General features: G+C 67.0%; 205 protein-coding genes, 5 tRNA genes, 1 other RNA gene, 5 pseudogenes and 2 riboswitches (2 of these 218 cut by a window edge). Of the genes and pseudogenes, 143 read left to right on the plus strand and 73 right to left on the minus strand.

What is annotated here, in order from left to right:
• The 6 genes and pseudogenes from ACT6SE_RS01840 to ACT6SE_RS01865 all read left to right on the plus strand — a co-directional run.
• Positions 1-1087, plus strand: the 3' portion of a protein-coding gene (locus ACT6SE_RS01840) for a fimbria/pilus outer membrane usher protein (RefSeq protein WP_046428752.1). The gene continues 1478 nt to the left of window position 1, outside the view; the window shows 1087 of its 2565 coding nt (coding positions 1479-2565); its start codon lies beyond the left edge, outside the window; the stop codon is at positions 1085-1087.
• On the plus strand, positions 1078-2115 hold the full coding sequence (locus ACT6SE_RS01845; protein ID WP_046428755.1) for a fimbrial protein: 1038 nt from the start codon (positions 1078-1080) through the stop codon (positions 2113-2115). The genes ACT6SE_RS01840 and ACT6SE_RS01845 overlap by 10 nt, the downstream gene beginning before the upstream one ends.
• Before the next feature lie 266 nt (positions 2116-2381).
• Positions 2382-3565 (plus strand): annotated as a pseudogene (gene wecB, locus ACT6SE_RS01850) (non-hydrolyzing UDP-N-acetylglucosamine 2-epimerase).
• A complete protein-coding gene (locus tag ACT6SE_RS01855) occupies positions 3562-5763 on the plus strand; it encodes a membrane protein (protein WP_046428760.1) in 2202 nt (733 codons plus the stop codon). Before wecB ends, ACT6SE_RS01855 begins: the two are co-directional and overlap by 4 nt.
• A gap of 6 nt (positions 5764-5769) precedes the next feature.
• Positions 5770-7917 carry a glycosyl transferase family protein gene (locus ACT6SE_RS01860; RefSeq protein WP_046428763.1) on the plus strand — a complete coding sequence of 716 codons (2148 nt, stop codon included), beginning with the start codon at positions 5770-5772 and terminating at the stop codon, positions 7915-7917.
• On the plus strand, positions 7914-10748 hold the full coding sequence (locus ACT6SE_RS01865; RefSeq protein WP_046428766.1) for an NfrA family protein: 2835 nt from the start codon (positions 7914-7916) through the stop codon (positions 10746-10748). Before ACT6SE_RS01860 ends, ACT6SE_RS01865 begins: the two co-directional genes overlap by 4 nt.
• Here the strand turns inward: ACT6SE_RS01865 and ACT6SE_RS01870 are convergent.
• The 3 genes from ACT6SE_RS01870 to ettA all read right to left on the minus strand — a co-directional run bounded on the left by ACT6SE_RS01870 (position 10742) and on the right by ettA (position 14959).
• Entirely contained in the window at positions 10742-11746 is a 1005-nt protein-coding gene (locus ACT6SE_RS01870; protein ID WP_230548470.1) for a DUF4434 domain-containing protein, read from the minus strand. The two genes, ACT6SE_RS01865 and ACT6SE_RS01870, sit on opposite strands and share 7 nt — an antisense overlap.
• 139 nt (positions 11747-11885) lie before the next feature.
• A complete protein-coding gene (locus ACT6SE_RS01875; protein WP_032962452.1) occupies positions 11886-13202 on the minus strand; it encodes an NCS2 family permease in 1317 nt (438 codons plus the stop codon).
• Between the two features lie 92 nt (positions 13203-13294).
• The gene (gene ettA / locus ACT6SE_RS01880) at positions 13295-14959 is read right to left on the minus strand and encodes an energy-dependent translational throttle protein EttA (RefSeq protein WP_005415249.1); all 1665 of its coding nucleotides are present in this window, start codon (positions 14957-14959) and stop codon (positions 13295-13297) included.
• Between the two features lie 254 nt (positions 14960-15213).
• On the opposite strand from ettA, the pseudogene ACT6SE_RS01885 reads away from it, so the two are divergent.
• The 7 genes and pseudogenes from ACT6SE_RS01885 (at position 15214) to ribD (ending at position 20555) form a co-directional block, all read left to right on the plus strand.
• Positions 15214-15685, plus strand: a pseudogene (locus ACT6SE_RS01885) (RcnB family protein).
• A gap of 235 nt (positions 15686-15920) precedes the next feature.
• Positions 15921-17174, plus strand: coding sequence for a serine hydroxymethyltransferase (gene glyA, locus ACT6SE_RS01890; RefSeq protein ID WP_046428769.1), 1254 nt, complete (start codon positions 15921-15923; stop codon positions 17172-17174).
• Between the two features lie 124 nt (positions 17175-17298).
• Positions 17299-17772 (plus strand): hypothetical protein, encoded by a 474-nt coding sequence (locus tag ACT6SE_RS01895; RefSeq protein ID WP_046428771.1) that lies wholly within the window; start codon positions 17299-17301, stop codon positions 17770-17772.
• Positions 17773-17778: 6 nt separating this feature from the next.
• The gene (locus ACT6SE_RS01900; RefSeq protein WP_046428774.1) at positions 17779-18198 is read left to right on the plus strand and encodes a hypothetical protein; all 420 of its coding nucleotides are present in this window, start codon (positions 17779-17781) and stop codon (positions 18196-18198) included.
• Between the two features lie 27 nt (positions 18199-18225).
• Positions 18226-18675 carry a hypothetical protein gene (locus tag ACT6SE_RS01905; protein ID WP_032962449.1) on the plus strand — a complete coding sequence of 150 codons (450 nt, stop codon included), beginning with the start codon at positions 18226-18228 and terminating at the stop codon, positions 18673-18675.
• A gap of 152 nt (positions 18676-18827) precedes the next feature.
• Positions 18828-19349 (plus strand): transcriptional regulator NrdR, encoded by a 522-nt coding sequence (gene nrdR / locus ACT6SE_RS01910; RefSeq protein ID WP_010481984.1) that lies wholly within the window; start codon positions 18828-18830, stop codon positions 19347-19349.
• A gap of 120 nt (positions 19350-19469) precedes the next feature.
• Complete coding sequence (ribD, locus tag ACT6SE_RS01915) at positions 19470-20555, plus strand: bifunctional diaminohydroxyphosphoribosylaminopyrimidine deaminase/5-amino-6-(5-phosphoribosylamino)uracil reductase RibD (RefSeq protein ID WP_046428779.1); 1086 nt, start codon at positions 19470-19472, stop codon at positions 20553-20555.
• A gap of 36 nt (positions 20556-20591) precedes the next feature.
• Here ribD and ACT6SE_RS01920 read toward each other — a convergent pair whose 3' ends face one another.
• The 3 genes from ACT6SE_RS01920 to ACT6SE_RS01930 all read right to left on the minus strand — a co-directional run bounded on the left by ACT6SE_RS01920 (position 20592) and on the right by ACT6SE_RS01930 (position 22773).
• Positions 20592-20969, minus strand: a complete 378-nt coding sequence (locus ACT6SE_RS01920) for a hypothetical protein (RefSeq protein ID WP_014645918.1) — start codon at positions 20967-20969, stop codon at positions 20592-20594.
• 146 nt (positions 20970-21115) lie between these two features.
• Positions 21116-22000 (minus strand): hypothetical protein, encoded by an 885-nt coding sequence (locus ACT6SE_RS01925; protein WP_014645919.1) that lies wholly within the window; start codon positions 21998-22000, stop codon positions 21116-21118.
• A 152-nt stretch (positions 22001-22152) separates the two neighbouring features.
• Positions 22153-22773, minus strand: a complete 621-nt coding sequence (locus ACT6SE_RS01930; RefSeq protein ID WP_014645920.1) for a hypothetical protein — start codon at positions 22771-22773, stop codon at positions 22153-22155.
• A 624-nt stretch (positions 22774-23397) separates the two neighbouring features.
• A riboswitch (FMN riboswitch) is annotated at positions 23398-23543 on the plus strand.
• Positions 23544-23620: 77 nt separating this feature from the next.
• Between ACT6SE_RS01930 and ACT6SE_RS01935 the strand changes: the two genes are divergently transcribed.
• From ACT6SE_RS01935 to thiL, 5 genes are all read left to right on the plus strand, one after another.
• Positions 23621-24247 (plus strand): riboflavin synthase, encoded by a 627-nt coding sequence (locus tag ACT6SE_RS01935; protein ID WP_014645921.1) that lies wholly within the window; start codon positions 23621-23623, stop codon positions 24245-24247.
• A complete protein-coding gene (ribB, locus tag ACT6SE_RS01940) occupies positions 24244-25344 on the plus strand; it encodes a 3,4-dihydroxy-2-butanone-4-phosphate synthase (protein WP_014645922.1) in 1101 nt (366 codons plus the stop codon). Before ACT6SE_RS01935 ends, ribB begins: the two co-directional genes overlap by 4 nt.
• Positions 25345-25504: 160 nt before the next feature.
• On the plus strand, positions 25505-25972 hold the full coding sequence (ribH, locus tag ACT6SE_RS01945) for a 6,7-dimethyl-8-ribityllumazine synthase (protein ID WP_005415267.1): 468 nt from the start codon (positions 25505-25507) through the stop codon (positions 25970-25972).
• Positions 25969-26448 (plus strand): transcription antitermination factor NusB, encoded by a 480-nt coding sequence (gene nusB / locus ACT6SE_RS01950; RefSeq protein ID WP_005408062.1) that lies wholly within the window; start codon positions 25969-25971, stop codon positions 26446-26448. The genes ribH and nusB overlap by 4 nt, the downstream gene beginning before the upstream one ends.
• Before the next feature lie 125 nt (positions 26449-26573).
• Positions 26574-27536: a thiamine-phosphate kinase gene (gene thiL / locus ACT6SE_RS01955; protein ID WP_046428783.1), complete on the plus strand. Its 963-nt coding sequence runs from the start codon at positions 26574-26576 to the stop codon at positions 27534-27536.
• A 1203-nt stretch (positions 27537-28739) separates the two neighbouring features.
• Here the strand turns inward: thiL and ACT6SE_RS01960 are convergent.
• The 3 genes from ACT6SE_RS01960 to ACT6SE_RS01970 form a co-directional block, all read right to left on the minus strand.
• The gene (locus tag ACT6SE_RS01960; RefSeq protein WP_014645924.1) at positions 28740-29111 is read right to left on the minus strand and encodes a DUF805 domain-containing protein; all 372 of its coding nucleotides are present in this window, start codon (positions 29109-29111) and stop codon (positions 28740-28742) included.
• A 128-nt stretch (positions 29112-29239) separates the two neighbouring features.
• Entirely contained in the window at positions 29240-29650 is a 411-nt protein-coding gene (locus tag ACT6SE_RS01965) for a hypothetical protein (protein ID WP_046428790.1), read from the minus strand.
• Positions 29651-30106: 456 nt separating this feature from the next.
• Positions 30107-32527: an autotransporter family protein gene (locus ACT6SE_RS01970; protein ID WP_046428792.1), complete on the minus strand. Its 2421-nt coding sequence runs from the start codon at positions 32525-32527 to the stop codon at positions 30107-30109.
• A 319-nt stretch (positions 32528-32846) separates the two neighbouring features.
• On the opposite strand from ACT6SE_RS01970, the gene ACT6SE_RS01975 reads away from it, so the two are divergent.
• Together ACT6SE_RS01975 and ACT6SE_RS01980 are read left to right on the plus strand one after the other, a co-directional pair.
• Positions 32847-36098, plus strand: coding sequence for an autotransporter outer membrane beta-barrel domain-containing protein (locus tag ACT6SE_RS01975; RefSeq protein WP_251467642.1), 3252 nt, complete (start codon positions 32847-32849; stop codon positions 36096-36098).
• A gap of 194 nt (positions 36099-36292) precedes the next feature.
• The gene (locus ACT6SE_RS01980; RefSeq protein WP_046428798.1) at positions 36293-38314 is read left to right on the plus strand and encodes an acyltransferase family protein; all 2022 of its coding nucleotides are present in this window, start codon (positions 36293-36295) and stop codon (positions 38312-38314) included.
• Between the two features lie 934 nt (positions 38315-39248).
• Here the strand turns inward: ACT6SE_RS01980 and ACT6SE_RS01985 are convergent.
• The 4 genes and pseudogenes from ACT6SE_RS01985 to ACT6SE_RS02000 all read right to left on the minus strand — a co-directional run bounded on the left by ACT6SE_RS01985 (position 39249) and on the right by ACT6SE_RS02000 (position 43502).
• Complete coding sequence (locus ACT6SE_RS01985) at positions 39249-40634, minus strand: FAD-binding oxidoreductase (protein WP_014645929.1); 1386 nt, start codon at positions 40632-40634, stop codon at positions 39249-39251.
• Positions 40631-41311: a metal-dependent hydrolase gene (locus ACT6SE_RS01990; RefSeq protein WP_046428806.1), complete on the minus strand. Its 681-nt coding sequence runs from the start codon at positions 41309-41311 to the stop codon at positions 40631-40633. The genes ACT6SE_RS01985 and ACT6SE_RS01990 overlap by 4 nt, the downstream gene beginning before the upstream one ends.
• Positions 41312-41421: 110 nt before the next feature.
• Positions 41422-41791 (minus strand): annotated as a pseudogene (locus tag ACT6SE_RS01995) (YraN family protein).
• On the minus strand, positions 41781-43502 hold the full coding sequence (locus ACT6SE_RS02000) for a penicillin-binding protein activator (protein WP_046428809.1): 1722 nt from the start codon (positions 43500-43502) through the stop codon (positions 41781-41783). Before ACT6SE_RS02000 ends, ACT6SE_RS01995 begins: the two are co-directional and overlap by 11 nt.
• A gap of 81 nt (positions 43503-43583) precedes the next feature.
• Between ACT6SE_RS02000 and rsmI the strand changes: the two genes are divergently transcribed.
• On the plus strand, positions 43584-44402 hold the full coding sequence (gene rsmI, locus ACT6SE_RS02005) for a 16S rRNA (cytidine(1402)-2'-O)-methyltransferase (RefSeq protein WP_014645933.1): 819 nt from the start codon (positions 43584-43586) through the stop codon (positions 44400-44402).
• A 151-nt stretch (positions 44403-44553) separates the two neighbouring features.
• Positions 44554-44905: RNase P RNA component class A (gene rnpB, locus ACT6SE_RS02010), an RNA gene on the plus strand.
• Between the two features lie 88 nt (positions 44906-44993).
• On the opposite strand, the gene ACT6SE_RS02015 is transcribed toward rnpB, so the two are convergent.
• Positions 44994-45473, minus strand: coding sequence for a DM13 domain-containing protein (locus ACT6SE_RS02015; protein ID WP_014645934.1), 480 nt, complete (start codon positions 45471-45473; stop codon positions 44994-44996).
• A 357-nt stretch (positions 45474-45830) separates the two neighbouring features.
• A complete protein-coding gene (locus ACT6SE_RS02020; RefSeq protein WP_046428811.1) occupies positions 45831-46619 on the minus strand; it encodes an NRDE family protein in 789 nt (262 codons plus the stop codon).
• A 324-nt stretch (positions 46620-46943) separates the two neighbouring features.
• Between ACT6SE_RS02020 and mraZ the strand changes: the two genes are divergently transcribed.
• From mraZ to lpxC, 15 genes and pseudogenes are all read left to right on the plus strand, one after another.
• Entirely contained in the window at positions 46944-47390 is a 447-nt protein-coding gene (mraZ, locus tag ACT6SE_RS02025) for a division/cell wall cluster transcriptional repressor MraZ (RefSeq protein WP_004143635.1), read from the plus strand.
• Between the two features lie 14 nt (positions 47391-47404).
• On the plus strand, positions 47405-48373 hold the full coding sequence (rsmH, locus tag ACT6SE_RS02030; RefSeq protein WP_014645936.1) for a 16S rRNA (cytosine(1402)-N(4))-methyltransferase RsmH: 969 nt from the start codon (positions 47405-47407) through the stop codon (positions 48371-48373).
• On the plus strand, positions 48370-48633 hold the full coding sequence (ftsL, locus tag ACT6SE_RS02035; protein WP_005415286.1) for a cell division protein FtsL: 264 nt from the start codon (positions 48370-48372) through the stop codon (positions 48631-48633). Before rsmH ends, ftsL begins: the two co-directional genes overlap by 4 nt.
• Positions 48630-50474 (plus strand): peptidoglycan D,D-transpeptidase FtsI family protein, encoded by a 1845-nt coding sequence (locus ACT6SE_RS02040; RefSeq protein ID WP_014645937.1) that lies wholly within the window; start codon positions 48630-48632, stop codon positions 50472-50474. Before ftsL ends, ACT6SE_RS02040 begins: the two co-directional genes overlap by 4 nt.
• Positions 50471-51979 (plus strand): UDP-N-acetylmuramoyl-L-alanyl-D-glutamate--2,6-diaminopimelate ligase, encoded by a 1509-nt coding sequence (locus ACT6SE_RS02045; RefSeq protein ID WP_046428817.1) that lies wholly within the window; start codon positions 50471-50473, stop codon positions 51977-51979. The genes ACT6SE_RS02040 and ACT6SE_RS02045 overlap by 4 nt, the downstream gene beginning before the upstream one ends.
• Entirely contained in the window at positions 51976-53370 is a 1395-nt protein-coding gene (locus ACT6SE_RS02050; RefSeq protein WP_046428819.1) for a UDP-N-acetylmuramoyl-tripeptide--D-alanyl-D-alanine ligase, read from the plus strand. The genes ACT6SE_RS02045 and ACT6SE_RS02050 overlap by 4 nt, the downstream gene beginning before the upstream one ends.
• Entirely contained in the window at positions 53360-54445 is a 1086-nt protein-coding gene (gene mraY, locus ACT6SE_RS02055; RefSeq protein WP_004154219.1) for a phospho-N-acetylmuramoyl-pentapeptide-transferase, read from the plus strand. Before ACT6SE_RS02050 ends, mraY begins: the two co-directional genes overlap by 11 nt.
• A gap of 1 nt (position 54446) precedes the next feature.
• Positions 54447-55772, plus strand: coding sequence for a putative lipid II flippase FtsW (gene ftsW / locus ACT6SE_RS02060; RefSeq protein ID WP_014645940.1), 1326 nt, complete (start codon positions 54447-54449; stop codon positions 55770-55772).
• Positions 55769-56857 (plus strand): undecaprenyldiphospho-muramoylpentapeptide beta-N-acetylglucosaminyltransferase, encoded by a 1089-nt coding sequence (gene murG, locus ACT6SE_RS02065; protein WP_046428823.1) that lies wholly within the window; start codon positions 55769-55771, stop codon positions 56855-56857. The genes ftsW and murG overlap by 4 nt, the downstream gene beginning before the upstream one ends.
• Positions 56858-56897: 40 nt before the next feature.
• Positions 56898-58334, plus strand: a complete 1437-nt coding sequence (murC, locus tag ACT6SE_RS02070; protein ID WP_014645942.1) for a UDP-N-acetylmuramate--L-alanine ligase — start codon at positions 56898-56900, stop codon at positions 58332-58334.
• Positions 58331-59293, plus strand: coding sequence for a D-alanine--D-alanine ligase (locus ACT6SE_RS02075; protein ID WP_014645943.1), 963 nt, complete (start codon positions 58331-58333; stop codon positions 59291-59293). Before murC ends, ACT6SE_RS02075 begins: the two co-directional genes overlap by 4 nt.
• Positions 59290-59967, plus strand: a pseudogene (locus tag ACT6SE_RS02080) (cell division protein FtsQ/DivIB); the annotation flags it as partial. The gene ACT6SE_RS02075 and the pseudogene ACT6SE_RS02080, both read left to right, overlap by 4 nt.
• A 68-nt stretch (positions 59968-60035) precedes the next feature.
• Entirely contained in the window at positions 60036-61271 is a 1236-nt protein-coding gene (gene ftsA / locus ACT6SE_RS02085; protein WP_005408083.1) for a cell division protein FtsA, read from the plus strand.
• Between the two features lie 170 nt (positions 61272-61441).
• Positions 61442-62677 (plus strand): cell division protein FtsZ, encoded by a 1236-nt coding sequence (ftsZ, locus tag ACT6SE_RS02090; protein ID WP_005415297.1) that lies wholly within the window; start codon positions 61442-61444, stop codon positions 62675-62677.
• 205 nt (positions 62678-62882) lie between these two features.
• Entirely contained in the window at positions 62883-63794 is a 912-nt protein-coding gene (gene lpxC, locus ACT6SE_RS02095; protein ID WP_014645945.1) for a UDP-3-O-acyl-N-acetylglucosamine deacetylase, read from the plus strand.
• A gap of 281 nt (positions 63795-64075) precedes the next feature.
• On the opposite strand, the gene ACT6SE_RS02100 is transcribed toward lpxC, so the two are convergent.
• The gene (locus ACT6SE_RS02100; RefSeq protein ID WP_032956682.1) at positions 64076-64525 is read right to left on the minus strand and encodes a DUF721 domain-containing protein; all 450 of its coding nucleotides are present in this window, start codon (positions 64523-64525) and stop codon (positions 64076-64078) included.
• 12 nt (positions 64526-64537) lie between these two features.
• Between ACT6SE_RS02100 and ACT6SE_RS02105 the strand changes: the two genes are divergently transcribed.
• The 3 genes from ACT6SE_RS02105 (at position 64538) to ACT6SE_RS02115 (ending at position 69570) form a co-directional block, all read left to right on the plus strand.
• Entirely contained in the window at positions 64538-65494 is a 957-nt protein-coding gene (locus ACT6SE_RS02105) for a M23 family metallopeptidase (RefSeq protein ID WP_014645946.1), read from the plus strand.
• A 287-nt stretch (positions 65495-65781) separates the two neighbouring features.
• On the plus strand, positions 65782-68514 hold the full coding sequence (gene secA / locus ACT6SE_RS02110) for a preprotein translocase subunit SecA (RefSeq protein WP_014645947.1): 2733 nt from the start codon (positions 65782-65784) through the stop codon (positions 68512-68514).
• A 102-nt stretch (positions 68515-68616) separates the two neighbouring features.
• On the plus strand, positions 68617-69570 hold the full coding sequence (locus ACT6SE_RS02115; protein ID WP_046428827.1) for a Nudix family hydrolase: 954 nt from the start codon (positions 68617-68619) through the stop codon (positions 69568-69570).
• Positions 69571-69673: 103 nt separating this feature from the next.
• Here ACT6SE_RS02115 and ACT6SE_RS02120 read toward each other — a convergent pair whose 3' ends face one another.
• A complete protein-coding gene (locus tag ACT6SE_RS02120) occupies positions 69674-70258 on the minus strand; it encodes a DUF4124 domain-containing protein (RefSeq protein ID WP_046428829.1) in 585 nt (194 codons plus the stop codon).
• 40 nt (positions 70259-70298) lie between these two features.
• Positions 70299-71126 carry a methylenetetrahydrofolate reductase [NAD(P)H] gene (gene metF, locus ACT6SE_RS02125; RefSeq protein ID WP_014645950.1) on the minus strand — a complete coding sequence of 276 codons (828 nt, stop codon included), beginning with the start codon at positions 71124-71126 and terminating at the stop codon, positions 70299-70301.
• A gap of 203 nt (positions 71127-71329) precedes the next feature.
• Between metF and ACT6SE_RS02130 the strand changes: the two genes are divergently transcribed.
• The 5 genes from ACT6SE_RS02130 (at position 71330) to ACT6SE_RS02150 (ending at position 75440) form a co-directional block, all read left to right on the plus strand.
• Positions 71330-72256, plus strand: coding sequence for an alpha/beta fold hydrolase (locus ACT6SE_RS02130; protein WP_014645951.1), 927 nt, complete (start codon positions 71330-71332; stop codon positions 72254-72256).
• Between the two features lie 121 nt (positions 72257-72377).
• Positions 72378-73340: a sensor histidine kinase gene (locus tag ACT6SE_RS02135; RefSeq protein WP_444811087.1), complete on the plus strand. Its 963-nt coding sequence runs from the start codon at positions 72378-72380 to the stop codon at positions 73338-73340.
• Positions 73337-74068 carry a LytR/AlgR family response regulator transcription factor gene (locus ACT6SE_RS02140; protein ID WP_014645953.1) on the plus strand — a complete coding sequence of 244 codons (732 nt, stop codon included), beginning with the start codon at positions 73337-73339 and terminating at the stop codon, positions 74066-74068. Before ACT6SE_RS02135 ends, ACT6SE_RS02140 begins: the two co-directional genes overlap by 4 nt.
• Before the next feature lie 50 nt (positions 74069-74118).
• Positions 74119-74703, plus strand: a complete 585-nt coding sequence (locus ACT6SE_RS02145) for a DUF3228 family protein (RefSeq protein WP_014645954.1) — start codon at positions 74119-74121, stop codon at positions 74701-74703.
• Positions 74704-74804: 101 nt separating this feature from the next.
• Entirely contained in the window at positions 74805-75440 is a 636-nt protein-coding gene (locus ACT6SE_RS02150) for an energy transducer TonB (protein WP_444811088.1), read from the plus strand.
• 70 nt (positions 75441-75510) lie between these two features.
• Here ACT6SE_RS02150 and ACT6SE_RS02155 read toward each other — a convergent pair whose 3' ends face one another.
• The 5 genes from ACT6SE_RS02155 to ahcY all read right to left on the minus strand — a co-directional run bounded on the left by ACT6SE_RS02155 (position 75511) and on the right by ahcY (position 80466).
• Positions 75511-75996, minus strand: coding sequence for a hypothetical protein (locus tag ACT6SE_RS02155; protein ID WP_046428836.1), 486 nt, complete (start codon positions 75994-75996; stop codon positions 75511-75513).
• Positions 75996-76469: a Cys-tRNA(Pro) deacylase gene (ybaK, locus tag ACT6SE_RS02160; RefSeq protein ID WP_046428838.1), complete on the minus strand. Its 474-nt coding sequence runs from the start codon at positions 76467-76469 to the stop codon at positions 75996-75998. The genes ACT6SE_RS02155 and ybaK overlap by 1 nt, the downstream gene beginning before the upstream one ends.
• 110 nt (positions 76470-76579) lie before the next feature.
• Positions 76580-77923 carry a peptidoglycan-binding domain-containing protein gene (locus tag ACT6SE_RS02165; protein ID WP_080342711.1) on the minus strand — a complete coding sequence of 448 codons (1344 nt, stop codon included), beginning with the start codon at positions 77921-77923 and terminating at the stop codon, positions 76580-76582.
• 50 nt (positions 77924-77973) lie between these two features.
• Positions 77974-78762, minus strand: a complete 789-nt coding sequence (locus ACT6SE_RS02170) for a lysozyme inhibitor LprI family protein (protein WP_046428860.1) — start codon at positions 78760-78762, stop codon at positions 77974-77976.
• A 258-nt stretch (positions 78763-79020) separates the two neighbouring features.
• Entirely contained in the window at positions 79021-80466 is a 1446-nt protein-coding gene (ahcY, locus tag ACT6SE_RS02175) for an adenosylhomocysteinase (protein WP_014645960.1), read from the minus strand.
• Positions 80467-80502: 36 nt separating this feature from the next.
• A riboswitch (S-adenosyl-L-homocysteine riboswitch) is annotated at positions 80503-80586 on the minus strand.
• A 120-nt stretch (positions 80587-80706) separates the two neighbouring features.
• Between ahcY and ACT6SE_RS02180 the strand changes: the two are divergent.
• Positions 80707-83222, plus strand: a pseudogene (locus ACT6SE_RS02180) (S9 family peptidase).
• Positions 83223-83459: 237 nt separating this feature from the next.
• Positions 83460-86171: a phosphoenolpyruvate carboxylase gene (gene ppc, locus ACT6SE_RS02185; protein ID WP_032956706.1), complete on the plus strand. Its 2712-nt coding sequence runs from the start codon at positions 83460-83462 to the stop codon at positions 86169-86171.
• A 116-nt stretch (positions 86172-86287) separates the two neighbouring features.
• Here ppc and ACT6SE_RS02190 read toward each other — a convergent pair whose 3' ends face one another.
• Both ACT6SE_RS02190 and metK read right to left on the minus strand, forming a co-directional pair.
• Positions 86288-86794: an acyl-CoA thioesterase gene (locus tag ACT6SE_RS02190; protein WP_010481883.1), complete on the minus strand. Its 507-nt coding sequence runs from the start codon at positions 86792-86794 to the stop codon at positions 86288-86290.
• Positions 86795-86934: 140 nt separating this feature from the next.
• Positions 86935-88146 (minus strand): methionine adenosyltransferase, encoded by a 1212-nt coding sequence (metK, locus tag ACT6SE_RS02195; RefSeq protein WP_010481882.1) that lies wholly within the window; start codon positions 88144-88146, stop codon positions 86935-86937.
• A gap of 335 nt (positions 88147-88481) precedes the next feature.
• On the opposite strand from metK, the gene ACT6SE_RS02200 reads away from it, so the two are divergent.
• The 3 genes from ACT6SE_RS02200 (at position 88482) to ACT6SE_RS02210 (ending at position 92181) form a co-directional block, all read left to right on the plus strand.
• Positions 88482-90197 carry a lysophospholipid acyltransferase family protein gene (locus ACT6SE_RS02200; protein WP_046428847.1) on the plus strand — a complete coding sequence of 572 codons (1716 nt, stop codon included), beginning with the start codon at positions 88482-88484 and terminating at the stop codon, positions 90195-90197.
• The gene (locus ACT6SE_RS02205) at positions 90194-90994 is read left to right on the plus strand and encodes a UDP-2,3-diacylglucosamine diphosphatase (RefSeq protein ID WP_005412268.1); all 801 of its coding nucleotides are present in this window, start codon (positions 90194-90196) and stop codon (positions 90992-90994) included. Before ACT6SE_RS02200 ends, ACT6SE_RS02205 begins: the two co-directional genes overlap by 4 nt.
• Positions 90995-91113: 119 nt before the next feature.
• On the plus strand, positions 91114-92181 hold the full coding sequence (locus ACT6SE_RS02210) for a metal-dependent hydrolase (protein WP_046428852.1): 1068 nt from the start codon (positions 91114-91116) through the stop codon (positions 92179-92181).
• A 57-nt stretch (positions 92182-92238) separates the two neighbouring features.
• Here ACT6SE_RS02210 and ACT6SE_RS02215 read toward each other — a convergent pair whose 3' ends face one another.
• The 5 genes from ACT6SE_RS02215 to ACT6SE_RS02235 form a co-directional block, all read right to left on the minus strand.
• Positions 92239-93066: a class I SAM-dependent methyltransferase gene (locus ACT6SE_RS02215; protein WP_046428854.1), complete on the minus strand. Its 828-nt coding sequence runs from the start codon at positions 93064-93066 to the stop codon at positions 92239-92241.
• A gap of 85 nt (positions 93067-93151) precedes the next feature.
• The gene (dusB, locus tag ACT6SE_RS02220) at positions 93152-94147 is read right to left on the minus strand and encodes a tRNA dihydrouridine synthase DusB (protein WP_046428891.1); all 996 of its coding nucleotides are present in this window, start codon (positions 94145-94147) and stop codon (positions 93152-93154) included.
• 147 nt (positions 94148-94294) lie between these two features.
• Positions 94295-94726 (minus strand): hypothetical protein, encoded by a 432-nt coding sequence (locus tag ACT6SE_RS02225; protein ID WP_014645966.1) that lies wholly within the window; start codon positions 94724-94726, stop codon positions 94295-94297.
• A 149-nt stretch (positions 94727-94875) separates the two neighbouring features.
• Complete coding sequence (locus tag ACT6SE_RS02230) at positions 94876-95841, minus strand: ribokinase (protein ID WP_014645967.1); 966 nt, start codon at positions 95839-95841, stop codon at positions 94876-94878.
• Positions 95842-95866: 25 nt separating this feature from the next.
• Positions 95867-97165 (minus strand): NupC/NupG family nucleoside CNT transporter, encoded by a 1299-nt coding sequence (locus ACT6SE_RS02235; protein ID WP_014645968.1) that lies wholly within the window; start codon positions 97163-97165, stop codon positions 95867-95869.
• 193 nt (positions 97166-97358) lie between these two features.
• Here ACT6SE_RS02235 and ACT6SE_RS02240 point away from each other — a divergent pair, with 193 nt between their 5' ends.
• The 5 genes from ACT6SE_RS02240 to ACT6SE_RS02260 all read left to right on the plus strand — a co-directional run bounded on the left by ACT6SE_RS02240 (position 97359) and on the right by ACT6SE_RS02260 (position 102677).
• The gene (locus ACT6SE_RS02240; RefSeq protein WP_014645969.1) at positions 97359-98330 is read left to right on the plus strand and encodes an aldo/keto reductase; all 972 of its coding nucleotides are present in this window, start codon (positions 97359-97361) and stop codon (positions 98328-98330) included.
• Positions 98331-98523: 193 nt separating this feature from the next.
• On the plus strand, positions 98524-98718 hold the full coding sequence (hemP, locus tag ACT6SE_RS02245; RefSeq protein WP_005412278.1) for a hemin uptake protein HemP: 195 nt from the start codon (positions 98524-98526) through the stop codon (positions 98716-98718).
• A 153-nt stretch (positions 98719-98871) separates the two neighbouring features.
• A complete protein-coding gene (locus tag ACT6SE_RS02250; RefSeq protein ID WP_414616847.1) occupies positions 98872-101064 on the plus strand; it encodes a TonB-dependent hemoglobin/transferrin/lactoferrin family receptor in 2193 nt (730 codons plus the stop codon).
• A 4-nt stretch (positions 101065-101068) separates the two neighbouring features.
• Positions 101069-101668, plus strand: coding sequence for a hemin transporter (locus ACT6SE_RS02255; protein ID WP_046428876.1), 600 nt, complete (start codon positions 101069-101071; stop codon positions 101666-101668).
• Between the two features lie 73 nt (positions 101669-101741).
• Positions 101742-102677: a DUF6607 family protein gene (locus tag ACT6SE_RS02260; protein WP_032956723.1), complete on the plus strand. Its 936-nt coding sequence runs from the start codon at positions 101742-101744 to the stop codon at positions 102675-102677.
• Positions 102678-102779: 102 nt separating this feature from the next.
• Here the strand turns inward: ACT6SE_RS02260 and ACT6SE_RS02265 are convergent, their stop codons facing one another.
• Both ACT6SE_RS02265 and ACT6SE_RS02270 read right to left on the minus strand, forming a co-directional pair.
• Positions 102780-105290: an ABC transporter permease gene (locus ACT6SE_RS02265; protein WP_046428880.1), complete on the minus strand. Its 2511-nt coding sequence runs from the start codon at positions 105288-105290 to the stop codon at positions 102780-102782.
• Positions 105287-105934 (minus strand): ABC transporter ATP-binding protein, encoded by a 648-nt coding sequence (locus ACT6SE_RS02270; protein ID WP_075076551.1) that lies wholly within the window; start codon positions 105932-105934, stop codon positions 105287-105289. Before ACT6SE_RS02270 ends, ACT6SE_RS02265 begins: the two co-directional genes overlap by 4 nt.
• A 75-nt stretch (positions 105935-106009) precedes the next feature.
• On the opposite strand from ACT6SE_RS02270, the gene ACT6SE_RS02275 reads away from it, so the two are divergent.
• The 3 genes from ACT6SE_RS02275 (at position 106010) to ACT6SE_RS02285 (ending at position 108878) form a co-directional block, all read left to right on the plus strand.
• Positions 106010-106651, plus strand: a complete 642-nt coding sequence (locus ACT6SE_RS02275) for an arylesterase (protein WP_032956728.1) — start codon at positions 106010-106012, stop codon at positions 106649-106651.
• A gap of 87 nt (positions 106652-106738) precedes the next feature.
• A complete protein-coding gene (locus tag ACT6SE_RS02280) occupies positions 106739-107452 on the plus strand; it encodes a response regulator transcription factor (RefSeq protein ID WP_002811889.1) in 714 nt (237 codons plus the stop codon).
• Between the two features lie 154 nt (positions 107453-107606).
• A complete protein-coding gene (locus tag ACT6SE_RS02285) occupies positions 107607-108878 on the plus strand; it encodes a sensor histidine kinase (RefSeq protein ID WP_046428888.1) in 1272 nt (423 codons plus the stop codon).
• A 135-nt stretch (positions 108879-109013) separates the two neighbouring features.
• On the opposite strand, the gene ACT6SE_RS02290 is transcribed toward ACT6SE_RS02285, so the two are convergent.
• A complete protein-coding gene (locus ACT6SE_RS02290) occupies positions 109014-109715 on the minus strand; it encodes an SGNH/GDSL hydrolase family protein (protein ID WP_014645976.1) in 702 nt (233 codons plus the stop codon).
• 213 nt (positions 109716-109928) lie between these two features.
• On the opposite strand from ACT6SE_RS02290, the gene ACT6SE_RS02295 reads away from it, so the two are divergent.
• The 9 genes from ACT6SE_RS02295 (at position 109929) to ACT6SE_RS02335 (ending at position 117309) form a co-directional block, all read left to right on the plus strand.
• Positions 109929-110324 (plus strand): diacylglycerol kinase, encoded by a 396-nt coding sequence (locus ACT6SE_RS02295; RefSeq protein WP_014036025.1) that lies wholly within the window; start codon positions 109929-109931, stop codon positions 110322-110324.
• Between the two features lie 33 nt (positions 110325-110357).
• On the plus strand, positions 110358-111107 hold the full coding sequence (locus tag ACT6SE_RS02300) for a TerC family protein (protein WP_005408127.1): 750 nt from the start codon (positions 110358-110360) through the stop codon (positions 111105-111107).
• Positions 111108-111335: 228 nt separating this feature from the next.
• The gene (locus ACT6SE_RS02305; RefSeq protein ID WP_444811089.1) at positions 111336-112493 is read left to right on the plus strand and encodes an MFS transporter; all 1158 of its coding nucleotides are present in this window, start codon (positions 111336-111338) and stop codon (positions 112491-112493) included.
• A gap of 539 nt (positions 112494-113032) precedes the next feature.
• Positions 113033-113653 carry a LemA family protein gene (locus tag ACT6SE_RS02310; protein WP_046428903.1) on the plus strand — a complete coding sequence of 207 codons (621 nt, stop codon included), beginning with the start codon at positions 113033-113035 and terminating at the stop codon, positions 113651-113653.
• Between the two features lie 3 nt (positions 113654-113656).
• Positions 113657-114544, plus strand: a complete 888-nt coding sequence (locus ACT6SE_RS02315) for a TPM domain-containing protein (RefSeq protein WP_049420663.1) — start codon at positions 113657-113659, stop codon at positions 114542-114544.
• Positions 114544-115038, plus strand: a complete 495-nt coding sequence (locus ACT6SE_RS02320) for a TPM domain-containing protein (RefSeq protein WP_032955917.1) — start codon at positions 114544-114546, stop codon at positions 115036-115038. Before ACT6SE_RS02315 ends, ACT6SE_RS02320 begins: the two co-directional genes overlap by 1 nt.
• Before the next feature lie 95 nt (positions 115039-115133).
• Entirely contained in the window at positions 115134-116021 is an 888-nt protein-coding gene (gene lgt / locus ACT6SE_RS02325) for a prolipoprotein diacylglyceryl transferase (protein ID WP_046428907.1), read from the plus strand.
• On the plus strand, positions 116018-116812 hold the full coding sequence (locus ACT6SE_RS02330; protein WP_046428910.1) for a thymidylate synthase: 795 nt from the start codon (positions 116018-116020) through the stop codon (positions 116810-116812). Before lgt ends, ACT6SE_RS02330 begins: the two co-directional genes overlap by 4 nt.
• Positions 116813-116817: 5 nt before the next feature.
• Positions 116818-117309 carry a dihydrofolate reductase gene (locus ACT6SE_RS02335; protein ID WP_032955921.1) on the plus strand — a complete coding sequence of 164 codons (492 nt, stop codon included), beginning with the start codon at positions 116818-116820 and terminating at the stop codon, positions 117307-117309.
• A gap of 89 nt (positions 117310-117398) precedes the next feature.
• Here ACT6SE_RS02335 and ACT6SE_RS02340 read toward each other — a convergent pair whose 3' ends face one another.
• The 10 genes from ACT6SE_RS02340 to ACT6SE_RS02385 form a co-directional block, all read right to left on the minus strand.
• Positions 117399-118043 (minus strand): DUF1287 domain-containing protein, encoded by a 645-nt coding sequence (locus ACT6SE_RS02340; protein ID WP_049420660.1) that lies wholly within the window; start codon positions 118041-118043, stop codon positions 117399-117401.
• The gene (locus tag ACT6SE_RS02345) at positions 118040-119056 is read right to left on the minus strand and encodes a symmetrical bis(5'-nucleosyl)-tetraphosphatase (RefSeq protein ID WP_014645985.1); all 1017 of its coding nucleotides are present in this window, start codon (positions 119054-119056) and stop codon (positions 118040-118042) included. The genes ACT6SE_RS02340 and ACT6SE_RS02345 overlap by 4 nt, the downstream gene beginning before the upstream one ends.
• Before the next feature lie 15 nt (positions 119057-119071).
• Positions 119072-119455: a Co2+/Mg2+ efflux protein ApaG gene (gene apaG / locus ACT6SE_RS02350; protein WP_008268668.1), complete on the minus strand. Its 384-nt coding sequence runs from the start codon at positions 119453-119455 to the stop codon at positions 119072-119074.
• Positions 119456-119468: 13 nt separating this feature from the next.
• Positions 119469-120272: a 16S rRNA (adenine(1518)-N(6)/adenine(1519)-N(6))-dimethyltransferase RsmA gene (gene rsmA, locus ACT6SE_RS02355; protein WP_014645986.1), complete on the minus strand. Its 804-nt coding sequence runs from the start codon at positions 120270-120272 to the stop codon at positions 119469-119471.
• Positions 120269-121249, minus strand: a complete 981-nt coding sequence (gene pdxA, locus ACT6SE_RS02360) for a 4-hydroxythreonine-4-phosphate dehydrogenase PdxA (RefSeq protein ID WP_046428925.1) — start codon at positions 121247-121249, stop codon at positions 120269-120271. The genes rsmA and pdxA overlap by 4 nt, the downstream gene beginning before the upstream one ends.
• 3 nt (positions 121250-121252) lie before the next feature.
• Complete coding sequence (locus tag ACT6SE_RS02365) at positions 121253-122599, minus strand: peptidylprolyl isomerase (protein WP_032959016.1); 1347 nt, start codon at positions 122597-122599, stop codon at positions 121253-121255.
• Positions 122596-125103 carry an LPS-assembly protein LptD gene (gene lptD, locus ACT6SE_RS02370; protein ID WP_444811090.1) on the minus strand — a complete coding sequence of 836 codons (2508 nt, stop codon included), beginning with the start codon at positions 125101-125103 and terminating at the stop codon, positions 122596-122598. Before lptD ends, ACT6SE_RS02365 begins: the two co-directional genes overlap by 4 nt.
• 89 nt (positions 125104-125192) lie before the next feature.
• Positions 125193-126131, minus strand: coding sequence for a histone deacetylase family protein (locus ACT6SE_RS02375; protein ID WP_046428929.1), 939 nt, complete (start codon positions 126129-126131; stop codon positions 125193-125195).
• A 9-nt stretch (positions 126132-126140) separates the two neighbouring features.
• Positions 126141-126695, minus strand: a complete 555-nt coding sequence (locus ACT6SE_RS02380; protein ID WP_014645991.1) for a cob(I)yrinic acid a,c-diamide adenosyltransferase — start codon at positions 126693-126695, stop codon at positions 126141-126143.
• Between the two features lie 8 nt (positions 126696-126703).
• On the minus strand, positions 126704-127288 hold the full coding sequence (locus ACT6SE_RS02385) for a hypothetical protein (protein WP_014645992.1): 585 nt from the start codon (positions 127286-127288) through the stop codon (positions 126704-126706).
• Positions 127289-127397: 109 nt separating this feature from the next.
• Between ACT6SE_RS02385 and ubiH the strand changes: the two genes are divergently transcribed.
• Together ubiH and ACT6SE_RS02395 are read left to right on the plus strand one after the other, a co-directional pair.
• Positions 127398-128606: a 2-octaprenyl-6-methoxyphenyl hydroxylase gene (ubiH, locus tag ACT6SE_RS02390; RefSeq protein WP_046428932.1), complete on the plus strand. Its 1209-nt coding sequence runs from the start codon at positions 127398-127400 to the stop codon at positions 128604-128606.
• Positions 128603-129784 carry a UbiH/UbiF family hydroxylase gene (locus ACT6SE_RS02395; RefSeq protein WP_046428934.1) on the plus strand — a complete coding sequence of 394 codons (1182 nt, stop codon included), beginning with the start codon at positions 128603-128605 and terminating at the stop codon, positions 129782-129784. Before ubiH ends, ACT6SE_RS02395 begins: the two co-directional genes overlap by 4 nt.
• Before the next feature lie 68 nt (positions 129785-129852).
• Here the strand turns inward: ACT6SE_RS02395 and ACT6SE_RS02400 are convergent, their stop codons facing one another.
• The 6 genes from ACT6SE_RS02400 to ACT6SE_RS02425 all read right to left on the minus strand — a co-directional run bounded on the left by ACT6SE_RS02400 (position 129853) and on the right by ACT6SE_RS02425 (position 135240).
• Positions 129853-130251, minus strand: a complete 399-nt coding sequence (locus tag ACT6SE_RS02400) for a hypothetical protein (protein ID WP_014645995.1) — start codon at positions 130249-130251, stop codon at positions 129853-129855.
• 64 nt (positions 130252-130315) lie between these two features.
• Entirely contained in the window at positions 130316-131383 is a 1068-nt protein-coding gene (gene rlmM, locus ACT6SE_RS02405) for a 23S rRNA (cytidine(2498)-2'-O)-methyltransferase RlmM (protein WP_046428937.1), read from the minus strand.
• A complete protein-coding gene (locus tag ACT6SE_RS02410; RefSeq protein WP_004154307.1) occupies positions 131367-131927 on the minus strand; it encodes a nucleoside deaminase in 561 nt (186 codons plus the stop codon). Before ACT6SE_RS02410 ends, rlmM begins: the two co-directional genes overlap by 17 nt.
• Positions 131928-132023: 96 nt before the next feature.
• Positions 132024-132746: a DUF6348 family protein gene (locus ACT6SE_RS02415; RefSeq protein WP_014645997.1), complete on the minus strand. Its 723-nt coding sequence runs from the start codon at positions 132744-132746 to the stop codon at positions 132024-132026.
• A 48-nt stretch (positions 132747-132794) separates the two neighbouring features.
• Positions 132795-133448 (minus strand): membrane protein, encoded by a 654-nt coding sequence (locus ACT6SE_RS02420; protein WP_046428941.1) that lies wholly within the window; start codon positions 133446-133448, stop codon positions 132795-132797.
• Positions 133449-133491: 43 nt separating this feature from the next.
• Entirely contained in the window at positions 133492-135240 is a 1749-nt protein-coding gene (locus ACT6SE_RS02425) for a glutamine--tRNA ligase/YqeY domain fusion protein (RefSeq protein WP_046428943.1), read from the minus strand.
• Between the two features lie 190 nt (positions 135241-135430).
• Here ACT6SE_RS02425 and ACT6SE_RS02430 point away from each other — a divergent pair, with 190 nt between their 5' ends.
• The 4 genes from ACT6SE_RS02430 (at position 135431) to ACT6SE_RS02445 (ending at position 138031) form a co-directional block, all read left to right on the plus strand.
• Positions 135431-135694, plus strand: coding sequence for a putative signal transducing protein (locus ACT6SE_RS02430; protein ID WP_014646000.1), 264 nt, complete (start codon positions 135431-135433; stop codon positions 135692-135694).
• A gap of 30 nt (positions 135695-135724) precedes the next feature.
• Entirely contained in the window at positions 135725-136390 is a 666-nt protein-coding gene (msrA, locus tag ACT6SE_RS02435) for a peptide-methionine (S)-S-oxide reductase MsrA (RefSeq protein ID WP_032956996.1), read from the plus strand.
• 490 nt (positions 136391-136880) lie between these two features.
• Entirely contained in the window at positions 136881-137174 is a 294-nt protein-coding gene (locus ACT6SE_RS02440) for a transposase (RefSeq protein ID WP_006388655.1), read from the plus strand.
• Entirely contained in the window at positions 137171-138031 is an 861-nt protein-coding gene (locus ACT6SE_RS02445) for an IS3 family transposase (RefSeq protein WP_046429951.1), read from the plus strand. Before ACT6SE_RS02440 ends, ACT6SE_RS02445 begins: the two co-directional genes overlap by 4 nt.
• 183 nt (positions 138032-138214) lie before the next feature.
• Here the strand turns inward: ACT6SE_RS02445 and ACT6SE_RS02450 are convergent, their stop codons facing one another.
• The 5 genes from ACT6SE_RS02450 to ahpC form a co-directional block, all read right to left on the minus strand.
• Entirely contained in the window at positions 138215-139171 is a 957-nt protein-coding gene (locus tag ACT6SE_RS02450) for a transaldolase (RefSeq protein WP_032956985.1), read from the minus strand.
• A gap of 50 nt (positions 139172-139221) precedes the next feature.
• Positions 139222-139626, minus strand: a complete 405-nt coding sequence (gene rnk / locus ACT6SE_RS02455) for a nucleoside diphosphate kinase regulator (RefSeq protein ID WP_014036052.1) — start codon at positions 139624-139626, stop codon at positions 139222-139224.
• A 123-nt stretch (positions 139627-139749) separates the two neighbouring features.
• The gene (locus ACT6SE_RS02460; RefSeq protein ID WP_014646003.1) at positions 139750-140712 is read right to left on the minus strand and encodes a LysR substrate-binding domain-containing protein; all 963 of its coding nucleotides are present in this window, start codon (positions 140710-140712) and stop codon (positions 139750-139752) included.
• Positions 140713-140797: 85 nt separating this feature from the next.
• Positions 140798-142390, minus strand: a complete 1593-nt coding sequence (gene ahpF, locus ACT6SE_RS02465; RefSeq protein WP_014646004.1) for an alkyl hydroperoxide reductase subunit F — start codon at positions 142388-142390, stop codon at positions 140798-140800.
• 224 nt (positions 142391-142614) lie between these two features.
• Positions 142615-143178 carry an alkyl hydroperoxide reductase subunit C gene (gene ahpC, locus ACT6SE_RS02470; protein ID WP_005408159.1) on the minus strand — a complete coding sequence of 188 codons (564 nt, stop codon included), beginning with the start codon at positions 143176-143178 and terminating at the stop codon, positions 142615-142617.
• A gap of 322 nt (positions 143179-143500) precedes the next feature.
• Between ahpC and prmC the strand changes: the two genes are divergently transcribed.
• Both prmC and pip read left to right on the plus strand, forming a co-directional pair.
• On the plus strand, positions 143501-144358 hold the full coding sequence (prmC, locus tag ACT6SE_RS02475; protein ID WP_046429016.1) for a peptide chain release factor N(5)-glutamine methyltransferase: 858 nt from the start codon (positions 143501-143503) through the stop codon (positions 144356-144358).
• Positions 144359-144406: 48 nt separating this feature from the next.
• Positions 144407-145348 carry a prolyl aminopeptidase gene (pip, locus tag ACT6SE_RS02480; RefSeq protein ID WP_014646006.1) on the plus strand — a complete coding sequence of 314 codons (942 nt, stop codon included), beginning with the start codon at positions 144407-144409 and terminating at the stop codon, positions 145346-145348.
• Positions 145349-145662: 314 nt separating this feature from the next.
• On the opposite strand, the gene ACT6SE_RS02485 is transcribed toward pip, so the two are convergent.
• Positions 145663-146547, minus strand: coding sequence for a LysR family transcriptional regulator (locus tag ACT6SE_RS02485; RefSeq protein WP_046429018.1), 885 nt, complete (start codon positions 146545-146547; stop codon positions 145663-145665).
• 105 nt (positions 146548-146652) lie between these two features.
• Between ACT6SE_RS02485 and ACT6SE_RS02490 the strand changes: the two genes are divergently transcribed.
• Positions 146653-148071 carry an MFS transporter gene (locus tag ACT6SE_RS02490; protein ID WP_046429020.1) on the plus strand — a complete coding sequence of 473 codons (1419 nt, stop codon included), beginning with the start codon at positions 146653-146655 and terminating at the stop codon, positions 148069-148071.
• 136 nt (positions 148072-148207) lie between these two features.
• Here the strand turns inward: ACT6SE_RS02490 and ACT6SE_RS02495 are convergent, their stop codons facing one another.
• Genes ACT6SE_RS02495 through ACT6SE_RS02510 form a run of 4 tightly spaced genes read right to left on the minus strand, consistent with a single transcriptional unit; the run spans position 148208 to position 151062 of the window.
• Positions 148208-149005, minus strand: a complete 798-nt coding sequence (locus ACT6SE_RS02495; RefSeq protein WP_046429023.1) for an N-formylglutamate amidohydrolase — start codon at positions 149003-149005, stop codon at positions 148208-148210.
• Positions 148998-149552, minus strand: a complete 555-nt coding sequence (locus ACT6SE_RS02500) for an NUDIX hydrolase (protein WP_024957736.1) — start codon at positions 149550-149552, stop codon at positions 148998-149000. Before ACT6SE_RS02500 ends, ACT6SE_RS02495 begins: the two co-directional genes overlap by 8 nt.
• The gene (locus tag ACT6SE_RS02505; RefSeq protein WP_046429027.1) at positions 149549-150484 is read right to left on the minus strand and encodes a 5'-3' exonuclease; all 936 of its coding nucleotides are present in this window, start codon (positions 150482-150484) and stop codon (positions 149549-149551) included. The genes ACT6SE_RS02500 and ACT6SE_RS02505 overlap by 4 nt, the downstream gene beginning before the upstream one ends.
• A complete protein-coding gene (locus ACT6SE_RS02510) occupies positions 150481-151062 on the minus strand; it encodes a nitroreductase family protein (RefSeq protein WP_014646012.1) in 582 nt (193 codons plus the stop codon). The genes ACT6SE_RS02505 and ACT6SE_RS02510 overlap by 4 nt, the downstream gene beginning before the upstream one ends.
• 331 nt (positions 151063-151393) lie before the next feature.
• Here ACT6SE_RS02510 and ACT6SE_RS02515 point away from each other — a divergent pair, with 331 nt between their 5' ends.
• Both ACT6SE_RS02515 and ACT6SE_RS02520 read left to right on the plus strand, forming a co-directional pair.
• The gene (locus tag ACT6SE_RS02515; protein WP_032956973.1) at positions 151394-153715 is read left to right on the plus strand and encodes a DUF1631 domain-containing protein; all 2322 of its coding nucleotides are present in this window, start codon (positions 151394-151396) and stop codon (positions 153713-153715) included.
• A gap of 52 nt (positions 153716-153767) precedes the next feature.
• A complete protein-coding gene (locus ACT6SE_RS02520; RefSeq protein ID WP_046429030.1) occupies positions 153768-154847 on the plus strand; it encodes an NAD(P) transhydrogenase subunit alpha in 1080 nt (359 codons plus the stop codon).
• A 120-nt stretch (positions 154848-154967) separates the two neighbouring features.
• Here ACT6SE_RS02520 and ACT6SE_RS02525 read toward each other — a convergent pair whose 3' ends face one another.
• From ACT6SE_RS02525 to ACT6SE_RS02535, 3 genes are read right to left on the minus strand one after another with little or no spacing between them, the layout of a single operon-like run.
• Positions 154968-155420 (minus strand): DUF3106 domain-containing protein, encoded by a 453-nt coding sequence (locus tag ACT6SE_RS02525; RefSeq protein ID WP_014646015.1) that lies wholly within the window; start codon positions 155418-155420, stop codon positions 154968-154970.
• Positions 155421-155423: 3 nt separating this feature from the next.
• Positions 155424-155753 carry a membrane protein gene (locus tag ACT6SE_RS02530; RefSeq protein ID WP_032956964.1) on the minus strand — a complete coding sequence of 110 codons (330 nt, stop codon included), beginning with the start codon at positions 155751-155753 and terminating at the stop codon, positions 155424-155426.
• On the minus strand, positions 155750-156334 hold the full coding sequence (locus ACT6SE_RS02535) for an RNA polymerase sigma factor (RefSeq protein ID WP_080052964.1): 585 nt from the start codon (positions 156332-156334) through the stop codon (positions 155750-155752). Before ACT6SE_RS02535 ends, ACT6SE_RS02530 begins: the two co-directional genes overlap by 4 nt.
• Before the next feature lie 98 nt (positions 156335-156432).
• Between ACT6SE_RS02535 and ACT6SE_RS02540 the strand changes: the two genes are divergently transcribed.
• Entirely contained in the window at positions 156433-156753 is a 321-nt protein-coding gene (locus ACT6SE_RS02540; protein ID WP_014646018.1) for an NAD(P) transhydrogenase subunit alpha, read from the plus strand.
• On the plus strand, positions 156750-158210 hold the full coding sequence (locus ACT6SE_RS02545) for an NAD(P)(+) transhydrogenase (Re/Si-specific) subunit beta (RefSeq protein WP_046429033.1): 1461 nt from the start codon (positions 156750-156752) through the stop codon (positions 158208-158210). The genes ACT6SE_RS02540 and ACT6SE_RS02545 overlap by 4 nt, the downstream gene beginning before the upstream one ends.
• A 258-nt stretch (positions 158211-158468) precedes the next feature.
• On the opposite strand, the gene ACT6SE_RS02550 is transcribed toward ACT6SE_RS02545, so the two are convergent.
• A complete protein-coding gene (locus ACT6SE_RS02550; RefSeq protein WP_046429036.1) occupies positions 158469-158888 on the minus strand; it encodes a hypothetical protein in 420 nt (139 codons plus the stop codon).
• Positions 158889-159010: 122 nt separating this feature from the next.
• On the opposite strand from ACT6SE_RS02550, the gene sufT reads away from it, so the two are divergent.
• The 3 genes from sufT to ACT6SE_RS02565 all read left to right on the plus strand — a co-directional run bounded on the left by sufT (position 159011) and on the right by ACT6SE_RS02565 (position 162924).
• A complete protein-coding gene (sufT, locus tag ACT6SE_RS02555; RefSeq protein WP_005415385.1) occupies positions 159011-159562 on the plus strand; it encodes a putative Fe-S cluster assembly protein SufT in 552 nt (183 codons plus the stop codon).
• Between the two features lie 59 nt (positions 159563-159621).
• On the plus strand, positions 159622-160716 hold the full coding sequence (locus ACT6SE_RS02560) for a branched-chain amino acid aminotransferase (RefSeq protein ID WP_014646022.1): 1095 nt from the start codon (positions 159622-159624) through the stop codon (positions 160714-160716).
• A 468-nt stretch (positions 160717-161184) separates the two neighbouring features.
• The gene (locus ACT6SE_RS02565; RefSeq protein WP_046429039.1) at positions 161185-162924 is read left to right on the plus strand and encodes a S8 family peptidase; all 1740 of its coding nucleotides are present in this window, start codon (positions 161185-161187) and stop codon (positions 162922-162924) included.
• Positions 162925-163012: 88 nt separating this feature from the next.
• Here ACT6SE_RS02565 and ACT6SE_RS02570 read toward each other — a convergent pair whose 3' ends face one another.
• The 3 genes from ACT6SE_RS02570 to wrbA all read right to left on the minus strand — a co-directional run bounded on the left by ACT6SE_RS02570 (position 163013) and on the right by wrbA (position 164503).
• Positions 163013-163498 carry an asparaginase domain-containing protein gene (locus tag ACT6SE_RS02570; protein ID WP_010481766.1) on the minus strand — a complete coding sequence of 162 codons (486 nt, stop codon included), beginning with the start codon at positions 163496-163498 and terminating at the stop codon, positions 163013-163015.
• A 79-nt stretch (positions 163499-163577) separates the two neighbouring features.
• Complete coding sequence (locus tag ACT6SE_RS02575; RefSeq protein ID WP_014646024.1) at positions 163578-163913, minus strand: DUF2069 domain-containing protein; 336 nt, start codon at positions 163911-163913, stop codon at positions 163578-163580.
• Positions 163910-164503: an NAD(P)H:quinone oxidoreductase gene (wrbA, locus tag ACT6SE_RS02580; RefSeq protein ID WP_014646025.1), complete on the minus strand. Its 594-nt coding sequence runs from the start codon at positions 164501-164503 to the stop codon at positions 163910-163912. Before wrbA ends, ACT6SE_RS02575 begins: the two co-directional genes overlap by 4 nt.
• A 77-nt stretch (positions 164504-164580) precedes the next feature.
• Here wrbA and ACT6SE_RS02585 point away from each other — a divergent pair, with 77 nt between their 5' ends.
• Entirely contained in the window at positions 164581-165855 is a 1275-nt protein-coding gene (locus ACT6SE_RS02585) for a YihY family inner membrane protein (RefSeq protein WP_032956948.1), read from the plus strand.
• A complete protein-coding gene (locus ACT6SE_RS02590; RefSeq protein ID WP_014646027.1) occupies positions 165852-166427 on the plus strand; it encodes a TlpA family protein disulfide reductase in 576 nt (191 codons plus the stop codon). Before ACT6SE_RS02585 ends, ACT6SE_RS02590 begins: the two co-directional genes overlap by 4 nt.
• A gap of 501 nt (positions 166428-166928) precedes the next feature.
• Here the strand turns inward: ACT6SE_RS02590 and ppk2 are convergent.
• Genes ppk2 through hemA form a run of 4 tightly spaced genes read right to left on the minus strand, consistent with a single transcriptional unit; the run spans position 166929 to position 171813 of the window.
• Positions 166929-167711 carry a polyphosphate kinase 2 gene (ppk2, locus tag ACT6SE_RS02595; protein ID WP_032956942.1) on the minus strand — a complete coding sequence of 261 codons (783 nt, stop codon included), beginning with the start codon at positions 167709-167711 and terminating at the stop codon, positions 166929-166931.
• Between the two features lie 46 nt (positions 167712-167757).
• Positions 167758-169464, minus strand: coding sequence for an O-linked N-acetylglucosamine transferase, SPINDLY family protein (locus ACT6SE_RS02600; RefSeq protein ID WP_444811091.1), 1707 nt, complete (start codon positions 169462-169464; stop codon positions 167758-167760).
• Positions 169465-169469: 5 nt separating this feature from the next.
• Positions 169470-170552 (minus strand): peptide chain release factor 1, encoded by a 1083-nt coding sequence (gene prfA, locus ACT6SE_RS02605; RefSeq protein WP_014646030.1) that lies wholly within the window; start codon positions 170550-170552, stop codon positions 169470-169472.
• The gene (gene hemA / locus ACT6SE_RS02610; protein ID WP_046429046.1) at positions 170530-171813 is read right to left on the minus strand and encodes a glutamyl-tRNA reductase; all 1284 of its coding nucleotides are present in this window, start codon (positions 171811-171813) and stop codon (positions 170530-170532) included. Before hemA ends, prfA begins: the two co-directional genes overlap by 23 nt.
• A gap of 63 nt (positions 171814-171876) precedes the next feature.
• On the opposite strand from hemA, the gene ACT6SE_RS02615 reads away from it, so the two are divergent.
• From ACT6SE_RS02615 to ychF, 9 genes are all read left to right on the plus strand, one after another.
• The gene (locus ACT6SE_RS02615) at positions 171877-173562 is read left to right on the plus strand and encodes a tetratricopeptide repeat protein (protein WP_169411770.1); all 1686 of its coding nucleotides are present in this window, start codon (positions 171877-171879) and stop codon (positions 173560-173562) included.
• Positions 173559-174218 carry a lipoprotein insertase outer membrane protein LolB gene (gene lolB, locus ACT6SE_RS02620; RefSeq protein WP_014646033.1) on the plus strand — a complete coding sequence of 220 codons (660 nt, stop codon included), beginning with the start codon at positions 173559-173561 and terminating at the stop codon, positions 174216-174218. The genes ACT6SE_RS02615 and lolB overlap by 4 nt, the downstream gene beginning before the upstream one ends.
• Positions 174215-175084: a 4-(cytidine 5'-diphospho)-2-C-methyl-D-erythritol kinase gene (ispE, locus tag ACT6SE_RS02625; protein WP_046429051.1), complete on the plus strand. Its 870-nt coding sequence runs from the start codon at positions 174215-174217 to the stop codon at positions 175082-175084. The genes lolB and ispE overlap by 4 nt, the downstream gene beginning before the upstream one ends.
• An 11-nt stretch (positions 175085-175095) precedes the next feature.
• Positions 175096-175172 (plus strand) — tRNA-Gln (locus ACT6SE_RS02630).
• Between the two features lie 140 nt (positions 175173-175312).
• The gene (locus tag ACT6SE_RS02635; protein WP_005415400.1) at positions 175313-176272 is read left to right on the plus strand and encodes a ribose-phosphate diphosphokinase; all 960 of its coding nucleotides are present in this window, start codon (positions 175313-175315) and stop codon (positions 176270-176272) included.
• A 108-nt stretch (positions 176273-176380) separates the two neighbouring features.
• Entirely contained in the window at positions 176381-176998 is a 618-nt protein-coding gene (locus tag ACT6SE_RS02640; protein ID WP_010481743.1) for a 50S ribosomal protein L25/general stress protein Ctc, read from the plus strand.
• Positions 176999-177046: 48 nt separating this feature from the next.
• A complete protein-coding gene (gene pth, locus ACT6SE_RS02645) occupies positions 177047-177625 on the plus strand; it encodes an aminoacyl-tRNA hydrolase (RefSeq protein ID WP_032956928.1) in 579 nt (192 codons plus the stop codon).
• 2 nt (positions 177626-177627) lie between these two features.
• Positions 177628-178248: a DMP19 family protein gene (locus tag ACT6SE_RS02650; protein ID WP_032956927.1), complete on the plus strand. Its 621-nt coding sequence runs from the start codon at positions 177628-177630 to the stop codon at positions 178246-178248.
• A 98-nt stretch (positions 178249-178346) separates the two neighbouring features.
• Positions 178347-179438 (plus strand): redox-regulated ATPase YchF, encoded by a 1092-nt coding sequence (ychF, locus tag ACT6SE_RS02655; RefSeq protein ID WP_014646036.1) that lies wholly within the window; start codon positions 178347-178349, stop codon positions 179436-179438.
• A 614-nt stretch (positions 179439-180052) separates the two neighbouring features.
• On the opposite strand, the gene ACT6SE_RS02660 is transcribed toward ychF, so the two are convergent.
• Positions 180053-182791 carry a TonB-dependent receptor plug domain-containing protein gene (locus ACT6SE_RS02660; RefSeq protein ID WP_046429053.1) on the minus strand — a complete coding sequence of 913 codons (2739 nt, stop codon included), beginning with the start codon at positions 182789-182791 and terminating at the stop codon, positions 180053-180055.
• Between the two features lie 169 nt (positions 182792-182960).
• Between ACT6SE_RS02660 and ACT6SE_RS02665 the strand changes: the two genes are divergently transcribed.
• The 47 genes from ACT6SE_RS02665 (at position 182961) to ACT6SE_RS02895 (ending at position 219602) form a co-directional block, all read left to right on the plus strand.
• Positions 182961-183980, plus strand: coding sequence for a cyanophycinase (locus ACT6SE_RS02665; RefSeq protein WP_046429266.1), 1020 nt, complete (start codon positions 182961-182963; stop codon positions 183978-183980).
• Between the two features lie 109 nt (positions 183981-184089).
• On the plus strand, positions 184090-185106 hold the full coding sequence (locus tag ACT6SE_RS02670) for an isoaspartyl peptidase/L-asparaginase family protein (protein ID WP_046429056.1): 1017 nt from the start codon (positions 184090-184092) through the stop codon (positions 185104-185106).
• 137 nt (positions 185107-185243) lie between these two features.
• Positions 185244-185329 (plus strand) — tRNA-Tyr (locus ACT6SE_RS02675).
• 24 nt (positions 185330-185353) lie between these two features.
• Positions 185354-185427, plus strand: a tRNA-Gly gene (locus tag ACT6SE_RS02680).
• 49 nt (positions 185428-185476) lie between these two features.
• Positions 185477-185552: transfer RNA gene (locus ACT6SE_RS02685), tRNA-Thr, on the plus strand.
• 41 nt (positions 185553-185593) lie between these two features.
• Positions 185594-186784: an elongation factor Tu gene (tuf, locus tag ACT6SE_RS02690; RefSeq protein WP_444811092.1), complete on the plus strand. Its 1191-nt coding sequence runs from the start codon at positions 185594-185596 to the stop codon at positions 186782-186784.
• Between the two features lie 102 nt (positions 186785-186886).
• Positions 186887-186962 (plus strand) — tRNA-Trp (locus tag ACT6SE_RS02695).
• 49 nt (positions 186963-187011) lie between these two features.
• Complete coding sequence (gene secE, locus ACT6SE_RS02700; RefSeq protein ID WP_014646044.1) at positions 187012-187425, plus strand: preprotein translocase subunit SecE; 414 nt, start codon at positions 187012-187014, stop codon at positions 187423-187425.
• Between the two features lie 10 nt (positions 187426-187435).
• On the plus strand, positions 187436-187996 hold the full coding sequence (nusG, locus tag ACT6SE_RS02705) for a transcription termination/antitermination protein NusG (protein ID WP_004154362.1): 561 nt from the start codon (positions 187436-187438) through the stop codon (positions 187994-187996).
• A gap of 258 nt (positions 187997-188254) precedes the next feature.
• Positions 188255-188683, plus strand: coding sequence for a 50S ribosomal protein L11 (gene rplK / locus ACT6SE_RS02710; protein WP_004145248.1), 429 nt, complete (start codon positions 188255-188257; stop codon positions 188681-188683).
• A gap of 4 nt (positions 188684-188687) precedes the next feature.
• On the plus strand, positions 188688-189386 hold the full coding sequence (gene rplA / locus ACT6SE_RS02715; RefSeq protein WP_014646045.1) for a 50S ribosomal protein L1: 699 nt from the start codon (positions 188688-188690) through the stop codon (positions 189384-189386).
• A gap of 386 nt (positions 189387-189772) precedes the next feature.
• Positions 189773-190309, plus strand: a complete 537-nt coding sequence (rplJ, locus tag ACT6SE_RS02720) for a 50S ribosomal protein L10 (RefSeq protein ID WP_010480377.1) — start codon at positions 189773-189775, stop codon at positions 190307-190309.
• Between the two features lie 63 nt (positions 190310-190372).
• Entirely contained in the window at positions 190373-190741 is a 369-nt protein-coding gene (gene rplL / locus ACT6SE_RS02725; RefSeq protein WP_014646047.1) for a 50S ribosomal protein L7/L12, read from the plus strand.
• A 329-nt stretch (positions 190742-191070) separates the two neighbouring features.
• Complete coding sequence (gene rpoB, locus ACT6SE_RS02730; RefSeq protein ID WP_444811093.1) at positions 191071-195225, plus strand: DNA-directed RNA polymerase subunit beta; 4155 nt, start codon at positions 191071-191073, stop codon at positions 195223-195225.
• A gap of 89 nt (positions 195226-195314) precedes the next feature.
• Positions 195315-199538: a DNA-directed RNA polymerase subunit beta' gene (rpoC, locus tag ACT6SE_RS02735; protein WP_014646049.1), complete on the plus strand. Its 4224-nt coding sequence runs from the start codon at positions 195315-195317 to the stop codon at positions 199536-199538.
• A gap of 284 nt (positions 199539-199822) precedes the next feature.
• Positions 199823-200197, plus strand: a complete 375-nt coding sequence (gene rpsL / locus ACT6SE_RS02740; RefSeq protein WP_004145320.1) for a 30S ribosomal protein S12 — start codon at positions 199823-199825, stop codon at positions 200195-200197.
• A 12-nt stretch (positions 200198-200209) separates the two neighbouring features.
• Positions 200210-200683, plus strand: coding sequence for a 30S ribosomal protein S7 (gene rpsG / locus ACT6SE_RS02745; protein ID WP_004145321.1), 474 nt, complete (start codon positions 200210-200212; stop codon positions 200681-200683).
• A gap of 141 nt (positions 200684-200824) precedes the next feature.
• Positions 200825-202966 carry an elongation factor G gene (fusA, locus tag ACT6SE_RS02750; protein WP_014646050.1) on the plus strand — a complete coding sequence of 714 codons (2142 nt, stop codon included), beginning with the start codon at positions 200825-200827 and terminating at the stop codon, positions 202964-202966.
• 52 nt (positions 202967-203018) lie between these two features.
• Entirely contained in the window at positions 203019-204209 is a 1191-nt protein-coding gene (tuf, locus tag ACT6SE_RS02755) for an elongation factor Tu (protein ID WP_014036096.1), read from the plus strand.
• A gap of 332 nt (positions 204210-204541) precedes the next feature.
• Positions 204542-204853 carry a 30S ribosomal protein S10 gene (gene rpsJ, locus ACT6SE_RS02760; RefSeq protein WP_005408208.1) on the plus strand — a complete coding sequence of 104 codons (312 nt, stop codon included), beginning with the start codon at positions 204542-204544 and terminating at the stop codon, positions 204851-204853.
• 11 nt (positions 204854-204864) lie between these two features.
• On the plus strand, positions 204865-205515 hold the full coding sequence (gene rplC, locus ACT6SE_RS02765) for a 50S ribosomal protein L3 (protein ID WP_004145336.1): 651 nt from the start codon (positions 204865-204867) through the stop codon (positions 205513-205515).
• 12 nt (positions 205516-205527) lie between these two features.
• On the plus strand, positions 205528-206133 hold the full coding sequence (gene rplD, locus ACT6SE_RS02770; RefSeq protein WP_004145337.1) for a 50S ribosomal protein L4: 606 nt from the start codon (positions 205528-205530) through the stop codon (positions 206131-206133).
• On the plus strand, positions 206130-206429 hold the full coding sequence (gene rplW / locus ACT6SE_RS02775) for a 50S ribosomal protein L23 (protein ID WP_004145338.1): 300 nt from the start codon (positions 206130-206132) through the stop codon (positions 206427-206429). The genes rplD and rplW overlap by 4 nt, the downstream gene beginning before the upstream one ends.
• Before the next feature lie 10 nt (positions 206430-206439).
• Positions 206440-207267 carry a 50S ribosomal protein L2 gene (gene rplB / locus ACT6SE_RS02780; protein ID WP_004145339.1) on the plus strand — a complete coding sequence of 276 codons (828 nt, stop codon included), beginning with the start codon at positions 206440-206442 and terminating at the stop codon, positions 207265-207267.
• Positions 207268-207273: 6 nt separating this feature from the next.
• On the plus strand, positions 207274-207543 hold the full coding sequence (gene rpsS, locus ACT6SE_RS02785) for a 30S ribosomal protein S19 (RefSeq protein ID WP_005415413.1): 270 nt from the start codon (positions 207274-207276) through the stop codon (positions 207541-207543).
• Between the two features lie 12 nt (positions 207544-207555).
• Entirely contained in the window at positions 207556-207891 is a 336-nt protein-coding gene (rplV, locus tag ACT6SE_RS02790) for a 50S ribosomal protein L22 (RefSeq protein ID WP_080342717.1), read from the plus strand.
• Between the two features lie 18 nt (positions 207892-207909).
• Positions 207910-208644, plus strand: coding sequence for a 30S ribosomal protein S3 (gene rpsC, locus ACT6SE_RS02795; protein WP_004145350.1), 735 nt, complete (start codon positions 207910-207912; stop codon positions 208642-208644).
• Positions 208645-208649: 5 nt separating this feature from the next.
• A complete protein-coding gene (gene rplP, locus ACT6SE_RS02800) occupies positions 208650-209063 on the plus strand; it encodes a 50S ribosomal protein L16 (RefSeq protein ID WP_004154486.1) in 414 nt (137 codons plus the stop codon).
• Positions 209063-209248, plus strand: coding sequence for a 50S ribosomal protein L29 (gene rpmC, locus ACT6SE_RS02805; protein WP_004154487.1), 186 nt, complete (start codon positions 209063-209065; stop codon positions 209246-209248). The genes rplP and rpmC overlap by 1 nt, the downstream gene beginning before the upstream one ends.
• Before the next feature lie 11 nt (positions 209249-209259).
• Positions 209260-209529: a 30S ribosomal protein S17 gene (rpsQ, locus tag ACT6SE_RS02810; RefSeq protein WP_004154489.1), complete on the plus strand. Its 270-nt coding sequence runs from the start codon at positions 209260-209262 to the stop codon at positions 209527-209529.
• A 12-nt stretch (positions 209530-209541) separates the two neighbouring features.
• Positions 209542-209910, plus strand: coding sequence for a 50S ribosomal protein L14 (rplN, locus tag ACT6SE_RS02815; protein WP_010483978.1), 369 nt, complete (start codon positions 209542-209544; stop codon positions 209908-209910).
• A 16-nt stretch (positions 209911-209926) separates the two neighbouring features.
• On the plus strand, positions 209927-210244 hold the full coding sequence (rplX, locus tag ACT6SE_RS02820) for a 50S ribosomal protein L24 (protein WP_004154490.1): 318 nt from the start codon (positions 209927-209929) through the stop codon (positions 210242-210244).
• 11 nt (positions 210245-210255) lie between these two features.
• Complete coding sequence (gene rplE, locus ACT6SE_RS02825) at positions 210256-210798, plus strand: 50S ribosomal protein L5 (RefSeq protein WP_005415416.1); 543 nt, start codon at positions 210256-210258, stop codon at positions 210796-210798.
• A gap of 18 nt (positions 210799-210816) precedes the next feature.
• Entirely contained in the window at positions 210817-211122 is a 306-nt protein-coding gene (gene rpsN, locus ACT6SE_RS02830) for a 30S ribosomal protein S14 (protein WP_005408209.1), read from the plus strand.
• 258 nt (positions 211123-211380) lie between these two features.
• On the plus strand, positions 211381-211779 hold the full coding sequence (gene rpsH, locus ACT6SE_RS02835) for a 30S ribosomal protein S8 (RefSeq protein ID WP_005408210.1): 399 nt from the start codon (positions 211381-211383) through the stop codon (positions 211777-211779).
• A gap of 18 nt (positions 211780-211797) precedes the next feature.
• The gene (rplF, locus tag ACT6SE_RS02840) at positions 211798-212322 is read left to right on the plus strand and encodes a 50S ribosomal protein L6 (RefSeq protein WP_014646052.1); all 525 of its coding nucleotides are present in this window, start codon (positions 211798-211800) and stop codon (positions 212320-212322) included.
• 80 nt (positions 212323-212402) lie between these two features.
• Positions 212403-212762: a 50S ribosomal protein L18 gene (gene rplR, locus ACT6SE_RS02845; RefSeq protein WP_169411773.1), complete on the plus strand. Its 360-nt coding sequence runs from the start codon at positions 212403-212405 to the stop codon at positions 212760-212762.
• 161 nt (positions 212763-212923) lie between these two features.
• Positions 212924-213466 carry a 30S ribosomal protein S5 gene (gene rpsE, locus ACT6SE_RS02850; RefSeq protein ID WP_005408213.1) on the plus strand — a complete coding sequence of 181 codons (543 nt, stop codon included), beginning with the start codon at positions 212924-212926 and terminating at the stop codon, positions 213464-213466.
• A complete protein-coding gene (gene rpmD, locus ACT6SE_RS02855) occupies positions 213459-213650 on the plus strand; it encodes a 50S ribosomal protein L30 (RefSeq protein WP_005408214.1) in 192 nt (63 codons plus the stop codon). Before rpsE ends, rpmD begins: the two co-directional genes overlap by 8 nt.
• Positions 213651-213656: 6 nt before the next feature.
• Positions 213657-214100, plus strand: coding sequence for a 50S ribosomal protein L15 (gene rplO, locus ACT6SE_RS02860; protein ID WP_004154498.1), 444 nt, complete (start codon positions 213657-213659; stop codon positions 214098-214100).
• Positions 214101-214107: 7 nt separating this feature from the next.
• Positions 214108-215475: a preprotein translocase subunit SecY gene (gene secY / locus ACT6SE_RS02865; RefSeq protein WP_005415420.1), complete on the plus strand. Its 1368-nt coding sequence runs from the start codon at positions 214108-214110 to the stop codon at positions 215473-215475.
• 347 nt (positions 215476-215822) lie between these two features.
• Positions 215823-216179 carry a 30S ribosomal protein S13 gene (gene rpsM / locus ACT6SE_RS02870; protein ID WP_004154500.1) on the plus strand — a complete coding sequence of 119 codons (357 nt, stop codon included), beginning with the start codon at positions 215823-215825 and terminating at the stop codon, positions 216177-216179.
• An 11-nt stretch (positions 216180-216190) separates the two neighbouring features.
• On the plus strand, positions 216191-216580 hold the full coding sequence (gene rpsK, locus ACT6SE_RS02875) for a 30S ribosomal protein S11 (RefSeq protein ID WP_004145443.1): 390 nt from the start codon (positions 216191-216193) through the stop codon (positions 216578-216580).
• A gap of 15 nt (positions 216581-216595) precedes the next feature.
• Positions 216596-217225 carry a 30S ribosomal protein S4 gene (rpsD, locus tag ACT6SE_RS02880; RefSeq protein ID WP_004145446.1) on the plus strand — a complete coding sequence of 210 codons (630 nt, stop codon included), beginning with the start codon at positions 216596-216598 and terminating at the stop codon, positions 217223-217225.
• A 55-nt stretch (positions 217226-217280) separates the two neighbouring features.
• A complete protein-coding gene (locus ACT6SE_RS02885; RefSeq protein WP_005408216.1) occupies positions 217281-218279 on the plus strand; it encodes a DNA-directed RNA polymerase subunit alpha in 999 nt (332 codons plus the stop codon).
• A gap of 190 nt (positions 218280-218469) precedes the next feature.
• Complete coding sequence (gene rplQ, locus ACT6SE_RS02890; protein WP_005408217.1) at positions 218470-218853, plus strand: 50S ribosomal protein L17; 384 nt, start codon at positions 218470-218472, stop codon at positions 218851-218853.
• 242 nt (positions 218854-219095) lie between these two features.
• Entirely contained in the window at positions 219096-219602 is a 507-nt protein-coding gene (locus ACT6SE_RS02895) for a disulfide bond formation protein B (protein ID WP_005415421.1), read from the plus strand.
• 104 nt (positions 219603-219706) lie between these two features.
• Here the strand turns inward: ACT6SE_RS02895 and ACT6SE_RS02900 are convergent, their stop codons facing one another.
• Entirely contained in the window at positions 219707-221830 is a 2124-nt protein-coding gene (locus ACT6SE_RS02900; RefSeq protein WP_088375327.1) for a TonB-dependent receptor, read from the minus strand.
• 216 nt (positions 221831-222046) lie between these two features.
• Here ACT6SE_RS02900 and ACT6SE_RS02905 point away from each other — a divergent pair, with 216 nt between their 5' ends.
• Both ACT6SE_RS02905 and ACT6SE_RS02910 read left to right on the plus strand, forming a co-directional pair.
• The gene (locus ACT6SE_RS02905; RefSeq protein ID WP_046429066.1) at positions 222047-223438 is read left to right on the plus strand and encodes a class II 3-deoxy-7-phosphoheptulonate synthase; all 1392 of its coding nucleotides are present in this window, start codon (positions 222047-222049) and stop codon (positions 223436-223438) included.
• Between the two features lie 360 nt (positions 223439-223798).
• Positions 223799-224986 carry a mechanosensitive ion channel family protein gene (locus ACT6SE_RS02910; protein WP_153643614.1) on the plus strand — a complete coding sequence of 396 codons (1188 nt, stop codon included), beginning with the start codon at positions 223799-223801 and terminating at the stop codon, positions 224984-224986.
• Positions 224987-225058: 72 nt separating this feature from the next.
• On the opposite strand, the gene ACT6SE_RS02915 is transcribed toward ACT6SE_RS02910, so the two are convergent.
• On the minus strand, positions 225059-225341 hold the 3' end of the coding sequence (locus tag ACT6SE_RS02915) for an amidase (RefSeq protein ID WP_046429071.1). The gene runs 1340 nt beyond the window's last position; the window shows 283 of its 1623 coding nt (coding positions 1341-1623); the start codon falls outside the window, past its right edge; its stop codon occupies positions 225059-225061.

Below are 225341 nucleotides of genomic sequence, written 5' to 3' on the forward strand. Positions count from 1 at the left end.
TGATTCGGACAAGCGCGGCATCGACCCGACCACCCGTGGCCGTCAGCGCAGCCAGTTCCAGGTAACGCTGAACCAGCCGCTGGGCCGACGTGGCGGTGCGCTGTACGTGACCGGCTCGGTGCGTGACTTCTACGACCGTTCCGGCACCTCCAAGCAGTACCAGGTGGGCTACAACAACGCCTGGCGCTCGGTGAACTACGGCTTCTCGGCGCTGCGCACCGAAGAAGGCGTGCTCGGCCGTTCCGATACCCAGTACCTGCTGTCGATGAGCGTGCCGCTGGGCCGGGGCACCCACCCGGTGTCGTTCAGCGCCGACCTTGGCGCGCGCGACCGCGGTGGCTACGACAACAGCCGCGTCGGCATCACCGGTTCGGCCGGCGTCGACAACAACTTCAGCTACGGCGTGGCCCTGTCCGATTCCCGCGAGGGTGGCACCACTGCGGTCGGCAATGCCGAGTACCGCAGCCGCTACTCGGCGTTGAACGCCACCTACAGCCACTCGCGTGATTTCCGCCAGGCGTCGGTCGGTGCCAACGGCAGCGTGGTCGTGCATCCGGGCGGCTTCACCTTCACCCCGCAGCGCGGCGACACCATGGTGCTGGTCGAAGCGCCGGGCGCGCGCGATGCGATCGTCAGCAACGCGCCGGGCCTGCGCGTCGATGGCCGCGGCTACGCCGTGGTGCCGTACGTGTCGCCGTACCGCCTCAACACCGTCACCCTCGATCCGCAGGGCATGGCCCACGACGTCGAACTGGAAAGCACCAGCCAGTCCATCGCGCCGTTCGCCGGTGCCATCAGCTACCTGCGCTTCGACACCCGCAAGGGCAACGCGCTGCTGATCCAGGTGCGCAACGCCGATGGCCGCAGCATGCCGTTCGGTGCGCAGGTCAAGGACGAACAGGGCCAGCCGGTCGGCATGGTCAGCCAGGGCGGCCGCCTGTACGTGCGCAGCGAGAAGAACCAGGGCCAGTTGCAGGTCGAGTGGGGCGCCGGTGCCGACCAGCGCTGCACCATTGATTACCAGGTACCGGCGGGCGCCGATGCGTCCAAGACCGGCTTCATCCCGCTGGAGGCAGCATGCCGATGATTTCTTCCCGTGGCCGCCAGGCGCTGGCCGCGCTGGCCGTACTGGGCGGCGTGCTGCTGGCGCAGCAGGCCAGCGCCGCCTGCCGCATCCAGAACAGCTGGTTCATCGCCCAGGACGTGACCATGGACATGGGCCAGATCGTGATCCTGCCCAGCACCCCGGTCGGCGGTGTGATCAAGGAAATCAGTGAACCGATCACCCAGCAGAACAGCGTTGCCCGCTGCGATTCCTGGACCGGCGGTCGTTCGATCGGTGAGTACGTCAACGCAGCGCAGAAGCGCCCCGTGGCCGGCTTCTCGAACGTCTATGAAACCGATGTGGCAGGCGTCGGCATCCGCCTGTACCGCGATTCGGGTGCGATCCAGACCTACTACCCGCACTCGATCAACTTCGGTGGCGGTTCCGTGGTCAGCCTCATCGGTGGCCAGTTCCGCATCCAGCTGATCAAGACCGCTGCGCAGACCGGTTCGGGCGTGATCGCGCCGAACGGCCGCTTCACCAACTACTACTTCGACGGCGATGGCCCCGGGCGCCCGGTACTGACCTCGACGTTCAAGGGCTCGGGCACCACCGTGGTCAGCCCGACCTGTGAAGTGCAGGCCGGCAGCCGCAACATTGCCGTCGATTTCGGCAGTGTGCCCAACACCACCTTCACTGGTGTCGGCTCCAAGGCCGTTGATCGCGACTTCGAAATCCGCCTGAACTGCCAGGGCAGCAACGTTGCCGCCTACCAGAGCAAGATCGGCATCCGCCTCGATGCCGACCAGGACAGCTCGAACATGCCGGGCGTGCTGAAGCTGAGCGCGGCCAGCAACAGTGCCACCCGCATCGGCATCCAGATGGTCCAGCGCGATGGCAGCACCGAGCGTGAAGTGCGCTTCGGCCAGACCATCAGCGTTGGCACCACCGCGCCGGGTACCAGCGTCATGGCGCTGCCGCTGCGCGCGCGCTACGTGCAGACCCAGGCCGGTACGGTGGGCGCGGGTGTCGCAAACGGCCAGGCCACGTTCACCATCCAGTACGAGTAAGGCCGCCCCGGCGGCGGCCCCTGCTGCGTTCCGCCGCAACGTCGCCCGGCTCACGGGCGGCGTTGACTGCGTCTTGATCCTGCAACGATGAAGATCGATGCCACGACGCGCATACAGACGCCTTAGTGTGATGTATGTCGCGAATTTGGAGTTTCCTCATGAGGTGACCGTCTCCTGCCTGCGGGTGCTGGACGGCAACGCCGAAAGGATCCAGACGTGGCTACTGCTGCTTGCCCCCTTCCGCGCCGGCTTTCGGGAGCGCTCCGGTGAAGGTCCTGTCGGTGTTCGGCACGCGACCGGAAGCCATCAAGATGGGGCCGCTGGTGCGCGCCCTGGCACACGCTGCGGATATCGAATCGGTGGTCTGCATCACCGGGCAGCACCGGGCGATGCTCGACCAGGTGATGGCGCTGTTCGAGATCACCGCCGACCATGACCTCGATGTCATGGTGCCCAACCAGACCCTCAATGGCCTGTGTTCCAGGCTGTTCGAACGGCTTGACGCGCTCTACACGCAGGTCCGCCCCGACTACGTGCTGGTGCATGGCGATACCACCACGGCGATGACCGCGGCCCTGGCCGCGTTCCATCACCGCATCCCGATCGGCCATGTCGAGGCCGGCCTGCGCACCGGCGACATCCACCGGCCGTGGCCGGAGGAGATGAACCGGCGGGTGATCGATGTGGTCGGCCATCAGTTGTATGCACCCACTTCCGGCTCGCGCGCCAACCTGGCCCGTGAGCACCTGGGCGGGCAGATCCTGGTCACCGGCAACACCGTCATCGATGCCCTGCAGCAGACCGTGCAGCGGCTGGATGCCGATCCGGCACTGCGTGCGCAGGCCGACGAACCCTTCCATATGCTCGAACCCGGCCGCCGGCTGCTGCTGGTCACCGGCCATCGCCGCGAGAGTTTCGGCCAGGGCTTCGAGGACATCTGCCGTGCGCTGGCCGAGCTGGCACGGCGGCCGGACCTGCAGGTGCTGTACCCGGTGCACCTCAACCCGAACGTGCAGGGCCCGGTCAATGCCCACCTCGGCAACCTCGACAACGTGCACCTGGTGCCGCCGCAGGATTACCTGCGCTTCGTGCGCCTGATGCAGCGCGCCGACGTCATCCTCACCGACTCCGGTGGCGTGCAGGAAGAAGCCCCGGCGCTGGCCAAACCGGTGCTGGTGATGCGCGATGTCACCGAACGGCCGGAGGCGGTCGAGGCCGGTGTGGTCACGCTGGTCGGCACTACGCCCTCGCGCATCGTCGATGCGGTCAACGCGGTGTTGGCACGCCCCCCGCAGCCGGCCCGCTTCGACCCCGATGCCAGCCCTTACGGGGATGGCCGCGCCAGCGCCCGCATCGTCGCCGCCCTGCGCGGTGCGCCCCTTCCCGAATTCTCGCCCGGCGTCCGCAGCAGCGGCGCCGTCCACCCCATCCACGCGAAGTGACGCCATGACCCAGACCGGCCGCTCTTCCCTGTTTGCATCCGCCGCTGCGTTCGTCCTGTCGGGCGTGGTTGGCAGTGCCCATGCCGCCGACAGCGTCGCCGGCCAGTTCACCGAATGGAGCAGCGACAGCACGGTGCACCGGCAGATGACCCTGCGCGAACTCGGTTTCCGCCAGCCACTGGTGCTGAGCGGGCAGGAGAGCCAGCGCGAGGTCTACCTGCCGGTGCCGGCCGGTGTGGCCACCCGCGACGCGCAGCTGCAGCTGGATGGGCGCTATGTGCGCGGCCACGCCGGGCGCACCTCGGGCCTGTGGTCGGTCGATGGCGACCCGATCGCGGCGCGTTCGATCACCGATGCCCAGGGCGATGCCAGCCAGCTGCTGGCCATCGATGGCGAACCCCGCCAGAGCGGCTTCGTACGGGTCGGCGTCGGCTGGTGGTCGATCGTGTCCGATTACCAGTGCGCCGACCAGAGCGCGCCGGCCAATGTGCTGCGGCTGTCGCCGGACTCGCGTTTCAGCTACCGCTTCGACGGCCGCGCCGTGGATACCGTGGCCAAGGCGTGGGGGGCGCTGCCACCGCGGGTGCGCCTGCTGGTGGATGGCAAGGCGCTGCAGGCACCGGCCTACGATGCGGCTTGGCGCATCGGTACCGCGTTGCAGGCCGGGGGCAAACAGGTGCAGGTGGTGGCCCTGCCCAAGGTCGGTGACAGCGTTGACCTGGCCGGTATCAGCATCCCGGCCAGCCTGCAGGGCGTGCCGGCCTACGCCGCGCTGGCCACGGGTGAGCGCGCGCATGCGATCAGGGATCTGGCCGAAGTCGGCGCGCTGCTGTCATTGCGCGACAGCGGGCCGTTGGCCGCCGATGTGATGATCGGCAGCGATGCACTGCGCGCCGGCGTGCGTGCGGCGCTGGATGCGCTGGCCGTACAGGTCGGCGCGGCGGGGGCCGATGCGGGCACCGCGTTCGCCGCGTGGCGCGGCACCGGCATGGGCGGCCTGGAAAAGCCCGCCGCCAACGCGTCGGTCAGCGTGGTGGCCGTGGCCGGGCGTCCGACGCTGGTGGTCGACCCGGCGGCGGCGGGCAAGGTCGCCGGGCTGCTCGCCGAGCAGTGGCGCAGCTATGCACTGGGCCGCAGCCTGCAGGTCAGCGCAGCGGGCACGCCCAGACTGGACGGTGACCAGGTACTGCTGAGCCGGCTCGGCAACATCACCGGCACCATGGATGTGGTGACCCGCGCCGACCGCAGCGCCAGCTTCGACCTCGGCGCACTGTCGGCCGATGGCCGCCTGCCCGAGCAGGTGGTGATCGATGTCTCGGCGGCCCCCAACGCGGCCGGGCAGGGCGCGGTCGCCACGATCTACCTCAACGATTACCTGTTGGGTGGCAAGGTGCTGTCGGCCAACGGCCAGCCGCAACGGCTGGTGGCCAAGGTGCCGGCCTACGCGCTGTCGGCACGCAACGAGATCCGTGTCAGCTTCCTGCGCCAGCCGGCGCGTCCCTACTGCCACGATCCGGCCACGGGCTATCCGGTCTCGATCCTGCCCAGCAGCCACCTGACCTTGGCCAAGCGTTCGCTGGGCAGTGACTTCGTGGGTGCCAGCAGCCAGCTGTCGCGCGGCAACCAGGTGTTCGTGCCCGGCACCTGGCTGCAGGATGCGCCGGCCTCGCTGGGCAAGGTCATCGCGGTGACCAGCGCAGTGGGCGCATCGCCGGAGGCATCGGAACTGAAGGTGGTCGAAGCCGGTGCCGTGGTCAGCCCGGGCGCGCCGTGGCTGGCGTTCGGCGTGGCGCCAGCCGGTGTCGATGTGGCCGGCCTGAAGGATGGCCACCTGCTGATCGGCGGCAAGCCGCAACCGCTGTTGGATGTGAGCGGGCTGGATCGTGCCGCGGTGGTGCAGGTGGGGTCGTCCGGTGGCCAGCTGGGCGTTGTTTACAGCGACCTCGGTGCGCAGTCACCGCCGTTCGGCGCCCCATTCCGTTTGCTGCGGGGCGATCTCGCCGTGCTCGACGGCAGTGATGCCGTGCGCGAATTCGACCGCCAGGATCCCTACGGCACGCGTATCGCGCAGGACGGCAACCCGCAATCGAAGTGGGAACGGCACATGGTCTGGCTGCTGCTGCTGGTCGGCGTGATCGTGTTCGCGCTGCTGGCCGCCCGCGTCACCCAGGTGCGTCGCCGCAAGTCCGCCAACACAGGGCACTGATCCACCGTGGACGGTCTGTTCTGGAACATCCAGCTGGCCAACTACTACGCCGCCCTGGAAACCACGGCGGCGGCGGTGGCCGTGCTGATCCTGATCTCCAGCCTCGATGACCTGTTCATCGATGTCTGGTACTGGGTACGCGAGAGCTGGCGCGCGCTCACGATCAAGCGCCGCGATGCCTACCGGCCGCTGACCCAGGACGACCTGCTGCAGCGCCCGCAGCAGCCGCTGGCGATCATGGTGCCGGCGTGGATGGAGTACGACGTCATCGCGCAGATGGTGGAGAACATGATCAACGTGCTCGATTACCGCGAGTACGTCGTGTTCGTCGGCACCTATCCCAACGACCAGCAGACCATCGATGAGGTCGAGCGCATGCGTCGCCGCTACAAGCGCCTGCGCCGCGTGGAAGTGCCACACGACGGGCCGACCAGCAAGGCCGACTGCCTGAACTGGCTGATCCTGGCGATCTTCGACTACGAGAAGCGCCACGACATCGAGTTCGCCGGGGTGATCCTGCACGACAGCGAGGACGTGCTGCATCCGATGGAACTGCGCTTCTACAACTACCTGCTGCCGCGCAAGGACATGATCCAGCTGCCGGTCACCTCGCTGGACCGCGAGTGGTATGAGCTGGTTGCCGGTGTCTACATGGACGAATTCGCCGAATGGCACGCCAAGGATCTGGTCGTGCGTGAAAGTGTTTCCGGCATGGTGCCATCGGCGGGCGTCGGTACCTGCTTCTCGCGGCGCGCGCTGCTGGCGCTGAGCGCGCAGACCGACAACCAGCCCTTCAACACCGACAGCCTCACCGAGGACTATGACGTCGGTGCGCGGCTGGCGGCGATGGGCATGCAGTCGATCTTCGCCCGCTTCCCGGTGCAGTTCCGCGTGCGTCGCCCGTCCTGGTTCGGCTGGGGGCCGGTGCGCGAGCGCACCCAGCAGATGGCGCTGTGCGTGCGCGAGTACTTCCCCGACAACTTCCGTGCCTCGTACCGGCAGAAGGCGCGCTGGGTGCTGGGCATCGGCCTGCAGAGCTGGGAGTCGCTGGGCTGGCGTGGCTCGCTGGCCACCAAGTACCTGCTGGCGCGCGACCGCAAGGGCATCATCACCTCGTTCGTCAGCATCATTGCCTACCTCATCTTCCTGCAGCTGCTGTTGTTCTGGCTGCTGAAGATGTCCGGGGTGTGGACGATGCAGTTTCCCAGCGTGTTCCAGGCCGGTACCTGGCAGATGAACGTCGCGCTGCTGACCACCGCAGCGCTGGCCACCCGCGTCGTGCAGCGCTTCTACTTCGTCAACCGGCTGTACGGCTGGGAGCATGCCTTGATGTCGATCCCGCGGATGGTGGTCGGCAACATGATCAATTTCATGGCCACCGCGCGTGCGTGGAAGGTGTTCCTGGCTTACCTGCTGTTCGGCAAGCGCATGGTCTGGGACAAGACCATGCACGACTTCCCGGATGCGGCGCAGCTGGTGCAGACGCGCAAGCAGCTCGGCGAGCTGTTGACCACCTGGCAGGCGGTGGAGCCGGAGCGCCTGCAGCAGGCGCTGGACCAGCAGCACGCCGGCCGGCAGCAGCCACTGGGCCGCATCCTGCTCACCCAGGGGTGGCTGGATGATGAAACGCTGGCCGAGGCGATCGCCTTCCAGGGCGACCTGCCTCGTGCGGTGATCGACGTGGACTACCTGCGCGCCTTCCACTTCCCGGTCAGTGCCGATGCCTGCGTGCAATGGCGCATGTTGCCGCTGCCACCGCGCCAGCAGGGCACCCTGCGGCTGGCCGTGGCCAGCCCATTGCCCGAAGAAGCGTTGGCGCTGCTGAAGCAGGAAACCCGCAGCGAGCACATCGAACAGAGCATTGCCCGCGAAAGCGAAATCAACGCAGGCCTGCGCCTGATCGGCGGCGACCGGCACTGGCAGCTGGACAACGTGCCGCTGCTCGGGGACCTGCTGGTGGAGATGCGCCTGATCGATCACGCGCGCTTCGAGATCGCACTGGATGCCTACAAGCCGCAGCGCGATGGCCGCATCGGCGATTACCTGGTCAAGCAGGGCGTCACCACCGAGGACGCCGTCGCCCAGGCCATGCAGGAGCAGCGCCGGCGTGCGGCCGTGCTGCAGTCGCCGCCTCCCGGAGCCTTGCCGGCATGAAGACCACGCTGCTGTCCACCGTCATTGCCGTGGCACTGGCCACGGCCGCCACGCCGGTACTGGCACAGGCCGATGCGGCCCTGCCGCTGTCCGGCGCTGCATATCGCGTCGCCGAGCAGGCCTTCACCGCTTACGAGCGCGGCGACTATCAAGCGGCTTACCAGCAGTCCACCGAAGCGATCCGGCTGCGCCCGGACGTGGTGCGGCTGCGCCTGTTGCAGATCTACGCGCTGCAGAAACTGGGCCGGCCGGCGGAGGCCCAGCAGCAGGCACGTCGTGCACTGGATGCGGGGTTGAAGGATCCGGCGTTGCCGGCGCTGGCCGCTGCCACCGCTGCGCGCAGCACGCCTCCGGATGCCAGGAGCGGGCGCGCACCCTCCCCACCGCGCGTGGCTGGCAGCGGCGCAGACCGCGCCAGGCAGCAGGCCTACGCGCTGGCCACCGAGGCCTACGCCGCTTATGACGCCGGGCGGATGGGAGAGGCAGCCAGCAAGGCCGAGCAGGCCTTCCGGCAGCAGCCAACGCAGGGCGCCTGGGCGATGCTGTGGGTGGCCGCGCTGGAAGCACAGCAGCAGCCCGAACAGGCCGACGCCGCCATTGCCACCGCGCTGCAGCTGGGCGCGCCGAATGTCGAGGCATTGCGCGCACGGCGCGTGGCGCTGGATCGACAGCGCGCGCTGCTGCAGGCCCAGCAGGCGTACCGGTCGCTGTCCACGCAGGATGATGCCGCGGCCGTTGCGCAGGCACGTGCCGCTGTCGAGCTGGCACCGGAGGTGGCGACGTACCGGTTGCTGCTGATTACCGCGCAGCTGCAGCAGGGGCAGCTGGCCGACGCCGAGCGCAGTGCCGACCAGGCGTTGCAGGCCGACGGCCAGGATCTCAATGCGCGGGTGATGCGCGGCTACCTGCGCCAGCGCCAGGGCAACAGCCTGCTGGCCAATGAAGACTTCGACGCCGCACTCGCCGCGCCGGGGTCAACCATGCAGCAGCGCAACGTGCGCCTGCTGGCCGTGGATGCGGCCCTGGCCGCTGGGGACCGCACACGTGCGGGTGCACTGCTGGCGCCGCTGCGCGCGGCATTGCCAGCAGATGCCAGCGATGCACGCGCGCAGCAGCTGCTGCAGCAGGGCATCGAGCAGCGCGCCAAGGCGGTCCGTTCCAGTCGCGAGCGTCCGCGCATGAGCGCGCAGACCTATCCGGCGCCGTTCCAGCACTGCCAGTCTGGCGACAGCGGCAACCGTTGCGAGTTGATGCCGGCCGACCTGCAGGGCGACGGTGGTGCCGCACAGCGTGCCTACGCGGCCTACGCGCGCCGGGACTATGCCGAGGCCATCGGCGAGGCGCGGCAGGCCGTGCAGCTCGCACCGGAGGACGCGGGCCTGCAGGGGCTGCTGACCAGCACGCTGGCGGCAGGCAACCGCAGCCAGCAGGACGAAGCACGGCAGCGCCTGGATGCGGCGCTGGCACAGCGCCCTGACGATGCGGAGGCGCTGATGCAGCGCGGCTACCTCAACCAGAAGGCGCACGAGCCGGCGCGCGCACTGGCCGACTTCCGTGCCGCCGAGGCCACCGGCAGGGCACCAAAGGGCGTGGTGCTTGACCAGGCCTACGCCAGCGCGGCCAACGGCGATCACCCGCAGGCGGTGACCCTGCTGCGGACGGCCATTGATCGTGCCGATGCCGGCGAGCTGCCACTGGATGCGCACCAGCGCTACAACGTGCGCAATGCCATCGCCAACTATTCGCGCGAGTGGGGCGTGATCGCCTCGGCCGGCTTCCGTGGCGCGCGCCAGGCGGCGACCAATGTCGGCGGCGCGGCGATCAGTACGCCGGGTGATTCGGTGTTCAGCACGCTTGAAGCGTTCTGGCGCCCGCCGGCTTTCAATGACCAGCACGGCACGCTGGAGCTTTACGCGCGGCTGCTCAACACCCTGTACGACGAGGGTGGCACCTACGAGTCGATCCGCGCCGTGGACCCGTGCACCGGCGAATCGACGCCCGATGCACGCGCGCGCGCCGAACGGCTCAGCCGCTCGCGTTCCACCACCGGCTGGCCGTCCACCATCGCCTCGTTCGGCCTGCGCTACGCCTTCGGCCAGACCGGCCTGAGCGCCGGCATCGAGCGTCGCCAGTTCCTCGGCAGCGCCACCCGCACGGGCGATGTCTACCCCGCTTCGGCGGCCGTGCAATGCAGCCTGCAGCTGGCCCGCAACCCGCCACTGGAAGCCAGCACACTGGCCCGCTACCGCCTGGCCAGCGGTTCCGGTGGCTGGATGTCCTACCTGACCTACGGCTATTACCACGGCACCGACCTGCGCACCGACGTGAATCAGTGGTGGATGGTCAGTGGCTACGCGCAGGGCGGTTACACGTGGGATGACAACAGCGCGCATTTCACCCTCGACGCACTCGATGCCAATGGCGCGCCGGTGCGCCGGGTGGGCGATGCCAACGGGCGCCTGCATCGCGAACAGTGGTTCGCTGCCGGTGAACTGCGTGCCGGCCGCAGCTTCCGCTTTGGTGCCGGGCAGACCCACTGGGTGGTCACGCCGTATGTGGTGGTGGGGGCGGACTGGCTCGACCAGCGCTCGCGGGTGCGCGACATCCGCTACCCGCTGTTCCCGGCGCAGTCGTTCGCACTCAACGATACGCAGCGCAGCTGGTCACTCGGCGCAGGGCCGGGCGTGGGCGTGCGCTACTGGTTCCGCGAAGACCACTACAACACGCCGCGTTCCTACCTGGACCTGACCGTGCAGTACCGCTTCGCGATCGGCGGCGGTGATACGCAGCGCGCCAAGGGCCTGTTCGCGACCGCCATCCTCTCCTACTGAGGCAGGCCCCAACGTCGTCGCAGCGCCGCGGCCTGCGGCGTGTCCTGGGTCAGCCACGGCTCCAGTGCATAGACCAGCACGTGCTGCGCACCGCTGTCGTGCGCCCACGCCAGCTGCCGCTGGATGCGCGCGGCATCTGCGGTTTCGCCCTTGAACGCGCTGCCGTCGGCGGGGCTGCCGGGCAGTTCGCGGAACAGTTCGACGATCGCATCGAACCCGATGCCCTGTGCCCGGAAATGGCCGAGCAGCGGTTGCAGCTGCTGCACGTTGCCGGCGCCGGCCACCCCCACGCCGTCCTGCACCATCGGCCGCAGCGCGGCCCGTGCCAGCACCGCCTGCCACAGCGCGACCAGGTCGCCGTCGGTCTGCAGGCGGCTGAAGTAGCAGGAGATCGCACAGTCACCGCCGCGCGCGCTGGCGGCCTGCGCCAGCCCGTGCAGCCACTGCGCCAGCCATTGCTGGCGGGCCGGATCGGCCCAGTGGAACTGCTCCAGTTCGTAGGGCAGGTACCAGCCGCCGAAGGCGGGCTGCTGCGCCCACGGCGCCTGTGCCAACCAGCTGCGCGCGTGCGCCAGGCTGTCGGCCAGGAACGCCTGCAGCGTGGCGTCGTCGGCGCCGATGGCCTGCCACCAGCGTTGCTGGAAGGGCAGGCCAACGCGGATGCGGATGTCGTTCTCGCTGGCGGCGGTGAACAGCTGCTGCAGGTTGCTGTCCGGCAGCGACCAGTCGCCATCGCTGCCACCGACGATGCCGGTCCACTGCAGCACCAGCTGCCGGCAGCCCAGCGCGTGGGCAAGCTTCAACGAACGTTGCCAGTCGGCCGGGCCCCACTGCAGATGGCTGCGCCAGGGCTGCAGGAAGGTGCCATCCACCTGCACCGGCAGCGAACAGCCGGGCAGGGTGGCGAGCGTAGCGGCCAACGGCGCCAGCACTGCCGCGCGCAGCAACCGGCGGCGCAACGGCGAAGACGGATCCGTGGGAAGGTCGGGCCGAACCATGCCCGCATCATCCCAGAGCACCGTGGGTGGGAGGTGAACCCCGCGCCGGGTGGTGCCGGCCGCTGGCCGGCATCGTGCCCCGGGTGGCAGGTGAATCACCATCCGGTAGTGCCGGCCGCTGGCCGGCATCGCGCCCCGATTATTCCAACGCGTAGCGCAGCGCGAACAGCACCGCCACCAGCCACACCGCCGGATGCACTTCGCGCCAGCGGCCGGTGCCGGCCTTCAGCGCCGCATACGCGATGAAGCCAAACGCCAGGCCATTCGCGATGGAGTAGGTGAACGGCATCGCCAGGGCACACAGTGCGGCCGGCACCGATTCGGTCAGGTCGCTCCAGTCCACGTCCACCAGTTCGCGCAGCATCAGGCCGGCCACGAACAGCAGCGCCGGTGCGGTGGCATAGCCGGGCACCATCGCCGCCAGCGGCGAGAACAGCAGTGCGGCCAGGAACAGTGCCGACACCACCAGTGCAGTCAGGCCGGTGCGGCCGCCCACCTGCACGCCCGAGGCGCTTTCAGCGAACGCGGTAGTGCTGCTGGTGCCCAGCAGCGAACCGGCCACGATCGCCGTGCTGTCGGCCAGCAGCGCGCGGCCGAAACGCTTCTGCGCGCCCGGCAGTTTCAGCAGTCCGGCGCGACCGACCACGCCATACAGGGTGCCGGTGGCATCGAACACTTCCACCAGCACGAACACCAGCACCACCTGCAGCAACACAGCGATCGGCGCGCCACCGTTGTGGTGCAGCAGGCCCGGCAGGTCCAGCTGCAGGAAGGTCGGCGCCAGGCTCGGCGGCAGCGAGACCAGGCCCTGGTACTGCACGTCGCCCAATGCCCAGCCCGCGCCGGTCACCGCCAGGATGCCGATCAGGATCGCGCCACGGATACGGCGCGCTTCCAGCACCGCGATCAGCAGGAAGCCGGCCAGTGCCAGCAGCGGCGGCGCCGTGTTCAACGGGCCCAGCGCCACCAGCGTGTCTTCATTGCCGACGATCACGCCGGACTTCTGCAGCGCGATGATCGCCAGGAACAGGCCGATGCCGGCCACGATCGCCGAGCGCAGCGACGAAGGAATGCCCGACACCAGCCACGCCCGCACACCGGTCAGCGACAGCACCAGGAACACCAGGCCGGAGATGAATACCGCGCCCAGTGCCTGCTGCCACGGCAGGCCGGCGGCACCGACCACGGTGAAGGCGAAGAACGCGTTCAGGCCCATGCCCGGTGCCATGCCGACCGGGAAGTTGGCCGCCAGTGCCATCACCGCCGAACCCAGCGCCGCGGCCAGGCAGGTGGCCACGAACACCGCACCCGCGTCCATGCCGGTGGTGCCGAGGATCTCGGGGTTCACGAAGACGATGTAGGACATCGTCAGGAAGGTGGTGACACCGGCCAGCAGCTCGGTACGCACGGTGGTGCCGTGCTGCTGCAGCTGGAACAGGCGCTCGAACAGGGACATGGGGCTTCTCGCGACAATAAGGTGTCACGACCAACGGTCGTGACCTACCCGAATGCAGAACGGCCGCGCAGAGCGCGGCCGTTCTTCCTTTCTTACTTCAGCGCCTTGAAGCGCAGGCGCTTCGGCGCGGCATCGTCGCCCATGCGACGCTTCTTGTCTTCCTCGTACTCGCGGTAGTTGCCCTGGAAGAACTCCACGTGCGAGTCGCCTTCGAAAGCGATGATGTGCGTGGCGATGCGGTCCAGGAACCAGCGGTCGTGCGAGATCACGAAGGTGTTGCCCGGGAACTCCAGCAGCGCGTCTTCCAGCGCACGCAGCGTTTCGATGTCCAGGTCGTTGGACGGTTCGTCGAGCAGCAGCACGTTGCCGCCCTGCAGCAGGGTCTTGGCCATGTGCAGGCGGCCACGCTCACCACCGGACAGCGAGCCGACCATCTTCTGCTGGTCCTGGCCCTTGAAGTTGAAGCGGCCGATGTAGGCGCGCGACTGGATCTCGATGCCGTTGATGTTGAGGATGTCCAGGCCACCGGCGATTTCCTGGAAGACGTTGTGGTTGCCTTCCAGCTTGTCGCGGCTCTGGTCCACGTAGGACAGCTGCACGGTCGGGCCGATCACGATCTCGCCCGAATCCGGCTTCTCCTGGCCGGTGATCATCTTGAACAGCGTCGACTTGCCGGCGCCGTTCGGGCCGATGATGCCGACGATCGCGCCCGGCGGAATCAGCATCGACAGGTTGTCGATCAGCAGGCGGTCGCCGAACTTCTTGGAGACGTTCTTGAACTCCATCACCATGTTGCCCAGGCGCTCGCCCGGCGGGATGAAGATTTCGTTGGTCTCGTTGCGCTTCTGGTAATCCTGCGACTGCAGCTCTTCCAGGCGGGCCAGACGGGCCTTGCCCTTGGAGCGGCCGCCCTTGGCGTTCTGGCGCGACCACTCCAGTTCCTTCTGGATCGCCTTCTGGCGGGCCTTTTCCTGGTTCTCTTCCTGCTTCAGGCGCTCATCCTTCTGCACCAGCCATTCGGTGTAGTTGCCCTTCCACGGAATGCCGCGGCCGCGGTCCAGTTCCAGGATCCACTCGGCGGCGTTGTCCAGGAAGTAGCGATCGTGGGTGACGGCCACCACGGTGCCGGTATAGCGCGCCAGGAACTGTTCCAGCCATTCCACCGACTCGGCGTCGAGGTGGTTGGTCGGTTCGTCGAGCAGCAGCATGTCCGGCTTCTGCAGCAGCAGGCGGCACAGTGCGACGCGGCGCTTTTCACCGCCGGACAGGTTGGCGATCTTGGCATCCCACGGCGGCAGGCGCAGCGCATCGGCAGCCACGTCCAGCTGGTTTTCCAGGGTGTGCGCGTCGCCGGCGGCCAGGATCGCCTCGAGGCGCTCCTGTTCCTTGGCCAGCGCGTCGAAGTCGGCGCCTTCCTCGGCGTAGGCGGCGTACACCGCCTCCAGCGCGGCCTGGGCCTGCAGCACTTCGCCCACGCCTTCCTCGACCGACTCGCGCACGGTCTTGTTCGGGTCCAGTTCCGGTTCCTGCGCCAGGTAACCGACCTTGATGCCGGGCTGCGGGCGGGCTTCACCCTCGAAATCGGTGTCCACGCCGGCCATGATCTTCAGCACGGTGGACTTGCCGGCGCCGTTCAGGCCCAGCAGGCCGATCTTCGCGCCCGGGAAGAAGGACAGGGAAATGTCCTTGATGATCTGCCGCTTGGGCGGGACCACCTTGGACACGCGGTTCATGGTGTAGATGTATTGCGAGGACATGCGGTCTCCGTAGGCGCGGCCCTGCGCCCGACCCGTCACGGGAACATCCCGTTGCGGCAGCGGGCACAGACTGGAATGGAATACCGCCAATTATAGCCGGAACCGGTTCCGGCCCGCGCCCGGCCGGAGCCGCGCAGGCTGGCCGTGGCCTGAATACTCCGTCACAGTCCTGCAGCGGGAAGCGTTTCCAGCCGGAAACGGTTCAGATCGGTTGCGCAATATGGGCTCACCACCCACCCAAGCAGAGGTCTGACATGCGCATCAATCGAGTAATGGCCGGCGCCGTGGCCTCTGTGCTGGCGCTGGGCGCCGTGACCCCCGGCCTTCGCCGACAACGACCATCGCCGCGACCACGACCGCCGCGAGTGGCGCGAGGATCGCCGTGAGTGGCGCCAGGACCGCCGCGACTGGGAGCGCGACCGCCGCGAGGCCCGGCGCGACTGGGAACGCGACCGCCGCGACTGGCACCGTGACCATGATCGCTACTACCGCCCGGCACCGCCGCGCGTGGTCTATCGCCCGGCCTATGGCCCGGGCTATGGCTGGAAGGTCGGCCACCGCTACCGCGACTACTACCGCGGCCCGGTCTACGTGGTGAACGACTACCCGCGCTACAACCTGCGCCGCCCGCCGTACGGCCATCAGTGGATCCGGGATGATCGCGGCAACATGCTGCTGGTGGCCATCGCCACCGGTGTGATCGCCCAGTACGTGCTCAGTCGCTGAGGATCGCGGCCGGGGTCGGATCCCTTTCCAACGGAAAGGGCTCTGACCCTTGCGCTGATGGGGTCGGATCCCTTTCCAACGGAAAGGGCTCTGACCCCACAACATCAATCGAAACCATACGGGGCCGGATTCCTTCGGGGATGCCGGCCCCGTCCGTTTCGGCCCCAGCGGGCCAGTGCGGAGCTACAATCGAGGGCTGAGCCGTACCCCTTTTCCCTGCCTGCTGGAGTACCCGATGTTCCCGCGTGACGTCCGCATCGAATCCTACGATCCCGAACTGGCCAAGGCCATCGCCGCTGAGACCCAGCGCCAGGAAGACCACGTCGAGCTGATCGCCAGCGAGAACTACACCAGCCCGGCGGTGATGGAAGCCCAGGGCAGCCAGCTGACCAACAAGTACGCCGAAGGCTACCCGGGCAAGCGCTACTACGGTGGCTGCGAATACGTGGACATCGCCGAGCAGCTGGCGATCGACCGCCTGAAGCAGCTGTTCGATGCGGACTATGCCAACGTGCAGCCGCACAGCGGTTCGCAGGCCAACCAGGCCGTGTACTTCGCCCTGCTGCAGCCGGGTGACACCATCCTCGGCATGAGCCTGGCCCACGGTGGCCACCTCACCCACGGCGCCAAGGTCAATGCCTCGGGCAAGCTGTTCAACGCCGTGCAGTACGGCGTCAACGACCAGGGCCTGATCGATTACGACGAAGTCGAGCGCCTGGCCCTGGAGCACAAGCCGAAGATGGTCGTGGCCGGCTTCTCGGCCTACTCGCAGGTGATCGACTGGGCGCGCTTCCGCGCCATCGCCGACAAGGTCGGCGCCTACCTGTTCGTCGACATGGCCCACGTCGCCGGCCTGGTCGCCGCAGGCGTCTACCCGAGCCCGCTGGAACACGCCCACGTGGTCACCTCGACCACCCACAAGACCCTGCGCGGCCCGCGCGGCGGCATCGTCATCGCCAAGGGCGCCGACGAAGACCTGGTCAAGAAGCTGCAGTCGATCGTGTTCCCGGGCATCCAGGGCGGTCCGCTGATGCACGTCATCGCCGGCAAGGCCGTGGCCTTCAAGGAAGCGCTGGAGCCGGGCTTCAAGGCCTACCAGCAGCAGGTGGTGAAGAACGCCCAGGCGATGGCCAATACGCTGATCGCGCGTGGCTACAAGATCGTCTCCGGCGGCACCCAGAACCACCTGATGCTGGTGGACATGATCGGCAAGGACGTGTCCGGCAAGGACGCGGAAGCCGCGCTGGGCAAGGCCCACATCACCGTCAACAAGAACTCGGTGCCGAACGACCCGCGTTCGCCGTTCGTGACCTCGGGCCTGCGCCTGGGTACGCCGGCGGTGACCACCCGTGGCTACGTCGAACAGGACTGCGTGGATCTGGCCAACTGGATCGCCGACGTGCTCGACGCACCGAACGATGACGCGGTCATCGCCCGCGTGCGCGACGCCGTCAGCGCGCAGTGCCGCAAGTACCCGGTCTACGGCTGATCGGGGCCGGGGTCAGAGCCCTTTCCTGGCGGAAAGGGATCCGACCCCGCCTTCCGGATCGACGCAGGGGTCGGATCCCTTCCCGCAGGGAAGGGCTCTGACCCCGTCATCAGGAATCCCGCGCATGGATGAGCGCCGCCTCAAGTACCTGTACATCGCACTGGCGGTGCTGTTCGGCCTGCCCAGCCTGTTCTTCGGCGGTGCCGGCGCCTGCATCGCCGTGGTCATGGGCGTGATCGGGCTCGTATCGCTGGACGCGGACAAACTGTGGTTTGCCGTCGGCATGTTCGCGTGGGGATCGTGCGCGATCGCCGGCCTCGTGGCCTGGGTCGCACTCAGCATCGTCTGGCTGCGCGATGGCGCACGCGGGCTGCACATGGCATCACGCCGCTGGTGGCTGCTGCTGGGCCTGGGCGTGCTGGCGGGCCTGCCCCTGCTGGCGATGGCGCTGTACTACTTCGCCGAGCTGGGTCCGTCCGTGCTCAGCGGGCTGTTCGCCGGGCCGTCCCTGCTGGTGCCCACCGGTATGTTGATCCTCCTGCGGCTGCGTGCCGACGCCATGGGCGAGCCATCCGGCCCGGCACGGTCAAAGGAGTAGGCCCGCGTGGATGAGCGCCGCGCCCGGTATCTGTATGCCATCCTGGCGGTGGTCTTCGGCCTGCCCAGCCTGGTGGTGGGCGGTGCTGTAGCGACGATGCTGCTGCTGATGGGGCTGGGCCAGTTCGGTCATGGCACGCTGGCCTCGGTGACGGTGATGCCGCTGTGGGGCCTGGCCGGCATTGCCGGTTGCCTGGCCTGGTTGTGGCTCAGCGCGGGTTTTCTGCTGCAGGGGCGTGCCGGGCTGCACGTGCACCGCCTCTGGTGGTGGATGCTGCTGGCGGGCGGTCTCGCCGCCTTGCCCCCGCTGGGGCTGGCGCTGTGGTGGGGCATCGCCGTGCATGCCGAAGGCATCGGCTTGTTGCTGCTGGGCCCGTCGATGCTGGTGCCGGCTGCGATGCTGGTGTGGATCAAACGCCGCGCATGACGTGGCCCATGGAAGGACATCGAACGCATGGATGAGCGTCTGCACAAACGCTGGATGGCGATCGCCGGCCTGCTGGTGGGCCTGCCCACCGTGGCGGCAGGCGGCACGGGTGCCGTGCTGGGGCTGATGGTCGTATGGGACGGCAAGTACCTGACGGGCGACGAGCACACGTGGTTGCTGCTGTGGTCGTCGGCTGGAATCATCGGCCTGCTGTCGTGGTTGTGGCTGAGCGGCCTGTTCCTGTGGCGCGGTGTTGCCGGCCTGCGCCAATCACCGGTTGTCGCCTGGGTCGGCCTTGCGCTGGGGGTGCTGGCCGCGTTGGCCGTGGTCGCCGCCGCGTTGTACTTCACCTTCAAGCATGGGGAAATCTCGACCCTGGCCTTCCTTGGGTTCGGCCCGCCGCTGCTGGTGATGGCCGGGCACCTGGCGTGGCTGCGCTGGGCACGCGCGGCCCCGGTGCCGTCGGCACCTGGTTGAACGTCTGGTCCTGCTGACCTCACTGGACGCTCTGGTTGGCCGAAATGCAGGTACTTCCGCGCAGACAGCATTTGCCGCTGCGCCCTTTCTCAGGTACCTTTGCGACGCTGCCATGACCGTGGCAATAGGTACTTTCCTGAGCCAGGCGTTCCATGCACTGCCCCTTCTGCCAACATGCCGATACCCGGGTCATCGACTCGCGCGTCTCTGAAGACGGCGCGACGATCCGTCGTCGGCGTGAATGTGAAGCCTGCGGCGAGCGCTTCAGCACCCTGGAAACGGTCGAACTGAAGCTGCCGGCCATCGTCAAGAGCGATGGCACGCGCGAGGCGTTCGACCAGCGCAAGGTCCGCGCTGGCTTCGACCGCGCGCTGCAGAAGCGTGCGGTGGCCGAAGACAAGATCGAAGCAGCGGTGCGTGCGGTGGTTCACCAGCTGCGCATCAGCGGCGAGCGCGAAGTGCCCTCGATCAAGGTCGGCGAGTTCGTGATGAACGAACTGCGCAAGCTCGATCATGTCGGCTACGTGCGCTTCGCTTCGGTCTACCGCAGCTTCGAGGACGTGGCCGATTTCCGCGAGGAGATCGAGAAGCTCGAGCGCGACCTGCCGTCCAGTACCGAACAGCTGCAGCTGCTGGGCGATGTGATCGCCCTGACCAAGAAGAAGAAGGGCTGACTGCCTCTGCCTTGGGGGTGCCAACCTTGGTGGGCACCGGTGGCCGCATTCACTGGTGGGTGCCAACCGTTGGTTGGCACTGACGGCATGGATCAACACCGGCGGCGTTACCATGGCTGCATGACCACTTCGTTCTCCGTCCTCGACCACCTGCACATGGCCAACGCGCTGCGCCTGGCCGAGCGCGCTGCCTATACCACCCGCCCCAACCCGATGGTCGGCTGCGTGATCGCCCATGGCGAACGCGTGGTCGGGCAGGGCTGGCACCAGCGCGCCGGTGGCCCGCATGCGGAAGTGTTCGCCCTGCGCGAGGCCGGCACCGAAGCACGCGGTGCCACCGCCTACGTCACCCTGGAACCCTGCGCCCACTACGGGCGCACGCCACCGTGTGCGCTGGCCTTGATCGAAGCTGGCGTGTCGCGCGTGGTCGCGGCGATGCGTGATCCATTCCCGAAGGTCGATGGCGGTGGGTTCGATCTGCTGCGCAATGCCGGCATCGACGTCGCCGAAGGGCTGATGGCGGCGCAGGCGCGCGAGCTCAACAAGGGCTTCCTGTCGCGCGTGGAGCGCAATCGGCCGTGGTTGCGGGTGAAGCTGGCCGCCAGCCTGGATGGCCGTACCGCGATGGCCGATGGCAGTTCCAAGTGGATCACCGGGCCGGCCGCGCGCGAGGACGTGCAGCACTGGCGCGCGCGCGCCGGTGCGATCCTGACCGGCGGCGACACGGTGCTGGCCGACGACCCGATGCTGACCGTGCGCCTGGCCGATACCGAAGTGATGGCACCACTGCGTGTGGTGCTGGATTCGCGCCTGCGCTCGCTCGAATGCAGCCGCGTGCGCGAGGGCGGGGCACCGACGCTGTACCTGCACGCTGCGGCGGTGAGCGCGCCGGATGCGGCCGATGCCGAATTCGCCAGCGTGCCCAGCGCAGAGGGGCGGTTGGACCTGGGCGCGGTGCTGGCGCTGCTGGCCGAGCGCGGCATCAACGAAGTGCACACCGAAGCCGGCGCGACACTGGCCGGTGCGCTGCTGCGCGGTGGCTGGGTCGATGAGCTTCTGCTCTATCAGGCGCCCACGCTGCTGGGCGACAACGGCCGCCCGCTGCTGGCTGGCCTCGGCATTGATGCCATGGACCAGCAGCGTCGCCTGCGCGTGGTTGACCAGCGCCAGGTCGGCGAGGACAACAGGCTGCTGCTGCGCCCATGAAGGAATGACGCAGGGCAGGGGGCTACGCCCATGGCGTCAGGCCGCTTCGTCGTCTTCTTCGCCAACGGGGCATTGGCCTTTCCATTGCTGCTTCCACAGCACATGCAGGTCGCGGCAGTACGCGCCGAGCGCCTCGCCCGGCAGTTGCCTCGCCTTGAACCGCAACTGGCGACGCGTAAAACCGTCGTCGTACTCATCCGGCAGTACCAGCACGGCACACTGGTCGTGGTACATCAGGAAGTCGCGGCAGTGATCATCCTCACTCATCCACGCATCCAGGTGCCTGTCGCTCAGCTGCGTTGACTCGAAGGCGACCGAGGGTTGGACGACGATGATCTTCGTGGCTTTGAACCTGGACGCCTCGGCCTGCCAGCACACCATCAGCGCCAGCAACATGAGCGCGGTCGACGTCATACGGTGTTTCATGCGGTTGCCCTGGTGGAAGAGGGCAACAGCATTGACCATGCAGGCCGCGCAGGGCCATGCAAGGGTTCTGAAAATGCAGTTGCCCTTGCCGTCGGCAACGCTGGGCAGCGCGTAGGCTCGGCGTTACATCGCACTTACGCGCATTCGTCGGTCCACATCATCTCGGCGATCGGGCGCAGTGCCTTGCATTCCTGCGTCATGTCTTCGGCTGACTTCACCTTCGCCTTGGCCTTCAGTTCCTCGGTCATGGCATCCACGCCACTGATCTGGTCCGGCGCGATCTTCGCCACGCAGGCGCGGTGCTGCTGCAGCAGCAGGTCACAGCCGGGTACGCCGGTCACCTTCGGTGCGCTGGCCGCCTGCGCGTCCTGCATCCAGTCCTCGAACGGTGCCAGCGCGCCGGTCACGGTACCCACCAGATCGTCGAAGTTGCCGCTGTACCAGTAGCCGTTGTCCTTGGCCGGGTACAGGGTGAAGGTGCCGCTGACCGGCACGCGCGCACCGCTCTGCAGCGCCTGGGTGTAGGCGTCGGTGAACTGCCTGCGCGCGGCCGGGCTGGCGTCGGCCGCAAGGCTGGCGGCGAACAGCGGGCGCACCTTGCCGAGGTCGGGCACCTGGCAGCTGAAAGTGATGCGCGCCAGCTTCTGGTCTTCCACGTACTCGTTGTCTTCAATCACGCTCTTGCTGGCGCGGCACTTCGAATCACGCAGGGCCTTGGCATACAGCGCTTCGCTGGCGGCCGCGTCGGCCTTTGCGCCGGTGCTGGCAAGCACGACCTGCCACGGATCGGCCAGCGCCTTGGCCAGCGCACCCGGGTTCGGGGTCACCGCGTCCTGGCCTTCGAACGCCGGCTTCAGTGCATCGTTGAGCGCGCGGGTCGCCACGGCGTCATCTTCCAGCAGCACGCGTGCGTACAGGTCGAAAGCCTGTTCGGGCGTCAGTGTGGCCGGGGCGGCGCCGGCCAGCAGCGGGGCCGCCAGCAGGGCGCTGGCCAGCAGGGTACGCAAGGGAGTCTTCATGACGGTGTTTCCTGTTCCAGAGGCGCGCAAGCGTAGCGCATCTTTGCGCAGGCCCGTTGGTGCCTGTGGCCGCCTGCCGGCGCGCGCGGGCCCAAAAAAAACGGGCCCCTTGCGGGGCCCGTTCGATCGCACGACGAGGAGCGATCGGTAAATCAGAAGCTGGCGCGGACGCCGACCGAGTACTGGGTGACGTCGCGGTAGCCGGCGATCTCGCCCACTACACCCCAGGTCTTGGTGAAGTTGACCTGGCCGCCGACGGTGCCGACCCAGGTGCCCTTGTAGTTGTTGCCGCCATCCATGTAACCGGCCTTGGCCCAGGCTTCGGTCATGCGCGACGGCTTGCCGCGGATACCCATGGTGACGCGGCCCAGGTTGGTGTGGTCCTTGCCGTGGTAACGCACGCCGTCGTAGCGCAGGGTCGATTCGGCGTTCTGGCGCACCCAGGCGGCATCGGCGGTGAAGTCCAGGCGGTCGGTCCACGGCATGTGGTAGCCGATACCCAGCTCCGGCTGGTTCAGTTCCAGCTTCAGCGAGTCTTCGCCGTAGTGGCGGGTCTTGCTGGTGCGCGACCAGCCACCGAACACGTAGACCTGCTCGGCCAGCGCGACCGAGCCGCGCAGGTAGCCACCGTCGACCTTCGGGTCGTCCAGCACGTTGTCGTCAACCTGGACCTGGGTCCAGCCGCCTTCCACGTAGGTGTAGCTCAGGGCGTCGGCCGAAGCCGAGAACGGAGCAGCGGCCAGCAGGGCGGCCACGATCAGGATCTTGCGCATGGGAATTCCTGTGAATTTCAGTCCATTGGCGGGCCTGCCCTCGCGGCTGCCCGTGGCGACCTCATGTCGTCCGCTGCGGATTTTAATGAAAGTTTTACAAAATGCGAGAGACGGCCGTCACAAGCTGGTCTGGCTTGGCCGGGGTCAGAGCCCTTTTCTGCGGAAAGGGATCCGACCCCGGCCATCAGAGTGCGAGCCGGCCTGCATCGGGGTCGGATCCGTTTTCCGTCGGAAAACGGCTCTGACCCCTCGCGATTTCGAGGGACCCGGGGTCAGAGCCCTTTCCTGCGGAAAGGGATCCGACCCCGGTCATCAGAATGCGAGCGGGCCTGCATCGGGGTCGGATCCGTTTTCCGTCGGAAAACGGCTCTGACCCCTCCGCGATTTCGAGGGACCCGGGGTCAGAGCCCTTTCCTGCGGAAAGGGATCCGACCCCGGTCATCAGAGTGCGAGCGGGCCTGGATCGGGGTCAGATCCGTTTTCCGTCGGAAAACGGCTCTGACCCGTAGCGATTTCGAGAGGGCCGGGGCCAGAGCCCTTGCCTGCGGAAAGGGATCCGACCCCGGGCATCCCACCCCGTTCAGCACGGGCTGGTACACTAGCCGCGCCGGTTCGCCGGTACACAAACGTCTTCAGGGCGGGGTGCAATTCCCCACCGGCGGTAGGTGCGCAAGCACGAGCCCGCGAGCGCCCCGGCCCACGGCCGGGGGTCAGCAGATCCGGTCCAATGCCGGAGCCGACGGTCATAGTCCGGATGAAAGAAGACGGTGCCACAGGGCCTTCGCGGCCCTGCGCCCGCCTGTTTGCCTTGCGGCGTTTTTCGCTCACTTTTCGCGGAGAACGTTACTTGTTTACTGGAATCATCGAAGGCGTCGGCCGTCTGGCCGCACGCGAATCCATCGGCGGCGATGTCCGCTTCACCTTCCACGTCGGGAATCTGCCGTTCGACCACGTGCAGATGGGCGAGAGCATCGCCATCAACGGCGTCTGCCTCACCGTCATCGCGTTCGACGCCAGCAGCTTCCAGGCCGATGCCTCCACCGAGACCCTGGGCCTGACCACGCTGGGCCAGTTGGGCGAAGGGGCGGTCATCAACCTGGAGCGCGCCATGCGCCCGACCGACCGCCTGGGCGGCCATCTGGTCAGCGGCCACGTCGACGGCCTCGGCCAGGTGCTGTCCATCCATGACGACGCGCGGGCCCAGCGCTGGCGTTTCGCCGCGCCGGCCTCGCTGCGCCGCTATATCGCCAAGAAGGGCTCGATCTGCGTTGACGGCGTCAGCCTCACCGTCAACGAAGTGGACGACGACGGTTTTGAAGTCGCCCTGATCCCGCACACCGTGGCGAACACCGCCTTCTCCGCCACCGGCGTGGGCAGCGCGGTCAATCTGGAAATCGATCTGGTGGCCCGTTACGTCGAGCGATTGATGGGTGTGCCGAGCAACGGTCAGCACCCACAGGGAGACGCAGCATGAACTTCGCCCCGATTCCGGAAATCCTGGAAGACATCCGCCTGGGCCGCATGGTGGTCATCGTCGATGACGAAGACCGCGAGAACGAAGGCGACCTGATCATGGCCGCCGAGCTGGTCAAGCCGTCGGACATCAACTTCATGGTCACCCACGGCCGCGGCCTGGTGTGCCTGCCGCTGACCCGCAGCCGCGCCGCCGACCTCGGCCTGGCGCCGATGGTGCAGGCCAATACCGCCCAGTTCCAGACCAACTTCACGGTCAGCATCGAGGCCGCCGAGGGCGTCACCACCGGCATTTCGGCGCATGACCGCGCGCATACCATCCGCACCGCGGTAAAGCCCAATGCCAAGCCGTCGGACCTGCACCAGCCGGGCCACATCTTCCCGCTGATCGCCCAGCCGGGCGGCGTGCTGACCCGCGCCGGCCACACCGAAGCCGGCGTCGACCTGGCCATGCTCGCCGGGCTGGAACCGGCCGGCGTGCTGGTGGAAATCCTGAACCCGGATGGCAGCATGGCGCGCCGCCCGGAGCTTGAAGTGTTCGCCCGCGAGCACGGCCTGAAGATGGGCTCCATCGCCGATCTGATCGCCTACCGCCTGGCCACCGAAAAGACCGTCGAGCGCGTGGACGAGCGCGAGATCGACACCGAATTCGGTCCGTTCAAGCTGGTGACCTACCGTGACCGCATCGCCCACGACCTGCACTTCGCGCTGGTTCGTGGCACGCCGGATGCGGACACCCCGACCCTGGTGCGCGTGCAGGTGGAAAACCCGCTGGCCGACCTGCTGCACTGGCGCCGCGACGACTTCGGCGTGGCGGCCACCGATGCCCTGCGCGCGATCGATGCCGAGGGCGCTGGCGTGATGGTGGTGCTGTCGGCCCCGCGCGATGGCGAAGCCCTGCTGGCCCGCCTGCGCCAGCAGCCGGCGCCGGTGGTGCCGGGCAAGGACAAGGATGTGGGCCAGTGGCGCCGCAACGGTGCCGGTGCACAGATCCTGTCCGACCTGGGCCTGGGCAAGCTGCGGGTGCTGGGCACCCCGCGCCGCCAGGTTGGCCTGGCCGGTTACGGCCTGGAAGTGGTGGAGACGGTCACCCTGTAATGGGGGATTGCCGGCCAGCGGCCGGCACTACCGGTGGGTGCCGGCCCCATGCCACCGGTGGGTGCCGACCGTTGGTCGGCACACCCTGCGGGCCCCCGCCAGCCACGGCCGGGGCCCATCCACGCTAGAATTACCCCCTTATCGAGTCCCCAAGCCGCATATGAGCCACTACGAAGGCGATCTTCGCACTCCCGAGTCGGCGCGCTTCGCCATCCTGGCCAGCCGCTGGAACGCCCGCATCACCGACGCGCTGGTCGCAGGCGCGCGCCTGAGCCTGGCCGGCAACGGCATCACCGAAGCCAACATCGACGTGATCCGCGTGCCGGGTGCCTGGGAACTGCCGCTGGTGGCCGCGCGCCTGGCCGCCGCCCATGAACACGCCGCCATCCTCACCCTGGGCTGCGTGATCCGTGGCGACACCCGCCACTACGAACACGTGGCCGACCGCTGCGCCGAAGGCCTGATGCGCGTGCAGCTGGATTTCGGCGTGCCGGTGCTGAACGGCGTGCTGGCGGTGGAACGCGTTGAAGACGCCGAGGCCCGCGCAGGCGGCAGCCACGGCAACAAGGGCGAGGAAGTCGCACTCGCCGCACTGGAAATGGTCAATCTGCTGGAGCAACTGCCATGAACAAGAACACCCAGGGCAAGCCCTCCGGTAAACCCGTCCGCCGCGATGGCGTCGATCCGGTGCTGCGCTCGCGCGCCCGCCGTCGTGCCGTGCAGGCCATCTACGCCTGGCAGATCTCGGGCGGTAACGCACAGTCGCTGATCGCCCAGTTCGCCCACGAGCAGGCCCGTGAAATCGCTGACCTGGCGTACTTCGAGGCGCTGCTGCACGGCGTGCTCGACAACCGTCGTGACATCGACGAAGCGCTCGGCCCGTACCTGGACCGTGGCATCGAGGAAGTGGACGCGATCGAACGCGCGGTGCTGCGCCTGGCCGCCTACGAGCTGCGCTACCGCCTGGACGTGCCATACCGCGTGGTGATCAACGAAGCGATCGAATCGGCCAAGCGCTTCGGTTCCGAACACGGCCACACCTACGTCAACGGCGTGCTGGATCGTGCCGCCGTGGAATGGCGCAAGGTCGAATCGGGTCACTGACCCGATTTCTGTAGAGCCGAGCCATGCTCGGCTCACCGTGCAGCGCACGGTTGCGTTCGGCAATGCGGCGCGTGATCGAACTGCAGCCGAGCATGGCTCGGCTCTACAAAAAAGCAGAACGCCCCATGTCCCTGGCCGAATTCGCCCTCATCGACCGCATCCGCGCCCGCACCCTCGAGCGCGACGACATCCTGCTCGGCATCGGTGACGACGCCGCGCTGCTGCAGCCGCGTGCCAACGAGCAACTGGTGGTCACCGCCGATACGCTCAACAGCGGCGTGCACTTCCCGGTTGAGACGCCTGCCTTCGACATCGGCTGGAAGACCCTGGCGGTCAACCTGTCGGACCTGGCCGCGATGGGCGCGCGCCCGGCGTGGTGCACGCTGGCACTGTCACTGCCGGAAGCGTCTGAAGACTGGATCGAGGCCTTTGCCGATGGCTTCTTCGCCCTGGCCGACCAGCACGACATCGCGCTGATCGGTGGCGACACCACGCGCGGTCCGCTGTCGCTGTCGGTGACCGCGATGGGCCAGGTCGGGCGTGGCCAGGCCCTGCGGCGCGACCGCGCACAGGCAGGCGATGACATCTGGATCAGTGGCACGCTGGGCGATGCCGCCGGCGCGCTGCGCCTGTGGCAACAAGGTGCGTTGAGCATCGCCACCGCCACGCTGCTGGCCGACTACGAAAGCCTGCGCCTGCGCCTGCTGCGGCCGACGCCGCGCGTGACCCTGGGCCTGCGCCTGCGGGCCTTCGCGCACGCGGCGGTGGATGTGTCCGACGGCCTGCTGGCCGACCTCGGTCATATCGCCACGCGTAGCAACGTGGCCGCGCATGTGGATGCCGATTCGCTGCCGATCTCGCACGCGCTGCGTGAGCTGCTCGGCCGCGACACTGCGCGCGACTGCGCACTGCGCGGGGGCGACGACTACGAACTGTGCTTCACCGCCGCCGCCGACCAGCGCGACGCACTGCACTACCTCGCCGAATCGCTGGACGTGCCGCTCACCCGCATCGGTCGGATTGCCGAAGGGCAGGGCGTGAATGTGGATGGCGAAGCCGCCGACGGCGGTTACCAGCACTTCGCGTAGCCGCAGCGGTACCGCCCTGCTGGGTGCCAAGCTTCGGGGTGGGGTCAGATCGATGTTGCTCTGGTAGGTGCCAACCTTGGTTGGCACGGATGTGTCAGCCGCGCGTGCCAACAGCGTGTCGACCAAGGTCGACACCTACCCAGGCGGGAACACCTTGGTGTTGCTCTGGCAGGTGCCAACCCTGGTTGGCACGAATGTGTCAGCCGCCCGTGCCACACCGTGTCGACCAAGGTCGACACCTACCAAAGCGGAGGCGCATCGGTGCGCTCTGGCAGGTGCCAACCTTGGTTGGTACGAATGTGTCAGCCGCCCGTGCCAACAGCGTGTCGACCAAGGTCGACACCTACCCAGGCGGGAATACCTCGGTGTTGCTCTGGTAGGTGCCAACCTTGGTTGGCACGAATGCGTCAGACGCGCCGTGCCAACCAGCGTGTCGACCAAGGTCGACACCTACCCAGGCGGGAATACCTCGGTGTTGCTCTGGTAGGTGCCAACCTTGGTTGGCACGAATGCGTCAGACGCCCGTGCCAACCAGCGTGTCGACCAAGGTCGACACCTACCCAGGCGGGAATACCTCGGTGTTGCTCTGGTAGGTGCCAACCTTGGTTGGCACGGATGTGTCAGCCGCCCGTGCCAACACCGTGTCGACCAAGGTCGACACCTACCCAGGCGGGAATACCTCGGTGTTGCTCTGGTAGGTGCCAACCTTGGTTGGCACGAATGTGTCAGCCGCCCGTGCCAACAGCGTGTCGACCAAGGTCGACACCTACCCAGGCGGGAACACCTCGATGTTGCTCTGGTAGGTGCCAACCTTGGTTGGCACGGATGTGTCAGCCGCCCGTGCCAACACCGTGTCGACCAAGGTCGACACCTACCCAGGCGGGAATACCTCGGTGTTGCTCTGGTAGGTGCCAACCTTGGTTGGCACGAATGTGTCAGCCGCCCGTGCCAACAGCGTGTCGACCAAGGTCGACACCTACCCAGGCGGGAACACCTCGATGTTGCTCTGGCAGGTGCCAACCTTGGTTGGCACGAATGTGTCAGCCGCCCGTGCCAACAGCGTGTCGACCAAGGTCGACACCTACCCAGGCGGGAATACCTCGGTGTTGCTCTGGTAGGTGCCAACCTTGGTTGGCACGGATGTGTCAGCCGCGCGTGCCAACACCGTGTCGACCAAGGTCGACACCCACCAACGGGGGCGGGTTACACGTGCGGAACCGCTGTATCGAAGCGGTTGTTGCCCGGCGTGCCGGGTAGCAGCAGGAACACCAGCACCACCAAGCCCACAATCGGCACCAGCATCAGCAGGTACCACCAGCCGGAACGGTCGGTGTCATGCAGGCGGCGCACGGTCACTGCAATCATCGGCACGATGATCGCCAGCCACACCAACGCGCCCACGCCCGTCGATATCAGTGCCAGCGTGCTTGAACCGGTGTAGCCAGCAATGAAGCCCAGCACATTCGACGGTATCAACACGATCACGACGAACAACTGGAACCACCAGAACTCACCGCGGCTGGCGCGCCCATTGAACTGTGCATAGCGGACAAGCGGAATCATCATCTTGTGCATCCGGGCACTCCCTGAAAAGAAGTGCGCACTATTGGTGCTCCTGTGATGATGAGCCATCGGAATCGTTGCAATTGCGTGCAGCGTGCAACTGAACTGAGCGCTTCCCCGCACTTCTCGTCGTTGGATGCTTACACCGCCCGCAACTGCACATCCACATACTCGGCCAGCCCACGGCAGGCCAGCAGCAGCCCTTCGCGCGCGCCATCGCCCATCTGCTGGTCGATATCCCCGTCCACGCGGACACGTTCGGTGGCGTGCAGCAGTTCCAGCAGGAAACTCAGCCCCGCATTGGCGCGGTCGATGCGCGCCAAGGCCAAACGCTGTCCGGGTGTGCGGTTGCTGCCGGGCCACGGCTGGCCATCGGCGGCATCGCCCTGGCGGATGTACTGCAGGCAGGCCTGCAGGGTGATGGCGCCAGGGCTGTTACCGGTCTGCAGCGCAACGAAGGTGTCTTCCAGCGTGCGGGCCAGGTCATCGGGCAGGCGCGTGGCGGCCTCGCCCAGGGTGGCGAACAGGTGCGGGTAAGGGGAAGCGGTCATGGCGGCGTCCTTGTGCAAGCGGCAAGGGGCCACCCTGCTTAACAGCGAGGGTGGCGGACGGTGCGTGGTTCCAATACCGGTGGCTAACGTCGTCAAACGCCGGCGGGCACGAGGCCCCCACGCACCGCCCGCCATAGGTGCGCGGACAGAATGCCTGCCGACGCCACCCAACAAGGAAAGGGCGACGCCGGCAGGCAAGCGTAAACGACATTAACCGAACGGGATTGGAAGCCCGTGCCACCCGTTGTCGGTGGCGCTACATGATTTGCATGAAGCGCCAGTGCCGCCAATGAGAATTGTTGGAAAGTTCGAAAGCGTTGCAATCGTGCGGCGCACGCCACAGCGTGGCAATCGCGACATTCGTGTAGAGCCGAGCCGACGCTCGGCTCATCACAATCTCATCGAGAAGCAGCCGAGCATGGCTCGGCTCTACAGAAAGTAGAACGCGCTTCTACCTCACCACTTGTACGACATGCTCAGATTGGCCGTCGCTTCGCGGTACCCATGGTCACCCCGCATCACGCCGAAGCCACCCCACGCACTCAGCCCGGAACGGAAGTCCACGCGCGCACCGGCATTCAACTCGTAGCGGTTGCGCGGCACGCTGGCCTTCAGCGCTTCATCATCGAACGCCATGCCGTTGCTGGCGCCATCGCGGTACCAGTTGGCCACCACATACGGGCTGACCGACGCGCCGGCGGCACTGCGGCCTTCGCCCTGCAGGCGCAGGCCCACGCGGCCGGACAGACCGCTGTCGCCCAGGCTGCGCACCACCGTGCCGTTGGCTTCCTCGTGGCGATCGGTGTTGGCGTCGGTGTAGACCAGCTGCAGTTCCGGCTGCAGGCTCAGCGCGGTGCTGCCGATCTGGCCGATGCCGAAGCGGTAGCCGGCTTCCAGCGAGCTCTGCCAGATGTCCGAGTCGTAGCGTTCCTCGGCCAGGCCTTCGCCCTGCACGCGGTTGCGGAACTGGCCGCGCTGCACACTGGCATCCACATACAGTGCATCGTTGCTCCAGTTGCCGTACACGCCCAGCGCGCCGCCGTTGACCTTGCCGCGTGCGCTGTAGCCGGTCAGCTGCGAACGCGAGGTGGCATCGGACCTGGCCAGCGTGCCCATCAGGCCAACGCGGCCCTGGCCGTTGTCGAACACGCCGATGTCCGCACCCAGCTGCAGGCGCGAGCGGTCCACGCGCAGGTCCAGCTGGTCTTCCACCGCCGACAGCTTGCTCTGTGTAGCGTCCACGCGGGCCCAGCCACGCACGCCATCAATGGCGGAGGTGTTGCCGCCCTGGCGGTCGCGCCAGCCATGGCGCAGCAGCTGGTCCATCGCGAATTGGTTGGCCAGGTACGCGCCGGCTTCCGGGCGCAACACCGGCGTGGGGTCGATCGGATCGACCGGATCGACCGGATCCACCGGGTCCACCGGGTCCACCGGATCGACCGGCTTACACTCCGGCAGCGTCGGGTCGATCACACACGGATCCGGCGCCCCGGCAAGTTCCGAGCGCAGGTACCAGCCGCCGTTGGTCGCGTCCTTGAACAGGAAGTACTCGTACTGCCCACCCACCGCGCGGCCCTGCAGGTCGAACTGCGCATTGGACGCACCGCCCACACGGATCAGCTCGATGCCCTTGTCGGTCTTGGCGCCTGCGCCGCCGGCATTGAGCACGCGCACGTTGGCCTGGCCGTTGGCGTCGCCCTTGATGATCAGCTTGTCGGTGGCCGAACTGTCGTCGCCCAGCTGGGTGTTGAACAGCAGGGTGCCACCGGCCCCGTCGAAGGTATCCACGGTGAGCGTGTTGAACGTACTGCCATTGCCCAGCGCCACCGTACCGGTGCTACCCAGCGCGAGATGACCGACAGTGCTGTCGCCGGACATCAGCCAGGTGCTGTCGCCGTCGATGCTGGCCGAGGTGACGCTGAGGAAGCGGCCGTCGATCTGTGCCTTGTTACGCAGGGTTACGTTGATCGTGCCGTTGGTAACCGTTGCCGTATCGAGCCTGACATCACCGATCAGCCGCGCGTCGTCCACTGTAAAGCTGACACGACTGTCGGCGGCGACAGGGTTGCCGGTCCACGAACTCATCAGCAGCAGATTCCCGTCGCCTGCGACAAGTTTTGACCCGTTCGCGACGGTGATCTGGTACTCGGCATCCCGCGCGCGCGGTGCGACGCGGATTGCAGCGCCGCGACGGGACTGGAGCACGGAGTGGTCAACACGAAGTTCGATCGGGGGCTGGCCGGCCGCTGAGGGCGCCAGCAGTGCGGCCATGTTGTCGGCGTCGATGCGGGAGCCTTCCAGATGGATCGTGCCCCCCATCAGACGTACGCCCAAGCCGCTGTTGATGTCACTCGTACCGGGCGCATCCTGGGCACGGATGGTGCTGTTGCGCACCGTTGCGAACGCGTTCTGTGGGAAGGAAGCCCCGGCAGGAGCGAGGTCGATGCCCACGCTGGCAATGCCGGGATGCACGCCCGCTCCCGCCGCCACGGAGATCTGGCTGTCTTCGATCAAGGCGGTGCTGTTGTCGACAAGATGGATGCTACCGTTGAATTGCGTCGATCGAGCCGCCAGGGCCGAGGCGCCGGAGAGGCGCACAGCGGGGCCCGCCGTCGTCGCATCCACACTAGTGTTGGACAGCACCACGGTCGAGTCCTCAGCGGTCAGATTGCGGGTTGCGCCGTCATTCACGGTCAGCAGCGAGCCGTTCTTCAACGTCCACGCTTCGACCGGATCGCCAGCACCGACCTCCGCAGTCTGGCCGTCGAGATCGCCGGCAAGTGCGATGCCGGCGGGAAGGGACGCCAGCGCCAGCACCAGGCTGCGGAACAGCGGGCGCGGCGTCAGAGGATGGGATGCGGTGGCGGTGCGCTTCATGGGGGAATCCTTGTGTCGGAGAAGGGGGAGAGACGCGACACGACGCAACCGCATTCAGACGAAGTGCCGTATATCCTTCATCTCTGTGAGGATGGTGTGAAGAGTGGGCAATTGCGAAGTCAAGTGTCTCTACTGGCGCCAGTCTCTGTGCGCAGCCCGGCCGAACCCATGCAAAAAGTTGTAAAGCCCACTGAACACCGGTAGCGCCTTCAGCTTTCAGCCAGCACTGCGACACCCTGTCGCAGGTGGGTTGCAAGTGATTCGATGGAGGCAGTGAAAGGAGATGACGAGCATGGCGCCTCCTTTCAGGAGCAACCCCATGCATACACCCACCCCACGCCACCATGCGCTGCCAGCTGCCCTAGCCATTGCACTGCTTGCCAGCATTCCCGCCTCGGCCCAGCAGATCGTGGCGGACGGCGACGACCAGATGCCCGCCGAAGGCGATTACCACACCACTGAGCCGGTGCTGCCGGGCGACCCGTCGGGACATGCCTTCTACGCAATCAACGGCGGCCGCATTCTTCCGACAGGGCCGGTCAATCTCTCTACCGAAGGACGCGGAGCGCACGCTGCGCACGCCGAAGGTACCGGCAGCCTGATCTCGTTGCAGGGCGCATCGGTGAGCACCACTGGCATCTCTGCAGCAGGCGCGTCAGTTGCCGCAGGCGCCCGACTGGAGGCCGCCGATGTAGTGATCGAGACACGCGGCAACGGCGCTCACGGGGTACAGGTGCAGGGCGCGGATGCCGTGCTGAGAAACGTGCAGGTCCGCAGCACCGGCGGCGATGCGCTTCGGTTGATGGGAGGCACGCTGCAGGTTCAGGGCGCTCAGTTGCAGGTGAACCGCTACGGTACTTACGGTCTGTATGCGAATGCGGGCACAGCAACGCTGGATGGGGTCCACATCGACATGGCGGGTGACGCGGGCAATGGTGTCCTGGCGACCGGCACGGCCGAGGTCGTCCTGCAGGACGCGAGCATTGGACGCGTGGGCTATTCGGGTGTGGCCGCAACGGCGCATCGCGGCACGCGCCTGGTGATGAAGGGTGTGGACATTGACATGCGCGGTGACGCCGCCGTCGGTCTGGCGATGGGAGGCAGCGTAAACGTTTCCGACAGCCGCATCAGCGTGCAGGGCGCCCATGGTCGCGCCGTCGATCAGTCAGGTGGTGCGCTGGACGTGCAGAGCAGCGAGCTGTCCGGCAATACGGGACTGAGGCTGATGGACAATGGCAGCGCGAACCTGCGTGACAGCAGTGTCCGCAGCGAGCTGGTCGCATTGGATATCAATGGCCGAGGCAACGTCGTGACAGTGGAACGCAGCTCGCTTGCAACGTCTGCAGGTACTGCCATCTGGATGCCGAACGATTCCACGCTGGTGCTGAGTGAGTCTTCAGTGGTGGCCCAGGGAGACGGTGGGCTCGGCCTTGATGCACGAGGCGGCAGCGCGCAGCTTTTCAGTACCAACCTGCGCACAGGGGGGCGTTCTGCCCATGGTCTGTATGCGCAGGGCGGCGCCGGGCGGCCGCCCGGGATCGAGGCGGTCGATTCCCAGGTGCTGACCGAGGGTGATGGGTCTGCTGCGGCGATTGCACGCACCGGCGGGACCGTCACGCTGGTCGACAGCCGCTTGCAGACCCTTGGCCGATCCTCGCACGGTGTCATTGCCGGTGGTGCTGGGCATATCGCTTTGAACAACACCCATGTGCGCACCGAAGGCGAGGGCGCGTGGGCGGCGGTGATCAATGACAACGGGCGGATGCGCATCGACGGCGGCTCGCTGGTGAGCGTCCAGCATGGTGGTGTGTGGGTGCGCAGCAGCCGCGACCCCGGCCTGACCCTGTCCAACGGTGCGGTGGTATCGGGCGGCAATGGCATCGCCTTGGCACTGGATGCCGCAGTGGCCGGGCGCTTCGATGTGGTGCTGGAGGGCCGCTCGCGGATGGACGGTGACATCGCCATCACCCCGGAGGACGAGGACGCTGGGCTGCCGCCACAGTCGGACGTGCATGTACGGCTGGCCGATGGTTCGCTCTGGCAGGGTTCGTCGGATCTGGTGCAGACGATGGCGATCGAGAACGGCAGCCAGTGGACGCTGACCGGTGATGCCACGGTGGGCGAGTTGCAGGTACTCAACAGTGGCGTGGCCTTGTCCGACGGCAGCGGCCGTTTCAATACGCTCACCGTGGACGGCGACCTGCACAGCGCAGGGGCGACGTTCCTGTTCCAGGGCACGCTGGCCGGCGATGACAGCGCGATGGACCGCCTGCACGTGCGCGGCGACAGCTCCGGCGACGCGCTGATCGCGGTGAAGAACATCGGTGGCGTAGGCGCACCTACCGTGGATGGCATCGCGCTGATCGAGATCGACGGTGCATCGCTGGCGAGTTACACGCTGAGCGGCCGCGCGGTGGGCGGATCGTACGAGTACTTCCTGTTCCAGGGCGGCCTGGCCGATCCTTCCGATGGCAACTGGTATCTGCGTTCGCAGTGGTTCGATATCTGCCAGGACAACCCGGCCGCACCGGGGTGCGTGGTCGATCCGGGCCCGGATCCGGATCCAACCGATCCGACTGATCCGACTGATCCGACTGATCCGACTGATCCGACTGATCCGACTGATCCGGGCGATCCGATCCTGCCGCCACCGGTGCTGCGCCCGGAAGCGGGGGCTTACCTGGCCAACCAGTCGGCGGCGATCAACCTGTTCGCGCACCGCATGCACGAGCGCAATGGCGCACGTTCGATGGACGGCGAGCGCCAGGCCTGGGCACGCGTGGGTCGGCAGCAGGCGGATTTCAGCGCGGTCGGCGGCCAGCTGTCGATTGATGGCAACACCTCGATGTTGCAGATCGGCACTGACCTGCTGCAGCGTGGCAACGCGGTTGCCGGTGTGATGCTGGGAAGCGGCCGCGCCGACAGCAGCGTAGTGTCCGATCTGACCGGTTACAGCGCCAAGGGCCGGGTACGTGGCAGCGCCGTGGGTGGGTACGGCACCTGGATGCAGGAAGCGGACGGCACGCGGGGCGCGTATGTGGATGCAGCCCTGCAGTACGGCCGCTTCGATAACCGCGTGCAGGGCATCGGCCTGGCGCCGGAGCACTACGACTCGCGCATGGCCACTGCGTCACTGGAGTCCGGCTACACATTCAATGTGTGGCAGGACACCGCCAGCGCACTGTATGTGCAGCCACAACTGCAGCTGAGCCATGTCGATTTCCGCGCCGATCGCCACGTGGAGAGCAACGGTACGGTGGTCGACCATGCCGACGCCGGTGGCCTTAGCGGGCGCCTGGGCGTGCGTGTGTTCGGCCATGGCACGGCCGCCGGCAACACCGTGCAGCCGTACCTGGGCGTGAACTGGCTGCGTGGCAGCGGCACCAGCACGTTGCAGTTCAACGGCGGCACGCTGGGTGCGGACGTGCCGCGCAACCGCTATGAAGTGCAGGCCGGTGCCGAGCTGAGGCTGGGCCAGCGTTGGGGTGCGTGGGGTGGCATGAGCGTGCAGCGCGGCGATCATGGCTACCGCAACGTAGGCGGCCAGCTGGGCCTGCGCATGGCCTGGTAAGCGCGCCTGCGGCGGGGTCGGAGCCCATTGGCAAGGCAATGGGCTCTGACCCCCAGTTGCTGCTGTGGAGCCGAGCCTATGCTCGGCTCACTGCGATCTGGACGAAGGGCAGCCGAGCATGGCTCGGCTCTACAACCGCGCCGATCCGGGACTGGACCTGAACGTTGTCCACGTCTGTCGCGATTGTCCATTGAATGACTGCGCAAACGGTGGCGATGCTGCCGCCCTGTCTTCTGCCGGTTGCCCGCGTGTCCTCTCCCGAACGTTCCCACAACGCCGCCATCGATGGCCTGCGTGCACTGGCGGTGCTGGCCGTCGTCCTTTTCCACACCAACGCGACGTGGCTGCCCGGCGGCTTCACCGGTGTGGACCTGTTCTTCGTGGTATCCGGCTTCGTGATCAGCCAGTCGCTGGCCTCGCGCGCCCAAGCATCGCTGGGTGCGATGCTGCTCGATTTCTACCGGCGTCGCGTGCTGCGCCTGTTGCCGGCGCTGCTGGTGATGCTGATGGCGACCTTCGTGCTGTCGGCGTTGTTCATTCCCCGCGCGTGGCGCAATGAGCAGTTCGACCAGACCGGCTGGGCCGCGCTGGTCGGCTTGAGCAACATCGTGCTGGCCGGCCAGCAGGACGATTACTTCTCGCCCGGCGCTGAACTCAATCCGTTCCTGCATACCTGGACGCTGGGTGTGGAAGAGCAGTTCTACCTGGTCTTCCCGCTGTTGTTCTTCGTGTGGCTGCGCGGGCGTGAGCGCTGGCCGGGGGCGCGTTGGCTGTTGCCGGCGCTCACCATGCTGTCGCTGGCGTGGGCGGGCTGGCAGGCGCGATCGGCGCCGGCGTCGGCGTTCTATCTGCTGCCGGCGCGGTTCTGGGAGCTGGCCGCAGGTGCGCTGCTCTACCAGTGGATGCATAAACGTACGCCACGCCAGGGCAGCGACGCGGCTGCCGTGACGGGCCTGGCGCTGCTGGCCGCGGGTGTGCTGATCGCCCCGCAGTTGGCGATGCCGGTGCCGGGCGTGCTGGCGACCGTGGCCGGTACCCTGCTGCTGTTGGCGGGCGTGTCGACAGCGGGGACATCGCGCATCGCCCGTGCGCTGGGCTGCGCACCGCTGGCCTACCTGGGTCGGCTGTCCTATTCGCTGTACCTGTGGCATTGGCCGCTGCTGGTACTGCTGCGCTGGACGTATGGCCTGCATGGCGTCGCGCTGTGGCTGTATCCGGTGCTGCTGCTGGCGGTGTCGGCCGCGTCCTACCACTTCATCGAGCGCCCGCTGCGCAGTGCGGCGCCGCTGCTGCGGCTGGCACCGGCCAAGGTGCTGGCGATGGCGTTTCCGCTGGTGGCGCTGTGCGGTGCCGGCGCCTGGGCCACGGTGGAGTACCACGAGCAGGTCTCGCTCAGCGTCACCCGCAACGGCTACGCATGGCAGGCGCGTCGCTACCCGGCGTGGCGCCCGCTGGAACCGGTGAGTGCGCCGGCGCTTGAAGGGCGGCGCCTGTTCGTGGCCGGCGACTCGCATGCGGCGGCGTATCGCACCGTGACCAGCATGGTCGCGCGGCAGACCGGCATGGAGGTGCGCCAGCAGGATCGCGGCGGCTGCAGCTTCGTCAACCTGCTGCGGGCCAGCCCGGCCGACTGCCAGGACTTCATTGAAGACACGCTGTCGACCATCGAGCGCGAGGCGCGCCCGGGTGACATCGTGCTGCTGGCGGCCTTGCGCATGCCGGAACTGCGTGGGTTCGACTGGCAGCGGCAGGATGCACAGCAGATCTATCAACAGCTGCTGGCCGAGCGCACGCCCGCGCATGCACAGGCTGCACGCGACGAAGCCGAACGCGTGCTGGGGCGTTTGCAGAAGCTGGGCGTACAGGTGGTGATCGACGCACCGCTGCCGCTGTTCAAGGCCGGTGCGTACCGCTGTTCAGACTGGTTCAACCGCCGCAATCCGGCGTGTGCCGGCGGTCTGAGCATGCCGCGTGCGGATCTGGAAATGCTGCGGGCGCCGCAGATGGCACTGCTGGATGACCTGGCGGCACGTTACCCGTCAATGACCGTGTGGGATCCGCTGCCGCTGCTGTGCGGGCCGCAGGCCTGTTCGGCGGTGGAAGACGGCGAACCATTGTTCTTCGACAATGATCACCTGAGCGGGCATGGCAACCGCGTGCTGCTGCCCAGTTTCCGGCAGACCCTGATCGATATCGCAGCCGACAAGACGGTCTAGAGCCGAGCCCACGCTCGGCTTGCGCGCACAGCGCGGGCGTCATCGCGATCTGGTCGAAGAGCAGCCGAGCATGGCTCGACTCTACAGGAGCGCGAAGGTGAACGACACGTTGTTGTAGAGCCGAGCCCACGCTCGGCTTGCGCGCACAGCGCGGGCGTCATCGCGATCTGGTCGAAGAGCAGCCGAGCATGGCTCGGCTCTACAGGAGCGCGAAGGTGAACGACACGTTTGTAGAGCCGAGCCCACGCTCGGCTTGCGCGCACAGCGCGGGCGTCATCGCGATCTGGTCGAAGAGCAGCCGAGCATGGCTCGGCTCTACAGGAGCGCGAAGGTGAACGACACGTTGTTGTAGAGCCGAGCCCACGCTCGGCTTGCGCGCACAGCGCGGGCGTCATCGCGATCTGGTCGAAGAGCAGCCGAGCATGGCTCGGCTCTACAGGAGCGCGAAGGTGAACGACACGTTGTTGTAGAGCCGAGCCCACGCTCGGCTTGCGCGCACAGCGCGGGCGTCATCGCGATCTGGTCGAAGAGCAGCCGAGCATGGCTCGGCTCTACAGGAGCGCGAAGGTGAACGACACGTCGTTGTAGAGCCGAGCCCACGCTCGGCTTGCGCACACAGCGCGGGCGTCATCGCGATCTGGTCGAAGAGCAGCCGAGCATGGCTCGGCTCTACAGGAGCGCGAAGGTGAACGACACGTCGTTGTAGAGCCGAGCCCACGCTCGGCTTGCGCACACAGCGCGGGCGTCATCGCGATCTGGTCGAAGAGGAGCCGAGCATGGCTCGGCTCTACAGGAGCGCGAAGGTGAACGACACGTTGTTGTAGAGCCGAGCCCACGCTCGGCTTGCGCGCATGGCGCGGGCGTCATCGCGATCTGGTCGAAGAGCAGCCGAGCATGGCTCGGCTCTACAGGAGCGCGCAGGAGTGCGCGCAGTCTATGCCGGCGGCAGCACCTTACCGGGGTTGAGGATGCCGTCCGGGTCCAGCGCGGCCTTGATCGCGCGCATCGTTGCCAGCGTTTCCGGGGTGAAGGCCTGCGCCATGAAATCGCGCTTGGCCAGGCCGATGCCGTGTTCGCCCGACAACGTGCCGCCCAATGCCAGCGTCAGCTCGAAGATCCTTGGCAGCGCGGCATGCGCGCGCGTGTTCTCGTCGGCATCGTCCGGGTGGTAGAGGATGTTGACGTGCAGGTTGCCGTTGCCGGCATGGCCGAAGGTGACGATGGTCAGCGTGTAGTCACGTGCCAGCGCCTGCACGCCGGCCACCAGCTCCGGAATGCGCGACACCGGGACCACTACATCTTCATTGATCTTGCCCGGCGCCACACTGCGCAGCGCAGGCGACAGCGCCTTGCGCGCCGCCCACAGCTGGTCGCGTGCGCGGCCTTCCATCGCCACGTCCAGTTCGATCATGCCGTCGCCTTCGGCGGCGCTGGCCAGGGCCTGCAGCAGATAGGGCAGGGTGTCGTGGTCACCATCGGCCTCGACCAGCAGCATCGCACCGGCCTCTGGCACGTCAGCACCATTGAGCCGCAGCAGCTCCAGGCTGCGCGCGTCCATGAATTCCAGGCGGGTGGGTACCACCGGCTGCGACATCAACCGCGACACGGCGGCCGCAGCAGCATCGGCATCGCGGTACAGCACGCGCAGCCCGGCCTGGCTGACCGGCAACGGGGTCAGCTTCAGCGTGGCTTCCACGATCAGTGCCAGCGTGCCTTCGCTGCCCACAAGCAGATGGGTGAGGTCGTAGCCGGTGGCGTCCTTGGTGTAGGCACCACCGCAGCGGATCAGCTCGCCGGTGCCGGTCACCGCCACCAGGCCCAGCACGTTGTCGCGGCTGGTGCCGTACTTCACCGCGCGCGGGCCGCCGGCATTGCAAGCGAGGTTGCCGCCGATGCTGCAGATCTCGGCGCTGGAAGGATCCGGCGCCCAGAACAGGCCATGCGGGGCCAGTGCCTGCTGCAGGGTGCCATTGAGCACGCCGGGCTGCACGACCGCGCAGCGATCACCGGCGCGGATCTCGATGATGCGGTCCATGCGGGTGAACGACAGCACGATGCTGCCCGGCTGCGGGACGGCTGCACCGGTCGTGCCGGTGCCGGCGCCGCGCGCGACCAGCGCCACGCCATGCGCGCGACAGGCACGTACCAGTGCCTGAACCTGTTCGACGTCGGCGGGCAGCGCCACGGCTGCCGGACGCTGGCGGCGCCATGAATTGTCCTGCGCGTTGGCCTCCAGCGCGCTGTCATCCATGCGCCAGCCCTCCGCGCCCAGCAGGACGGACAGTTCGGCAACCAGGGCAGCAGGCAGGGCAGGACTCATGACGGATCTCGAGAGGCAGCAGGAGCGGGTTGGATCAGTTTCCAGGCGACAACGGCGCCGGCCAGCGGCAGCCACACCCAGCGCAGTTCGGAGAGCAGGGTAGCCACGCCGCGTGCGCTGAAGAACTGTGGGGCGAAGGGTGAAACGCGGATCGGTCGCCACGGCGCGAAGAAGCGGTGTTCGCTCCACGGCCAGGCCAGTGCGACGCCGAGGCCGCCGGTGGTCATCGCATCCAGCAGCGGATGGCTGGCGGCACAGACGAAGACGAATACAGCGGCTTGTACGGTCGATGCCACCGTTGGCCCTGCCTTGGTAGGTGCCAACCTTGGTTGGCACGAAACCGCCGACCAAGGTCGGCGACTACCGGGGCTGTGCTGCGCCGACCAAGGTCGGCGACTACCGGGGCTGTGTGGTGCCGACCAAGGTCGGCCGCTACCAAAGAATGCGAACGCCGCCGCCAATGCCGCCAGCACGCCGGCAAACAGCAGCGAATGGCTGGCACCGCGATGGCCGAAGGCATCCGCATAGGGAATGTGCAGCGCAAAGGCCAGTACATCGGCATCGGGCAGCATCGCGGCGATCACGCCTGCAACCAGCAGGCGCGGCGGGATGCGGCCACGATCAGCGGCGCACCACAGCGCCAGCGGCACGGCGGCATGGGTGATGATCGAAGGCATCAGTCACGCACCATGGTAGTGCCGGCCAGGCTGCGCTCTGGCGGGGGCCAACCTTGGTTGGCACAGACGCGCCGACCAAGGTCGGCTTCTACCAAGGCGGACAGTACACATCAGCAATCATCCAGCCGGAATGCGTCACGCAGCCAATGCAGCTGCGGCGGTTCGCCACTGGCTTCCACCACGTCGAAGCGGCAGGGCGCATTGGCCAGCGCGGGGTGGTCCCGCAGGTACAGCTGCGCGGCATGCGCCAGGCGCCGGCATTTGCGCGCATCGACTGAAGCGGCACCGCCACCGTACTCCGATCGCGCGCGATAGCGCACCTCCACGAACACCACGATGCCGGCATCGTCCATCACCAGGTCCAAGTTCACCGCCGCGATAACGCACGTTGCGCGCGCGCGGCTGCAGTCCGGCCTGTTGCAGATGCTGCTCGGCGGCGGCTTCCACCGCCGAGCCACGTTGGCTGCGCTCAGCGACCACCGACGATCGGCATCGGCCGGCCGCCATTGAAGGTCGACCATGCCGGCTGGCGCAGGATGTTGCCGTTGCTGTCCAGGAACAGGGTGCCGGTGGCACCGTCCAGGCCGCCTTCGTTGGACAGCTTGTCCAGATAGGCGGTGATCTTCCAGGCGTCGGCGCCGAACGCGAACAGGCGGCCGGCCGCACCGCGTGCGCTCGGCAGGGTGCTGGCCACCTGGCTGGCCGAGGGCAGGCCGGACACGCTGCGCACGTTCCAGGCTTCATTCGGGTAGACGATGCCGTCCAGGGCCACGTCTTCTTCCACCTTGCCGCTGCCGACGGTCAGCTGCGAGGTGCCGACGCGGGTGGCGCCACCGGCACCGGCCAGCGCCAGCTGCGGCGCCAGCAGGCGGGCCTGCGGTGCACGCACGGCGAGGAACACCGCATCGACCTGGCCGGCATTGCGCACCTGCGCGCCGACATCGCCAACGGCATCGCTGACGTTGAAGGTGGCCACCACCTGCCCACCGCGCTGTGCGAAGCGCTGCGCGAAGGCGGCGGCGGAACGGCGGCCGGTGTCGTCATTGCTGCTGATCACCAGTGCGCGGTTGCGTTCGCGGCCACGCAGGTATTCGGCGGCGACGATGCCGTCGTCTTCCGGTGCCAGCGAGAAACCGGCGCTGCCGGCCGGCGGTGCGTCCTTGCCACGGTTCAGGGCCAGCACCGGCACCTGCAGCTGCTGGCGGCCGTAAACGGCGTCCACTTCGTCGCGGCCCAGCGGTCCGACTACGAAGTCGGCACCGGAGGCGACCGCCTTGTCATAGGCGGCGAGGGCACCGGCCGGGGTGCCGGCGGTGTCGAAGAAGTTGATGTCCGGACGGCGGCGGCTTTCACCGTAGTAGGCGCTCAACAGGCCATCGCGCACCGGCTGCGCGGCGGTGGCCAGGCGGCCGCTGAGCGGCAGCAGCACGGCCAGCTTGGCCGGCGGGCGGTAACCGTCGCTCATCGCCGGCGGGCGCTTACTGGTGTCGAACTGGGCCGCGCCATCGCGGTCGAACGGGCGCGGCAGCGGCAGGCCGCGCGCGATCAGCGCACGGCCGGCGAAGTTGTACAGCGGGTCGTTGGCCGGCAGCGCGGCGGCACGGCTGCGCAGGGTGGCGTCGTCGAGGGTGCCGAGCAGGCCGGCGATGGCGGCCTGGTTCTCGCTGCGCGTGCTGCCGGTCAGGCCGGCATGGGCACGGGCGCGCTCGTTGGCGGCACCGAAGGCATCGCCGGTGCCCTGCAGGGCCTGGGCGCGGGCCAGCAGCCAGCGGGTGCGCAGGCCGACCGCAACGCTGTCGGCATGATCCTTCAGCAGGGCCAGCGCCTGCGCCGGCTGCTTGTCGGCCAGCGCCAGCTCGGCACCGGTCAGCTGGTAGCGCTGCAGGCTGGCGCCGGACAGCTGGCGGGCGGTGAGCTGGCCCAGCAGGCTGCGCGCGCGGGCACTGTCACCGGCCAGGTGCCAGGCCCAGGCCGCATCGGCCAGTGCGTTGCTGCGGGCACCGCCACGCAGCGTGGCGGCCAGGCCTTCCAGCTGCAGTGCGGCGTCGCGCGGCTTGCCCTGTTCGATCAGCGCCAGCGCCTGGCCCTGGGCCGGCGAATCGGGGGTGCTGGTCAGGCTGGTGGTGGCACAACCGGCCAGCAGCATCAGCGACAACGACAGGGCGGAGAACCGTGCGGCGGGCTTGTTCATGATCGGGTCCATGCGATGAGGGCAGCGGCCTTGGCCGGGTACACGCTACGATTCTACCCTTGCCCCGTGAGTACCGCTGAAATGAGTGTCCCAACCCTGTACGTCGTCGCCACCCCGATCGGCAACCTGGCCGATCTGAGCCCGCGCGCGCAGGAGGTGCTGCGTTCGGTGGCGGCCATCTGTGCCGAGGACACCCGCCGCAGTGGCCAGCTGCTGTCCCATTTTGGCATCCAGCAACCACTGGTGGCCCTGCACGAACACAATGAAGAGGCCCTGGCGCAGCGCTTGGTCTCGCGCCTGCAGGCCGGCGAGTCGCTGGCGCTGGTCAGCGATGCCGGTACCCCGCTGGTCAGTGACCCCGGGTTCCGCCTGGTGCGTGCCGCGCGCGCGGCGGGCATCAAGGTCAGCCCGGTGCCCGGTGCCTGTGCCGCCATCGCCGCGCTGAGCGTGGCCGGCCTGCCCAGCGACCGTTTCAGTTTCGAGGGCTTCCTGCCGGCCAAGGCCAGCGGCCGCCGCGACCGCCTGCAGGCGCTGGCCGGCGAAGTGCGCACGATGGTGTTCTACGAATCGTCGCACCGCATCGCCGAATCGCTGGCCGACATGGCGGCGATCTTCGGTGGCGAACGCCCGGCGGTGCTGGCCCGCGAGCTGACCAAGCTGTTCGAGACCGTGCTCGATGGTGACCTGGCGGGCCTGCTGGCGAAGGTCGAGGCCGACGACAACCAGCGCAAGGGCGAGTTCGTGGTGATGGTGCAGGGCGCGGGTGATGACGAACAAGCGCAGCTGGCACATGGCCGCCGCGTCTACGCGAAGCTGAGCGAGCACCTGCCACCGTCGACCGCCGCCAAACTGGCCGCGGAACTGACGGGCGCGCCGCGCAAGGCGTTGTACGGTAGTTGATTGATCGTGCGGACCAAGGTCCGCACCCACCAAAGCAGAATCCGCACCCACCAGAGCGGCGGAAAAGATCCACGCCATGCGTGGATGGATGAACCGGACGCCGCGATCAGCACGGCAGGAAGGACCTGCGTACGCTAGAATATGCGCTGGCGGAGCCGGCCAGACAGTCGCGTCATCCCTTCGGGGGTGCCGAGGAAAGTCCGGGCTCCATAGGGCAAGGTGCCAGGTAACGCCTGGGCGGCGCAAGCCGACGGAAAGTGCAACAGAAAGATACCGCCTACGTCTTCTTCGGAAGGCCGGTAAGGGTGAAATGGTGCGGTAAGAGCGCACCGCGAGTCTGGCAACAGACCGGCACGGCAAACCCCACCTGGAGCAAGACCAAATAGGGATCCTTTGGCGCGGCCCGCGTTGGATCCGGGTAGGTTGCTTGAGCGTTGCGGTGACGTAACGCCTAGAGGAATGACTGTCCACGACAGAACCCGGCTTATCGGCCGGCTCCGCCTCCTTCTTCTTCCACGCATGGCGTGGAGCTACCGTGATTGCGGCGTCGGGTCCCTTTCCGGAGGAAAGGGACCCGACGCCACGCCCTGCTCAGCCCGGCGTGCGGTACTGCCCGGCGGAAATGAACTGCGAGAAGCGCTCGCACCACACCACCACCGTGGTGTAGTCGTCCACGTCCACGTTCGCGGGCACATCCACCAGGAAGCGGTTGAAGGTCTTCACCTCGCCGATGCGCTGGGCCTGCGCCTTGATCTTCAGGAAGTCGGCCTTGTTGTCGACGAAGTCGCGGACCAGGTAGACCTTGTAGTCCGGGCCCGGTCCCATCTTGCCGTCGAAGGCAACCTGGGTGGCGCTGACGCTGACCTTGCCTTCGGCCCAGTGCACCGCGTCGCTGCCTTTGAGGTCGCGACGGAAGGTGGTGCGATAGGTGGCGTCGTTCATCGCGGCCTGCACCTGCGTGACCGGCGGGTCATCGGGGGCGATCAGGATCGGCAGCAGATAGATGCCCAGGCCGAAGCCCAGGCCGAGAGCAAGCAGGTGGGTGGCGAACTGGATGAGAATGCGACGCATGGGGCCTCCTTGAGGGTTGTGGTCGATGGCGCGGCGCGATGCCGGGCGCGACCACCCTGGGAGGTCAGGGGCGACATTTATAGACACAGTGCCGATTGCGAAAAGGGCACAGTCGGCTGGCTGTGATGCTGAAACCGCTGTGGCGCGGACGGATCGCGGTCGCGGCTGGAAGCTGAATGACGTTTCAGGCCCGCTGCGATGACGACTGCCGTCGCGTGGATCGCGACAGCACGCTGCGGGTAGTGCCGGCCGCTGGCCGGCAACTTCATGCTGCATCCGAAGATCCAGAGGTTGCCGGCCAGCGGCCGGCACTACCCCCCCGCCAAGAGCATCCGGCCAAGGGCCGTCATGACCGGGTCAGAAAATGACGTGGCTCTGGCCGCTGGGAGCGCCCTGCGGGCCGAAGCGGCGTTCGTGGATCTCGCCATGGCCGTCGGCGTCGATCAGCAGCACGGTGCTGGCGCGGGTGCCGTAGTCATCGCCACGGATGAAGGCCGGGCTCAGCCAGCGCTCGCGTTCCAGGCCGATGCCGGTGTCGGGCAGGTCGCTGTCGGCAGGGCGGTGTTCGTCGGCCAGAGCATTCCAGAGTGGGGTCAGGTCCGGGGTCAGATCCCTTTCGCTGTGCGAAAGGGATCTGACCCCGTCTTTCTGAAGCCAGGCTTCAAGGGCCGCCATCAGCCGCCGGGTCTTCGGCCAGGGCGCGTCCAGCGCGCCGTTGGACATGCCGTGCACGCCCGGGCCGAGGGTCTGCCGTTCGGCGGGATGGTTGCCGAGGTACTCCAGGCTGTCGCTATCGGCCAGCAACAGATTGAACGGGGCATAGGCGCCAGCCACGGTCGCCAATCGGTCGATATGCACAGCGGCCGGGTCGCGGCCGCGCAGGAAGTCGGCCACCAGCGCGCCCCGCGACGGGCCGGTCTGGGCCGCCAGCGGGTCGCGGACGTTGGTGACCACCGCCATCCGGCCCGAGGCGCCAACCCCGGCCCAGCCACCGCCGGAGCGCAGATCGCGCCCGCCGATGACGGACGTCTCATCCTGCCAGGGGGCCAGCGCCGCCGTCGGGCGGGCGTGGAACTCATCACGGTTGCCGGCCATCACCAGCCGCCAGCGCGGGTGGTGCATCCAGCCAAGAGCGAGCAGGCACATGGCCTCATTGTGCACGGTTTGCGCAGTTCGGCGCCGTTTCCGGCCCGTTCCGGATGAATGCGCGGCCGATGTTTCACGCCCTCTCCACGCCCCTGAACTTCCGTTCAATCTCAAAAATTGAGACGGATCAGCAACTTGTGGATAAGCCTTGAACAATTCTCTAAAGGTTGTTGCAAGCCATTGATGCGGCTGGCGATTTCCCCGCTGAAAAGTTGTTGACAACCCTCGGCCCGCTGCTAAGGTGGGCATCAGAGGGAAATCCGGGTGTTTTGTGGGTTTTCGTGGTTCAATGTTTCACCGGGCGAAGGACAAGGTGCAGGCGTCGTGTTCCAGGGCGAGACGGCCATCACAGTTGACGACAAAGGGCGCATGGCGGTTCCCACCGCTTACCGCGACCTCGTCGCGCGCGCCAGCAACAACCGTCTCGTGCTGACCTACAACCCGTTCGAAGCCGGCTGCCTGTGGCTGTATGCAGAGTCGGAATGGGAGCGGGTCCGCGACGATGTGATGTCCAAGCCCAACACCCAGCGCGTCGTGCGCCTGTTGCAGCAGAAGCTGGTCGGCTCGGCCGCCCATCTGGAACTGGACGGCAACGGTCGCATCAGCATCCCCGCCAGCCACCGCGGTGCGGTGGGCATTGAGAAGAAGGCGGTATTGCTCGGTATGGGCGACAAGTTCGAATTGTGGAGCGAGCAGGCGCATCGGGCCCTGATCCAGCAGACGTTGTCTGACGAGGATCTGGGTGATGGGTTGCTCGACCTGAAGTTGTGAGCCGGGGTGCCCGGATGCGCCCAGAAGCGCAGGCCGGTCACCTTCCGGTGTCGCAGTCGCCGGCGGTGCACCTGCCGGTCCTGTACACCCAGGTCCTTGAAGGCCTGAGGGTGATCGAAAACGGACGTTATCTGGATGGCACGTTCGGTCGTGGCGGTCATGCACGTGGCGTGCTCACCCAGCTCGGTCCCGAGGGGCGCCTGCTGGTCATGGACAAGGATCCGGAAGCCATCGCCGTTGCCGAGCGCGATTTCGCGCCGGACCCGCGCGTGTCCATTTTCCGGGGCAGCTTCGCCCAGCTGCTGCAGTGGGACGCGACGGCCGAAGGCCTGGACGGCGTGCTGTTCGACCTCGGCGTGTCGTCGCCGCAGCTGGACGTGGCCGAACGTGGCTTCAGCTTCGGCAAGGACGGCCCGCTGGACATGCGCATGGATCCGGACAGCGGTGAAAGCGCCGCGCAGTGGATCAACCGCGTCGAAGAGCGCGAGATCGCTGATGTGCTGTGGACCTACGGCGAAGAGCGCCAGAGCCGGCGCATCGCCCGCGCCATCGTGGCCCGCCGCGAGAAGCAGCCGTTCTCCCGCACCGCCGAACTGGCCGAGCTGATCGCCTCGGTGATGCCGCGTGGGAAGGACAAGATTCACCCGGCCACGCGCAGCTTCCAGGCCATCCGCATCCACATCAACCGCGAGCTGGCCGATCTGGAAGCCGGGCTCGATGCGGCGGTGGAACGGCTCAAGCCCGGTGGCCGCCTGGCGGTGATCAGCTTCCACTCGCTGGAAGACCGCATCGTCAAGCAGTACATGAACCGCCTGGCCAAGGCGCCGCCGGCCAACCGCCGGCTGCCCGAGGCGGTTGCGTTCGTGCCGACGCTGGACCTGATCGGCGGCGCCATCAAGGCCACCGACGAAGAGCTGGCCGCCAACCCGCGTGCCCGCAGCGCCGTGCTGCGCGTGGCACAGAAGCGGGGGGGCGATGCATGAGCCGGCTGCTGCTGATCATCCTGCTGGCCTGCACCGTCGCCTCGGCGATCGGCGTGGTGTTCGTGCGCCACCGCCACCGGCAGACCTTCATCGAGCTGTCGCGTGCCGAGCGCAAGCGCGATGACATCAACCTTGAGTTCGGCCGCCTGCAGCTGGAACAGGCCACCCTGGCCGAAGCCAACCGCGTGGACCGCATTGCCCGCGAGAAGCTGGGCATGAAGTTCCCCGAGGCCGCTGACATCGTGGTGGTGCGCCCATGAGCAAGACCGGCCGCAACCGCCCGCGCAACGCCTTCAACCTGCGCCAGCGCCTGCGCTGGGTCGCGCTGGCGCTTGGCCTGTGCTCGGTGTCGCTGGTGGGTCGCGCGGCCTACGTGCAGATCATCAACAGCGATTTCTACCAGCGCCAGGGCGAGGCCCGCTACCTGCGCGAGCTGCCGATCAAGACCTCGCGCGGCATGATCACCGACCGCAACGGCGAGCCGCTGGCGGTGTCCACCCCGGTCGCCTCGATCTGGGTCAACCCGCAGGACCTGCTGCGTTCGCCCGAGCGCATCCCGGAGCTGGCCCAGGCGGTCGGCATGTCGGTGGATGAGCTGAGCAGCCGCCTGTCGCAGAAGTCGGACAAGGAATTCATGTACCTGCGCCGCCGGATCAATCCGGACGAGGCAGAGAAGGTGGTCGCGCTGAAGATTCCGGGCGTGGCCGCGCAGCGCGAGTTCCGCCGCTTCTACCCGCAGGGCGAAGCGATGGCGCACGTGCTGGGCTTCACCAACATCGACGACCGCGGCCAGGAAGGCCTGGAACTGGCGTTCGACGAATGGCTGCGCGGCAAGGCCGGTGCCAAGCGGGTGATCCGCAACCGCAAGGGCGAGACCGTCGAAAGCGATCTGCTGCGCGCCGCCGAGCCGGGCAAGGACCTGACCCTCAGCATCGACCGCCGCATCCAGTACCTGGCCTTCAAGGAACTGCGCAACGCGCTGGTGGCCAACAAGGCGGCCGGTGGTTCGATGGTGATCATGGACGTGACCACCGGCGAGATCCTGGCCATGGTCAACCTGCCGACCTACAACCCGAACTCGCTGACCGGTGCGATCCCCGATACGCGCCGCAACCGCGCGGTGACCGACCTGGTCGAGCCGGGTTCGACGATGAAGCCGCTGACCATCGCCACCGCGCTGCAGGCCGGTGCGGTGACCAAGGACACCATCATCGACACCAACCCGGGCTACATGACCCTGGGCCGCTTCACCATCCGCGACGTGCCGCGCAACAACGGTGTGCTCAACGTGACCGGCGTGATCACCCGCAGTTCGAACGTGGGTGCGGCCAAGGTTGCGGCGAAGATGCCGGACCAGACCTTCTACGACGGCGTGCGCCGCTTCGGCTATGGCTCGGCGCCGCACAGCGGTTTCCCGGGCGAATCGGCCGGCGTGGTGATGCGTCCGGCACGCTGGTCGGGTACCACCAAGACCACCATGTCCTATGGCTACGGCCTGTCGGTCACGCCGCTGCAGATTGCCACCGCGTACTCGGCGCTGGCCAACGGCGGGCGCCTGATCGCGCCGACCTTCGTCAAGGGCCAGCGCAATGAAGGCCAGCAGATCATCGACGAGAACGTCGCCCGGCAGGTGGTGGCGATGATGGAAACGGTAGTCACCCAGGGCGGCGCCAAGCAGGCGGCGGTGCTGGGTTACCGCGTGGCCGGCAAGACCGGCACCGCGCGCAAGGCCGGCCCGGGCGGTTATGAGCGCGGCCATTACAACGCGCTGTTCGCCGGCGTGGTGCCGGCCACCAACCCGCGTTTCGCCACCGTCATCGTCATCAACGACCCGCAGGCCGGCAAGTTCTACGGCGGCCTGGTGTCGGCGCCGGTCTACCACAACGTGATGGAAGGCACCCTGCGCCTGATGGACGTGCCGCTGGACGACCTGCAGTCGTGGCTGGCCGCACAGCAGTCGGGCAAGGTCGGCCATTCGGCCTCGATCCTGCCTGCGCCGCCGGCCGAGACCGCGCTGCCGGTCGATGCCGCCGCTGAATTCGACGCTGCGCTGCCGAGCGCGCAAGCCCAGACGCCGCCCGCTACGGGAGGCACGCAATGAGTCCTTCGATGTTGCTTTCGCAGTTGCTTCCGGACGTGGCCCTGGCGGGTCATGATCCCGTTCTGACCGGCCTGGTGCTGGACAGCCGTGCCGTGCGCCCCGGTAACGCCTTCGTCGCCATCGCCGGTTTCGGCGCGCATGGCCTGGGCTTTGTCGAGCAGGCGCGCGCTGCCGGTGCCAGTGCCATCCTGTTCGAACCGCCGGCACCGGCCGATCTGCCGGCCCCGGCTGATGCGATCGCCGTGCCGGGCCTGCGCGCGCGCATGGGCGCGATGGCCGACCAGTTCCATGGCGCGCCATCGCGGGCGATGGCGATGGTCGGCGTGACCGGCACCAACGGCAAGACCTCCACCGTGCAGCTGCTGGCCCAGGCCTGGCATCTGCTCGGAACGCCCAGTGGCAGTATCGGCACGCTGGGTGCCGGACTTTATGGTGCGGTCGAGCCGACCGGCTTCACCACGCCGCTGGTGCTGCAGATGCATGCGCTTCTGGCGCAGCTGCGCGACGCCGGTGCGCGCGCGGTGGCGATGGAAGTCAGCTCGCATGCGCTGGACCAGGGCCGCGTGGACGCCGTGCACTACGACGTGGCGGTGTTCACCAACCTCACCCGCGACCATCTGGACTACCACGGTGACATGGCCAGCTACGGCGCGGCCAAGGCGCGGCTGTTCCATCGCCCGGGCCTGAAGGCCGCGGTGATCAATCTGGACGATGCCTTCGGCCGGCAGCTGTTCGCGGGCCTGCCGGCCGGCGTGCAGGCGATCGGGCTGAGCTCGCGTGGTGCCACTGACGCCAGCGTGCGCGCCGAGGCGCTGCAGCTGGACGGTCGTGGCATCGCCTTTGAACTGGTCATCGACGGCCAGCGCGCGGCGGTGCAGTCGCCGCTGCTGGGCCGCTTCAACGTGGACAACCTGCTGGCCGTGGCCGGTACCCTGCACGCGCAGGGCCAGCCGCTGCCGCGTATCGCCGAAGTGCTGTCGGCGCTGCAGCCGATCCGCGGCCGCATGAACCGCCTGGGCGGTGAAGACGGCCTGCCGACGGTGGTGGTCGACTACGCGCACACCCCGGATGCGCTGGAACAGGCGCTGGACAGCCTCCACGGGCACCTGCAGGGCACGCTGTTCTGCGTGTTCGGCTGCGGCGGCGAGCGCGACACCGGCAAGCGCCCGCAGATGGCGGCGATTGCCGAGCGCCTGGCCAACCAGGTCATCGTCACCGACGACAACCCGCGCGGCGAAGATGGCGATGTGATCGTGGCTGACATCCTGGCCGGCTTCCAGAACGCCGATGCCGTGACCGTGCAGCGCAGCCGCGCGCGTGCGATCGGCCTGGCGGTGAAGCGTGCCGGTGCAGGCGACATCATCCTGATCGCCGGCAAGGGCCACGAGCCGTACCAGGAAGTGAATGGCGTGCGCCATGACTTCGACGACACCGAAGTGGCCGCCGCCGCACTGGCGGCCAAGACCGGTGTGCTCAGCGCGCAGGCCGGGGAGGGTGCCGCATGAAGCGCACCCTGCTTTCGCTGATCGCACACTGGGCCGGTGGCGAGATCCACGGCGACGACGTGGCCATCGATGCGGTCAGCAATGACACCCGCAATCTCGGTCCGGGCAGTCTGTATGTGGCGCTGCGCGGCGAGCGGTTCGACGGCCATGACTTCGCGGCCGACGCGCAGGCGCGCGGTGCCAGTGCGCTGCTGGTCGAGCGCCTGCTGCCGGTCGAACTGCCGCAGGTGCTGGTGGCCGACAGCGAACTGGCGCTGGCGAAGATCGCCACAGGCATGCAGCGTGACCGTGGCACCGAGGTGTTCGCGATCACCGGCAGCAATGGCAAGACCAGCGTGAAGAGCCTGCTGCTGTCGATCCTGCAGCAGGTGGCCCAGCACGCGCACAAGGTGGTCTACGCCAACCCGGGCAACCGCAACAACGAGATCGGCCTGCCGCTGGCGGTGATCGATGCGCCGGAAGATGCCGACTACGCCGTCTACGAGATGGGCGCCGGCAAGCCGGGCGACATCGCCTACCTGACCGACATCGCCCGCCCGCGTTATGCGCTGGTCAACAACATCGCCCCGGCGCACCTGGAACGTATGGGCAGCCTGCTCGGCGTGGCGGTGACCAAGGGCGCGATCTACGCCGCGCTGCCGGCCGATGGCGTGGCGGTGATCAACGCCGACGATGCCTATGGCCGCTGGTTCGAACAGCATTTCATCAGCACCCCGGCGCGTTGCCGCGTGCTGCGCTATGGCCTGGAACACTCGGCGGACGTGACCGCGCGCGATATCCGCGCCGGTGCGCAGGGCAGCCAATTCACTCTGGTCGCACCGGCCGGCGAAGCCCGCGTGGTGCTGGGCCTGCCGGGTCGCCACAACGTCAGCAATGCGCTGGCCGCCGCCAGCCTGGCGCTGGCCGCCGGTGTCGATCTGGCGCTGATTGCCGCCGGCCTGGCCGAAGCGCAGCCGGTGCCGGGTCGCCAGATCGCCCATCAGCTGCGCAATGGCGCGGTGCTGGTGGATGACAGCTACAACGCCAACCCCGGGTCGCTGGCCGCGGCCATCGATGCCCTGGCCGCGGCGCCGGAAGAGGGCTGGCTGGTGCTGGGCGACATGCGCGAGCTGGGCCCGGACGCGGAAGCGCTGCATGCGCAGGCCGGCCTCCGCGCACGTGCTGCCGGCCTGAAGCGCCTGTATGCACTGGGCCCGCTCAGCGCCGCGGCCGCCTCCGCCTTCGGCGAAGGCGGCCGCCATTTCGCCACCCACGACGCGCTGTCGCAGGCGCTGAAGGACGAGCTGCACGCCGGCGTGCGCTGCCTGGTCAAGGGTTCCCGTGGCAGCGCCATGGACACGATTGTCAAAGCGCTGCTGGCGCAAGGAGAGGAATCCCCGCATGTTGTATGAACTGGCTCGATGGTTGCAGCAGTTGGAGAGCCTGTTCGGGCTGTTCAACTACCAGACGTTCCGCGCCATCCTTGCCGCGCTGACGGCCCTGTTCCTGTCGCTGTGGCTGGGCCCGGCGATGATCCGCAAGCTTGCCCAGTTCAAGGGCGGCCAGCCGATCCGCAAGGACGGTCCGCAGACCCATTTCTCCAAGGCCGGCACGCCGACCATGGGCGGTTCGCTGATCCTGCTCACCATCACCCTGTCGGTGCTGATGTGGGCCGACCTGCGCAACCGCTACGTGTGGCTGGTGCTGGCGGTGATGCTGTGCTTCGGCGCCATCGGCTGGTATGACGACTGGATCAAGATCGTCCGCCGTGACCCGAACGGCCTGAAGTCGCGCTGGAAGTACCTGCTGCAGTCGATCTTCGGCCTGGCTGCGGGCCTGTTCCTGTTCTACACGGCCGACGTGCCGGCAGCGCTGACCTTCTACATCCCGATGTTCAAGTCGGTCGCGCTGCCGCTGGCCGGCATCGGCTTCGTGGCCATCGCCTACTTCTGGATCGTCGGCTTCTCCAACGCGGTGAACCTGACCGACGGCCTTGACGGCCTGGCGATCATGCCCACCGTGCTGGTGGCCTGCGCGCTGGGCGTGTTCGCCTACGCCTCGGGCAACGTGGTGTTCGCCAACTACCTGCAGATCCCGCAGATCCCGGGCGCCGGCGAGCTGGTCATCATCTGTGCGGCCATCGCCGGCGCGGGCCTGGGCTTCCTCTGGTTCAACACCTACCCGGCCATGGTCTTCATGGGCGACATCGGCGCACTGGCACTGGGTGCGGTGCTGGGCACGATCGCGGTGATCACCCGCCAGGAGCTGGTGCTGGTGATCATGGGCGGCGTGTTCGTCATCGAAACGCTGTCGGTGATGATCCAGGTCGCCTCGTTCAAGCTGACCGGCAAGCGCGTGTTCCGCATGGCGCCGATCCACCACCATTTCGAACTGAAGGGCTGGCCGGAGCCGCGCGTGATCGTGCGTTTCTGGATCATCTCCGTCGTGCTCGTGCTGATCGGCCTGGCCACGTTGAAGGTGCGCTGAGATGAACGACCTGTCCCGCCAGGCAACACGCCTTGAAGCCATCGAAGGCAGCTACGACAAGTGGCTGCTGGGCGCGATCATCGCGCTCACCGGTGTCGGCGTGGTGATGGTGGCCTCCAGCTCGATCGCGCTGATGAGCAGCCCGTTCTATTACCTCAACCGCCACCTGATCTTCCTGGCGGTGGGTATCGTGCTGGCGGTCATTGCCGCCCGCACCGAGCTGAAGTCGATCGAGCAGTACAACCAGATGCTGCTGCTGGGCTGCTTCGTACTGCTGCTGGCGGTGTTCGCACCGGGACTGGGCAGCACGGTCAACGGTGCGCGCCGCTGGATCAACCTGGGCATTTCCAAGTTCCAGACGGTCGAAGCGGTGAAAGTGCTCTACATCGTCTGGCTGTCGAGCTACCTGGTGCGTTTCCGCGACGAGGTCAATGCGACCTGGCCGGCAATGCTCAAGCCGCTGGGCGTGGCCGGTGCGCTGGTGGTGCTGCTGTTGCTGCAGCCGGACTTCGGTTCCTCGACCCTGCTGCTGGCGATCACCGCCGGCATGCTGGTGCTGGGCGGGGTGAACATGCCGCGCATGTCGATGCCGGTGATCATCGGCCTGGTCGGCATGAGCGCGCTGGCGATCATCGAGCCGTACCGCATGCGCCGCATCACCTCCTTCCTGGACCCGTGGGCCGACCAGCAGGGCGACGGCTACCAGCTGTCCAACGCGCTGATGGCGGTGGGCCGTGGTGAATGGACCGGCGTCGGCCTGGGCAACTCCGTGCAGAAGCTGTACTACCTGCCTGAAGCGCACACCGACTTCATCTTCTCGGTCACCGCCGAGGAATTCGGTTTCCTGGGTACCTGCGTGATCGTGGCGCTGTATGCGCTGCTGGTCGGCCGCACCTTCTGGCTGGGCATGCGCTGCGTGGAAATGAAGCGCCACTTCTCCGGCTACATCGCCTTCGGCATCGGCCTGTGGATCAGCATGCAGACCTTCGTCTCGATCGGCGTGAACCTGGGCATCCTGCCGACCAAGGGCCTGACCCTGCCGCTGATCTCCTCCGGCGGTTCGTCGGTGCTGATGACCTGCGTGGCGATGGGCCTGCTGCTGCGCGTGTCGTATGAACTCAAGCGCGCCGAGCGCCGCCAGGCCGTGCGCATCGGTGGCGCCGAAGACGCCGCGGCCGAACCGATGGACAAGCCCGCCGCAGCGGTGGACGCCAGCGTGCCGATGCGTGCCGAGCCGGTCGCACCCGCGTCCGCTGCAGCGAGCGCCGCACGTGGCACCAGCCGCCTGCAGTCGCGCATCGAACCGACCTTCGGGAGGCTGTCATGAGTGCAGCCACCGAGAGTGGGCGCCCGGTGATGATCCTGGCCGGAGGCACCGGCGGTCACATCTTCCCCGGCCTGGCCGTGGCCCGCGTGCTGCGCCAGCGCGGCGTGCCGGTGACCTGGATGGGCGCCGACGGTGCGATGGAAACCCGCCTGGTGCCGCAGCACGACATCGCCATCGATACGCTGGCCATCACTGGCCTGCGCGGCAAGGGCAAGCTGGCCCTGCTGGCGGCGCCGTGGCGGCTGATGCGCGCGCTGCGCGCGGCCGGGCTCATCATCCGCCAGCGCCAGCCGCGCGCGGTGGTCGCCTTCGGTGGCTTTGCCTCCGGCCCCGGTGGCATGGCCACGCGCCTGCATGGCCTACCGCTGATCGTGCATGAGCAGAACCGTGCGCCGGGCCTGACCAACCGCATCCTGTCGCGTTATGCGCGTCGCCTGCTGACCGGTTTCCCGGGCACCTTCGCGAAGGGCGAGGAGTTCGTCGGTAACCCGGTGCGCGCGGAAATCGCTGCCATCGCGCCGCCGGAACAGCGCTTCGCCGACCGGCAGGGCCCGCTGCGGGTGCTGGTGGTGGGCGGCAGCCAGGGCGCGCGTGCCCTCAATACCGGCGTGCCGCAGGCGATTGCCGCGCTGGGCGCCGGCCTGCCGGTGCAGGTGCGCCACCAGAGCGGCGAGAAGATGCATGCCGAAGCGGTGGAGGCTTACGCCAAGGCCGGTGTGCAGGCGGAAATCACGCCGTTCATCGCCAACATGGCCGAAGCCTTTGCCTGGGCTGACCTGGTTGTCTGCCGCGCCGGCGCGTCCACGCTTGCCGAGCTGTGCGCGGTCGGTGTCGGCAGCGTGCTGGTGCCATTTCCCGCTGCCGTCGACGATCACCAGACCCGCAACGCGGAGTACCTGGTCGAGCGCGGCGCGGCGGTGTTGCTGAAGCAGGACGGAACGCTGGCCGACGGCATTGCCGCAACGCTGCGCGATCTGTCCGAAAATCCCGCCCGCCGCATGCAGATGGCGCAAGCCGCGCGTGCCCTGGCCAAGGTCGATGCCGCCGAGCGCATCGCCGATATCATTCTCGAGGAAGCTGTATGAAGAAGGCATGCCACCGCGCCTGCCCTGCGCGAGGCCGCGCATGATCCGCCGCCTGCACGACACCAACGACCTGGTGCGCGCGTTCCCGCGCGTGCATTTCGTCGGCATCGGCGGCACCGGCATGAGCGGTATCGCCGAAGTGATGCTGACGCTGGGCTATGAAGTGTCCGGCTCGGACAACGCCGATAACGTTGCGACCCGCCGCCTGGCCAGCCTGGGGGCGCGCATCATGCGCGGCCACTCCGCGGCCAACGTGCTGGGCACCGACTGCGTGGTGGTCTCCAGTGCCATCCGCGAAGACAACCCGGAGCTGATGGAAGCGCGCAGCCAGCGCATTCCGATCATGCCGCGTGCGGCGATGCTGGCCGAGCTGATGCGCTTCCGCCGCGGCATCGCCGTGGCCGGCACCCATGGCAAGACCACCACCACCAGCCTGACCGCTGCGGTGCTGAGCGAAGGTGGCCTGGACCCGACGTTCGTGATCGGTGGCCAGCTGCTGGCCGCTGGTGCCAACGCCAAGCTGGGTGGCGGGCAGTGGCTGGTGGCCGAGGCCGATGAAAGCGATGGCAGCTTCCTGCGCCTGAACCCGCTGATGTCGATCATCACGAACATCGATGCCGACCACCTGGAAAACTACGGCAACGATTTCGCCCGCGTGCAGGCGGCGTTTGCCGAGTTCCTGCAGCGCCTGCCGTTCTACGGCCTGGCGGTACTGTGCATCGATGATCCGGAAGTCGCCGCGCTGGCCGCCAGGACCCCGCGCCACGTGATGAGCTACGGCATGAGCCCGCAGGCCGACGTGCGCGCCGAGAACGTGGTGCAGGAAGGGTCGCGCATGCGCTTCACCCTGCGCCTGCCGCAGGGCACCAGCCAGGAAGTGGTGCTGGCGCTGCCGGGCAGGCACAACGTGCTCAACGCGCTGGCCGCCGCTGCGGTGGGCTGGCAGCTGGGCGTGGCCCCGGACGCGATCGCACGCGCGCTGGAGGGCTTCGCCGGTGTCGGCCGTCGCTTCAACGATCTGGGCGAGGTGACCACCGCCAGTGGCGCCAAGGTCCGCATCATCGACGACTATGGCCATCACCCGAGCGAGCTGGAGGCAGTGTTCGCCGCCGCTCGTGGTGGCTGGGCCGACAAGCGCCTGGTGGTGGCCTTCCAGCCGCACCGCTACAGCCGTACCCGCGACCAGTTCGACAAGTTCGCCGCCGTGCTGTCGAGCGTTGATGCGCTGGTGCTGAGCGAGGTCTACCCGGCCGGTGAAGAACCGATTGCCGGCGCCGACTCGCACGCGCTGGCCCGTGCCATCCGCGCGCGTGGCCGCAGTGAGCCGGTGGTGGTGGGCAAGGCCGCCGAGCTGGCCAGCGTGCTGCCGGACGTGCTGCAGGACGGTGACCTGTTGCTGATGATGGGCGCCGGCGACATCGGTGCCGTGGCCACCCATATCGCGGTGGAAGGTTTCAAGGGGGAGGGCCAGGCGTGAGCACGCTGACCTTCCCGCCGCTGCGCGTGACCGACCCGGCCGAGTTCGGCCGCGTCGCCGTGCTGCTGGGCGGCAGTTCCAGCGAACGCGAGGTGTCGCTGGATTCGGGCCGCAACGTGCTCGAAGCCCTGCAGTCGCGTGGCGTCGATGCGTTCGCGGTGGACGGCATTCCGGCGCTCGCCAGCGCGCTCGCCGCCGGTGGCATCGATCGCGTCTTCAACATCCTGCACGGCCACAACGGTGGCGGTGAGGACGGCATCGTGCAGGGCCTGATGGACGCCTTCGGCGTGCCGTACACCGGCTCGAACGTGCTGGGTTCGGCGCTGAGCATGGACAAGATCCGCACCAAGCAGGTGTGGCTGTCGCTGGGCCTGCCGACCCCGCAGTACCGCAAGGTCACTGCCGAGGACGTGCACGCCAATGCCGCCGAACTCGGCCTGCCGGTGGTGGTGAAGCCGGCCAACGAAGGCTCCAGCGTGGGCATCAGCCGGGTCACCGATGACGCCGGGCTGGATGAAGCGGTGGCCCTGGCCGCGCGCTACGACGGCCAGCTGCTGATGGAGCAGATGGTGGTCGGCGACGAATTGACCGTGGCCATCCTTGGCGACGTCGCACTGCCGTCGATCCGCATCGTGCCCAAGGGCCAGTGGTACGACTACAACGCCAAGTACATCGCCGAGGACACCCAGTACCTGTGCCCGGGCCTGGACGGTGGCGACGAAGAGGACATCCGGCGCATCGCGCTGGCCGCGTTCCGTGCCGCCGGGTGCCGTGGCTGGGGCCGCGTGGACGTGATGCGCGATCGCGACAGCGGCCGTTTCTTCCTGCTGGAAGTGAACACCGCGCCGGGCATGACCAGCCATTCGCTGGTGCCCAAGGCGGCCCGCCAGGCCGGCATCGGTTTCGAGGAGCTGGTGTGGCGCGTGCTGGAACAGACCCTGGAGGCCTCGCACGCATGAACGCGGTGCTGCGCATCTTCGTCTGGCTGTTGGCGCTGTCGGTGGTTGCACTGCCGGTGGTGGCCGTGGTCAATGGCTGGGTCGGCGCCGAGCGCTGGCCGCTGGCGAAGCTGCGCGTGCATGGTGAGTTCAAGCGGGTGCCGGCCGAACAGCTGCAGCAGGTGCTGCTGCCGTATGCGCGCGCCGGCTTCTTCGCGGTCAAGCTGCAGGACGCGCAGGACGCCCTGGAAAAGCTGCCGTGGGTGGAAAGCGCGCAGGTCCGCAAGCAGTGGCCGGACGTGCTGGAAGTGACTCTGGTCGAGCACAAGCCGTTCGCCCGCTGGGGTACCGACCGCCTGGTGTCCGAGCAGGGCAAGCTGTTCCCCACGCCGAAGAAGCTGTCCGACCTGGCGCTGCCGGAGCTGGATGGCCCGGACAGCCAGACCGCGGAAGTGATGAAGCTGTACAGCGACTCGCGTGCATTGTTCGCACCGGCCGGCGTCGATGTGCGCCGGGTGACGATGGACGCACGCGGCAGCTGGTCGCTGGTGCTGAGCAACGGCACCGAAGTGGTGGTCGGCCGCGACGACGCGCGCTCGCGCATGCAGCGCTTCGTCAAGGTACTGCCGCAGCTCAACCGTCAGGACGCGCCGATCGAGCGCGCCGACCTCCGTTACACCAATGGTTTCACGCTGAGCTGGGGTACCCCGGCCACGCCGGCGAAAACGCCGGCGACCCCGGCCAGAAGCACGCAGGAAAGGACATGAATCGCAAGGGTGACAAATCGCTGATCGTTGGCCTGGACATCGGCACCTCCAAGGTGGTGGCGCTGGTGGGCGAGTATTCGCCGGGCAACCCGATCGAAGTGATCGGCATCGGCTCGCACGAATCGCGCGGGCTGAAGCGCGGCGTGGTGGTGGACATCGAATCGACCGTGCAGTCGATCCAGCGCGCGGTGGAAGAAGCCGAGCTGATGGCCGGCTGCGAGATCCGTTCGGTGTACGCCTCGATCTCCGGCAACCACGTGCAGTGCAAGAACTCGCCGGGCATCGTGCCGATCCGCGACGGTGAAGTGACCTGGGGCGACCTGGATCGCGTGCTCGACGCGGCCAAGGCGGTGGCGATCCCGGCCGACCAGAAGATCCTCCACGCGATCCCGCGCGAGTACGTGCTGGACGATTCGCAGGAAGGCATCCGCAACCCGGTCGGCATGACCGGCGTGCGCCTGGAAGTGCATGCGCACCTGGTGGTGTGCGCGCAGTCGGCCGCGGCCAACATCAGCAAGTGCGTGCAGCGCTGCGGCCTGCAGGTGGACGACCTGGTGCTGTCCTCGCTGGCCTCCAGCGTGGCAGTGCTGACCGCCGACGAGCGCGAGCTGGGCGTGGTGCTGGTCGACATGGGCGCCGGCACCACCGACATCGCGGTGTTCGTGCAGGGTGCGATCTGCCACACCGCCTCGCTGCCGATCGCCGGCGACCACGTGACCAACGACATCGCGCACATGCTGCGCACGCCGACCCCGGAAGCCGAGCAGATCAAGGTGCGCTATGCCTGCGCCCTGGCCCAGCTGGCCACGGCCGAGGAGAGCATCCAGGTGCCGTCGGTGGGCGACCGCCCGCCGCGCCGCATGCCGCGCCATTCGCTGGCGCAGGCCGTGCAGGGCCGCTACGAGGAAATCTTCGAGATGGTGCAGGCCGAACTGCGCCGCTCCGGCTTCGAGGAGCTGGTGCGCGCCGGCATGGTGCTGACCGGTGGCGCGTCGAAGATGGAAGGCGTGGTCGAACTGGCCGAGGAAATGCTGCAGATGCCGGTGCGCGTGGGTATCCCGCAGCACGTCACCGGCCTGGGCGAAGTGGTCGGCAACCCGGTACACGCCACCGGCGTGGGCCTGCTGCTGATGGGCAGCCAGATCGAGCACCCGCGGCGGCCGTCGCTGCCCACCGGGCGCGCCGGAAGCATGTTCAAGAAACTCAAGACCTGGTTCCGCGGCGAGTTCTGACGCGGAACCCGTAAACCCGGGCCTCGCCCGGGCGCAACACCCGCAGTACCCGCATCACAACGCAATACCGGCTACACACAACCCACACAGCCGCAACGTCGGCATGCAGCAGGACGGCAGGACGCCCGAATGCCCATGCCAGCCAAAGCGGATACAACGAGGACACGGACATGGCGCATTTTGAACTGATCGAAAAGATGGCACCCAATGCGGTGATCAAGGTGGTTGGCGTGGGCGGCGGCGGCGGCAATGCCGTGGCGCACATGGTCAACTCGGCGGTGGATGGCGTGGAATTCATCACTGCCAACACCGACTCGCAGGCCATCAAGAATTGTGGTGCCAAGCTGCAGCTGCAGCTGGGTACCAACGTGACCAAGGGCCTGGGCGCAGGCGCGAACCCGGAAGTCGGCCGCCAGGCCGCGCTGGAAGACCGTGAGCGCATCATGGACGCGCTGCAGGGTGCCGACATGGTGTTCATCACCGCCGGCATGGGCGGCGGCACCGGTACCGGCGCTGCGCCGGTGGTGGCACAGCTGGCCAAGGAAATGGGCATCCTGACCGTGGCCGTGGTCACCAAGCCGTTCCCGTTCGAAGGCCGTCGCCGCATGCAGGTGGCGCTGAAGGGCATCGAGGAACTGAGCCAGCACTGCGACTCGCTGATCACCATCCCGAACGAGAAGCTGATCACCGTGCTGGGTCGCAACGCGACCATGATCCAGGCCTTCCGCGCTGCCAACGACGTGCTGCAGGGCGCCGTGCAGGGCATCGCCGACCTGATCGTGCGTCCGGGCCTGATCAACGTCGACTTCGCCGACGTGCGCACCGTCATGTCCGAAATGGGCCTGGCGATGATGGGTACCGGCACCGCCCGTGGCGATGACCGCGCCCAGGCCGCTGCCGAATCGGCGATCCAGAACCCGCTGCTGGACGATGTGAACCTGGCTGGTGCCAACGGCATCCTGGTCAACATCACCGCCGGCGCCGATTTCACCATGGCCGAGTTCGACGAGATCGGCCGCACCATCGATGGCTTCGCTTCCGAAGATGCCACCGTGGTGGTCGGCACCGTGCTCGATCCGGACATGCAGGACGAAGTGCGCGTGACCGTGGTGGCCACCGGCCTGAACCGCGTCTCGGCCAGCAAGACCCAGCGTCCGGGCGAGCGTGCGCCGATCAAGCTGGTCCGCAACGCCACCACCGGCCAGCCGGAGTTCGGCGAGTTCGACAACGGCGGCGATGCCGTCTCCAAGGCGGTGGGTGGCATGGGCCTGGGCCTGCGTCGCGCCAGCAGCGATACCGCAGCGGCCTCCGCCCCTTCGGCCCCGGCCGCTTCGGCCCCGGCGGCGGCGGAACTGCCGAACGATTACCTGGACATCCCGGCGTTCCTGCGCCGCCAGGCGGACTAAGCGGGGCGGCCCGGGGTTGTCCTCCCCGGGTTGCGCCACCATGTCCTGAAAACGCGGGCGCCGGGCCAGGATGGGCCCGGCCGCCCTGCTTCACGCGCTTTCCAGCGGCGTGCCGGTGGATCCTGCCGGTGGCTGCAACTGGCGTTTCAGCCGGGGTAGGGGAGTGCGCGTGTTAATCTAATGTGTCACTTCCGGTCCATCCCCCATGATCCAGCAACGCACCCTCAAGAACACGATCCGCGCCACCGGCGTTGGCCTGCACAGTGGTGACAAGGTCTACATGACCCTGCGCCCGGCACCGGTCAACCATGGCATCGTGTTCCGCCGCGTGGACCTGGACCCGGTGGTGGAGGTGCCGGCCAAGGCCGAACTGGTCACCGAAGTGACCCTGTGCACCGGCCTGACCTGCAACGACGCAAAGATCCAGACCGTCGAACACCTGATGTCGGCGCTGGCCGGCCTGGGTGTGGACAACATCATCGTCGAACTGTCCTCGGCCGAGCTGCCGATCATGGACGGTTCGGCCGGCCCGTTCGTGTTCCTGCTGCAGTCGGCGGGCATCATCGAACAGGATGCGCCCAAGCGCTTCATCCGCGTGCTCAAGACCGTGGAGGTGACCGAGGGCGACAAGGTGGCCCGTTTCACCCCGTACGAGGGCTACAAGCTGGGCTTCACCATCCAGTTCGACCACCCGATGATCCCGGCCAAGCAGTCGCGGCAGGAAATCGAGTTCTCGACGCTGGCCTACACCAAGGAAATCTCCCGCGCGCGCACCTTCGGTTTCATGCGCGACCTGGAATACATGCGCGAGCGCAACCTGGGCCTGGGCGGTTCGATGGACAACGCCATCGTGCTGGACGAGTTCCGCGTGCTCAACGAAGACGGCCTGCGCTACGCCGACGAGTTCGTGCGCCACAAGATCCTTGACGCCATTGGCGACCTCTACCTGGCCGGTGGCCAGGTGCTGGGCGCCTACGAGGGCTTCAAGTCCGGCCACGCGCTCAACAACAAGCTGGTGCGTGCCCTGATGGCCGACGCCAGCGCCTGGGAATGGGTCAGCTTCGACTCGCCGACCAGCCCGGATCCGGTGGAATATGCCACCCCGGCCTACGCCTGATTCCATAGATCGTTGAATTTCAAGATAAAAACGCCGCCTTCCAGGGCGGCGTCGTTGTTTCCGGGGCTTGCGACGCATTCAGCGTGCTTGAAAGGCGTCAAGGCCGGTTCAAGGTCACGGTTTTGTGAACCTGTTGGATCGGAAGCCTGAATTTAACGAAGTTTTAACTTCAATCTAACGACAGGCCCCCGGATGGCCGCTAGGATGCGACCCGGCCCCCGAAATGTTTCACGCCGTGGTGACACGCGCAACGGGGAGCGGAGCCGGATGCTCCGTTGCCATCAGGACCGTTTCTTCGGCTTCGAGGGAACGTCCTGCAGGCAAGCCAAGGCGTCGCGTAGCCCTTTGTGCGTGGCGGCTGAAACTGCGTGGGGGCCATTCCGGTTGTCGATCGCTGGGGAGCGTGAGGGAGTGGTGGACGCAGTCTTGATGGTCACCCTGGTGGCCTTCAGCCCGATGGAACGGGCCGCGTCGAGCAACTGGGCTTCGGCAAGCCGCAACTTGGCATGCCAGACCGGGGACTCGACGAGAAAAACGAGGTGTTCCCCGTCCACATTGGCCAGCCGGCAGCGGCTGCGCAGAGGTGGCGGCAACTGGGGGCGCAACTGCCGGTCCAGCGCGTCGAGCCACAAGGCCCGACGCAGCGGGTTCCCGCTTTTGTCCGCCATTACCGCATCCAGCGCCGGTTTCGGCACTGACGCGGGGCGAACGCTGGATTTCGGCTCAGACATGAAAACTCACTGATGGCATTCAAAAAGATCGTAATCAAAACGCGTGAAGGACAGGCCAAGGCGTCGCCGATCACGCGTTTGCGGTTCTATTTCGAGGACCGCCCCCGCGCCCTGCTGGGCAGCGTGCTCGGGGTAGGCTGCATTATCGGCCTTGCCGGCGGCATTGGCGCCAGTGCGCTGAATGATTCGCGCCTGCAGGCCAAGGTCGAGCGCCAGGATGCGGAGCTGGCCAAGGTCAAGCGCGATGCGCAGACCCAGGTCAACGCGCTGGCCGCCCGCCTCGGCGAGCTGCAGGCGCAGGCCACCCGCCTGAACGCCCTCGGCGAACGGCTGACCCAGATGGGCAAGCTGGAAGATGGCGAATTCGACTTCAACGAGACCCCCGGCCTCGGTGATGGCGACGCCGGCGGCCCGACCAGCGACATCCCGGTCAAGGACGTCAACGCCGACTTACAGGTGCTGGAGCAGCGCTTCGCTGCTTCAGGCCGCCAGTTGTCGGTGATGGAATCGCTGATGTTCGACCACCAGCTGCAGCAGAACGCCGTGCCGTCGCGCATGCCGATCCGCAACAGCTACGTGACCTCCGGCTTCGGCACCCGTGCCGACCCGTTCGGCCGCGGCGCCGCCACCCACAAGGGCATGGACTTCCACGCCAAGGTCGGTGACCCGGTGATGGCCGTGGCCGAAGGCGTGGTCAGCTTCGCCGGTGTGAAGGGCGGCTATGGCAACGTCGTCGATGTCGACCACGGTAACGGCTATGTCACCCGCTACGCGCACAATTCGCGCCTGGTGGTGAAGGCCGGTGACCTGGTCCGCGCCGGCCAGGAAGTGGCCAAGGCCGGTTCCACCGGCCGTTCGACCGGTGCCCACGTGCACTTCGAGGTGTGGGAGAACGGCAACGTGGTCAACCCGCGCAAGTTCCTCGGCGACGGCGGCAACACGCCGGTCGGCCGCGTCAGCCGCGGCTGATGCCCGGGTCGGATTCCTTCCGCGCCGCGGAAGGGCTCTGACCCGATTCGGTTGAGGGCTGGGGTCAGAGCCCTTTCGCCATGGCGAAAGGGGTCCGACCCCGCATCCGTGTTTCTTTGCCGAATCCGGGGCGATTGCGACCGGATTGGCGCTTGAAACCTCAGCCGCCCGTCCCAAGCTACAATGGGTGTTGCCATCGACAGGGCGCCAGGCGCCCTGTTTCGTTTGCGGCGGACGGATCCCAAGGGGGAGGCCGGGCGTCGTGTCCATCCAACCCGGTTCCTTCAATGATCAACAGCCTGCTTACCCGCGTATTTGGCAGTCGTAACGAACGACAGCTGCGCCAGCTCAACCGCATCGTCGCCAAGATCAATGCGCTGGAGCCGGAGATCGAGAAGCTTTCCGACGAGCAGCTTCAGGCCAAGACGCCGGAGTTCAAGCAGCGCATCGCCGGCGGTGAAGCCCTGGACAAAGTGCTGCCGGAAGCGTTCGCGGTCTGCCGCGAAGCCGGCCGCCGCGTGCTGGGCATGCGCCATTACGACGTGCAGCTGATCGGCGGCATGGTGCTTCACCTGGGCAAGATCGCAGAAATGCGCACCGGTGAAGGCAAGACCCTGGTGGCGACCCTGCCGGTGTACCTCAACGCGCTGGAAGGCAAGGGCGTGCACGTGGTCACCGTGAACGACTACCTGGCCCGCCGCGACGCCGCGCAGATGGGCAAGCTGTACAACTGGCTGGGCCTGAGCGTGGGCGTGGTGTACCCGGGCATGCCGCACAGCGACAAGCGCGAAGCCTACGCGGCCGACATCACCTACGGCACCAACAACGAATTCGGCTTCGACTACCTGCGCGACAACATGGCGCTGTCCAAGGCCGACCGTTACCAGCGCGGCCTGCACTACGCCATCGTCGACGAAGTCGACTCCATCCTGATCGACGAAGCGCGTACCCCGCTGATCATCTCCGGTCCGGCCGATGATTCCCCGGAGCTGTACATCCGCGTCAACCGCGTCGTGCCGCACCTGGTCAAGCAGGAAGCGGAAGACGGCGAGGGCGATTTCTGGGTCGACGAGAAGGGCAAGCAGGTGCACCTGTCCGAAGCGGGCATGGAGCACGCCGAGCAGCTGCTGGTTGAAGCCGGCATCCTCGACGGCGAGACCGAAGGCCTGTACGCGGCGCAGAACCTGACCGTGGTCCACCACCTCAACGCCGCCCTGCGCGCGCACGCGATCTACCAGCGTGACGTGGACTACATCGTGCGCGACGGCGAAGTGGTCATCGTCGATGAGTTCACCGGCCGTACCCTGGCCGGCCGCCGCTGGTCCGACGGCCTGCACCAGGCGGTGGAAGCGAAGGAAGGCGTGCCGGTCCAGCGCGAGAACCAGACGCTGGCGAGCATCACCTTCCAGAACCTGTTCCGCATGTACAAGAAGCTGTCCGGCATGACCGGTACGGCCGACACTGAAGCGTTCGAATTCCAGAGCATCTACGGCCTGGAAGTGGTGGTGATCCCGACCAACCGCCCGACCATCCGCAAGGACAGCCCGGACCAGGTGTTCCTCAACCGCAAGGGCAAGTTCAATGCGGTGCTGGCCGACATCGAAGAGTGCGCCAAGCGCGGCCAGCCGGTGCTGGTGGGTACCACCTCGATCGAAACCTCGGAAATGCTGTCCGAGCACCTGAGCAAGGCCGGCGTGAAGCACGAAGTGCTCAACGCCAAGCAGCATGACCGCGAAGCGACCATCGTCGCCAACGCTGGCCGCCCGGGCGCAGTGACCATCGCCACCAACATGGCCGGCCGCGGTACCGACATCGTGCTGGGCGGTTCGCTGGAAGCCGAGATCCACGCCCTGGGCGAGGACGCGACCGACGAGCAGAAGGCAGCGGTCAAGGCCGAATGGCAGAAGCGCCACGAGGCAGTGAAGGCGGCGGGCGGCCTGCACATCGTCGGCACCGAGCGCCACGAATCGCGTCGTATCGACAACCAGCTGCGCGGCCGTTCGGGCCGCCAGGGTGACCCGGGTTCGTCCCGCTTCTACCTGTCGCTGGAAGACAACCTGATGCGCATCTTCGCCTCCGACTGGGTGCAGAAGGCCATGCGCATGATGGGCATGAAGGAAGACGACGTCATCGAGGACCGCCTGGTCAGCCGCCAGATCGAAAAGGCGCAGCGCAAGGTCGAGGCCCACAACTTCGACATCCGCAAGAACCTGCTGGACTTCGACGACGTCAACAACGACCAGCGCAAGGTGATCTACGCCCAGCGCGACGAGCTGCTGGATGCCGAGTCGGTGAAGGCGAATGTCGATGGCATCCGCGACGACGTGATCTTCGACATCGTGGCGCGCTTCGTGCCGCCGAACTCGATCGACGAGCAGTGGGACCTGCGCGGCCTGGAAGCGACCCTGGAGTCGGACTTCGGCCTGCAGATGTCGCTGACCGACCTGGTCAAGGAACACGAAGAGCTGGACGCCGAGGCCATCGCCACCAAGGTCCAGGAGCGCGTCAACCAGCACTTCGCCGAGAAGGAAGCCGGCCTGGGCGAAGAAACCATGCGCGCGCTGGAGAAGCACGTGATGCTGACCGTGCTGGACCAGAGCTGGAAGGAGCACCTGGCGCGCATGGATTACCTGCGCCAGGGCATCTACCTGCGTGGTTACGCGCAGAAGCAGCCGAAGCAGGAATACAAGAAGGAAGCCTTCGAGCTGTTCTCGGACATGCTGGAGAACGTCAAGCGCGAAGTGGTGACCCTGCTGGCCCGCGTGCGCATCCGCAGCGACGAGGAAGTGCAGGCGCTGGAAGCGGCCGAGCGCCAGCAGGCGCAGGCGCGCCTGAGCCAGTCGCAGTTCCAGCACCAGGATGCCGGCGGTTACAGCGCCGACGAGGAAGCCGCGCAGGTCGAAGCCGCCCAGCAGGGCGTGGCCACGCTGCAGCGCGACGAGCCGAAGATCGGCCGCAATGATCCGTGCCCGTGCGGCAGTGGCAAGAAGTACAAGCACTGCCACGGCCAGCTGAGCTGACCCCGGAAGGCCCCGCGCAAGCGGGGCCTTCTGCTTTGGCGCGGGCGATCCGGCGCGGATTCGTGATTGCGCTGGCCGCCCTGTTCTGGGCATGCTGGCCCCATGGTTTCTCCCACCCGATCGATCCATGTCGTGGCCGCCGTCATCACCGACGCCCGTGGCCGCGTGCTGCTCAACCGCCGTACCGAGAACCGCGACATGGCTGGCCTGTGGGAGTTCCCCGGCGGCAAGCGCGAATCCGGCGAGACCTCCGAACAGGCGCTGGTGCGTGAACTGCGCGAAGAGCTGGGCATCGAGGCCGATGTCGGGCCCTGGCTGATGGATGTGCCGCAGCGCTATCCGGACAAGCACCTGACCCTGGAAGTGCGCCACGTGCGCAGCTGGAAGGGCACACCGCGCGGGCGCGAGGGCCAGGCGATCACCTGGGTGGCGCAGGACAAGCTGGGCCGCTATTCCATGCCACCGGCCGACTTGCCGGTGGTGGCCGCACTGCGCCAACCGGATCGCTACCTCATCACGCCGGCGCCGGCCGAAGATGCCGGCGGCGTGCAGCACTGGCATGAACGGCTGCAGCAGGCAGTGGCGGCGGGCCAGCAGCGCATCCAGCTGCGCCTGCCGCCGGAGCATCCGCAACGGCAGGCGATGATCGAACAGGCCGTGCGCGCGCATCGTCGCGGCGTGCAGTGGCTGCTCAACCGCGATGTCGCGTTGGCCCGCACACTGGGCGTGGGCGTGCACCTGGGCAGCGAGCAGTTGCTGGCCCTGCAGGAGCGGCCCTTGCCGGAAGGACAGCTGGTCGCCGCGTCCTGCCACGACCTGGAGCAGCTGCAGGCGGCGCAGCAGCTGGGCTGCGACTTCGCGGTGCTCGGCCCGGTGCAGGCCACGGCCAGCCATCCCGGGGCGGTGCCGCTGGGCTGGGAGGCCTTCGCTGCGCTGCGCGCGCAGGTATCGCTGCCGATCTACGCGTTGGGCGGCATGGTCGCCGGCCATATCGCCGAAGCGCGTCGGCATGGCGGGCAGGGCATCGCTGCGATTCGTGGGCTGTGGCCGGCGTGAGCCGGCATGCAGGGTCAGATCCCTGCGCAGCAGGGCTCTGACCCCATCGCGGCAATCCGGGGTCGGAGCCCTTTCCGCTGGGAAGGGATCCGACCCCTCCCGATCACAACGTGATCCAGAAGCATCCGTATTGCCGCCGCAATCCCAGCACCGTGGACGCTCGCGACGCGCTGCCGGGCAGCGTCTGCTCCAGGCGCAGGCCGACCGGATGCCGTGGCGCTGGCGGCTCAGGGTCGGATTCCTGCGCCGCAGGGCTCTGACCCTCTTCCTGCGAGGACGCCAGCCCCTGTGGCGGATACACCGGCACCACGTCCACCAGTGGCCGCCGTGCCAAGGATTCCAACTGGCCGAGGATGCGCTGCGCGCCGGCATCGGAGACCGCACCCCACAGGTACAGCGAGGACAGCCGGTTCACATCGTTGCTGACGATGCCGGTGCGCAGTGCCTCCACCAGCTCGCTCAGGCGTCGTGGGCAGCGCGCACCCAGGGTGTCGCGTGGCAGGGTGCTGCCGGTGGGCGCGGGCGGTGGCAATCGCGACCGGGCGCCAACGCTGTCGCAGGGGCGGTCGGTATACACGCTCTGCCCCTGCGCATCGGTGCAGCGGTTCAAGCGCGGGGACTGCGCATGGACAATGCTCGATACCGAACACAACGACAGCAGCAACAGCAGGAAGGAAAACCGGTTCATCGGCGCAGGGTAGCGCCGATCGCGGTGGCATGGCGTGCTTTCAGCCGTGCAGCAGCTTCAACACCGACGTGGTCGGCTTGGCCAGGTTCAAGGTGTAGAAGTGCAGGCCCGGCGCGCCGCCCTCGATCAGGCGCTGGCACAGTTTGGCCACCACTTCGGTACCGAACGCCCGCACCGATTCGGCGTCATCGCCATAGGCCTGCATCTTGCGGCTGATCCAGCGCGGGATCTCCGCACCGCATTGCTCGGAGAAGCGGCGCAGCTGGCTGAAGTTGGCGATCGGCATGATGCCGGGCGTGATCGGCACCTGCACGCCGAGCCGGCGCACGGCATCGACGAAGTGGAAGTACGCATCCGGGTTGTAGAAATACTGGGTGATCGCCGCGTCGGCGCCGGCATCGATCTTGGCCTTGAAGTGCTTCAGGTCGGCCAGTGCATCGGAGGCCTGTGGATGGGTCTCCGGATAGGCACCGACTTCGATGCGGAAGGCGGTGCCGTGTTCGGCGCGGATGAAGTCGATCAGCTCGGCGGCGTAGCGCATGTCACCGGGGAAGCCCATGCCGGAGGGCAGGTCGCCACGCAGCGCGACCAGGCGATGGCAGCCGATGGCGCGGTACAGCTTGAGCAGTTCGCGGATTTCCTGGCGGGTGCCGCCGACACAGGACAGGTGCGGTGCAGCCTCGAAGCCGTGGTGCTGGTTGAGGTGGCGCACGGTCTCGGAGGTATAGCTCAGGGTCGAGCCACCGGCGCCGAAGGTACAGGACACGTACTCGGGGTCGTAGTCCTTCAGCCTGGCCGCGGCGCGGTCCAGCTGGCTGCGCTGTTCGTCGGTCTTGGGCGGATAGAACTCGAAGCTGATGGCGGTCATGGCACGGGCGGCAGCGGCGGGTGCGGGTCAGTATATCGCTTCATCAAGATGGATGTTAGTTGGCTGCATGGACTGGCACCGTCCGCCGCCGGCGACCGTTTGCCCGGGTCTGCGGCCGTTGCTCCGGAATCGCAACCTGGCTGCCGTAGCCGGGCGCACGCTGCTCCCATCCCGGCACCCCCCACCTGATGAAGGAGCACACGATGAAGATCTTCCTGGCACTCTGGTACGCGATGAAGGCCCTGGCCCGGCTGGCGATGATCGGCATGGCGATGGCCGTGCTCGGCTCCGGTTCCGCGCATGCCGCCACCGGCTCGACCGCTGGCAAGGTACAGGTCGAGGTGGTCGGCATGGGGCGACCGCTGCTGATGATCCCCGGCCTCAACAGCAGCGCCGAGGCCTGGCGCGAGACCTGCCTGGCCCTGAAGGACGTGCAGTGCCACCTGGTGCAGTTGCCGGGCTTTGCTGGCGCGGCAGCGGCCGACCCGCGCCCGGCCGGCTTCCTGCCGGCGATGCGCGGGCAGCTGCTGGCCTACCTGCATGACCAGCACCTGGGGCCGGTGGTGGTGGTCGGCCACAGCCTCGGTGGCGTGCTGGGCCTGCAGATGGCGCAGGCCGAGCCGAAGGCGATCAGCGCACTGGTGGTGGTCGATGCCCTGCCGTTCCTGCCGGCGGCGCGCGACCCGAGTGCCACCGCTGACAGCGTGCGGCCGATGGCCGACCAGCTGCGCAAGGGCATGCTGGCCGCCGATGCCGCGCAATGGCAGGCGCAGTTGAAGGCGGGCCTGCCGGGCATGACCCGCGATCCGCGGCGCCAGGCCGAACTGGGCCGCTGGGGCGAAGCCAGCGACCGCCAGACCACGGCCGATGCGATGCATGCGGTGATGACCACCGACCTGCGCGACAGCATCGCTTCGATCACCGCGCCGACGCTGGTGCTCGGCAGCTGGGCCGGCTACCAGCCGATGGGCGGCACCGAGGACGGCACGCGTGCGGTGTTCCAGGCCCAGTACGCGAACCTGCAGGGCGTGCAGATCGCGATGAGCGCGCAGGGTTTCCACTTCCTGATGTGGGATGATCCGCGCTGGTTGCAGGAACAGGTGCAGCGATTCCTCGCCGCGCATCCCTGACCCTTGTCCGCCCTCCTGCCACCGCCGAGAGCCCGCATGGACCACCACGCCTTCCCGCCGTTTCTGGACGCTCAATGCACTGGCATGGGCCGGCTATGCGCTGTACGGGCTGTGGGTCGGCATGCGGATCGGTGGCGGCATCGTGTTCAGTGGCATCGTGCTGATCACCGTCAGCGTCGCGGTCTCACTCTGGCTGTGCAGCGGCGCATTGCGTTCGGTTGCACTGCGCCAGCGCTGGTGGGAGGGCAGCCTGGGCAGCCTGGTGCTGAAACTGGCTGCCGGCGTGGTGCTCGGGGCCAGCGTCGCACAGGCGGTAACGGCGGCGCTGCTGCTGCCGGCGCTGGCGCTGGGTTGGGTGCAGCTGCCTGGCGGCCATGCGGATTACCAGTGGTCTTCGGTGCTGCTGTACTGGATGAACACCGCGTTGTTCCTGCTGGTGTGGACCGGTTTGTGGGGGGGCCTGCACGGCCTGCGGCGGGCACGCCACAGCGAGCTGGCACGCCTGCGCGCCGAAGCCGAACGCAGTGTGCTGGAACGTGACGCACTGCGTGCGCGGCTCAATCCGCATTTCATGTTCAATGCGCTGAACAACCTGCGTGCGCTGATCCTGGAAGACCCGGAACGGGCCCGTGACATGGTCACCCGCCTGTCGCGCACGCTGCGCCAGGCGCTCGCCCACAACCGCAGCGAGCAGGACACGCTGGCCGAGGAACTGGCGGTGGTCGATGATTACCTGGCCATCGAGGCGGTCCATTTCGAACAGCGCCTGCAGGTGCGGCAGCAGATCGATGCCGATGCCACGCAGGCGCAGCTGCCGGCGATGGCGTTGCAGTTGCTGGTGGAGAACGCGATCAAGCACGGTATCGCCAGCCGACCCGGCGGCGGCGAGGTGCAGATCCGCGCCACGCTGGACAATGACGTGCTGCGGTTGCAGGTGGACAATCCACTTCCAACCGGCAGCGAACCCACCCATGGCCATGGCGTCGGCCTGGCCTACCTGCGTGCGCAGCTGGGCATGCGTGGCCGATTCGTGCTGCAACCGGCCGGTGACCGCATGCAGGCCCTGCTGGAGATTCCGCAATGACTGGCATGCTGCGCGTGTTGATCGTCGATGACGCACGGCTGGCCCGGCAGGAGCTGCGCACGCTGCTGTCGGCGCTGCCGTGGGTGCAGTGCGTGGGCGAGGCCGACGACGTGCCCGCCGCACGCGAGGCGATCACCACGCTGGCACCGGACCTGGTGCTGCTGGATGTGCAGATGCCCTCCGGCAGTGGTTTCGACGTGCTGGACGGCCTGGACACGGTGCCGGCCGTGGTCTTCGTCACCGCCTACGACACCTATGCGGTGCGTGCGTTCCAGGCCAACGCGCTGGACTACCTGGTGAAGCCGGTGGAGGCGCCGCGGCTGCTGGAAGCGCTCGAGCGGGCGCGGCAGTGCGAGGCGGTTGCGGCCGACGTGCCGGAATCGCGCGGCACGCTGGGCGCGCACGACCAGGTGTTCGTGCGCGAGGGTGAACGCTGCTGGTTCGTGGCAGTCTCCGAGATCCGTCGGCTGGTGGTGGATGGCAACTACACGCGGCTGTGGTTCCGCGACCAGAACGCACTGCTGACCCGCAGCCTGAGCGCGCTGGAAGCACGCCTGCCGCCGGATCTTTTCTTCCGCGCCAACCGCAACACACTGGTCAACCTGCGCCGTATCCGTGGGGTGTCGCCCAGCATCGGCGACGGCTATGACCTGACGCTGGATGATGGCAGCGAGGTGGAGGTATCGCGGCGGCAGGCACGCGAGCTGCGCGAGCGGATGGCGTTGTAGGTGCTGCCAGCGGTTACCCTGTGCAGCGGATTCCCAGATCACGCCGCGCCATGTCCATCGTCCTCACCGATTTCGCCCGTCCCCGCCTGTTCCCGCGCGTGCCACGCGGCAATACCATCCAGGACTGCACTGCCGAGCAGTTCGAGGCACACCTCAATGCGCACGCGCCGCTGAAGGTGCTCGACGGCTACGCCCCGTTCTGCAAGTTGTTCGTCTACGAGAACTGGACCAGCACGCGCTGCCTGACGGTGCCGGTCACCGAGGCCAACCGCCACCAGCTGCGCAGCGGCTACGAAGCGCGCAACCGCGAGGAACTGCCGGTACTGGTGCGCTGGTTCGAGGGCGTGGAGTCGCCGCGCGCGAACTACCTGGTGGTGATCCTGTACAACGCCGAGCAGCTGGCCAGGGAAGGCTCACCGATCGAAGCCGACTGGGGCATCGTCGGCTGCATCTATACCGCCGAACCGGAAGAGGTGCCGATGGCGCCGATCACCATGATGCGCAATGCGCTGGGCGTGGAGGAGGGCGGTTCCGGCGTGCCATTGGACAAGGAGGCCTACCGGCGCTCGGTGGAGTTCTGGGAGAACAACGCCAACTGGCGGCCGGGGTCGGATCCCCGCATCGCAGGGCTCTGACCCGATCATTCGAGCTCCCGGTCGAAGCCTTTTCCTGAGGAGGGGATCCGACCCCAGGCGCGCGCTATGATCGGGCCAGGCAAACCCAAGGAGGGCAGGGCATGGCGGTCTGGGCAAGGATGATCCTGATGTTGCTGGCGGGCACGCTGCCCGCCACCCAGGTACTGGCCGCGAAGCCCTCTGCCGGGATGGCCTGCGAACCCATGGCACGCCTTCCCGGGCTGCGCGATGCAGGCGTGACCGCGCTGTCGATGCAGCCGCAGGACGGCCGCTGCGTGATTGAAGTGGCGGCGGCCAATGGCAACGCGCTGCGTCGGCAGCAACGAATGCTGGAGGCGCTGGTGCAGCATGCCTGCGCCGCGCCGGCGCACGTGACCGTGAATGAGGTGCAGGTATCCCTGCAGCTGCGCCTGCCGACGTCCTGCGCGGCACGCAGCAACCGGGATCTGTTCGCGGGTGAAGGTATTCCCTGGCTGCCTCCACGCGGCGTGTCGCCGCGCTATCCGGTGGAGGCCATGCGGCAGGGGCTGTCCGGCCGCAGCATGCTGAAGGCGTTGGTCGATGCGCGGGGGCGCGTTGCGGCCGTGATCGTGGAGACCTCCAGCGGTCATGCGTTGCTGGATGACGCTGCAGCGGAGGAGCTGCAGGGCTGGCGTTTCAGCCTTGCCGATGCGAAGGGTACGGTGCCGGCGTTGACCCTCGTGCGCATGCCGATGCGGCATGAATTCGTGGAGTGAGCGTCATCCACGCATGGCATGGATCTGGACGTACCGCAGCGGAGCCACGCCGTGCGTGGCTGCATCACTGTCAGAGGCGCTTCCACTCCCACCACGGGTAGTGGTATTCACGCTCGGTGGCGCTCCACGGCTGCGTGCAGGACGTGCACGTCACCCGGTAGCACTCACCCCAGCCATCCTGGGCCTCGCCTCGTCCGAGCAGCAGCACGTGGCCCTGTTCCAGCAGCGGTGCAGGGTTAAAGAACACATAAGAAGGGTAGAGTGCGCACAGGCACCCCTCACGCGCCTGCCAGTAGCGCAGCCGTTGCAGGGCCGCCTTCAGGTGCGCCTGGTTGCTGATCAGCATGCCGCCAAGGGCGATGCCCTCGCAGCTGCGTTCGATCGTATCCACATGTGCGACCAACGCGTCCAGCGACGCGGTGCTGAACAGCCGTGCCACCGTGCGTGCGGCATCGGTGATGCGCGTGGCATCGCGCGACAGCAGGTCCTGCAGCAGCACGTCGGCCTGTGCATCGTCGAGCCGGGGTACCGGCGCTGCAGACCACGGCCAGCGCATCAGCGTGACTTGCCGATGGCAGCGTAGTGGCCGGCGGTGAGGCGCAGAAGGTCGGCCGGTGCCAGTTCTACCTCGAGGCCGCGGCGCCCGGCGCTGACATGCAGCGCGGGCAGCGCTTCGGCACTGGCGTCCAGGAACGTGCGCAGGCGCTTCTTCTGCCCCAGCGGGCTGATGCCACCGACCAGGTAGCCGCTCGCGCGCTGTGCGGCATCGGCGGCGGCCATCTCGCACTTCTTGCAGCCGGCGGCTTCGGCCAGCGCCTTCAGGTCAAGCTGACCGGCGACCGGCACGATCGCCACCAGCAGTTCGTGTGCTTCCGTGCTGGCCAGCAGGGTCTTGAACACCTGGGCCGGGTCGAGGCCGAGCTTGTCGACGGCTTCGCCGCCATACGATTCGGCGTGGGCGTCGTGCACGTAGCTGCGCACGGTGTGGGCGATCTTCTCGCGCTTGAGCAGGTTGATGGCCGGGGTCATGGGCGCATCCTAGCGCGAGGTAGGGATATTGCCTTGACCGAAACTCGCGCATCAACGCAGGACGGGCCCCCGAAGGCGCCCGTCCCGGCTGTGATCGTCGGCATCCCGCGTCAGCGCGACATCGACTGCTGCGTCTGAATCTGTTCCTGGGTCTGTCGCTGCGACAGTTCGTTGTCCAGCGCCTGGCTATGCCGCGTGCTGTCCTGCAGCGTGTGGTTCGCCGCCTGCGACAGATCGACGTAAGTGCGGTGCATGGCGGGATCGCCAAGCTGGCCCTGCACGGCGAACACGCCCTGGTTGTCCGGCCGCGCCAGCACGGTATCGACCTGGCTCATGCCGGCCAGCTTGGACTCGTAAGCCACCAGGCCTGCGGCGTTCTCGAGCTGGCTGCGGTCATTGAACAGTGGCGCCAGGCCACCCTGGCGGCGTTGTTCTTCCAGCGTTTCCAGCTTTTCCACGACCTGCTGGTAACGCGGGTTGTCGGCGTGGCCGGGGGTGGCCATGGTCGGTTCGGCGGCCCGCTGTTGCTGTTGCGCGGTGGCCTTGTCGAGCGCACCCAGGGTGGTGGCACCGACCTTGCCATCGACGGTGAGCTGGTGCTCACGCTGGAACTGCTTGACCGCTTCCAGGGTGCCGGGCCCGAAATCGCCATCGGCTACCAGTGGCTTGCCGTCCTTGCCCAGATAGCCCAGGTCGGCCAGCTTCTGCTGCATCGCCTTTACCTCATCGCCCCTGGCGCCGCTGACCAGTACGCCGTTGCCGCCGGGCGCGCCGGGCGACCCGTGCGAGGGGGCATGGGTGGGGGTGATGCCCAGCTGGGTCATGGCCCGGTCGAAGCGCTCATCGCGGCTGGTCACCGCGGCCGGCGACTGGATGCCGTACTTGGTGGCATCGACGAAGTTCTGCACGTCGCCGCGGGTCGGTGGATTGCCGGCCTGGACCGTACCGCCCTGCAGCTTTTCCGCGTTGCCGGCCAGATAGCTGATGAACTGCGGGCCCATGCCGCCGAACTGGTTGTCATAGTCGGCCATGGCCAGCTGCAGTTCGGGGTTGGCCGCGATGGCATCGGCGGCGGCCGGGTTGGTGGCACGCACCTTGGCGATGGCTTCATCGACGCGCTCGATGGCGCTGTCCAGCTTGTCGTTGGTGAGCTGGTCCATCTTCGCCTGCGGAATGGCCTGCAACTTGGCGTCAAGCGCCGCCAGCTGCCGGGTGCTCAATCCGCCCTGCTGGGACAGCAGTTCGATGTCAGCGGCGGTGAAGCCGTTGTCGCGCAGGAAACGCCTGGCCTGTGGATTGCCGCCGACATCGAACTGCACCAGTCCGAACGAGTAGGTGCTTGCGCCTTTCTGCGCGTATGAGAAGTGGTCCAGGTGGCGGGTGTTGCCGCCCAGCTCCGTGTTGAGGAACAGCGTGGACAGCTGTTCGCGGGTAAGGGTGGAATCCTTTGCCATGGTCATCGTCCTTCAATGTGGGAAAAAGCGCCGGGCGCACCCAGCGGATGTCAGCCGGCGCAGTGCTGCTGCGTGAAGCCGAGCAGCTGGCGGACGGCCTGGGTGCCGTAGGCGGCCGATGCCGGTACGAGGGCGAACTGGCCGACCATCTGGTTGCTGCACAACTGCACGTTGCGCTTGCCGGCGGTGGTTTCCTGGATGCAGTTGGCCGCCAGCACGGCGTTGGGGCCACCGCCCACGTTGGTGGCGGCCGTACAGCCCAGCAGGCGGCCTTCCTGGCCGTTTTCTCCCAGCAGCGTGTTGAAGTTCGCCAACTGGCTGTTGGGGTCGCGCAGCACCAGCAGGTCCACGCACTGCTGCTGGCCGTCGGGCACTTCGCAGGCGTCCTCGTCGATCAAGCCCTCGCGCGTGGCCGAGAGCACCTTGAGGCGATCGGCAAATACCTGTTGCAGGCAGTGCGCGTCACCGCACAGGTCGCGCGTATGCTGGATCCAGCGCTGCTGCTCGGCCTGCAGCTTGTCCTTGCCGGCGGCATCGAGGGTGTCGCGTGCGGAGGCTTCGGCCTTGGCCAGCTCGGCTTCCTGCTGCAACAGGGCGGGGTCGTTGCAGATCAGGGTCTGCACCAGTGATGCCCCCTCGGCGCAGGCAGCGCTGCTGCCCGTGGCCGCTGCCGGGGTGCTGGTTGCCTTGCCGTCGGTGCTTGCCTGGCCGGTGTTCGCTGCCGGCGCGCTGGCACCGGCATCGCTGCCAGGCGGGCTGCAGGCGGCCAGCAGGGCCACCCAGCACAGGATCATCAGGGGCTTCATCGCCCGGGTCACTCGGTCATTGTTGCGCGGCATGTCCTGTCCTTTGCTGTCTGCGTCCCGGCGCATGGCCTGCAGTTGGCAGTCCATGGGGGCATAGAGACTAGCAAGCGGCTTCTTAGGGCACTGTGACAGGGCGCGCGGATCTGCTGCGGGGCGACGCAACGCAGAACGGGCGCCCGAAGGCGCCCGTTCTGTCTGCATCTGTTGCCGGGGTCAGCGCCCTTTCCTGCGGAAAGGGATCCGACCCCGCCTGCGCCGGTAGTGCCGGCCGCTGGCCGGCACCGCGCACGATCAGTAGCGGTAGTGGTCCGGCTTGAACGGACCTTCCACCGGCACGCCGATGTAGTCGGCCTGTTCCTGGCTCAGGGTGGTCAGCTTCACGCCGATCTTTTCCAGGTGCAGGCGAGCCACTTCTTCGTCCAGCTTCTTCGGCAGCAGGTACACCTTCTTCTCGTAGCTGTCCTTGTTCGCCCACAGGTCGATCTGTGCCAGGGTCTGGTTGGCGAAGCTGTTGGACATCACGAAGCTCGGGTGGCCGGTGGCGCAGCCCAGGTTCACCAGGCGGCCTTCGGCCAGCAGGAAGATCGCATTGCCGTTCGGGAAGATGTACTTGTCGACCTGCGGCTTGATGTTGACGTGCTTGATGCCGGCGAAGGACACCAGTGCGTCGACCTGGATCTCATTGTCGAAGTGGCCGATGTTGCAGACAATGGCCTGGTCCTTCATCGCGCTCAGGTGCTCGATGCGGATGATGTCCCTGTTGCCGGTGGTGGTGACGTACAGGTCGGCACGGCCCAGGGTCGATTCGATGGTGTTGACTTCATAGCCTTCCATCGCCGCCTGCAGGGCGCAGATCGGGTCGATCTCGGTGACGATCACGCGCGCGCCGTAGGCACGCAGCGACGCGGCGCAGCCCTTGCCGACATCGCCGTAGCCACAGACCACGGCTACCTTGCCGGCCAGCATCACGTCCATCGCGCGCTTCAGGCCGTCGGCCAGCGACTCGCGGCAGCCATACAGGTTGTCGAACTTGCTCTTGGTGACCGAGTCGTTGACGTTGATCGCCGGGATCAGCAGGGTGCCGGCCTGGGCCAGCTGGTACAGGCGGTGCACGCCGGTGGTGGTCTCTTCGGAGACGCCCTTCCAGTCCTTGACCACGCGGCCCCAGTAACCCGGGCGCTCCTTGGCGACCCGCTTGAGCAGGTTCTTGATGACCTGTTCTTCGTGCGAGGCGGACGCGGTGTTGACCCAGTCGCTGCCGTTCTCCAGTTCGTAGCCCTTGTGGATCAGCAGGGTCACGTCACCGCCGTCGTCCACCACCAGTTCCGGGCCGGTCAGGGTGCCGTCGGCCAGGGTGAAGGTCAGCGCGTCCAGGGTGCAGTCCCAGTACTCTTCCAGGGTCTCGCCCTTCCAGGCGAACACCGGGGTGCCGGTGGCGGCGATGGCGGCAGCCGCGTGGTCCTGGGTCGAGAAGATGTTGCACGAGGCCCAGCGCACGTCGGCGCCGATGTCCTTCAGGGTCTCGATCAGCACCGCTGTCTGGATGGTCATGTGCAGCGAGCCGGTCACGCGCACGCCCTTCAGCGGCAGCTCGGCCTGGTACTTGCGGCGGATCGACATCAGGCCCGGCATTTCGTGCTCGGCGATGTCCAGTTCCTTGCGGCCCCAGTCGGCCAGCGTGATGTCGCGGATCTTGTAATCACCTTCGGTGGAGAAGGTCTTGGCAACAGCGTTCATTCGTGTGCTCCGGTTGTGGGCGAGCGGGTGCTCGCATCTAGCCGGGCGCCGTTGTTACAAAGCCACCTTACCGAGCCTGGCCGGGCCTCATCGGATCCGGTCGCAGCGCCCCTCGGCAGGGGAGAACCCCCATTATATCGCGGCCCCGGCATGACATCCGGATGACCCAACCATCGGCAGATGGGGGCGCGTGCACGGCCTGTTAAGGTCGGTGCTTTCACGCATCACGCAGGTAGAACGATGAGCATGCACGCGCGCCGTACGCGGCGCTGGACCGGCCTGGTCCTGTCGATGGGACTGCTGGCCGTGGCCCCGCTGGCCTGGGCGGTGGCCCCACAGCCCGCTGCAGCACAGGCCCAGGGTGCCAATGGCTACGAACTGCCCTCGGCGGCGCTGCAGGCGGTGGTCGACGCACCGCGCGCGCCGTCGCTGCACCTGTCGCCTCGCCGCGACATGGCCGCGTTGATGCAGATGCCGTCGCTGCCGTCGATCCGGGTGGTGGCGCAGCCGGAATTGAAGCTGGCCGGCCTGCGCATCAACCCGCGCACGTTCTCCGACAGCCGTTTCAGCTTCGGCGAGAAGCTGTGGCTGATGAACGTGGCCGATGGCAAGGAACGGCAGATCAGCGGCCTGCCGGCCACGCTGTCGATCGCCAGCCTGATGTGGTCTCCGGATCAGAAGTGGCTCGCTTTCAACCAGGTCGACGCCACCAGCGGCGCCAACGAACTGTGGCTGGTGGACGTGGCCGCCGGCAGCGCCCGCCGCCTGGTTGCCGGCCTGAACACGGTGATCGGCAGCGGTTACCAGTGGCTGCCGGACAGCCGCGGGCTGGTGGTGTTCACCCGCCCGGCCAACCTCGGTGCGGCCCCGGCCACCGACGGCATCCCGACCGGCCCGGCCGTGCAGCAGACCCGCCGGGGCGATGGCGTGGTGTCGATCCGTACCTACCAGGACCTGCTGAAGAACGAGGCTGACGCGCGCCAGTTCGACTACTACGCCACCACACAGCCGGTGGAAGTCACCTGGATGGCAGCACCCGCGCGATCGGCGCGGCCGGCATCTTCATGGGCTTCTCCGTGTCGCCGGATGGCCGCTTCGTGCTGCGGCAGCCGGTGCAGCGCCCGTATTCCTACGTGGTGCCGGTGAGCAGTTTCCCGCGCCGCATTGAAGTGATCGACCGTGCCAGCGGCAAGCTGGTGCATACCGTGGCCGTGCGTCCACTGGTGGAAGGCCTGCCGACCGGCAACGACGCCGAAGTGACCGGCGTGCGTGACATCGGCTGGCGTGGTGATGCCGACGCGACCCTGGTCTGGGCCGAAGCGCAGGATGGTGGCGACCCGAACAGGGATGCCAAGGTGCGCGATGCGGTGCTGATGCAGGCCGCGCCGTTCGACACACCGCCGGTGACGCTGGCCCAGCTGGGCAGCCGCCTGGCCGGTATCAGTTGGGGCCGTGGCGACCTGGCCCTGCTGACCGAATCGTGGTGGAAGACCCGCAGGACCAAGACCTGGCTGATCGCCCCGGACAATGCCAGCGCCGAACCGCGCCTGCTGTGGGATCGCGATGCGCAGGACCGCTACGCCGATCCGGGCCGGCCGCTGCGGGCCAGCGACGAGCGCGGCCGTTCGCTGCTGCAGACCAGCGCCGATGGCGGCAGCCTGTACCTGGCCGGCGCCGGTGCTTCGCCGGAAGGCGACCGTCCGTTCGTGGACCGCTTCGACATCGCCACGGGCAAGGCAACGCGCCTGTTCCACTCGCAGGCACCGAGCTATGCGCTGCCGGTGGCATTGCTGGACAAGCAGGGCAGTTCGCTGCTGCTGAGCCGCGAGAGCCCGGACGAGCCGGCCAACTTCTACGTGCAGTCGCTGGCCGATGCTGGGAGCGCACCGCGCGCGCTGACCCATTTCGCGCATCCGCTGCCGCAGCTGAAGGGTGTGCAGAAGGAGCAGATCCGCTACAAGCGCAAGGACGGCGTCGACCTGACCGCGACCCTGCTGCTGCCGCCGGGATACGACCCGAAGCGCGACGGCCCGCGCCCGCTGCTGATGTGGGCCTACCCGGGCGAGTTCAAGAGCGCGGCCGCGGCCAGCCAGGTGACCGATTCGCCGTATCGCTTCAATGCGGTCAGCTACTGGGGTCCGCAGGCGTTCCTGGCCAAGGGTTACGTGGTGCTGGCCAGCCCGTCGATGCCGATCATCGGCGAGGGCGACAAGGAGCCGAACGACACCTACATCGAACAGCTGGTGGCCAATGCGCAGGCGGCCGTGGATGAAGTGGTGCGGCGTGGCGTGACCGACCGCGATCACATCGCCATTGGTGGCCATTCGTACGGTGCGTTCATGACGGCCAACCTGCTGGCACACACCCGCCTGTTCAAGGCGGGCATTGCGCGCAGCGGCGCCTACAACCGCACGCTCACGCCGTTCGGCTTCCAGGCCGAGGAGCGCAACTACTGGCAGGCGCAGGACGTCTACCAGAAGATGGCGCCGTTCAATTACGCCGACAGGATCAAGGATCCGATCCTGTTCATCCACGGCGTGGACGACAACAACTCCGGCACGTTCCCGATCCAGAGCGAGCGCATGTTCGCGGCGGTGAAGGGCCTGGGTGGCACCGCGCGGCTGGTGATGCTGCCCAACGAATCGCATGCCTACCGCGCACGCGAATCGATCATGACCATGCTGGCCGAGAGCGAGCGCTGGCTGGAGCAGACCATCGGCCCGGCCGAGCAGGGCACGGCGAAGAAGAAGCGCTGATACGTGCATGAGGGTGGCCGCTGCAACAGCGGCCGCCTGTGCGGCTGCGCCGCCGCCCGAGCGTGGGCTCGGGCGCTACACGGTGTCACGCGCCATGACGCTTGTAGAGCCGAGCCCATGCTCGGCTGCGTCCGCCATGGATACGTGCAGATGAAACCATTCTTGCATCGCAGCACGACGCCCGATCTGGGATAGGCTTGGGGTCTGGATCCGTTGACCGAGGCCTGTGCGTCGCCGATGAACGAGTACCGCAGCAGCATCGAGTTTGCTTCCCCCGATCTTCCGCTTCGCGATGACGTGCGCCGGCTCGGCGCACTGGTCGGTGACCTGCTGGTCGAACAGGTTTCGGCCGCTTTTCTCGACGATGTCGAGGACGTGCGCACCCGCGCCATTGCCCGCCGCGAGAACCAGGCGCCGCTGTCGGAGCTGGCCGAAGGGCTGGCCGGGCGCACGCCGCAGCAGGCCGAGACCATGGTGCGGGCCTTCAGCACCTACTTCCAGGTGGTCAACATTGCCGAGCGCGTGCATCGCATCCGCCGCCGCCGTGATTACCAGCGTGCCGGTACCGCCGGGGCGCAGCCCGACGGCCTGCAGGATGCGCTGCAGCATCTGAAGGCGCAGGGCGTGGGCCTGGATGAGCTGGCGCAGTGGCTGCCGCGCATCGACATCGAACCGGTGTTCACCGCGCACCCGACCGAAGCGGTGCGCCGCGCGCTGCTGGAGAAAGAGCAGCTGATGGTGGCCAGCCTGGTCGACAACCTCGACGGCCAGCGCACGCCGGGGGAAGCGGCCGCCGATGCTGCGCGCTTCCGCATGGCGCTGACCGCTTCGTGGCAAACCACCGATTCCTCGCCGGTGCGGCCTACCGTCGATGACGAGCGCGAGCACGTCGGCTTCTATCTGGTGCAGGTGCTGTACCGGGTGATCCCGGTGCTGTACGAATCGCTGCAGCAGGCGCTGCGCGATACCTACGGCGAAGAACTGCCGCTGCCGCGCCTGCTGCGCTTCGGTACGTGGGTGGGCGGCGACATGGACGGCAACCCGAACGTGGATGCCCACACCATCCGCACTACGCTGGACGCGCAACGGCAGGCCGTGCTGGGTCGCTACCAGAAGGAACTGCTGCAGCTGGCCAGCCTGCTCAGCCAGTCCACCGAGCGGGTGGGCGTGAGCGAGGCGCTGCAGGCGCGCGTGGCGCACTACCAGCAGCTGCTGCCGCAGGTGCAGTCGCGCCCGCGCCATGCCGACATGCCGTACCGCCTGCTCAACGACCGCATGCGCGCACGCCTGCAGGCAACGCTGGACGATGGCGAGGGCGCCTACGCCGGCCCGGACGAACTGATCGACGACCTGCAGCTGATCCTCGACAGCCTGCGCGCCAACCGCGGCGAACATGCCGGTGGCTTCGCCGTGCAGCGCCTGCTGTGGCGGGTGAAGACCTTCGGCTTCCACCTGGCGCGGTTGGACGTGCGCCAGGAATCGAGCGTGCACGCGCGCGCGCTGGCCACGGTGCTGGGCGGCGACGCAGCGTGGGACGGTCTGGATGCAGTGGGCCGCGCACGCCTGCTGGCGCCGCATGCCAGTGGTGACGCGCCGTTGCCGAAGGGCGACGACGAAGGCAACCGGCGACTGGACGCCGTGTTCGCCGCGCTGGCCGATGCCCGTGCGCGGCATGGTGGCGATGCACTGGGCAGCTACATCATCTCGATGGCACATGACCGCAGCGACGTGCTGGCGGTGCTGGCGCTGGCGCGCCGTGGCGGCCTGGTGGAAGAGAACGGATCAGTACCGCTGGATATCGCGCCGCTGTTCGAGACGGTGGAGGACCTCAAGCGCGGCACCGCGACCCTGCGTGATCTGCTGGCCGACCCGATCTATCGCGCGCACCTGCAAGCGCGCGATGACGTGCAGATGGTGATGCTGGGCTATTCGGACAGCAGCAAGGACGGTGGCATCGCCGCATCGCGCTGGGGCCTGCAGCGTGCACAGGTGGAGCTGCTGGAGGTGGCGGCCGAGGCCGGCATCCGCCTGACCTTCTTCCATGGCCGTGGCGGCTCGATCAGCCGCGGTGGCGGCAAGACCACGCACGCGGTGGACGCATCGCCGCGCGGCAGCATCGATGGCCGCCTGCGGGTGACCGAGCAGGGCGAGGTGATCCATCGCAAGTACGGCATCCGTGCGCTGGCCCTGCGCTCGCTGGAGCAGGCCACCGGTGCGGTGCTGCGTGCCAGCCTGCGCCCGCGTGCCGCCGAGCCGCGCGAGGATGAGTGGCGACCGGTGATGGACGCGGTGGCATCGGCCAGCAGCGAGGTGTATCGCGCGTTCGTTGGCCAGGCCGGTTTCATGGACTACTTCCGCACCGCCACGCCGATCGACGTGATCGAACGCATGACGCTGGGCTCGCGGCCATCGCGCCGGCTCGGCCAGGACGCCGCGCTGGGCAACCTGCGTGCGATTCCCTGGGTGTTCGCCTGGAGCCAGGCGCGCGCGGTGATTCCCGGTTGGTACGGCGTGGGCAGTGGCCTGCAGGCGGCGGTTGATGCCGGCCACGAACAGACCCTGCGCGAGATGGCGCGGGACTGGCCGTTCTTCCGCACCTTCCTGGACGACATCGCGATGGTGCTGTCTAAGGGCGATATCACCATCGCCGAGCAGTTTTCGCTGTTGTCGGGTGAACTGCACGGGCACTTCTTCCCGCAGGTGCAGCGCGAACTGGAACTCACCCGGCACTGGCTGCTGGCGCTGATGGACCAGCGGACGCTGCTCGACCACGATGCGCGGCTGGCGCTGTCGATCCGCCTGCGCAATCCCTACGTCGATCCGATCAGCGTGCTGCAGGTGGACCTGTTGCAGCGCTGGCGGGCCAGCGGGCGCGAGGATGACGGGTTGCTGCGCGCGCTGGTGGCCTGCGTGAACGGTGTTGCGCAGGGCGTGCAGAATACCGGTTGATCCGCATCCGCCGGGCATGGCCCGGCGAATTCGCAATGGTAGTGCCGGCCGCTGGCCGGCAACCTCATGATGTCCGGCAGCACGCGCGAGGTTGCCGGCCAGCGGCCGGCACTACCTCACTCCTCCGGTGACGGCGGATTCGATGCCAGCAGTTCCAGATGGCGCTGTTCCATTTCCTGGCGCAGCTGGCGGCGGATCTGCGCGGCGGCCTGGCGGCGCTTCTCGTCGGACGTCGCCGGCTGCAGGGGCGGGACGGGCGTCGGCCGGCCTTCCTCATCCACGGCCACCATGGTGAAGAAGCAGCTGTTGGCGTGGCGCACGCTGCGCTTGAGGATGTCCTCGGCCACCACCTTGATGCCGATCTCCATCGACGAGGTGCCGGTATGGTTCACCGAGGCCAGGAAGGTGACCAGCTCGCCCACCGCGATCGGCTGGCGGAACATCACCTGGTCCACCGACAGGGTGACCACGTAGCTGCCGGCGTAACGGCTGGCGCAGGCGTAGGCAACCTGGTCGAGCAGGCGCAGGATGGCGCCGCCGTGGACCTTGCCGGAGAAATTGGCCATCTCCGGCGACATCAGCACGGTCATGGACAGCTGGTGGGTTTTCAGTTCGGTCGACATGCGGCGATTGTATCGGCGTGGCGTAGCTCTTGTAGAGCCGAGCCCATGCTCGGCTGCTCTTGTCGCAGGAAAAAGAAAGCCGAGCATGGGCTCGGCTCTACAGAAAGCAGAAGGGCCGCGTGAGCGGCCCTTCGTGTTTCTTACTTCAGCTTCGCATCGGCGCGCAGGGCGGCGGCGCGGTCGGTCTTCTCCCAGGAGAAGGCCGTGGCGTTGACGGTCTCGCCTTCGCCGTTGAGGTAGCTGAACTCCTTCGGCTTGCGGCCGAAGTGGCCGTAGGCCGCGGTCTGCTGGTACATCGGGTGCACCAGGTCCAGCATCTTGATGATGCCGTACGGGCGCAGGTCGAAGTGCTTGCGGATCAGCTTCTCGATCTTGTCGTCGCTGATCTTGCCGGTGCCGAAGGTGGTGACCGAGATCGAGGTCGGCTCAGCCACGCCGATGGCGTAGGAGACCTGCACTTCGCAACGGTCGGCCAGGCCGGCGGCCACCACGTTCTTGGCGACGTAGCGGGCCGCGTAGGCTGCCGAACGGTCGACCTTGGACGGGTCCTTGCCGGAGAAGGCACCACCACCGTGACGGGCCCAGCCGCCGTAGGTGTCGACGATGATCTTGCGGCCGGTCAGGCCGCAGTCGCCCACCGGGCCACCGATCTCGAACTTGCCGGTCGGGTTGATGTGGAACTTGGTGCCCTTGTGCAGCCACTTGGCCGGCAGCACCGGCTTGATGATCTCTTCGCGGACGGCCTCGATGAGGTCCTTCTGCTTGATGCCGGGGGCGTGCTGGGTCGACAGGACCACGGCGTCGATGGCCGAGACCACGCCGTTTTCATAGCGCAGGGTGACCTGGCTCTTGGCGTCCGGACGCAGCCACGACAGCGGCGAGTTCTTCTTCTTGCGGATCTTGGCCTGCTGCTCGACCAGGCGGTGCGACAGGTGGATCGCGGCCGGCATGTAGCTGTCGGTCTCGTTGGTGGCATAGCCGAACATCAGGCCCTGGTCGCCAGCGCCCATTTCTTCCGGCTTCTTGCGATCCACGCCCTGGGCGATGTGCGGCGACTGCTTGCCGATCAGGTTCAGCACGCCGCAGGTGGCGCCGTCGAAACCGACGTCGGAGCTGTCGTAGCCGATGTCCGTGATGACCTTGCGGGTCAGCGCTTCCAGGTCGATCCAGGCGCTGGTGGTGATTTCACCGGCCACGATGGCAACGCCGGTCTTGACCATGGTCTCGCAGGCCACGCGGGCGCGCTGGTCCTGGGTCAGGATCGCGTCCAGCACCGCATCGGAGATCTGGTCGGCAACCTTGTCCGGATGGCCTTCGGAGACCGACTCGGAGGTGAAGAGATAGCTGGACATCAGGCGTAATATCCCTTGATTCGGATGGAAAGATGGGCGCGCATGATACACGGGGTGCGCCGCCTGTGCATTGTGAACCTGTGCCGGTTGCCGGTGGTTAAGCCCGCGTAGGCCTGGAGGGGCCGTCCCTTGGGGATTGGGGTCCAGCCTTGAGGCCCAGTGTTCCACCAGCGTGACAACAGACGGGACGGCTGCCGGCCCCGACCGCGCAGGCAGCGACCTCGCCGCGAAGGCGGGCCGGCCGTCATCGTTCTGCCCCGAAACCGCCATCTGGCTGCCGCCTGCCGGGCGCAGGCTGTCGGCCAATCCGGCCGCCGGGCATCACTGGATCCGCCATGCAGGAACTCGAACAGCGTCTCCAGCAACGTTTCCCCGATTGGTTCCATGGCCGTCGCGGCCAACTGGCGCGGCCGCTGCTGCGCAGCGTCGGGCGCTGGTCGCGCCTGGACCAGATCGAAGCCTTCCTGCAGCGCAGCTCAGGACTGCGCGGCTTCGGTTTCGTCGCCGCCGGCCTGGAATTCATCGGCGGCCAGTACCAGGTGGATCCGGCCGCGCTGGCCAGGATCCCGGCCACCGGCCGCCTGCTGATCGTCGCCAACCACCCCTCCGGGGCACTGGATGCCCTCGCACTGCTGGACGCGGTTGGCCGTATCCGCCGCGACGTGCGGATCGTGGCCAACGATCTGCTGGGGGCGATCGCGCCGCTGCAGGACCTGCTGCTGCCGGTGCGCATCCTCGGTGGCAAGGCCCGGCGCGGCAGCCTGCATGCGGTGGAGGAAGCATTGGCCGCCGAGCAGTGCGTGATCGTGTTCCCGGCCGGCGAGGTCTCGCGCCTGTCGCTGCGCGGCATCCGCGATGGCCGTTGGCAGCGGGGATTCGTCCGCTTTGCCCGCGCGGCCGCTGCGCCGGTGCTGCCGGTGCGGGTGGAAGCGCGCAACTCGGCGCTGTTCTACGGCGCCTCGACCCTGTTCAAGCCGGCCGGCACCGCGCTGCTGGCGCGCGAAATGTTCGCCCGTCGTGGCCGCCCGCTGCGGCTGAGCATCGGCGAGCCGATGCAGCTGGGCAAGGGCGGTGACCCGGGCGCACAGCTGCTGGCGGTGCGCCGCGCGCTGTACGCGCTGGGCCGCAACGGCGCGGCCGGCAATGCCGCTGCGTGCGCAGGCCCCGAGCCATTGGCGTCTCCGGTGCCGCCTTCGCAGGTCGCCGCCGGCATTGCCGCGGCCACCCAGCTGGGCCAGACCGCCGATGGCAAGCAGATCCTGTTGGCGACCTGTACCGCCGATTCACCGCTGCTGCTGGAACTGGGCCGCCTGCGCGAGCTGACCTTCCGCCAGGTGGGCGAGGGCACCGGGCGCAGCCGCGACCTGGACGACTACGATCCACAGTACGAGCACATCGTGATCTGGGACCCGGCGGCGCAGCGCATTGCCGGTGCCTACCGCATCATGCGCGGCGCCCAGGCCCTGGCCCGGCACGGCCTGTCCGGGCTCTACAGCGCGTCGCTGTTCCGCTATTCCGACGATGCCATCACCCACATTGCCGAGGGCCTGGAGCTGGGCCGCAGCTTCGTGGTGCCCGATTACTGGGGCAGCCGCAGCCTGGACTACCTGTGGCAGGGCATCGGCGCCTACCTGCAGTGCCGGCCGGGCATCCGCTACCTGTTCGGCGCGGTCTCGATCAGCGCAGCGCTGCCGCGCGATGCGCGCGAGCAGCTGGTGGCCTACTACCAGCGCTACTACGGCGGAACCGCCGGGCTGGCCGAATCGAACCGCCCCTTCCAGTACTTCGCCGCACCGCCAAGTTTCGGCGAGCTGGATGCGGGTGCCGCGTTCGATGTGCTCAAGGCCAACCTGGCCGCACTGGGTACCGGCGTGCCGACGCTGTACCGCCAGTACACCGATCTGTGCGAACCCGGCGGCGCGCGCTTCCTCGCCTTCGGTATGGACCCGGACTTCAGCGATTCGATCGACGGCCTGATCGAAGTGGACCTGTGCGCGATCCGGCCGAACAAGCGCAAACGCTATCTGCGCGACGCGGGTGCGCCGGCATGAGCACGCTGGCGAACCTGTCGCCGCACCGGCGCGCAGTGTTCGTCTCCGACGTGCACCTGGGCTCACGTCATTGCCACGCCACCGAACTGGCGCGGTTCCTCTCGCAGCTGCGCTGCGAGCGGTTGTACCTGGTCGGCGACATCATCGACCTGTGGTGGATGGCGCATCGCCGCGCCAACTGGCGGCAGTCGCACAGCGAAGTCATCCAGGCCCTGCACGCGCTGCGCCGTGCAGGGACCGAGATCATCTACATTCCCGGCAACCACGATGCCTCGCTGCGCCAGGTGTGCGGGCTGATGTTGCCGGCCATGCAGGTGCGCCGCCGTGCCATCCACGTGACCGCCGATGGCCGCCGGCTGCTGGTCGCGCATGGCGACGACTACGACGGCGTGACCCATTTCGGTGGCCTGCAGGAAAAGTTCGGCGACTGGCTGTACTACCGCATCCTGACCGGCAACCAGGCGCTGAACGCGGTACGGCGCCGGCTTGGCATGCGCTACTGGTCGCTGTCGGAGTTCCTGAAGAAGCGCAGCGGGGCCGCCGAACGCTACATCGAGCGCTTCGTGCAGGCCGGGCTGGACGACGTGCGCCGGCGCGGCCTGGATGGCATCGTCTGCGGCCACATCCACCGCGCGGCGCTGGTCGAACGCGATGGCCTGGTCTACGCCAACGACGGCGACTGGGTGGAGAGCCTGACCGCACTGGCCGAGGACCATGATGGTGCGCTGCGCCTGCTCGACCACAACGGCCAGACCCTGGTGGAACTGCCAGGCGCGCGGTTGTCGCAGGCGGCGTAACCCGCGTCTGTCCTACTGCAGAGCCGAGCCCATGCTCGGCTGACGTGGCGCAGAACGAAGCGCAGCCGAGCATGGGCTCGGCTCTACATGCACCGCCCGCAAGCCGCTAGCATCGGCCCATGGACTCCCTGACCCAGATCGTGCTCGGTGGCGCCGTCGCCGCTGCCATCGCCCCGCCCGGACATCGCCGCGCGGCCCTGCTCGCTGGTGCCGCGCTTGGCACCCTGCCGGACCTCGACGCGCTGTGGCTCGGTTTCACCGCAGCCGATCCGGTGGCGAACATGATCGAGCACCGCAGTTTCAGTCATTCGCTGCTGGTACTGCCATGGGTGGCGGCATTGATCTGGTGGCTGTTCAAGCGCTTCGGCAATGGCCGCGTCGCGCAGTCACCGCTGCGCTGGTTCTGGGCGATCCAGCTGGCGCTGGTCACCCATCCGGTGCTGGATGCGTTCACCGTGTATGGCACCCAGTTGTGGTGGCCGCTGCGCCCGCATCCGACCATGGGATCCAGTGTCTTCATCATCGACCCGGGGTATACGGTGTGGCTTCTGCTGGGCTGCGTGCTGGCCTGGTTCGGCCGCGCCCGGCCCTGGGCGGGCAAGGTGCTGGGCGTGGCCCTGCTGCTCAGCAGTGGCTACCTGGGCTGGGGCCTGATCGCCAAGTCACAGGTCGACCGTGCCGCACAGCAGAGCCTGGCCGCGATGGGCCTGGGCGATGCGCCGCGCTTCTCGGTACCGATGCCGTTCAACACCCTGCTGTGGCGGGTGGTGGCGATGACGCCCAATGGCTACGTGGTGGGTGACCGCTCGCTGGTGGCCGACCACCGGCCGATGCGGTTCGAAGGCCATGCGTCCAACGTACAGGCCTTGCGCGAAGCGCAGGCCATCCCGGCGGTGCAGCAGCTGACGTGGTTCAACCGCGGTTTCATGCGTGCGCAGGTGGTTGACGGCCGGTTGGTGCTGAGTGACCTGCGCATGGGGCTGGAGCCGGACTACACCTTCAACTTCGTCGTGGCCGGGCAGGCCGACGGGCAGTGGCGGGCGATCGTTCCCGAGCAGGTGCGGGTGGACTACAGCAGTCCCGCCGCGCGTGCCGACGCCGGTCGCCGCCTGGCGGCGATGTGGCAGCGGATCTGGCAGGAGCCGGCGGCGGCGCCGGGCGCGGCCGACCACACCGCTGTGCATTGATCAGTGGATCCACGCATGGCGTGGCTCTACGGCCCCGATCGGCAGCAGAACACCGGATCAATACACCGTGGCGCGGCCCTGGACGAACGAGTAGAAGAACACGGCGTTCGGGTCGTTCTGCACCAGGCGGAACTCGCGGCGCATGCCTTCCACGGTTTCCTCGTCCACCGAGCCGGCCTGCAGCAGCTGGTCGGCGGCCGACAGCAGGAGCTGTTCCCAGAACGCGATCATCGTCTTTCGACGCGCCGGTTCGCGGTTGTCCAGGTGGATGGTCTTGATCTCGGTGTGCACGTCGCGGAAGCCGCCGGCCAGCAGCAGGTTGCCCAGCTTTGCACCGACGAACGGGTCACCGCCATGGTCGTACTGGAAGTCGTTGAAGGCCATCCAGTAGCGCCAGATGTGCGGCGAGTACGGGTCGAGCAGGAACGAGGCATTCATCACTTCGGTGATGTAGACCGGCGAACCCGGAGCCAGCACGCGGCGCACTTCGCTCAGCACCCGCGCCGGTGAAGGCACGTGTTCCAGCACCCAGCACAGGAACGCCGAGTCGAAGCTGCGTGCCTCGAACGGCAGCTCGCCGGCGTCGGCCTGCTGCAGGGTGTATCGGTCGCTGCACCACGGCGTGCGCGCCAGGTTCTCGCGCGCGGTGGCCAGCTGCGTTTCACTCAGGTCCACGCCGGTCACGTGCAGCTCGGGGAAGCGGCGTAGCAGGATCTCGGTCTGCGCACCGACGCCACTGCCGACTTCCAGCAGGCGCCGCGCGCCGCCGTAGTCGATCTGGCCGAAGATGCTCGATTCCAGCAGCCGGGCCTGGGTCATCAGGCGCTGCTGTTCGGTGCCGGAAAATCCGTGCAGATAGGTCGGGGAGGAAATCGGCGGGGTCATGGGGCGGGCTCTTGTAGCGTCGAGCGTGCTCGACGGCTCTGGAAATTCAGTCGAGCAAGCTCGACTCGACGGCATGGCAGTACGCTCAGGCAGCAGATGACAACGCGGGTTCCCCGGCGATCAGGCGGTCGAAGTATTCCGTGGTCAGCGCGATCTGGCCCTGCGGGTCTTCGGCACGGTTGACCACGGCGCGGAAGGCGGCGTTCTCCGGCCGGTCCTTGGCATACCAGCCCAGGTGCTTGCGCGCGATGCGCACGCCCTGCGGCTCGCCATAGAACGCATGCAGCGCATGCAGGTGGCCGAGCAGGATGTCGCGCACTTCCGCCAGCGACGGCGGCGGCAGTTCCTCGCCGGTGGCGAGGTAGTGCGCCACTTCGCGGAAGATCCACGGCCGGCCCTGCGCGGAGCGGCCGATCATCACTGCATCCACCCCGGTCTGCTGCAGCACGTGGGCGGCCTTCTGCGGTGAATCGATGTCACCGTTGGCGATCACCGGGATGCGCAGCGCAGCCTTGATCTCGCCGATGGTGGCGTACTCGGCCTGGCCGGTGTAATGCTGGTCGCGGGTGCGGCCATGCACGGCCAGCGCGGCGATGCCGCTGGCCTCGGCGATGCGGGCGATCACCGGGCCATTGCGATGGTCGCAGTCCCAACCGGTGCGGATCTTCAGCGTGACCGGCACGTCCACTGCGTTGACCACGGCTTCGAGGATGCGCGCCACCAGCTGCTCGTCGCGCATCAGCGCCGAGCCCGCCCAGGCGTTGCACACCTTCTTGGCCGGGCAGCCCATGTTGATGTCGATGATCTGCGCGCCGTGGTCGACGTTGTAGCGCGCGGCCTCGGCCAGCTGCTGCGGCTCGGTGCCGGCGATCTGCACGCTGATCGGGGCCGGCTCGCCGTCATGGTCCATGCGGTGGATCGACTTTCGCGTGTTCCAGAAGCGCGGGTCGCTGATGGTCATTTCCGAGGCGGCCAGTCCCGCACCCAGCCGTTTGCACAGCAGGCGGAAGGGCTTGTCGGTGACGCCGGCCATGGGTGCCAGCACGACGTTGGGGGCAATGGTGTACGGGCCGATCTGCATGCGCCCATTGTAGGGCGCGGGCGGCGGTACGGCCGTGCCGCGCGGGGTCCGGTTCAGGCCGATCGGCACCGACCTCATGCCGTACCGGCATCAGCAGATGCTTGACGGTTGCTTCCGCCGCCCCCTCGGGCGGGCGATGGTGGGCGGCTACCCCAGGCTCTGCCAGGCCTGGCGGGTACCCAGCGCGAAGGCCAGCCCCAGGCCCAGGCAGACCAGCGAGCTGACCGCCCAGAAGCGCGTGCCGTTGTACCCCGGCCGGAACAGCGCCAGGCCGAAGCCCATCGCGGCACGCAGCAACAGCAGCGCGGCGATGCCGGGCAGGACCAGGCGGCTGGCCGGCAGCGGCGAATGCCAGCCCGCGGCGGCCAGTGCGTACAGGGTCCAGGCCACCAGCACGGCAGTGATGACCGCGGTCATCAGCGGTGGCCACCAGTGCCCCGCATGCGCCAGCCGGACCACGCGCTGGCCGGCACCGAAGTACCTGTACCACGCGGCGCCGAAGGCGATGCAGCCGATATGCAGCAGCGCCGCCACGGCACTGCCGGCGGCCGCGACCAGCAGCCAGGGGAATCCGTCCATGTCCTGCCCGTGCGAGGAAGCTGCGCGGATGGTGGGCGAGGGGCAGGATGTGGGCAATGCGACAGGCGGTCGCAGGGGCTGGGCAATGGGCAAAAGAATGGCCCGGGTGTCTGCACACCCGGGCCTTGTCATCCACGCGTGGCGTGGAATTACCTGGCTTCAGCGTCGGCCGGGGTGAAGCGCGGCATCGCCGCAGCGGCGCCTTCCTTCTCGGTCGAACGGCCGGCGAACTGGTTGGCGAAGCGCACGTGGCGGGCGAACGGGGCGTCGGCCACCTGCGCCAGCGACGCGGCCAGCGCACCGTTGAAGGCGTCACCGGCACCGGTGGTGTCGATCGCCTGCACCTGTTCGGCACCCACGCGGTAGTACGGCTGGGTATCGCCGCGCAGGTTCTCGTCGGCATGCGACACGAACACGCCCACCGAACCCAGGGTCACCACCACGGTGCCGTTGCCGACCAGCTTGCGGCACAGCGCGTGCAGGCTGGCGCCATCCAGCGCGGCGACGTCGTTGGCATCCACGCGCTCACCGACATGGCGGCCGAGCAGGGCAGCGAACTCGGTTTCGTTCGGGGTGATCACATCGGCCAGCTTGAGCAGGCCGATGGTCGAGGGCGCATCGGCCGGTGCGGTATTGAGCACGGTGGTGACACCGGCCTCGCGGGCCGTGGCCAGCGCCGCTTCGATGGTCTGCACCGGCGATTCCAGCTGCACCAGCACCACCTTGGCGCGGGTCAGCAGGGCCTGCTGCTGTTGCAGGAAATCGGTGCCCAGCGCGGCGTTGGCACCCGGGCCGATCACGATGGTGTTGCGGCCACGCGCGTCCACGTAGATGCCCGCGGTGCCGGTCGGTTCGCTGCTGGCCTCGGCGATCAGCGCGAAGCCATCCTGCGCAGCCAGTTCACGCGCGGTGGCGCCACCGGCGTCATCGCCCAACGCGCACACGAAGTGCGTGTCGGCACCGGCGCGGCAGGCCGCCACCGCCTGGTTGAAGCCCTTGCCCCCGGGGCCGGTGCTGTAGCGGCCGGCAATGGTCGCACCCGGTGCCGGCAGCGACTCACACCGCCACACGTGATCGACATTGAAGGAACCGACGACAACGACACTGCTGCTCATAGGGAATCTTTTCTCAACCAAGGGTTCAACTGAAGTGCGTCAGCACGCCGGCGATGGTCGCCGTCATGAAGGTGGCAATGGTACCGCCCAACACCGCGCGCAGGCCGAACTTGGCCAGGTCGTGGCGACGTTCCGGGGCCAGGCCGCCGATGCCGCCGATCTGGATCGCGATCGAGCTGAAGTTGGCAAAGCCGCACAGCGCGTAGGTGGCGATCAGGCGACCTTCCTCGGACAGGCTCACGCCGGCCACCTGGCCGTTCACGATCTGCGACAGTTCGGTGTAGGCGACGAATTCGTTGATCACGACCTTCTGGCCGATCAGCGAACCGACGGTGGTGGCATCAGCCCACGGGGTACCGATCACCCAGGCGATCGGGGCCAGCACGTAACCGAAGATGGTCGACAGGTTGGTCGGCTTGCCGATGGCAGCGGCCAGGCCGGTCACCTCGCCGATCCAGGTCAACGGGGCGTTCAGCAGCGCGATCAGGGCGATGAAGGCCAGCAGCATCGCGCCGATGTTCAGCGCCAGCTTCAGGCCGTCACCGGCACCGGCAGCGGCCGCGTCGATGATGTTGCTGGAGGTCTTTTCGACTTCCATCTTCACCGTGCCGCGGGTCAGCGGGGTGCCGGTTTCCGGAATCAGCAGCTTGGCCACGACCAGGGTGGCCGGTGCGGCCATGATGCTCGCTGCCAGCAGGTGCTTGGCGTAGAAGGCCTGCTGCGCCGGGTCGCCACCGCCGAGCATGCCCACATAGGCCGCCAGCACGCCGCCGGCGATGTGGGCCATGCCGCCGATCATCATGGTCAGCAGCTCGGACTGGGTCATCCTGGCGATGTACGGGCGCACGGTCAGCGGCGCCTCGGTCTGGCCGATGAAGACGCTGGCGCAGACGCTGGTGGTTTCCGCGCCGGACACGCGCATCACCTTGGTGATCGACCACGCCATCACGCGCACGATCGCCTGCATGACGTTGAGGTGGTACATCACCCCCATCAGCGCCGAGAAGAAGATGATGGTCGGCAGCACCTGGAAGGCGAAGATGAAGCCGTAGTTCTTGGTGTCCATCAACGAGCCGAAGATGAAGCCCGAGCCTTCGTTGACGAAGCTGAGAACCTTGACGAAGCCCTTGCCCAGCGCATCGAACACGTCGCGGCCGCCCGGCACCAGGATCACCAGCGCCGCGAACGCGATCTGCAGGGTGATACCGGTGGCAACCAGCTTCCAGTCAACCGCACGCTTGTTGTTGGAAAACAACCAGGTGATGCCGATCAGCACCGCCAACCCGAACAGGCCGAAGCCGATCCTGCCCAAACCTTCGACCATGTGAGTGACTCCCCTGGGGCGTCGCGAAAAACGGGAAGCCTAGTGCAGGGCAGGGGCCGGGGCAAGAAAAAGCAGCGTGCGCGCATCTATCGGTACCGATCAGGCCAGCAACGGCAAGGGCTTGCGGCCGGCGGCGGCAGGTAGAATGGGGCTCGATCCCGGCCCGGATGCGGGCCCGCAGCAGGAGATTCGCATGCAATACCGTCGCCTGGGCTCCACCGGCCTGCCGATTTCCGCCCTGTCCTTCGGCGCCTGGGTGACCTTCGGTGACCAGATCCCGCGCGACGAGGCCCGCAACCTGGTGGCCGCCGCCTGGGACCACGGCGTCAACTTCTTCGACAACGCCGAGGGCTATGCCAACGGCCGCGCCGAACAGGTGATGGGCGATGTGATCGCCGACCTGCGCCTGCCGCGCGACGGCATCTGCGTCTCCAGCAAGGTGTTCTTCGGCAGCGCCAAGGACCCACGGCCGACCCAGCGCGGCCTGTCGCGCAAGCATGTGACCGACGCCTGCCATGCGGCGCTCAAGCGCCTGCGGGTGGACTACCTGGACCTTTATTACTGCCATCGCCCGGATCCGGACGCGCCGGTCGCCGAGACCGTGCATGCCATGGATACCCTGGTGCGGCAAGGCAAGATCCTCTACTGGGGGACCTCGGAGTGGTCGGCAGTGCAGATCCAGCAGGCGCTGGACATCGCCGAGGCGCGCAACCTGCAGGGCCCGTCGATGGAGCAGCCGCAGTACAACCTGCTGCACCGCGAACGGGTCGAGGTCGAGTACGCGCCGCTGTATGCCGGTGCCGGCCTGGGCACCACCATCTTCTCGCCGCTGGCCTCGGGCCTGCTGAGTGGCAAGTACGACCAGGGCATTCCGGCCGATGCGCGGCTGGGCCGCGAGGGCATGGAATGGCTGCAGGCGCTGGTGCTGGGTGACGACGCCGAGGCCCGCCTGGCCCAGGTGCGCCGCTTCAGCGAGGTGGCGCGTGCGCTGGGGCAGGCGCCGGCCACGCTGGCCATCGCCTGGTGCCTGCGCAACCCGAACGTCTCCAGCGTGATCCTCGGTGCCAGCCGGGTCAGCCAATTGCTGCAGAACCTGCAGGCGCTGGAGGTGCTGGAGCAGGTCGACGCCGCCGGCTGGGCCGACGTCGAAGCCGCCTTCGCCTGAACCCGGGGGCCGACCGGGCCTCGGGGGCCTCGGTAGAGTCGACTCTACACGGCTGCGTCGCCATTTGATAGACATGATCTATCGAATTTCAGAATTCGATCATTAATCTCATCAATCAAATTGAGAATGGTTGTTGATTGTCAACTGAGAATCATTATCATTTGACTCGTCCCTCGCACGAGTCCAGATGCTCATGAATGCTCAACCTGTACTGCTGCGCCCCGAAACGCTGACCCTCCGCGATCGTCCGGTCCGTGTCGTTCCGCCGGAAGAGGTCATCGACAGCGAAGCCCTGCTCAAGGGCCGTCGTGAAATCCTGATCCAGCACGGCGACCGCTTCTATCGCCTGCGGCACACCAGCAACGACAAGCTGATCCTGACCAAGTAATCGCGGCCTGGTCGCCCGCCCCCCTCCCTCCTGCCGGCCGCGCCGGCAGGGTGGGCGATCGGTCCGCTCCCGCTCTCTCCCCCTCGGTCTACCGCGTGCACCCTCCGGGTGTGCCGGTAACCGGGGGTTCCCCTGCCTGACCGAACGAACCCGATGACCCGCCCTACCGCCCTTTGCCTTGCCGTCTGGATGGCCCTGCCGCTGTCTGCCCATGCTGCTGCCGCGGCCACCGCCGCGCCCGATGCGCGCGAATTCGACCGTGTGCAGGTCACCGCCACCCGCACCGAGCGGGCGGTGAGCGATGTGGCGGCCACCGTGGACGTCATCGACCGCGAGCAGATGGACCGGCACCTGGTGCAGGACATCAAGGATCTGCTGCGCTACGAGCCGGGCCTGTCGGTCAGCCGCAGCGCCGCGCGCTTCGGCCTTGGCAGCATCCGCATCCGTGGCCTGGACGGCAACCGCGTGCGCGTGCAGACCGACGGCATCGCCATGCCCACCAGCTTCAACATCGGCTCGTTCTCCAACGCCAACCGCAACTTCACCGATCTGGATACGCTCAAGCGCGTGGAGATCGTGCGCGGCCCGGCCAGCTCGCTGTATGGGTCCGACGCGCTCGGGGGTGTGGTCGCCTTCGTCACCAAGGATCCTGCCGACTACCTCAAGGATGGCAAGGACAGCTACGTCGGCCTGAAGTTCGGCTACGACGGTGAGTGGAAGGGCCTGCTCGGCGGCGTGACCAGCGCGTTCGGCGGCGAACACTGGAGCGGCATGGTCAACATCAACCATCGCCAGGGCCAGGAAACCGGCAACAAGGGTGATGTACGCAGCCTCGACAATACCCGCACCGCGCCCAACCCGCAGGACCGCGATGGTCGCAGTGGCCTGGCCAAGCTGGTCTATGCGCCGAGCGAGGCCCAGCGCTTCCGCCTGACCGTGGAAGGCAACGAAGACAACACCGATACCAACGTGCTGTCCTCGATCGACCGCACCACCACCACCGGCATGAAGGCGCGCGATACGCAGAACCGCACCCGCGTGTCGTTCGCCCATGAAATGGATGCGCTGGACAAGGGCTTCGCCGACAGCCTGCATTGGCAGCTGTATACCCAGCACAGCGAAACCACCCAGATCACGGATGAGGACCGCGCCAACCGCAGCCGCCGCCACCGCGAGTTCAACTTCGACCAGCGCGTCTACGGCCTGCAGGCGCAGTTCAACAAGGCGTTCAGCACCGGCAGCGTCGAACACGCGCTGACCTACGGTTTCGAGGGCGCGCATACCGAGATCCGCCAGAAGCGCGACGGTTACCAGGTGCTGGCCAATGGCCAGACCAGCACCACCATCCTGCCCGACGCCTTCCCGGTGCGCGATTTCCCGATCAGCAAGACCACCGAGCTGGGCCTGTACGCACAGGACGAAATGCGCATGGCCAACGGCAAGCTGTCGCTGGTGCCGGGCGTGCGCGTGGACCGCTACGAGCTGAAGCCGGAGGTGGACAGCATCTTCGCCGACGACAATCCCGGCGTTGCGGTGGCCAGGCTGACCAAGACCAGCGTCTCGCCGAAGCTGGGCATGGTCTATCGCTTCACCGACGAATGGTCGCTGTTTGCCGGCTATTCGCATGGCTTCCGCTCGCCGCCGTACAACGACGTCAACCTGGGCTTCACCAACTTCGCCTTCGGTTACACCGCCATTCCCAATCCGGACCTGAAGCCGGAAACCAGTGACGGCCTGGAGCTGGGCCTGCGCTTCCTGTCGCCAGCGGCCTACGTCAGCCTCAGCGGCTACTACAACGAGTACAAGGACTTCATCGAGTCGCAATCGCTGGTCGGCACCAACGCCCAGGGCCTGATGGTGTTCCAGTCGCGCAACATCGCGGATGCGCGCATCTATGGTGCCGAAATGAAGGCCGGCGTCGACTTCGGCCAGATCAGCCCGGCGCTGCAGGGCTGGGCCCTGCGCAGCTCGGTGGCCTGGTCGCGCGGCGACAACAGGACCGAAGACACCCCGCTGGATTCGGTCGACCCGCTGCGTGGCACCGTCGGCCTGATGTACGACACCGACACCTGGGGCGTCGAACTGGCCGGTACCTTCGTCAAGCGCAAGGACCGCGTCACCGCCGCCACGGTGTACCGCCCGGCCGGCTACGGCGTGGCCGACCTGATGGCGCACTGGAACTTCGCCCCGGGCGCCACCTTCAACGTCGGCGTGTTCAACCTGGGCGACAAGCGTTACATCGACTGGTCCAACGTGGGTTCGACGCTGTCGCCGGGCAGCCGCGTGCTGGACCGCTATACCAGCCCGGGCCGCACCCTCTCCGCCAGCCTTGCCGTTTCCTGGTGACCTCATGAGCCGAGCCTTGTCCGCACGCAGGAACGACGCCATCGCCGCGCAGGGCAGCGCGGCCTGGCCGACGCCGGCACAGCTGGCCACGCTCGGCACCGTGTTGTGCCTGTACCGCGCCGACGGCAACGAGCTCGGTGGCTGGCGCCAGGCAGTACGCGTGCATGCCTGCCAGGGCGTGGACAGCGAGGGCGTGCGCGAAAGCCTGTGTTTCCTCGATGCCCGCGGCCGCTGCGTGTGGCGGCTGTACCTGCTGCCCGACAGCGATTTCCTGGCCTGGGACCGGCTGGTCGCGGCGCTGCCGCCGGGCCCGGAGCATGACAGCGAGGGCAGTGTCGGCGAACGCCTGTGGCGGCGCCTGGCCGGCCATCTCGGTGGCCAGCGCTGGCGACTGTGCGCGCTGCGCCTGCATGCCGCCGACGACGGTCGCACCCTGGCTGCAAGCCTGTCGACGTTGTCCTCGCTGGGCGCAGCCACCGCGCGTCGCATCGCGCGGCTGGAAGGTGCCGAAGGCGAGCTGGCGATCGACGATTGCTGCTGCGCCGATGCTGCACGTCGCTCGGCGCCGCGGGTTCCCGGCAACCTGCCGCTGATCCGGCTGTAACCCTTTCCCGATGGAACGCCTGTCGGCCACGGACGGCCTCTCATTGCATCTGCAACCCCGAAGGAAGACCCCGATGAAGCTCCAGACAGCCAGCGTCCTGCTGCTGCTCGCCACCAGCGGCGTGGCCAGCGCGCAGCCCTCCGGCATCGCCCGCGACCACGACAGCATCCTTGCCATGCAGGGCGAGTACACCGTCGATTTCGCATTCGACGAGACCGTGCTGCTGAAGCCCGGCTACGAGCGCGCCCCGGCGATGCGCAGCGGCGGCAACGAACTGGTGATCGTGGTCGAGGACACGCCGAAGCGTATCGTGCTGCAGCACCTGCTGCTGGACGAGAAGAGCGGCCACATCACCAAGCACTGGCGCCAGGACTGGGTCTACGAAGCACCGAACCGATTCGAGTTCAGCGCCGACCAGACCTGGCAGGTACGCCGCATTCCCGCAGCGGTGAACCAGGGCGCCTGGACCCAGTGCGTGTACGAAGTGAGCGACGCACCGCGCTACTGCGGCACCGGCAAATGGACCTACACCAACAACGTGCCGAGCTGGACCAGCGACCTCAGCTGGCGCCCGTTGCCGCGCCGTGAGTACACCAAGCGCAGCGACTACAACGCGCTGGCCGTCGTCAACCGCCACACGCTCACGCCCAATGGCTGGACCCACGAGCAGTTCAACACCAAGGTGCAGCGCAACGCCGACGGCAGCCAGGTGGAGATCGCACGCGAGTTCGGCTTCAACGACTACGTGAAGACCACCGAGGTCGACTTCACCCCGGCGCGTGACTACTGGAAGGCCACTGCCGGCTACTGGGCCAAGGTGCGCCAGCGTTGGGACGGCTTCCTCGGCCAGGCCCCGGGCGTGCACCTGAAGACCAAGATCGATGGCATGGCGATGATCATTCCGCTGTTCACCCAGGCCGAAGCGATCCAGTCCGGCAAAAAGGTGAAGGACAAGCAGATCGACGAGGTGTTCGCCAAGTACGTGGAAAAGGCGCCGAAGGAAGGCTGATCGCCGCGATGGAGAGGGGTGCCGGGGGTACCCGGCACCGCATTCACCGGCTGCCGGTGGGGGCCGGGCTTGCTCGGCACGCCATCCGGAGGCGCAACCGATTCAGGCCTCGCGCAGCGCCAATGCCGGCGGCGTATGCAGGATCGCCCGCGTACCCCACCAGCCCGCCAGCAGGCTCAAGCCGATGCCGACCACGCCGCCGATCAGCAGGCCCGGCCACGGCGGCAGCAAGGGCAGCTCGAACACCTTCTGCGACACCGCCACGCCGATCGCTGCGGCCGCGCCCACCGCCAGCAACGCCGCCAGCGTGCCCAGCGCGCCGAACTCCACCAGCACCGCGCCGCGCAGCTGGCGCCGGGTCGCGCCCAGCGTGCGCAGCACCGCGCTGTCGTAGCGGCGCTCGCCGGCGGTGGCCTGCAGCGCCGCCAGCAGCACCAGCACCCCGGCCAGCAGGCTGAACACCATCACCAGCTGCACTGCCTGCGCCACGCGCTCCATCACATCGCGCACCTGCGAGATCACCGCGTCCACGTCCAGCAGCGACAGGTTCGGCTGCGCGCGCACCAGCTCGCCCAGCCCGGCCGCGTTGCCGGACGGCAGATGGAAGGCCGACAGCAGGTTGTGCGGGGTATCGCCCACCGCATTGGGGTTCAACAGCACGAAGAAATTCGGGCGGAATGTGTTCCAGTCCGCCTTGCGGATGCTGGTGACGGTGAACTCGCGCTGCTGCTCGCCTACGGAAATCGTAATGCGATCACCCAGGTGCGCGCCGTAGCGCCGCGCCCAGCCGGTTTCCACCGAGGCTTCCGCCGCGGTGCTGCCGGCCTGCCAGAAGCGGCCCTCCAGCAGCGCATTGGCGGGTGGGAAGCTGCTGCGCCAGCTGAAGTTCAGCGGCCGGTTCTCGTCGTCGTCCTCGCGCGGGCCGTTGTTCGCGCCGTTCCCCTCGGCGGCGGCCTGGTCCACGCGCAGCGGCGGCTTGCCGTTGATCGCGATCAGGCGGCCGGTCGCCATCGGCTCGATACTGGCGTCGCCGGCGCCCAGTCCACGCAATGCGGCCAGCACACCGTCGCGTTGTTCGGGCTGGATGTTGATCAGGAAGTAGTTCGGCGTATCCGCAGGCAGGCGCTCGCGCCACTGCTGCAGCAGGCCGGGTCCGGTCACCGCCAGCAGCAACAACGCGCACAGCGACAGCGACAGCCCCACCAGCTGCATCACCGCCAGCAGCCGGCGCCGGGTCAGCGCGGCCAGGCCCAACCGCCAGTTGCCATGCAGGCGGTGCTGCAGGCCGCGCAGCAGCTGCAGCAGCACGAAGCCGACCGCACCGGCCGCCAGCGCCAGCGCGGCCAGGCCGCCCAGCACCCACAGCGCCAGTTTCAGATCGCCGGTGACCTGCACCGCGAGCAGCAGGCTGGCCGCCAGCGCCGCCACATAGGCCAGCAGCGACGCCGGCGGCAGGGCGGCGAAGGAACGGTTGAGCACCCGCATCGGCGGCACCCCGCGCAGGCGCAGCAGCGGTGGCAGGCCGAAGCCGAACAGCAGCAGCAGGCCGATGCCGGCACCGGTCAGCGCCGGCATCGCTTCCGGCAGCGGCAGGCGCTGCGGCACCAGGCTGCCCAGCACCTGCACCAGGCCTTCCTGCGCGGCCATGCCCAGGCCGATGCCGAGCGCACAGGCTGGCACCGCCAGCATCAGCAGCTGCAGCGCCAGGCCCAGCAGGATGTCGCGCTGGCGTGCGCCCAGGCAGCGCAGGATCGCCACCTGGTCGATGCGACGCAGGGCGAAGCGGTTGGCCGCCAGCGCGGTGGCCACACCGGCCAGCAGTACCGCCAGCAGCGCGCTCAGGCCGAGGAAGCGCCCGGCCAGATCGAATGCCTGGCGCACGCCACGCTGGGTGTCGTCCACGCTCAGCAGGCGCAGGCCTTTCACCTGCGGCAGCAGCCACTGGCGCAGCGCCGCGATCGGCTCCGCTGCGCCGGCGAACATCAGCCGGTAGTTGATACGGCTGCCCGGGCCGAGCAGGCCCGTGCCCTCCACATCAGCGCGGTTGACCAGCAGGGTGGGCGAGAGTGTCAGCAGGTCGCCACCGCTGTCCGGCTCGGCCTCGATGATGCCGGCGATGCGCAGCGTGTCGGCGCCGAACTCGAGGTCATCGCCGGCCTTCAGCCCCAACCCCTGCAGCAGGCGTGGGTCGGCATAGGCCTGGCCCTTGGGCGGCATGCCGGCATTGGCGATCAACGCACCGCCGGGCGTGGCCCGGACCCGCAGCGTGCCGCGCAGCGGATAACCCGCCTGTACCGCCTTGATGCTGGCCATCTGGCTGGCATCGCCGTTGAACAGCACGCTGCCGAAGCTGGCGATGCGGGTATGCGCCAGGCCGCGCTGTTGCGCCTCGTCGGCGAATGCCTGCGGCGGATCATCGCGCCCGGCGATGCCGAGGTCGCCGCCGAGCATTTCCGCCGCGCTGCCGGTCAGCGCCAGGTTGACCCGGTTCACCAGCGTGCCCACCGCAGTCATCACCGCCACGCCCAGCACCAGCGCGGCGAACACGGTCAGCAGGTCGCCGGCCAGCGCCTCACGGCGCAGCGCGCGCCACGCGTGGCGCAGCACGTTCATGCCTGTGCCCCACGCTCGACCGGCAGCAGGCGGCCGTCATCGATGCGGTGGATGTACTGGCAACGCTGGGCCAGGCGCAGGTCGTGGGTGACCAGGACCAGGGTGGTGCCGCTGCCGGCGTTGAGTTCGAACAGCAGGTCGCTGATGTGCTGGCCGGTGGCGTGGTCCAGCGAGCCGGTCGGTTCGTCGGCGAACAGGATGCGCGGGCGGGTGACGAAGGCACGTGCCAGCGCCACGCGCTGCTGCTCGCCGCCGGACAGCTGGCGCGGGTAGTGGCGGGCGCGATGGGCCAGGCCGACCTGCGCCAGCACCTCGTCCACCCGCGCGCGGTCCTCGCGTCCGGCCAGTTCCAACGGCAGCGCGACATTCTCGGCGGCAGTCAGCGCCGGCAGCAGGTGGAAGCTCTGGAACACGAAGCCGACCGCACGCGCGCGCAGCTGGGCCCGTGCTTCTTCATCCAGGTCGCCCAGGTTCTGGCCCGCCAGCGCGACGTGGCCGCGGCTGGGCAGGTCCAGTCCGGCCAGCAGGCCGAGCAGGGTGGTCTTGCCGGACCCCGAAGCGCCGACGATGGCCACACTGGTGCCTTCATGGACGGTCAGGGTGATGTTGTCCAGTATGTGGACTTCACCCTCCGGGCCCTGCACGGACTTGCCGACCTGGTCGACGGCGATGGCGACGGGCGTGCTGCGGGGGGACAGGCTGTCGATGAGGAGACTCCAATGCGCAAGACGGGATGGAGCCGGCGAGCCGGCGCGATGATGGTGCTGCTGCTGGGATTGCTGCTGCCCGGGCTGGCCGGAGCCAAAGACCCGGCAGGTACGGTGCTGGTGCTCGGCGACAGCCTCAGTGCTGCCCACAATATCCCTGCCGACGCCGGCTGGGTCAGCCTGTTGCAGCAGCGGGTCAGGCAACAGTCGAAAACACCGGCGCGCATCGTCAATGCCAGCATGAGCGGGGAAACCACGGCCGGCGCGCTGACCCGCCTGCCGGGCCTGTTGGCGAAGGAAAAGCCGACGGTGGTGGTGATCGCGCTGGGCGGCAACGACGCGCTGCGCGGGCTGACCCCGGCACAGGTGCAGGGCAACCTGGAAAAGATGGTACAGGCCAGCCAGAAGGCCGGCGCCAGGGTGCTGCTGCTGGGCATCGACGTGCCGCCCAACTATGGGCCCGCTTACCGCCAGCGCCTGGCGGCGGCCTACAAGGCGCTGGCCACGCAGTACAAGGTGCCGCTGCTGCCGTTCCTGCTGGAGGGCGTGGCCCTGCAGCCGGGCATGATGCAGGCCGATGGCCTGCACCCCACGGCGCAGGCGCAATCGAGGGTGCTGGACAACGTCTGGCCACTCCTGCGGCCCCTGCTCTGAACGATTTACAACCCTCTTGACGGAACTTCACATCGCGTCCACCGTCGATCCGGCATGTTTCACAAAGCTGAAGTTAGAGGGAATCACATGCGTCAGACGAAGGAGACCTCCGGCTTGGTGCTGGTGGTCGAAGACAACCGCAACATCTCCGAGATGATCGGGGAATACCTGGAAGGTCGCGGCTTCGAAGTCGACTATGCACAGGACGGCCTGGATGGCTACCGCCTTGCGGCGGAGAACAGCTATGACGTCGTGGTGCTCGACCTCATGTTGCCGCGCCTGGATGGCATCGAAGTATGCCGTCGCCTGCGCAACGATGCGCGCAAGTCCACCCCGGTGCTGATGCTCACGGCACGCGACACGCTGGACGACAAGCTCACCGGCCTCGGTTTCGGCGCCGATGACTACCTGACCAAGCCGTTCGCGATCCAGGAGCTGGAAGCCCGCCTGCGCGCGCTGATCCGCCGCGAACGCCGCCAGGTGGGTTCGGAAGTGCTGAAGGTCGCCGACCTGGTGCTCGATCCGGTCAGCATGCGGGCCACCCGTGCCGGTACCGAACTGCAGCTGTCGCCGATCGGCCTGCGCCTGCTGACCATCCTGATGCGCGAATCGCCGCGCGTGGTCACCCGCCAGGAGATCGAACGCGAGATCTGGGGCAATGGCCTGCCGGATTCGGACACCCTGCGCAGCCATCTGTACAACCTGCGCAAGATCATCGACAAGCCGTTCGACCGTCCGCTGCTGCACACCGTGCAGAGCGCCGGTTACCGCATTGCCGATATCGCCCAGCCGATGGCCTGATCGGGGCCAGGCCGGTGCAGCATCAGGCCCGGCCGGGCAACGACCCCCGCACCGGGCACGGATGACCGGCCAGCACTGCCGCCGGTCATCCTCCGTGCACGACTACGGCGCAGCGCGCTGCCTATAATCGCAGCGCTCTGACCGGGACCCCGCAATGCCGCACGGCCTGCCGCGCAAGATCCGTATCGCCTTCATCCTGCAGGCAGTCCTGGCCAGCCTGGGCATCCTGCTCGGTGCCTGGCTGGTTTCGCTGGTGATCAAGCACAGCCTGGTCGGCGCCGCCCTGCGCGAGGAAGCGGCCTATTACTGGACGCTGCACGAGGCCTCGCCGGTGCAGCCACCGCCCAACACCCAGAACATCCGCGGCTACCTGCTGGAAAGCGGGCAGTCGGCGCTGTCGTTGCCGGCCAACCTGCGCAACCTGGAACCCGGTTTCCACGAGCTGCCCAAGGATGACCAGCTGGTACTGGTCGATGTGCGTCCGGCCGGCCGCCTGTACCTGGTGTTCCTGCGTTCGCGTGCGGAGATGCTGGCGTTCTGGTTCGGCATCGTGCCGGTGCTGCTGACCCTGTTGGCGGTGTATGGCGCCAGCTGGGTCACCTACCGGGCCTCCAAGCGCCTGGTGTCGCCGGTGAACTGGCTGGCACGGCGCGTCTCGCGCTGGGACCCGGGCCACCCGGAGGCGGCCGACCTGGAACCGAACAAGCTGCCCGCGGACATGCAGGGCGAGACCCGGCAGCTGGCGGCCGCGCTGCATTCGCTGGCCAACCGGGTCAGCGCGCACGTGGCCCGCGAGCGCAACTTCACCCGCGATGCGAGCCACGAGCTGCGCACGCCGTTGACCGTCATCCGCGTGGCCAGCGACATGGCCCTGGGCGATGAAACCCTGCAGCCGCGCCTGCGCCGCAGCCTGCAGCGCATCCAGCGCGCCGGCCGTGACATGGAAGCGGTGATCGACGCGTTCCTGATCCTGGCCCGCGAGGCCGACGTCGAACCCCAGATCGAGCTGTTCGACGTCAACGACATCGTCCGCTACGAGGTGGACAACGCCAACGAACTGCTGGGTACGCGTCTGGTGTCAGTGCACCTGCACAGCGAAGGCCCGGTGCAGCTGCACGCGCCGCCGCGGGTGCTGCAGGTGGTGGTCAGCAACCTGGTGCGCAACGCCTGCAGCTACACCGACGAAGGGCGTATCGACGTGCACGTGCTCAATGACCGGGTGGTGGTGCGCGACACCGGCATCGGCATGTCCGCCGAGGCGCTGTCGCGCGCGTTTGAACCCTTCTACCGCGCCGAGCCGAGCCGCCCGCAGGGCACCGGCCTGGGCCTGTCGATCGTGCGCCGGCTGTGCGACCGCTTCGGCTGGAAGGTCAGCCTGACCAGCCAGCCGGGCAAGGGCACCGAAGCCACGGTGGTCTTCCGGTAACGCGGCGACCTGCCGGGGTCGGATCCCGTTGCGGCGCAACCGGCTCTGACCCCATCCCGCTGAAATGTCGGTAGATCCAGGCCATGCGTGGATGGGGTGCGGTAGCGCCGGGCCATGCCCGACGTCCACAGTGCCTCAGTTGCAGTTGACCTTCGGCGCCAGCGCCTTGGTCCAGATCGCATAGCCGGCCGGGGTCATGTGCAGCATGTCCTCGCGGAACAGCGTCGCGTCCGGCTGTCCATCGGCGCCGAGCATCGGCGTGTAGATGTCGGTGAAGCCGGTGTTGGGCAGCCTGGCCAGCGCAGCCTTGATCAGCGCGTTGGCTTCGTTGATCGCCGGCAGCAGGTGCGCACGCGACGGGCTCGGCTTGATCGACAGGTACTCGACCCTGGTCTTCGGCAGGTCGCGGTGCACGCGCTGCACGAAGGCGACCACGTCATCTCGCACCTGCATGGCGCTGCGGCCGCTGTTGAGGTCGTTGTCACCGGCGTAGAAGAACACCTTGCACGGCGCATACGGCACCACGATCTGGCCGGCATACCAGGTGCTGTCGCGCACTTCCGAACCGCCGAAGCCGCGGTTGAACACCGGCTGGCCGGGGAAGTCGGTGGCCAGGCTCTCCCAGAAGCGGATCGAGGAGCTGCCGATGAACTCGATGCCACCACGCGGCGGCGGGTTGGCCTGGTCGGCGCTGGCGAAGCGGGCCATGTCGCCGGCCCAGGCCACATTGGAGACCTGTTCGGGCACCTGCGGCGGCCTGGCCGGGCTCAGGGCCTGGGCAAGCGGTGCGGCAGTCAGCAGGCCCAGCATCAGCAGGCAGGTACGGCGACGGGACATCAGGCGCTCCAGCAGGCAAGGGGAGCTCCATCATAGAAGCACGGCCCAGCCCGGTGCTTGCCCCTGGCAGGCCGTTCAGCGGGCCGGTGCGGGGTGCGGTTGGCGGCCTTGTGGCAAAATGGCGGCCATCTGCCTATTCCTGTGCACCCATGATTTCCTGCCGTGCGTCTGAGCGGTCGCTGCGCCGCGCCCCTGTTGCTGGATGTTCCACCCGTGGCTGATCAGTTCGGCCACATGCCCCGCGGCCCGCGCCGCATCTTCCAGGCCGCCCGCTGGTCCTGGCAGGGCCTGCGCGCCGCCTGGCTGCACGAGTCCTCGTTCCGGCTGGAGGTATACCTGCTGGTGATGCTGACTCCGGTCGCGATCTGGCTGGGCCAGACCCCGGTCGAACGCGCGCTGCTGATCGGCTCGATGCTGCTGGTGCTGGCGATGGAGCTTGCCAACTCGGCCATCGAAGCGGTGATCGAACGCTACGGCAGCGAGATCCACGAGCTGGCTGGCCGCGCCAAGGACATGGGCTCGGCAGCGGTGTTCGTGCTGATGATGAACGTGCTGCTGTGCTGGGCGCTGGTCGTGGTTCCGCACGCGCTGGCCGGCAGCTACGGCTGAAACCCCATTCCCCCACTGCCTTGAAGAGTTTCCATGTCCTTTGAGTTCCTCGCCGACCCCAATGCCTGGGTGACCCTGTTCACGCTCAGCGCGCTGGAAATCGTGCTCGGCATCGACAACCTGGTGTTCATTTCCATCGCGGTCAGCAAGCTGCCGGAAGAGCGTCGTCCGTTCGCACGCAAGCTGGGCATCGCGGTGGCCTGCATCACCCGCATCGGCCTGCTGGTCTCGCTGGCCTACCTGGCGCACATGGCGGCCAACCTGTTCACCGTGGCCGGCATGGGCATTTCCATCCGCGACCTGGTACTGATCGTTGGTGGCCTGTTCCTGATCATCAAGGGCTGCATGGAGATCAAGGAACTGATCAGCGGTGGCGAGGACGAAGACCCCAGCACCACCAAGGCCTCGGCCGTGTTCGGCTACGTGATCGCCCAGATCGCGGTGATCGACATCGTGTTCTCGCTTGACTCGGTGATCACCGCCGTCGGCATCGCCGACCACATCCCGGTGATGGTGGCGGCCATCCTGCTGTCGGTGCTGGTGATGCTGCTGGCCGCCAACCCGCTGGGCCGCTTCATCGACGCCAACCCGACCGTGAAGATGCTGGCCCTGGCCTTCATCCTGATGATCGGTGCGGTGCTGATCCTGGACGGCCTGGACGTGCACGTGCCCAAGCCCTACATCTACGCCGCGATGGGCTTCTCGGTGCTGGTGGAGTGGCTGAACCTGCTGATGCGCCGCCGCGCCCGCGAACACAACGTGCCGGGCGCCGGCAACTGGTAAGCGCGCCATTGGCACGTGTGTCACCCAGAACCCCCGGCCTGGCCGGGGGTTCTGCGTTGTGGGGCGCGGCTCTACAACGAACGGCGCTGCGGTTTTTGCACTTGCGGCGGCGTTCCGGCCTCCACTTGTGAATCAGGATCAACAGTGTTTTCCCGGGCCGAGGCTTAATCCGGCGCAGCAAAGCGCGCAGGCTACGCACTCCCGATTCCCGCCCCCCAGGAAACCCCCATGAATTCCAGAGCCGCCTTGCTGGCGCTTGCCGTTGGCGCCTTCGCCATTGGAACCACCGAATTTGCCCCGATGGGCCTGTTGCCGGTCATCGCCGACGGCGTGGGCGTTGGCATCCCCACCGCCGGCATGCTGATCACCGCCTACGCCGTGGGCGTGATGCTGGGCGCGCCGGTGATGACCCTGCTGATGGGCCGTTTCGGCAAGCGCACCGCGCTGATGCTGCTGATGTCCATCTTCGTGGTCGGCAACCTGCTGTCCGCGCTGGCGCCGAACTACGGGCTGCTGCTGTCGCGCCTGGTCACCAGCCTCAACCACGGCGCCTTCTTCGGCATCGGTGCGGTGGTCGCCGCCAGCCTGGTGCCGAAGGAAAAGCAGGCTGCCGCCGTGGCCACCATGTTCATGGGCCTGACCATCGCCAACATCGGCGGCGTGCCGCTGGCGACCTGGGTCGGCCAGCAGCTGGGCTGGCGCCTGTCCTTCGCCGGTACTGCGGCGCTGGGCCTGATCGCAATCACCGCGCTGGGCTTCGCGCTGCCGGCATCTGCACCGGGGCCGCGCCCGGACGTGCGCCGCGAACTGAAGGCGATCCTGCAGCCGCCGGTGCTGCTGGCGATGGCCACCACCGTGCTCGGCGCCGGTGCCATGTTCACCCTCTATACCTACGTCGCACCGGTGCTGACCGAATTGACCGGCGCCTCCAATACCTTCATCGCGATCTCGCTGGCGCTGATCGGCATCGGCTTCACCCTCGGCAACGGCATCGGTGGGCGCATGGCCGACTGGTCGCTGGATGGCGCCACACGGATCCTGCTGGCCGTCCTGGCGGTGCTGATGTTCGTGCTGCCGCTGGCCTTCATGAGCCACGCCACCGCCGCCCTCGGTGTGCTGCTGTTCGGCGCGGCGACCTTCGCCCTCGTACCGCCGCTGCAGATCCGGGTGATGCAGGCGGCCAGCGAGGCGCCGGGCCTGGCGTCGTCGATCAACGTCGGTGCGTTCAACCTGGGCAATGCGGTGGGTGCGGCGCTGGGCGGTGCGGTGATCAGCTCGGGCCTGGGCTATGCCGCGATTCCGGTGGCCGGTGGCCTGCTGGCGGCATCGGGCCTGCTGCTGGCGTGGCTGGGGCGTCCCCGCACCGCGGTGGCTGAGGCCTGCTGAGGGGAGAGGGTTTACGGCAGGGCTTGCAGCCCTGCACCCGCTGAATCAACGTCAACGGCAAAAGCCTGCATTCCGTGGGTTGGCGGGGTGGGTCCGGTTGAGGGGGACGCTGCAAGTACGTCCATGTAAGCTCGGTCGCCGCATCCATGCGGCTCACGCCCCCTCAACCGGACCCACCCCGCCTTCGACAGATTCCCGCGATCTGTCGTAACGGCGTTCCGCTCTGGTAGGTGTCGACCTTGGTCGACACGAATGCCTGAAGAACCGGCTTTTGCTTTTGATTTTTTCTTTTGATCCTCCCGCGGTGTGCAGGAAATTGTCCGTGGCCGGGAGGGTGGGTTGGCTGGGGGCGTGAGCCGCATGGATGCGGCGACCGAGCTTACATGGACGTACTTGCAGCGCCCCCCAGCCAACCCACCCTCCCGGCCGACCCCGATAACGCTTCCTTGCCACCCACCGCGGAGGGGGCGGTGCCCGATGGCCGGTCTTTCACCCGAACCGTGGCATGCTCGGCGCCAAGCCCACCCGGAACCTCCGCCATGCGCCTGTTCACCCGTGTCCTGCCCCTGATGCTGCTGGCCTCCCTGCTGTCCGGCTGCGGCTACAACGCCATCCAGCAGAAGGATGAGGCGGTCAAGGCCAGCTGGTCCGAAGTGCTCAACCAGTACAAGCGCCGCGCCGATCTGGTGCCCAACCTGGTGCAGACGGTGAAGGGTTTTGCCAGCCAGGAAGAGCGCGTGCTGACCGAAGTCACCAACGCCCGTTCGCGCGTCGGCCAGATCAACGTCAACGCCGACGACGAAGCCTCGCTCAAGCAGTTCCAGCAGGCCCAGGGTGAACTCGGCAGCGCACTGTCGCGGCTGCTGGTGGTCACCGAGAACTACCCGGTGCTGAAGTCCGACCAGAGCTTCCGCGACCTGCAGGCCCAGCTGGAAGGCACCGAAAACCGCATCACGGTTGCGCGCGGCCGCTACATCCAGCAGGTGCAGGACTACAACACCTACATCCGTTCGTTCCCGCAGGTGATCACCGCCAAGATCTTCGGCTACAAGACCAAGCCGAACTTCACGGTGGACAACGAAGCGCAGATTTCCAACGCGCCAGCGGTCGATTTCGGCAACGCGCCGCAGCAGCAGCCGGCGCCGCAGCCGGGCCATTGACCGATGCGCCTGGCCACTGCGCTGCTGGCCCTGCTGCTGTGGCTGCCGTTGGCAGCGCAGGCACAGCCGCTGGCGCCGATTCCTGCGCTGGACTCGCCGGTGGTCGATACCACCGGCACGCTGGACGCCACGCAGAAGCAGGCGCTGGTGCAGCAGGCGATCGAGCTGCAGCAGCGCAAAGGCAGCCAGCTGCAGGTGCTGGTGGTGCCCACCACCCAGCCGGAGGACATCGCGCAATACACCACGCGGGTCTTCGACCAATGGCAGATCGGCCGCAAGGGCGTGGATGACGGCGTGCTGCTGGTGGTGGCCAAGGATGACCGGCGCGTGCGCATCGAGCCGGGCTACGGCCTTGAAGGCGCCATTCCCGATGCCATCGCCAACCGGGTGATCCAGGAATACCTGGTCCCGCGCTTCCGCAGCGGCGACTATGCCGGCGGCATCACCGATGCCACGGCGGTGCTGGTCAAGCTGATCGACGGCGAACCGCTGCCGGCACCGGTCAGCGGTCATCGCGGGCGCGAGCCCGGTGGTGGTGGCGATACCTGGTTCCTGGCGCTGTTTATCGGCGTGTTCGCCGGCAGCATCCTGCGCGGCGTGTTCTCGCGCGTGCCGCGTCCGCTGCGCGGCCTGCTCGGCGGCGCGGGTGCGGCGCTGGCAGCATTTTTGTTCACCTCCACGCTGCTGGCCAGTGGCCTGGCCGGCGTGGTCGGCCTGATCGTGGCGATGCTGTCCGGCCACCCGGGTCGCTTTGCCGGCGGTGGCGGTTGGGGCGGTGGCAGCTGGGGTGGCGGAGGCGGTTTCGGCGGGGGCGGTGGATTCGGTGGTGGTGGTGGCTGGGGCGGTGGCGGCGGCCGTTCCGGTGGCGGTGGCGCTTCGGGAGGCTGGTGATGATCCAACGTCTGTTCCGCCATGTATTCTCGCCCTCGGTGCGGCGTGCCTTCCCGCCGGCCACATTGCAGGCGATCACCGAGGCCATCGCGGCCGGTGAGCAGCGCCACGGCGGGCAGGTGATGTTCGCGGTGGAAGCGGACCTGCCGCTGGGGGCGCTGTGGCACAGGGTGACCCCGCGCCAGGCCGCCGAGCATGCCTTTGCGCGCCTGCGAACCTGGGATACCGCCCACAACAACGGCGTACTGATCTACCTGCTGCTGGCCGATCACGCGATCGAGATCGTTGCCGACCGTGGCCTGCACGGCCGGGTCAGCCCGGCGCAGTGGCAGCGGGTCTGCACCCACCTGCGCGAGGGCCTGCGCGGGGCCCATCCGGTCGAGGCATTGCAGGATGCCATCGACGAGGTCTCCAGCCTGATCGAAGGGCACTTTCCGGCCGCCACGCGGTCCGAGCATGACGCGTTGCCTGACGCGCCGCAGATCCTGGACTGAACCCTGATCTGCGGCGTGGTCCTCCGCCCGTGCCGGCCCCGGCCCCGGGCGGGGCAGGGACGCTAAAATACCCGTACTCCCGCCAGGCGTTTTCCATGATCTATTTCCACGACATCGACCCCATCGCCCTTTCGCTGGGGCCGATCAAGGTGCACTGGTACGGCATCATGTACCTGCTCGGCTTCACCGCAGCGTGGCTGCTGGGCCGCACGCGCATTGCCGCGGGGCGCCTGCCGGGCGTCGATGCCAACGGCTTCTCCGACCTGCTGTTCTACGCCATGCTCGGCGTGGTGCTGGGCGGGCGCATCGGCTACATGCTGTTCTACGCGCTGGGCGATTTCCTGCACAACCCGCTGCTGCTGTTCAAGGTGTGGGACGGCGGCATGAGCTTCCACGGTGGCCTGCTGGGCGTGCTGGGCGCCTGCTGGTGGTGGTCGCGCAAGCACAAGCTGCATTTCTTCGACACCATGGATTTCATGGCGCCGCTGGTGCCACTGGGCCTGGGCTTCGGCCGCATCGGCAACTTCATCGGCGCCGAGCTGTGGGGCAAGTACACCGACGGGACCTGGGGCGTGGTGTTCCCGTCCGGCCTGCCGGCCCCGCTGAACCAGCTCGACCACGCGACGCTGCAGGCGCAGTTCGCCACCGGCGCATTGAACCCGTACGCCCGCCATCCGTCGCAGCTGTATGAAGCGTTCCTGGAAGGCCTGGTGATGTTCGTGGTGCTGTGGGCGGTGTCGGCCAAGCCGCGCCACCGCTACCTGGTGGGTGGCCTGTTCGCGTTGATGTACGGCCTGTTCCGCTTCGCGGTGGAGTTCGTGCGCATGCCGGACAACGGCGTCTACGTGGCCTTCGACTGGCTGACCCGTGGCCAGATCCTCAGCCTGCCGCTGATCGCCTTCGGCCTGGTGCTGCTGGTGATGTCGCGCCGCGCGCCGGTGCTGCAGCCGCAGTTGCCGGTGGCTGCCGAGGGCAAGCCATGAAGCCCTACCTGGACCTGCTGGCGCACGTGCTCGAGCATGGCGCCGAGAAGAGTGATCGCACCGGTACCGGCACCCGCAGCGTGTTCGGCTGGCAGATGCGCTTCGACCTCACCGAAGGCTTTCCGCTGGTCACCACCAAGAAACTGCACCTGCGCTCGATCATCCACGAGCTGCTGTGGTTCCTGAAGGGCGACACCAACATCGGCTACCTGAAGGACAACCAGGTGCGCATCTGGGACGAGTGGGCCGACGAGAACGGCGACCTCGGCCCGGTCTACGGCAAGCAGTGGCGCAGCTGGGCCACCGCCGACGGCCGCCAGATCGACCAGATGCAGTGGCTTGTGGACGAGATCAAGCGCAACCCCGATTCACGCCGGCTGGTGGTCAGTGCCTGGAACGTGGGCGAGCTTTCGCAGATGGCGTTGATGCCATGCCATAACCTGTTCCAGTTCTACGTGGTGGACGGCAAGCTCAGCTGCCAGCTGTACCAGCGCAGCGGTGACATCTTCCTTGGCGTGCCGTTCAACATCGCCAGCTACGCGCTGCTGACCCACATGGTGGCGCAGGCCACCGGCCTGGGCGTGGGCGACTTCGTGCATACGCTGGGTGACGCGCACCTGTATTCGAACCACTTCGAGCAGGCCCGCGAGCAGCTGTCGCGCGCGCCGCGCGCGCTGCCGAAGCTGTGGTTGAACCCGGAGGTGACCGACCTGTTCGGCTTCCAGTTCGACGACATCCGCATCGACGGCTACGACCCGCACCCGGCGATCAAGGCGCCGGTGGCGGTATGAGCGCCCTGAAGCTGTCGATGATCGTGGCGCTGGACCGCAACCGTGGCATCGGCCAGGGCAATGCCATGCCCTGGCATCTGCCGGATGACTTCAAGCACTTCAAGGCGCTCACCCTGGGCAAGCCGATCCTGATGGGGCGCAAGACGGCCGAGTCGATCGGCCGCGTGCTGCCGGGGCGGACCAACCTGGTGCTGACCCGCAGCGGCCAGGTGCCGTTCGAGGGCATGCGTGCGGTGGCGTCGCTGGACGAGGCGAAGGCGATTGCCGAAGGCGAGGGCGCCCGCGAGCTGTGCATCATCGGCGGCGGCGAGATCTTCCACCAGTTGCTGGACCAGGCCAGTGACCTGTACCTGACCTGGGTCGATGCCGAAGTCCCCGCCGATACCCATTTCCCCGAAGTGGACGTGCAGGACTGGCAGGAAGTGAGCAGCGAGCCGCACCCGGCCGACGAACGGCACGCCTACGCGTTCCGCTTCGTGCACTACGTGCGCCGCTGATCGAAACGCACCTGTAGAGCCGAGCCATGCTCGGCTGCTTTCCGCGGACACATCCCGGAGCCGAGCATGGCTCGGCTCTACAGGATTGCCTACGGCATCCGGTAATGCCCGATGATCGCGTGCTGGAACAGCAGGTTCTCTTCGCGCGTGCCGCGCGCGATGTTGTGCAGCACCAGCGGTGTGCCATTGGCCAGGCGCCGGTCAGAAACGATGCCCACGTGCAGCAGGCCGTTGCCATTGAGCTTCCAGGCAACGATGTCGCCGGCCGCGTAGTCGGCGGCGAGGGCCGTGACCGGTTGCTGCCAGCCCTGGCGCTCGAACCAGCGCATCAGGTTCGGTACACGACGATGATCGATGTTGCGGTCCGGCCGTGACAGGCCCCAGATCGCCGGATAGGCACTGAAACTGCCGCGCATGTCCTCATGCACGCGTGCCTGCAGGTCCAGGCCCAGATCGCGCAGGGCGCGCACCACCACGTCCGTGCACACGCCGCGATCCAGTGGCACGTCGCCGCCGGGATAGGCCAGTACTTGGTAAGCAGGATCGTAACGGATGGTGACGCCGACCTGCGCGCGGGCTGCGGCCACCAATGGCGGCGAAGGGGCCTGCGGCTGCGTCGGCGCATGTGCAGCACCATCCGCAGCCGTGGGAGCAGGCGGCGAGCCGGGCTGGCAGCCGCTGGCCAGGGCCAGCGTCAGCAGCACCGTCCCTGGTGCCCAGCCGCGCCGCGTCACGCCTGCGGCGGGGGACTGTTGTGGGTGCCGCCACCCGCGCCGCCCCCTCCGCCACCACGACGGCGACGGCGGCGTGGGCCACGGTTGCCCGGGGTGGCAGCGGCGTTGCCGCCCTGTTCCTTGCCCTGCGTCGCAGCGCCGGGGCGCTCGTGCGCCGGTCGCGCCGGCGGGCGGGCGTTGGGCACGGGTGCCGGTACGTCGCGGCCCGGAACCTGCACTACGCGCAGCTCGTCGGTATCAAGCTGGAGCGCGGTCAGCTTGCCGCCCCAGACCGCGCCAGTGTCGATGGCGTGCACGCCCTGGGTGATGGTCAGGCCCAGCGCCGACCAGTGGCCGCAGACGACCTTGAGGTCGCGCTCGACCCGGCCGGGCACTTCGAACCAGGGATACAGCCCCTGTTCCTGCGTGCCCGGCGTGCCCTTGTCCTCGATGCCGATGCGCCCCCGCGGGGTGCAGTAGCGCATGCGGGTGAGCACGTTGATGATCGCGCGCGAGCGGTCGTAACCGGACAGGTTCGGGGCCCAGCTCGGCTTGTCGCCGTACATGTTGCGGAACAGCTTGCGGTAGCCGGCGCCATGCAGTTGCACCTCGACCTCGGCGGCATGCTTCTCGGCCATCTGCGTGGTCCACTTCGGCGCCAGGCCGGCGTGCACCATCATCCAGCCCAGCTCGCGGTCCACGTGCACCAGCTTCTGCAGGCGCAGCCAGTCCAGCAGTTCGTCGCGGTCCTCGGCCTGCACGATGCGCAGCAGGTCCGGGTTGACCTTGCGCTGTTCCTCTTCGGTACGCGAACCGACGGCCAGCAGCGAAAGATCATGGTTGCCCAGCACCACCACGCTGTGCTCGCGCAGCGAGTGCACCAGCCGCAGCGTTTCCAGCGACTGCCCGCCGCGGTTGACCAGGTCGCCGCAGAACCACAGGGTGTCCTGCGCCGGGTCGAAGCGGATCTTCTCCAGCAATCGCTGGGTGACGTCATAGCAGCCCTGCAGGTCGCCGATCGCCCACACACTCATCGTTCGGCCTCCGTGTCAGTGCAGGGTACGCGGCACGGCCAGCACGAAGGGTGCGACCGGCGCGGCAAATTCGGTGCCATCGTCGGCGACCATGTCGTAGTGCCCCTGCATGGTCCCGTGATCGGTCCCCAGCATGACACCGGACGTGTAACGGAAGTCTTCACCGGGGCGCAGCCGCGGCTGCTCGCCGATCACCCCGTCGCCATCGACATGCTCGACACGGCCATTGGCATCGGTGATGCGCCAGTGGCGCGCGACCAGGCGTGCCGCGACCCGCCCCTGGTTGTGGATGCGGATCGTGTAGGCGAACGCAAAGCGACCGTCTTCCGGCGCGGATTGATCGTCGAGGAAGCGCGGCGCGACTTCGACGGAGATGGCATAAACGTCAGCGTCTTCCATACCGGCAGTGTAATCAGGAGGCATTGGCCAAAGCGATGAATTCGGCCACGTCCAGCTGTTCGGCGCGGGCATCGGGACGCACGCCGGCGGCGATGAACTGCTCGGCGGACACCACGTTGTTCAGGGCATTGCGCAGGGTCTTGCGGCGCTGCCCGAAGGCGGCCTTGACCACCTCGGCGAAGCGCTTGTGGTCGTTGATGTTGATCGCGGCCGGGTCACGCGGCACCAGACGCACCACGGCCGAATCGACCTTCGGCGGCGGCCGGAACGCGCCCGGCGGCACCACGAACAGCGAGGTCACCTGGCAGTAGGCCTGCAGCATCACGCTGAGGCGGCCATACACCTTGCTGCCGGGGCCGGCCGCCATGCGGTCGACCACTTCCTTCTGCAGCATGAAGTGCATGTCGCGGATGACCGCGGCATGCTCCAGCGCATGGAACAGGATCGGCGAGGAGATGTTGTAGGGCAGGTTGCCGACCAGGCGAATCGGCTGGCCGGCAGCCAGTTCGGTGAAGTCCACGCGCAGCACGTCGCGATGAACGATGGTCAGCTCGCCCAGTGGCTCGGCGGCGGCGGTCAGCGGCGCGATCAGGTCGCGGTCGAACTCGATCACCGTCAGCGTGGGGTGCACGCGCAGCAGCGGCAGGGTGATCGCGCCCTGGCCAGGGCCGATCTCGACCAGGCGGTCGCCGTCTTTCGGGTTGACCGCCATCACGATCTTGTCGATGTAGTGGCGGTCGGCCAGGAAATGCTGGCCAAGCTGCTTCTTGGCCGGTGCGGTGAACACCGGGCCGGAGGGGGAATGCGGGGAATTCATGCGCCCAGTGTACGTTGCCGCGCAAGCTGCGCACACAGCGTCGTTGCCGCCTGCAGGCTGGAGGGATCGGCGATGCCGCGGCCGGCCAGCTCCAGCGCGGTGCCATGGTCCACCGCCACGCGCGGATAGGGCAGGCCCAGGGTCAGGTTCACCGCCTGTTCGAAGCCGGAATATTTCAGTACCGGCAGGCCCTGGTCGTGGTACATCGCCAGCACGGTGTCGAAGCCGGCCAGCTTGGCGGGCAGGAAGGCGGTATCGGCCGGCAGCGGCCCGACCAGGTCCATGCCCTCCGCGCGCAGGCGCTGCAGCAGCGGGATGACCAGATCCAGTTCTTCGCGGCCCAGGTGGCCATCTTCGCCGGCGTGCGGGTTCAGGCCGAGCACGGCGATGCGCGGCGCAGGCAGGCCGAACTCACGGCGCAGTGCGGCGTGCACCGTGCGCAGCGTGTGCTCCAGGCCGGGCGCGGTGATCGCATCGGCCACCTCGCGCAGCGGCAGGTGGGTGGTGGCCAGGGCCACGCGCACGATGTGGTTGGCCAGCATCATCACCACCTTTACCCCGGCCTGGTCGGCCAGCAGTTCAGTGGTGCCGCTGTAGGCGATGCCGCCTTCATTGATGACGGCCTTGTGCACCGGGCCGGTCACAACACCGTGCAGTTCGCCGGACAGGCAGGCCTGGCCGGCGCCGAGCAGCGCGCCGATGACCGCGCCGGCATTGGCCGGATCGGCCTGGCCGAAGCGGCTGGGCGCAGCGTTGCGGACAGCGCGCAGGCGCAGATCGCCGGGGGCGCGTGCTTCGGCGTCCTCGGGCAGCAGCTGCAGGGGCAGGTTCAGCGCGGCCGCGGCCGCGTGCAGGGTGTCCGGATCGGCGAAGGCCAGCAGCCGGCAATCTTCACGCGGCTGCTGGACGAGGCGGACACATAGCTCCGGGCCGATCCCGGCGGGCTCGCCCGGTACCAGAGCGAGCTCGGGGCGCATCGGTCAGGACTGCGGCGGGGTGGCGGTGTTTTCCGCGCGGTCGCCGCTGCGGAAGCTGACGTAGGCTTCGCCACGCAGTTCCTGCAGGAAGCGGTTGTACTCGTCTTCCAGCTTGCGACGGCCGATGGTCTCGCGGACCTGGGCACGCTGGTTGTCGGTGGTCACGTCGGTCTGGCGGGTCGCCACGCGCTGCACGATGTGCCAACCGGCATCGGTACGGAACGGCTGGCTGACGCCACCGTCCTGGAGGCCTTCCACCTGCTGGCCGAAGGCCGGACCGAACGCGTCGGCCGGGAACCAGCCCAGGTCACCGCCCTGGCCCTTGCTGTTGTTGTCCTCGGAGGACTCCTTGGCAACGGTCTGGAACTCGGCACCACCGGCGATGCGGGCACGCAGGGTGTCGATCTTGGCCTTGGCGGCGGCGTCGGTCTGGTGGTCGTCCACGCGCACCAGGATATGGCGGCCGTGGAATTCGGTGACCGTATGCTCACCGGCGGCGGCGGAGCTGGCGTCACGCACTTCCACCAGCTTCAGCAGCTGGAAGCCGCTCGGGCCACGGATCGGGCCGACCACTTCGCCGGGCTTCATCTTTTCCATCATCTGGGCAAAGGCCTGCGGGATTTCATCCAGGCTGCGCCAGCCCAGGTCGCCGCCTTCCAGTGCATTCGGGCTGTCCGAATAGCGCACGGCCGCTGCGTTGAAGTCCAGCTCGCCCTTGTCCAGCAGGGTCTTCACACCATCGGCCTTCTTCTGGCCGGTGGCGATCTGGTCGGCGTTGGCACCGTCGGGCAGGGCGATCAGGATGTGCGCCAGGTGGTACTGGTTGCCCACCGTGGCCTGCTGCTTCAGCGCGGCGTCGACTTCACCCTCGCTGACGCTGATGCGGCTCTGCGCGAAGCTCTGGCGCAGGCGCTGCACGGTGATCTCGTCACGCACCGAGGCGCGGAAATCGTTGAAGTCGATGCCGTCATGGGCCAGGCGCTGGCGCAGGGCGTCCAGGTTCGAACCGTTCTGCTGGGCGATGGAGTTCATCGCCTGGTTCAGCTCCTGGTCGCTGACCCGGATGCCGCTGCCCTGGGCGCGGGCCACCTGCAGCTTGACCAGCACCAGGCGCTCGAGCACCTGGCGGCTGAGCACGTCTTCCGGCGGCAGCTGGTTTTCGCGGCCGGCGTACTGCGCCTTGATGTTGGCGATCGCACGCTGGAGCTCGCTCTGCAGGATCACGTCCTCATCGACGACGGCGGCGATGCGGTCAAGCGGCTGCGCCTCCTGGGCAAGCACCTGCAGGGGGGCGGACACGCTGGACACCGCCAGCAGCGAGGCGAGAAGAACGGGGAAGCGCTTGGTCATGGGATCAGGTTCGGATCGTAGTCATCCCGGGTCGCCCCGGTGTTGCTCGGCGGCACGAGATAGAAGTCGTCGCGGTTGTAGCCGAGGATAGCACGGCGCAGGGTACGGTCCGTGTCCTGGCCCAGGGAGCTCAGGCCCTTGAGCACGAACTCCAGCTGGATGGCGTTGTTCATCTCGCCTTCGCGGTTGCGGACGTAGCGGCGCGCGACCGCACGCACGGCCAGGCAGCAGCTGTCCCACTGGACGCCGGCGATGATCTCCAGCGGTTCCTTGTCCTGCAGCGAGTAGTAGTAGCGGCCGACCAGGCTCCAGCGCGCATTCAGCGGGTACAGGAACGACAGGTCGGCCTGTTCCAGCAGCGTGCGGTCATGCTTGTTGGCGGTGGCCGGGGCGCCGGAGTTGATGCGGTAACGGTAGCTGAGGTTGATCACGCCATCGTTGGGCATCAGGTAGCGGGCGCGGACGCTGGCCAGATCCTCGCGCTTGTACTTGGGGTCCCACTGGTAGGTGGCACCCAGGGTCCAGCGGTCGTTGATCATGTAGTTGCCGTCAGCGATCCACGCCGACTTGCCCTTCTCCACCGGCGCGCCACCCGGGGTGACGGTCACCCGCGATTCGTCGAAGTACTGGATCTGGCCGATGGAGGCCGAGAAGCGTTCCTTGCCGGTGGTCTGGTCGATGAAGCGGGTGCTCAGCGCCATGGTCAGCTGGTTGGCGTCGTTCTGGCGATCGGCGCCGGTATAGCGAGAATCGCGGAACAGCTGGCCCCAGCTGAAGGTGAAGTCGCGGGTGTCGAAGATCGGCAGCTCGTCCTGATCGCGGTAGGGCGTGCGCAGGTAGAACAGGCGCGGTTCCAGGGTCTGCAGGAAGGACTTGCCACCGATGCGGGTCTCGCGATCGAAGAACAGGCCGGCGTCGATGCTGCCGATCGGCAGGCTGCGGCTGGGCGAGGTGTTGCCGCGCAGCTGTTCCGGTGTGGCGGTGTTCGGGTCGATGCCCTGCGAACGCAGGATCTGGCCGCGGATGCCGTTCACGCCATCAACCAGGCCACGGTCCAGCTGGTAACCGGTATAGCGGTAGGCCAGGGTCGGCGTGACATACCAGGCCGCGCCGCTGATCGGGAACGACACGTAGGGTTTGACATCCAGCCGCGAGCCGCCGCTGACACCGATGCCGTCGGTCTGACGGCTGCCGTTGCGGGTGTACTGCAGGTCCGGTCCCGCATCAGCGCCGTACTTGAAGTTGATGTCGTCGTGGGTGAAACGCACGGCTTCGGCGTAGATGCCGGTTTCCAGCCACGGCAGGACCGGCTTGTCCCAGTTGAAATACAGGCGCGGCTGGCGGTTGTAGGCCAGCGCACCCTCGTTGAGGGTGTAGTCGGTCAGCTGCCAGCGGTCGGCCATGATGCCGGCCGTCCAGTTCCTGCCAGTGCCGTACAGGCCGATGGTGCTCTGCAGGTTCGACGCGGTGACCCCCACCAGGCGGTTGGCGAAGTCTTCCACATAGCGTTCGTCGCTGACCCAGGCCAGGTTGGCGCGGGCCTGCCAGTGGTCGTCGAGGTTGTGGTAGCCGCCGAACATCACCCGGCCGCGGTCGCGGTCGCGCAGTTTGTCGTTGGGCATGAACGCGGTCAGCAGTTCGCCGCGGCCGCCGTTGTAGAGGTAGCGGAATTCGTTGTCGAGCATCAGGCCGCGCCGGCTCATGTAGCGCGGGGTCAACGTGTCGTCGTAGTTCGGCGCCAGGTTGAAGTAGATCGGCTGTGCGTAATCGAAACCGTTGCGGCCGGACATGCCCAGCTGCGGGAACAGCAGGCCGGTCTTGCGGCGGTCGTCGATCGGGAACTTGAAGTACGGCGCCCACAGCACCGGCACCTTGCCGATGCGAAGCACGGCGTTGCGGGCGGTACCGAAGCCTTCGTCGTTGTCCACTTCGATCTGCGGCGCCGACAGCTTCCACACCGGCTGCGACGGGTCGCAGGTGGTGTAGGTGGAGCGGTGCATCTGGCCGACCGCGCCCTGCAGGTCGACCGATTCGGCATCGCCGTTGCCGCGGCGCGACACCAGCTGGTACTTGATGTCGGTGATCTTGTGGGTGTCGCTTTCCTGGTTGCCCTCGGCGCGCTTGGCGACCATGCGGATCGAGGAGTCCTGGTAGCGGACATTGCCGTCGGCGATGTAGTTGCCGGTCTCGGTATCGAAGCTGAGCTTGTCGGTGCCGACGAACTGGTCGCCACGGCGCAGGGCCACGTTGCCTTCGTACTGCGGCACGGTGGTGGTGCCCAGCAGCTGGTCACCCTCGATGTCGGTCGGCTGCTGCTCGCGCGCGGCGCTGGCGGCGGCCTTGTCCTGCCCCGGGACCGGGACCGGGACAGGGGCATCGGTGAACGCGGGAATCACGTCGGTAGCCGGGCACAGGCCCCAGTTGAGCGGCTTTTCATCGGCCATTGCCGGCAGGCAGATGGCGATGCTCAGAGGCAGGGGAAGCAGGCGGAGGGCTCGGCGCACGCGGTTCGGATTCGGGCGAAAACGGACGGTAGCTTGCCCCATCCCTTGCATAGGGGCAATGAAGGGCGTCGGATCCTGCCGGTTCGGGTTCATCCGGAGACGCTGCCCGGTGGGGGGGGTAGCAGGGCCCGGACATGGGCCACGCTGCACTCGGCAAGGGCCAGCAGGTCATAGCCGCCTTCCAGCATCGAGACCACCCGGCCGGCCGCATGGCGGCGCGCCAGCGCATGCAGTTCGCGGGTGATCCAGGCGAAATCGTCGGTTTCCAGCATCAGGTCGGCCTGCGGATCGCGCAGGTGGGCATCGAAGCCGGCCGAAATCAGCAGCAGCTGCGGCCGGAAGTCGTCGATGGCCGGCAGCATCTCGTCGGCCCACACATTGCGGAAGCGGAAACCGCCGCTGCCGGGGGGCAGCAGGATGTTCATCAGGTTGCCGGCACCGCGGTCGCGGCGCAGGCCGGAGTTGGGGAACAGCCCGGCCTGGTGGGTGCTGTAGTACGAGACCCGGGCGTCGTGCTGGAAGATGTCCTGGGTGCCGTTGCCATGGTGGACATCGAAATCGACCACCGCGATCCGCTCCAGGCCATGACGGTCACGGGCGTAGGCGGCGGCGATGGCGATGTTGTTGAGCAGGCAGAAGCCCATCGCAGTGCTGCTGGTGGCGTGGTGGCCCGGTGGCCGCACCGCGCAGAACGCCAGCGGGTCCTCGCCCAGCATCACCGCATCTACCGCCGCCACGCCGGCGCCGGCGGCATGCACGGCGGCACTGGCCGAGCCGGGCGAGGTCCAGGTGTCCATGTCCAGCTGTCGCAGCGGCGCGGTCTGCGGCTGCAGCACGAAGTCGAGCAGGGCGCTGTCGTGGACCCGGGTCAGTTCGCCGAACTTGGCCGGCGGCGCCTCGCGCCAGTCCAGCTGGCCGGGGAAGGCGGCGTGCAGGGCATCGAGCACATGCTGCAGGCGTTGCGGGCACTCCGGATGGCCAGGGCCGGGGTCATGCAGCAGGCAGGACGGATGGGTGAAGACCAGCATCGTGCCGACTCAGCGCTGGCGCTGCTGTGGCTGCCACAGCGCTTCGCCATGGCCATCGGCACGGGCCAGCACCCGGGCCAGCACGAACAACAGGTCCGACAGCCGGTTGAGGTACTGCAGCGCCTCGCTGCGCACGGCGTCGTGGCGGGCCAGGGTGACCGTCTCGCGCTCGGCCCGGCGGACGATGGTGCGCGCCAGGTGGCAGCGTGCGGCGGCCTCGCCACCGGCTGGCAGGATGAATTCCTTCAACATCGGCAGGCTGGCGTTGTAGTGATCCAGCTGCTGTTCCAGTGCCGACACATCGGCGGCGTGGATCGCGGCGTGGCCGGGGATGCACAGTTCGGCGCCCAGGTCGAACAGCTGGTGCTGCAGATGCACCACCAGCGCGCGCACGTCGTCGGGCAGCGCCGTGGCCAGCAGCAGGCCGAGTGCGGCATTGGCTTCGTCGACAGTGCCGTAGGACGCCACGCGGGCATCATCCTTGGCCACGCGCTGGCCGTCGCCAAGGCCGGTACTGCCGTCGTCGCCGGTGCGGGTATAGATGCGCGAGAGGCGATGACCCATGGCGCGGCTCAGTGCCGGATGTCGCGGCGGGCCTGCTGGAGCTTCAGCACCTGCTCCACGGCCAGCTGCAGGGCGGCGGCCAGCGCCACGTAGATGGCGGTGGTGCGCAGGTACGGCCCGAACCACTGTGCGTAGTTCTGTGCCCAGCCGGCCAGCGTCGGTTCGGCCACGTTGCGGCTGGTCCAGTAGAAGCCGCCCTGCGCGAGCAGGTGACAGACCGCCACCGAGGCCACCAGCAGCAGCGCGCCCTTGGCCAGTACCGGCCAGCGTGCCCCCTGGTAGTTGCGGCCCAGCAGCATGCCGCCGGCCCACAGCGAGAAATACGCCGGCAGCAGCAGCCAGTAGCCCGGCGACACGCAGTAGTGCTGCCAGAAATCCAGGCCGCTGCTGCGGATCACGATCCAGTCCACCAGCACCGCGAACACCATCAGCAGCGGGAACGCCCAGCGGGTCCAGCCAGCCAGGTAGAAGCCGCCGATGAAGAACACCGCCCAGGAGGCATCCGGGATCGCCGCGAAGTGGTTGACCCGGGTCGCCGCCAGCAACAGCACGAGTACGGACAGGACGAAGGCACGGTTGGCGGTGGCGGACATGGCAGCGGGCCCGGAGCGGATTCAGGTTTCATTCTAGCCCGCCGCGCCGGTTGGCGCAGGTCGGGGGCTGTTGGGTGTCCGGGCGGGGCGAGCGCGTATCATGAACACCATGAGTGAACGACATGACGTGCTGATCGTCGGTGGCGGCCTGGTCGGTGCCAGCCTGGCCATTGCCCTGGACCGGTTGGGCCGCGACGTGGGCCTGCTCGAAGCCAGCCCGGCCGGCGAGCTGCCGGCGGTGTTCGACCAGCGCAACCTCAGTTTCGCCGCGGCGACCGTCAACGCGCTGACCGCGTTGGGGGTCATGCAGAAGCTGGCGATGGCGCCGGGCCCGATCCGCCGCATCCATGTCAGCCGCGTCGGCGATTTCGGCCGCGTGCAGCTGGAGGCTTCCGACTACGACCGGCCGTGGTTCGGCCAGGTGGTTGTCGCGCGTGACTTCGGCCAGGCGCTGGAAGCGCGCCTGCAGGAGCTGCCGCAGCTGCGGCGCTACCGGCCGATGCGGTTCCTGGGCCTGGGCGAGGTGGTCGACGGCTACCGCCAGGTGCGGGTGGCCGACGAGACCGGCGAGCGCGTACTGCTGGCACGGCTGGTGGTCGGTGCCGATGGCACGACCAGCGGTGTGCGTGGCGCGCTGGGCATCGAGGTCGACCGGCATGATTTCCAGCAGACCCTGTTCGTGGCCCGCGTGCGCAGCCAGCGCGCGCCGGATGGCACGGCCTGGGAGCGCTTCACCGATACCGGCCCGACCGCCCTGCTGCCGCGCGGCGACCGCCACTTCGGCACCGTGCATGGCGTGGCGCGGGACCAGGCCGATGCGGTGATGGCGCTGGACGATGCGGCCTGGCTGCAGCGCCTGCAGGATGCGATCGGCTGGCGTGCCGGTCGGCTGCTTGAATCCGGCCCGCGCAGCGCTTACCCGCTCATCCAGGTGCTGGCGCGCGCATTGGCCGGTGAACGCACGGTGCTGCTGGGCAATGCCGCGCAGACCATCCATCCGCTGGGTGCGCAGGGCTTCAACCTGGGCCTGCGCGATGCGCTGACCCTGGCCGAACTGCTGGAGGATGCGCACGAGGATGCCGGCAGCGATGTGCTGCTGCAGGCCTATGTTGCGCGCCGCCAGGAAGACCGACGGCAGACGGTGGCGTTCTCGGGTGGCCTGGCACGGCTGACCAGCAATCCGGCACCGCTGATGCGGCCGCTGCGCAGCCTCGGCCTGGTGGCCGCGCAACGCGCCTCGGTGCAGTCGATGCTGGTCGGTGGCGCGATGGGCTTCCGCGGCGAAGTGCCGCGCCTGTGCCGCGGAGAAGCCGCATGAGCCGGCGCATGCGCCTTGATGTGGCCATCGTCGGTGGTGGCGTGGTCGGTGCCGCGTGCGCGCTGGCGTTGGCCGATGCCGGCCTGTCGGTTGCGCTGGTGGAAGGTCGTGAGCCCGCGCCGTGGCAGGCCGCACAGCCTGACCTGCGCGTGTTCGCCTTCGCTGCTGACAACGTTCAGCTGCTGAACCGCCTCGGTGTGTGGCCGGCGATCGCGCAGGCCCGTGCCTGGCCCTACCGGCGCATGCAGGTGTGGGACGCGGCCGGTGGCGAAGATCTGCTGTTCGATGCCGATCGCTTCGGCCGTCGTGAACTGGGCTACATCGTCGAGAACGGCCTGCTGCAGGATCGCCTGTGGGCGGCGTTGCCGGCGGCGGGCGTGCAGCTGCACTGCCCGGCGCGGGTGGAAGCGCTGGAGCAGGACGACGACGGCGTGCGCCTGCGCCTGGATGACGGTCGTCGCCTGGAAGCGGCGTTGGCGGTGGCCGCCGACGGCGCCGAATCGACCCTGCGCCAACTGGCCGGGATCGAGGTTGAAAAGCATGACTACCACCAGCGTGGCGTGGTGGCCTACGTGGACAGCGATCTTCCCAACCAGGCCACCGCCTGGCAGCGTTTCCTGCCGGGCGGGCCGCTGGCGCTGCTGCCGGTGGCCGAGCGCCGCAGCTCGATCGTCTGGACCCTGCCCGAGGACGAGGCGGCACGTGTGCTGGCCTTGGACGAGGACGCCTTCAACCGGGAACTGACCCGCGCCTTCGCGGCACGGCTGGGTGAGCTGCGACTGGCGTCACCGCGTGCGGCCTTCCCGCTGCGTCGCCAACTGGCCCGTCACTACGTGGCCGGCCGCGTGCTGGCATTGGGTGATGCCGCGCATGTGGTGCATCCGCTGGCCGGGCAGGGCGTGAACCTGGGCCTGCGCGATGTCGCCGCCCTGCAGCAGTGGCTGGCGCCGTCGGCCGAGCGCCGTGGCCAGCCGCGGCTGTCGCCGCAGCGCCTGCAGCGCTGGGCACGCGAACGGCGCAGCGACAACCAGATCGCCGCCTACAGCTTCGATGCGATCAACCGCCTGTTCTCCAACGACGAGATGCACCTGACCCTGGCCCGTGGCCGCGCGCTGGGCTGTGTCGGCAAATGGCCGCCGCTGGTACAGGCGTTCTGGAAGCGCGCCGCCGGCGTCTGAAGCAAAAAGGGGACGGAGGGGATTAAGTCGTTTGTGCACATACGACTTAATCCCCTCCGTCCCCTTTTTCAATCCACCAGCCAGCCGGCCAGGTCGGTGCGGTCCAGCTTGCCGCGGTGCCTGCGGTCCAGCGAATTGAATTCGTCGGCCAGCGCCGGATTGGCCTGTGCTTCCTCGCGGCTGATGAAACCGTCGCCGTTCACATCTAGCGCGGCGAAATGGACGCGGTACTGGCCGACCACGCTGCTCGGTTCCAGCGAACGCACGGTCACCTGCGCCTCGCCGGCCGGCTGCGGAATCTCCACGCTGCCGCTGACCCGGCCGGCATCCAGCGGCTGCTGGCGGATCGCGCCGCCGGTGGGGCCCAGCGGCTGGCTCTGCGCCGGCGTGGACGGGCCGTGCTGGGCGATGGCCGGTACCGACGCCAGCAGGATGGTCAACAGCAGGGCAGCACGCGGAAGGTTCATGACAGGCTCCTTGCCAGAGGGTACCGGGAGCGTACTCCCGGCAACCTGTGCCGCCGATGACGGATCAGCGCAGCGGCGAAGCCAGCACGGTGATCTCTTCACGGTCGTGATAGAGCTGCTTGGCGCGGACCACCAGCGGCTTGCCGGCCTGGTCCTGGAACAGGTCCAGGCACAGCCGGGTTTCGTCCCAGCGCTTCTTCATCGGCAGTTTCAGATTGAAGATCGCATGCCGGCACCAGCCCTCGCGGAACCAGGTGGCCATGCGTTCGGCCACGCGGCGCGGCTGCTCGACCATGTCGCAGACCATCCAGTCCAGCGGCTGTTCCGGGTGCCAGTGGAAGCCATCGGCGCGCAGGTGCTCGACCAGTCCGGTGTCCAGCACGTGCTGGCGCAGCGGGCCGTTGTCGATGCTCAGCACGTGCATGTGCTGGCGGGTCAGCACCCAGGTCCAGCCGCCGGGTGCGGCGCCGAGGTCGGCCGCACGCATGCCGGGCTTGGCCAGCGCCTCGCGTTCTTCCGGCGTCAGCAGGGTCAGCAGCGCCTCGTCCAGCTTCAGCGCCGAACGCGAAGGCGCCTCGGGCAGCAGCTTCAGGCGCGGGATGCCCAGCGCCCACGGTGCGCTGTCGGCCGGGTCGGCCACGCAGACGAAGGCATGGGTGCCATCGACGAACACCACATGCAGGCGCGGCAGGCGGTTGTTCGGCTTATCAGTGAGCTTGCCGGCCTTGCGCAGCGCCGGGCGCAGTGCATTGCCGAAGGCACGGGCCAGACCGGACAGTGGCTTGCCGGCGTCCGAATCGGGGTGTTCCACCCACAGGTCGCCGAAGCGCGGCGCATCGGCCAGCACTTCCAGCATCGGGGTGATCCGGTCCGCCGGGTCCAGCTGCGGCAGTTCGGCCAGCACCACCAGCTTCTGCCGCGCGAAGATCAGCTCGCGCCAGCGCAGGCGCGGCGCCAGCGCGGCGGCTTCGTCGCACATGAAAAGCACGTAGCCGTCATTGCGCTGGGTGCGCGCATAGCCGGCGAAACCGGCTTCACCGGCGCGGAACTGCAGCTCGCCGGCCAGCTCGGGCTCGAAGCCCTGCCGGCACAGGCACAGCAGGCCGATGCCGGTTTCAGTAACGGGCGCCATCGCTTTCCCCATAGGCACGCAGCACGCTGCGCGCGGCGTCGCGGTTCAGCCCTTGCACCACTTCGATGCCGCGCTTGTTGAGTTCACCCACCCAGTCGGCCGGCAGCGGGCCTTCATCGAACGGGGTCAGTTCCTCGACGTCGGCCGAGTTGGCACCGATCAGCAGGCGATCGATGCCGGCCCACACGGTGGCGCCGTAGCACTGGCAGCACGGCTGCGAGCTGGTGGCCAGGGTGACCGGCGACAGCACCGCGTTCAGGCGCGGGGTCTGCAGGCGCTGCTGGGCCAGCATGTAGGCCATGTTCTCGGCGTGCGCCAGCGAGGTCGCGTGCGGCATCACCCGGTTCACGCCGGCGGCGATGACCTTGTCATCCGGGCCGAACACCACCGCACCGAACGGGCCGCCACTGGCGTGCTCGACGTTCAGCCGCGACAGCTCGATCGCCAGCGCGACCTTGGCCTCATCGCCCGGATATCGACGATCCAGGTCGATCTGGTCGTGGATCCAGGCGGGAAGGGTCAGGTGGACTTGCGCGTACAGCATCGCGGGGGTGCCTCGTGTGGGATGGGAAAAGTGCGGTTGCTTGGGAAACCGGCGCGCAGTGTAGCCGCACCGGCCTGTACCGGGTGTGGGCGTGGCTCAGCCCGGCGAGCCGGTGCGGATCACCACGTACTGCTTGCGGAATTCCAGCCCGGCCTGCGGCCAACTGGCAGCATAGGCGCGCAGCAGGGGCAGGGCGGCGGCGAAGTCGTGGCCGTTGACCCGGCAATCGGCCTCGCACAGGCCGTCGGCATCGCGCGAGGCGAACAGGCGGATGGCGAGGAAATGGCGGGCTTTCAGCAGCTCGTCGAAGGCCTCCATGCTGCGGGTGAACAGGCAGCAGGGGCAGGAGCCATGATCGTCTTCGCTGCAGGTGGAGGCATCCACGTCCTGTGCACGGTAGTGCGCCAACGGCCCCAGCACCACGGTGCGCTGATGTTCCTCACCCTCGTCGCCGACCGGATAGGTCAGGCCCATCATCGGCAGGCCCTGTGCGTCTTGGGCGCCGATCGCGGTCTGCAGGGTCACCAGGTCCACCCGGGCCCAGGCCTGGAAGCCGGACAACAGCGATGCCTGCTCATCGGCACCATTTGCGTGCTGGTACTCGAACAGGCCATCGGCGAACAACTGCGGATGCTGGCTTTCAATGACGGTGGAGGTCTGCCAGCCGCCGTTGTCGCGCGCTTGCGCGGCCATTGCATGCGGGGTCAGGCGCAGGCCGCTGTCGAGCAGCAGCGCGTTGCCGTCGATGCGGCTGGCGGTGCCGGTGTCCTGCAGGGCCTGCTGCAGCAGCGGGAGGAGGGCGGTGGCGCTCGTGGTCATGTCAGGCCTGTGGATGGATGGGGCGGAACATCCAGGCAGGGCCTGGGGCTAGCGGTCGAGTGCGTCGAGCTCGGCGCGATATCGCTGCGCGTCAGGCTGCTGCTGCGGGTCGTTGCCGTGGTCGCGCAGCCAGCTTTCCAGTTCGCGGCGATAGTCGGCGCGGAAACCGGCATTGCCCGGGCTGAAGTGCAGCTTGCGCGCCGCCACTTCCACCCGCTCGCGCGCGCTGGCCCGGGCCTGGGCGATGCCGTGCGGTGACTCGTTGGTGAGGATGACGATGTTGCGCGGGAAGCCCGGCGTGTACTTCACCACGAACGGCTGGTCGCGCGCCGGGATGCGGATGGCGTTTTCCAGCGGCCACAGCGAAGCCGTGTTGGTGTGGAACACCACGTCCACGTCGCGCCCCTCGGCCGTGCGCAGCACCGCTTCGTAGCGCCAGATGTACTGTTCGTTGAGCGTGGAGCTGGTTCGCTCGGCCTTGACGATCACCGCTTCACCACGCTCGCCCACCACGTTGAGAAAGGTGGCGTTGAGGAAGTGGCCGAGGAACATGTTGAGCATCGCCAGCGGGAACACCACGATGGCGTAGCCCGGAAAGCGCCGCCACCACGAGACCAGCCCGGCCAGCACCATTGCTGCAAAGAACGTCAGCAGCGGATGCTGCGAGATGAACCAGAGCAGGACGGAAAGGGCGGTGATCATCGTCGCGGTCGTGCGGGCGCCATCCAGGCGCCCGCGCAGGCCCTCAGGCCGACCAGGTATCGCGCAGGGTCACGCTGCGGTTGAATACCGGCGTGGCTGCGGTATGGTCGCGGCGGTCGGCCACGAAGTAGCCGGTACGCTCGAACTGGAACGACTGCTCCGGCGTGGCGCTGGCCGCGGCCGGCTCGACATAGCCGGTGACAGTGCGGCGCGATTCCGGGTTGAGGTAATCGCGGTAGGTCTTGCCTTCCGATTCGTCGTCCGGGTTCGGCACCGAGAACAGGCGGTCGTACAGGCGGATCTCGGCCGGTACGCCGTGCACGGCGCTGACCCAGTGGATGGTGCCCTTGACCTTGCGGTTGGCGCCTTCCATGCCCGGACGCGATTCCGGATCCAGCCAGCCACGCAGCTCGGTGATGGTGCCGTCGGCATCCTTGATCACTTCGTCGCAGCGGATGATGCCGGCGCCGCGCAGGCGCACTTCGCCCCCCGGGACCAGGCGCTTCCAGCCCTTCGGCGGCACTTCGGCGAAGTCCTCGCGGTCGATCCACACTTCGCGTGCGAACGGTACTTCGCGGCTGCCGAAGCTTTCGTCCTTCGGGTGGTTGCTGAAGGTCAGCTGCTCTTCGTGGCCTTCCGGCAAGTTGGTCAGCACCAGCTTGACCGGATCGACCACTGCCATGCGGCGCGGTGCGGCACTGTCCAGGTCCTCGCGCAGCGCGCCTTCCAGCACGCTGAAGTCGATCAGCGAATTCTGCTTGCTGATGCCCACGCGCTCGGCGAACAGGCGCATCGCGGCCGGGGTGTAACCACGGCGACGCAGGCCCTGCAGGGTCGGCATGCGCGGGTCTTCCCAGCCGTCCACCAGCTGTTCGGTGACCAGCGCCATCAGCTTGCGCTTGCTCATCACCGTGTAGTTGATGTTCAGGCGCGAGAACTCGATCTGGCGCGGCTTGGCCGCTTCGCGCGGCAGGCCGGCATCGACCAGCGGCTGGGTCAGCGCGTCGTCATGGGCGAAGTCGACGTTGTCCACGCACCAGTCGTACAGCGGGCGGTGGTCTTCGAATTCCAGCGTGCACAACGAGTGGGTGATGCCTTCGATCGAATCACCCAGCGCGTGGGCGAAGTCGTACATCGGGTAGATCGGCCACGCATTGCCGGTGTTCTGGTGCTCGACGTGCTTGATGCGGTACAGCGCCGGATCGCGCAGGTTGATGTTGCCGCTGGCCATGTCGATCTTCGCGCGCAGGGTGCGCGCACCATCCGGGAATTCACCGGCGCGCATGCGGCGGAACAGGTCGAGGTTTTCCTCGACGCTGCGGTCGCGCCATGGCGACGGGCGGCCCGGCTCGGTCAGGGTGCCGCGGTAGGCGCGCACTTCCTCGGCCGACAGGTCGCAGACGTAGGCCTTGCCCTGTTCGATCAGCTTCTCGGCGGCCAGGTAATAGGCCTGGAAATAGTCCGAGGCGTGGCGCAGCTCGTTCCACTCGAAGCCCAGCCAGCGCACGTCGTCCTGGATCGCGGCCACGTATTCCGGATCTTCCTTGGCGGGGTTGGTGTCATCGAAGCGCAGGTTGCAGACGCCGCTGAATTCACCGGCGATGCCGAAGTTCAGGCAGATCGACTTGGCGTGACCGATGTGCAGGTAGCCGTTCGGCTCCGGCGGGAAGCGGGTCTTGATCGCCTGGTGCTTTCCGCTGGCCAGGTCCTCGCGCACGATCTGGCGGATGAAATCGCGCTTTTCGTGGCTGTCGGCGGGGGTGTCGGGGCTGGCGGGGGTGTGCTCGGACATGAGTCAGCGAAAAGAAAGGCAGAAAGACCAACAGTCTAGCGCGTACGGGGCAGGGCTGCCCGGTGGGGTGTGGGGATGCCGGCCCCGCCCTCTGGTAGTGCCGGCCGCTGGCCGGCAACTCTCGGATCCCGCTCCCGGCACCATTCAGCCCCCGGGCGTATGCTGGAGCCCTGCCCCGAGGAGCCGCCGCATGCACATCGTGTACAAGGCCGACAACCTGTTCGACGCCCATCTGGTCAAGCACGCGCTGGAAAACGCCGGCATCCCCGCCTTCGTGTTCGGCGAGCAACTGCTGGGTGGCATGGGCGAGCTGCCGTTGTTCGGTGTGTTGCGGGTCGGCATCCCCGACGCGGCGCGGCCGCAGGCGGAGGCCATCATCGCGGCGCTGGACTTGGGCCAGGCCGCCGCCGACCCCATTTCCGATGCAGACGATATGGCCGGACTGCCGGCGTAGGAGCGCATCATGTTGGGAATTGGCCAAGGCATCCTCGGCATCGGGGCCTTCAAGCAGCGCCTGCCGCGCCCGGAAGAGGCATTGCCGGGGCGCGAGCAGCCATTGCCGCTGCACAGCAACCAGCACTTCGTGAACAGCCATCCGCTGAAGGACCGCTTCGCCGGCCTGCAGCAGATCCGCTTCGCGCTGGGCTGTTTCTGGGGCGCCGAGCGGAAGTTCTGGACCGAGCCGGGCGTGTACAGCACCTCGGTCGGCTATGCCGGTGGCATCACCCCGAACCCGACCTATGAAGAAGTGTGCTCGGGCCTGACCGGGCACACCGAAGTGGTGCAGGTGGTGTTCGACCCGGCGGTGGTGAGCCTGGAACGGCTGCTGCAGCTGTTCTGGGAAAGCCACGACCCGACCCAGGGCATGCGCCAGGGCAACGACACCGGCACCCAGTACCGTTCGGCGATCCACGCCACCGACGAGGCACAGTACGCTGCCGCGCTGGCCAGCCGCGAGGCCTACCAGGCCCAGCTGGATGCGGCCGGCTACGGCCCGATCACCACCGAGATCGTGTACCCGGCACCGGCGTACTACTACGCCGAGGACTATCACCAGCAGTACCTGGCGAAGAATCCGAACGGCTACTGCGGCATCGGCGGCACCGGCGTGAGCTGCCCGATCGGGTTGGATGTGGAGGCGCCGCGCTGACGCGCGGTGGTCCGCCTGCGGCGGGCAGAAGCCAAAGCCAAAGCCAAAGCCAAAGCGGCTCTGGGTTGCTGACGGTTTGGCGGGACGGGGGCGGCTGGCAGGACACGCCGTAAACCCATCCCTGGGGGCTCGATGGCGCCATCCATGGCGCCAACGGTCCTGCCAGCCGCCCCCGTCCCACCTTCGACAGTTTCCGGGTGACGGTGGGCAAGAGCATTGGTTGGTGACGAACTGATGGAAAAGAAAAAGGACGCGGCGTTCGCCGCGTCCTTTTTATTTGGTTCTGCATTGCCCTTGTAGAGCCGAGCCATGCTCGGCTCCGAGCAAGCGAAGCGCGCGACCCGCTGTTGCTCTTCTTTCTTTCTTCCGTGGCGGGTGGCCACCGGAAACTGTCAGAGGGCGGGCGGGTTGGGTTCGCGGGAGTGTCTGATCTGGCCCCCCGTCAGCGGACGCCAAGAAGCGATACTTTGATCGCACTTGGAGGTCCCTTATGTCCCGTATCACCCGTCGTAGCTATACCGATGAGTTCAAGCACCAAGCCGTGGAGCTGGCCGAGTCGCTCGGGCCGGCCGCAGCGGCCCGTCAGTTGGAGATGTCGGTCAAGACGCTGGCAAATTGGCTTGACGCGGTCCGTGCTGGCCGGTCGTTGACCTCTGAGGCTCGCAGGCCAGCCACCGACCTGGAAAGCGAGATCAGCCGCCTTCGGGCCGAGAACGCCAATCTGAAGATGGAGCGGGAAATCCTAAAAAAAGCGGCGGCGTTCTTTGCCAGAGAGTCCAAGTGAGGTACGCCTTCGTCGCCAGTCAAAGGACTCAGTACCCGACCAGGTTGTTGTGTCGGGTTCTTGGGGTTTCTGTCTCTGGATTCCATGACTACCTGCACCGGCAGTGTGCCCAAACGTGCGATGTCGATTTGGCCCTCCGTACCGAGCTTCGGGCCATTCATGTGACCAGCAGGCGCAGTTATGGGCGACGTCGGCTGGTCAGGGCCTTACGAGCCAGGAATCATCCAGTCGGCCACAAGCGCGTGGCACGGTTAATGGCCGAGGAGCGAATCCAGGGCAAGGCCAAAGGCCGATTCCGACCCAAGTCCTCTGGCGGCTCATCTCAGCTCGCCCCCAACCTGCTGGATCGGCAATTTGCCCCCGGAACCGGACCGACGGCGTGGGTCGGGGATATCACGTATGTCCCTACCCGCCAGGGATGGCTGCATCTGGCCGTGGTCATCAGCGTCCAGACCCGGCAGGTGCTGGGCTACAGCGTTTCCACGCGTCTGACTGAAGAGCTGGTGGTGAAAGCATTTGCCAATGCTTGGGCTCTGCATCCACAACGACCCGGCCTGATCTTCCATTCAGATCGTGGTGGGCAGTACTGGGGAAACGAGTTTCGCCAGCTGCTGCAGTCCCATGGCGTGGTCCAAAGCATGAGCCGGCCTGGCAATTGCTGGGACAACGCGGTGGCCGAGAGCTTCTTTGCGACGCTCAAGACAGAAGAGGCTGCCGAGCCTTACGCCAGTAGAGAACAAGCCAGCCAGTCCATCGCTGCTTACATCCACGGCTTCTACAATCCAGCCCGGCTACACTCGGCGCTGGGCTACCACTCGCCTAACAACTACGCCCGGCAGCTCCGGACTGCCGCCTGAAACGGCTTCATGGCGTCCGTTTTCAGGGGGCCAGATCAGTCCGCCGCATGGATGCGGCGGCCAAGCCTCCAGGGATGGATTCACGGCGTCTCCCGCGAACCCAACCCGCCCGACCCAGCGCGGCTTTTTGCTCTTTGCGACCAACCGACCTGCCACGAGGGGCTCAGCCGTTGGCCGGAATCCTCACAGTGCCGCGCGGATCCGCTCGCGCAGTGCTTCCAGATCCTTGGCAAACGCATCGATACCGGTCGCCAGCTTCTCGGTCGCCATCGGATCGGCCGCCAAATCCGCCGCGAACTTCGCCGCATCGATCGGGGGCACCGCCGCGCCATCAGCGGCACCGGCCACCAGCTTGCGCGGCAGCGCGCCGTGGTCGGCGTCCAGCTTCTCCAGCAGGTCCGGCGAAATGGTCAGGCGGTCGCAGCCGGCCAGCGCTTCGATCTGTGCGGTCGAACGGAACGAGGCGCCCATCACCACCGTCTTCGAACCGCGGCGCTTGAATTCGGCATAGACGCCGCGCACGAACTTCACGCCCGGGTCTTCGTCGATGCTGGCCGGGGTCTGGCCGTTGGCCACGTACCAGTCCAGGATGCGGCCGACGAACGGGGAGATCAGGAACGCGCCGGCCTCGCTGCAGGCCAGCGCCTGGGTCGGGTTGAAGATCAGGGTCAGGTTGCAGTCGATGCCTTCGGCCTGCAGGATGCGCGCGGCTTCCACGCCTTCCCAGGTCGCGGCGATCTTGATCAGGATCTTCTCGCGCGGCACGCCGGCATCGGCGTACATCTGGATGAACTGGCGGGCCTTGGCCACGGTGGCGGCGGTGTCGTGGGCCTGGTCGGCGTCCACTTCGGTGGACACGCGGCCCGGCACCAGCGTGCTCAGCAGCGCGCCGACGCCGATGGTCAGGCGGTCGGCCACGGCGTGCACCACGGCTTCGCGGTCGCCGGCCTGCTGGCGGCCCCAGGCCAGTTCGCGTTCGATCAGTTCGGCGTAGACCGGCAGGTCCAGCGCCTTCTTCACCAGGGTCGGGTTGGTGGTGCAGTCCACCGGCTGCAGGCGCTTGATCGCCTCGTAGTCACCGGTATCGGCAACGACCACGGACAGTTCGCGCAGCTGGGACAGTTTGGACGGGGTACTCATTACGGCTCCTGGTGCAAGGGGATCGAATCGCGCGCGGTGCGCAGCGGTAATCAGGGGCGGTCGTTGTGGACCGCGGTCACGCGCAGGCGCAGCTTGCGGCCGCCGGGCGCGTTCCAGTCGATGCTCTGGCCGATGGCCAGGCCGAGCAGGGCACTGCCGACCGGGGCCAGCACGGAGACCTTGCCTTCATCGACATTGGCTTCGCGGGGGAAGACCAGGGTCAGGACGTGCTTTTCGCCCGACACTTCATCTTCGCACTCCACGCGCGAATGCATCATGACGATGCCTTCGGGAATCTGGTCCGGTGCCAGCACGGTGGCCCGGTTGAGTTCTTCAGCAAGCGCGAGCGCGGCAGGCGTCTGGCTCAGCGCAGGGGATTCGAGCATGGCGTCCAGGCGGTCCATGTCGAAGGTAGAAACGGTGATCGACGGCGGCAGGCCGCTGGCGGTGTTCATGGTGAAGCTCCTTGGTTGAAAGCCATGCAAAAGGCGGCACCTGCTGGCGCCGCCTGTCTGTATTGTGGGGACAAATGCGGCCGGAATCGACTCCTGCCGATTCCGGGCCGGTGCTGCGGGGGCTCAGCCGTTCAGCGCGGGGCCGGGCAGGGCCGGTGCATCGCTGCCGGCATCGAGCGCCTCCAGCGTGAACAGTGCCTGCGGCAGGCGCTTGAACTGGTCGGCCAGCTCCATCAGGAAGTCGTTCATGGCCGAGCTGCGGCGCCAGATCATGGCGATGCGGCGGCTGGGACGGCCTTCGCCGGTGAAATCGAGCAGGCGGATGTTGTTCGAGCGCGGCACCGGCGGCTGCACCGACAGGCTCGGCAGCAGGGTGATGCCGACGTCGGCGGCGACCATCTGCCGCAGGGTTTCCAGGCTGGTGGCGCGGAATTCGGACTTCTCGTTGGCGCCGAACAGTCGGCAGACTTCCAGCGCCTGGTCGCGCAGGCAATGCCCGTCTTCCAGCAGCAGCAGCTTCTGCGTGGCCAGTTCCTGCACGTCCAGGTGTTCGCGACGGGCCAGCGGGTGGCGCCCGGACACGGCCAGCAGGAACGGTTCCTCGAACAGGAATTCGGCATGCAGCTGGTCGTCGATCACCGGCAGGGCCAGCAGTGCGGCGTCGAGCTTGCCTTCGCGCAGGCGGTCCAGCAGCACGTCGCTCTTTTCCTCGACCAGCAGCAGTTCCAGCTCCGGGAAGCGCTCGCGGATGCGCGGGATCACATGCGGCAGCAGGTACGGGCCGAGGGTCGGGAAGATGCCCAGGCGCACCGTGCCGGCTTCCGGATCGCGGCTGCGTCGCGCCGCCTCCTTCAGCTGTTCCACTTCGGACACGATCACCCGCGCCCGTGCCGCCGCTTCCTGGCCGGCCGGGGTCAGCATCACCTTGCGCGGTGCGCGTTCCACCAGCGGCAGGCCCAGCTCTTCTTCCAGCTTGCGGATCTGCGTCGACAGCGTGGGCTGGCTGACGAAGCAGGAGGCGGCAGCCCGGCCGAAATGCTTGTGGTCGGCCAGGGCTACCAGGTACTTCAGATCACGTAGGTTCATCCTTACACCCCAGGGGTAACGGACCGGCTGACGGCGTGGTTACCCGACAGGCAGACAATGTTCCCGGTGATCTGGGAACGGTGGATCAGGCTGCTTCAGCAACGGCACCGCTGCTGTTGCTCACCGACGAGCGGATCAGGTGGTCGAACGCACTCAGTGCGGCGGTCGAGCCGGCGCCCATGGCAATGATGATCTGCTTGTAGGGCACCGTCGTGCAATCGCCAGCGGCGAACACGCCCGGCAGGTTGGTCTGGCCGCGGTCGTCGATGACGATCTCGCCGCGCGGCGACAGCGCCACCACATCCTTCAGCCACTCGGTGTTGGGCAGCAGGCCGATCTGCACGAAGATGCCTTCCAGCTCGACGCGGTGGGCATCGCCGCCGACGCGGTCCTTGTAGACCAGGCCGGTGACGCGGCTGCCGTCGCCCAGCACTTCAGTGGTCTGCGCGCTGGTCAGCACGGTCACGTTGCCCAGGCTGCGCAGCTTCTTCTGCAGCACTTCATCGGCGCGCAGGCTGGAATCGAACTCCAGCAGGGTTACATGCGACACGATGCCGGCCAGGTCGATGGCTGCTTCCACGCCGGAGTTGCCGCCGCCGATCACCGCCACGCGCTTGCCCTTGAACAGCGGGCCATCGCAGTGCGGGCAGTACGCCACGCCCTTGTTGCGGTACTGGTCTTCGCCCGGCACGTTCATCTGCCGCCAGCGCGCGCCGGTGGACAGGATCACCGAACGCGACTTCAATACCGCGCCGTTTTCCAGCTGCACCTGCACCAGGCCGTCTTCGCCGGCCGGCACCAGCGCACTGGCGCGCTGCAGGTTCATGATGTCCACCTCGTACTCGCGCACGTGCTGCTCCAGCGCCGTGGCCAGCTTGGGGCCCTCGGTCTCCTTCACCGAAATGAAGTTCTCGATCGCCATGGTGTCCAGCACCTGGCCACCGAAACGCTCGGCGGCGATACCGGTACGGATGCCCTTGCGTGCGGCGTAGATCGCCGCTGCAGCGCCGGCCGGGCCACCGCCCACCACCAGCACGTCGAAGGCGTCCTTGGCGGCGATCTTCTCGGCATCGCGCTTGCCGGCGTTGGTGTCCAGCTTGGCCACGATCTGCTCGAGGGTCATGCGGCCCTGGTCGAAGATTTCACCGTTGAGGTACACGGTCGGCACCGACATGATCTCGCGCTTCTCGACTTCGTCCTGGAACAGGGCGCCATCGATGGCCACGTGCTGGATGCGCGGGTTGAGCACCGCGGCCAGGTTCAGCGCCTGCACCACGTCCGGGCAGTTCTGGCAGGACAGCGAGAAGTAGGTCTCGAACCGGTAGTCGCCTTCCAGGTTCTGCACCTGCTCGATCAGCTCGGCAGTGGCCTTGGACGGGTGCCCGCCGACCTGCAGCAGCGCCAGCACCAGCGAGGTGAACTCGTGGCCCATCGGCAGGCCGGCGAAGGTCAGGTGGATGTCCTGGCCCGGGGTGCCCAGGTCGAAGGACGGCACGCGGCCCTGGCCATCGCGCAGCACCTGCAGCGAGATCTTGTCCGACAGGCTGTCCAGGGTCTGCAGCAGTTCCAGCATTTCCTGCGACTTGGCGCCGTCGTCGGCGTGCGCGGTGATCTGGATCGGGCGGGTCACGCGCTCCAGATAGGTCTTCAGCTGCGACTGCAGGTTGGCGTCCAACATCGGTCTTCTCCTGGCTTCAGGCAAACAGAGGGCGTGGCACCGCTGTACAAGGTAGCGGACCAGCTGGGGGTAGGGGTGAACCCAAGACAGCGACCGTGGAAGGGGCTGGCTGGCCAAGGCGGGCGAGCGTTGGCTGTCTTGGGTTCACCCCCACGCCGGCGGGGGGACCGGCACGGGGATGAAGGGCGCGCCGCGGCGTGGGGCCACGGCAGGCCGGTACTGCCTTAGATCTTGCCGACCAGGTCCAGCGACGGGGTCAGGGTCTTCTCGCCTTCCTTCCACTTGGCCGGGCAGACCTGGTTCGGGTTGGCGGCGGTGAACTGGGCAGCCTTCAGCTTGCGCAGGGTCTCGGACACGTCACGGGCGATCTCGTTGGAGTGGATCTCCAGGGTCTTGATCACGCCTTCCGGGTTGATGATGAAGGTGCCGCGCAGGGCCAGGCCTTCTTCCGGAATGTGCACGCCGAAAGCGTTGGTCAGCTGGTGGGTCGGGTCACCGACCAGCGGGAACTGGGCCTTGCCGACGGCCGGCGAGGTCTCGTGCCACACTTTGTGCGAGAAGTGGGTATCGGTGGTGACGATGTAGACCTCGGCGCCGGCCTTCTTGAACTCGGCGTAGTGGTCAGCTGCGTCCTCGATCTCGGTCGGGCAGTTGAAGGTGAAGGCGGCCGGCATGAAGATCAGGACGGACCACTGGCCCTTCAGGCTGGCGTCGGAAACCTTGATGAACTCGCCGTTGTGGTAAGCGTTGGCTTCGAACGGCTGGATCTGGGTGTTGATGAGGGACATCATTTTTCCTCTTGGTGAAGGGGAGTGGGTGAATCGACAGGAGCTAGGTTACCCATTCGCTGGCGATAAGAACAATGCATTGATTGCATCTATTTGATAGATGGAGTCTATCAAAATGCACTGAGCAGGCACTGAACCCGGCCGCTTTCATCCTGCAACTGACTGTGTGACAAGGAAAATCTCGCCGGACCGCTGCCTGGGGCCGATAGCCCCTCCTTATCCCGTCCGGCGGAACCTGAACGGATTCCGATTTTGTAGAGCCGAGCCCGCGCTCGGCTGCTCCAGAAGCAGCCGAGCGCGGGCTCGGCTCTACAATTGCGGAATGTCTTTCCAAACCGAACCCACCCTGCGCCAGATCGTGGCCGAGGCCAGTGTCCGCCTCGGCAGCGTCGAAGCCCGCCATGAGGCGGAGCTGCTGCTGCTGCATGTGCTGGAACGCCCACGCAGTTGGCTGTTCGCGCATGCCACCGATCCGCTGGCCGCCGCCGACCAGGCCGCCTTCGAGACGCTGTTGGCCCGCCGCGTGGCCGGCGAGCCGGTCGCCTACCTGACCGGCCGCCGCGGATTCTGGACGCTGGATCTGGAGGTCGATCCGGCCACGCTGATCCCGCGCCCGGAGACCGAACTGCTGGTCGAGCTGGCGCTGGAACGCCTGCCGCAGGACCGTGCGCTGCGCCTGGCTGACCTGGGCACCGGCAGCGGCGCGATCGCCTTGGCGCTGGCCAGCGAGCGGCCACAGGCACAGGTGCTGGCCACCGATGCCAGCCCGGGTGCGCTGGCCGTGGCCGCGCGCAATGCTGCGCGCCATGAACTGCGCAACGTCCGCTTCGCCGAGGGCGGGCACGATTGGTACGCGCCGTTGCAGGGCATGCGCTTCGACCTGATTGCGAGCAATCCGCCGTACATCGCCAGCGACGACCCGCACCTGCGACAGGGCGACCTGCGCTTCGAACCGGCCTCCGCGCTGGCGTCCGGTGTGGACGGCCTGGATGACATCCGCCGCATCATCGACGGCGGCCAGGCGCATCTGCTGCCCGGTGGCTGGTTGCTGATCGAGCACGGATGGGACCAGGGCGCGGCGATCCGCGCGCTGTTCGACGCCGCCGGTTTTGCCGAGGTGCAGACCGTGCAGGACCTGGAGCAGCGCGACCGCATCACCCTGGGCCGGCGACCGGCCTAGAATGGGGGTTCTCCTGCCCCGGCAGGGCATCACCCTGGAGCTGCAAGCATGCGTACGCTGTACCCCGCCATCACCCCCTACGACGTCGGCACCCTGAAGGTCGACGACCGCCACACGCTGTATTTCGAACAGTGCGGCAACCCGGACGGCAAGCCGGTGGTGATGCTGCACGGTGGCCCGGGCGGTGGTTGCAGCGACAAGATGCGCCAGTTCCATGACCCGTCCAAGTACCGCATCATCCTGTTCGACCAGCGTGGTGCGGGTCGATCCACCCCGCACGCGGACCTGGTGGACAACACCACCTGGGACCTGGTCGCCGATATCGAGAAGCTGCGCGAGCACCTGAAGGTCGATCGCTGGCAGGTGTTCGGTGGCAGCTGGGGCTCGACCCTGGCCCTGGCCTATGCCGAGACCCATCCGCAGCGCGTGACCGAACTGGTCCTGCGCGGCATCTTCATGCTGCGCCGCTGGGAGCTGGAATGGTTCTACCAGGAAGGCGCCAACCGCCTGTTCCCGGATGCGTGGGAGCATTACCTGAAGCCGATCCCGTCGGTGGAGCGGCATGACCTGATCTCGGCCTTCCACCGCCGCCTGACCAGCGACGACGAAACCACCCGCCTGGAAGCCGCCAAGGCGTGGGCGGTGTGGGAAGGCGCGACCAGTTTCCTGCACGTCGATGACGACTTCATCAACAGCCACGAAGACCCGCACTTCGCCCTGGCCTTCGCCCGCATCGAGAACCACTACTTCGTCAACGGTGGCTTCTTCGAGGTGGAAGACCAGCTGCTGCGCGACGCGCACCGCATCGCCGACATCCCGGGCGTGATCGTGCATGGCCGCTACGACGTGGTCTGCCCGCTGGCCAACGCCTGGGACCTGACCAAGGTGTGGCCGAAGGCGAAGCTGGAAATCACCCCGGCCTCGGGCCATTCGGCGTTCGAAGCCGAGAACGTGGACGCGCTGGTGCGCGCCACCGATAGCTTCGCCTGATCGGTAGTGCCGGCCGCTGGCCGGCAATGCCTTGCCGGTCCGTTTCGCCGCCGCCCGATGTGGCTCGCCGGCCAGCGGCCGGCGCTACCGGATAGCCAAGGCCTCGGGACATTCGGCGTTCGAAGCCGAGAACGTGGACGCGCTGGTGCGCGCCACCGATAGCTTCGCCTGATCGGTAGTGCCGGCCGCTGGCCGGCAACGCCTTGCCGGGTCGTTTCGCCGCCGCCCGATGTGGCTCGCCGGCCAGCGGCCGGCGCTACCGGATACCCAAGGGTTCTGACGCGCCGAAACCTTCATCCACGCATGGCGTGGATTTACCAATCCCCGGCCAGCAACGCGTCGGCCAGCACCTGCAGCTTCGGCGAGTGCTGGCGCGACGGTGGGTAGATCAGCGACAGCGCGCGGCTGCGGCCTTCAAGCGGCTGCAGCACGCGTTGCAGGCGGCCGTCAGCCAGCGCGTCGGCCACCGCGAAATCCATCACCTGCACGATGCCGATGCCGGCGATGGCCGCTTCCACCAGCGGATCGCCACTGTCGAACACCATCCGCGTCGGTGGGGTGAACTCGCGCAGTTGGCCCTCCTGCAGAAACTGCCAGTCCACCATCCGGCCACTGCGCAGGTTGCGCACCGCCAGGCACGCGTGGTCCCGCAGCGCGGCCACATCGTCCGGTGCGCCACAGCGGGCCAGATACGCGGGGCTGGCCACCGTCACCCAGCGCAGCGGACGCAGCGGGCGCGCGACGATGCGCTGGTCGGCGATGACGCCGGTGCGCAGGGCGGCATCGAAACCTTCCTCGACCAGATCGACCAGACGGTCACTGAGCACGGCCTCCACCTGCAGTTGCGGGTGCTGTTGCAGCAACGGCGCCAGCAGCGGTACCAGCACCTTGCGCCCGAACATCGAGGGCGCGCTGATCTTCAGGGTGCCCGCGGGCGTGCAGGGACGGTCGGCCAACTGGCGTTCGGCATCCTCCAGGCCACACAGCAGCGGTGCCACCTGATCGACGAACTGGCGGCCATCCGGGGTCAGCGCCACGTTGCGGGTGTTCCGCTGCAGCAGCTTCACCCCCAGCGTGGCCTCCAGCCGGCCGATCGCGCGCGACAGGCCGGACTGGCTCAGGCCCAGCTGCCCGGCGGCGACGGTGAAACTGCGGGCTTCGGCCACCTGCACCAGCATGCGCACTGCATTGAGGTCCATCGAGGTTCCATTCATGATGAAAATCATGACAGATATGGCTGGCAGGGGGTTTATTGATTCGGTCGCATCAATGAGACTGCGCTCCCCCACCGAACCAGACCGCCGATGCCTCCCCTCAAGTACCCGCGCTGGGCGCTGACCCTGCTGGCCACTGCCCAGCTGATCATCGCCCTGGATGCCACCATCATCTTCGTCGCCCTGCACGACATGGGCCGCGCGCTGCAGATCAACGCGCAGCAGCTGCAGTGGGTGGTCAGTGCCTACACCGTGGCGTTCGGCGGCAGCCTGCTGCTGGGCGGGCGCGCCGCCGACCTGATCGGCCGCCGCCGCTTCTACCGGCTGGGCATGCTGCTGTTCGCGCTGGCGTCGCTGTTCGGCGCGCTGGCGCCGAATGCCACCCTGTTGATCATCGCGCGCGCGGCGCAGGGCATCGGTGCCGCGTTGCTGTTCCCGGCCACGCTGGCGCTGATCAACACGTTGTATGCGGAAGGCCCGGTGCGCAACCGCGCACTGGCGATCTGGAGCATGGCCAGTGCGGTCGGCCTGGCGCTGGGCACGCTGCTCGGTGGCGTGCTGACCCAGGCGTTCGGCTGGCCGGCGGTGCTGGCGGTGATCGTTCCGCTGGCCACCGCCTGTGCAGTCGCGGCCGGCGCGTGGTTGCCGGCCGATGGCCCGCGTGTGCAGGGCCGTTCCTTCGATCTGGCCGGTTGCCTCACCGTCACCGCCGGCGGCAGCCTGCTGGTCACCACCCTGGTGCAAGGGCCGGAGTGGGGCTGGACGGCCCGGGCCACGCTCATCTGCCTGCTGCTTTCGGCCGTACTGTTGACGGTGTTCGTACAGATCGAAAAACGCAGCCGTGACCCGCTGATGCAGTTTGCGCTGCTGCGCCTGCCCGGCCTGCGCGCGGCACTCGGCCTGACCTTCGCCTTCATGAGCAGCTATGGCGTGCAGTACTACTTCCTGGCGCTCTACTTCCAGGATGGTTACGGCTGGAGCCCGCTGCAGGCCGGCATGGCCTTCCTGCTGCCGACCGTGGTGTGCACCTTCGGCATCCGCATTGCCGAACGCATGCTGCGGCGCCGTTCGCCACGGCAGGTGCTGGCCTGGGGCTTCGCGGCCGGTGCCATCGGCATCACTGCGGTGGCGCTGGCGATGCCGCATGGCGCCGGTTACTGGCCGCTGCTGCCGGGCATCGTGGTGCTCAGCGTGGGCCAGGGCATGAGCTGGACGGCGATGTGGATCGTGGCCGGGCAGGGCGTGCCGGGGCCGCAGCAGGGTGTGGCGTCCGGCATGGCCGCCACCGCACAGCAGATCGGCGGCGCGTTGGGACTGGCGGTACTGGTGATGGTGGCCAACGCCGCGCGCGGCACGCAGGAGGCAACCAGCCCTGATGCGCTGCAGGGCATGGTCAATGCGCAGTACGGCGCCGCGCTGTTCGCCGCGCTCGGCGTGGTGATCGCGCTGGGCCTGCGCCCGGCGCCGGTCGAATCGGCTACTGCCGTCTGCCCGGTCAACGAGGCATGATTGAAGGCGCTGCCGTAGGTGGATGTGCCACGCCTGCGGTGGTGCCGGCCGCTGGCCGGCAACCTCGGGGTGGTTGGATCATTGAGGTTGCCGGCCAGCGGCCGGCACTACCGATACGGGATGGAACCACGCGCGTTCAACCCAGCGCCAGCAGCTCCGGTTGCAGCGCGCTGAAGATCCGCGCCAGCCGCTCCGCCCACGCCTGCTGCCCGGCGGCATCGGCGATCAGGTCCTGGCGGATCTCCAGTTCCACGTGCACCAGGCCTCGCCCTTCTCCATGCACGGGTACCGCGTAGTCGCTGGTACTGCTGACCGAATACGGTTCGTTGTCACCCACCACCAGGTCGCCTTCATCGCGCAGTGCCTGCAGCAGTGCATGCGCAAAGCGCGTGTCCTGGTGGTACAGCACGCCGGCGTGCCACGGCCGCTGCGTGCCGTTCATGACTGGCGTGAAGCTGTGCATCATCACCAGCAGGGTGGGGCGGCCGCCATCGCGGCGTGCATCCAGTTCCGCGTCGACGCGCGCATGGTAGGGCGCGTGGATCGCATCGATGCGTTGCTGGCGCTGTGCCGCTGACAGCCCGGCATTGCCCGGGACCACGGTGTGGTCGCTCACTTCCGGAATCAGCGTCGGCGAGGCCAGCGGGCGGTTGCAGTCGATCAGCAGCCGCGAATAGGTCTGTTCGATCGCCCATGCATCCAGCCGTTCGGCCAGTGCGCGGGTGGTGCCGGCGATGCCGATGTCCCAGCCGATATGGCGGTCCAGCTCGGCCTGGGCCAGGCCGAGCCCGGTCAGCGCGCGTGGCACCTGCTGGCCGGCGTGATCGGCCAGCAGCAGGTACGGCGAGGCGCCCTGCGGCCGGTGGAGGGTATAGATCGCCGGGTCGTCGGCGCCCAGCAGCGCCGGCAGTACGTGCAGATCGGCGTCAGCCACGCGGGCGCCCGTCCAGGTGGTGCTCGATCATCCACAGGCCCGCCCACAGTTTGGCATCCAGCTCATAGCCTTCGCCCATCTTCTGCACCAGCCAGGCCGCCGCCTGCGCGCGCGGAATCTCGTGCACGGTGATGTCTTCGCTGTCATCGCCGCCACCTTCGCCGATCCGGCGCAGGCCGGTGGCGCGTACGAAGGCGATCTTCTCGCTGCTGGCGCCGGAGGACGTCGGGCCGATCATCAGCACTTCGGCGTGATCGGCGGTCCAGCCGGTTTCTTCTTCCAGCTCGCGCACGGCCGAGACTTCGATCGATTCGCCGGCGTGGATGTCGCCGACCAGGCCGGCCGGCATCTCGATGGTGGGGGCCTGCAGCGGCACGCGGAACTGTTCGACGAACAGCACCTTGTCCTCCGGGGTCACCGCGATGATGATCGCGGCCAGGCCACCGGCATGGGTACGTTCGCTGTATTCCCAGGTGCCGCGTACCAGCATGCGCTGGTACTTGCCTTCATAGACGACACGCGGGGCTTCGGTGTTGCGCTGGCTCATGCGGGCTCGCTGTGGGTGGGAAGAATATCGGGTACGCCGGCGGCATCGAACAGCCGGCGGCGGGTCATCGGGCCGAAGCGCAGGGTCTGGCACAGGCCGCCGAGCAGCTCTGGGTCGGCGGTCTGGCGCAGCAGGCCGGGTTGGCTGCCTTCCAGCGGCGCGTCCAGCGCGATGGTGGTCAGCTGGCGCCAGAGCAGGGCGTGCTCGCGCTGCTCACGCAGGCGCACCGCCATCTGGGCGGCACCGCGCAGGCGCAGGAACGGCACTTCGTCCAGGCGTTCGTACAGCGCATCCAAGCTACCGAAATGGGCCAGCAGCACGGCGGCGGACTTGCCGCCGACACCACTGACACCGGGAATGTTGTCCACCGCATCGCCGCACAGCGCCAGGTAATCGGCAATCTGGTGCGCGTGCACGCCGTGCCGTGCCTTCACGCCGGCCACGTCCCAGCGCTGGTTGCGGGCGTAGTCCCACTGTTCGTCGTGATCCAGCAGCAGCTGCGACAGGTCCTTGTCGGCGGAGATGATCACCCCGCGATGGCTGCCGCGGTGCACGTGCAGTGCGCTGCCGATCAGGTCGTCGGCTTCGTAGTCGTGGTGGGCGAGGACGGCAAGGCCCAACGCCGCGCACAGCGCCTTGCAGTGCACGAACTGGCGCTTGAGCGCTTCCGGTGCCGGATCACGGTTGGCCTTGTAGGCCGGATACAGGCGGTGGCGGAAGCCGCTGTCGAGCGCTTCGTCGAAGGCAATGGCGATGTGCCGCGGGCGCTCGCGCTCCAGCAGGTCCAGCAGGAAGCGGGCGAAGCCGTGCACAGCATTGGTCGGCCAGCCCTGCGCGTCCTGGAACTGGTCCGGCAGCGAGTGCCAGGCGCGGAACACGTAGATGCTGGCATCGACCAGGTACAGCGACGGCGGCGGTGCCGGCAGGGTCATGCCGGCGGCGTCCAGTCCTGCAGCAGGGTCGCTGGGTCGGGGCGCTCGCGCTCGGGCACGTCGGCCTTGGCGGTGCCGATGTGGATGAAGCCGGCGATGCGTTCACCCTCGACCAGGCCCAGATGGGCCTGCACGACCGGATCGAAGGCCATCCAGGCCGTCAGCCACTGTGCGCCGAAGCCAAGCGCCTGCGCGGCCTGCAGCAGGGCGAAGCAGACGCAGCCGGCGGTCATCAGCTGTTCCTGTTCTGGCACCTTCGGGTCCGGGCGTGGGCTGGCGACCACCACGATCACCAGCGGGGCGTGGCTGAAACGCTGGCGGTCCTTCTCGAACACGGCCTCGCCGGCATGCGGGTCGCGCTGGCGGCTGCGCTTGGCCAGGAAGTCGCCCAGAGTGTGACGTGCATCGCCGGCGATCTTCAGGAAGCGGAACGGCACGCGCTTGCCGTGGTCGGGCACGCGCACGGCCGACGCCAGCATCCGCTGCAGGGTGGCCGGGTCCGGGCCGGGCTCGCCCAGTTGCCGCGAAGGCACTGAGCGGCGGGCATCCAGGGCGAGCAGGGCAGCGGGGTCGGGCATGGAGTCTGAACCGGTCATCACGGGTGTTTGATTATAGTCGGGGTGGTCAATGACGCCGTCTGTGTCGCGTCCGGCCCCTGAATACCAAACTGTGATGAACATCATGCCACTGGCGGGAAACGGACAGCCGCTTCCCCTCGCCTCGTGGGCCTTGCACGGCTTACGATACCCCTCTTGCCGGGCCGCCGGTCATGAGGTTTGAAGTGAGGACTGTTTCACTGTCCGTGACGGGCTGGCCGGCCTACCATCGACGTTCCGGTACATGGGGTGTGCCGGTCGTCGCGATGTCCATGCTGTCTGTCGTACCAGAGAAGGTGGGGAGCCTTCCCGAATGATGAGCGTGCCCACACCGATGGGATCGCCGGGCCGTGACCCGGCCCAGCTCCAGCTTGCCCGGGACATGGTCCTGCCCGCGCTGTGCCAGGCCTTCGGGGCCGCACTGGCGCGATTCGACGATGCCCTGTTCGACCGCGCCGGCAATGCCGGCTCGTCGCAGTTGCTGTTCCTGGACGCGATGCGCGAACTGCGCCGCCGCCGTGAGGAGATCGCTGCCGCCTTCGCCGGCCACCTGCAGCAGGCGTGGGCCGCATTGGCGGCCGGGGAGCCGCTGTCGGCCGAGGCGACCCTGTCCGGGCCGGCCGAGGATGGCCTGAGCCTGCTGGCCGAACACGTACTGGAATCGCGGTTGGCGGTGCGCAATTTCGCCACCGTGCTGCTGCGCGACTTCAAGCCGGTGCTGGCGCGGCTGGACCGCCGCCTGGGCCGGTTGATCGGCGGCGTGGAACTGGACGCCGACCACAATCCCATCAGCCCCGAACATCTGGGCGTGGCCATCCACGAGGCCTTTGCCGGCTGCGAACTGGCCCCGGAAGTGCATCTGGTGCTGATCAAGCTGTGCGAGCGCGACCTGCGTGCACCGGTCGGCCGCATCTACGAGAAGCTGGACGAGCAGCTGGCCGCAGCCGGCGTGATGTCGCAGATGGGGGCTCCGCAGCGCCCACAACCACCGGCACCGGATCCGCGCATGACCGGGATGCTGGATGACCTGGTCGAGCATCGCCACGGCGCGGGCGTCGATCCGGGGTTCAGCGATGACGAGCAGGCCGCACCGGCCTGGGCGCAGCGCTTTGCCGCCCGCTGGTCCGAGCGCCGCGGGCATATGCAGCAGCACCTGGGCGGCGATGATGGCGCCGCCGGCGAGGCCTACGCCGGCCAGCAAGGCATGCTGCTGGAAGCGTTGCACGAACTGCTGCAGCAGACCCGCCATGTGCGTGAGGACGCCACGTCTGCGGCACAGGTGGCGGTCGGCCAGCAGCGCCCGCTCAGCCAGCGCGAAATGATGTCGGTGCTGTCGCTGCTGCAGGCCACGCCGAGCGCGACGCTGCGTGCAGCCATCGGCGAGGACGGCGAATCGCTGGCGCAGCGGCTGAAGAGCGAAGTGCTGTCCAGCGCCACCCAGCTCGGCGTCGATCCGGGCCAGACCCGGCTGGACCCGCAGGATGAGGATGCCATCGACCTGGTCGGCATGCTGTTCGACGTGATGCTGGACGAACGTGAACTGGAAGGCCGCTCGCGCGAACTGATCGGCCGCCTGGTCGTGCCTTTCGTCAAGGTCGCCATGCTCGACCGCCGCATGTTCGTGCAGAAGACCCATCCGGCGCGCAAGCTGCTCAATTCGCTGGCCGAGGCCTGCGAGGGCAACACCGGCGAGAGCCAGGCCGAGCGCATGCTGATGGCCAAGGTCGAGGAGATCATCGAGCGCCTGGTGGCCGAGTTCAACGAGAACCTGGCGATCTTCCTGACCCTGGAAGAAGAATTCCGCGAGTTCCTGGTGCAGCATCGCCGCCGCGTGGAAATCGCCGAGCGCCGTGCCGCGGAGACGCAGCGTGGGCAGGAAAAGCTGGAGATGGCCCGCAGCCGGGCCAGCGCGGAACTGGATCGTCGCATCGGTGATGCCACCCTTCCGCCGGCCATTGCCGAGTTCCTGCGCCAGCCCTGGCAGCACCACCTGACCCTGGCGCTGCTGCGCGAGGGCGAAGAAGGCGCGTCGGTGGCCGAGGCACTGAGCCTCGGCGACGGCCTGCTGGAGGAAGTGGCCGAGGCACGCCGGCAGATTGTCGGCAAGCCATGGCTGCAGGCCTGGCAGCCGGTGCTGGCCAAGGTGTTTGCCAGCGTCGGTGTGCACGGCGATGCGGCTACCGGTGCGATCGACGCCCTGCACGACACGTTGCAGGGCATCGCCGAGTCGCGGCCGGAACTGCAGCGCGCGCTGCCCGAGCTGCCGCAGGTCGCGCTGCCGGCACCGCCGGTGGCCGAATCGCCAGCGGTGGAACTCAGCGGGCAGATCGATGCCGACGATTTCGACAACGCCGATGCCGACCGCTTCCGACGCATGGAAATCGGCAACTGGTTGGACTTCGTCGACAAGGACGGCAAGGTCCAGGCGGGCAAGCTGTCCTGGGTCAGCCCGATTTCCTCGCGCCTGCTGTTCGTCAACCGTCGCGGCGTGCGCTTCTGCGTGGCCTCGCCAGAAGAGCTGGCGGTGATGGTGCGGCTCGGCCGCCTGCGTGCCCACGTTGACGATGGCGCCTTCGACAGCGCCATGCAGGGCGTGATCGACCGCCTCGACCCGGGCAGCACCACCCTGCACTGAGTGCTGGCTGCCTGCTAGGATCGGGAAAACTCACCGATCAGCGGGGACCTGCATGGCCGTGGCGTTGCTGGGGATCAAGGAGACCGCGCCGGGTGAACGGCGCGTGGCGTTGACACCGGAAACCGCGCGCAAGCTCGGTGCCCTCGGCATTACGGTCTGGTACGAGGCCGGTGCCGGGCTGGCCGCCGGCTTCACCGATGCCGCCTATGACGACGCCGGCGCACGTGTCTTCGACGCGGGCCGCTGGGCCGAGATCGATATCCTGCTGTGCGTGCAGGCACCTCCTGCGACGGTGCTGGAGCAGCTCAGGCCCGGTGCCAGCGTGGTTGGCCTGCTGGCACCGGCCAACGATCCGGCGCTGGCCGCGCTGGCGGCCGATGATCGCCTGCAGCTGTTCCCGCTGCAGCAGCTGCCGCGCACCACCCGCGCGCAGGCGATGGATGTACTCAGTTCGCAGGCCGGCATGGCCGGCTACAAGGCAGCGCTGATTGCCGCCGAACGCGCGCCGCGCTTCTTCCCGATGCTGACCACCGCCGCTGGCACCGTGCGGCCGGCCAAGGTGCTGGTGATCGGTGCCGGCGTGGCGGGCCTGCAGGCCATCGCCACCGCGCGGCGCCTCGGTGCACAGGTGGAAGGTTTCGATGTGCGCCCGGAAACCCGCGAGCAGATCCAGTCACTGGGTGCGCGCTTCCTCGATCTTGGCGTGAGCGCGACCGGTGAAGGCGGCTACGCGCGTGCGTTGACCGACGAGGAGCGCGCCGAGCAGCAGCGTCGGCTGGCCGACCACCTGCGCAGCGTGGACGTGGTGATCTGCACGGCTGCCGTACCCGGTCGGCCGGCGCCGACCATCGTGACCGCCGCGATGGTGGAGGGCATGGCCACCGGCAGCGTCATTGTCGATCTGGCGGCCGAGAGCGGCGGCAACTGTGCACTGACCCAGCCGGGGCACTGCATCGAACACCAGGGCGTGACCATCGATGGTCCGCTGGGCCTGGCCAGTCGCGGCGCGACCCAGGCCAGTGAGATGTATGCGCGCAACCTGCTCAACTTCGTTGCGCTGTTCGTGCACGAGGGGCGGCTCGGTTTCGACTGGGACGACGAGCTGCTGGCAAAGACGCGCTGGCAGGCATGAATGACGTGGGGTCAGATCCCTTTGCCTTTGGCAAAGGGATCTGACCCCGATCTCCCGCAATCTGCCAGGGGTCGGATCCCTTTGCGTCAGCAAAGGGCTCTGACCCCGTTCCCCGGGGCCTTACCGCGGCTTCGCCGGCGGCGGGTTGTCGCGCACCCAGTCCCGGCGCTGCTCCGGCGTCATCTGCGACCAGCGCTCGCGCAGCGCGTCGCGCTGTGCCGGCGGCATGTTGCGCATCTGCCCGAACAGGGCGCGTGCCTGTTCACGCTGTTCCGGGCTCATGTGCTCGAAGCGGCGCAGGCCGCGGCGGGCCTTGTCGCGCTCCTCCGGGCTCATCGATTGCCAGCGCTGGCCGTGCGAGAGCATGCGCTGGCGCTGGCCGGCATCAGCGCTGTTCCAACGGTCGCGCAGCGGCGCCAGCAGGGACTCTCGCTGGGATTCGCTCAATTGCTCCCACGCAGGCAATGGCGCGACCGGTGCGGCAGGGGCGGGCGTGGCGTTCTGCGCCAGCGCCGGAACGGCCGGCAGCAGCGCCAGGGTCAACAGCAGTGGCAGGGCAAGCAGTCGGGACATGATTTACTCCATCGCCAGGTCGGTATCGCCCAGCCACAGGTACAGATCGGGATTCTCGTCGTAGAGCGCGCCGTTGTCTTCCACTGACGCAAGCACGGGGTCCGGCGGCGGACCCGCAAGCGTGCCATGGCCGGTGAACTGCAGGCCGATGCCCAGTGCAACCACCAGTGAGCAGGCGCTGGCCAGCCACCAGCGCCAGCGCCCACGATGGGTGGTGGCCGTGGCGCCGTGGCGAGCTTGGCGCAGCCGGGCCAGCGTTGCCGGCGACAGCGCCTGCAGCGACTGCGCGTGCAGGCGGCGCAGGGTGTCATCGGAAGGCAGGGAGCGGTTCACGGGTGGGTCTCCAGGTAGTCCTGCAGCGCCTGCCGGGCGCGTGCCAGATGGGTTTTTACCGCGCCTTCGCTGCAGCCCATGGCGCGGGCGGTGGTGGCCCCGTCCAGGTCCTGCAGCACGCGCAGGGTGAAGGCCTCGCGCTGGCGGGCGGGCAGGGTGCGCAACGCGTCCACCAGCTGCTGGTACTGCTGGCGCTGCTCATGTGCCTGTGCCGGGTCCGGGCCGGGATCGGCCCAGTCGATCTCGCCGCCTTCCGCGTCCTGGTTGTCGCGCCAGAACGGCAGGCGGAAGCGGCGCCGCCGCTGCAGGTCGATCACCCGGCGGCGCAGGATGCTCCAGAACAGCGGCGCCCATTCGGCGGCCGGCTTGTCGGTGTAATCCAGCATGCGCAGCAGCGCGTCCTGCACCGCATCCATGGCGTCTTCGCGCTGGCGCAGGCCGGCCTCGGCGAAGCGGAACGCACGCGGGCCGACGCTGGCCAGGAATGCCTCCAGCGATGCCGGCAGGGCATCGGTCTCGGCGCTCGGGGGGGCGGGGCTGCTCACCAGCACAGGGTACGGTTCCTCGCTCGGGGTCACCATCGACAACGCGTGAGCGGCGCTCCGGTTGACGCCGGGTGCGCGCCGGGTTCAGCCCATGGTTATGATGGGCCGACGAAGACAGAGCAGGAGCGTTGCCGGTGAGTGACGGGTTCGTAGCGCTGTACATCTTCATGCTGGCAGCCATCGCCGGCCACGTGATCATTTCGCGGGTGCCGGTGATCCTGCATACCCCGCTGATGTCGGGCTCCAACTTCATCCACGGCATCGTGCTGATCGGCGCGATGGTGGTACTGGGGCATGCGCAGACGCCGCTGGAGAAGGCACTGGGCTTCCTGGCCGTGGTGCTCGGCGCCGGCAATGCCGCCGGTGGTTACGTGGTCACCGCGCGCATGCTGGAAATGTTCAAGCCGAGCGCGCCCAGGGGCGGCAAGGACGAACCGAAGGAGCCGCAGGCTTGAACATCAGCACCGTCGAACTGCTCGACTGGCTGGTCAAGGCCAGCTACCTGGTCGCCGCCACGCTGTTCCTGCTCGGCCTGCAGCGCATGGCCTCGCCGCTGACCGCGCGCAGCGGCATCCACTGGGCCGGGCTGGGCATGCTGCTGGCCACCGCGGCCACCTTCTTCCTGCCCGAACTGCACAACGTGCCGTTGATCCTGGTGGCACTGCTGCTGGGTGCGGGCCTGGCCTGGTGGTCGGCCGGCAAGGTTGCCATCACCGACATGCCGCAGATGGTGGCGCTGTACAACGGCATGGGTGGTGGCTCGGCGGCGGCGATCGGTGCGGTGGAACTGCTGCGCTATGCCTTCCTGGCCCACCGCGATACCAGCCACTGGAGCGCGCAGGCGCTGGCCGACCTGGCCGCGCGCCAGCCGTCCGGCACGATGCTGCTGCTGGCGGTGGTCGGCGCGGCGATCGGCGCGGTGTCGCTGTCCGGCTCGGTGATCGCCTGGGCCAAGCTGGATGGACGGCTGGACAAGCGCGTGACCTGGCCCGGCCAGCAGGTGATGAACCTGCTGGTGGCGCTGGCGGTGGTGGTGCTGGCGATCATCGCGGCCAGTACGCTCAGTGCCTGGGCGATCGTTGCCTTCTTCGTGCTGGCACTGGCGCTGGGCGTGCTGATGACGCTGCCGATCGGCGGTGCCGACATGCCGGTGGTGATCTCGCTGTACAACGCGTTCACCGGCCTGGCAGTGTCGTTCGAAGGCTATGTGCTGGGCAACGAGGCGCTGATCATCGCCGGCATGATGGTCGGCGCGGCCGGCATCCTGCTGACCCGGCTGATGGCCAAGGCGATGAACCGGCCGATCCGCAACGTGCTGTTCTCCAACTTCGGCGGCGGTGCTGGTGGCGAAGCGCAGGCGATCAGCGGCGCGCAGAAGCCGATCGAAGCCCCGGATGTCGCGGCGATGATGGCCTACGCCGAACGCGTGGTGATCGTGCCTGGATACGGCATGGCCGTGGCCCAGGCGCAGCACAAGATCTGGGAACTGGCGCAGCGGCTGGGCCAGCGCGGGGTGAAGGTGAAGTTCGCCATCCACCCGGTCGCCGGGCGCATGCCCGGGCACATGAACGTACTGCTGGCCGAAGCGGGCGTGCCCTACGACCTGATCGCCGACATGGATGACATCAATCCGGAGTTCACCAACACCGACGTGGTACTGGTGATCGGTGCCAACGACGTGGTCAATCCGGTCGCGCGTACTGATCCGGCCAGCCCGATCTACGGCATGCCGGTGCTGGACGTGGTCAACGCGCGCAACGTGGTGGTGATCAAGCGCGGCAAGGGCACCGGCTTCGCCGGTATCGAGAATGCGCTGTTCTACGCTGACAATACCCGCATGCTCTATGGCGACGGCGCCGAAGCGGCCGCCTCGCTGGTGAGCGAGCTGAAGGCGCTCGACGGCGGGCATTGAAGACCGGGGTCGGATCCCTTTCCGCAGGACAGGGCTCTGACCCCTTTGCCGGCCAGCGGCCGGCACTACCGGATCCGCGCGTGGTGGTTGCATCTGGTAGGTGCGGGCCTTGGTCCGCACGCTTTTGCCGGCCAGCGGCCGGCACTACCGGATCCGCGCGTGGTGGTTGCATCTGGTAGTGCGGACCTGGGGCCGCGCGCTTTTGCCGGCCAGCGGCCGGCACTACCCCCCATCCGCGCGTGGCGTGGATCTACGCGCTCAGCGCGCCAGCCAGGCGCCGACGACCACGGCCACGGCCAGCCACAGCCATTCCATCGCGCCATTGGCCAGGTTGATCAGGGTCCAGGCCAGGTGCGGGCCCATCCGCGTGGTGGCGTCCCACAGGTCCAGACCGATCGAGCCGCCCATCCAGGCGCTGGCGATGGCCCAGTTGGCCACGGCGGCCACCAGCAGGGTGCCGAGCACGACCAGGGCGATGCGCAACCGGCCCGGGCCCAGTGTGCCCAGGCGCAGCATGAACACCAGTTCCAGGGCGGACACTACCGCCATCCAGCCGACCTGCCGGCCGGTCATCAGCGCCAGGACCATCCAGGCAAGGGGAGCAACAAGCAGACCCAGCAACAGCATGAGGGACCAGAGCCAGGTGACGGTCCTGGCACGCGTGGCAATGGAGGACATCGAAGCTCCCTGAAGATCACCCACAGGATACTGTGGTTTGCCGCAGTGCACCGGCGGTGCCGGGGCGGCTGGGCTAGAATGCCGTCTTGCGTGGCCCCGGCCACGGCCCCATATCGGTCCCCATGTATTCCCGTAGCAGCGAACCTGTCCACTTCGAACGCGATTGCGAGGCCGTGATGGTCCCGCAGGGCGATACCGTGACCCTGCCTGCCGGCAGCTATGGGTACATCACCCAGGCGCTGGGCGGCAGCTATTCGGTGTTCGTCGAGGGCAACCTGTTCCGCATCGCCGGCAAGGACGGCGACGCCATCGGCAAGGAGGCGCCGGCACCGCTCGAGCTGCCGGCCGACGCCACCGATGAGCAGGTGGAACAACTGGTGTGGCAGCAGCTGCGCACCTGCTTCGACCCGGAGATTCCGGTCAACATCGTTGAACTGGGCCTGGTCTATGAAGTCGAGATCAAGCATCTGGACGAAGGCAAGCGCGAGATCGACGTGAAGATGACCCTGACCGCACCGGGCTGTGGCATGGGCGAGATCCTGGTCGACGACGTGCGCAGCAAGCTTGAAATGATCCCGACGGTGGCCGAGGCCGACGTCGACCTGGTGTTCGACCCGCCGTGGAACCAGCACATGATGTCCGAGGCGGCGCGGCTCGAGACCGGCATGCTTTGACCCAGGGCCCGCAGTGACGCGGGCCCGGCACTACCCGCAACCAGAACAGGAATCCTCCGGTGTCCCAGTCCATTCCCAGCTTCGCCGTCACCCGTTCGGACCACCCGCGCAGCGCTGAAGAGCGCGCCAAGATCCTGGAGAAGCCGGGCTTCGGCCTGCACTTCACCGATCACATGGTGGAAGTGCGCTGGGACAAGGATGCCGGCTGGCACAACGCCAGTGTGCGTGCCTACGGCCCGCTGCAGCTGGACCCGGCCGCGGCCGTGCTGCACTACGGCCAGGAGATCTTCGAAGGCATCAAGGCCTACCGCCATGCTGACGGCTCGATCTGGACCTTCCGCCCGGATGCCAACGGCCGTCGCCTGCAGCGTTCGGCGCAGCGCCTGGCGCTGCCGGAACTGCCGGTGGAGATCTTCGTCGAATCGCTGAAGCAGCTGATCGCCGTCGACAGCGAGTGGGTGCCGTCGGCCGACGAGTCGAGCCTGTACTTCCGCCCGTTCATGATCGGCGACGAAGCCTTCCTCGGCGTGCGCGGCGCGCACAAGGCCGGCTACTACGTCATCGCCAGCCCGGCCGGCCCGTACTTTGCCAAGGGCGTGGCCCCGGTGTCGATCTGGCTGTCCACCGAATACGCGCGCGCGGCCAAGGGCGGCACCGGCGCCGCCAAGTGCGGTGGCAACTACGCCGCCTCGCTGCTGCCGCAGCAGAAGGCGCAGGCGCAGGGCTGCTCGCAGGTGCTGTTCCTGGACCCGGTCGAAGGCAAGTACCTGGAAGAACTGGGCGGCATGAACGTGTTCCTGGTCTACAAGGACGGTACGCTGGTCACCCCGGAACTGTCCGGCAGCATCCTCGAGGGCATCACCCGCGAGAGCATCCTGCAGCTGGCGCGCGACCGTGGCATGAAGGTCGAAGAGCGCAAGGTCAGCATCGACGAGTGGAAGGACGGCGTGGCCTCCGGTGCGATCAGCGAAGTGTTTGCCTGTGGCACTGCGGCGGTGGTCACCCCGATCGGCCAGCTGAAGGGCGAGGGTTTCTCGGTGGGCGACATCAACGCGCCGGCCGGCGAAGTGACCATGTCGCTGCGCAAGGAACTGACCGACATCCAGTACGGCCGCCTGCCGGACCGGCACAACTGGCTGGTCAAGCTGGGCTGATCGCTCACGCTGAACTGTAGAGCCGAGCCCACGCCCGGCTGCGTTTCTGGAAAGCCCGTCCCTGTGACGGGCTTTCTGCGTTGTGGACAGGTGGGTGGGGTCAGATCCTTTTCCGTGGGAAAAGGGATCTGACCCCGGCTCCGACCCCGAATCGGCGGATGCCGATGTCGGCAAAGTCATCGCAGGACAGGTGATGACCCAGTCAGGTGTGTGCAGGAGATGAGAAAGTTCCTTCACCTTCACAAACCCTCGACCCGGGAAGTCTCAGAACGAACATTTCATCTTGCTGAAAAGACGCTGAAAATCTTGTGGTGTCCGGTTTTGGTCATTAGCGTCATCTACACGGCGGATCGATAGGGGGATCCGCTGACTCGCCGGACTTCGAACCTCGCCAACGCAAGCCAGCCCATGGTTCGGGCCGGTGCTTCTGCCGATTCCGGCATTCACACCACTAGAAAGGGAAATACGATGTCCCAGGTAACGCAACCGCGTGTGCGTCGAGTGTGGGTGGTCCTTGGTGCGTCCGTTCTGTCATCGCTGCTGCTGGCCACGCCTGCGCTGGCCGGTGACGTCCAGCTCAGCGGCCTGCAGTCCGCGCCGACGCACCAGCGCTTCATCGTGAAGTACCGCGACGGCAGTGCGCCGGTGGCCAACACCACCGCACTGGCCTCTTCGCTGAAGAGTGCCGCCGCCGGCCTGGCCAGCAGCCAGGGCCGTGCGCTGGGCCTGCAGCAGGTCCGCAAGCTGGCCGTCGGCCCGACCCTGGTCAGGACCGACCGCCCGCTTGACCAGGCTGAATCCGAGCTGCTGATGCGCAAGCTGGCCGCCGACCCGAACGTGGAATACGTCGAAGTCGACCAGATCATGCGTGCGACGCTGACCCCGAATGACACCCGCTTCAGCGAACAGTGGGGCTTTGGTACCTCCAACGCGTCGATCAACGTGCGGCCGGCCTGGGACAAGGCCACCGGCACCGGCGTGGTGGTGGCCGTGATCGATACCGGCATCACCAACCATCCCGATCTCAACGCCAACATCCTGCCCGGCTATGACTTCATCAGCGATGCCGCGATGGCGCGCGATGGCGGTGGCCGCGACAGCAACCCGAACGACGAGGGCGACTGGTATGGCGCCAACGAGTGCGGCTCGGGCATCCCGGCGTCCAACTCCAGCTGGCACGGCACCCACGTCGCCGGCACCGTGGCGGCGGTGACCAACAACAGCACCGGCGTGGCCGGCACGGCGTTCAACGCCAAGGTCGTCCCGGTGCGCGTGCTCGGCAAGTGCGGCGGCTATACCTCCGACATCGCCGATGCGATCGTGTGGGCCTCCGGCGGCACCGTCAGTGGCGTGCCGGCCAATGCCAATCCGGCGGAAGTCATCAACATGTCGCTGGGCGGCGGCGGCACCTGCTCGGCCACCTACCAGAACGCGATCAACGGCGCGGTCAGCCGCGGCACCACCGTGGTGGTCGCCGCCGGCAACAGCAACACCAACGTGTCCTCGTCGGTGCCGGCCAACTGCGCGAACGTGATCGCGGTGGCGGCCACGACCTCGGCCGGTGCTCGTGCCAGCTTCTCCAACTATGGTGCCGGCATCGACATTTCCGGCCCGGGCCAGAGCATCCTGTCCACCCTCAACACGGGCACCACCACGCCGGGCAGCGCCACCTATGCGTCCTACAACGGCACCTCGATGGCGGCGCCGCATGTGGCCGGTGTGGTGGCCCTGATGCAGTCGGTGGCGCCGAGCCCGCTGAGCCCGGCACAGGTCGAGAGCATCATCAAGAGCACCGCACGCCCGCTGCCGGGCGCCTGCTCGGGGGGCTGCGGCGCCGGCATTGTCGACGCCAACGCGGCCGTGGATGCGGCGATCAATGGCGGTGGCCCGAACCCGGGCGGCAACGTGCTGCAGAACAACGTGCCGGTGACCGGCCTGGGCGCCGCGACCGGTGCCGAGCTGAACTACACCGTCGCCGTTCCGGCCGGCAGCACCCAGTTGCGCGTGGCAATCAGTGGCGGCAGCGGTGATGCCGACCTGTACGTGCGCCAGGGCAGTGCCCCGACCGATACCACCTACACCTGCCGTCCGTACCTGAGCGGCAACAGCGAGACCTGCACCATCAACAGCCCTGCCGCCGGCACCTGGTATGTGCGGGTGAAGGCGTACAGCACCTTCTCGGGCCTGACCCTCAACGCCCAGTACTGAGCCCAAGTCCCTCTCCATGGGCACGCCCTGGCTTCGGCCGGGGCGTTTTTGTCCGGGTGGGTGCCGACCTCGGCCGGCACGCTGTTCCTCAGACCGACTCGAAACGGTTCGCCGCCACGTTCTTGCGCACGTGCTGCGGGTCGAAGATCCGCCCGTTCATCGCGATGTACACGCCGCTCGGCAGCGACTGCACCGCACCGATCGCACAACCGATGTTGAACTCCGCATCCGAGCCGCGGAAGCGTGCCGGGCTCAGCGCACCGGTCATCACGATGGTCTTGTCCGGGATCGTCGCCAGCACCTTGCCGGTCTGCACCATCGAATCGGTGCCGTGGGTCACCAGCACGTGCCGGGTGGGCTGCGCGGCGATGGTGGCGCGGATCAGCTCGCGGTCTTCGTCGTTGATGTGCAGCGAATCCTTGCGCAGGATCGGAATCACGTTGAAGCGGAACGTCACGCCCAGCTCGCGCAGGATCATGCCGATCTGCGGATCGCCGATCTGGTAGTCCGACTTGTCGTCGAAGTAGATCTTGTCGATCGTGCCACCGGTGGTGACGACCAGGAGCTCTTCCATCATGTGCATGCGCGAAACCAGGACAGGGACTGCGGCGCGGGGCCAGGAATGCAGATGATAAGGCCCTGGGCGCGCAGCGTCAGCGCCGCTTGCCGAAGCGGGCGCGCAGGCCGGGCAGGCTGGCGCTGAAGATCACCAGCAGCGCCAGCGCGATCTCGATCAGCGCCAGCCAGCGCGTCTCCGGGTGGCTCCAGGCGCTCATCACGCCGTGGCTGAACCAGCCCAGCGCCAGCACCGAGGCCCAGAAGCCGGCCTTGCGCCAGCCCAGGCGCACGGCGATGGCCAGTGCCAGCGGTGGCGCGGTGAACACCAGCTGGGTGGCCAGCCAGTGCCTGTCATTGATGAACCAGCCTGCGAACAGCGCGGCCAGCCCCATCAGGGCCAGCAGCAGGACCGTGCGCGGCGCGCGGTTCATCGGGCCAACCGCTGCGCGATGTCGGCCACCCGGCGCCCCAGCGCGCGCGCCAGCACCGCTTCGTCGTCGGTCGGCTGCGGATCGTCGGCGGCACCGGCCACGTGGCTGGCGCCATAGGGCGTGCCGCCACTGGTGGTGTGGCTCAGCGCCGGTTCGGTGAACGGGATGCCGACGATCACGCAGCCGTGGTGCAGCAGTGGCACCTGCATCGACAGCAGGGTCGATTCCTGGCCGCCGTGCATCGAGGCGGTGGACGTGAACACGCCGGCCGGCTTGCCGGACAGGGTGCCATTGACCCATTCGGCGCCCAGCCCATCCAGGAAGTGCTTGACCGGCGCGGCCATGTTGCCGAAGCGGGTGGGGCTGCCGAGCAGCAGGCCCTGGCAGTCGACCAGGTCCTGCACGCTCACGTAGGGGGCGCCATCGTCGGGTACCGGTGGCTGCGCGGTCTGGGTCACGGCGGCCACCGGCGGCACCGTGCGCAGGCGCGCGGTCATGCCCGGCACTTCGCCGATGCCCCGCGCGATCTGGCGCGCCAGCCGTGCCACCGAACCGCCCCGGCTGTAGTACAGCACCAGAATCTCGCCCATCGTGCCCGCTTCTCCTCGTCGTGTGGCTACCAGTATGGCTATCCTGCCAGCATTCCGCATCGGGTACCCTTCCACCGATGGAACCTTTGGATACGCTCAACCTGTGGATGGAGCGCGCGCGGGATCGCGCACGGGCCATCAGTTTCGGCCGCTTCCTGTGGCATCGCTTCCTCGACGACCGCCTGTTCCAGGCAGCGGCGGCGCTGGCCTACACCACGGTGTTCGCGCTGGTACCGCTGGCGATCGTGGTATTCGGTGTGCTGTCGGCCTTCCCCGTCTTCGACCGCTGGAGCGATCAGCTCAGCGACTACGTATTCTCCAACTTCGTGCCCTCCGCGGCGCGTGCGGCCGAGGGCTACCTGCGGCAGTTCTCGGCCAGTGCCGGCCAGCTGACGGCGGCCGGCTTCATCGCACTGGTGGCCTCACTGCTGATCACGCTCAACAGTGTGGAAGAGACCTTCAACCAGATCTGGCGGGTCGGCTCGACCCGGCCCAAGCTGACCCGCTTCCTGGTCTACTGGACCGTGCTGACCTTGGGCGCGATGCTCGCCGCCGCATCGCTTGCGGTATCGGCGCGGGTGTTCGCGATGCCGTTGTTCGGTACCCAGGAGGGCCGTTGGTTGGCCGAGCTGGCGCTGCGGCTGGCGCCGATCCTGATCGAGTTCGTCTGCATCACGCTGATGTTCCGGGTGGTGCCGCACCACACGGTGAAATGGCGGCATGCCGTGCCCGGCGCGATCCTGGCGGCGGTCATCCTGGAACTGGTGAAGTGGGGCATCGGTGCCTATCTGGGCAGCTTCCAGTCCTACCAGAAACTGTATGGCACGGTGGCGTTCGTGCCGATCCTGCTGCTGTGGATCTACCTGTGCTGGGTGGCGGTGCTGCTGGGGGCGTCGCTGGCTTCTTCGATGGCCGCCTTCCGCTACCAGCCGGTGGAACTGCGCCTGCCGCAGGGGTATGAGTTCTATGGACTGCTGCGCCTGCTTGGCCGCTTCCAGCATGCACGGGCCAAGGGCAAGGGCCTGGCCGATGACGAGATCCTGCGGCTGGAGCCGATGCTGACCGATTCACTGCTGCAGGACCTGATCTGCAACCTGCAGGAGATCGACCTGCTGCGCCGCGACGAGCGGGGCGAGTGGCTGCTGTCGCGTGACCTGGACCAGGTCAGCCTGGCCGATCTGTACGAATGTACCCAGCTGCGCATCCCGGTGGCCGAGCAGCACCTGCCGTACCGTGATGACAGCCTGGGCCGTGCCGCACTGGCGGCGCTGGACGATCTGCGGCTGCCCCTGCGCGAACGCCTGAAGCGCAAGGTCAGTGATATCTATACCGACTCTGGAGACATGCCATGACCCGCAAGACGCCGTTGCCGCTGCTGCTCCCGTTGACCCTGCTGCTGGCCCTGGCGGCCTGCAAGCCGGCCCAGGAGCCGACACCGGCCAGCAGCCAGCCGCCGGCACAGGCGCCGACGCCGACCACTCCGGCACCGGTCGATGAAACCCCGGCCGAGCGCACCACTGCCGAATTCCCGACCTTGAAGATGAAGGCGGTGGATGGCAGCGACTACGATCTGGCCGCGCATCGTGGCAAGTGGGTGGTGGTGAACTTCTGGGCGACCTGGTGCGCCCCGTGCCGCAAGGAGATGCCCGAGCTGTCGGCGCTGCATGCGATGCGCAGCAACATCGAGGTGGTCGGCCTGGCCTACGAGGACATCGAAGTGCCGGAAATGCAGTCGTTCCTGACCAAGCATCCGGTGACCTATCCGATCGTGATCGTGGACCCGTTCGATCCGCCGGCCGACTTCGCCACGCCGCGAGGCCTGCCGTTGACGCATCTGCTGGATCCGCAGGGCAAGCTGGCCCACACTTTCCTTGGCCCGGTGACCGCCGCCGACATCGAAAAGCAGATCGCGGCCGCCAAGTAGTGGGTGGGTCGGCAGGGCCTGCGGCCCTGCACCTCGGTACGCGCCATCGCATGCGCGCTGCCGCTCCCACGCTTCGCTGCGCGAACCGCGGGCCCCACTTACCAACACCCAAACCCCCGCCGCTTCGCGGCCGCCCCCTGGCTCAGGGGGGGCTCTGCCCCAGACACGATCCGACGCCCGCCAGGCCAATGGGATTGCCGATGGGGTCAGATCCGCTTTCCGCAGGAAAACGGATCTGACCCCGGTTCCATTTCGATATCTGACAGATGTGTCGACCAAGGTCGACACCTACCAACAGCCGCAGGGATCTGTCAGAGGCGGGGCGGTTGGGTGGGTAGGACACGCCGTAGACCCGTCCATGGGGGCTCGATGTCGCCATCCATGGCGCCAACGGTCGTGCCCACCCACCGCGCCGCCATCCCGCGGATGCCAGCTGTTGCTGTTGCTGTTGCCGTTGCCGTTGCGTTGAGCAGGTGCAGGGTGCAACCCTGCCGAACAACCCTAATCCTCGACCGGGAAATCCTCGATGGGCTTCAGCACATCGTAGTGCTCGCGATGCAGCTTGCCCTTCAGCTTCGGCAGCTCCGGCAACGGTGCATCCACCCGTGTGTCCGGCAACCGGTCCAGCAGGTTGCGCACCAGGGTCAGTCGCCCCAGCCGCTGGTCGTTGAAATCCACCAGCGTCCACGGCGCAGCCTCGCGATGCGTCGCGCGCAGCATCGCCTCGCGGGCTTCGGTATAGGCGCTGTACTTGCTGCGCGATTTCAGGTCGACCGGGGACAGCTTCCAGCCCTTCAGCGGATCGAGGTGGCGTTCGGCGAAGCGCTTCTCCTGCTGCTCCTGGTCCACGCACAGCCAGTACTTGAACAGCAGGATGCCGTCATCCACCAGCAGCTGCTCGAACACCGGTGCCTGGCGCAGGAACTGCTGGTACTCGGTTTCGCTGCAATAGCCCATCACCCGCTCGACGCCTGCGCGGTTGTACCAGCTGCGGTCCATCAGCACGATCTCGCCGGCGGCGGGAAGATGCGAGGCATAGCGCTGGAAATACCACTGCGTGGCTTCGCGGTCGGTAGGCTTGGGCAGTGCTACCACCCGGCATTGGCGTGGATTGAGATGCTGGCTGATGGCCTGGATCGCGCCGCCCTTGCCTGCCGTATCCCGTCCCTCGAACAGCACCAGCAGGCGTTGCCCGCTGAGCTGCACCCAGCGCGCCATCGCGGTCAGTTCCAGCTGCAGCGGCAGCAGCAGTTCGTCGTAGTCCTTGCGCTTGAGCTTGGCCATCGTCACACCACGCGGGGAGGAAGCCCGAGCGTAACGCAGGGGTCGCTCAGGTGCTGTCGACGCCCTGCCAGCCGTGTTCACCGGCAAGCCGCTGCAGCAGGGCCGACAGGTCGCGGGCAAACCCGGCCATGTCGAACAGGCCACTGCGGTCGCGCGCCTGCGCCAGCTCGGCGCGAAGCGAGGCCAGTGCTGCGGGGTCATTGCCCAGTGCGCTGGCGGTGGCGATGAACGCCGCATCATCGGCGACATTCATCCGGGCCAGCCCCAGATGGTGGTTGAGGCTGCCGGCCACGCGCGCGGCGAAGGTGTCGCCCGGGCAGGTCAGCACCGGGCAGCCGGCCCACAGTGCATCGGAGGCGGTGGTGTGCGCGTTGTACGGATGCGTGTCGAGGAACAGGTCGGCCAGTGGGTAGCGGGCCAGGTACTGCGGATGCGGCAGCTTGGCCATGAACGCCAGCCGCGCCGGGTCCAGGCCGGCAGCCTGCGCGGCGGTGCGCAGGCGGGCGTCGGCCTGGCCGGGGCCGGACAGCAGCCACAGCACGCTGCCGGGCACCGCCTGCAGAACCGCGAAGGCGCGGCCCATGCTGCGCGGGTTGAGCTTGTAGCTGTTGTTGAAGCAGCAGAACACCACGCCGTGCTCGGGCAGCCCGCACTCGGCGCGGGACGGCGACGGCTCCAGCGTGCGGGTGTTGTCCGAGGGCTGGAAGGCCCGCGGAAGGCGCAGGACGCGTTCGCTGAAGTGCGGTTCCAGCGCTGCCGGCAGTACGAATTCGTCGGCGACCACGGCGTCCAGCCATCGCGCGCCCGAGGTGCCGGGGTAGGCCAGCCAGTTCAGCTGCAGCGGGGCCGGGCGTATCGCCAGCACTTCGGGCGTGCCGCCGCCGCCCCAGCCGCGCAGGTCGAACAGCAGGTCGATGCCCTGTGCGCGGATGCGGGCCGCGATGTCGGCATGCCGCAGTGCGGCCACCTCATGCAGCCGGGTCGCGGACTGCAGGCGTCCGCGGATGCCGCTGCCATCGGCGCGGTTCAGCGCGAACAGGTGCAGCTGCAACGCCGGGTCATGACGCAGGTGTTCGAGCAGGGCCACGGTCAGCAGCCCGGTGGGATGGGCGCCGAAGCCATTGGAAAGGAAGCCGACGCGCAACGGGCCGCGCGCGCGTACCGTCACTGCCGGCAAGGGCCGGACCGAGGCGGCGATCAGTGCGGCGCGCGCACGTGCACAGGCCAACTGCTCGCCCGCGCTGGCGTCTTCGCTGAGGAAGGCGAAGGGTTCCACCGCACCGTGGCCGGCGGCGAGCGCGGCGCGTACCTGCGCAGCCAGCGTGTCCACGTCCTGCCAGTCGCACAGGCGGCGCTGCCACGCCAGGCGCTGCGCGGCGATGTAGGGTTCATCCGGCATCAGCGCATGCGCGCGGCGATAGGCCGCTGCTGCGCCTTCGGCATCGTCGGCGTCTTCCAGCGCATGGCCCAGCCACAGCGCGATGCCCGGGTGCTGCGGGGCCAATGCCGAGGCCTGGCCGAGCAGCTTCGCCGCGTCGGCGTGCGCGCCGGCCATCCAGGCCACGCGGCCCAGGCGCGCCAGTGCCTCGGGGTGGTTCGGGCGCAGCTGCAGCGCGCGTCGTGCCGCCTGCTCGCCGGCGGCGATGTCGCCGGCTTCCAGCTCCAGGTCGGCCAGCATCACCCAGGCGACGAAATCGCCGGGCTGGCGTGCGATCGCCTGCTGCAGGTGCTGTCGCTGCTGCCAGGCCGACATCGTGCTCAGCCCGCCGACAGCTGGGCCAGGGCATCGACCTGGTGTTCGTGGCTGAGCCGCTGCAGCAGCGGGTCGAGGTCGCCGGCGAGGATGTTGGGCAGGTCGTACAGGGTCAGGCCTTCCACGCGGTGGTCGGTGATCCGGCCCTGCGGGAAGTTGTAGGTGCGGATGCGCTGGCTGCGGTCGCCGCTGCCGACCTGCAGGCGCCGCGATTCGGCCTGCGCGGCGTCCTGGCGCTGGCGCTCGGCATCGAGCAGCTGCGCCTTCAGGCGCTTCATCGCCTTGTCGCGGTTGGCGTGCTGGCTGCGCTCGGTCTGGCACTCCACCACCACGCCGGTCGGCACGTGGGTGATGCGGATGGCCGATTCGGTCTTGTTGACGTGCTGGCCGCCGGCACCGGACGAGCGGAACGTATCCACCTTCAGGTCGGCCGGGTTGATGACGATGTCATCGACCTCGTCGGCCTCGGGAATGATCGCCACGGTGGCCGCCGAGGTGTGGATGCGGCCCTGCGATTCGGTGGCCGGCACGCGCTGCACGCGATGCGTGCCCGATTCGAACTTCAGGCGCGAGAACGCACCACGGCCGACCACGCGCGCCACCACTTCCTTGTAGCCGCCATGCTCACCGGGGTTGTCTGATTCGATCTCGACCTTCCAGCCCTGGCGCTCGGCATAGCGGGCGTACATGCGGAACAGATCGCCGGCGAAGATCGCGGCTTCATCGCCGCCAGTGCCGGCGCGTACTTCCAGGAACAGGTTGCCTTCGTCGCGCGGATCGCGCGGTACCAGCAGCAGGGCCAGTTCTTGTTCCAGTTCCTGCAGGCGCGCCTGCGCCGCGGCGATTTCCTCGTCGGCCAGTTCACGCAGGTCGGGGTCGGCGCGCATGCCTTCGGCGGCGGCCAGGTCGGCCTTGGCACGGGCTTCCTCGGCGAGCGCGGCAGCGACCGGTTCAAGTTGGGCGAATTCGCGCGAAAGGTCGCGGAAACGGGTGTTGTCGGCGACCACATCGGGTTCGGCGAGCAGGCGTTCCAGTTCTTCGCGGCGCTCGGCCAGCGCTTCCAGCTTACGGCGCAGGGTCGGCGTCATCGGGTCTCACGGGTGGGTGGCGGTAACCCGGCGTGGCCGGGAACAGGCGCTCGGCGGCGCGGGTCAGGTCGGCATCGCCACTGAGCGCGGCCGCGCGCAGTGCGGCGGTCGGCGGATGCAGCAAGCGGTTGGTCAGGCCATGGGCCAGCAGTTCCAGCACTTCGTCGGCGGGCTTGCCGTTGGCCAGCTGCTGCCGTGCGCGCTCCAGCAGTTCGGCGCGGGTCGCTTCGCCGAACGCACGCAGCTGCCGCAGCGGTGCCTGGTGGGCGCTGGCCTGCTGGGTCTCGATGAAACGCGACACCTGCAGGTCGATGATCGCCTCGGCCTCGGCGGCGGCCTCGCGGCGGCCACGGCGGTTGTCTTCCACCGCGCGTTCCAGGTCATCGACGGTGTAGAGGAAGGCGTCGTTGAGCGTGCCGACCTCGGCTTCGATGTCGCGCGGCACGGCCAGGTCGAACAGCAGCATCGGCTTGTGCCGGCGCGCGCGCAGTGCGTTGGCCACCATCTCGCGATGGATCACAGGTTCGCGCGCGGCGGTGGCCGAGAACACGATGTCGGCCTCGCCGAGATGGCGGTCCAGTTCGGTCAGCGGCAGGGCCACGCCGCCATGGCGGCTGGCCAGTTCCTGCGCGTGGGCAAGGGTGCGGTTGGCGATCAGCAGCCGCCGCACCTTGCCCTCACTCAGGTGGCGTGCAGCCAGCTCGATGGTCTCGCCGGCACCGACCAGCAGCACGGTGGAGTCATCCAGGCGCGCGAAGGCGTTCTGCGCCAGGCGCACCGCCGCCGAGGCCACCGACACCGGGTTGGCGCCGACCTGGGTATCGGTGCGCGCACGCTTGGCTACCGAGAAGGTCTGCTGGAACAGGCGGTCCAGGCGCTGGCCGAGCAGGCCGTGGTCACGCGCGGTCGACCAGGCATCCTTTACCTGGCCGAGGATCTGCGGTTCGCCCAGCACCATCGAGTCCAGCCCGGTGGCGACCCGGAACAGGTGGCGCACGGCCTCGGCATCGGCATGCTGGTACAGGTAGCCCTGCAGGTCGCCTGCCTGGCTGTGCAGCCACTGGTCCAGCGCCTGTGCCGACTCGGCCACGGCATACAGTTCGGTGCGGTTGCAGGTGGACAGCAGCACTGCCTCGGCGATCTGCGGGGTATCGCGCAGCGAGCCCAGCGCACGCGGCAACGCCTCACCGGCGAAGGCCGCGCGCTCGCGCAGCTCCACCGGTGCGGTCTGGTGATTCAGTCCGAGCACCCACAGGGTCATTGTTCAGTTGCTTGCGATAAGCTGCTGGCCATTGGACGACATTTTAAGGCCCCGATGCCGACGATGCCCGCATTGATTCGCATCCCCAGTGTTCTGCTGCTGTCCCTGGCCTGCGCCCAGGCCCTGGCGGCGGTGCCGGCCAAGGCCCCCGTGCGGGCCGCGGCCACTGAGGAACTGGCGCTGGAACCGGTGATGGCCGGTGAGTTCGCCCTGCAGGCCGGCAAGCTGGCCGAGGCCGCGCGCTGGTACCTGCAGGCCGCGCAGCAGACCGACGGCGACGCCGGCCTGGCCGAGCGCGCGACCCGTATCTCCATGCTGGCCAACGATGATGCCAGCGCCGCCAAGGGCCTGGCCCTGTGGCAGCAGCGCGCCCCGCGCTCGTTGACCATGCGCAGCGCCGCCGGTGCGCTGGCCATGCGCCAGGGCGATGTGAAGGCTGCCCGCACCGAGCTGCAGGCGCTGCTGGCCGACCCCGACGAGCGCGGCTGGAAGTTCGCCCTGGCCGCGCTGATCGGCGGTGGCCGCGACCCGGCGGTGCCGGCGCAGGTGCTCGGCGAGCTGGTTGATGCCAATGCGATTCCGCCGAAGATCGAGGCCTGGCAGGAGTTCGGTCGCCTGGCCCTGCGCATGGACAAGCCCGAGCTGGCGCGGCGCATGATCGATGAAGTGGTCAAGCGCTTCCCGGAAGAACCGCGCGTAGCGTTGCTGCGTGCCAGCCAGCTGCAGCAGGCGGGCGAGACCGACAAGGCATTGTCGCTGCTGCACGACGTCGAGCCGAAGACCCGCCAGGACCCCGAGCTGCGCAATGCGGTGGCCATCGCCTACGACAGCCTGGGCCAGCCGGCTGCGGCCGAGCGCGTGTTGGCGTTCGGCCCGCAGGACGTACAGACCTGGGGCATGCGCGCCTCGCTGCTGGCCAAGCAGGGCGACAAGGCGGCGCTGTCCAACCTCTACAACGAGCTGTCGCGGCAGGCGGCCAAGCCGGATCCGGCGCAGCGCCTGTTGCTGGGCAAGATCGCCGAATACCTGAAGCGTTACCCCGAGGCGGTGCAGTGGTACCACAGCGTGCCCGGTGGCGATGAGCTGAGCGAAGCGCGCCTGCGCGCGGCCAATGCCCAGGCCCTGGCCGGGCGCCTGTCGCTGGCGCTGGAGGAAGTGCACGCGATCCAGTCCGACGCGGTGGTCGACGACGATGTGCGCCGTGACGCCTACCTGCTGGAAGCCGAACTGCGCCAGCGTGGTGACGACAGCGCCGGTGAACTGGATGCGCTGGCCCGCGGCCTGGCCGCCTACCCGGACGACAACGGCCTGCTGTACGCACGTGCGCTCACCTGGGAGCGCCGCGACGACATCCCGCGCGCCGAGGCCGACCTGCGCAAGATCCTGGTGACCGACCCGGAAAACGTGCCGGCGCTGAACGCGCTGGGCTACACCCTGGCCGATCGCACCGGCCGCCTGCAGGAAGCGCTGGAGCTGATCGACCGCGCCCGCGTGGCCGAGCCGGACAACGCCGCCATCGTCGACAGCTATGGCTGGGTGCTGTATCGCCTGGGCCGCAAGGAAGAGGCACTGGTACAGCTGCGCCGGGCCTGGACCCTGGCCAAGGACCCGGAGATCGCTTCCCACGTCGGCGAAGTGCTGTGGGTGCTGGGCAAGCATGACGAGGCCCGCCACTTCTTCGACGAAGCGGCCAAGCTCGACCCTGAAAACCGCGCGCTGCTGCGCGCCCGTGAGAAATTCAATCCATGAGTGGTTCCCTGATCCGGCCGCTGCTGTTGGCGACCGTGACCCTGGCGGTGAGCGCCTGTACCAGTGTCGGCACGCAGAAGACCCCGGCGCCAGCGGTGGTCGAGATTGTTTCGGCTGAAGCGGCGCAGGCCGAGGCAGCGCGCGTGGCCGCGCTGCAGGCACAGCCGGACTGGGCCTTCCAGGGGCGGGTGGCGGTCAGCAAGGGCAAGGACGGCGGCAGCGGTCGCATCGACTGGAAGCAGGACGGCCGCCGCTACGTGGTCGAACTGAGCGCGCCGGTGACCCGGCAGAGCTGGAAGCTGACCGGCGACACCCATTCCGAAGCCGGTCGCCTGGAAGGGCTGTCCGGCGGTCCGCGCGATGGCGAGGACGCCCAGCAGCTGCTGCTGGAAGCGACTGGCTGGGACATCCCGGTCAATCAGCTGCCGGAGTGGATCCGCGGCCTGGTGGCCGGGGATGCTGCCGGTCCGGAAAAGGTCGAGCGCGACGGTGAAGGCCGGCCGCGCCGCATGCAGCAGATGGGCTGGCAGGTGCAGTACCTGGACTGGTACCCGGCCGACGCCGGACGACCGGCGCTGCCGCGACGGATCGAGGCCAGCAATGGCGACGCCAAGGTGCGCCTGCTGGTGGACCAGTGGGGGCAGGGCACGCCATGAGCGCCGGGCGCGACGACGCGGGCTGGTCCTGGTGGCCGGCCCCGGCCAAGCTGAACCTGTTCCTGCACATCACTGGCCGCCGAGCCGACGGCTACCACGAGCTGCAGACCGTATTCCGCCTGCTGGACTGGGGGGACCGCATCGGCCTGCGCCTGCGTGAAGACGGTCAGGTGCGTCGGCAGGGCGAGGGCCTGGCCGGCGTGGCCGAGGCCGATGACCTGGCGGTGCGGGCCGCGCGCCTGCTCCAGGATGAGGCGAAGGGCGCGCAAGGTGCTGACATCATCGTCGAAAAGCACATTCCTGCCGGTGGTGGCTTCGGCGGCGGTTCGTCCGATGCGGCCACCGTACTGGTGGTGCTGAATCGGCTCTGGCGCGCCGGCCTGGACGAGGATGCCCTGGCCGCGCTGGCCCTGCGCCTGGGCGCCGACGTGCCGGTGTTCGTGCGTGGCCACAATGCCTGGGCCGAAGGGGTGGGCGAGCGCCTGCAGCCGATCACGCTGGCGCCGGCCTGGTATGTGGTGGTTGAACCGGGTGTTCATGTTCCTACGCCGGTCCTGTTTGCAGACCCGGATTTGACGCGCGACAGCCCAGTGGCGAAAATAGAGGACTTCGCTTCCGGGACCCTGGTCGGGAACGCGTTCGAACCGGTGCTGCGCCGCCGTGAGCCTGCCGTCGAGGCAGCGCTTGCCGCGTTGAGCGACATCGGCGCGGCGCGGCTGACCGGTTCGGGAAGTGGTTGTTTCGTCGAGTTCGCATCGCAGGCTGCTGCAGAGCAGGGGCGGTCGAAGTTGCCGAAGGAGTTGCGGGCAAGGGTGGCAGCGGGCGTTGCGCGTTCGCCACTGCTGGATGCACTCGAGCAACACTGATTTATCAATGCAGGGGCGTCGCCAAGAGGCCCAAGGCACCAGGTTTTGATCCTGGCATTCGTAGGTTCGAATCCTACCGCCCCTGCCAATAGCGGCTGTGTCCGCGCCTTCCAGCGCATCGCCCGCGCGGGACGTGGAAACAACCGCGGTGTTGTCAGCAGCAAGGGTCCATCGGGGTCCTTGCCGACTCCGGATCCCCGCCACTCGTCCCCGCCCGAGACAATCATGATGCAAGAGTCCCCGAACCTGCTGGTCTTTTCCGGCAACGCCAACAAACGTCTGGCGCAGAACATCTGCAAGGAACTGGGGGTCCGCCCGGGCAAGGCGCTGGTGTCGCACTTCTCCGATGGTGAAGTGCAGGTGGAAATCGAAGAGAACGTCCGCAAGCAGGACGTGTTCGTGATCCAGCCGACCTGCGCGCCGAGCGCGGAAAACCTGATGGAACTGCTGGTGCTGATCGACGCGCTCAAGCGCGCATCGGTGGCCAGCGTGACCGCCGTGGTGCCGTACTTCGGCTACTCGCGCCAGGACCGCCGCATGCGTTCCTCGCGCGTGCCGATCACCGCCAAGCTGGCGGCCAAGATGTTCAGCACCGCTGGCGCTGATCGCGTGCTGACCGTCGACCTGCACGCCGACCAGATCCAGGGCTTCTTCGATATTCCGGTGGACAACGTGTATGCGTCCCCGCTGCTGCTGGCCGACATCTGGCGCGCCTACGGCACCGAGAACCTGATTGTTGTCTCGCCGGACGTGGGCGGCGTGGTCCGCGCCCGTGCGGTGGCCAAGCGCCTGGATGACGCCGACCTGGCGATCATCGACAAGCGCCGCCCGCGCGCCAACGTCTCCACCGTGATGAACATCATCGGTGACGTCGAAGGCAAGACCTGCGTGATGGTCGATGACATCGTCGATACCGCCGGCACCCTGTGCGCCGCTGCCGCTGCCCTGAAGGCGCGCGGTGCGCTCAAGGTCGCCGCCTACTGCACCCACGCGGTGCTGTCGGGCCCGGCGGTGGACAACATCACCAATTCCCAGCTCGACGAGCTGGTGGTGACCGACACCATCCCGCTGAAGGACGCAGCGCGGGTGTGCAGCAAGATCCGCCAGCTGAGCGTGGCGGAAATGCTGGCCGAAACGATGCGCCGCATCGCCTTCGGCGAGTCGGTCAGCTCGCTGTACGTCGACTGAGTTTTCGTCCCTGCCGGCAACGGCGGGGACATACCCGGATGCTTCTGGTCGCGGAAGCATCTTCAACCGCCACGCCGCAGGGCGCGGCAACAACCTGAGTAGTCGAAAATGTCGAAGACCCATGAAATCAAGGTCACCAAGCGTGAACTGCAGCGTAAGGGTGCGAGCCGCCGCCTGCGTCACGCTGGTGTGATCCCGGCTATCGTGTACGGCGGCAACGCCGAGCCGGTCGCCATCAGCCTGGACCACAACGAAATCTGGCTGGCCCAGCAGAACGAGTGGTTCTATGCCTCGATCCTGGACCTGAACCTGGATGGCCAGGTGCAGAAGGTCCTGCTGCGTGACATGCAGCGCCACCCGTACAAGCAGCTGATCATGCACCTGGACTTCCAGCGCGTGAACGAGAACGAAGCCCTGACCGCTTCGGTCCCGCTGCACTTCGTCAACGAAGACACCTCGCCGGCCGGCAAGGCTGCCGACGTCGTGGTCACCCACGAACTGAAGGAAGTGACCATCACCTGCCTGCCGAAGGACCTGCCGGAGTCGATCGAAGTCGACCTGGGCGAGCTGAAGGCCGGTGACGTCGTGTACCTGTCCAACATCAAGCTGCCGAAGGGCGTGGAAATCCCGGCGCTGGCGCTGGGCAAGGACCACGACGACGCCATCGTCACCGCCAAGGCCGGCAAGGCCGACGAGGCTGACGAAGAAGCGGCTGCCGCCGAGTAATACCGTTACGGTGCCTGCCTCCGGGCAGGCACCGTACTGGAAGGAACCATGGCAGGACTGCGACTGATCGTCGGTCTGGGCAATCCCGGATCGGAACACGCCCGGACCCGGCACAATGCCGGGTTTCATTTCGTTGAGGCCCTGGCGGAAAAAGCCGGTGCGCGATGGAATGTGGACAGCAAGTTGTTCGGCGAGACCGCCAAGGTCGAGATCGCCGGGCAGACGGTGTGGCTGCTCAAGCCCGCCACCTTCATGAACCTCAGCGGCAAGTCGGTCACCGCCGCGCAGCGGTTCTGGAAGATCGAGCCGGAGGAAACCCTGCTGGCCCACGACGAGCTGGACCTGCCGCCCGGTGCGGCGCGGCTTAAGTTCGACGGTGGCCACGGCGGCCAGAACGGCCTGCGCGATACCATCCGCCTGCTGGGTCATGGCAAATTCCACCGCCTGCGCGTGGGCATCGGCCATCCCGGCCACAAGGACCGCGTGGTGGGTTGGGTGCTGGGGCGCCCGTCCAAGGAGGATGACGTGCTGATCGCACGCGCCATCGACGATGCGATCGACGTGCTGCCGCTGGCGGTGCAGGGCGATTTCAACGAAGCGATGAAGCGGCTGCACACCCCGCGCTGACCATGACCGACCCGCGTACTCCCTGCACCGTGTGTGGCGCCATGATCCTGCTGGCGACGGCGGCCCGGAACGATGGGCTCTGCATGCCGTGCCGGAATGGCACGCGGCAAAGCATGGAAATGGCGAAGACGCGAGATCGGGAGGTTCGCGAGGAGCGCAAGCGCTTCGAGGAATCAGCAGAGGGGCGGCATTGGCATTGGTTGATCGAACAAGTCCACGGGAACGGTTGTGGATTTTCCGGATTGTCAGTGCAGGATCAGCGCTACTTTGCGATCAACGCGCTCATCAATGATGTCTATCGTGGAGGGCTTGATGCCTATTTCCAAAATTCTGCTGGCGGCTACATCGCGGAAGCGCTTGCAGGGCTTGGGGAGATGCAGCAGCTTGACGTGCGAGACATCGTGCTCGCGGCCCAGCAGCTACTGTTTGGCAATGAGGCCATGGAAGATCATCATGCGCAGAGACGCCTGCAGATCTATCGTGCCGACGGGTATCTCGACGATGAAGTCGAAACAGCACTTGATGCGCTGGATGGGCGATTCTATGCACTGGTCGACGACGGCCAGCTTGAAGAACTGCTGAAAGCGTACGCAGAACGTCACAGGTTGTACGCCGCGTTCTAGCGCGGGCTACTGGAAGGACGATTGGGGATTGAGGGCATGCCCGCAGGCGAGCCTTGAATCCCGAATCATCCACTTACACTCAAACCCGGATTCAACCCATGGGTATCAAATGCGGCATCGTCGGCCTGCCCAACGTCGGCAAGTCGACCCTGTTCAATGCGCTGACCAAGGCGGGCATCGCCGCGGCGAACTTCCCGTTCTGCACCATCGAGCCGAACGTCGGCATCGTGCCGGTGCCGGATCCGCGCCTGAACGAGCTGGCGGGCATCATCAACCCGCAGAAGGTCATCCCGACCGCGGTCGAGTTCGTCGACATCGCCGGCCTGGTCGCCGGTGCCGCCAGCGGTGAAGGCCTGGGCAACAAGTTCCTGGCGCACATCCGCGAAGTCGATGCCATCACCCACGTGGTGCGCTGCTTCGAGCACGGTGACATCGTGCACGTGGCCGGCAAGGTCGACCCGATCTCGGACATCGAAACCATCGACACCGAACTGGCGCTGGCCGACCTGGACAGTGTCGAGAAGGCGCTGAACCGTGCTGAGCGTGCGGCCAAGGGCGGCGACAAGGATGCGGCGGCGCGCAAGCCGGTGCTGGCCAAGTTGCAGGCTGCACTGTCGGAGGGCAAGGCTGGGCGCTCGGCCGGGCTGGACGAGGAAGAGAAGGCGCTGGTGCGCGACCTGTTCCTGCTGACCCTGAAGCCGGTGATGTACATCGCCAACGTGCTGGAAGACGGTTTCGACAACAACCCGCACCTGGAAGCCGTGCGTGCGCATGCTGCCGCCGAAGGCGCGCAGGTGGTGCCGGTGTCGGCCGCGATCGAAGAAGAGCTGTCCCAGCTCGACGACGAAGACCGCGATACCTTCCTGGCGGACCTGGGCCTGAGCGAGCCGGGCCTGAACCGCGTGATCAACGCGGCCTACAGCCTGCTCGGCCTGCAGACCTACTTCACCGCCGGCGTGAAGGAAGTCCGTGCGTGGACCGTGCGCAAGGGCGCCACCGCCCCGCAGGCCGCGGCGGTCATCCACACCGACTTCGAGAAGGGCTTCATCCGCGCTGAAACCATCGCGTATGACGACTTCATCAAGTACAAGGGCGAAGCCGGCGCGAAGGAAGCCGGCCGCCTGCGCCTGGAAGGCAAGGAGTACCGCGTGCAGGAAGGCGACATCCTGCACTTCCGCTTCAACGTCTGATCCTGCGGCATCGGATCGACCCCGGACGCCCCGCCCTGTGCGGGGCGTTCGCGTTTCCGGTGATGGACAAAAAAACACCAGGCTGCGAAACGCTTGCGGTGTGACGTTCGCCGGTACTTGTCCACAGCAAACTCCCATCGCTTTCCACGCGTGGTGTGGAAAACCGACGAACCTGATGTAGAGCCGAGCCCATGCTCGGCTGATGCCAGCCGGAGCCGAGCGTGGGCTCGGCTCTACAAGGGGCTCGCCCGCGCGACCTGGACAAATTTTCACCGCGCTTCGAAACGCCTGCGCTGCAATGCTCGCACCCACTTGTCCACACCAAGTTCCCATTGCTCTCCACGTACCGTGTGGAAAACAATCGGGGCCGTGGACAAAGAATCACCACGTCCGGAAACGCCTGCACCGCAACGCTCGAACCCACTTGTCCACACCAAGTTCCCATTGCTTTCCACGTGCGGTGTGGAAAACCCCAGATGGCCCGCTCTGGCAGTCGCCCACCTTGGTGGGCGGGGCGAAACAGTGCCCACCAGGGTGGGCATCTACCAGAACCGCAAACAACAAGGCCCGCCAATGGCGGGCCTTGTCGTCCACGTTCTGCAATGCGGCGTGCCTTACAGCGCGCTGCCACCGAACTTGTGGGTGTACTGCAGGTTGATCGTGCGCCCCACGCTGTCGAACCAGGACACGTCGTAGTACGGGTATGCAGTGTAGGTACGGTCCGTCGGCGGCATCTTGTTGAACACATTGACCACCGACAGCGACAGGCGCGAGTGGTCGTCGAAGCGGTACTGCAGCGAGGCGTTGTAGCGATAGGTCGCCTTCACGTACGGGCTGTCGCCGCTGTCCCAGTCGAACACCTGGTCGTAGCTGTCCGAGGTCGGCAGCTTGCCCAGGCGCGAACCGTACACCGTTGCCGACCACGCATCCTTTTCCCAGGTCACGCTCAGGCTGGTCTTGGTGCGTGGGATGTCGAAGCCGCTGTTCACTGCGAACTGGTCTTCGGTGCGGTCGCCCGGGTAGCGCTGGAAGTCATGCTTCTTCACCCAGGTGTGGGTGCCGTTGAAGATGAAGTCGCCGATGCCCGTCTGCAGGCGGTAGCGCAGGCCGACGTCGATGCCGGAGGTGGATTCGCGGGCGACGTTGATCGGCGCCACGCGCACGCCATACAGGCGCCCGTCGTTGCTGCGGGTGATGCGGGCGAGTGCATCCACGCAGGTCGGCGAGGTGATGTCGGCGCTGCCCAGGCGGCAGTTCGCTTCGTTGGCCAGGATCGTGCGCACGTCCATGTCCTGCACCTGGTCGCGCATGTCGATGTCGAACCAGTCCACCGACAGGTCCAGGCCGACGGCCGGCGACCAGACGAAGCCGGCACTCCACGAGGTGCTGGTTTCCGGGTCGAGCTGGCGGTTGCCGGTGCGGCTGCGGATCAGGTTGCGCTCGTAGTCGGCGCAGTCGGTGGCGCCGTCGGCGCGGCAGCTGTACAGGTCTTCGGCGGTGGTCTCATCGTTGCCCGGGCCGGCGAATACATAGTGCAGGTCCGGCGCACGGAACGCGGTGCCATACGAACCGCGCACCAGCAGCGTGTCGATCGGGCGCCATTCCAGGCCACCGCTCCAGGTCGCCTTGCCGATGGTGTGGCCGGAATAGCGGTACTGGTCGTAGCGGCCGGCCACGCTCAGGTTGACCGTTTCGTGCAGCGGCATGCGCAGCTCGGCCGCCGTAGCCCAGCGGTTGCGCGAACCTTGGCCGTCCGAATCCTTCCAGCTGTAATAGTAGTACTGGGTCGCCAGCGGATCAGGATTGAGCGAGTACGCCTGCTGGCCCACTTCCACGGTCGCGGCGAAACCGGCGTCACCGCCGGGCAGGCCGAACAGCGCGGAATTGGTCAGAGTGAATGCCGCCGTCTCCGTGCGCGACTTCGGCGTGTAGGTGGTACGCGCGGCGATCGAATCGTACTCGGCGCGGGTCAGCGGCCGGTACAGGCGTGACGGGTCGGCGTTGTAGATCGGGAAACCGTCGTCATCCACGCCCAGCTGCGGGCCGAGGAACAGGTCATTGGCCTTGGCGGCGATGATCTGCGCCCAGCTGATCCGCGACTGGTACTGCGAATGGCTCAATGCCGCTTCGTAGTCCCAGTTGCCGGCCAGGTTGCCCTTGAAGCCGGTGGTCACGCTGAAGGTCTTCTGCGTGCTGCGCACCATGGCATTGCGCAGGCCACCCATTTCCTCGGGCGAGAACTGGCGCTGCCAGAACTCGATCTCGCCGGTGGCTTCGTTGTTGAAGTAGCCCGACTCATCGCCGTTGGCGTCCATGCGGCCCCACTTGGTGACGTCGCGCATCAGCGACATCGTGTGATAGCCCAGCTGCACATCGGCGAACCACTGCTGGCCATTGTCGAAGTCGTAGCTCAGCGAGGCGTAGCCATTGGCACCACGGCGCTTGCTGAGGATGGTGCCGTAGCCGATCGAGCTGTCGCTTCCGCAGTAATAGCCATAGCGCGGGCGGTAGGCGCGGTAGGTGCTGCCCTGGTTCTGGCCGGACAGCGCTTCGCAGGTGGCCGCGCCCGGGTCCAGGTAGTCATCGTTGTAGTCGGTGCGCAGGTAGGCGCGGCGGGCGATGCGCGAACCCTCGGTGGGGCCGTCCTGGGTCGAGTCCTGGATGTCGCGCTCATAGGCCCACAGCGGCGTCTGCGACTGCAGTTCCACGCTGTACACCGCGTTGAAGTTGCCACGGCTGAAACCGCTGGCGATGCTCATGTCGAACGACTCGCCACCGCCTTCAGTGGTGGTGCCCATGCGCATGTCGATCGTGGTGCCGTCGGCCTTCTTCTTCAGGATGAAGTTGACCACGCCGGCGATCGCGTCCGATCCATAGATGGCCGAGGCGCTGCCGGTCAGTACTTCAATGCGCTCGATCATCCCCAGCGGAATGTTGGAGACATCGGTGAAGTTGCTGCGGCCCTTGAACGGCATCGGGAAGTCGGCGATACGGCGGCCATTGACCAGCACCAGCGTGTGGTTCGGGCCCAGGCCGCGCAGGTCCACCTGCTGGGCACCCGGCGAGAAGTCGGCGCCGCTGGAAGACTGCTGGCTCTGCGTCTCACCGCCGTTCTGGGTCATCGCACGCAGCACGTCCGGCACGCTGGTGAAGCCACTGGAGCGGATCTGTTCGGCGTTGATCACCGTGATCGGGGCGGGGCCTTCCACCTGGGCGCGCGGAATGCGCGAACCGGTGACCTGCACCGCGTCCAGTTGTTGTACCGGAGAGGACGCCGGAGCCTGGGCGGCCGCGGAAGCAGCCACACCCATCAACGCTAGCTGGATCGACCACGCCATCGCCTTTCTACGCATGAGGAATTCTCGGAAATGAAGCCGGCCCGCAGAGGAGGGGCCTGTCCCCCATTCAGATTTCCGGAATGGGCGCGCGCATTTAACGCCTTTTTTATGTCCTTGACTACTGGGTCCCTATCTGGCAAAGAGTGAAAACGCTTGCAAGTCGATTTTGTTCAGGGAGATCAAGATGCGACGCGTTCACCGGACCCTGCGTACCCCTGTTGCCTGGCTGGCGCTGCTCATGCTGGCCTGGCCGTCGGCCGCGCCCGCGCAGGATCTGCAGGGCCCGGGCTTTTCCTATTACGAGGTCGGCGACCTTGAGGCCCCACGTCCCGGGCCGCGTGCATCCGCGATGATGCTGATGGGCGGTGGCGAGTGGGTGCCGGATGCCTTCCAGTGGTGGTTGAAGCAGGCCGGCAATGGCCGTGTACTGATCCTGCGTGCCTCCGGTGGCGATGAACTGCAGGACCGCCTGTACCGCGAGATCGGCGGCACCACCGCGGTACAGACGCTGGTCTTCGACAGCCGCCGCGGTGCCGATGATCCAGCCGTGCTGCGCGTGGTCGCTGCGGCCGATGCCATCTTCATTGCCGGCGGCGACCAGTCGCGCTACATCCGCTTCTGGAAGGGCACCGCACTCAACCGCGCGCTCAACGCCCATGTACGCGCCGGCAAGCCGATTGCCGGTACCAGCGCTGGCCTGGCCATCCTCGGCGGCTATGCCTATGGCGCCATGGATGGCGGCAGCATCAGCTCGGCCGGTGCGCTGGCCGATCCGATGGGCAGCGCAGTCGCCATGGACAGTGGCTTCCTGCAGATGCCCTACCTGCAGCGCGTGGTCACCGACACCCATTTCGACAAGCGTGACCGCCTTGGCCGCCTCATCGTGTTCGTGGCACGCGCCGCGCAGGACAGCGGCGACCCTGACATCGTCGGCATCGGCGTTGATGAGGACACCGCCCTGTGCGTGGAGCCCGATGGCCAGGCCCAGGTCTACAGCGCTGATGGCGAGGGCAAGGTCTGGGTGGTCAGCCCCGGTCGTGATGCCGATCGCCTGGTCGAGGGCGAACCATTGCGCTTCCATGCCGTTCCAGTGACCGTGGTCGCCAGTGGCAGCCGCATGCGCCTGGACGATTTCCAGGCCGAGGCCGACTACCAGGCCGTGGCCGACATCAGCGACGGCCAGATCGAGTTCACGCTTCGGTAGCGCCGGCCGCTGGCCGGCAACTCACTTTCCCTGAGCTGATGCGCCCCTTGCGGCCAGCGGCCGGCGCTACCCTGCAATCCATTCCCTTGTCCTGCTGGAGACGTACCTGATGAAACTGCGCCTGGCGCTGTCCGCGCTGCTGTCCTTTCCATTGATCGCCCAGGCCGCCCCGGCTGCGTCGCCATTGCTGGTCATCCATGGCGGCGCCGGCGTCGAACGCAAGGACCTGTCGCCGGCCGAAGAGAAGGCTGCGCGCGATGCGTTGCGCGCCGCACTGCTGAAAGGCCATGCCGAACTGGCGGCCGGTCGTCCGGCGCTTGCAGCGGTCACTGCGGCAATCACCGTGCTGGAGGACGATCCGACCTTCAACGCTGGCAAGGGCGCAGTGTTCACCCATGACGGCCACAACGAGCTGGATGCGGCGGTGATGGACGGTGCCACCCAGGCAGCAGGTGCGGTGGCCGGCGTGCAGCGGGTGCGTAACCCGATCCTGCTGGCGCAGACCGTGATGCAGAAGTCCAGGCACGTGATGATGGTAGGGCAGGGTGCCGAAGCCTTCGCGGTGGAGCAGGGCATTGCTCTGGTTGATCCCTCCTACTTCCGCACGGAGAAGCGTTGGCAGCAGCTGCAGCGCGCGCTTAAGGAAGAGGTCAATGGCCAAGCCCATGCCGACCTGGAGACCGCAAAGCACTTCGGTACCGTCGGTGCGGTCGCGCTGGATGCGCAGGGGCAGCTGGCCGCGGGCACCTCCACGGGCGGCATGACCAACAAGCGCTATGGCCGGGTGGGGGACTCGCCGATCATCGGCGCCGGCACCTGGGCCGATGCGCGCTGTGCGGTGTCGGGCACCGGCTGGGGCGAGTACTACATCCGCACCGCGGCCGCGCACGAGATCTGTGCGCGCATGCGCTACCAGGGGCAGAGCCCGGAGCAGGCCGGCAAGGGCGTGATCAACGAGACGATTCCGCAGATGGGCGGCGACGGTGGTGCGATTGTGCTTGCCGCGGACGGCAGAATGGCCACGCCGTTCAACACCCAGGGCATGTATCGGGGCTGGATCGGCGCCGACGGAGTCCCCCATGTCGCAATTTTCGCCAGCGAGACCCCGCCGGTCCCCGGTCAATAACCTTGCGTATCAATGGGTTTGCGACAACGTGTGAAAAAGATGGAAAAAAGCGTTGACAGCCCCCCGTCCCATCAGCAGAATAAGCGGCTCACCACCACACACCGCAACGCTTCGGCGGCAACGGAATGGGGTGGTAAGGAGGGATACCCAAGCGGCCAACGGGGGCAGACTGTAAATCTGCTGGCTTACGCCTTCGGTGGTTCGAATCCACCTCCCTCCACCAGTTTCACGTTGTGACATTCCCGGCGCGGGAGTAGTTCAATGGTAGAACCTCAGCCTTCCAAGCTGATGGTGCGGGTTCGATTCCCGTCTCCCGCTCCATTGAATGAACTTTGAATCTTATCGAGTTCATGTCATAATGCAAAACTCGGCTCACGTAGCTCAGTCGGTAGAGCACTTCCTTGGTAAGGAAGAGGTCGAAGGTTCGATTCCTTTCGTGAGCACCATCTTAAGCATCACCTCTCAGACGAATTCGAGATAAGCAGCCATGGCCAAGGGTAAGTTCGAGCGCACCAAGCCGCACGTCAATGTCGGCACCATCGGTCACGTCGACCACGGCAAGACCACGCTGACCGCCGCACTGACCAAGATCGGTGCCGAGCGCTTCGGTGGCGAGTTCAAGGACTACTCCTCGATCGACGCCGCGCCGGAAGAAAAGGCTCGTGGTATCACGATCTCGACCGCGCACGTCGAATACGAATCCCCGATCCGTCACTACGCCCACGTTGACTGCCCGGGCCACGCTGACTACGTCAAGAACATGATCACCGGTGCCGCCCAGATGGACGGTGCGATCCTGGTGTGCTCGGCCGCTGACGGCCCGATGCCGCAGACCCGTGAGCACATCCTGCTGTCGCGCCAGGTCGGCGTGCCGTACATCGTCGTGTTCCTGAACAAGGCCGACATGGTCGACGACGCCGAGCTGCTCGAGCTGGTCGAGATGGAAGTGCGCGAACTGCTGAGCAAGTACGAGTTCCCGGGCGACGACACCCCGATCATCGCCGGTTCGGCCCGCCTGGCGCTGGAAGGCGACCAGAGCGACATCGGCGTGCCGGCCATCCTGAAGCTGGTCGACGCGCTGGACAGCTGGATTCCGGAGCCGGAGCGTGCGATCGACAAGTCGTTCCTGATGCCGGTGGAAGACGTGTTCTCGATCTCGGGCCGCGGCACCGTGGTGACCGGTCGTATCGAGCGCGGCGTGATCAAGGTTGGCGACGAAATCGAAATCGTCGGCATCCGTCCGGTGCAGAAGACCACCGTGACCGGCGTTGAAATGTTCCGCAAGCTGCTGGACCAGGGTCAGGCAGGCGACAACGCTGGCCTGCTGCTGCGCGGCACCAAGCGTGACGACGTCGAGCGTGGCCAGGTGCTGGCCAAGCCGGGCACGATCAAGCCGCACACCAAGTTCGAAGGCGAAGTGTACGTCCTGTCGAAGGACGAGGGCGGCCGCCACACCCCGTTCTTCAACGGCTACCGTCCGCAGTTCTACTTCCGCACCACCGACATCACCGGCGCAGCTGCTCTGCCGGAAGGCGTCGAAATGGTGATGCCGGGTGACAACGTCAAGATGGTCGTCACCCTGATCAACCCGGTGGCAATGGACGAAGGCCTGCGCTTCGCCATCCGCGAAGGCGGCCGTACCGTCGGCGCCGGCGTGGTCTCGAAGATCATCGAGTAAGCCTGCAGTACCGGTGGTTGCATAGCGCCGCCGGTTACGCGAATGGCGGGCCGGGAACCTCGGTCCGCCTTCGCCGTCTAAGGGAAGGCAAGTTTTCAACGTACGCCAGTAGCTCAATTGGCAGAGCAGCGGTCTCCAAAACCGCAGGTTGGGGGTTCGAGTCCCTCCTGGCGTGCCATCTGCCCACCTTACCCAGCGGCCTGCGCCGCTAAAGCAGACACAGCCGGATGAATAGCAAGATCGAACACTCCAAGGACAACTCCGCCAATGGTGGAGATATCGTCAAGTATGTCGCCGCATCGTTGCTGGTGCTGGCCGGTCTGTTCGTCTGGTTCTGGTTCTCCGCCGACTCCGGTCGCGCCGCCCAGCTGGGTGCGTGGGCGGGTCAGGTGCGTGCGTTGGCGGTCGTGGTCGGTCTGGTTGGCGGTATCGGCGTGTTCATGCTGACCGGCAAGGGGCGCGACACCCGCGAATTCCTCTCCGAGTCGCGCTTCGAACTGCGCAAGGTGGTCTGGCCGACGCGCCAGGAAGCCATCCGCATGACCTGGGTCGTGATCGTCGTGGTGCTCATCCTCAGCCTGCTGCTGGGTGGCTTCGACTTCCTGATCCAGAAACTGACTCAGTGGTTCCTGAGCCGCTAAGGAGAATTGCATGAAGCGTTGGTACGTCGTTCACGCCTATTCGGGCTTCGAGAAGTCGGTGGCGCAGGCCCTGCGCGATCGCATCGTCCGTGATGGCATGGAAGAGCGCTTCGGCGACGTCCTGGTTCCGACCGAAGAAGTGGTCGAGATGCGCGCTGGCCAGAAGCGCCGCTCCGAGCGCAAGTTCTTCCCGGGTTACGTGCTGGTCCAGATCGAGACCCACGAAGAAGCCGGTATTCCGCGCATCGACAACGAAAGCTGGCACCTGGTCAAGGAAACCCCGCGTGTGATGGGCTTCATCGGCGGTACTGCCGATCGTCCATTGCCGATCGCCGATTCCGAGGCCGAGGCCATCCTGAACCGCGTTCAGGAAGGTGTCGAGAAGCCGCGTCCGAAGGTGCTGTTCGAGCCGGGCCAGATGGTCCGCGTCACCGACGGTCCGTTCAATGATTTCAATGGCGTCGTCGAAGAGGTCAACTACGAGAAGAGCCGTCTGCGCGTCTCGGTGCTGATCTTCGGTCGTGCGACCCCGGTCGAGCTCGAGTTCGGCCAGGTCGAAAAGGCCGTCTGACCTGTCTGTAGCGTCGAGCATGGCTCGGCGTCGGACCAGAAACCGGGCCTGGCCCGGTTTCGTTCGTTTACCTGCCGCTTCAGGCATGTGAAGAAAAAACCTGTTATAGTGCGCGGCTCCCTGCTGGGAAAGCCAGCAGGATGAGGCCGCCGCAAGGTGGCCTTCAGCATGATTTCAAAACGCGATGCCGGGACGCGTGATTCCCGGTCCGATGGGGAGCCTGTTGTCGAAAGGCGCTAGCACCCGGAGAGCACTCACATGGCAAAGAAAGTTGTCGGTTACATCAAGCTGCAGGTGAAGGCCGGTCAGGCCAACCCCTCGCCGCCGGTCGGTCCTGCGCTGGGTCAGCGTGGTCTGAACATCATGGAATTCTGCAAGGCGTTCAACGCTGCCACGCAGAAGCTCGAGCCGGGTCTGCCGGTTCCGGTGATCATCACGGCCTACTCGGACCGTACGTTCACCTTCATCACCAAGAGCACCCCGGCCACCACCCTGCTGAAGAAGGCCGCTGGCATCTCGTCGGGCTCCAAGCGCCCGAACACCGAGAAGGTCGGCAAGGTCACCCGTAAGCAGCTGGAAGAGATCGCCAAGGCGAAGGAACCGGATCTGACTGCCGCCGACCTGGACGCCGCCGTGCGTACCATCGCTGGCTCTGCCCGTTCCATGGGCCTCGTGGTGGAGGGTTAATAAGATGGCACAGACCAAGCGTGAGAAGGCCATCAAGGCCGCCGTCGTTCCGGGCAAGGCGTACGCCTTCGAGGACGCGATCAACATCCTGAAGACCGCCACCAAGGCGAAGTTCGTCGAGTCGATCGACGTTGCCGTGCGCCTGGGCGTCGATGCGAAGAAGTCCGACCAGCAGGTCCGTGGCTCCACCGTGCTGCCGGCCGGTACCGGCAAGTCGGTCCGCGTCGCCGTGTTCGCTCCGGCCGGTGCCAAGGCTGATGAAGCCCTGGCCGCTGGCGCCGAAGCCGTCGGTATGGACGATCTGGCCGAGAAGATGCAGGCCGGTGATCTGAACTATGACGTCGTCATCGCGACCCCGGACGCCATGCGTGTCGTCGGTAAGCTGGGCACCGTGCTGGGCCCGCGCGGCCTGATGCCGAACCCGAAGGTCGGCACTGTTTCCCCGAACCCGGGTGAAGCCGTGAAGAACGCCAAGTCGGGTCAGGTCCGTTACCGCACCGACAAGGCCGGCATCATCCACTGCACCATCGGCAAGGCCGACTTCGCCGAAGACGCGCTGAAGTCGAACCTGACCGCGCTGCTGCTGGACCTGATCAAGGCCAAGCCGGCCACCTCGAAGGGCACCTACCTGCAGAAGGTTTCGGTCAGCTCGACGATGGGCCCGGGCGTCACCGTCGACCAGTCGTCGCTGACCCTGAAGTAATTGTTTTAAGCGGTCACGGTACCTTCGGTGCCGTGACCGTGACATTTGAAGGCATCGCTGGCAGTGCATCGCCTGCGGTAGCCGTCAAAGACCGCAGGCGCGGTCGTGGCAATACCGGCGACGGGCACGGAAGCTCGATCTGGCAAGGAGTCGCCGCCGGAGCAGTCATGAGCGCTTAATCGATTCCCCGGAATCACCCTGCGTAGATGGTGCCCTTCTGGAGTTTTTCTGGTTCACGCACGTCTGGGTTTCCCAGGTTGGCCCACTCCAGGTCTAGAACGGCCCACCCCCGGAACATCATCCCGATGTTCCCGGCGTCCAGGACGGATGCCGCACAGGACCGCACACGGCAGGAGCCGTAAGCGGAGTTCAATAGGAGGAGTGCAATGGCTCTCAATCTGTCCCAGAAGCAAGAAGTAGTCGCCGAGCTGGCAGACGTCGCCGCCAAGGCCCACTCCTTGATCGCAGCCGAATACGCTGGCACCACGGTCGCCCAGATGACCGCGATGCGCAAGCAGGCTCGTGAAACCGGTGTTTTCTTGAAGGTTGTCAAGAACACCCTGGCTTCGCGCGCCGTTGAAGGCACCGAGTTCGCAGTCGCACAGGACCAGATGGTTGGTCCGCTGCTGTACGCGTTCTCGCTCGAGGAGCCCGGCGCTGCCGGTCGCCTGATCAAGGAAGCCGCCAAGGGCAACGACAAGCTGAAGGCTAAGGTCGTCGCCATCGGTGGCGAAGTGTTCCCGGCAAGCCACGTCGAAGTGCTGGCCTCGCTGCCGACCCGCGACCAGGCCCTGGCCATGCTGGCCCGCGTCCTGACCGAGCCGGTCACGATGTTTGCCCGCGCCATCAAGGCCGTTGGCGAGAAGCAGGGGGGTGGCGATGTCGCCGCCGACGCTGCCGAGCCGGCCGCCGAGACCGCCTGAGTTTCGACTTACCGTGGTTCCTGACGGAACCTCAACCCAGAAAATCATCCAAAGGTATTAATCATGTCCCTTACCAACGAACAGATCGTCGACGCCATCGCCGAGAAGTCCCTGATGGAAGTGATGGAGCTGGTCAAGGCCATCGAAGAGAAGTTCGGCGTCTCCGCCGCTGCTCCGGTTGCCGTGGCTGCTGCCGCTGGCCCGGCCGCTGCTGTTGAAGAGCAGACCGAGTTCACCGTCACCCTGAAGACCGCCGGCGAGAAGAAGGTCGAGGTCATCAAGGCCGTCCGCGCCATCACCGGCCTGGGCCTGAAGGAAGCGAAGGACCTGGCCGAAGCCGGTGGCGTCCTGAAGGAAGGCGCTTCGAAGGAAGACGCCGAGAAGATGAAGAAGGACCTGGAAGCTGCTGGCGCGACTGTCGAAGTCAAGTAAGCAGTTACCTTGCATCGTCACCGATTCACGGCGATGCAGCCAAGGCTGGGGGCGTAAGCCTCCGGCCTTTGGTCGTTGTTGCGGTACCGGTAGGGTCGACTGTTAGTCGACTGTTTCAAAAGCAGGAAAAAGCCCAACACGGGCTGCAGTCAAACCCCGGCAGGCCAGCGCACGGCGCGGCAGCGGGGGAGTGGTAGCAGACGAGTTGGCAGTTGGAAGTAGCGGGAGAAGGCGTGCTGGTGCCGGCAATACCAGCGACTTCCAACTGACAATTTCAAGTTCCCTTCGGATCGTGGGCGCACGATCCGCACAACAAGGTGGAAGACCTCATGACGTCCTATTCGTTCACCGAAAAAAAGCGTATCCGCAAGGATTTCGGCAAGCAGCGCTCGATTCTCGAAGTGCCGTTCCTGCTCGCCATCCAGGTGGATTCCTATCGTGAATTCCTGCAGGAAAACGTCGATCCGGCCAAGCGCACGGACCACGGCCTGCACGCTGCGCTGAAGTCGGTCTTCCCGATCGCCAGCTACAGCGGCAATGCTGCCCTGGAATACGTCGGCTACAAGCTGGGCGAACCGGTCTTCGACGAGCGTGAGTGCCGCCAGCGCGGCATGAGCTACGGCGCCCCGCTGCGCGTGACCGTGCGCCTGGTGATCTACGACCGTGAGTCGTCGACCAAGGCCATCAAGTACGTGAAGGAGCAGGAGGTCTATCTGGGCGAAATCCCGCTGATGACCGAGAACGGCACCTTCATCGTCAACGGCGCCGAGCGCGTCATCGTCTCGCAGCTGCACCGCTCGCCGGGCGTGTTCTTCGACCACGACCGTGGCAAGACCCACAGCTCGGGCAAGCTGCTGTACAGCGCCCGCATCATTCCTTACCGCGGTTCCTGGCTGGACTTCGAGTTCGACCCGAAGGACGCGCTGTTCACCCGTATCGACCGCCGCCGCAAGCTGCCGGTGTCGATCCTGCTGCGCGCGCTCGGCTACAGCAACGAGGAGATGCTGGCCGAGTTCTTCGAGATCAACACCTTCCACATCAATCCGGATGAAGGCGTCCAGCTGGAGCTGGTGCCGGAGCGCCTGCGTGGCGAAACCCTGGGCTTCGACCTCGCCGACGGCGACAAGGTCATCGTGGAAGCCGGCAAGCGCATCACCGCGCGCCACATCAAGCAGCTGGAAGCCTCGGGCATCGCCGCCCTGGCCGTGCCGGACGACTACATCGTCGGCCGCATCCTGTCGCACGACGTGGTCGATGCCTCCACCGGCGAGCTGCTGGCCCAGGCCAACGACGAGATCACCGACGAGCAGCTGCAGGCCTTCCGCAAGGCCGGCGTTGACGCGGTCGGCACCCTGTGGGTGAACGACCTGGATCGTGGTCCGTACCTGTCCAACACCCTGCGCATCGACCCGACCAAGACCCAGCTGGAAGCCCTGGTCGAGATCTACCGCATGATGCGTCCGGGCGAGCCGCCGACCAAGGATGCCGCGCAGAACCTGTTCCACAACCTGTTCTTCACCTTCGAGCGCTACGACCTGTCCGCGGTCGGCCGCATGAAGTTCAACCGTCGCGTGGGCCGCAAGGAAACCACCGGCGAAGCCGTGCTGTACGACAGCAAGTACTTCGGTGAGCGCAACGACGAAGAGTCCAAGCGCCTGGTCGCTGCCCACGGCGACAGCTCCGACATCCTGGACGTGATCAAGGTCCTGACCGAGATCCGCAACGGTCGCGGCGTGGTCGATGACATCGATCACCTGGGCAACCGTCGCGTGCGTTCGGTCGGTGAAATGGCCGAGAACGTGTTCCGCGTCGGCCTGGTCCGCGTCGAGCGCGCGGTCAAGGAGCGCCTGTCGATGGCCGAGTCGGAAGGCCTGACCCCGCAGGAACTGATCAACGCCAAGCCGGTCGCCGCTGCCATCAAGGAGTTCTTCGGCTCCTCGCAGCTGTCGCAGTTCATGGACCAGAACAACCCGCTGTCGGAAGTGACTCACAAGCGTCGCGTCTCGGCCCTGGGCCCGGGCGGTCTGACCCGTGAGCGCGCCGGCTTCGAAGTGCGCGACGTGCACCCGACCCATTACGGCCGCGTCTGCACCATCGAAACCCCGGAAGGTCCGAACATCGGCCTGATCAACTCGCTGGCCGTGTATGCCCGCACCAACCAGTACGGTTTCCTCGAGACCCCGTACCGCAAGGTCGTGGACGGCAAGGTCTATGACGAAGTCGAGTTCCTGTCGGCGATCGAAGAAAACGAGTACGTCATTGCGCAGGCCAACGCGCTGACCGACGCCAAGGGCACCCTGACCGAGCAGTTCGTCCCGTGCCGCTTCCAGGGCGAATCGCTGCTGAAGCCGCCGGCGGAAGTCCACTTCATGGACGTCTCGCCGATGCAGACCGTGTCGATCGCGGCCGCGCTGGTTCCGTTCCTGGAGCACGATGACGCCAACCGCGCACTGATGGGCGCCAACATGCAGCGTCAGGCCGTGCCGACCCTGCGTGCGCAGAAGCCGCTGGTCGGTACCGGCATCGAGCGCGCCGTGGCGCGTGACTCCGGTGTGACCGTGAATGCCCGTCGTGGTGGCGAGATCGTGCAGATCGACGCGGCCCGCATCGTGGTCAAGGTCAACGAGGAAGAGATCGTTGGCGCCACCGACGCAGGCGTGGACATCTACAACCTGGTCAAGTACACCCGTTCGAACCAGAACACCTGCATCAACCAGCGCCCGCTGGTCCAGGTCGGTGACGTCATCGCCCGCGGCGACGTGCTGGCCGACGGTCCGTCCACCGACATCGGCGAACTGGCCCTGGGCCAGAACATGCTGATCGCGTTCATGCCGTGGAACGGCTACAACTTCGAAGACTCCATCCTGCTCTCCGAGCGCGTGGTGGAAGAGGATCGTTACACCACGATCCACATCGAAGAGCTGACCTGCGTCGCGCGTGACACCAAGCTGGGGCCGGAGGAAATCTCCGCCGACATCCCGAACGTCTCCGAGCAGGCGCTGAACCGCCTGGACGAGAGCGGCGTGGTGTACATCGGCGCGGAAGTCCGTGCCGGCGACATCCTGGTCGGCAAGGTCACCCCGAAGGGCGAAAGCCAGCTGACCCCGGAAGAGAAGCTGCTGCGCGCGATCTTCGGCGAGAAGGCTTCGGACGTGAAGGACAGCTCGCTGCGCGTTCCGCCGGGCATGGACGGCACCGTCATCGACGTGCAGGTCTTCACCCGCGACGGCATCGAGAAGGACAAGCGCGCCCGCCAGATCGAAGAATCTGAAATCAAGCGCGTCAAGAAGGACTTCGACGACCAGTTCCGCATCCTGGAAGCCGCCATCTACATGCGTCTGCGTTCGCAGATCGTGGGCAAGGTGGTCAACGGTGGCGCTGGCCTGAAGAAGGGTGACGTGATCACCGACGCCTTCCTGGACGGCCTGAAGAAGGCTGACTGGTTCGCCCTGCGCATGAAGGACGAGGACGCTTCGGAAGCCATCGAGCGCGCGCAGAAGCAGATCCAGGCGCACGAGAAGGAGTTCGAGCGTCGCTTCGCCGACAAGCGCGGCAAGATCACCGCCGGTGACGACCTCGCTCCGGGCGTTCTGAAGATGGTCAAGGTGTTCCTGGCCGTGAAGCGCCGCATCCAGCCGGGCGACAAGATGGCTGGCCGCCACGGCAACAAGGGTGTGGTCTCCAACGTGGTGCCGGTCGAGGACATGCCGTACATGGCCTCGGGCGAAACCGTGGACATCGTGCTGAATCCGCTGGGCGTGCCGTCGCGCATGAACATCGGCCAGATCCTGGAAGTGCACCTGGGCTGGGCCGCCAAGGGTCTGGGTCGCAAGATCCAGGCGATGATGGAAGCCCAGGCGGCGGTCGCCGACCTGCGCAAGTTCCTGGACGACATCTACAACCACGACGACACCAACGTGGCCAACCGTGTCGACCTGTCGCAGTTCAGCGACGAGGAACTGCTGCGCCTGGCCCGCAACCTGACCGACGGCGTGCCGATGGCTACCCCGGTGTTCGACGGCGCCACCGAAGCGGAAATCAAGCGCATGCTGGAACTGGCCGACCTGCCGAGCAGCGGCCAGACCCAGCTGTACGACGGCCGCACCGGTGAAGCCTTCGATCGCCACACCACCGTTGGCTACATGCACTACCTGAAGCTGAACCACCTGGTCGACGACAAGATGCACGCCCGTTCGACCGGTCCGTACTCGCTCGTCACCCAGCAGCCGCTGGGCGGCAAGGCGCAGTTCGGCGGCCAGCGCTTCGGTGAAATGGAAGTCTGGGCGCTGGAAGCCTACGGCGCGGCCTACACCCTGCAGGAAATGCTGACGGTGAAGTCCGATGACGTGCAGGGCCGCAACCAGATGTACAAGAACATTGTCGACGGTGAGCACGAGATGGTCGCGGGCATGCCGGAATCCTTCAACGTGCTCGTGAAGGAAATCCGCTCGCTGGCCATCAACATGGAACTGGAAGACAACTGATCCATGCCGGCGCGGCGGCCTCCGCCGCCGCGCCGCTGGCAGTCAACTGAAAGCCCATCGACACAGCATTCCTCCTTCTGGAGAACACCATGAAAGACCTGCTCAACCTCTTCAACCAGCAGCGCCAGACGCTGGACTTCGACGCGATCAAGATCGCGCTGGCCTCGCCGGACCTGATCCGTTCGTGGTCCTTCGGCGAAGTGAAGAAGCCGGAAACCATCAACTACCGTACCTTCAAGCCGGAACGCGACGGCCTGTTCTGCGCCGCCATCTTCGGCCCGGTGAAGGACTACGAGTGCCTGTGCGGCAAGTACAAGCGCATGAAGCACCGCGGCGTGGTCTGCGAAAAGTGCGGCACCGAAGTGACCCTGGCCAAGGTGCGCCGTGAGCGCATGGGCCACATCGACCTGGCGTCGCCGGTCGCGCACATCTGGTTCCTGAAGTCGCTGCCGTCGCGCATCGGCCTGATGCTGGACATGACCCTGCGCGATATCGAGCGCGTGCTGTACTTCGAAGCGTACGTGGTGACCGAGCCGGGCCTGACCGCCCTGGAGCGCCGCCAGCTGCTGACCGAAGAACAGTACCTGCAGGCCCGCCAGGAGCACGGTGACGACTTCGACGCCGCCATGGGCGCCGAGGCCGTGTACGAACTGCTGCGCACGATCGACCTGCAGTCGGAAATGACCCGCCTGCGCGAGGAAATCGCCGCTACCGGTTCGGAAACCAAGCTCAAGCGCCTCACCAAGCGCATCAAGCTGATCGAGGCCTTCCTGGAATCGGGCAACCGTCCGGAATGGATGGTCATGACCGTGCTGCCGGTGCTGCCGCCGGACCTGCGCCCGCTGGTCCCGCTGGATGGCGGCCGCTTCGCGACCTCCGACCTGAACGACCTGTACCGCCGCGTCATCAACCGCAACAACCGCCTGCGCCGCCTGCTCGAGCTGAGCGCGCCGGACATCATCGTGCGCAATGAAAAGCGCATGCTGCAGGAATCGGTCGATGCGCTGCTGGACAACGGCCGTCGCGGCCGTGCCATCACCGGCACCAACAAGCGCCCGCTGAAGTCGCTGGCCGACATGATCAAGGGCAAGCAGGGTCGCTTCCGCCAGAACCTGCTCGGCAAGCGCGTCGACTACTCGGGCCGTTCGGTCATCGTGGTCGGTCCGTACCTGCGCCTGCACCAGTGCGGCCTGCCGAAGAAGATGGCGCTGGAGCTGTTCAAGCCGTTCGTCTTCGCCAAGCTGCAGCGTCGTGGCCTGGCCACCACCATCAAGGCCGCCAAGAAGCTGGTCGAGCGCGAAGAAGCCGAAGTCTGGGACATCCTGGAAGAGGTCATCCGCGAGCATCCGGTGATGCTGAACCGTGCGCCGACCCTGCACCGTCTGGGCATCCAGGCGTTCGAGCCGGTGCTGATCGAAGGCAAGGCCATCCAGCTGCACCCGCTGGTCTGCACCGCGTTCAACGCCGACTTCGACGGTGACCAGATGGCCGTCCACGTGCCGCTCTCGCTGGAAGCCCAGCTGGAAGCGCGTGCGCTGATGATGTCGACCAACAACATCCTGTCGCCGGCCAACGGCGAGCCGATCATCGTGCCGTCGCAGGACGTCGTGCTGGGTCTGTACTACATGACCCGCTCGCTGGAAAACAAGAAGGGCGAGGGCATGGCCTTCGCCAACATCGCCGAAGTGAAGCGTGCCTACGACAACCGCGTGGTGGAACTGCACGCCAAGGTCAAGGTCCGCATCACCGAGGTGGTGACCGACGAAGACGGCAACAAGCAGAACAAGACCTCGATCGTGGACACCACGATCGGTCGCGCCCTGCTGGCTGAAATCCTGCCGGAAGGCCTGCCGTTCGCGCTGGCCAACACCGAGCTGACCAAGAAGAACATCAGCCGCCTGATCAACTCCAGCTACCGCCAGCTGGGCCTGAAGGACACGGTCGTGTTCGCCGACAAGCTGATGTACACCGGCTTCGCCTACGCGACCCGCGCCGGCGTCTCGATCGGCATCGACGACATGCTGATCCCGGACGAGAAGAAGGGCATCCTCACCGAGGCCGAAGCCGAAGTGCTGGAAATCCAGGAGCAGTACCAGTCGGGCCTGGTCACCGCCGGCGAGCGCTACAACAAGGTGGTCGACATCTGGTCGCGCACCAACGAGCGCATCGCCAAGGCGATGATGGACACCATCGGTACCGAGAAGGTGGTCAATGCCAAGGGCGAGACCATCGACCAGAAGTCGATGAACTCGCTGTACATCATGGCCGACTCCGGTGCGCGTGGTTCGCAGGCGCAGATCCGTCAGCTGGCCGGCATGCGCGGCCTGATGGCCCGCCCGGACGGCTCGATCATCGAGACGCCCATCAAGGCGAACTTCCGCGAAGGCCTGAACGTGCAGGAGTACTTCAACTCCACCCACGGTGCCCGTAAGGGTCTGGCCGATACCGCACTGAAGACCGCGAACTCGGGTTACCTGACCCGTCGTCTGGTCGACGTCGCGCAGGACGTGGTGATCACCGAGGTGGATTGCGGTACCACCGAAGGCCTGATCATGACCCCGATCGTGGAAGGCGGCGACGTGGTCGAGCCGCTGAAGGACCGCGTGCTGGGCCGCGTGGTCGCCGAGGACGTGTTCCTGCCGGGCAACGACGAGGATCCGATCGTCACCCGCAACACCCTGCTCGACGAAGCCTGGGTCGCCAAGCTGGAAGATGCCGGCGTGCAGACCATCAAGGTCCGCTCGACCATCTCCTGCGAATCGGCGTTCGGTGTCTGCTCGCGCTGCTACGGCCGCGACCTGGCCCGTGGCCACCTGGTCAACATCGGTGAAGCAGTCGGCGTCATCGCCGCGCAGTCCATCGGTGAGCCGGGTACCCAGCTGACCATGCGTACGTTCCACATCGGTGGTGCGGCGTCGCGAGCTGCAGCGGTCGACAACATCACCGTCAAGACCACCGGCTCGGTCAAGTTCAGCAACCTCAAGTCGGTCGAGCATGCCAACGGCTCGCTGGTCGCAGTGTCGCGCTCGGGCGAAATCTCGGTGCTCGATGCCCACGGCCGTGAGCGTGAGCGTTACAAGCTGCCGTACGGTGCGACCATCACGTCCAAGGACGGTGATGCGATCAAGGCTGGCCAGACCGTGGCCAACTGGGATCCGCATAACCACCCGATCGTGTCGGAAGTGGCCGGCTTCATCCGCTTCATCGACTTCGTTGATGGCATCACCGTCATCGAGAAGACCGACGAGCTGACCGGCCTGGCTTCGCGCGAAATCACCGATCCGAAGCGTCGTGGTACCCAGGCCAAGGACCTGCGCCCGATCGTGCGCATCGTCGACGCCAAGGGCAACGACCTGTCGATTCCGGGCACCGACCTGCCGGCGCAGTACCTGCTGCCGCCGCGTTCGATCGTCAACCTGCAGGACGGCGCCCCGGTGGGCGTGGGCGACGTCGTCGCCAAGATCCCGCAGGAAGCGTCGAAGACCCGCGACATCACCGGTGGTCTGCCGCGCGTGGCCGACCTGTTCGAAGCGCGCAAGCCGAAGGATCCGGCGGTGCTGGCCGAGCGTTCGGGCATCATCAGCTTCGGCAAGGACACCAAGGGCAAGCAGCGCCTGATCATCAAGGACACCGATGGTTCGGAGCACGAAGAGCTGATCCCGAAGTACCGCCAGGTCATCGTGTTCGAAGGCGAGCATGTCACCAAGGGTGAAACCATCGTGGACGGCGAGCCGAGCCCGCAGGACATCCTGCGCCTGCTGGGCGTCGAGCCGCTGGCGGCCTACCTGGTGAAGGAAATCCAGGACGTGTACCGCCTGCAGGGCGTGAAGATCAACGACAAGCACATCGAGGTGATCACCCGCCAGATGCTGCGCAAGGTCGAGATCACCGATCAGGGCAGCAGCAAGTTCCTGAACGGCGAACAGGTGGAGCGTCAGCGCGTTATCGAGGAAAATGCGCGCCTGTCGGCCCGCAACGAGCTGCCGGCGCACTTCGATCCGGTCCTGCTGGGTATCACCAAGGCGTCGCTGGCGACCGAATCGTTCATCTCGGCTGCTTCGTTCCAGGAAACCACCCGCGTGCTGACCGAAGCGGCCGTCCGCGGCACCTCGGACAACCTGCGTGGCCTGAAGGAAAACGTCATCGTGGGTCGCCTGATTCCGGCCGGTACCGGCCTGGCGTACCACAGCAACCGCCGTCGCGGCGCTTCCGGTCTCACCGAGTCGGAAATGCAGACCCTGGCCGGTACCCCGGCCGCGGTCGAGGCGCCGGTGGTTGAAGCCGAAGCTGAACAGGCGTCGGGCGAAGAATGAGGTAGCCGGTCCGGCCGCAAGGCCGGACCACCCCATCGGTCCATCGATGGGATTGGGAAAGGGCAGGGGAGATCGTCCGCGATCAACCCTGTCAACCTGAACGGGGTACATGGAGGCCCCCCAGTAACGTCCCGGGATCAGGGACGGGCTTGACAGGAGGCGTTTGACTGCTTTCCTGGCAGGTTGCTACAATCGTCTGTCTCAGCAGGCCAGAATTTCGGCCTGCTTTAACATTTCCGCATCTCTGGTCGGATTTTCCGGCCACCAATCAGAAGAACCTACTGATGGCGACGATCAACCAGCTGGTCCGCAAGCCGCGGCAAGCGACCACCTACAAGAGTGCCTCGCCGGCGCTCGACAAGTGCCCGCAGCGCCGTGGCGTCTGCACCCGTGTCTACACCACCACTCCGAAGAAGCCGAACTCGGCTCTGCGCAAGGTTGCCAAGGTCCGCCTGACCAACCAGGAAGAAGTGATTTCCTACATCGGTGGTGAAGGCCACAACCTGCAGGAGCACTCCGTGGTCCTGATCCGCGGCGGTCGCGTCAAGGACCTGCCGGGTGTGCGTTACCACACCGTTCGTGGCTCGCTCGACGCCGCCGGCGTTGCCAAGCGTCGCCAGGCCCGTTCCAAGTACGGCGCCAAGCGTCCGAAGGCATAAGGAGAGAGCACTATGTCGCGTAAGGGTAATACTCCGCAGCGTTCCGTCCTGCCCGATCCGAAGCACGGAAGCGAAACCATCGCCCGCTTCATCAACATGGTCATGCAGAGCGGCAAGAAGTCCGTCGCCGAAAAGATCGTGTACGGCGCCATGGACGTGATCACCGAGAAGAACAGCAGCGCCAACGCCATTGAACTGGTGCAGAAGGCTCTGGACAACGTCGCTCCGGCGGTCGAAGTCAAGTCGCGTCGCGTCGGTGGTGCCACCTACCAGGTGCCGGTCGAAGTGCGTTCGTCGCGCAAGATGGCCCTGGCCATGCGCTGGCTGATCGACTCCGCGCGCAAGCGTGGTGAGAACACCATGCCGAAGAAGCTGGCTGCTGAACTGATCGACGCCTCGGAAAACCGTGGCGGCGCCATCAAGAAGCGCGAAGAAACCCACCGCATGGCCGAAGCCAACAAGGCATTCGCCCACTACCGCTGGTGAGTTTGACGGCCTTGTAAAACAGGCAGGGCAGCACCACTTCGGTGCGTGCTGCCTCGCGGTCCCAGAAGGGCTGCGCCAATCCGAAGGCCGCCGAAAGGCGGCGTTCGGCCATCCGAAATCCAAGAAATCTGAGAGGCTCCCGTGGCCCGTTCCACTCCCATCGAGCGTTACCGTAACTTCGGCATCATGGCTCACATCGATGCCGGCAAGACCACCACGTCCGAGCGCATCCTGTTCTACACCGGCAAGAGCCACAAGATCGGTGAAGTGCACGACGGCGCCGCCACCATGGACTGGATGGAGCAGGAGCAGGAGCGTGGCATCACGATCCAGTCCGCTGCCACCACCGCGTTCTGGAAGGGCATGGACAAGTCCCTGCCGGAGCACCGCTTCAACATCATCGACACCCCCGGGCACGTCGACTTCACCATCGAAGTGGAGCGCTCGCTGCGCGTGCTCGACGGTGCCGTCTTCGTCCTGTGTGCCGTCGGTGGCGTGCAGCCGCAGTCGGAAACCGTGTGGCGCCAGGCCAACAAGTACCACGTGCCGCGCATCGCGTTCGTCAACAAGATGGACCGCACCGGTGCCAACTTCCAGAAGGTCGTCGGCCAGCTGAAGGCCAAGCTGGGCGCGGTCGCCGTGCCGATGCAGCTGCCGATCGGCGCTGAAGACAACTTCAAGGGCGTTGTCGACCTGCTGAAGATGAAGGCCATCCATTGGGATGAGGCTTCGCAGGGCATGAAGTTCGAATACAGCGACATCCCGGCCGATCTGCAGGCGGCTGCCGAAGAGGCTCGCCAGTTCATGGTCGAGACCGCTGCCGAAGCCAGCGAAGAGCTGATGGAAAAGTACCTGGGCGGCGAAGAGCTGGCCGAGGCTGAAATCATCAACGCGCTGCGTACCCGTACCCTGGCCACCGAGATCGTGCCGATGTACTGCGGCTCGGCCTTCAAGAACAAGGGCGTGCAGGCCATGCTGGACGGCGTGATCCAGCTGCTGCCGTCGCCGGTCGACGTGCCGGACGTGAAGGGCGTGGACGTTGACGACGACACCGTCGAGATGACCCGCAAGTCGGACGACAAGGCTCCGTTCTCGTCGCTGGCCTTCAAGATCATCACCGACCCGTTCGTCGGCGCGCTGACCTTCTTCCGCGTCTACTCGGGCACCCTGAACGGTGGCGACACCGTGCTGAACTCGGTGAAGGGCAAGAAGGAGCGCATCGGTCGCATCCTGCAGATGCACTCGAACAACCGCGAGGAAATCAAGGAAGTTCTGGCTGGTGACATCGCTGCTGCCGTGGGCCTGAAGGACACCACCACCGGTGACACCCTGTGCGCCGTGGACGCGCCGATCATCCTGGAGCGCATGACGTTCCCGGAGCCGGTGATCTCGATGGCCGTCGAGCCGAAGACCAAGTCGGACCAGGAAAAGATGGGTCTGGCCCTGGGCCGTCTGGCGCAGGAAGATCCGTCGTTCCGCGTCAAGACCGACGAAGAATCCGGCCAGACCATCATCTCGGGCATGGGCGAGCTGCACCTGGACATCATCGTCGATCGCCTGAAGCGCGAGTTCAACGTTGAAGCCAACGTCGGCGCGCCGCAGGTGGCCTACCGCGAAACCATCACCTTGGCTGACGTCAAGTCGGACTACAAGCACGCCAAGCAGTCCGGTGGTAAGGGTCAGTACGGTCACGTCGTGATCGAGCTGTCGCCGATCACCGCTGAAGACCGTGCCGATCCGAAGCTGGCTCCGGCCATCAAGGACGACTTCCTGTTCATCAACGACATCACCGGCGGCGTGATCCCGAAGGAATTCATTCCGTCGGTTGAAAAGGGCCTGCGCGAAACCATCACCAGCGGTCCGCTGGCTGGCTTCCCGGTCGTGGACGTCAAGGTGAAGCTGGTGTTCGGTTCGTACCACGACGTCGACTCCTCGGAAATGGCGTTCAAGCTGGCTTCGTCGATGGCCTTCAAGCAGGGCTTCGCCAAGGCCAAGCCGGTGCTGCTGGAGCCGATCATGAAGGTCGAGATCGTGACCCCGGAGGATTACCAGGGTGACGTGATGGGCGACGTCAGCCGTCGTCGCGGCGTGCTGCAGGGTTCCGACACCACCGGTGACGGTTCGGCCAGCATCATCAACGCGATGATCCCGCTGGGTGAAATGTTCGGCTACGCCACTGCGCTGCGTTCGCAGACCCAGGGCCGCGCCACCTTCACCATGGAATTCGATCACTACGAGCCGGCTCCGACCAACATCGCCGAAGCCGTCATGAAGAAGGGCTGAGCCTCGCTCAGCCTCTCTTGAAACCACTTACGAACAATCAAGGTATAGAACAATGGCAAAGGGTAAGTTCGAGCGCACCAAGCCGCACGTCAACGTCGGCACCATCGGTCACGTCGATCACGGCAAGACCACGCTGACCGCCGCACTGACCAAGATCGGTGCCGAGCGCTTCGGTGGCGAGTTCAAGGATTACTCCTCGATCGACGCCGCGCCGGAAGAAAAGGCTCGTGGTATCACGATCTCGACCGCGCACGTCGAATACGAATCCCCGATCCGTCACTACGCCCACGTTGACTGCCCGGGCCACGCTGACTACGTCAAGAACATGATCACCGGTGCCGCCCAGATGGACGGCGCGATCCTGGTGTGCTCGGCCGCTGACGGCCCGATGCCGCAGACCCGTGAGCACATCCTGCTGTCGCGCCAGGTCGGCGTGCCGTACATCGTCGTGTTCCTGAACAAGGCCGACATGGTCGACGACGCCGAGCTGCTCGAGCTGGTCGAGATGGAAGTGCGCGAACTGCTGAGCAAGTACGAGTTCCCGGGCGACGACACCCCGATCATCGCCGGTTCGGCCCGTCTGGCGCTGGAAGGCGACCAGAGCGACATCGGCGTGCCGGCCATCCTGAAGCTGGTCGACGCGCTGGACAGCTGGATTCCGGAGCCGGAGCGTGCGATCGACAAGCCGTTCCTGATGCCGGTGGAAGACGTGTTCTCGATCTCGGGCCGCGGCACCGTGGTGACCGGTCGTATCGAGCGCGGCGTGATCAAGGTTGGCGACGAAATCGAAATCGTCGGCATCCGTCCGGTGCAGAAGACCACCGTGACCGGCGTTGAAATGTTCCGCAAGCTGCTGGACCAGGGTCAGGCAGGCGACAACGCTGGCCTGCTGCTGCGCGGCACCAAGCGTGACGACGTCGAGCGTGGCCAGGTGCTGGCCAAGCCGGGCACGATCAAGCCGCACACCAAGTTCGAAGGCGAAGTGTACGTCCTGTCGAAGGACGAAGGCGGCCGCCACACCCCGTTCTTCAACGGCTACCGTCCGCAGTTCTACTTCCGCACCACCGACATCACCGGCGCAGCTGCGCTGCCGGAAGGCGTCGAAATGGTGATGCCGGGTGACAACGTCAAGATGGTCGTCACCCTGATCAACCCGGTGGCAATGGACGAAGGCCTGCGCTTCGCCATCCGCGAAGGCGGCCGTACCGTCGGCGCCGGCGTGGTCTCGAAGATCATCGAGTAATCTGGTAGTATCTGCGCCCCGATGTTGCCTGGGTAGGGCATCGGGGCGTATCAAATGGGAAAGCAGGCACAGGATGTGCCTTGTGTTCCCCGGACCAGGAAGGGTCAATGCCATTCAGGCGGCGTCAACAGGCGACTGTTGACAGCTGCCTTGCGTGCCATTATGCTTCTACGTCTGGGCACGCCGGGAAACTGGTCTGCCTACGTTTTTGAGGTCCATGGAGTGACCTTGTCGGCCTGCAGGGCTGCGGGCCGTCCGTATTCAGGAATTTCATGGGGCAAAGCAACCCAGAGGCTTTGTCTGTCGCTCTTTTAACGAAGGAACCTACCGCCATGGCGGACCAAAAGATCCGGATCCGGCTGAAAGCGTTCGATCATCGTCTGATCGACCGTTCGGCCAGCGAGATCGTTGAAACGGCAAAGCGGACCGGCGCGCAAGTGCGTGGCCCGATCCCGCTGCCGACCAAGATCGAGCGTTACACCGTTCTCGTCTCCCCGCACGTCGACAAGGACGCGCGTGACCAGTACGAGACCCGCACGCACAAGCGCGTGCTCGATATCGTTGACCCGAATGACAAGACCGTGGACGCGCTGATGAAGCTCGAACTGGCTGCCGGCGTCGACGTTCAGATCAAGCTGACCTGAGGACTACGACCATGACGAAGAAGTATTCGTTGGGCTTCGTGGGCCGCAAGGCCGGCATGAGCCGCGTGTTCACCGAAGATGGCCGTTCCATCCCGGTGACCCTGATCGAAGCAACCCCGAACCGCATCGCGCAGATCAAGACCGTCGAAACCGACGGCTACAGCGCCGTGCAGGTGACCGTCGGCGCGCGTCGCGCTGCCCTGGTCAACAAGCCGGAAGCCGGCCACTTCGCCAAGGCGAAGGTGGAAGCGGGTCGTGGCCTGTGGGAATTCCGCGTTGAAGACGCGCAGCTCGGCGATTTCGCCGTTGGCGGCGAAGTCAAGGCGGACATCTTCGAAGTCGGCCAGATCGTCGACGTCCAGGGTGTCACCAAGGGTAAGGGCTTCCAGGGCACCATCAAGCGCCACAACTTCCGTATGGGCGATGCAACCCACGGTAACTCGCTGTCGCATCGCGCGCCGGGTTCGCTGGGTCAGCGCCAGACCCCGGGTCGCGTTTTCCCGGGCAAGAAGATGTCGGGCCACATGGGCGCGGTGCAGCAGAGCACCCAGAACCTGGAAGTGGTCAAGGTCGACGTCGAGCGCGGTCTGATCGCCGTTCGCGGCGCCGTTCCGGGCGCGGCGGGTGGCGATGTGATCGTCCGTCCGGCGAGCAAGGCATAAGGAGAGATGACGATGGAACTCGTTATCACGGGTAGCAACAACAAGGTCTCGGTCTCCGACGCCGTGTTCGGTCGCGATTTCAGCGAAGATCTGGTCCACCAGGTCGTCGTTGCCTACCGCAACGCCGGTCGCGCCGGCACCAAGGCACAGAAGACTCGCTCCGAAGTGGCTGGTACCACCAAGAAGTCGAAGAAGCAGAAGGGCGGCGGCGCGCGTCATGGCGCACTGACGGCTCCGATCTTCGTCGGCGGCGGTGTCACCTTCGCGGCCAAGCCGCGCAGCTTCGAGCAGAAGGTCAATCGTAAGCAGTACCGTGCCGCCATGTGCGCGATCCTGTCCGAGCTGAACCGTCAGGGCCGTCTGACCATCGTGGAGTCCTTCGATGTCGAAGTGACCAACACGAAGGGTCTGATCGCCAAGCTGGCCGGCCTGGAAGTGGGCAAGCGCCCGCTGATCGTCACCGAAGAAGCGTCCGAGCACCTGTACCTGTCCGCCCGCAATCTGCCGTACGTGCAGGTGCGTGACGTCCAGGGTCTGGATCCGGTCTCGCTGGTGGGTGCCGACACGGTCGTCATCACCGCTGACGCGGTCAAGAAGGTCGAGGAGTGGCTGGCATGAACAGCAACGAAAAAATCTTCAGCGTGCTGCGTGCCCCGCGTGTCTCCGAAAAGACCGCGCGCCTGCAGGAACTCTCCAACCAGTATGTCTTCGAAGTTTCGAACGAAGCCACCAAGGCCGATGTAAAGGCCGCGGTTGAGCAGCTGTTCGACGTCAAGGTCGAAGCCGTCAACGTGGTCAACGTCAAGGGCAAGAACAAGTCCTTCCGTAACCGTGCTGGCCGCCGCGGCGATTGGCGCAAGGCGTACGTTCGCCTGGCCGACGGCCAGTCGATCGATGTAACGGCCAAGGCCTGAGGTACATCCCATGCCATTGATGAAATTCAAGCCCACTTCCCCCGGCCGCCGTTCGGCCGTGCGCGTGGTTACGCCCGACCTGCACAAGGGTGCTCCGCACGCCGCACTGGTCGAGTCGCAGAGCCGCTCGGGTGGCCGCAACCACCACGGCCGCATCACCGTGCGTCACGTCGGTGGTGGTGCCAAGCAGCACTACCGCATCATCGACTTCAAGCGCAACAAGCTGGGCATCCCGGCGCGCGTGGAACGCATCGAATACGATCCGAACCGCACCGCCCACATCGCCCTGCTGTGCTACGTCGATGGTGAGCGTCGCTACATCATCGCCCCGAAGGGCCTGAAGGCCGGTGATCAGGTGATCGCTGGTTCGGACGCCCCGATCAAGGCCGGCAACACCCTGCCGCTGCGCAACATCCCGGTCGGCACCACCATCCACTGCATCGAGCTGAAGCCGGGCAAGGGCGCTCAGATCGCTCGCGCCGCTGGTGCGGCCGTGCAGCTGGTGGCTCGCGAAGGCATCTACGCCACCCTGCGCCTGCGCTCGGGTGAAATGCGCAAGGTTCCGGTCGAGTGCTGCGCCACCATCGGCGAAGTCGGCAACGACGAGCACAGCCTGGAAAAGCTGGGCAAGGCCGGTGCCAAGCGTTGGCGCGGCGTCCGCCCGACCGTTCGTGGTGCTGCCATGAACCCGGTTGACCACCCGCACGGTGGTGGTGAGGCCAAGGCCGGCCAGGGTAACCCGCATCCGGTCACCCCGTGGGGTGTTCCGACCAAGGGTTACAAGACGCGCCATAACAAGCGCACTCAGCAGTTCATCGTCCGCGATCGTAGGGGCTAATCGACCATGGCACGTTCACTCAAGAAGGGCCCGTTCGTCGATCACCACCTCGTCAAGAAGGTGGAGGCCGCTGCGGGCAGCAAGAAGCCGATCAAGACCTGGTCGCGCCGTTCGATGATCCTGCCTGACATGGTAGGCATCACCATTGCCGTGCATAACGGCAAGAACCACATCCCGGTTCTCGTCAACGAGAACATGGTCGGCCACAAGCTCGGCGAATTTGCCATCACCCGGACCTTCAAGGGTCACGGTGGTGACAAGAAGTCGGGCAAGTAAGGAGAGATGACAATGGAAGCGAAAGCCATCCTGCGCACTGCGCGCATCTCCCCGCAGAAGGCTCGTCTGGTCGCTGACCAGGTGCGCGGTCTGCCGGCCGAACGTGCGGTCAACCTGCTGAAGTTCTCGGACAAGAAGGCTGCCCACCTGATCAAGAAGGTGGTGGAGTCGGCAATTGCCAACGCCGAGAACAACCAGGGCGCCGACGTCGACGAGCTGAAGGTTCAGGCCATCATGGTTGATGAAGGTCCGACCCTGAAGCGTTTCATGGCGCGGGCGAAAGGCCGCGGTACCCGCATCCTCAAGCGCACCAGCCACATCACTGTGGTTGTGGGCGCCGCCAAGTAAGCGGATAAGGAAAAGACCATGGGTCATAAAGTTCATCCGATTGGTATCCGCCTCGGCATTTCCAAGGACTGGAACTCCAAGTGGTACGCCAACAAGGCCGAGTTCGCCGGTTACCTGGCAGCCGACCTGAAAGTGCGCGAAATGCTGCGCAAGAAGCTGGCCCAGGCCGGCATCAGCAAGATCCTGATCGAGCGTCCGGCCAAGACCGCTCGCGTGACGATCCACACCGCCCGTCCGGGCGTGGTGATCGGCAAGCGCGGTGAGGACATCGAGAAGCTGCGCAAGGAAGTGAGCGAGATGATGGGCGTCCCGGCGCACATCAACGTCACCGAAGTGCGCAAGCCGGAACTGGACGCGCAGCTCGTTGCCGAGTCGATCGCCCAGCAGCTGGAGCGTCGCATCATGTTCCGCCGTGCAATGAAGCGCTCGGTCGGCAACGCGATGCGCCTGGGTGCCCTGGGCATCAAGGTCAACGTTGGTGGCCGCCTCAACGGTGCTGAAATCGCCCGTTCGGAGTGGTACCGCGAAGGCCGCGTGCCGCTGCACACCCTGCGTGCCGACATCGACTATGGCTTCGCTGAAGCCAAGACGACCTACGGCATCATCGGCATCAAGGTCTGGATCTACAAGGGCGAGGTCTTCGATTTCTCCCAGGTTGGCCAGGAAAAGCAGGACGACACCCCGTCGCGCAACGATCGTCACGATCGCGGCGACCGTGGTGACCGTCAGCGCCCGGCCCGTGAAGCGAGGTAACGACAATGTTGCAACCCAAGCGAACCAAGTACCGCAAGGTACACAAGGGCCGTAACGATGGCCTGAGCTGGAGCGCCAACGCTGTCAGCTTCGGCGAATACGGCCTGAAGGCAACCGCACACGGTCAGCTGACCGCGCGTCAGATCGAAGCGGCCCGCCGCTCGATCAGCCGCTACGTCAAGCGCGGCGGCAAGATGTGGATCCGCGTGTTCCCCGACAAGCCCATCACCAAGAAGCCCATCGAAGTTCGAATGGGTTCGGGTAAGGGTAACGTGGAATACTGGGTGGCCCAGATCCAGCCCGGCCGCATGATCTATGAAATCGAGGGTGTTTCCGAGGAAGTGGCTCGCGAGGCGTTCCGCCTGGCCGCCGCCAAGCTCTCGGTCACCACCACTTTCGTGACCCGTACGGTGCGCTGATGGATATCAAAACTCTCCGTGAAAAGTCGGCTGACGAACTCAAGGCCCACCTGATCGACCTGCGTAAGGAACAGTTCTCTGTCCGTATGCAGCAGGTCACCGGCCAGCTGCCGAAGACCCACGACATTCGCCGGGTCCGTCGCGAGATTGCTCGCGTCAAGACCCTGCTCGGCAGCACGAAGTAAGGATGGCCGCTATGAGCGACAATACTGAAAAGAAGACGCTGCGCACGGTCGAAGGCCGTGTCGTCAGCAACAAGATGGACAAGACGGTTACCGTCCTGGTTGAGCGTCAGGTCAAGCACGCGCTGTACGGCAAGTACATCAAGCGCTCGACCAAGCTGCACGCCCACGATGCCGACAACGCCTGCAAGGAAGGCGATGTCGTCCGCGTGACCGAGATTGCTCCGATGTCCAAGACCAAGAACTGGCGCGTGGTGGAAGTCATCACGCGTGCGGCTGAATAAGGAGTCTGAATCATGATCCAGATGCAGAGCTACCTTGACGTCGCGGACAATTCGGGTGCCAAGCAGGTGATGTGCTTCAAGGTGCTGGGTGGTTCCAAGCGCCGTTACGCCGGCATCGGCGACATCATCAAGGTCACCGTGAAGGATGCGATTCCGCGCGGCAAGGTCAAGAAGGGTGAAGTGTATGACGCCGTCGTGGTGCGTACCCGCAAGGGTGTGCGTCGCGCCGACGGTTCGCTGATCCGCTTCGACGGCAACGCTGCCGTCCTGCTGAACAACAAGCAGGAGCCGATCGGTACCCGTATCTTCGGGCCGGTGACCCGTGAACTTCGTTCGGAGAAGTTCATGAAGATCGTCTCGCTCGCTCCCGAAGTGCTGTGAGCGACAGGAGATAATCATGGCTAACCGTATCAAGAAGGGCGACCAGGTTGTCGTCAACGCTGGCAAGGACAAGGGCAAGCAGGGCGAAGTCGTCCGCGTCGACGGCGACCGTGTGGTCGTCGCCAACGTGAACATCGTCAAGCGCCACACCAAGCCGAACCCGCAGGCAGGTGTTGCCGGCGGCGTGGTCGAGCGCGAAGCTTCGATCCATATCTCCAACGTGAACGTGCTGAACCCGGCTTCGGGCAAGGGCGAACGCGTTGGCTTCAAGGTGCTGGAGGATGGACGCAAACTGCGTGTGTTCCGCTCCAGCGGTGAGGCGCTCGACGCCTGAGGAATGTGAAGATGACTTCCCGTCTCGAAAAGATCTACAAGGAAGAAGTGGTGCCGGCGCTGATGAAGCAGTTCGGCTACACCAATCCGATGGAAGTACCGAAGCTCGTCAAGGTCACCCTGAACATGGGTGTCGGCGAGGCTGCCACCAACAAGAAGATCCTGGAAAACGCCGTCGCGGACATGACCAAGATTTCCGGCCAGAAGCCGGTTGTCACCAAGTCGCGTATCTCGGTTGCGTCGTTCAAGATCCGTGATGGTTGGCCGATCGGCTGCAAGACCACGCTGCGTCGCCACAAGATGTACGAGTTCCTGGACCGCCTGATCAACATCTCGCTGCCGCGCGTGCGCGACTTCCGTGGTGTTTCCGGTCGTTCCTTCGACGGCCGCGGCAACTTCAACATGGGTGTGAAGGAACAGATCATCTTCCCGGAAATCGACTTCGACGCCGTCGACGCGATCCGCGGTATGGATATCGCCATCACCACCACTGCGAAGACCGACGCGGAAGCGAAGGCGCTGCTGGCAGCGTTCAAGTTCCCGTTCCGTAACTGATCTGTCGAGGAAACCGAAATGGCAAAGACCTCCATGGTCAACCGCGACATCAAGCGGGAAAAGCTGGCCAAGAAGTACGCTGAGAAGCGTGCGGCTCTGAAGAAGATCGTGTCCTCCGTGGACGCGACCTACGAAGAGAAGATCGACGCCGCAACCAAGCTGGCCAAGCTGCCGCGCGATTCGTCGCCGAGCCGTCAGCGCAACCGTTGCGAGCTGTCGGGTCGTCCGCGTGGCGTGTACAGCAAGTTCGGCCTCGGCCGCAACAAGCTGCGCGAAGCCACCATGCGTGGCGACGTCCCGGGCCTGCGCAAGGCCAGCTGGTAATCCCAGCCGGCCCTGCGCTCAGCACCCCCTTGCGGGGGTGCTGAACCGGGGGAGGGGGCTGTTCAGCTTCCTTTCTGCGAAAAAACCCGAAGAGCCCGACGCAAGTCGGGCTCTTTTGGCGTATACTCCCGCGTCTTGCCCTGTGCAGACGGGGTTGTAGGAGTGGGCCCCGGCCCGCTGCATCAAGGGACCTGGCCCGTTTCCAGGAGACAACAGATTTTCGCGAAAGCGGATATCGGTGCACTCAAAGGTACTCATATGAGCATGACTGATCCCATCGCCGACCTGCTGGTCCGCATCAAGAATGCGGCCGCAGTTGGCAAGCAGACGGTGAAAGCCCCGTCGTCCAAGATCAAGGTTGCGATCGCCCAGGTCCTGAAGGACGAGGGTTACATCACCGACCTGCGCGTGACCCAGCTGGAAAACAACAAGTCCGAGCTGGAAATCGTGCTGAAGTATTTCGAAGGCAAGCCGGTCATCGCGACCCTGAAGCGCTTCTCGCGTTCGGGCCTGCGCCAGTACCGCGGCAAGAGCGAGCTGCCGAAGGTCATGAACGGCCTGGGTATCTCCATCATTTCCACCTCCAAGGGCATCATGACTGATGCGCAGGCGCGCCAGCTGGGCGTCGGCGGCGAAGTCCTGTGCTTCGTGGCCTAAGGCGAAAGGAGTAGAACTATGTCCCGCGTAGCCAAGAAGCCGATCACCCTGGGTAAGGTTGAACTGAACGTCCAGTCGGACAGCGTCACCGCCAAGGGCCCGAAGGGCACCCTGTCGCTGGCCAAGCCGGCCGGCATTGCCATCAACGTCGACAATGGCGTTGCCACCCTGAGCACCGAGAACGCCGAGCTGGTCGCACTGACCGGCACCGTGCGTGCGATCCTGTCCAACATGGTCAAGGGCGTGTCCGAAGGCTTCGAGCGCAAGCTGGAGCTGGTTGGCGTGGGTTACCGCGCTGCCATGCAGGGCAAGGACCTGAGCCTGTCGCTGGGCTTCTCGCACCCGGTCGTGTTCGTGGCGCCGGAAGGCATCACCATCACCACCCCGACCCAGACCGAGATCCTGGTCCAGGGCGCTGACAAGCAGGTCGTCGGTGAAGTCGCCGCCAAGATCCGTGCGTTCCGCAAGCCGGAGCCGTACAAGGGCAAGGGCGTGAAGTACTCCGACGAAGTCATCATCCGTAAGGAAGCCAAGAAGGCGTAAGTGCGATTCCCTCGCAAGAGCCCGCACATCCATGTGCGGACTCCTCAGGGAGAAGCCCATCCTTCAGCTTTCAAGGAATAATCAAAATGAACAAGAACATCGCCCGCCTGCGTCGCGCCAAGTCGACCCGCGCCCACATCCGTGAGCTCGGCGTCGCCCGCCTGTCGGTGCTGCGCACCGGCCAGCACCTGTACGCCCAGGTCTTCACCGCTGACGGTTCGAAGGTGCTGGCTGCCGCCAACACCACCCAGACCGACGTCAAGGAAGGCCTGAAGAACGGCAAGAACGCCGATGCCGCTGCCAAGGTTGGCCGCATCGTCGCCGAGCGCGCCAAGGCCGCCGGCGTCGAGAAGGTTGCCTTCGATCGTTCGGGCTACCGCTACCACGGCCGCATCAAGGCCCTGGCAGAAGCGGCCCGCGAAGCCGGCCTGCAGTTCTAAGGGACAAGGGCAGGGGGCCGATGGCCTCCTGCCTGCCTGCTCGCCAGCCTGAGCGAGGCTGGACGGCGCCGCTCTTCTGCAGTGGCCCACCGGAACAACGCGTCACTCCACAACCATAAGCGGCCTCGAGCCGTACATACCCAAACAACCAAGGAATCAACATGGCAGAAGAGCGTCAGCAGCGGGGTCGCGATCGCGACCGTAACCGCGAAGAGAAGATCGACGACGGCATGATCGAAAAGCTGGTCGCGGTCAACCGCGTCAGCAAGACCGTCAAGGGTGGCCGCCAGTTCACCTTCACCGCCCTGACCGTTGTCGGCGACGGCGAAGGCAAGGTCGGTTTCGGCTATGGCAAGGCCCGCGAAGTGCCGGTCGCCATCCAGAAGTCGATGGAGCAGGCCCGCAAGAACCTGGTCAGCGTTGACCTGAACAACGGCACCCTGTGGCACACCATCAAGGATGGTCACGGCGCAGCCCGCGTGTTCATGCAGCCGGCTTCGGAAGGTACCGGCGTGATCGCCGGCGGTGCCATGCGCGCCGTGCTGGAAGCCGTTGGCGTGAAGAACGTGCTGGCCAAGGCCACCGGTTCGCGTAACCCGATCAACCTGGTGCGTGCCACCGTGAAGGGCCTGTCTGCTGCGCAGTCGCCGGCTCGCATCGCGGCCAAGCGCGGCAAGAAGGTGGAGGAACTCAACCATGGCTAATGAGTCCAACAAGACTGTGAAGGTCCGCCTGGTGCGTGGCCTGCGTGGTACCCAGTCGCGTCACCGCCTGTCGGTGCGTGCCCTGGGCCTGAACAAGCTCAACGATGTGCGTGAACTGAAGGACAGCCCGCAGGTACGCGGCCTGATCAACAAGGTTCAGTACCTCGTCCAGGTTGAGGAGTAATCGACCATGACTCTGCGTCTCAATGAACTGAGCCCGGCACCGGGCGCCCGCACCGAGCGCACCCGCGTCGGCCGCGGTATCGGCTCGGGCCTGGGCAAGACTGCCGGCCGCGGCCACAAGGGTTCGTTCGCCCGTAAGGGTGGCGGCAAGATCAAGGCTGGCTTCGAAGGCGGCCAGACCCCCATGCAGCGTCGTCTGCCGAAGATCGGCTTCCGTTCGCCGATCGCCAAGGACACCGCTGAAGTGCTGCTGTACGCGCTGGACAAGCTGCCGGCCGGTGAGATCGATTTCGCCGCCCTGCGTGCTGCCAAGCTGGTCCCGAGCACCGCAAAGAAGGCCAAGGTCGTCGTCAAGGGCGAAGTGACCAAGGCGTTCACCCTGAAGGGTATTGCTGCCACGGCGGGTGCCAAGGCTGCAATCGAAGCTGCCGGCGGCAGCGTAACGGAGTAAGAAAATCATGGCGCAAGCTGGCATCGGTAACCTCGCGGGCGGAATGGGCAAGTTCACTGAACTTCGCCAACGTTTGCTGTTCGTCGTCGGGGCTTTGATCGTCTATCGCATCGGCTGCTACGTGCCGGTGCCGGGCGTCAATCCCGATGCCATGCTTGCCATGATGCAACAGCAGGGCGGCGGCATCGTGGACATGTTCAACATGTTCTCGGGCGGCGCCCTGCACCGTTTCAGCATCTTCGCGCTGAACGTGATGCCGTACATCTCGGCATCGATCGTGATGCAGCTGGCCGTGCACATCTTCCCCGCCCTGAAGGCGATGCAGAAGGAAGGTGAGTCCGGCCGCCGCAAGATCACCCAGTATTCGCGCATCGGCGCCGTGCTGCTGGCAGTGGTGCAGGGCGGCTCGATCGCGCTGGCCCTGCAGGGCCAGGTCTCGCCGTCGGGCGCTCCGGTCGTGTATGCGCCGGGCATGGGCTTCGTGCTCACTGCCGTGGTCGCACTGACCGCCGGCACCATGTTCCTGATGTGGGTCGGTGAGCAGGTCACCGAGCGCGGCATCGGCAACGGCGTGTCGCTGATCATCTTCGCCGGTATCGTGGCGGGCCTGCCGGGTGCGGTCATCCACACCTTCGATGCCTACCGCGACGGCAACATCCAGTTCATCCAGCTGCTGCTGATCGCCATTGTCGTGCTCGCCTTCACCTTCTTCGTGGTGTTCGTCGAGCGTGGCCAGCGCCGGATCACGGTCAATTACGCGCGCCGCCAGGGTGGTCGCAACGCGTACATGAACCAGACCTCGTTCCTGCCGCTGAAGCTCAACATGGCCGGCGTCATCCCGGCGATCTTTGCCTCGAGCCTGCTGGCCTTCCCGGCCACCCTGGCCATGTGGTCCGGCCAGGCCGCCAACCAGAGCAGCTTCGGCCAGGTCCTGCAGAAGGTCGCCAACGCCCTGGGCCCGGGCGAGCCGCTGCACATGATCGTGTTCGCTGCGCTGATCACCGGTTTCGCGTTCTTCTATACCGCGCTGGTGTTCAACTCGCAGGAAACCGCCGACAACCTGAAGAAGTCCGGTGCGCTGATTCCGGGCATCCGTCCGGGCAAGGCGACCGCCGACTACATCGACGGCGTGCTGACCCGCCTGACCGCGGCCGGCTCGGCGTACCTGGTGATCGTCTGCCTGCTGCCGGAACTGATGCGCACGCAGCTGAACGCCTCGTTCTACTTCGGTGGTACTTCGCTGCTGATCGTGGTGGTGGTGGTGATGGACTTCATCGCCCAGGTGCAGGCGCACCTGATGTCCCACCAGTACGAGAGCCTGCTGAAGAAGGCCAACCTGAAGGGTGGCAACCGCGGCGGTTTTGCCCGCGGCTGATAGGCCTGTTATACTTTCGTCTTCCTGACGTGATGGTCCCTCCGCTTCGCGGACTCCGGCCACACAAACGAAGGGCGGCCCCCGCAGCGGTTCCGGGTGGGGGTGTGATGAGGTGGTCCCGCGCTGGAGTAGCGCGGGCGGCCCCGGGGGAAACCCCAGGTCCAACCCCATCCGGCGCCGGAGCCTGGGCACACTCCCCAGGCCGGGTTCATGAAACCAATGGTTTCACGGCCTTCCATGTAAACCGGAACCTTGTTAGTATCGCTAGTTCACTTTTTTGATCCATCCTGCCGGATTGGCGTGCCCGAGGCGCGCTGTCGGCCATCACTCAGCTGGAGAACCGCGTCATGGCGCGTATTGCAGGCGTCAACCTGCCAGCCCAGAAGCATGTCTGGGTCGGGTTGCAAAGCATTTACGGCATCGGCCGTACCCGTTCGAAGAAGGTCTGCGAAGTCGCAGGCGTTGCTTCGACCACCAAGATCCGCGATCTGTCGGAGCCGGAAATCGAGCGCCTGCGCGCCGAAGTCGGCAAGTACATCGTGGAAGGCGATCTGCGCCGTGAAATCGGTATCGCGATCAAGCGCCTGATGGACCTGGGCTGCTACCGCGGCCTGCGTCACCGTCGTGGCCTCCCGCTGCGTGGCCAGCGCACCCGTACCAACGCCCGCACCCGCAAGGGTCCGCGCAAGGCGATCAAGAAGTAAGGGACTGAGAAATGGCTAAGCCCGCTGCTAAGACCAAGAAGAAGATCAAGCGCGTCGTCACCGACGGCGTTGCCCACGTCCACGCTTCGTTCAACAACACCATCGTCACCATCACCGACCGCCAGGGCAATGCTCTGTCGTGGGCGACCTCCGGTGGCGCTGGCTTCCGCGGTTCGCGCAAGTCGACCCCGTTCGCTGCCCAGGTGGCTGCTGAAAAGGCCGGTCGTGCTGCGCTGGACTACGGCGTGAAGTCGCTGGAAGTCCGCATCAAGGGCCCGGGTCCGGGCCGTGAGTCGGCCGTGCGTTCGTTGAACAACGTCGGCTACAAGATCACCAACATCATCGACGTGACGCCTATCCCGCACAACGGGTGCCGTCCGCCGAAGAAGCGTCGCGTCTAAAGGGAGCGATAAGAAATGGCTCGTTATATCGGTCCTACCTGTAAGCTCGCCCGCCGCGAAGGCGCCGACCTGTCCCTGAAGAGCCCGGCGCGTGCGCTGGACTCGAAGTGCAAGCTGGAGCAGAAGCCCGGCCAGCACGGCGCCACTGCCCGCAAGGGCAAGCTGTCCGACTACGCCACCCAGCTGCGTGAAAAGCAGAAGGTCAAGCGTATCTACGGCCTGCTGGAGCGTCAGTTCCGCAACTACTACAAGAAGGCCTCGACCAAGAAGGGCAACACCGGCGAGAACCTGCTGCAGCTGTTGGAAACCCGCCTGGACAACGTCGTCTACCGCATGGGCTTCGCCGTGACCCGTCCGGCTGCCCGTCAGCTGGTGTCGCACCGCGGCGTCACCGTGAATGGCAAGTCGGTCAACCTGGCTTCGTACCAGGTCAAGGCTGGCGACGCCATCGCCCTGTCTGAAAAGGCTGCCAAGCAGCTGCGCGTCCAGGAAGCCCTGACCGTCGCCGCCCAGCATGACCTGAGCCCGTCGTGGGTTGAAGTGGATTCCGGCAAGTTCACCGGCATCTTCAAGGCTGTTCCGGATCGTTCGGATCTGCCTGCGGACATCAACGAAGCGCTGATCGTCGAGCTGTATTCGAAGTAATTCACATTGGAGAGCCCCCGGCGACGGCCGGGGGTTCACTAGGAGAACCCGCAACATGACGGTTACCGCCAACCAGGTTCTGCGTCCTCGCGGTCCGCAGATCGAACGCCTTACCGACACCCGTGCAAAGGTCGTTATCGAACCTTTGGAGCGGGGTTACGGGCATACGCTGGGTAATGCCCTGCGTCGCGTGCTGCTGTCGTCCATCCCGGGCTTCGCCATCACGGAAGTCGAAATCGACGGCGTGTTGCATGAGTACACCACGGTCGAAGGTCTGCAGGAGGACGTGCTCGAAGTCCTGCTGAACCTGAAGGACGTGGCCATCCGTATGCACTCCGGCGACAGCGCCACCCTGTCCCTGTCCAAGCAGGGCCCGGGCGTTGTCACCGCTGCCGACATCAAGGTCGACCACAATGTGGAGATCCTGAACGGCGACCATGTGATCTGCCACCTGACCAAGGATACGGCGATCAACATGCGTCTGAAGATCGAACGTGGTTTCGGCTACCAGCCGGCTGCCGCGCGTCGTCGTCCGGACGAAGAAACCCGTGCCATCGGCCGCCTGGTCCTGGATGCCTCGTTCTCGCCGGTCCGCCGTGTCGCCTACGCCGTGGAAGCGGCGCGTGTCGAACAGCGTACCGACCTGGACAAGCTGGTCATCGATATCGAGACCAACGGCACCATCGATGCCGAGGAAGCCGTGCGCACCGCCGCCGACATCCTCAGCGACCAGCTGTCGGTGTTCGGTGACTTCACCCACCGCGACCGCGGTGCGGCCAAGCCGGCCAACAACGGCGTGGATCCGGTGCTGCTGCGCCCGATCGACGATCTGGAGCTGACCGTGCGTTCGGCCAACTGCCTGAAGGCTGAAAGCATCTACTACATCGGCGATCTGATCCAGAAGACCGAAGTGGAGCTGCTGAAGACCCCGAACCTGGGCAAGAAGTCGCTCACCGAGATCAAGGAAGTGCTGGCTCAGCGCGGCCTGTCCCTCGGCATGAAGCTGGAGAACTGGCCGCCGGCCGGCGTCGCCAGCCACGGCATGCTGGGCTGATATCGGTAATGCCTGGAGGCTCCACCGCTCGCGGTGGAGCCTTCAACGCAACACACCATGCCACGACGAACCGCAGGTTCGCGGGCAGGTCGTCCAGGACGGGCGGCCAGGACCAACCGCAGTCCGCGCAGTAACGCCAGGATGGCGACAACGATCCACACAGCCGCATCATTAACCAAGGAATATCACCATGCGTCACCAGAAGTCTGGCCGTAAGTTCAGCCGCACCAGCGCGCACCGCGAAGCGATGTTCAAGAACATGGCCGCCTCGCTGTTCAAGCACGAGCTGATCAAGACCACCCTGCCGAAGGCCAAGGAACTGCGCCGCGTTGCCGAGCCGCTGATCACTCTGGCCAAGGTCGACTCGGTCGCCAACCGCCGTCTGGCCTTCGCCCGCCTGCGCGACAACGAAGCCGTGGGCAACCTGTTCACCATCCTGGGCCCGCGCTACGCGAACCGTCCGGGCGGCTACCTGCGCCTGCTGAAGTGCGGTTTCCGCGCCGGCGACAACGCACCGATGGCCTACGTCGAGCTGGTTGACCGTCCGGTCGTGGCCGAGGAAGTGGCCGAGTAATCGGACCGCTCCAACGCGACACAGCGAAAGCCCGGCGCCTGCCGGGCTTTTGCGTTTCCCGGGGTCGGATCCCTTTCCGCAGGAAAGGGCTCTGACCCCGAGCAGGCAGCACCGCAGGTCAGATCCCTTTGCATTCGCAAAGGGATCCGACCCGCACCGTTCCGACAGGCGTCACCTGTGGCGGTTCGAACGGGGCGCGCTCTCGGTTACGCTTGGCGCCTTGATCCATTCGAGCGTTGACGATGAATCCACTGCGCTGGCCCTTCCGCGCCCAGTTCTTCCTGGGCTTCCTGATCTGCGCGGGCCTGCTCGGCTACGCGATCTTCCTGCAGCTGAAGATGGGCCTGGAGCCGTGCCCGCTGTGCATCTTCCAGCGCCTGGCATTTGCCGCGCTGGGCCTGTTGTTCCTGATCGGTGCGCTGCACGGGCCGTCCAACCGTCCCGGGCGCGCCACCTACGGCGTGCTCGCCTTCATCGCGGCGGCCGTCGGCGTGGGCATCGCTGCGCGCCACGTCTACGTGCAGATGCTGCCGCCGGAGATGGGCGCGACCTGTGGCCCGCCGCTGAGCTTCCTGCGCGAGACCATGGGGCCGCTGGAAGTGTTCCGCACGGTGCTGACCGGTACCGGCAACTGCGGCAACATCGACTGGACGTTCCTGGGCCTGACCATGCCGATGTGGTCGGGCGTGTGGTTCGTGCTGCTGGCGCTGTGGGCACTGGTGGTGTCGCTGCGCAAGGTCAAGCGCTGAAGCAGGATGGGGTCGGATCCCTTTGCATCGCAAAGGGCTCTGACCCCATTCCCGGTGCGGGGTCAGAGCCCTTTCCTGCGGAAAGGGATCCGACCCCTGTCTCCTCAGAAGTCCTGCTGCAGGCTCAGGTAGGCGCCGCGGCGCGGTCCCCATTGCGGGGCGAACACGCCGACACCGCCGCCATCGCGCAGCTGGTAGCTGCGATCCAATGCGTTGATCACGGCCAGCTGCACGTGCAGCGGATGGCCGCTGTCGGCATTGAAATCATGCCCGGCGCTGAGGTTCACCTGCAGGTAGGACGGCAGCTCGCCGCCGTTGGGCACGCCCTCGATATCCGAACGCAGGCCGCTGCCGAACACGTAGTTGGCACCGACCCGGTTGTGCCCGGCGAAGGCGTAGCTGAAGCCCCCCGACGACGTCAGCTTCTGGTCGTGGTCCAGGTGGATCCAGTGGTCGGCCACATAGGCCAGCGCGTCCGGATCGAGGTTGTACTGGCTGGTGATGACCTGGGTGCCGATGGCCTTGTTGTACGCCGCGTTGAAGTAGGCGCTGAACGGACCGCTGCTGTAGTCGGCACTGAACTCCAGCCCACGGATATGGCCGCGGCGGTAGTTGAACGTCGAGTAGATGTAGGCGGCGCCGAACTGGCCTTCGTCCTGCAGGCGCGCGACGCGGCGGTCGTACGCGTCCAGGCCCAGGGTCAGGTGTTCACCCAGCTGCTGCGAGACGCCGATGTCGTAGTAGTCGCTGCGTTCGGCCAGCGGAATGTTGTTGCCGCCGCCCGGCTGCTGGTTGGTGGTGCCGTCGTACAGGGCGATATCGCTGCTGGCGATCAACTCACTGGCCGGTGGCGTGAAGTAACGCGAATAGCCGGCATGCACGGTGGTGCTGTCGCTGGCATTCCAGACCGCGCCCAGGCGGGGGCTGAGCTGGCCCTCGGTGCGGCCGAAGGCCTTGTAGCGATCACCACGCAGGCCGTAGTTCACTGTCCAGTCGTCGCCGATCTTCCACTCATCCTGCACGTACACCGCCAGCGTACTGGCGTGGAAGGCGCTGCGGTCTGGAATCAGCAGTGGCGTGGTGCTGGATTGCTGGCCGGCGCCATCGACCGGGAACACCCAGCTGTTGTTGCTGGCGCGCGCATTCTCGTAGTTGCCGTACAGGCCGTAGCGCAGCGTGTGGTCGTTGCCCAGCGGGGTGGAGAAGTCGGCCTGCAGCGTGTTGGCGCGGTTGCTGCGCTGGACCTGCGAGGCGACGCCACTGAATACCAGATCGCCGATGACATCCGGGTTGAACGCCACGTCGCTGTAGCGCTGCCCGGCGGACAGCTGGTAGGCGGTGCCGCCCAGCGTGCCCTGCAGCACCAGCATGCCGAAGCGGGTGGTCTCGCGCTGGGTTTCATCCAGCTGGCTGGAGTCGAAGGTGGTCGTGTCCAGGTAACCGAACTGCGGGGTCTGCCCGGGATTGACCGGGATCTGGAAGCGATTGTTGGCAAAGCCGGCGAACACGCTCAGGCGGGTGTTCTCGTTGACCAGGTAGGTCAGGTCGGCGAAGGCTTTGCCCTGGTGCGTGTCGTCGTGCAGCGGCTTGCGCGAGCGGGTCGGGTTCTCCAGGCCGACCTCGTTCTGGTCGTAGTTGCCGGTCAGGAACCAGCTCCAGCGCCCTTGATTGCCCCACCACGAGGCATTCGGATTGATCTTGCCGAACGAGCCTGCGGTCAGACCGGCGCTGCCGCCATTGCCGAGCTCGGCGCCGCTGCGGGTGGTGATGTCGACCACCGCAGCGGTGCGCTCGCCGAACTGCGCCGGCAGCGCCCCGTCCATCAGGCGGATGCTCTTGATGGTGCGGGCATCCAGGGTCTGGCCGAAGCCGGAGATCGATTCGGGCAGCAGTACGCCGTTGATGCGGTACTGCAGGTTCGCGTGGTCGCCGCGCACGTGCACGCCACCGTAGGAATCCTGGACCACGCCCGGAGCCTGCAGCAGCACCTGGCTGAGCGGCGCGGAGGCACCCAGCGGCTGCTTCTGGATGTCCTCGGCGGTGATCTGGTACTGGCTGCTGCCGATGTCCGGCGACAGCGCATTGCGGGCCTGGTCGAGCTGGGCGCTGACAGTGACCGTGTCGAGGTCCTTCACGGGAGCGGCGGCATCGGCGGCCATAGCGAGGGTGGGCAGACTGGCCAGGGTCAGGGCGAAGGTAATGCCGGTAGCGAGCAGGGAGGGCTTCATGGCAGATAGGCTGTGGAAGGGGCCGACGGGGATGCAGTGTTACTTCGTAACAGTGCGTGGCGAATCATGCGCCTGTCCGGGCGGCCGTGGCCATGCGGTTTCTGGCCGATCGCGATGCCCTTTCCCCGGCGTTCAGTCATGTGCAGGGCGTGCCCAGCCCTTTGCGCCAGCGGCTGGCTCTGCGACCATGACCGCCCCCCTCCCCGGAAGTCTGCAATGAGCCTGTCCGCCGTTCCGCCCGTCCTCGATCCTGCCGCGACCGCCGCTGGCGCTGCCTGGTCGCCGGAGAGCTGGCGCGGCAAGACCGCGCTGCAGATGCCGACCTACCCGGACCCGGTGGCGCTGGACGCTGCACTGCATGAGCTGAAGCGCCTGCCGCCGCTGGTCACCTCGTGGGAAATCCTGGCGCTGAAGCAGCAGTTGGCCGAGGCCCAGGAAGGCAAGCGCTTCCTGCTGCAGGGCGGCGATTGCGCCGAGAACTTCAGCGACTGCGAATCGGGCACGATTTCCAACCGGTTGAAAGTGCTGCTGCAGATGAGCCTGGTGCTGGTGCATGGCCTTCGCCAGCCGGTGATCCGCGTCGGGCGCTTTGCCGGCCAGTACGCCAAGCCGCGTTCGGCCGATACCGAGACCCGCGACGGCGTGACCCTGCCCAGCTACCGCGGCGATGTGATCAATGCGCCGGCGTTCACCGAGGCGGCGCGCCTGCCGGATCCGAAGCGGATGCTGCAGGCGCATGCGCATTCGGCGATGACCATGAACTTCGTGCGTGCGCTGATCGATGGCGGCTTCGCCGACCTGCATCATCCGGAGTACTGGAACCTGGAGTGGGTGCGGCATTCGCCGCTGGCCGCCGAGTACCAGAAGATGGTGGCGTCGATCGGTGATGCGGTGCACTTCATGGAAACCCTGGCCGGGGCCCGCGTGCACAACCTCAACCGCATCGACTTCTACACCTCGCATGAAGCGCTGCTGCTGCCCTACGAGCAGGCGCTGACCCGGCAGGTGCCGCGCCAGCAGGGCTGGTTGAACCTGAGCACGCATTACCCGTGGATCGGCATGCGCACCGCCGCGCTTGACGGCGCGCACGTGGAATACCTGCGTGGCGTGCGCAATCCGATTGCGATCAAGGTCGGCCCGTCGGTGACGCCGGACCAGCTGCTGCGCCTGATCGATGTGCTCAACCCGCATGACGAGCCAGGGCGACTGAGCTTCATCCACCGCATGGGGGCAGCGCAGATTGCCGAGAAGCTGCCGCCGCTGCTGGATGCGGTCAAGCGCGATGGCCGTCGCGTGCTGTGGGTGTGTGACGCGATGCATGGCAATACCGAGAGCACCGCCAATGGCTTCAAGACGCGCCGCTTCGACAACGTGCGTGGCGAAGTGGAGATGTCGTTCGATCTGCATGCGGCCGCAGGCACGCGACTGGGCGGTGTGCACCTGGAACTGACGGGCGAAGACGTGACCGAATGCACCGGTGGCGCGCGCGAACTGACCGAGCGCGACCTGGAACGCGCGTATCGTTCGACGGTGGACCCGCGGTTGAACTACGAGCAGTCGCTGGAGATCGCGATGGCGATCGTGCGCAAGCAGGAGCAGGTGCGGTAAGGGCGTTGCGGCAGGGCTTGCAGCCCTGCACCTGCTGACGCAACGGCAACGGCAACGGCCTAAGCAACGGCAACAGCATGCATTCCGTGGGATGGCGGGGCGATGTGGGCAGGCAGGACACGCCGTGAACCCCCCTCCGGGGTCCGGCACAGCCGCCAGCGGCTGGGCCGGACCGCGGAGCGGGATTCACGGCGTCTCCCGCAACCGGCCCCACTCCGCCATCCCACAGGAAGCCCGCTTCTGCTTCGGCTGTTGCTGTTGAGGTTGCCGGCCAGCGGCCGGCACTACCGCAGGTACAGGGCTGCAAGCCCTGCCGACCAACACGCTGCTTACGAACGACTGACGTGGCGCTCATGCGCCATGCGCGAGTCTGTCCACTTGGCTGTTCGAGTGGAGGTGGCAACGGTGCACTGGCAAAGCGCACAGGCATACGCATGGCCGTTGGGATTGGCCGTAGTGGTGGGCGGCATCGGCGCGTGGCTGATCCTGTGGATCTACCATCGGCTGAAGGGGCGCGATCGTCGGCGCGCGCGTATCGGGCGTGTGCTCGGGCTGCCGATGGCCACCGCATGGCCGCTGCTGCTGTTGATCCCTGCATTGCAGGCCACGCCGCTGCAGGATCCCGTTCTGGGCAACCTGCAACGGGTGCTGCATATCGCGCTGACCGCGTGCTTCATCTGGCTGCTGGTGCGGGCGGTGGCGGCGGGCGAACGTGCCATCCTGCGCAGCCATCCCATCGATGTCTCCGACAACCTGGAAGCGCGCCGCATCCAGACCCAGACGCGGGTGCTCAGCCGTGTGCTGATGGGCGGCATCATCGTGCTGGGCGCATCGCTGGTGCTGCTGACCTTCCCGATGGTGCAGAAGATCGGCACCGCGCTTCTGGCCTCGGCGGGCCTGATCGGCCTGGTGGCCGGTATCGCCGCAAAGCCCGTGTTCGGCAATCTGATCGCCGGCCTGCAGATCGCAGTGACGCAGCCGATCCGGCTGGATGATGTGGTGATCGTCGAAGGCGAGTGGGGGCGCATCGAGGAGATCGGCAGCAGCTATGTGGTGGTGCGCATCTGGGATGAGCGGCGAATGGTGGTGCCGCTGACCTGGTTCATCGAGAACCCCTTCCAGAACTGGACGCGGCGCAGCGCCGACCTGCTCGGCACCGCGTTCCTGTGGCTGGACTATCGTGCCCCGGTGGCAGCGATCCGTACCGAGCTGGAACGCATCTGCCGCGGTGAAGCGCTGTGGGATGGCCGGGTCTGCGTGACCCAGGTGACCGAGACCAGCGAGCGCGCAATCCAGGTGCGCCTGCTGGTCAGTGCGCGCAGCTCCGGTGATGCCTTCGATCTGCGCTGCCTGGTGCGCGAACGCATGCTCGATTTCCTCGCGCGCGAGCATCCGCAGTCGCTGCCGCAGGTGCGTGCGCGGCTGCAGCATGCAGACGAACTGGACATGCCGCGCGGTCCACGTGCGCGCACTGCGGATGTGCGTTCGCCGGGGGCTGAAGACGGTGAGGCGGCGATCGTGCCGGTAGAGCCCGACCAGCCGCTGTAGAGCCGAGCCATGCTCGGCTGCTTTCGATTTTCCGTTGAAGCCGAGCGTGGGCTCGGCTCTACAGAAACACGATCACGGCTCGCCGGCGTCGATCAGGGTGTCGGTGTCGAAGTGCGGCGGGCGTCGCGCGCGGGTGCGCTGTTCGTAGGCGTAGGCCATTTCGATCAGCTTCGGTTCGCTCCAGGCGGTGCCCATGAACAGCAGGCCGACCGGCAGGCCATTGATCTGGCCCATCGGCACGCTGAGGCTGGGATAGCCGGCGACGGCGGCGGCGCTGTAGCTCTCGCCGGGGAAGTCGTCGCCTTCGCTGCGGATCGGCCACGCCACACCGGTGGTCGGCGCCACCAGGGCATCG

Source organism: Stenotrophomonas sp. LC732, assembly GCF_052446685.1.
In the GTDB taxonomy this organism is placed as follows: Bacteria; Pseudomonadota; Gammaproteobacteria; order Xanthomonadales; family Xanthomonadaceae; genus Stenotrophomonas; species Stenotrophomonas muris.

Coding starts and splice junctions, on each gene's coding strand:
- ACT6SE_RS01920 (WP_014645918.1), bottom strand. CDS start 20,969: ATGACGTCGACCGCGCTCATGTTGCTGGCGCTGATGGTGTGCTGGCAG.
- ACT6SE_RS02210 (WP_046428852.1), top strand. CDS start 91,114: ATGGACTCCCTGACCCAGATCGTGCTCGGTGGCGCCGTCGCCGCTGCC.
- rplE (WP_005415416.1), top strand. CDS start 210,256: ATGACTTCCCGTCTCGAAAAGATCTACAAGGAAGAAGTGGTGCCGGCG.
- ftsA (WP_005408083.1), top strand. CDS start 60,036: ATGAATCGCAAGGGTGACAAATCGCTGATCGTTGGCCTGGACATCGGC.
- ACT6SE_RS02590 (WP_014646027.1), top strand. CDS start 165,852: ATGACCCGCAAGACGCCGTTGCCGCTGCTGCTCCCGTTGACCCTGCTG.
- ACT6SE_RS02385 (WP_014645992.1), bottom strand. CDS start 127,288: ATGTCCGCCACCGCCAACCGTGCCTTCGTCCTGTCCGTACTCGTGCTG.
- rpoC (WP_014646049.1), top strand. CDS start 195,315: ATGAAAGACCTGCTCAACCTCTTCAACCAGCAGCGCCAGACGCTGGAC.
- prmC (WP_046429016.1), top strand. CDS start 143,501: ATGTCTTTCCAAACCGAACCCACCCTGCGCCAGATCGTGGCCGAGGCC.
- rpsL (WP_004145320.1), top strand. CDS start 199,823: ATGGCGACGATCAACCAGCTGGTCCGCAAGCCGCGGCAAGCGACCACC.
- rpsN (WP_005408209.1), top strand. CDS start 210,817: ATGGCAAAGACCTCCATGGTCAACCGCGACATCAAGCGGGAAAAGCTG.
- dusB (WP_046428891.1), bottom strand. CDS start 94,147: ATGCAGATCGGCCCGTACACCATTGCCCCCAACGTCGTGCTGGCACCC.
- ACT6SE_RS02910 (WP_153643614.1), top strand. CDS start 223,799: ATGCGCGAGTCTGTCCACTTGGCTGTTCGAGTGGAGGTGGCAACGGTG.
- ACT6SE_RS02600 (WP_444811091.1), bottom strand. CDS start 169,464: ATGTCGGCCTGGCAGCAGCGACAGCACCTGCAGCAGGCGATCGCACGC.
- ACT6SE_RS02420 (WP_046428941.1), bottom strand. CDS start 133,448: ATGATCACCGCCCTTTCCGTCCTGCTCTGGTTCATCTCGCAGCATCCG.
- ACT6SE_RS02640 (WP_010481743.1), top strand. CDS start 176,381: ATGTCGAAGACCCATGAAATCAAGGTCACCAAGCGTGAACTGCAGCGT.
- ACT6SE_RS02100 (WP_032956682.1), bottom strand. CDS start 64,525: ATGTCTGAGCCGAAATCCAGCGTTCGCCCCGCGTCAGTGCCGAAACCG.
- lolB (WP_014646033.1), top strand. CDS start 173,559: ATGAGTGGTTCCCTGATCCGGCCGCTGCTGTTGGCGACCGTGACCCTG.
- ACT6SE_RS01905 (WP_032962449.1), top strand. CDS start 18,226: ATGGATGAGCGTCTGCACAAACGCTGGATGGCGATCGCCGGCCTGCTG.
- ACT6SE_RS02145 (WP_014645954.1), top strand. CDS start 74,119: ATGTCCATCGTCCTCACCGATTTCGCCCGTCCCCGCCTGTTCCCGCGC.
- ACT6SE_RS02255 (WP_046428876.1), top strand. CDS start 101,069: ATGAGCCGAGCCTTGTCCGCACGCAGGAACGACGCCATCGCCGCGCAG.
- ACT6SE_RS02510 (WP_014646012.1), bottom strand. CDS start 151,062: ATGCCCGACCCCGCTGCCCTGCTCGCCCTGGATGCCCGCCGCTCAGTG.
- ACT6SE_RS02415 (WP_014645997.1), bottom strand. CDS start 132,746: ATGACCACGAGCGCCACCGCCCTCCTCCCGCTGCTGCAGCAGGCCCTG.
- ACT6SE_RS02260 (WP_032956723.1), top strand. CDS start 101,742: ATGAAGCTCCAGACAGCCAGCGTCCTGCTGCTGCTCGCCACCAGCGGC.
- ACT6SE_RS02575 (WP_014646024.1), bottom strand. CDS start 163,913: ATGAACCGCGCGCCGCGCACGGTCCTGCTGCTGGCCCTGATGGGGCTG.
- secA (WP_014645947.1), top strand. CDS start 65,782: ATGATCAACAGCCTGCTTACCCGCGTATTTGGCAGTCGTAACGAACGA.
- ACT6SE_RS02895 (WP_005415421.1), top strand. CDS start 219,096: ATGAATCCACTGCGCTGGCCCTTCCGCGCCCAGTTCTTCCTGGGCTTC.
- ahcY (WP_014645960.1), bottom strand. CDS start 80,466: ATGAACGCTGTTGCCAAGACCTTCTCCACCGAAGGTGATTACAAGATC.
- rplB (WP_004145339.1), top strand. CDS start 206,440: ATGCCATTGATGAAATTCAAGCCCACTTCCCCCGGCCGCCGTTCGGCC.
- ACT6SE_RS02650 (WP_032956927.1), top strand. CDS start 177,628: ATGACCGACCCGCGTACTCCCTGCACCGTGTGTGGCGCCATGATCCTG.
- rpsJ (WP_005408208.1), top strand. CDS start 204,542: ATGGCGGACCAAAAGATCCGGATCCGGCTGAAAGCGTTCGATCATCGT.
- ACT6SE_RS02365 (WP_032959016.1), bottom strand. CDS start 122,599: ATGACCAAGCGCTTCCCCGTTCTTCTCGCCTCGCTGCTGGCGGTGTCC.
- ACT6SE_RS02105 (WP_014645946.1), top strand. CDS start 64,538: ATGGCATTCAAAAAGATCGTAATCAAAACGCGTGAAGGACAGGCCAAG.
- ACT6SE_RS01865 (WP_046428766.1), top strand. CDS start 7,914: ATGAAGACCACGCTGCTGTCCACCGTCATTGCCGTGGCACTGGCCACG.
- rplN (WP_010483978.1), top strand. CDS start 209,542: ATGATCCAGATGCAGAGCTACCTTGACGTCGCGGACAATTCGGGTGCC.
- ACT6SE_RS02905 (WP_046429066.1), top strand. CDS start 222,047: ATGAGCCTGTCCGCCGTTCCGCCCGTCCTCGATCCTGCCGCGACCGCC.
- ACT6SE_RS02120 (WP_046428829.1), bottom strand. CDS start 70,258: ATGAACCGGTTTTCCTTCCTGCTGTTGCTGCTGTCGTTGTGTTCGGTA.
- rpsE (WP_005408213.1), top strand. CDS start 212,924: ATGGCAGAAGAGCGTCAGCAGCGGGGTCGCGATCGCGACCGTAACCGC.
- secY (WP_005415420.1), top strand. CDS start 214,108: ATGGCGCAAGCTGGCATCGGTAACCTCGCGGGCGGAATGGGCAAGTTC.
- ACT6SE_RS02135 (WP_444811087.1), top strand. CDS start 72,378: ATGCGGATCGGTGGCGGCATCGTGTTCAGTGGCATCGTGCTGATCACC.
- rplP (WP_004154486.1), top strand. CDS start 208,650: ATGTTGCAACCCAAGCGAACCAAGTACCGCAAGGTACACAAGGGCCGT.
- ACT6SE_RS02235 (WP_014645968.1), bottom strand. CDS start 97,165: ATGGTCGAAGGTTTGGGCAGGATCGGCTTCGGCCTGTTCGGGTTGGCG.
- ribB (WP_014645922.1), top strand. CDS start 24,244: ATGAACTTCGCCCCGATTCCGGAAATCCTGGAAGACATCCGCCTGGGC.
- ACT6SE_RS02015 (WP_014645934.1), bottom strand. CDS start 45,473: ATGCGTCGCATTCTCATCCAGTTCGCCACCCACCTGCTTGCTCTCGGC.
- ACT6SE_RS02275 (WP_032956728.1), top strand. CDS start 106,010: ATGCGCAAGACGGGATGGAGCCGGCGAGCCGGCGCGATGATGGTGCTG.
- wrbA (WP_014646025.1), bottom strand. CDS start 164,503: ATGGGCGAGATTCTGGTGCTGTACTACAGCCGGGGCGGTTCGGTGGCA.
- ACT6SE_RS02310 (WP_046428903.1), top strand. CDS start 113,033: ATGCGCCTGTTCACCCGTGTCCTGCCCCTGATGCTGCTGGCCTCCCTG.
- ftsL (WP_005415286.1), top strand. CDS start 48,370: ATGAGCCGGCTGCTGCTGATCATCCTGCTGGCCTGCACCGTCGCCTCG.
- ACT6SE_RS02670 (WP_046429056.1), top strand. CDS start 184,090: ATGAAACTGCGCCTGGCGCTGTCCGCGCTGCTGTCCTTTCCATTGATC.
- ACT6SE_RS02215 (WP_046428854.1), bottom strand. CDS start 93,066: ATGACCCCGCCGATTTCCTCCCCGACCTATCTGCACGGATTTTCCGGC.
- ACT6SE_RS02505 (WP_046429027.1), bottom strand. CDS start 150,484: ATGACCCTGCCGGCACCGCCGCCGTCGCTGTACCTGGTCGATGCCAGC.
- ahpC (WP_005408159.1), bottom strand. CDS start 143,178: ATGTCCCTCATCAACACCCAGATCCAGCCGTTCGAAGCCAACGCTTAC.
- rplX (WP_004154490.1), top strand. CDS start 209,927: ATGGCTAACCGTATCAAGAAGGGCGACCAGGTTGTCGTCAACGCTGGC.
- rpsS (WP_005415413.1), top strand. CDS start 207,274: ATGGCACGTTCACTCAAGAAGGGCCCGTTCGTCGATCACCACCTCGTC.
- rpsK (WP_004145443.1), top strand. CDS start 216,191: ATGGCTAAGCCCGCTGCTAAGACCAAGAAGAAGATCAAGCGCGTCGTC.
- ACT6SE_RS02660 (WP_046429053.1), bottom strand. CDS start 182,791: ATGCGTAGAAAGGCGATGGCGTGGTCGATCCAGCTAGCGTTGATGGGT.
- ACT6SE_RS02440 (WP_006388655.1), top strand. CDS start 136,881: ATGTCCCGTATCACCCGTCGTAGCTATACCGATGAGTTCAAGCACCAA.
- rpsH (WP_005408210.1), top strand. CDS start 211,381: ATGAGCATGACTGATCCCATCGCCGACCTGCTGGTCCGCATCAAGAAT.
- pip (WP_014646006.1), top strand. CDS start 144,407: ATGCGTACGCTGTACCCCGCCATCACCCCCTACGACGTCGGCACCCTG.
- ACT6SE_RS01965 (WP_046428790.1), bottom strand. CDS start 29,650: ATGACCGCTTCCCCTTACCCGCACCTGTTCGCCACCCTGGGCGAGGCC.
- ACT6SE_RS02050 (WP_046428819.1), top strand. CDS start 51,976: ATGAAGCGCACCCTGCTTTCGCTGATCGCACACTGGGCCGGTGGCGAG.
- ACT6SE_RS02345 (WP_014645985.1), bottom strand. CDS start 119,056: ATGAGTGTGTGGGCGATCGGCGACCTGCAGGGCTGCTATGACGTCACC.
- ACT6SE_RS02285 (WP_046428888.1), top strand. CDS start 107,607: ATGCCGCACGGCCTGCCGCGCAAGATCCGTATCGCCTTCATCCTGCAG.
- sufT (WP_005415385.1), top strand. CDS start 159,011: ATGTATTCCCGTAGCAGCGAACCTGTCCACTTCGAACGCGATTGCGAG.
- ACT6SE_RS02565 (WP_046429039.1), top strand. CDS start 161,185: ATGTCCCAGGTAACGCAACCGCGTGTGCGTCGAGTGTGGGTGGTCCTT.
- rpsM (WP_004154500.1), top strand. CDS start 215,823: ATGGCGCGTATTGCAGGCGTCAACCTGCCAGCCCAGAAGCATGTCTGG.
- rnk (WP_014036052.1), bottom strand. CDS start 139,626: ATGAACACCGCCAGCGGCCTGCCGCCGTCGATCACCGTTTCTACCTTC.
- rpsQ (WP_004154489.1), top strand. CDS start 209,260: ATGAGCGACAATACTGAAAAGAAGACGCTGCGCACGGTCGAAGGCCGT.
- rplQ (WP_005408217.1), top strand. CDS start 218,470: ATGCGTCACCAGAAGTCTGGCCGTAAGTTCAGCCGCACCAGCGCGCAC.
- glyA (WP_046428769.1), top strand. CDS start 15,921: ATGTTCCCGCGTGACGTCCGCATCGAATCCTACGATCCCGAACTGGCC.
- ACT6SE_RS02570 (WP_010481766.1), bottom strand. CDS start 163,498: ATGGAAGAGCTCCTGGTCGTCACCACCGGTGGCACGATCGACAAGATC.
- prfA (WP_014646030.1), bottom strand. CDS start 170,552: ATGACGCCGACCCTGCGCCGTAAGCTGGAAGCGCTGGCCGAGCGCCGC.
- ACT6SE_RS01975 (WP_251467642.1), top strand. CDS start 32,847: ATGCATACACCCACCCCACGCCACCATGCGCTGCCAGCTGCCCTAGCC.
- ACT6SE_RS01970 (WP_046428792.1), bottom strand. CDS start 32,527: ATGAAGCGCACCGCCACCGCATCCCATCCTCTGACGCCGCGCCCGCTG.
- ACT6SE_RS01985 (WP_014645929.1), bottom strand. CDS start 40,634: ATGAGTCCTGCCCTGCCTGCTGCCCTGGTTGCCGAACTGTCCGTCCTG.
- ACT6SE_RS02375 (WP_046428929.1), bottom strand. CDS start 126,131: ATGCTGGTCTTCACCCATCCGTCCTGCCTGCTGCATGACCCCGGCCCT.
- ACT6SE_RS01990 (WP_046428806.1), bottom strand. CDS start 41,311: ATGCCTTCGATCATCACCCATGCCGCCGTGCCGCTGGCGCTGTGGTGC.
- metF (WP_014645950.1), bottom strand. CDS start 71,126: ATGACCGCCATCAGCTTCGAGTTCTATCCGCCCAAGACCGACGAACAG.
- ACT6SE_RS02535 (WP_080052964.1), bottom strand. CDS start 156,334: ATGGTGACCCCGAGCGAGGAACCGTACCCTGTGCTGGTGAGCAGCCCC.
- ACT6SE_RS02400 (WP_014645995.1), bottom strand. CDS start 130,251: ATGAACCTTCCGCGTGCTGCCCTGCTGTTGACCATCCTGCTGGCGTCG.
- rpmD (WP_005408214.1), top strand. CDS start 213,459: ATGGCTAATGAGTCCAACAAGACTGTGAAGGTCCGCCTGGTGCGTGGC.
- ACT6SE_RS02150 (WP_444811088.1), top strand. CDS start 74,805: ATGGCGGTCTGGGCAAGGATGATCCTGATGTTGCTGGCGGGCACGCTG.
- ribH (WP_005415267.1), top strand. CDS start 25,505: ATGAGCCACTACGAAGGCGATCTTCGCACTCCCGAGTCGGCGCGCTTC.
- murC (WP_014645942.1), top strand. CDS start 56,898: ATGATCCGCCGCCTGCACGACACCAACGACCTGGTGCGCGCGTTCCCG.
- ACT6SE_RS02155 (WP_046428836.1), bottom strand. CDS start 75,996: ATGCGCTGGCCGTGGTCTGCAGCGCCGGTACCCCGGCTCGACGATGCA.
- ACT6SE_RS02225 (WP_014645966.1), bottom strand. CDS start 94,726: ATGGACGGATTCCCCTGGCTGCTGGTCGCGGCCGCCGGCAGTGCCGTG.
- ppc (WP_032956706.1), top strand. CDS start 83,460: ATGAACGAGTACCGCAGCAGCATCGAGTTTGCTTCCCCCGATCTTCCG.
- ppk2 (WP_032956942.1), bottom strand. CDS start 167,711: ATGGCCAAGCTCAAGCGCAAGGACTACGACGAACTGCTGCTGCCGCTG.
- ACT6SE_RS02430 (WP_014646000.1), top strand. CDS start 135,431: ATGCACATCGTGTACAAGGCCGACAACCTGTTCGACGCCCATCTGGTC.
- ubiH (WP_046428932.1), top strand. CDS start 127,398: ATGAGTGAACGACATGACGTGCTGATCGTCGGTGGCGGCCTGGTCGGT.
- ACT6SE_RS01960 (WP_014645924.1), bottom strand. CDS start 29,111: ATGCACAAGATGATGATTCCGCTTGTCCGCTATGCACAGTTCAATGGG.
- ACT6SE_RS02115 (WP_046428827.1), top strand. CDS start 68,617: ATGGTTTCTCCCACCCGATCGATCCATGTCGTGGCCGCCGTCATCACC.
- rsmH (WP_014645936.1), top strand. CDS start 47,405: ATGCGCCCAGAAGCGCAGGCCGGTCACCTTCCGGTGTCGCAGTCGCCG.
- ACT6SE_RS02170 (WP_046428860.1), bottom strand. CDS start 78,762: ATGCCGCGCAACAATGACCGAGTGACCCGGGCGATGAAGCCCCTGATG.
- ACT6SE_RS02230 (WP_014645967.1), bottom strand. CDS start 95,841: ATGAGCAGCAGTGTCGTTGTCGTCGGTTCCTTCAATGTCGATCACGTG.
- nrdR (WP_010481984.1), top strand. CDS start 18,828: ATGCACTGCCCCTTCTGCCAACATGCCGATACCCGGGTCATCGACTCG.
- rsmI (WP_014645933.1), top strand. CDS start 43,584: ATGAGTGTCCCAACCCTGTACGTCGTCGCCACCCCGATCGGCAACCTG.
- rpsG (WP_004145321.1), top strand. CDS start 200,210: ATGTCGCGTAAGGGTAATACTCCGCAGCGTTCCGTCCTGCCCGATCCG.
- ACT6SE_RS02380 (WP_014645991.1), bottom strand. CDS start 126,695: ATGGGTCATCGCCTCTCGCGCATCTATACCCGCACCGGCGACGACGGC.
- ACT6SE_RS02425 (WP_046428943.1), bottom strand. CDS start 135,240: ATGTCCGAGCACACCCCCGCCAGCCCCGACACCCCCGCCGACAGCCAC.
- nusG (WP_004154362.1), top strand. CDS start 187,436: ATGAAGCGTTGGTACGTCGTTCACGCCTATTCGGGCTTCGAGAAGTCG.
- ACT6SE_RS02635 (WP_005415400.1), top strand. CDS start 175,313: ATGCAAGAGTCCCCGAACCTGCTGGTCTTTTCCGGCAACGCCAACAAA.
- ychF (WP_014646036.1), top strand. CDS start 178,347: ATGGGTATCAAATGCGGCATCGTCGGCCTGCCCAACGTCGGCAAGTCG.
- rplK (WP_004145248.1), top strand. CDS start 188,255: ATGGCAAAGAAAGTTGTCGGTTACATCAAGCTGCAGGTGAAGGCCGGT.
- ACT6SE_RS02900 (WP_088375327.1), bottom strand. CDS start 221,830: ATGAAGCCCTCCCTGCTCGCTACCGGCATTACCTTCGCCCTGACCCTG.
- ybaK (WP_046428838.1), bottom strand. CDS start 76,469: ATGACCCCGGCCATCAACCTGCTCAAGCGCGAGAAGATCGCCCACACC.
- rplJ (WP_010480377.1), top strand. CDS start 189,773: ATGGCTCTCAATCTGTCCCAGAAGCAAGAAGTAGTCGCCGAGCTGGCA.
- ACT6SE_RS02130 (WP_014645951.1), top strand. CDS start 71,330: ATGAAGATCTTCCTGGCACTCTGGTACGCGATGAAGGCCCTGGCCCGG.
- ACT6SE_RS02190 (WP_010481883.1), bottom strand. CDS start 86,794: ATGTCGACCGAACTGAAAACCCACCAGCTGTCCATGACCGTGCTGATG.
- ACT6SE_RS02250 (WP_414616847.1), top strand. CDS start 98,872: ATGACCCGCCCTACCGCCCTTTGCCTTGCCGTCTGGATGGCCCTGCCG.
- ACT6SE_RS01875 (WP_032962452.1), bottom strand. CDS start 13,202: ATGTCCCTGTTCGAGCGCCTGTTCCAGCTGCAGCAGCACGGCACCACC.
- ACT6SE_RS01895 (WP_046428771.1), top strand. CDS start 17,299: ATGGATGAGCGCCGCCTCAAGTACCTGTACATCGCACTGGCGGTGCTG.
- ACT6SE_RS01845 (WP_046428755.1), top strand. CDS start 1,078: ATGCCGATGATTTCTTCCCGTGGCCGCCAGGCGCTGGCCGCGCTGGCC.
- rpmC (WP_004154487.1), top strand. CDS start 209,063: ATGGATATCAAAACTCTCCGTGAAAAGTCGGCTGACGAACTCAAGGCC.
- rpoB (WP_444811093.1), top strand. CDS start 191,071: ATGACGTCCTATTCGTTCACCGAAAAAAAGCGTATCCGCAAGGATTTC.
- ACT6SE_RS01870 (WP_230548470.1), bottom strand. CDS start 11,746: ATGGTTCGGCCCGACCTTCCCACGGATCCGTCTTCGCCGTTGCGCCGC.
- rplW (WP_004145338.1), top strand. CDS start 206,130: ATGAACAGCAACGAAAAAATCTTCAGCGTGCTGCGTGCCCCGCGTGTC.
- ACT6SE_RS02395 (WP_046428934.1), top strand. CDS start 128,603: ATGAGCCGGCGCATGCGCCTTGATGTGGCCATCGTCGGTGGTGGCGTG.
- secE (WP_014646044.1), top strand. CDS start 187,012: ATGAATAGCAAGATCGAACACTCCAAGGACAACTCCGCCAATGGTGGA.
- rplO (WP_004154498.1), top strand. CDS start 213,657: ATGACTCTGCGTCTCAATGAACTGAGCCCGGCACCGGGCGCCCGCACC.
- tuf (WP_444811092.1), top strand. CDS start 185,594: ATGGCCAAGGGTAAGTTCGAGCGCACCAAGCCGCACGTCAATGTCGGC.
- ACT6SE_RS02515 (WP_032956973.1), top strand. CDS start 151,394: ATGATGAGCGTGCCCACACCGATGGGATCGCCGGGCCGTGACCCGGCC.
- rpsD (WP_004145446.1), top strand. CDS start 216,596: ATGGCTCGTTATATCGGTCCTACCTGTAAGCTCGCCCGCCGCGAAGGC.
- rlmM (WP_046428937.1), bottom strand. CDS start 131,383: ATGGCGCCCGTTACTGAAACCGGCATCGGCCTGCTGTGCCTGTGCCGG.
- rplL (WP_014646047.1), top strand. CDS start 190,373: ATGTCCCTTACCAACGAACAGATCGTCGACGCCATCGCCGAGAAGTCC.
- ACT6SE_RS02450 (WP_032956985.1), bottom strand. CDS start 139,171: ATGAGTACCCCGTCCAAACTGTCCCAGCTGCGCGAACTGTCCGTGGTC.
- rplC (WP_004145336.1), top strand. CDS start 204,865: ATGACGAAGAAGTATTCGTTGGGCTTCGTGGGCCGCAAGGCCGGCATG.
- ACT6SE_RS02485 (WP_046429018.1), bottom strand. CDS start 146,547: ATGGACCTCAATGCAGTGCGCATGCTGGTGCAGGTGGCCGAAGCCCGC.
- ftsW (WP_014645940.1), top strand. CDS start 54,447: ATGAACGACCTGTCCCGCCAGGCAACACGCCTTGAAGCCATCGAAGGC.
- thiL (WP_046428783.1), top strand. CDS start 26,574: ATGTCCCTGGCCGAATTCGCCCTCATCGACCGCATCCGCGCCCGCACC.
- ACT6SE_RS02320 (WP_032955917.1), top strand. CDS start 114,544: ATGATCCAACGTCTGTTCCGCCATGTATTCTCGCCCTCGGTGCGGCGT.
- rplF (WP_014646052.1), top strand. CDS start 211,798: ATGTCCCGCGTAGCCAAGAAGCCGATCACCCTGGGTAAGGTTGAACTG.
- pdxA (WP_046428925.1), bottom strand. CDS start 121,249: ATGCGCCCCGAGCTCGCTCTGGTACCGGGCGAGCCCGCCGGGATCGGC.
- mraY (WP_004154219.1), top strand. CDS start 53,360: ATGTTGTATGAACTGGCTCGATGGTTGCAGCAGTTGGAGAGCCTGTTC.
- ACT6SE_RS01930 (WP_014645920.1), bottom strand. CDS start 22,773: ATGCGCAAGATCCTGATCGTGGCCGCCCTGCTGGCCGCTGCTCCGTTC.
- murG (WP_046428823.1), top strand. CDS start 55,769: ATGAGTGCAGCCACCGAGAGTGGGCGCCCGGTGATGATCCTGGCCGGA.
- hemP (WP_005412278.1), top strand. CDS start 98,524: ATGAATGCTCAACCTGTACTGCTGCGCCCCGAAACGCTGACCCTCCGC.
- ACT6SE_RS02525 (WP_014646015.1), bottom strand. CDS start 155,420: ATGTCCCGACTGCTTGCCCTGCCACTGCTGTTGACCCTGGCGCTGCTG.
- ACT6SE_RS02550 (WP_046429036.1), bottom strand. CDS start 158,888: ATGTCCTCCATTGCCACGCGTGCCAGGACCGTCACCTGGCTCTGGTCC.
- ACT6SE_RS02020 (WP_046428811.1), bottom strand. CDS start 46,619: ATGTGCCTGCTCGCTCTTGGCTGGATGCACCACCCGCGCTGGCGGCTG.
- ACT6SE_RS01980 (WP_046428798.1), top strand. CDS start 36,293: ATGACTGCGCAAACGGTGGCGATGCTGCCGCCCTGTCTTCTGCCGGTT.
- pth (WP_032956928.1), top strand. CDS start 177,047: ATGGCAGGACTGCGACTGATCGTCGGTCTGGGCAATCCCGGATCGGAA.
- ACT6SE_RS01925 (WP_014645919.1), bottom strand. CDS start 22,000: ATGAAGACTCCCTTGCGTACCCTGCTGGCCAGCGCCCTGCTGGCGGCC.
- ACT6SE_RS02520 (WP_046429030.1), top strand. CDS start 153,768: ATGGCCGTGGCGTTGCTGGGGATCAAGGAGACCGCGCCGGGTGAACGG.
- ACT6SE_RS02290 (WP_014645976.1), bottom strand. CDS start 109,715: ATGTCCCGTCGCCGTACCTGCCTGCTGATGCTGGGCCTGCTGACTGCC.
- lgt (WP_046428907.1), top strand. CDS start 115,134: ATGATCTATTTCCACGACATCGACCCCATCGCCCTTTCGCTGGGGCCG.
- metK (WP_010481882.1), bottom strand. CDS start 88,146: ATGTCCAGCTATCTCTTCACCTCCGAGTCGGTCTCCGAAGGCCATCCG.
- ACT6SE_RS02330 (WP_046428910.1), top strand. CDS start 116,018: ATGAAGCCCTACCTGGACCTGCTGGCGCACGTGCTCGAGCATGGCGCC.
- ACT6SE_RS01855 (WP_046428760.1), top strand. CDS start 3,562: ATGACCCAGACCGGCCGCTCTTCCCTGTTTGCATCCGCCGCTGCGTTC.
- ACT6SE_RS02305 (WP_444811089.1), top strand. CDS start 111,336: ATGAATTCCAGAGCCGCCTTGCTGGCGCTTGCCGTTGGCGCCTTCGCC.
- ACT6SE_RS02045 (WP_046428817.1), top strand. CDS start 50,471: ATGAGTCCTTCGATGTTGCTTTCGCAGTTGCTTCCGGACGTGGCCCTG.
- ACT6SE_RS02040 (WP_014645937.1), top strand. CDS start 48,630: ATGAGCAAGACCGGCCGCAACCGCCCGCGCAACGCCTTCAACCTGCGC.
- hemA (WP_046429046.1), bottom strand. CDS start 171,813: ATGACCCTGTGGGTGCTCGGACTGAATCACCAGACCGCACCGGTGGAG.
- ACT6SE_RS02585 (WP_032956948.1), top strand. CDS start 164,581: ATGGAACCTTTGGATACGCTCAACCTGTGGATGGAGCGCGCGCGGGAT.
- ACT6SE_RS02300 (WP_005408127.1), top strand. CDS start 110,358: ATGTCCTTTGAGTTCCTCGCCGACCCCAATGCCTGGGTGACCCTGTTC.
- ACT6SE_RS02615 (WP_169411770.1), top strand. CDS start 171,877: ATGCCCGCATTGATTCGCATCCCCAGTGTTCTGCTGCTGTCCCTGGCC.
- lpxC (WP_014645945.1), top strand. CDS start 62,883: ATGATCCAGCAACGCACCCTCAAGAACACGATCCGCGCCACCGGCGTT.
- ACT6SE_RS02410 (WP_004154307.1), bottom strand. CDS start 131,927: ATGCTGTACGCGCAAGTCCACCTGACCCTTCCCGCCTGGATCCACGAC.
- ACT6SE_RS02500 (WP_024957736.1), bottom strand. CDS start 149,552: ATGAGCCAGCGCAACACCGAAGCCCCGCGTGTCGTCTATGAAGGCAAG.
- ACT6SE_RS02140 (WP_014645953.1), top strand. CDS start 73,337: ATGACTGGCATGCTGCGCGTGTTGATCGTCGATGACGCACGGCTGGCC.
- rplD (WP_004145337.1), top strand. CDS start 205,528: ATGGAACTCGTTATCACGGGTAGCAACAACAAGGTCTCGGTCTCCGAC.
- ftsZ (WP_005415297.1), top strand. CDS start 61,442: ATGGCGCATTTTGAACTGATCGAAAAGATGGCACCCAATGCGGTGATC.
- rplA (WP_014646045.1), top strand. CDS start 188,688: ATGGCACAGACCAAGCGTGAGAAGGCCATCAAGGCCGCCGTCGTTCCG.
- ahpF (WP_014646004.1), bottom strand. CDS start 142,390: ATGTTGGACGCCAACCTGCAGTCGCAGCTGAAGACCTATCTGGAGCGC.
- ACT6SE_RS02265 (WP_046428880.1), bottom strand. CDS start 105,290: ATGAACGTGCTGCGCCACGCGTGGCGCGCGCTGCGCCGTGAGGCGCTG.
- rplV (WP_080342717.1), top strand. CDS start 207,556: ATGGAAGCGAAAGCCATCCTGCGCACTGCGCGCATCTCCCCGCAGAAG.
- ACT6SE_RS02000 (WP_046428809.1), bottom strand. CDS start 43,502: ATGAACAAGCCCGCCGCACGGTTCTCCGCCCTGTCGTTGTCGCTGATG.
- rpsC (WP_004145350.1), top strand. CDS start 207,910: ATGGGTCATAAAGTTCATCCGATTGGTATCCGCCTCGGCATTTCCAAG.
- ACT6SE_RS02490 (WP_046429020.1), top strand. CDS start 146,653: ATGCCTCCCCTCAAGTACCCGCGCTGGGCGCTGACCCTGCTGGCCACT.
- rsmA (WP_014645986.1), bottom strand. CDS start 120,272: ATGAATTCCCCGCATTCCCCCTCCGGCCCGGTGTTCACCGCACCGGCC.
- ACT6SE_RS02205 (WP_005412268.1), top strand. CDS start 90,194: ATGAGCACGCTGGCGAACCTGTCGCCGCACCGGCGCGCAGTGTTCGTC.
- ispE (WP_046429051.1), top strand. CDS start 174,215: ATGAGCGCCGGGCGCGACGACGCGGGCTGGTCCTGGTGGCCGGCCCCG.
- ACT6SE_RS02240 (WP_014645969.1), top strand. CDS start 97,359: ATGCAATACCGTCGCCTGGGCTCCACCGGCCTGCCGATTTCCGCCCTG.
- nusB (WP_005408062.1), top strand. CDS start 25,969: ATGAACAAGAACACCCAGGGCAAGCCCTCCGGTAAACCCGTCCGCCGC.
- apaG (WP_008268668.1), bottom strand. CDS start 119,455: ATGGAAGACGCTGACGTTTATGCCATCTCCGTCGAAGTCGCGCCGCGC.
- ettA (WP_005415249.1), bottom strand. CDS start 14,959: ATGTCCTCGCAATACATCTACACCATGAACCGCGTGTCCAAGGTGGTC.
- ACT6SE_RS02885 (WP_005408216.1), top strand. CDS start 217,281: ATGACGGTTACCGCCAACCAGGTTCTGCGTCCTCGCGGTCCGCAGATC.
- tuf (WP_014036096.1), top strand. CDS start 203,019: ATGGCAAAGGGTAAGTTCGAGCGCACCAAGCCGCACGTCAACGTCGGC.
- ACT6SE_RS02280 (WP_002811889.1), top strand. CDS start 106,739: ATGCGTCAGACGAAGGAGACCTCCGGCTTGGTGCTGGTGGTCGAAGAC.
- ACT6SE_RS02665 (WP_046429266.1), top strand. CDS start 182,961: ATGCGACGCGTTCACCGGACCCTGCGTACCCCTGTTGCCTGGCTGGCG.
- ribD (WP_046428779.1), top strand. CDS start 19,470: ATGACCACTTCGTTCTCCGTCCTCGACCACCTGCACATGGCCAACGCG.
- ACT6SE_RS02165 (WP_080342711.1), bottom strand. CDS start 77,923: ATGGCAAAGGATTCCACCCTTACCCGCGAACAGCTGTCCACGCTGTTC.
- ACT6SE_RS02200 (WP_046428847.1), top strand. CDS start 88,482: ATGCAGGAACTCGAACAGCGTCTCCAGCAACGTTTCCCCGATTGGTTC.
- ACT6SE_RS02315 (WP_049420663.1), top strand. CDS start 113,657: ATGCGCCTGGCCACTGCGCTGCTGGCCCTGCTGCTGTGGCTGCCGTTG.
- ACT6SE_RS02460 (WP_014646003.1), bottom strand. CDS start 140,712: ATGAACCTACGTGATCTGAAGTACCTGGTAGCCCTGGCCGACCACAAG.